This window comes from Micromonospora sp. WMMC273, from assembly GCF_027460285.1.
Lineage (GTDB): Bacteria > Actinomycetota > Actinomycetes > Mycobacteriales > Micromonosporaceae > Micromonospora > Micromonospora aurantiaca.
Genome location: NZ_JAPZBE010000001.1, coordinates 6,209,732 through 6,433,646 on the forward strand (window position 1 = coordinate 6,209,732; position 223,915 = coordinate 6,433,646).

Here is a 223,915-nt window from a genome sequence, read left to right on the forward strand (position 1 = left end):
GCAGCAGGTTGAGCGCCCAGCGCACCGGCTGCCCGTCGGGGGTGACCACGTCGAACGAGTTGAGCCGGGCGTTGTGCGCCGGGTCGAGCACGCCGGTCATCACGCCGTGCACGGCGAGCGCGGTCAGCGCCAGCGGGCGGCGTTCGTGCGCGGCCGCCACGACGGCCTCGGTGGCCCCTGCGTAGTCGGTGGCGTCGACCCCGACGCCGAGCACGTTGCGCTTGGTCCCGGTGGTCATGCCTTCGGCACCCACTTGCCGACGTTCGCCTCGTAGATCTCGCGGAGGATCATCGGCACGTCGTACGTGATCTTCCAGGACGGGTAGTGCTCCTCGAAGCGGGCCATGCTGCTGACGTACCACTGGTGGTCGCCGGTGCGGGCCTGCTCGACGTAGTTGATCCGGGCCTCGCGGCCGGTGATCTCCTGGGCGACCCGGAACGCCTCGATGTGCGAGGTGTTGGAGTGTCGGCCGCCGCCGAGGTTGTAGACCTGGGCCGAGCGCGGCTCGCGGAAGAACGCCTCGAACGCGGTCAGCACGTCGTGCGAGTGGATCGCGTCCCGGACCATCTTCCCCTTGTAGCCGAAGAGGTTGTAGGTCCGGCCCTCCATCACGCAGCGCATCAGGTACGCCAGGAAGCCGTGCAGCTCGGCAGCGGAGTGCGCCGGGCCGGTCAGCGTGCCGCCCCGGAAGCAGGCGGTCTTCATGCCGAAGTAGCGGCCGTACTCCTGGACCATCACGTCGGAGGCGACCTTCGAGGCGCCGAAGATCGAGTGCAGCGACTCGTCGATCGACATGTCCTCGGTGATGCCTTCGTACCAGCGGTGGTCCTCGGGCAGCTCGTAGCGGGTCTCCAGCTCGATCAGCGGGAGCGAGTTCGGCCGGTCGCCGTACACCTTGTTCGTGGAGCAGTGGATGAACGGCGCGTCGATCGCGTGCCGCCGGGTGTTCTCCAGCACGTTGAGTGTGCCGCCGGCGTTCACGTCGAAGTCGGTGAACGGCTCCTTGGCGGCCCAGTCGTGGCTCGGCTGGGCGGCGCTGTGGATCACCACGGCGATGTCCTTGCCGTACCGCTTGAAGACCTGCTCCAGCCCGTCGCGGTCGCGGATGTCGACGGCGTGGTGGGTGTACGCGGAGCCGAGGTCGGCGGCGAGCCGGTCCAGGCTCCAGGCGGTCGAGCCGTCCTCGCCGAAGAAGTACCGCCGCATGTCGTTGTCGATGCCGACCACGTCGAGACCGAGTCCGGCGAAGTGCCGGGCCGCCTCGGAGCCGATCAGACCGCCGGAACCGGTCACCAACGCGACAGTCACACGCCACTCCTGGTCCGTGGGAGGCAGGGAAACCATCGGAGCATAGCGTGACGTCCGGAACGCCCCGATACGAAGCAAGGGCCCCGCTGTGTGCGGAGCCCTTGTTCTGGTGGGGATGGGGGGAGTTGAACCCCCACGTCCTTTCGGACACACGGACCTGAACCGTGCGCGTCTGCCATTCCGCCACATCCCCGTGGCACGACCCGGAACACCATATCGCATCCCGCGCCCGCCATCTGCGGCGGGTGCCGGGACATATTACGCTGTCCACTGGCCACGCCACGAACGATCACCGCTCGTGGCGGGCGAAACTTTAGCACGCTCGCGGGCCTGGTCACGAACGGGCCGACGGCAGCCGGCCGAGCGGCGTGTGAGCTGCGGAGGCGGTGTCCGGATACCATCATTGCCTCGGGACCCGAGGAGGAGCCGGTGAGCGTGCTGCAACGCTTCGAGAAGCGTCTGGAAGGCCTGGTCGAGGGGGCCTTCGCCAAGGTCTTCAAAGGGGTGGTCCACCCCGTGGAGATCCTCAACGCCATGCAGCGGGAGGCCGAGGCGCACAAGGCGATCCTGGCCGGTGGGCGCACCCTTGTGCCCAACCGCTACGTGATCGATCTCTCGCCCTACGACCACAGTCGGCTGGCGCCGTACGCTGCCGCGCTGGCCCAGGAGCTGGCGCAGTCGCAGGCCGAGTTCATCGGCGAGCAGGCGTGGACGGTCTACGGCGACGTGATCGTCGAGGTCGAACGCGGTGAAGGCCTGGACACCGGCATGTTCCGGGTCACCGCCGAGGTGTACACCGGCGGCGACGTCGCCCCGGTCTCCGCGCCCGGCGGCTACGACGCCGGCCCGGCGTACCCGGCGTACGACCAGGGTGGCGGCTACGGCCCTCCGCCCGGTCACGGCGGTGGCCGCAACGTCCGCTTGGTCTCCGGCGACGGCCGCACCTACCCGCTCCAGATGGGCTCGACCGTGATCGGCCGCGGCGACCAGGCCAACCTGCGCCTGCCCGACGTCGGCATCTCCCGGCGCCACGCCCGGCTGGACTTCGACGGCGGCCAGGTGGTGCTGACCGACCTGGGCTCCACCAACGGCACGATGGTCAACGGCCAGCGGGTGTCGGCGGTCGCCCTCAACCCCGGCGACATGATCCAGCTCGGCACCACGACGCTGACCTTCCGCGTGGACGGCTGACCCGCGTTGCCGGAACTGGTCATCACCGTCGCCCGGTTCGGGTTCCTCATCCTGCTGTGGATCTTCGTGTTCACGGTGGTCGGCGTGATCCGCCGGGACCTCTTCGCCGGTGCCCGGTCGGGCAAGCTGGTGGCCGCGCCGCGGGGGATCGGCGCGTCGACCGGGCAGCCGGGGAAGCCGGCGAAGGCCAAGCGCGGCCGGGCCGCCCACCAGTTGGTGGTCACCGCCGGTCAGCTCGCCGGCACCCGGATCACGCTCGGAGAGGCCCAGATCACCATCGGCCGGGCGGAGGACTCGACCCTGGTGATCACCGACGACTACGCCTCGGCGCGACACGCCCGGCTGGTGCCCCGCGACGGGCAGTGGTACGTCGAGGACCTCGGATCGACTAACGGCACCTATCTCGATCGCGCTAAGGTCACCGGACCAACCCCCGTCCCCCTCGGCGTGCCGATCCGGATCGGCCGCACTTCCCTCGAATTACGGCCATGACTCTGACCCTGCGCTACGCGGCCCACAGCGACCGCGGTCTGATCCGAGACGGCAACCAGGATTCCGTCTACGCCGGACCGCGGCTGCTCGCCGTGGCCGACGGCATGGGCGGCATGGCCGCCGGTGACGTCGCCAGCAACATCGTCATCGGTGCCATGGCGCCGCTCGACGAGGACGTCCCCGGTGACGCCCTGGTCGACGCGCTCCGCTCCGCCGTGGGCACCGCCAACCAGCAGCTCCGCGACACCGTGGACGCCAACCCGCAGCTGGAGGGGATGGGCACGACGCTCACCGCGACCCTCTTCTCCGGCAGCAAGCTCGGCATGGTCCACATCGGTGACTCCCGGGCCTATCTCCTGCGCAACGGTGAGTTCGCGCAGATCACCAAGGACGACACGTACGTCCAGATGCTCGTCGACGAGGGCCGGATCAGCGCGGAGGAGGCGAGCAGCCACCCCCAGCGCTCGCTGCTCACCCGGGCGCTCGACGGCCGCGACATCGACCCGGAGTACAGCGTCCGCCAGGTGCTGCCCGGCGACCGCTACCTGATCTGCTCCGACGGGCTCTCCGGCGTGGTCAGCGCGGAGACCATCGCGGACACCATGCGGGAGTACCCCGACCCGCAGCGCTGCGTGGAACGCCTGGTGCAGCTCGCGCTGCGCGGCGGCGGCCCGGACAACATCACGGTGATCATCGCCGACGCCACCGACCAGGACATCGTCGAGGCGTCCCCGATCGTGGGCGGCGCCGCCGCCCGCGACCGGGGCATGGCGACCTCGGCCGACGACTCCACCCCGGCGGCCCGCGCCTCGGCGCTGTCCGCCCCCCGGCCGCCCGCGCCGGAGGAGCCGGCGGACAACCGCGACGACGAGCCGGAGCGTCGCCGTCGGCGGCCGCTGCGTACCGTCGCCATGGTGCTGGCGCTCGCGGTGATCGTCGGCGGTGGCGCGTTCGGCGGGTGGACGTACACCCAGCGGCAGTTCTACGTCGGCGCCACCGACGACGGTCAGCTGGCCGTCTTCCGCGGGGTGCCCGGCCAGGTCGCCGGACTGGACCTGTCGAACGTGCACGAGCGCAGCGAGTCCCGGCTCGACGACCTCACCCTCGCCGCCCAGGAGCGGGTGAAGCAGGGCATCCAGGCCCGCAACGAGCCGGACGCGGAGCGCCGGCTGGCGGAGCTGACCAGCGACGACCCGGCGAACCCGAACCTCAAGCCGCTCTGCCCGCCCGACCCGTCGCCCGGTGCGACCAGCCCCAGCCCGGCAGCGGGTGGGCTGAACCCGCAGGTCAGCGGCAGTCCCGCACCGTCCGTTCCGCCGGTCGGCTCACCGAGTCCCGGCGCGCCGACGCCGCTGACGACCATCACGCCCGACGCCGTACCCTCCGACACCGTTCCGCCGGCCGACCCGGCGGGTTGCCGGTCGCCGGAGTGAGTGCCGGCTCGATCCCGAGGACGTATCCGTGACCGCAGCCGCCGTACCGGCCGCCTCGCCCGCTTCGACGGGCGAGCAGTCCGGCGTACGCCTGGCCCGGTCCCGGCGTAACGCCGAGCTGTCGCTGCTCCTGCTCGCCATGGTGCTCGTGGCGGCGTACGCGGCGATGGTCGAGGCGAAGGCGCTGGACACGATCACGCCCGACTTCTGGATCCCGGCCGCCGCGCTGGGGCTGGTCTTCCTCGGCCTGCACCTGGTGATCCGCTGGCTGGCGCCGTTCGCCGATCCGGCGCTGCTGCCGGCGGTGGCGCTGCTCAACGGCATCGGGGTCGGCTTCCTGCGCCGGTACGACCTGGCCAAGGCCACGCCCGCAGAGCGGGAGGACCTGGCCATCTTCGCCGGCACCGGTGGCCGGCAGCTCGCCTGGACGCTGGCCGCCGTGGTGCTGGCGGCCGGGCTGCTGGCGATCCTGCGGGACCACCGGTCGTTGTCCCGGTACGCGTACACCCTGGGCCTGGCCGGCATCGTGCTGGTGATGATCCCGGCGTTGCTGCCGTCGCGGTTCTCCGAGATCAACGGCGCCAAGCTCTGGATCATCGTGCCCGGCCTGGGGCAGATCCAGCCGGGTGAGTTCGCCAAGCTGACCCTGCTCACGTTCTTCGCCTACTACCTGGTGCGCAAGCGCGAGGTGCTCTCACTCGCGAGCCGGCGCGTGCTGGGCATCGACTTCCCGCGCGGGCGTGACCTCGGCCCGGTGCTCGTGGTGTGGCTGGTCAGCCTCCTGGTCCTGATCTTCGAGAAGGACCTGGGCACGTCGCTGCTCTACTTCGGCATGTTCGTGGTGACGCTCTACATCGCCACCGAGCGGGTGAGCTGGCTGCTCATCGGTCTGATCCTGTTCTTCGGCGGCGCCTACCTGGCGTACGTGCTGGGCAGCACCGTGGGCGGTCCGTTCGCGAACTTCTACGACCGGGCGCAGATCTGGCTGGACCCGTTCGCCGAGCCGTACGACAGGGGCTACCAGCTGGTGCAGGGTCTGCTCACGCTCGGCACCGGCGGCCTGTTCGGGGCCGGGCCGGGCGGCGGCCAGCCGGCGCTGCTGCCCGAGGTGCAGACCGACTTCATCTTCGCCGGCATCGGTGAGGAGATCGGCCTGTTCGGTCTCTCCGCGCTGCTGGTGATCTACCTGCTGATCGTGGAGCGGGGCCTGCGGGCCGCGCTGGCGGTACGTGACTCGTTCGGCAAGCTGCTCGCCGGTGGTCTGGCGTTCACGCTGGGTCTGCAGGTCTTCGTCATCGTCGGCGGCATCAGCAAGCTCATCCCGTTGACCGGTCAGACCACCCCGTTCCTGTCCGCCGGTGGCTCCTCGCTGATGGCGAACTGGCTGCTCATCGCGGTGCTGCTGCGGGTCTCCGACGGCGCCCGCCGCCCGGTGACCGGCGGCGGTGGTCCGGCCGCCCGGCCCGCCGGTGGTCCGCCCGAGCAGTTGCACGGCGCCCAGACGGAGGTGATCCGGCCGTGAACGCCCCCCTGCGCCGCGTCGGCGTTGTCGTGATGGTCCTGTTCGGGCTGCTGTTCGCCAACCTGAACTGGATCCAGGCGTACAAGGCCGACGAGTACCGCAACAGCGACTACAACGGCCGGGTCCAGGTCGCCGAGTACGACCGCAAGCGCGGCAACATCGAGGTCGGCGGCACCGCGTACGCGGTCAGCAAGGAGACCGGTGGTGAGCTGAAGTACCAGCGCACCTATCCGGGCGGGGCGATGTACGCGCACGTGCTCGGCTGGAAGCCGGTCAACGGCAGCGCGAGCGGCATCGAGCGGGTGGAGAACGACTTCCTGGCCGGCACCAGCGACGCGCTCATCGCCAGCCGGATCAAGGACATGTTCACCGGTGACGAGACCGGTGGCGGCAACGTGCTGCTGACGCTCTCCAAGCGGGCCCAGGAGACGGCGTTCAAGCAGCTGAACGACAACCAGGTCGGCGCGACCAAGGGCGCGGCCATCGCGATCGACCCGCGTACCGGCGCGGTGCAGGCGCTCGTCTCCATGCCGAGCTTCGACCCGAACCCGCTGGCCAGCCACAACAGCACCGAGGCGGACCGGGCGTACAACACGCTGGAGAAGGACAAGGACCGGCCGCTGGCGAACCGGGCCCTGTCCGAGACACTGCCGCCGGGTTCCACCTTCAAGATCGTCATGGCCGCGGCGGCGCTGGAGAACGGAGTCGGCCAGCAGACCCGCATCCCGGCCGGCTCCAGCTACACCGCGCCCGGCGCGGGCCAGCCGATCCGCAACGCGGCGCCGTCGATCTGCCCCGAGTCGCAGGTCACGCTGCGGGAGGCGGTGACCGAGTCCTGCAACACCGGCTTCGCCCAGCTCGGCGTCCGCCTCGGCGCGGACAAGGTCAAGGAGAAGGCGAAGCAGTTCGGCTTCGAGCAGGAGGACCTCAACGTCGGCCAGCTCGGCGAGGGCGGCCTGCCGGTGGCGGCCAGCCGCACCGGCGACATGCAGAACCCGGACGGCAGCACCGACCAGGCCGCGCTGGCGCAGTCCTCGATCGGCCAGAACAACGTGCGGATGACCCCGTTGCAGGGCGCGATGATCGCCGCCGCGGTGGCGAACAAGGACGGCAAGCAGATGCGTCCTTACCTGGTCAAGCAGCTGCTCGGGCCGGACCGCACCACCGTCTACGACGCCGCCCAGCCGCGCGAGCTGCGCCGCCCGATCAGCGGTCAGGTCGCCGCCGACCTGCGCGACATGATGCAGAACGTGGTGAAGGAGGGCACCGGCCGCCGGGCCGCCATCGACGGCTTCGTGGTCGGCGGCAAGACCGGTACCGCCCAGTCCGGCCCGAACACCCCGGACCACGGCTGGTTCATCGGCTTCGCGCTGGACAAGGACGGCACGCCGCTCTCCGCGGTCTGTGTCGAGCTGGAGCAGGCGGGCAGCGGCGGCAGCGCCGAGGCGGCCCGTATCGCCGGCCGGATCATGGCGGCGGCGATCGCCGACTCCGGGAGGCGCTGACGTGCTCGGTCCGGGAGTGAAGCTCGGCAACCGCTACCGCCTCGACGAGCGGATCGCCAGCGGTGGCATGGGCGACGTGTGGCGCGGCACCGACCAGGTGCTGGGCCGTACCGTCGCGGTCAAGAGCCTGCTCCCGGCGCTGCTGGACGAACCGGGCTTCGCCGAGCGGTTCCGCGGCGAGGCCCGGACGATGGCCACCATCAACCACCCCGGCGTGGTCGACGTCTACGACTTCGGCAGCGACCAGCACATCGCGTTCCTGGTGATGGAGTACGTCGAGGGCGACGCGCTCTCCGCCACGCTCAGCCGCGTCGGCCGGCTGACCCCGGCGCGCACGATGGCGTTGCTGGCGCAGGCCGCCGACGCGTTGCACGCGGCGCACGAGAAGGGCATCGTGCACCGCGACGTGAAGCCCGGCAACCTGCTGGTCCGGCCGAACGGCACGCTCGTGCTCACCGACTTCGGTATCGCCCGCTCGGACCTGGTCGGCCAGCTCACCGCCGCCGGCTCGGTGCTCGGCACCGCCTCGTACATCTCGCCGGAGCAGGCCACCGGCGCTGTCGCCACGCCCGCCTCGGACGTCTACGCGCTGGGCGTGGTCGCGTACCAGTGCCTGGCCGGCCGCCGCCCGTTCGAAGGGGACAACCCCCTCGAAATCGCCATGAAGCACGTGCGGGACACCCCGCGGGCGCTTCCGCCGGACATCCCGCCGCAGGTCCGGGCGATCGTGGAGCGGGCTATGGCGAAGGACCCGGCCGCCCGCTGGCCGAGCGCCGCCGCGCTGGCGAGCATCGCCCGGCAGGCCAAGCTCGCGCTCTCCCAGGCGGCCCGCGTCGGGCACCCGATCTCCGGCGTACCCGCCTCGCCCGCCGCGCCGGTCGCGCGGGCGCAGGTGCCGACCGCCGTGCCGCGCCCGCAGCCGCCGGCCGCGGTCCCGCACCCACAGCCCCGGCCGCCCGTGTCCCCGGCGCGCCCGCCTCTCGCCGCGCCGCGGCCAGCAGTTGTCGCGCATCCCGTCCCGCAGCCCCGCCCGCCGGTGGCGCCGCGCGGCGCGGCCCCCGTGCCGCAGCCACGCCCCGTGCCTCAGCACAACCCCCTGGGGTACGCGCGACCGCCCGCCGCCGCCCCGCCCCGGCGCTCCCGGTCCGGGCTGTGGACGACGGCGATCGTGGTGGCCGTGCTGGTCATCCTCTGCTCGGGCGTGATTTCGTTCCTGTACCGGAAATACGGTGATACCGCAGCCGCGCCGGCGAGTGTGAGCGTGACCTCCGGCGCGGTGCGGGCGTACGGAGGCGACTATCCGGTCCGCACGTCGTACCGTCGTGAGGTACGCCTCCTGCCGGCCGGCGGCGGTACGACGACGAGCGAAGGACGAGAGACGCGATGACAGCGCAGGCCCGCCTGCTCGGTGGCAGGTATCAGGTCGGCGAGCTGCTGGGCTACGGCGGCATGGCCGAGGTGCACCGCGGCCGTGACCTCCGGCTCGGGCGGGATGTCGCGATCAAGATGCTCCGTGCCGATCTGGCCCGGGATGCCACGTTCCAGATGCGGTTCCGCCGTGAGGCGCAGAACGCCGCCTCGCTCAACCACCCGGCCATCGTCGCCGTCTACGACACCGGCGAGGAAACCGGCCCCACGGGCGAGACCCTGCCGTTCATCGTGATGGAGTTCGTCAACGGCCGGACCCTCAAGGAGGTCCTCGGCGTCGAGGGACGGCTCCAGCCGCGCCGGGCGCTGGAGATCTGCGCCGACATGTGCGCCGCGCTGGAGTTCAGCCACCGGCACGGGATCATCCACCGGGACATCAAGCCCGGAAACGTGATGCTCACCCAGACCGGCCAGGTCAAGGTGATGGACTTCGGCATCGCCCGGGCGCTCGCCAGCGGCGCCACCACGATGACGCAGACCAGTGCGGTCATCGGCACCGCGCAGTACCTCTCCCCGGAGCAGGCGCGCGGCGAGGCGGTCGACGCCCGCTCCGACGTCTACGCGGCCGGCTGCGTGCTGTTCGAGCTGCTCTGCGGCCACCCGCCGTTCGTCGGGGACAGCCCGGTCAGCGTCGCGTACCAGCACGTACGGGAACAGCCGCCGACGCCGAGCACGATCAATCCGGACGTCAACCCCGCTGTCGACGCCATCGTGCTCAAGGCGCTGTCGAAGAACCCGCTCAACCGCTACCAGAGCGCCGGCGAGATGCGGGCGGACCTGCTCCGCGCCGCCGCCGGGCGGCCGGTGCTCGCCACCCCGGTGATGCCGGCCGACGAGACCATGCCGATGGGCGCCGCCGCGGGCGGCGGGTACCACCAGGCGCAGCAGACCCAGATGATGGGCCCGCAGACCCGCCAGCAGCCGGTGGCGCGGGTGGGTGATCCGGGCAAGCGCAAGAGTTCGTCCTGGGTCATCGCCGCGTTCGCCGCGCTCGGTGTGCTCGCGGTGATCGCGCTCGGCACCGCGCTCTGGCTCAACCAGGCCGGCAACGAGAAGGTGTCGGTGCCGCAGGTGGTGGGCCGTTCGCAGGCCGAGGCGCAGGCGGCGCTCACCCAGGCGGGGCTGCGGTTCACCACTGGCGACCCGGTGCAGAACACCACGTGCGAGAAGGGCTCGGTGGTCGACCAGAGCCCGTCGTTCGGCCAGCGGGTGGAGAAGGACACCGAGGTCACCGTCAACGTCTGCACCGGCCCCGGCCAGGTGACCATCCCCACCAACCTGAGGGGCGGCACGTTCGACGCCGCGAAGGACCGTCTGACCGAACTCGGGCTGACCCCGGTGCGCGAGACCGTCAACAGCAGCCTGCCGAAGGACCAGGTCGTCGACGTTTCGCCGAAGGAAGGCAGCGCGGTCGCCGAGGGCAGCAAGGTGACGCTCAAGGTCTCCCTGGGCAACGTCAGCGAGGTGCCGAACGTCCGCGGCTACACCGAGGACCAGGCGAAGCAGCGGCTCAAGGAGGCCGGCTACGAGGTCCGGGTCCAGGAGGGCGACGAGGTCGACCCGGCCGAGGCGGGCAAGGTCAGCAGCCAGTCGCCGGCCGCCGGGACCAGCCTGGCCAAGGGCGAGCGGGTGACCATCCGGGTCGACGTGCCGCGTGAGGAGGAGCCGACCAGCCCGACGCCGAGCGGCTCCCCCAGCACGTCCCCGAGCACGCCGGGCAACGGTGGCGGCGGCAACGGCGGCGGCAGCGGCTTCCCGTTCCCGCCCGTGACCCCGACCCGCACCGACCGCTGACCACCACCTGACCGACCGACGCGGCGGCGTCCCCGATCCCGGGGCCGCCGCCGCGCCCATGTCTGCGTCGATCATGAAGTTAGCGGTACCGGGCGTCCGATTTGTCCCCGCCAACTTCATGATCGACGGAGAGGGGGCGGGCGGGACCCCGCGCGGGGGTGGGGCGGGAAGCGCGGGGGTCAGGCTGGGGAGAAGGCGGCTCGGCGGCGGGCGTCGACCTCGGCGGCCAGCTCCGGGGCGCGCTCCAGCGCCGCCGGGAAGCCGCAGGCGGCGAGCCAGTTCGCCAGCATCAGGTGACCGCCCTCGGTCAGCACCGACTCCGGGTGGAACTGCACGCCCTCGAGCGGCAACGTGCGGTGCCGCATCGCCATCACCACACCGGAAGCGGTCCGGCCGGTGACCTCCAGCTCGTCGGGGAGCGTCTCGGGCAGGACGGCCAGCGAGTGGTAGCGGGTGGCGGTGAACGGGTCGGGCAGCCCGGCGAGCACGCCCACGCCGTCGTGGCGTACCTCCGAGGTCTTGCCGTGCAGCAGTTCCGGAGCGCGGGCGACTGTCGCGCCGAACGCCTCGCCGATCGCCTGGTGACCGAGGCAGACGCCGAAGATCGGGAGCTTGCCGGCGTACTCCCGGATCACGTCCAGGCAGATGCCGGCCCGGTCCGGGCTGCCCGGCCCGGGCGACAGCAGGACACCTGCGGCGCCGGCGCGGCCCACCTCGGCGACGTCGATCTCGTCGTTGCGCCGCACCTCGCAGTCGGCACCGAGCTGGCCGAGGTACTGCACGAGGTTGAAGACGAACGAGTCGTAGTTGTCGATCACCAGTACGCGCATCGCTGTCACCTGTTCGGGGTGGAGGGTGGGGCGTTGTTCGTCTCGGTGCTGTACGGCAGCTCCTCCTCGCCGGGCAGCCCGGTCGGTTCGGTGATCCCACCGTCACCCGGTACGCCGGAGTCCTGCGTGACCTGCACGTCGTCGAAGGGCAGCAGCGGCTCGGCCCACGGGAAGACCACGAACCAGAGCAGCGCGACGGTGGCGGTGGCCAGCACCAGCGAGCCGAACAGCTTGCCGGGCAGCCCGAACGGCAGTTTGCGCCAGATCCACGAGTACACGGCTCACGCCTCCAACTCGGCCGGACGGCCCGCCGACTTGGCCTGCGTGTGGTCCAGCCGGGCGTGGATGATCAACCGTTGGTAGTTGTCGAACTTCGGGTTGCAGGTGGTGAGCGTCAGCAGCTTCTCGGTGGGCTTCTGACCCGGTTTGCCGGGCACCGGCGCGACCACCTCCACCTGGGACGGCTTGACGATCCGCTGCTGGTATACCCGGTAGACGAGCCACTCCGTCTTGGTCTCGACCACTATCGCGTCGCCGGTCTTCATCTCGTCCAGCCGCCAGAACGTGGAGCGGATCCGGTGGCCGGCGACGGAGAAGTTGCCCACCTCGCCGGGCATGGCACTGTCCGGGTAGCGGCCCGGCGCGTACCGGATGTCCTCCGGGCTGACCCCCTCGACCACCACCCAGTGCTTGTCGAACTTGGGGATGTAGAGGCCGGCGACCGGCCTGCCCTCCGCCGGTGGCTTCGGCTTCACCGTCGGCCCGGTGGTCGGACCGACGGTCGGGTCCGCCGCCGCGTCCCACTCCTGGGCGAGCTGGCTGTTCAGGTCGTTCTGGTGGGCCTCGACGATGACCGCCTTGCCCCAGATCTCGTACCCGGCGAACAGGAGCACCACCAGCCCGAAGGTGATCAGCAGTTCGCCGGTGCCCCGCACGACGGTGCGCAGCCGGGAGCCGACTGTGGGGCGGGTCAGCTCGGAGTAGACGCTGCGGTAGCCGTCGCCGGTCTGCTCGGGCCGCAGTTGCACCACCCGCTCGCCGCGCCGAGGGCGGGGCGGCTCGGCGGGCGGTTCGGCGCCACCGCCGTCCCCGTTCTCGGGGGGCGGGGGCACCGCGCCCATCAGCCCGGTGGCGTCCAGGCGGGGGTCCGCGGGTGGGCGGGTGACGGCGGGCAGCACCGCCGTGGCGCCGCTGTCGGCCGGAGGGTTCCGGTCCGCGCCGGTCGGCCCACCGAGAGGGGGTACGCCGGGCGGCCGTCCCTCACCCCCCGCCGTTCGGCGACCGTCCTCCGGCGGGCGTCCGCCGGCCTCCCACGGGCGGGTGCCGTTCTGCGGTGGCTGCCCACCGCGGCCACCACGCTCGGGCGGGATCGCCCCACCTGTGGAATGGCGGACGGCGTACGGCTGTCCCGCCGGTCCGTACCCCTCCGGTCGCGACTGGCGCCCGCCCGGCCGGTGTGCGACGTCGCCGGGCGCGGCCGGGCGCACCCCGGGGGCGGGACCACCCCGGGGCGCCGCTCCGTGGGGCGCGGGGCCGTTCTGCGTAGGGCCGTGGTGTCCGGCGCCCTGGTGCGCAGGGCCGGCCGGGTGGGGCGTACCCCTGGGGGGAAGCTCGCTCGCCGGGGGGCGGAACCGGGGGTCGGCCTCGGGGCGGGGGGCGCTCGCCGGTTGATGCGCCTGACCGCCCGGCCACGGCGGCGGCGGAGCGACCGGCGGGGCGGTCCGTGGCGCGGAAGGCGGTGGGACGGGCGGCCGGGTGTCCCGGCCGCGTCGGGCCGGGGCGGTGTGGGCCGGGCCGGCGTCCGGCCAGGGCAGGTCGAGCGGCTGTGGCGACGCCGGGGCCGGACGCTCGACGCGGGGAAGGAACGCGGTGGGCTCCTCCCGGCGGTCGTGGCCGGCGCGTTCCCGGGGGTCGCCGCCGGTCACCGGGGCACCGTCGCCGACTGCAACGCGGTGGAGTCCTCGAACGCGGGCACGGTGACTGTGGAGACGCGCTCGGCGTACCCGAGTTGGTAGTGGTCGGCCACTTCCTTGAACACCCGCACTCCCTCAGAGGCGGCGAGCGCCCGCTGGAGTTCCGCGGGATCGCCGATTGCCACGATCTTGAAAGGAGGGGAGTACACCCGGCCGTGCAGCAGCAGGGTGTTACCGACGCAGCGTACCGCGCTGGTGCTCAGCACGCGGACGTTCATGATTGACATGGCCTCCGCGCCGCCGGCCCAGAGCGCGTTGACGACCGCCTGGACGTCGCCCTGGTGCACCACCAGGTCGTCGTTGCTGGCGCCCTTCGGCAGCGGCTGGTCGGGCCGGCGGTCGGCGTCGTTCAGCTCGACTGTCACGCCGCTGCCGGTGAGCGCGGTGAACCCGGCGCCCTGCCGGCTCGCGGCGGCCCGGTCCCGCTCGGTCTTGATCGGCCCGTCGGCGCCGGCGAGCGCTTCGGTCTGCTCCTCCACCTCGGCGCGGAGCCGGGCGGCCTTCGCCTCGCTGGCGGCGACCTCCTCGCGGCGGTCCTCGATCAGCTGGGTGAGCTGGGGCCGGCGGTCCTCACGCAGGGAGGTGCCGCCCGCGGTGGTGGCGGTGGTGGTGAACAGCAGACCGGCCGCGGCGGCGATCAGGGGCACGCCGACGGACCAGCCGGGGCGGCGCTGGCGTGCGCGCCGGGGCAGCAGGGCGGCTGCCGCGCGGCGGAGGACCTTCTGCCAGGAGGCGGCGCCGGACGTGTACTCCACCGGGCGTTCCCTTTCCCGTCGTCTCGTTCCGGCCCGCGCCGGTGCGAGCCGACCTGCTCGACCCGGAAAGTCCGCTCTTTCCGGTTACTGAGTGCACCGGCCTGGCCCCATTCGTGGCCTGGACGGTCCGTCGGGACTACGCTAGCTGTCGAACATTATTGGCCATGGACCGTCGCCCTCGCGCCCGGTTGTCAGGCCGGACGAGGTCGTACCCCCCTCTGGAGAGCGTCGTGCCCAAGTCTCAGGTCCGCAAGAAGAAGGTGTACACCCCGCCGACGGACGTCCGTCCGACGGCGACGGCGTCGACGCGCAAGCCTAGCCCCATCTGGCTGCCCGCTACCGCGGTCGCGCTGATCGTGGTGGGCATCGGCTGGCTGGTGCTCTACTACCTCTCCGAGCAGGCGTACCCGGTCGCCAGCTGGGGTTACTGGAACCTCGCCGTGGGCTTCGGCGCGATGGTCTCGTCGCTGATCCTGCTCTCCCGCTGGCGCTGATCCGGCGCTGCCCCGCCCCGGCGTAGGTCACGCCACGCCGCCCCTGCACGGCGCTTCGGTGCCGGTCCACCTATGGTGTGCGCAGGGCGGCGTGGCCTGGTGCGAGAAGACTCACGTTACTGCTGGGTAACCTTGCGCGTAGGCTGCACGCACAAAGCAGCAGACCGGGAGGCCAACTCGATGGGCAGCGTCCAGATCGTCACCACGATCCTCGCGGCCGCCATCACCGCCGTTGCGGTGTGGCTTGCGGTGCGTGCGGTCATGAAGATGACCGCCGTCATCCGGCTCGGCCAGCCCGCGCCGGAGCGGTTCGGCGACAAGGGCGCGCGTACGAAGAAGATGCTGGTGGAGACCGCCGGTCACACCCGCATGCTCAAGTGGAGCGTGGTCGGCGCCGCCCACTGGTTCGTGATGGTCGGCTTCATCGTGCTGTCGCTGCTGGTGCTGGAGGCCTACTTCGAGGTGGTCTCCACCGGCGGCGGGCTGCCGATCATCGGGCACTGGACGATCTTCGGCCTGGTCACCGAGTGGATCGGCATCCTCGGCCTGGTCGGCATCGGGGTGCTGATGGCGATCCGGCTGCGCAACCGGCCGGGCCGCGCGGAGAACCGCTCCCGGTTCACCGGCTCGACCATGTGGCAGGGCTACTTCGTCGAGTGGGTCGTCCTGCTGGTCCTGATCTTCGGGTTCGTGATCCGCGGCTTCAAGGTCGCCACCGACCACTTCGAGTACCCGGTCTGGGCCGCCCCGCTCAGCCACGCGGTCGGCTCGGTCCTCCCGAACTGGGAGGCGGGCGTCAGCGTCGCCGCGCTCATCAAGATCATGATTTCGATGACCTGGCTCATCGTGATCTCGCTGAACGTCACAATGGGCGTGGCCTGGCACCGCTTCCTGGCCTTCCCGAACATCTTCTTCAAGCGCGACCCGGAGAAGCCGGCCGGTTCCGGCCTGGGCCCGCTGCGCCCGATGACCAGCGAGGGCAAGCCGCTGGACTTCGAGGAGGCCGACCCGGAGAAGGACCAGTTCGGTGTCGCCCAGGTCGAGCAGTTCAGCTGGAAGGGCCTGCTCGACTTCAGCACCTGCACCGAGTGCGGTCGCTGCCAGTCGCAGTGCCCCGCCTGGAACACCGGCAAGCCGCTGTCGCCGAAGCTGCTGGTGCTGAGCCTGCGCGACCACGCGTACGCCAAGGCGCCGTACCTGCTGGCCGGTGGCGGCAAGGACCTGACCGGCGAGGAGAAGGCCACGCAGGAGCAGCTGGCCGGCGTGGACGTGCTCGCGATGGCCGAGGCGGACCGGCCGCTGATCGGCACCGCCGAGGAGGGCGGCGTCATCGACCCGGACGTGCTCTGGTCCTGCACCACCTGCGGCGCGTGCGTCGAGCAGTGCCCGGTCGACATCGAGCACGTGGACCACATCGTCGACATGCGCCGCTACCAGGTGCTGATCGAGTCGAGCTTCCCGTCCGAGGCCGGCGTCATGCTGCGCAACCTGGAGAACAAGGGCAACCCGTGGGGCGCCCCGCAGAACACCCGCGAGGACTGGACCAAGGGCCTCGGGTTCGAGGTGCCGCGCGTCGGCGAGGTCGACGACTTCGAGTACCTGTTCTGGGTCGGCTGCGCCGGCGCGTTCGAGGACCGGGCCAAGAAGACCACCCGCGCGGTCGCCACGCTGCTCAACGAGGCGGGCGTCAAGTTCGCCATCCTGGGCGAGGGCGAGACCTGCTCCGGCGACCCGGCGCGGCGGATCGGCAACGAGTTCGTCTTCCAGATGCTCGCCCAGCAGAACGTCGAGACGCTGAACGAGGCGTTCGAGGGCCGCGAGAAGAGCAAGCGGAAGATCGTCGCCACCTGCCCGCACTGCTTCAACACCCTGGGCAACGAGTACGGCCAGCTCGGCGGCGAGTTCGAGGTCGTGCACCACACCCAGCTGCTGGCCCACCTGGTCAGCGCCGGCAAGCTCACCCCGGTCCAGCCGGTCGACGGCGGCGTGACCTACCACGACCCGTGCTACCTGGGCCGCCACAACCGGATCTTCGCCGCGCCGCGCGAGGTGCTCGGCGATTCGATCCAGGGCGAGCTGACCGAGATGCCGCGCAACAGCGAGCGCTCCTTCTGCTGCGGCGCCGGCGGCGCCCGGATGTGGATGGAGGAGAAGATCGGCAAGCGGATCAACGTGGACCGGGTCGAGGAGGCCATGTCCACCGGGGCGAAGACCATCGCGGTCGGCTGCCCGTTCTGCTCGACGATGCTGAACGACGGCGTGAACGGCAAGGGCGCGGGCGAGCAGGTCGAGGTCGTCGACGTGGCGAGCGTGCTGCTGCGCTCGGTCAAGCCCGAGGCCCCGGCCGGTGAGCCGGAGGTAGCGCCGGCCGCGAGCTGAGGCGTACCCCGGCAGGAGCCGGACCACGACGGCGGCGGCACCCGTGCGGTGCCGCCGCCGTCGCGTTCAGCTGGTCGTGGTGGTCATGATGGCGGCGCTCGTCCCGGCGGTCATCGCGATCATCAGCGCGGCCTGCATCTCCTCGATCGCCTTCTTGGTGGCGGCCGACGCCCAGTCGCCCGCCGCGATCTCCTCGATCCGGGCCTTGACCCGCTCCTTCGGCAGCTCGCGGAAGATCTTGCGGTCCAGGCCGACCGCGCGGGTCAGCGTGAGCAGCGCGGCGGTCCGGGCGTCGACCGGGCCGTCGGTGGTGAGCGCCGTCGTCATCCGTTGCCGGGCCGCGGTCTCCACCGCCGGCTCCGCGCCGGTCGGCGAGGGATAGCGGGTACGCGGGAAGACCAGCAGCACCCGGTCGGACTCCCGGCGCAGCACCCCGCCGTCGACGAGCCCGCCGAGCACCCGGTCGGGCAGGCCCCTGGCGAGCTTGCCGATCCAGTCCTTCGGCTTGCGCGGGCGGCCGGACCCCACAGTCGCCAGCGCCTCGTCCAGCAGCGGTACGCCGGTCGGGGCGGGATCGGTGACCACGAGCCGCTTGTCCACCACCTCCACCCGGCCGGCCAGGGCCAGTTCCAGCAGCACCGCCCCGGCGAGGCCGTAGCCGAGGTGCGGACTGCCGAGCCGGTTCGCGCCGTCGTCGTCGTACGCGAGCAGGACCAGTTCGTCGGTGAGCAGCAGACCGTCCATGCGCACCACGCTACGGGGGTCCACCATCGGCGTCCGCGTGCCACAATCACGCGCATCGACGGCCTTCTGCTTCTGACGCTGTTGCCACTGGTCGGTTTCGTGCTGCTGACCGCCGGCAACGCGTTCTTCGTCGCGGCCGAGTTCGCCCTGGTCACCGTCGACCGGGCGGAGATCGACAGGCGGGCCGACGAGGGCGACGGCCGGGCCGTCACGGTACGCCGCGCGTTGCGGGAACTGTCCTTCCAGCTCTCCGGCGCGCAGCTCGGCATCACGCTCACCGCGTTGCTCACCGGCTACCTGGCCGAGCCCGCCCTGGCCCGGATCTTCGCGCCGCTGCTGCGCCCGCTCGGCGGCGCGGAACGCTTCTCCGGCCTGCTCGCGCTGGCTCTCGCCACGCTCATCTCGATGCTGTTCGGCGAGCTGGTGCCGAAGAACCTCGCGCTGGCCCGCCCGATGCCGGCGGCGCTCGCCACGGCAGCGCCGATGCGGGCCTTCTCCCGCACGTTCGGCTGGCTGATCCGGCTGCTGAACGAATCCGCGAACCGGCTCGTGCGCCGCCTCGGCGTGGAGCCGCAGGAGGAACTGGCGAGCGCCCGCTCCCCGGAGGAACTGGGCCTGCTCGCCGCCATCTCGGCCCGGGCCGGCGCGCTGCCGCCGGACACCGCGATGCTGCTGCGCCGCACCATCCGTTTCGGCGACAAGCGGGCCGCCGAGGCGATGACGCCCCGGGTCGACGTCACCGCGCTGCGCGCCACCACGACCGTGGCCGAGCTGCTGGAGGCGTCCAGGCGGACCGGCCGCACCCGGTTCCCGGTCTACGAGGAGACGCTCGACCTGGTCACCGGCGTCGCCGGGGTGCCGGACGCGCTGGGTGTGCCGCTGGCCCGCCGGGCGGCCACCACTGTCGCCGCCGTGGCCCGGGAACCGGTGTACGTCCCGGAGAGCCTCAACCTGAACGGGGTGCTGGCCGCGCTCAAGGCCGCCGGGGCGGACCTGGCGATCGTGGTGGACGAGTACGGCGGCACCGACGGTGTGGTGACGGTGGAGGATCTGGTCGAGGAACTGGTGGGCGAGATCGCCGACGAGTTCGACCCGGACGCGGTGGACGGCTTCGGGCCGGTGGAGCTCACAGTGCCCGGCGGCGAGCGCACCGTCCTGGCCGACGGCGTGCTGCGCGCCGACGAACTGGTGGAGCAGACCGGGTTCCGGCTGCCCGACGGGCCGTACGAGACGCTCGGCGGGTTCCTCATGGCGCGGCTCGGCCACATCCCGGTGCCGGGCGAGACGCTCGACGAGGCCGGGTACGAGTTCACAGTGGTGGAGGTCGACCGGCACCGGATCGAGCAGGTGCGGGTGGTACGCCCCGAGGAGCCCGACGACGGTGCCTGAACTACTCGTCGCGGTCGGGTTGCTGCTCGGCAACGCGTTCTTCGTGGGCAGCGAGTTCGCGCTGATCGCCTCCCGCCGTACGGTCATCGAACCGCTGGCGGCGACGTCGAAGCGGGCCCGGCTGGCGCTGGCGGCGATGAACCAGATCCCGCTGATGATCGCCGGGGCGCAGCTCGGCATCACCGTCTGCTCGCTGGGCCTCGGCGCGATCGCCGAGCCGGCGCTGGCGCACCTGCTGGAGCCGGCGTTCGCCGCCCTGGGGCTGCCCGCCTCGGCCGTACATCCGGTGTCGTTCGTCATCGCGCTCGCGGTGGTGGTGTTCCTGCACACGGTGGTCGGCGAGATGGTGCCGAAGAACATCACGCTCGCTGGGCCGGAGCCGTCGGCGCTCTGGCTCGGCCCGGCCATGCTGGCGTTCTGCCTGGCCACCAAGCCGCTGCTGCTGGCGATGAAGTGGGCGTCCCGGCAGGTGCTGCGGTGGTGGCGGGTGGAGGCGACAGACGCGGTGAAGACCGTCTTCACCGCCGAGGAACTGGCCGGGCTGGTCTCCCAGGCGCGTACCGAGGGACTGCTGGACGCCGAGGAGCACGCCCGGATCACCGGCGCGCTGGCCCTGCACAGCCGTACCGCGGCGGACGCGCTGCAACCCTGGTCCACTGTCACCACGGTGGCCGAGGACGTCTCACCGGCGTCGCTGGAGGTGCTGGCGACCCGTACCGGCCGGTCCCGCTTCCCGGTGGTGCAGCGGGCCACCCGCCGGGTGCTCGGTTTCGTGCACGTCAAGGACGTGCTCGGGTACGCCGGGGCGAGCCGCCGGGCGCCGGTGCCGGCCGAGATCTACCGGCCGCTGGCGGTGGTGCCGCCGGACCGTACGCTCGCCGATCTGCTGCTCGCGATGCGCCGCGAACGCCGCCACATGGTGCTGGTCAGCGACGGACGCCGGCCGATGGGTGTGGTGACGCTCGACGACGTATTGACAGCCATCGTGGGAAGATGAATTGAATACCCTTGGTGTGCAACCGATTGCGGATACGTGATTGAACAAACGGTCGCCTTGATTCCATCGGACGCCTTCCCTAATGTGAGGCACCGACCGCTGTGGGTCGTCTGCCTCGATCTTCCCTCTCGCGAGGCGCCCGGCGGTCGGTTGCAAAGGAGTCCGTGCCGGTGGCAACCACGCCCCCTCAACGTCACGCCCCGAGCGCTCCACCCGGCCGGCGGGCCGGGTTCCGACGGGTGGTACACGGTCTGGTCACCCTGGTCGCGGCCGCCGCGGTCGGCGCCGGAATGCTGACCGCCCCGGCGCACGCGGCGCCGTCGGTGGACGAGATCGACGCGCAGATCGACAAGCAGTGGCAGCAGCTCGAACCCACCATCGAGCAGTTCAACAAGGTCCGCTCGCAGCTTCGCGCCAACCAGAAGAAGTCCAAGGCGCTGAAGGACAAGATGGTGCCGCTGGAGCTGGCCTCCACGCTCGCCATGAACAAGGTCGGCGACATCGCGGCCCGGTACTACATCCAGGGCCCGTCGCAGGAGCTGGGCGCACTGTTGGTGAACACCAAGCCGGGCACGCTGGCCGAGCAGCTGGTCATGCTGGACCGGATCGCCGACGACCAGCGCCGCCAGATCGCCGGTGTGCTCAAGGTGCGCGACGAGTACAACAGGCAGAAGGAGAAGCTCGACGCGCTGATCGCGCTGGAGATCAAGCAGCAGAACGATCTCGCGGCGAAGAAGAAGCAGATCGACTCGGAGATCAAGCGGCTGACCGCCATGCTCCCGGTGACCTCGATCCGCCCGGCGGGCTGCCCGAAGATCGACGGTGTGGTGAGCAGCGCCGCGCGGACCGCCATCAAGACGGCCTGCGCCCAGGTCGGCGACCCGTACGTGTGGGGCGCCACCGGCCCGAACTCGTTCGACTGCTCCGGCCTCACCCAGTACGCGTACAAGGCGGCGGGCATCTCGCTGACCCACTTCACCGGCGCGCAGTGGAACGAGGGCCGCAAGGTGTCCCGCTCCGAGGCGAGACCGGGTGACCTGGTGTTCTTCGGTTCCGACCTGCACCACGTCGGGCTCTATCTCGGCAACGGGGTGATGGTGCACGCGCCACGGACCGGCAAACCGGTCCAGGTGTCGAGCATCAGCACCCAGCCGCTCGCCGGCTTCGTCCGGGTCGCCTGACCCCTGTCACACGGAAAGCCCCCGGTCCGCAGGGACCGGGGGCTTTCGCGTTCTCGTGGAGAGGTCAGCTTGGCGTGCCGACCGGGGACGGCAGGACCAGCACGTCGTCCAGGTTCACGAACATGATCCGGTGACCGAACTGGACCTGCACGTACTTGTTCTTGCCGCGGACCACGGTCCGGTCACCCGGTGCCGAACCGTCGAACGAGACCGCCCGGTAGTACTCGCCGGGCAGCACCCCGCCGACCGCGTACCGCTGGCCCGCGGCGAACGTGTACTGCAGCGGCGAGATGGTCTGGTACGGGATGGTGTCCGGGTAGGCGGCCTGCTCCGGGTAGGCCCGCCCGTACACCGGGATGGTGGCCTTGCCGGGCCGCGGGGTCACCACGAAGCCGGTGGCCCACTTGGCGGTCGGCGCGGAGGCCGGGTTGAGGAACCACGCCTTCTGGCCGAGGTACCAGATCGCCGTCCAGTCACCCTGCCGGCCGGCGAGCGCGTACGTCTGACCGGCGGAGGCGCGGGCGCCGTGGTCGGAGATGTACATGGTGTCCGGCGTACCGTCCGGGCGCAGCCCGAGGTCATTGACGAGCGGGGCGTCCGGGCTCGGCGCGGTCCGCAGGATCACCGCGGAGGAGCCGCGCGACGGGCACGGCTCGGCCGGCGGCCGGGGCGTCGGGACACCGGGCGGCTGCTGGTTGCAGCCGGTGAACGCCGGCCGGTTGGTGGCGAAGTCCGGGTCGATGGTGACCAGGCCGGTACGGGGCGTGCCGGTGCTGCGGAACGGCGCCTTCATCAGGTCGAAGTAGTGCGACCAGTCCCAGTACGGTCCCGGGTCCCAGTGCATGCCGCCCACGTTGGCGGCGGTGATGCCGGGCACGTTGTCGTGGCCGATGATGTGCTGCCGGTCCATCGGGATGCCGAGCTTGAGCGCCAGGTGCCGCACCAGCTTGGCGGAGGTGCGGTACATCGCCTCGGTGTACCAGGTGCCCTGACCGGCGAAGCCCTCGTGCTCCAGGCCGATGGACTTGGCGTTGACGTACCAGTTGCCGGCGTGCCAGCCCACGTCCTTGGTCTTGATGTGCTGGGCGATGTAGCCGTCCACCGAGCGCAGCGTGTAGTGCCAGCCCAGGTAGTCGGCCCGCTTCACCAGGTCGACGCTCGGGCCGAAGTAGCCCTCGGTGTCGTGGATGACGATGTACTCGATCTTCTGCTGCTTCGGCCGGTCGCCCAGGTCGTGGTTGCCGTAGTCGCCCGGGTCGTCGCTGAGCTGCTCGTACGGCGCGGGGATCCACTCGCAGGCCAGCCGTACCGGGCACTCCAGCCCGTCCGGCCGCTCGGCGTTGCGCAGGCCGAGGCGGGCCAGCCGGGAGCGGTCCGGCTGCGCGGCGGTGGCGGCGAGCGTGACCCGCTGGCCGTCGTCGGTGGTGCGGCTGGCGCCCTGGCCGAGCTGGTCGTAGACCTCGTCGGCGAAGGCCGCCGCGGCGTCCGAGGTGTCCGCGCCGGAGTACCGGGCCACCGCGCCGTACCAGGCCGCCGGGTCGGTGCCGGCGCCGACCGGCCCACCCAGAGCCTTCTGGTACGACGCCAGCAGCGCCGCGCCACCGCGGATGTTCGCGGCCGGGTCGGTGCGCAGCGTGCCCGCGTCGAGCCCGGTGAGCGCGGCGGCGGCGTCGAGCGTCTGGAGCGAGGCGGGCGGCAGCGGGGTCTCCCGCTCCGGCGCGGCGGCGGTGGCCGGGTCGAGCTTCAGCGGCCGGGAGTCGTCGCCGCGCGGGTCCTCGTCCTCGTCGACGTGGGCGCTGCCCGGCATGGCGAGGATGTGCGCGGCGTCGGTCAGGTGCATCGGGCCGTAGCCGCCGCTCGTGCTCGGCTGCCCGGGGTGGGTGTCCCAGCGGGACTCCAGATAGGAGACACCGAGCAGCACGTTCTGCGGCACGCCGTACTCGGCCGCCGCGGCGGCGTATTGTTGTTGCCTGTCGCTCGCGGGCGCGGACGTGTCCGGCGCGGCGGTCACCGGGCCGGTCGTCGCCAGCGCGGTGGCTGTCGCCACTGCGGCGGCGAGCAGTATCCGTCTGCCCGACGGCGGGGCGGAGAGGTGCATCGAACCTCCTGGACAGGGATGGGTGTCACTGCGTCTCCACCCTCACTCCGCACACCCGCGGGGGTCAATACCTTTCCAGCGAGTAATCAGCCTTGAAAGAAAATTTCACCTCCGCTCCGGGTGCGGCCCTTCATCGCGTACGGAGTGTCACGTCGCTGGAAGTTGCGGATCGATAACGGTGGTCCTTACTCTGGTGAATCGTCGGCCGCACGTCTCACCGTCCAACCCGGTCGGTGACGGTCCGACACCGCCGAGTCGCCTCCGGGCGAGCCGGGGAACCAGGTACCTGGGGTGAATCCGCAGCGATGCGGTAGGGCGGCTCCCTTCCCGCCCGAATCCGTCAGCTAACCCGGTAGGCGGTACGGAAGAAGGAGTACGGACGCCCGGTGGCACTCCATGCCCCGCGGCCGTCGTCGAACCGGTCCACCGACCGGTCCAGCGTCGCGCCGCGTTCCCGCTGGTCCCGCTTCACCACCGCCCTCGCCGCGCTGGTCGGCACCGCAGTCGTTCTGACCGGCGGCGCCACTGCGGCACACGCCGAACCCTCGGTCGCCGAGATCGAGGCCCAGATCGACCGCGACTGGAACAAGCTCGAACCGGTCATCGAACAGGTCAACGCCGTACGCGAGCAGCTCGCCGCGCGGCGCAAGCAGGCCGACGCGCTCGGCCGGCAGATCGCACCCCTCCAGGCCCGGGTGGACGCCGCGCTCGGTCAGGTCGGCGGACTCGCCGCCGACGCCTACAAGGGCGACAACCTCTCCACAGTGAACGCGCTGCTGGGCAGCCGCTCACCCGGTGACCTGGTCACCGGCCTGGAACTGCTGGACCGCTTCGCGCACCGCCAGCACGAGCAGGTGCGCTCCGTCGCCGCGCTGCGCGACGAACTGGCGGCGAAGAAGAAGCCGCTGGACGAGATGATCGCCGGGCTGGCCCGTACCGAGGCCCAGCTCGCGGCGAAGAAGAAGCAGATCGACGCCGAGATCGCCAAGCTGGAGAAGCTGCGGCTCAAGGTGTACGGCAAGGGCGGCGGCGGCCCGCTGCGCCCGGCGCCGTGCCCGGCCGGCTACCCCGGCGGCCCGGCCGGGGCGGCGGTCAAGTTCGCCTGCGCCCAGATCGGCAAGATCTATGTCTGGGGCGCGGCCGGGCCCGACCACTTCGACTGCTCGGGCCTCACCTTGGCGGCCTGGGCCAAGGGCGGGGTCTCGCTGCCGCACAGCGCGCGCCAGCAGCACGGCGTGACGAAGCGGATCAGCCGCGCCGAGCTGCGCGCCGGTGACCTCGTCTTCTACTACAGCGACCTGCACCACGTGGCGATGTACGTGGGCGACGGCTGGGTGGTGCACGCCTCCCAGTCCGGCAAGCCCATCACCATGAAGCGGGTCGACGACGGCGACATCAACAGCTACGGCCGTCCCGGCTGAGGTCGTGGCCCGGGGCTCCGCCGGTGACGGCGGGGCCCCGGCCGTGCCGTCAGCGCGTCGGCCAGGTGCGCCAGCTCTGCCAGGACCGGCTCGGCGTCGGACCGCGCTGCCCCTGGTAACGCGAGCCGTAGACGGCCGAGCCGTACGGGTGCTCGGCCGGCGAGGAGAGCCGGAAGATGCAGAGCTGGCCGATCTTCATGCCCGGCCAGAGCGTGATCGGCAGGTTCGCCACGTTCGACAGCTCCAGCGTGACGTGACCGGAGAAGCCGGGGTCGATGAAACCGGCTGTCGAGTGGGTCAGCAGCCCCAGCCGCCCCAGGCTCGACTTGCCCTCCAGCCGGCCCGCGAGCTGGTCGCCCAGCGAGATCACCTCGAGCGTGGAGGCGAGCACGAACTCGCCCGGGTGCAGCACGAACGGCTGGCCCTCGGGCACCTCCACCATCGAGGTCAGGTCGTCCTGCTGGACCGACGGGTCGATGTGCGTGTAGAGGTGGTTGTTGAAGACCCGGAACAGCCGGTCCAGGCGTACGTCGATGCTCGACGGCTGCACCAGCGTGGGCTCGAAGGGCTCCAGCGCGAGCGTGCCGGCCTTGATCTCGGAGATCAGGTCGCGGTCGGAGAGCAGCATCGGAACACCATAGCGACCGGTACGGGTGACCTGCGTGTCGCACTACATCTTCGTACACGTGTTCGATAGAGTGTCCACATGGCTTCCTGGTCCGAATTCGCCGCCGACGAGCCCCGCCTCGCCGACGAGATCCGCCTCCTGATGCAGCAGTACGGGCCGGGCTTCGGCTACCTCGCCACGGTCCGCGCCGACGGTGGCCCCCGCGTCCACCCGGTCTCCCCGGTGATCACCGCCGACGGTCTCTGGTGTTTCGTCATCGACTCGCCGAAGCGGCGCGACCTCGAACGCGACGGCCGCTACGCGCTGCACTCGTTCCCGCCGGAGGAGAGCGACGACGAGGCGTACATCGCGGGGCGCGCGCGGCCGGTGACCGACCCGGCCACCGTGACGCGGCTGGCCCGGATCGCCCGCGCGTCGCCGCAGGGCGACTGGCGGCTGTTCGAGTTCACCGTCGAGGTGGCGATGCTGACCCGGCGCGACCCGGTGGCCCAGCCCGGCGCCGCCCCGCCGCAGGTGCGGGTCTGGCTCGACCCGCGCGGAGCCGAACCGGCCCGGCGGGAGCGGGTGGCCGCCGAGGGTCGGCGCGGGCGGCACGGCTTCGACACCCGCCGCCCGGCCGCCTGACCCCGACCCCGAAACGACCGGTGCCGGCCCCGTCCGAGGACAGGGCCGGCACCGGTACGTGGTACGACGGTCAGGCTGCGCGGTAGGCGTTCCACGCGGTGAGCATGCGGCTCGCCTGACCGGCGGTGAACTGGTACATGCAGGAGTCGTACGTGTAGTCCATGAAGTTGGTGATCGGGTCCTTGCCGGCGGTCGAGCAGGTGTCGCGGCCGGTCGGGCACTGGTACGCCGGGGACGCCTCGGCCGGGGTGTCGGAGACGCTGTCGCCCGAGCCGGAGCAGCCGCCCTGGAAGGTGTGGTAGAGGTTCAGCCAGTGGCCGACCTCGTGGGTGCCGGTGTCACCCTGGTTGTAGTTGGTCGCGGTGCCGCCGGGCAGCGACTCGTTGAGCACGACCACGCCGTCCATCTTGTCCAGCGTCCGTTTCGGGAACGTCGCCCAGCCCAGCAGGCTGTCGCTCAGCTCGCCGAGGTAGATGTTCAGCGTGTTCTTGCCGCCCTCACGCAGCGAGGTCTTCATCGAGCGCTCGGCGGAGGAGCCCTGCACGATCGGGTACCACGACGGGTTGGTCACCCGGTTGATCTTCGTGAGCTGGAACCCGAACGCGGTGGCGGCACCGCCGGTCGAGCCCGCGTACGCCTGGTTCAGCACGGTGATCTGCTGGTTGATCATCGAGTCGGTGATGTTGCCGCCGGCCCGGGTGCTGTTCTCCTGGATGACGTGTACGACGACCGGGATCGTCACGGTGGCCAGCGGAGCGACGGCGCCGGTCCGGAAGCCGGCCCGCTCGCGCTGCGCGGCGGCGAGGTCGGCCTCACGGTCACGGACCTGCTTGGCGGTCAGGTGGTTGGGGTCCAGCTTGGCGTTGCCGCCCTTCGCGACGCGAGCGTTCGCGTGCTCGTCGGCGTGGGCGTCGGCCGGTTCGGCGCAGACGCCGTCCGGGGCGGCCGAGAAGGCCGAAGCAGCGGGGACGACGCCGACGGCGGCGGTGCTGAGCAGCAGCGCGAGGGTCGACGTCGCGACACCGGCGGTACGCCGGGTCAGCAGGTTGGGACGGAGTCCCATGGGCCCACCTCTTTCTGACGGCGTGGCAGGGGGTGTGTCACGCCGGTTCGGAAACGTGGGGCAGACGTTACATCCCATCGACGCATTTGAGAACGCCCATACGTTTCCGACGTGCAACTTCGCGCCTGTCGGCTCCGATGGGTGCTTGATCCACTCCAGTTCGGGGAGGTGGCGGGGTCAACCGCCCACCGATGCCGCCACCTCGCCGAGGTGGCGCGCGCACCTGACTGCACGGGGGTGGTGACCTTCAGGTAGAGTGGTGCCGCTGCGGGTGTAGTTCAATGGCAGAACATCAGCTTCCCAAGCTGACAGTGCGGGTTCGATTCCCGTCACCCGCTCCACGCGAAAGGCCCTGGTCAGGACGCAAGTCCCAGCCAGGGCCTTCGACGTCACTCAGGCCACGGGCGCCCGGCGCGCCACCGCGAGAGCGGCTTGTCGTACCGCTCGGAATCGGGCCGGCTGAGCCTGCTGATGTCCTCGAGCAGCTCGGCCGACGCGTTGTGCTCGCGCAGGACGGCCGGCGCGTGTCGTATCACCCACAGTTGCAGCGCGGGGGCCCACGCGTCGATGTCGTGCCAACTCGACCACGGGAGTGCGTCGCCCCCCAGGTCGTACATCCACTCATCCATGGCCTCGACCAGCTGTCGCCGGGCCGGCTCGTCAGCCAGCGCCTCCGCCCAGTCGGCCAGCCAAGGGGTGAGCTTTGTGGTGGCCTCGGCGAGGAACGACAGGGCTGCGTGGGCGGGCACCTTCGCGTCGGGCTCGACCAGGACGTGCACCCACCAGACGTTCAGGAATCTCCGCAGGGCGGCCTGTTGCTCTCTCGGCCACTCGTGCCAGGGGGAGACGGCGAAGAAGTTCGCCAGGCTGTCCAGCCCGTCCGTCGCCACTATTCGGCCGTCCACGAGGTGCTGGGTCACCTGGGGCAGGATCCGGCGCAGCAGCAGACCGGGGTAGTGCCAGTCCGTGGTCCAGTACGTGCGACGAAACAGGTCATCATCGAGCGGCACGTCCGGCGTCTTCAGCAGTGCCAGTTCCTCCGCGCTGCCCCAGTGGCACTCGCAGTTGGACTCCTGCTCGTGGGCCGTCATGCCCTGGAACGCGACGGCCACACCCGCCAGTGCCTCGTCCAGGAGGACGCTTGTCTCAGTCCGATCGGGGATCATGGCGAATCCACCTTCGAGGACTCCGGAGGCATACGCCTGCCGAAGAGATGACCTTACTGTGGAGACGGGGCGGGGCGTGCACCCGATCTACGATCATCTGCCGGAGGTCGCCGAATGACACCGAGCGCTTCGCCGACGACGGACCGGCTCGCCGTCCTGCTCGACTGGGACGGGTCGGCGGGAATCGAGGTCGACTGGCCGGCCCTCACCGAGGCCGCCGGCCACCCCTTTCCCGAGGACTACCGACGCTTCGTCGAGCGCTTCCCACACGGCAACCTCGGCTTCCTGGAAGTGCTTCATCCTTCCGACTGGGGCGTACCGGAATTCCTCCGGTACGCGCGGAACTGGCATCACGCGATGAACGAGAGGGCGGAGTGCACAGGAGGGTTCCCGTACCACTTCGGCACCTCACCGGGAGACCTCCGGGTCTGGGGAGCCGTGAACCTCGACTATCTGCTCTGCTGGCACCTGGACGACGGTCCTCCCGAGCAGTGGCCGACGGTGGTCTGCGATACCGCCCTGATCGACCCGCCCGAGCCCTACGCCGGCACTGCCACCGCATTGCTTGTCGAGATCGCGGAACTGAAGAACCCGGTGCCGGTGATCGGGTACGTCACGGAGATCGACGGGGTGCCCTTCAGGCTCGTCCGGCACGAGTAGAGCGGCTCGGTGGCGGCGATGAGTTGCGGGTCGTTGCCGGGTCTGACGGGGGGACGAGCGGTGACCGGAGGAGCGGACCAATGGGCAAGTTGATCGTGACCGAGTTCCTGACCCTCGACGGCGTGGCGCAGGCGCCCGGCGAACCGGACGAGGACCGCGAGGGCGGCTTCAACCACGGCGGCTGGCAGATGCCGCTGCTCGACGACGCGTCCGGCGCGGTGATGTTCCAGCAGGCCAGCAGCATGGATGCGCTGCTGCTGGGCCGCAAGACCTACGACATCTTCGCCGGCTACTGGCCGAAGGCGCCCGAGGAAATCCCCTTCACCGGCCTGCTCAATGGCGTGCCGAAGTACGTGGTCAGCCGTACCCTCACCGAGCCGCTGGCCTGGGCGAACTCGTCGCTGGTGTCCGGTGACCTCGCCGAGCGCGTCACCGAGATGAAGGCCCGCCACGACGAGGTGCACGTCATCGGCAGCCTGGACCTGATGCAGTCGCTGCTGCGCGCCGGTCTCGTGGACCGGCTCAACCTGTGGGTGTACCCGGTGCTGCTCGGCACCGGCAAGCGCCTGTTCGGCGAGGGGACGGTGCCGAGCGCGCTGCGGCTCACCGAGTCGGTCACCCACGCCCACGGCACGCTGCAACTGACGTACGAGCCGGCCGGTGCGCCCGCCTACGGTGACGCGGCCGCGTAGGGCGCGCGGAGGTCGAGCACGTGCCGCAGGCCGGGCTCCCCGTCCAGCTCCACCCGATGATCCGGCACGAAACCGGCACGCTTGAGCACCGCCAGCGAGGCCGGGTTCGCCAGCGCCGCCGAGGCGACCAGCCGGCGCAGCCCGTACTCGGTGCGGGCCAGTTCGCAGACGCGCCGTACGCCTTCACTCGCGAGCCCGCGCCCGGCGGCGCGTTCGGCGACCCGGTAGCCCAGCTCGGCGCTGCCGTCTGCGACGTCGACCAGGTTGAACCGGCCGAGCACGGCGCCGTGGTCGCCGACCAGCACGTGGAAGTGGCAGGTGCCGCGTTCCTGCTCGTCCAGCAGGGCCGCGTGCCGGGCGGCGTATCCGGTGAAGAAGTCGTCGCCCCGGTCGGGGACGTACCGGGCGAAGTAGGCCCGGTTCTCCCGCTCGAACCGCAGCACGGCGGGTGCGTGGTGGGCGGCGAGTCGTTCCAGCTCCGGCATCGGCCCAGGCTAGGCGTCGGCCGGGTAGCAGCGCAGTTCGATTGTGTTGCCGTCCGGGTCGCTGACGTAGATCGAGGTGCCGGTGCCCCGTGCGCCGAAGCGCGGGACCGGGCCGGTCAGCACGGTGAACACCCCGGAGTCGACCACCCGCTGCCAGTCGACCGGCTCCACCACGAGGCAGAAGTGATCCACGTTGGACCCGGTCGGGTCGCCCTTGATCAGGTCGATGATGGTGCCGGCGTCGACGCGTACGGAGGGGAACGGCACCTCGCCGGCCCGCCACCTGTCGACCCGCACCGGGGCCAGGCCGAGCGTGCCGCAGTAGAAGCCGAGGGAGCGTTCGACGTCGCTCACCGAAAGCACGAGGTGGTCGAACCCGGTCACCGTCACGAGATGGTTCTGCATGCGTCAACCCTGGTCCGCCGGGTGAGCCGGACCAAGCCCGATCCGGACTACGATCGTTTACTCGCAGGCAACGACGGAGGTGCTCCGGTGCTGGAGCGGTACGAGGTCGAGACGTTCCTGACCCTGGCCGAGGAGCTGCACTTCGGGCGGACCGCCGAGCGGCTGCGGGTGAGCACCGGGCGGGTCAGCCACGTGGTGCGCAAGCTGGAACGCCGCATCGGCGCGCCGCTGTTCGAGCGCACCAGCCGGGTCGTCCGGCTCACCCCGATCGGCGCCCGCCTGGCCGAGGAGATGCGCCCGCTGGTGGCCGGCATCGAGGCGGCGGTGCAGCGGGCCGTCGACGCCGGGCGCGGGCTCACCGGCGAGCTGCGGGTGGCGTACGTGGGTGAGTCGACAGCTCCGGTGCTGCTGCGCGCGGTGGCCCTGTTCACCGAGCGCCATCCGGACTGCGAGGTGCACGTGCACGAGGCGCCGCTGGCCAGCACCCGGTCGAGTCTGCTGGACGGCACGATCGACGTGCTGATCGCCTCGTACCCCTTCGACGGCATGGCGAACGGCCCGGTGCTGCTGCGCGAGCGCCGGGTGCTCGCGGTGGCCGCGGGCCATCCGCTCGCCGCCGAGGAGTCGGTGTCGCTGGAGGTGCTCGGCGACCATCCGGTGGTGCAGTACCCGGTGGTGACCTCGGCCGCGTTCAAGCAGGACCGCACCCCGGACCGCACCCCGTCCGGCCGCCCGGTGCCGAAGGGCCCGGTGGGCGGCAGCTTCTCCGAGATGCTGGCGCTCGTCGCGCTGGGGCGCGGGGTGCTGCCGGTGGGCGAGCAGGCCCGTCAGTTCTACGCCCGCCCGGACGTGGCCTACGTGCCGATCCACGACGCGCCGCCGATCTGTCGCGGTCCGGTGTGGCCGGCCGGGAACACCACCACCCGGGTACGCGAGTTCGTCCGCGCGGCCGCCGACGCCAACCCGCTGCCGCCGGAGTGACGTCGTACCCGGCTGGCAGCATCGGCGGGATGCGGGACGAGATCCGGGCACTGGTCGAGGAACTGCCACCGGGGGACGATCTGGAGGCGCGGCACCGGGAGGCGGCACTGGCCTGGCTGGCCGGCACGGAGGACATCTTCCGCCGGGCCAAGCCGCGTACGCCGTCGCCGCACCTGGTCGCGTACTTCCTGCTCCGCGACCAGGCTGACGGCGCGGTTCTGCTGGTCGACCACCGTCTCGCGGGCATGTGGCTGCCGAGCGGCGGGCACGTCGAGCCGGGAGAGCACCCGGCCGACACGGTGCGCCGCGAGCTGCGGGAGGAACTGGGCGTGGCGGCGGTCTTCGCGCCGCCGTTCGGCGAGCGCCCGGCGTTCCTCACCGTCACCGAGACGGTCGGCCCGCCCGAGCACCGGCACACCGACGTGAGCCTCTGGTACGTGCTGTCCGCCCACCGTGACCAGCGGTTCACGCCCGATCCGGTGGAGTTCGCCGGCATCCGCTGGTGGACGCCGGCCGAGGTGACCGAGGCGCCGGCCGGCACGATCGAGCCGCACCTGGGCCGGATGCTGACCAAACTGGCGGCAGCGACGCCTTGACCCGTCCCCTGCGGCAAGGCCCAGCGTGATCGGTGCCGGTCGCGGTGACCGGCACGAGGAGCGCGAGGGAGGCACGGTGCGACTGCTGACCATCGGCGCGTTCGCCCGCGCGACCGGCCTGAGCGCCAAGGCGCTGCGCATCTACGACGACTGCGGGCTGCTGCCCCCGGCTGCGGTGGACCCGCACTCGGGCTATCGCTACTACGCGCCGGAGCAGGCGGACCGGGCGCGGCTGATCGCCGGGCTGCGCCGGGCCGGGATGCCGCTGGCCGAGATCCGTACCGTCTGCGGCCTTCCGCCCGCTGCCGCCGCCGAGGCGCTCGACGCCTGGTGGCGGCGGGTCAGCGCGGACACCGCAGCACGCGGCCGGGCCGTCGCGCTCCTCGTCGACAGGCTCAGCGAGAGGGGCACCACCATGTCCGAGACCACCTTCCGGTACGCGACGCGCTGCGAGACCGGCACGGTCCGCGATTCCAACGAGGACACCGCGTACGCGAGCGCCACGCTGCTCGCGGTCGCCGACGGCGTACGCGGTCCCGCCGGGTCCACCGCCAGTGCGGCGGCGGTGGACGCGCTGCGGCAGTTGGAGCAGGCCGACGCGCCGCAGGCCGACCTGCTCGCCGCGCTCGCCGACGCGGCGACCCGGGCCGACCGGGCGGTACGCGCGCACGCCACAGACGCCGACCAGCCCGCCACCACGCTCACCGCGCTGGTGCGGCGCGGCACCCGGCTCGCGCTGGTGCACGTCGGGGACAGCCGGGCGTACCTGCTGCGCGGCGGCGAGCTGTCCCGGCTCACCCAGGACCACACGTACGTGCAGACGCTCGTCGACCAGGGCCGGCTCACGCCGGCCGAGGCGGGGGTGCATCCGCAGCGGGCGCTGCTGGCCCGGGCGCTCGGCGCGGGCGCGGAGGTGGAGGCGGACCTGGCGCTGCGGACCGCGCTGCCCGGCGACCGCTACCTGCTCTGCTCCGACGGTCTCTCCGCTGTGGTGGACCCGGGCGCGCTGCACGCCGCGCTGGCCGAGGCGGACGACCCGGAGACGGCCGTCGAGCGCCTGGTAGAGCTGGCGTACGCGGCCGGCGCGCCGGACAACGTCGCCTGCGTGGTCGCCGACCTGGCGGCGTGATCCCCCGCGACCCGGGCCGGGATGTCCGGCCCGGGTCGTACCCTGGCGATCATGCGAATCGGCATCGTGATCCTGCCCGACCAGCGCTGGTCGGAAGCACGTCGGCGGTGGGCCCAGGTGGACGAGTGGGGCTTCGACCACGCCTGGACCTACGACCACCTGGGCTGGCGTGACCTGGTCGACGGGCCGTGGTTCGACTCGTGGACGACGCTGACCGCGGCGGCCGGCGTGACGTCCCGGGTGAAGCTCGGCACGCTCGTGGCGTCGCCGAACTTCCGGCACCCGGCGGCGTTCGCCAGGCAGGTGACGGCGCTCGACGACGTGTCGGACGGCCGGGTGCTGCTCGGCCTGGGTGCCGGCGGCATCGGCTTCGACTCGGCGGTGCTCGGCGGCGAGACGCTTCCGCCCCGGCAGCGCGTGGACCGGTTCGCCGAGTTCACCGAGCTGCTCGACGCGATCCTGCGGGAGGACGGCACGACCTGGCGCGGGGAGTGGTTCACCGCAGTGGACGCGCGCAACAACCCGGGGTGCGTCCAGCAGCCCCGGGTGCCGTTCGTGATGGCCGCGAACGGTCCCCGCTCGATGCGGCTGGTCGCCCGGTTCGGGCAGGGCTGGGTCACCACCGGGCTCGGCGGCGACGACGTCGAGGCGTGGTGGGGCACGGTGACGGAGCTGTCCGAGCGGATGTCGCGGACGCTGGAGGAGGCCGGCCGTGACCCGGCGACGCTGGACCGCTACCTGTCGCTCGACTCCGCGCCGATGTTCTCGCTGACCAGCGCCGACTTCCTCGCCGAGCAGGTGGCCCGGGCGGCCGGGCTGGGCTTCACCGACGTGGTGACGCACTGGCCCCGGGCCAGCAGCTGGTACGCGGGTGACGAGGCGGTGCTGGTGGAGGCGGCGGCGCTGCTGCCGGAGCTGCGCCGGGCCGGCTAGGTGCCGACGCTGCCCTCGGTGGAGACCAGCCGGAACCGGAGGCAGACGATCCGGGTGTCGTCGGTGACCGGGGTGCCCTGCCGGGCCCAGTAGGCGCCGTGGCCCTCGCGCCACTCCTCGATCGACCGGTCGCCCTCGCCCTCCGCGCGGGCGAAGTCCCACGGCACGTCGGCGAAGCGCACCACCTCGACGCCGGTGACCTCCACGACGCCGACGAGCGCGTCGTTGTCGTCGACCAGGACCAGTCGCTCGCCGACGTACTCCAGTTCTTCGTTCTCGTCGTCGTACTCCTGCACGAGACCGGCGGTGGCGGTCTTCACGCCGGAGAGCACGAGGGTGTTGAGCCGGGTGCGCAGCTCGCCTGGTGTGCCGAGGGCGAGTGCGCGCAATCCACCGATGCGGGGCCACATGCCGCCGACGCTACGGCACGCTCCGCCACCGCCGGCGGGCTCACGGCAGGTCGGCGCCGGTCAGCAGGGCGCGCAGCCTCAGCCGCGCGGCGACCTCGGGCGGGCAGGTCGCGACGAGCGCGGCGGCGCCGATCAGGTCGGCCCCGGCGTCCCGGACGACCCGGCTGAGCGCGTCGAGCTGGGCGCCGGTGTCGACCCAGTCGTCGACCAGCAGCACCCGGTCGCCGGTGCCGAGCCGCCGGCCGTCCACGCCGACCCGCAGCCGCCGTTCCCGGTAGTCGGGGGGTGTCTGCGCCCAGCGCGTCGGCCCGACCCGGCGCCGCTCGCCGCCGTCCTTGTACGCGGGCAGGAACCCGGCACCGGCGGCGACCGCGACGAGGGGGCCGAGCAGCAGCCCGGTCACCTCGGGGGCGATCACGACGGTCGGGCGGTCCTCGGGGAACAGCCCGGCCACTGCCGGCCCGACCTGGGCCAGCACCTCGGGGTCACGCCACCAGCCGGAGATGTCGCTGACCAGGTGGGTGCTGCCCGGGCCGGGGTCGATCCACCGGAAGAGCTCGACCAGGCGACGACTCAGCACGCTTTCCATCCTGGCGGATCCACGGTTTCCGTCCCGGCGGATCGGTGGGCCGTTCGGCCGATCGACGGTGGCGTGATCGGCTACACGTACCAGGGTAAATGCGGGCATAGCACCATGATCACGTTGACTTCGGAAGTGCTTCTCTCGTTACGGTCCGGGCCGGTTTGTTCAGCTGACGAAAGGACCGGGCCGGTGGCTGCTAGGCACCTTCGTACCCGCAAGTTCTCCTCGCCCGCCGCCATCGCCGCGACCGCGGCGGTCGGTGTGGCGCTCGCGGTCGGCGGTACCGTCGGCGCCGTGCGGCTCACCTCCGCCGAGCCGCCCGCCGCACCGGTCGCGGTCGAGACGCTGCCCAGCACGCCCGCCCCCACGTCGGCCGCCCCCTCGCCGAGCGCGTCGGCCTCGCCGAGCGCGAGCCTCAGCCCGTCGCCGAAGGCCACTCCGAGCCCGAAGGCGAGCCGTACGCAGGCAGCCTCCCGGAGCAAGGCTCGGACCGCCTCCCCGTCCCCGACGGCGAAGAAGACGAGCAGCCCGAAGGTCGTGGACAGCGGCTCCTGCGGCGCCTCCTTCTACGCCGAGGGCCAGATGACGGCGAACGGCGAGACGTTCAACCCGAACGCGCTCACCGCGGCGCACAAGACGCTGCCGTTCGACACCAAGGTCCGGGTCACCAACCCGGCCAACGGCAAGTCGGTGGTGGTGCGGATCAACGACCGTGGCCCGTTCATCGAGGGCCGGTGCCTGGACCTGTCCCGCGCCGCGTTCGCGACCATCGCCGCCACCGGCCTCGGCCACGTGAACGTCCGGTACGAGGTGCTCGGCTGACCGGCCACTCGGGCAGAACTTCCACGACCGACGGGCCAGGTTCATTCTCCCGTCCACGTCCATCAGGCATGCTGTCCGATGTACGCACGCAACCCTTCCAGCCGGGCCGAGGCCCGCTGAGTCCCGGATCCCGCGCCGGTCTCGGCGCGGCCCTCGCGCTGCTCGCGATCGTGGTCGCGGTGGAGCTGGCCGACGGCCGTCCGGCGCACTATCTCGCGTTGATGGTCGTCGCGCCGTTCCTCGCGGCGGCGCTGGCGTCCTGGCGGGTGGTGCTCGTGGTCGGCGGCCTGGCCACCGCCATCGGTGTCGGCTTCGCCGTCGCGGAGCGGGGCAGCCCGCTGGTGACTGTGGTCAACGTGACGGCTGTGGGGGCGGCCACCGCGATCGCGGCCGCCACGGCGGCGATACGCCAGCGCCAGGCGGACCGGATCGCGGAGCTGTCCCGGCTCGCCTCGGTCGCCCAGCAGGCGGTGCTGCGGCCGCTCGGCCCGCAGGTCGGCACGCTTGCGGTGGCCGCCCGGTACATCTCGTCCACCGCCACTGCGGAGATCGGCGGCGACCTGTACGAGGTGATGGACACCCCGTACGGCGTGCGCATGATCATCGGTGACGTACGGGGCAAGGGGCTGGACGCGGTCCGCCTGGCCAGCATCGTCCTCGGCTCCTACCGGCACGTCGCGTACGAGCGGGCCGACCTGCGCGCGGTGGTGACCGACCTGGACCGCGCGGTGGCCCGCAACGTCGGCGACGAGGACTTCGTCACCGCGGCCCTGGTCGAGGAGCGCGGCGGCACGCTCACCATCGTCAACTGCGGGCACCCGCCGCCGCTGCTGCTGCGCCGGGGCGCGGTGATCCCGCTGGAGCCGCCCGCGCCAGCGCCGCCGCTCGGCTTCATGCCAGTGGTCCGCCCCCGGGTGGAGCGGCTGGAACCGGGTGACCGGCTGCTGCTGTTCACCGACGGGCTGGGCGAGGCGCGCCGGGACGGCGAGTTCTTCCCCACCGCCGACCGCGCCTGGCGGCTGCTCGGCCACGGCACCGTCGCGGACGGGCTGGCCTCGTTGGAGACCGCCCTGGTCGAGTGGGTGCACGGCCGGCTCGACGACGACATCGCGCTGGTCCTGATGGAGTACGTCGGCCCGCGCAGCACCACCGCATCCCCGGTACCGAGCTGGGAGGTCGGCGCCGCCGACGGATGAACGGGAAGTGTGTAATCGCTGTCACTTCCGAGATCCGCTTGTCGTTGCCTACCGGCGAGTAATACAGTCTGGAGTTACTGATCGGTAACACCTGTCCGGAAGCGGGGCCAGCGAGCATGACCCACTACAAGAGCAATGTGCGGGACCTCGAGTTCAACCTGTTCGAGGTATTCGGGGCGGACCGGACGCTCGGCCAGGCGCCGTTCACGGACCTGGACGTCGACACCGCCCGCAGCTTCCTCGGCGAGGTCGACCGCCTCGCCCGCGAGGATCTGGCCGCCAGCTACTCGGACAGCGACCGCAATCCGCCGGTCTTCGACCCGGCGACGTTCACCGCGCCGCTGCCGGAGTCGTTCAAGAAGTCGTACAAGGCGTTCATGGACTCCGAGTTCTGGCGCCTGGACCTGCCGGAGTCCCTGGGCGGCACCAACGCCCCGCGCGCCCTCTGGTGGTCGCTCGCCGAGCTGGTGCTCGGCGCCAACGCCCCGATCTGGATGTACGCCTCCGGCCCGTCCTTCGCCCACGTGCTGCACGTCGAGGGCACCGAGGAGCAGAAGAAGTGGGCCCGGCTGTTCATCGACAAGCAGTGGGGCTCGACCATGGTCCTCACCGAGCCGGACGCCGGCTCGGACGTGGGCGCCGGCCGTACCCGCGCGATCCAGCAGCCGGACGGCTCGTGGCACATCGAGGGCGTGAAGCGGTTCATCACCTCCGGTGAGCACGACCTGAGCGACAACATCGTCCACTACGTGCTGGCCCGTCCGGTCGGCGTCGAGGGCGTCGGCGGCCCGGGCACCAAGGGCCTGTCGCTGTTCGTCGTGCCGAAGTACCACTTCGACGCCGAGACCGGCGAGCTGGGCGAGCGCAACGGCGTCTACGCGACGAACGTCGAGCACAAGATGGGCCTGAAGGTCTCGAACACCTGCGAGGTGACCTTCGGCGAGCACGGCGTACCGGCCAAGGGCTGGCTGCTGGGCGAGAAGCACGACGGCATCCGCCAGATGTTCATGATCATCGAGTACGCCCGGATGCTGGTCGGCACCAAGGCGATCGCCACGCTCTCCACCGGCTACCTCAACGCCCTGGAGTACGCCAAGAACCGGGTGCAGGGCGCCGACCTCACCCAGATGGCCGACAAGACCGCCCCGCGGGTGACCATCACCAACCACCCGGACGTGCGCCGCTCGCTGCTGCTGCAGAAGTCGTACGCCGAGGGCCTGCGCGCGCTCGTCTGCTACACCGCGACCTGGCAGGACAAGGTCACGATCGCCGAGGCGGCCGGTGACGAGAAGGCCACCAAGCTGGCGAAGCGGGTGAACGACCTGCTCCTGCCGTTGGTCAAGGGCGTCGGTTCGGAGCGGGCGTACGAGCTGCTCGGTCACGAGGCGCTCCAGACCTACGGCGGTTCCGGCTTCCTCCAGGACTACCCGCTGGAGCAGTACGTCCGGGACGCCAAGATCGACACCCTGTACGAGGGCACCACCGCGATCCAGAGCCTCGACCTGATCTTCCGGAAGATCGTCCGGGACAACGGCAAGGCCCTGATGGCGGTCGCCGCCGAGATCCAGGAGCACATCGCCTCCGAGGCCGGCAACGGCCAGCTCAAGGAGGAGCGTCAGGCGCTCGGCAAGGCGCTCGCCGAGATCCAGAACATCCTCGGCGTGATGACCGGCTGGCTGGGCGAGGCCCAGGGCGGCGACACCCGCGCGCTCTACAAGGTCGGCCTGAGCAGCCGCCGGTTCCTGCTGGCGATCGGCGACCTGGTGGTCGGCTGGCTGCTGCAGAAGCAGGCGGACGTGGCGCTGAAGGCGCTGGCCGGCGAGGTCTCCGCGGCCGACAAGTCCTTCTACACCGGCAAGGTCGCCGCGGCCCGGTTCTTCGCCCGCGAGGTGCTGCCCCGCATCGGCGCCGACCGGCGGATCATCGAGGGCACCGACCTGGAGATCATGGACCTCCCGGAGGAGGCTTTCTGAGCCCTTCCGGGGGCTTTCATCCCTGAAACGTCACTCTCCCCCTCATGACGACGGCCGGCGGGCACCAGCCCGCCGGCCGTCGTCGTGCGCGCGGCCCGGGTGGATAGGCGGCCCGTTGGCGGGTAACCGTCGCGGACCACGACCGAGTACGCCCAAGGCCATCGCACGGGGGAGTGCAGCGCACATGGGCATTGGTAGCGCCATCTTTCTCATCGCGCTCGGCGCGATCATGACCTTCGCCATCCGGGCCAACGTCTGGTGGATCGACCTGCGCGCGGTCGGCTGGGTGTTCATCCTGGCCGGGCTGGGCGTCCTGCTGACCACGCTGTGGTTCTGGCAGGACCGCCGCAAGCGGGCCCGTACGCTCATCGTGGAGGAGAACCGGCTCTCGCATCCGACAGCGATGATGCCGCCGCCGCCCGACCCGCCGCCGCCGACGGCCCCGCCGTCCTGACGCGTCTCAGCGGCCGATCCGGTCCAGCTCGGCGAGGTCGTCGCCGGAGAGCGCCAGCCCGGCGCCGGCGATGTTCTCGCGCAGGTGCGCGACGGATTTGGTGCCGGGGATCAGCAGGATGTTCGGTGAGCGCCGCAGCAGCCAGGCCAGGGCGACGCCCATCGGTGTCGCCCCCAGGCGCTCGGCCACCGCCGACAACGCCGAGGACTGCAACGGGGTGAACCCGCCGAGCGGGAAGAACGGCACGTAGGCGACACCCTGCCGGGCCAGTTCGTCGATCAGGTCGTCGTCGCCGCGGTGGGCCAGGTTGTACTGGTTCTGCACGCAGACGATCGGCGCGATCGTCTGCGCCTCGGCCACCTGCTCCGGCGTCACGTTGCTCAGGCCCAGGTGGCGGATCAGACCCTCCTGCTGGAGCGCGGCGAGCGTGTCCAGCGCCTCGGTGAGCGATCCGGGCTGCGGCCCCGTGGCGTCGCCGAGCCGCAGGTTCACCAGGCCGAGCGCGTCCACGCCGAGCGTCTCCAGGTTCTCCCGGACCTGCCGGCGCAGGCTCTCCGGATCCCGTGCGGTGGGCCACCCGCCCTGCTCGTCCCGGTCCGCGCCGACCTTGGTGACGACGTGCAGCGAATCCGGGTACGGGTGCAGCGCCTCCCGGATCAGCCGGTTCGTGACGTGCGGCCCGTACGCCGCGCTGGTGTCGATGTGGGTGATGCCGAGCGCGACCGCCTCGCGCAGCACCGCCAGGGCGCCGTCGTGGTCGGCCGGCGGTCCCATCACCCAGGGGCCGGCGAGCTGCATCGCGCCGTAGCCGAACCGGGTGACGGTCAGGTCGCCCAGCGTCCAGGTGCCGCCGGGCAGGGTGGTGCGGGCCATGCGTGTACCTCTCGTCGTTTTCGCGACGCCGCCGGATCGGGGCGTCCGGCTTCCACTATCGAGGTGTAACTTTCCATCGGGAAGTAGGCACCTCAAAGTGCGTAGCTCACCGGCGTGGCAGGAGCAGAGCATGAGCAAGGCCGAGTACGACGCGTTCCTGGCCGGGTGCCCCAGCCGGCAACTGCTCGACCGGATCACCGACAAGTGGGTCACGTTGGTGCTGGCCGCGTTGCGCACCGACGGCTCGCACCGGTTCGGAGCGGACTGCGCCGGTGAGCCGCGACCGAGGCGATACTCCGAGCTGTTCCGCACGCTGCCCGGGGTCAGTCAGAAGATGCTCACCCAGACGCTGCGCGCCCTGGAGCGCGACGGAATGATCACCCGCACCGTGGAGCCGACAGTGCCGGTGACTGTCACCTACGAGCTGACCGACCTCGGGTTCTCCCTGCACGAGATGATCCGGGGCCTGAAGACCTGGGCCGAGACGCACATGGACGACGTGCTCGCCAACCGGGCGACCTACGACAGCCGGGCCTGAGCCGTCCGTTCAGGCGCGGGCGGTGTGGCGGCCGGTGATCGGCGCGTTCCCCGGCGCGAGGTCGGCCCAGCGGGTCGTCGGCCGGTGCACCACCAGGTCGGTGGTCCGTAGCCCGTCCGGGTCGGCCCGCTGCGGATCGAGCAGCGCCGACAGCAGAGAGATCCCCGGGTTGTGCGCGACGAGCAGCACCGTCCCGGCGGTCGGCTCGACCGTCCACAGCAGCTCCAGCAGCTGATCCGGAAGCGCGTCGTACGCGGTCACCTCGTATCGCACCGCGGGAGCCGAGCCCGCCGGACCGCCCTCCGGCGGGGAACCGCTCATGCCCATCGCCACGTCGTGCCAGGTCTGCCGGGTGCGCCGGGCGGGCGAGCAGAGGACCACGTCGGGGAGCAGCGCGTGCCGGGCCAGCCAGGCGCCCGCGGTGGCGGCGTCGGCGTGCCCGCGCGCGGTGAGCGACCGGTCCGTGTCCGGGAGGTCACCGGACTGCTCGGCCTTGGCGTGCCGCAGCAGCACCAGCGTCCGCTGCCCGTTCCTGCCGTCCGTCATACCGCCCAGCTTGCCTGATTGACGATCAAAGCGCCTGGGTATGTCGATGTGTGCCGCTACCTCATCCATGGCCGCGGCGGGCAGGAAACGCCAGCAGGACGCCAAGGAGGCGACGTCATGGGCATCGGTGCCAGCATCTTCCTCATCGCGCTCGGCGCGATCTTCGCGTTCGCCGTCGACGCCAATCTCGGATGGCTGAACCTCAACGTGGTGGGCTGGGTGCTCATGCTCGCCGGCGTCGCCGGCCTGCTCACCACGCTCTACTTCTGGAACAGCCGCCGCCGTGTGGTGGCCGCTCCGGTACGCGAGCAGGTCGTCGCCGAGCCGGTGGTGCCGGTGCGCGACGACCGCGTCGTACGCGAGGAGTACCGCGAGGTGCGCCGTCCGGGCTCGGGCTACCCGGCCTGACCCCCGAGAACCCGAGGGCCCCGCAACGGAGCGGGGCCCTCGCGCATGTCCGGGGTCCGCCCGGGTCAGGCGAACAACGCGAAGTAGATCGCGATGTGGTGGCAGATCGCCGCGACGAGCGTGCAGGCGTGGAAGAACTCGTGGTGGCCGAAGACGGTGGGCCACGGGTTCGGCCGGCGCAGCGCGTAGAACACCGCGCCCACGCTGTAGATCGCGCCGCCCACGCTCAGCAGCACCAGCGCGGTCACGCCACCGGAGTGCAGGATCTGCGGCAGCATGGCCACCGCTACCCAGCCGAGCGCCAGGTAGAGCGGGGCGGAGACCCAGCGTGGCGCGTGCGGCCAGATCAGCTTGACCGCCACGCCCGCGATCGCGCCGCCCCAGACCAGGCTCAGCATGATCGTGGCCTGCCGGGTGTCCAGCAGCAGCGCGCAGAACGGTGTGTAGGTGCCGGCGATGAACACGAAGATCATCGAGTGGTCCATCCGGCGCATGATCTGGTAGCCGCGTTCGGACCAGACCCGCCGGTGGTAGAGCGCGCTGGTGCCGAACAGCCCGCACACGGTGAAGCTGTAGATCAGGCAGCTCACCAGCGGCGCCCAGCCGGGACGACCGGCGGCGATCGAACACAGCACGATGCCGCAGACGAGAGCGGCGAAGAACGCGTAAGCGTGCAGCCAGCCGCGCATGCGCGGCTTCCCGATGTCGGCCGGCCGGAGCCGGAACGGTGCGGAGGTCGTCACCTCAATAGGTTACGACGGCGTAGGTTACTTGCAAGTAGTGTGGACCGTCACCTCACCCGGCGGGAGGATGACCGGATGCTGATCCGGCCGGTCGGGGCGTACGCCCTGCTCCTCGACTGCGACGACGCGGAGCAGGCACAGGCGTGGCGGGCCGAACTGTGGCGCCGGCGCGAGGCGGGCGAGCTGACCGCCACCGAGATCGTCCCCGGCGCGGTCACCGTGCTGCTCGACGGCGTACCGGACCCGCAGGCGGCAGCCGCGCGGATCGCTGCCTGGCACCCCCGGACCGCCGCCTGCGGCGCGGCCACCACCGAGGTCCGGGTGCCAGTCGTGTACGACGGTGAGGACCTCCCGCTTGTCGCCGACCACTGGCAGGTGGACGTGCCCGCGGTCGTGGACCGGCTGCGGCGTACCGAGTTCCGGGTCGCGTTCTGCGGGTTCGCACCGGGGTTCGCTTACCTGACCGGGCTGCCGCCCGAGCTGGCGGTGCCCCGGCTCGCCACGCCCCGTACCCGGGTGCCGGCCGGCTCGGTCGCGCTCGCCGGCCCGTACGCGGGCATCTACCCCGCCGCGTCACCCGGCGGCTGGCTGCTCGTCGGCCGCACCGACCTGCCGCTGTTCGACGTGCACGCCGACCCGCCCGCCCGGCTCACCCCCGGCAGCCGCGTCCGGCTGGTCGACGCGCCGTGATCGAGGTGCTGCGTGCCGGGGCGCTCACCACCGTTCAGGACCAGGGGCGGCCCGGGTGGGCGCACCTCGGCGTACCCCGCTCCGGCGCGCTCGACCCGGCCGCCCTGCGCCTGGCCAACCGGCTCGTCGGCAACGACGAGGACGCCGCCGGGCTGGAGATCACCATGACCGGCTGCGCGCTGCGCGTCACCCGGGCCGTGGCTGTCGCCCTCACCGGCGCCCCGGCCGACGTGGTCGTCGAGTGGCCGGCCGGGGCCGCGCAGCGCCGCCCGGGGGACGTGGGACGGCCGCTGGCGCTGCCCGCCGGGGCGGTGCTGCACGTCGGACCGGCCCGCGCCGGGGTACGGACCTGGCTGGCGGTCAGCGGCGGGATCGCTGTCGAGCCGGTGCTCGGCAGCCGCGCCACCGACACGCTCTCCGGCCTCGGCCCGCCGCCGCTGCGCGACGGGGACCGGCTGCCCCTCGGCACCCCGGCCGGCCCACCCGCACCCGTCGACGTCCCCGTCACCGGGCCGGTCCCGGACGAGCTACAGCTGAGCGTGCGCCCCGGCCCCCGGCAGGACTGGTTCACCCCCGAGGCGCTCGATCTGCTGTGCCGCGCCGCGTACACGGTGAGCCCGGACAGCAACCGGGTCGGCGCACGGCTGGCCGGCGCGACGCTGACCCGCGCGGTCGCCGGCGAACTGCCCAGCGAGGGTCTGGTGCTCGGCGCGGTGCAGGTGCCGCCGGACGGCCGGCCGCTGGTCTTCCTGGCCGACCACCCCACCACCGGCGGGTACCCGGTCATCGGGGTGGTGGACGACGTGACAGCGCTCGCCCAGGCCCGGCCAGGCACTACGGTGACGTTCCATGGACCTCAACGCTGACCTGGGCGAGGGATTCGGAAGCTGGCGGCTCGGCGACGACCACGCGCTGCTCGACCTGATCAGCTCCGCGAACGTCGCCTGCGGCTTCCACGCCGGTGACGCGACCACCATGCACCGGGTCTGCGCCGGCGCCGCCGAACGCGGCGTCGCGGTGGGCGCTCAGGTCGGCTACCGGGACCTCGCCGGCTTCGGCCGGCGGCACATCGCGTACGACTTCGCCGAACTACGCGACGAGACGATCTACCAGCTCGGGGCGCTCGACGCGTTCTGCCGCCGGTACCGCACCAGGGTCCGCTACCTCAAGCCGCACGGCGCGCTCTACCACGCAGTGGCCCGCGACGAGGGCCAGGCCGCCGCGCTGGTGGCGGCGATCAGCGGGTACGACCACGAGCTGCCGGTGCTCTGCCAGCCCGGCACCGTGCTGGCCCAGCTCGCCGCGGGCGCCGGGCTGCGGGTGGTGGCCGAGGGCTTCGCCGACCGCAACTACCTTCCCAACGGCACGCTCGTGCCGCGCAGCTCACCCGACGCGCTGGTGACCGACCCGGAGCAGGTGGCCGTCCGGGCGGTACGGATGGCCGTCGAGCGCACGCTGGTCGCCGTGGACGGGACGGTCATCCCCGCCCCGGTCGAGTCGATCTGCCTGCACGGGGACACGCCCGGTGCGGTGCGCTGCGCGGAGCTGGTCCGCGCCGCGCTCATCGACGCCGGGGTGACCCCCACCCCGTTCACCTGAACGGAGCGGTCAGGACTCGTCCATGCCGCGCAGGACCAGCGGCACGCGGGTCGCGCCACCGGTGACCACCCGGACCGGCACCCCCCAGTCCTGCCGCGTCAGGTGGCAGGCCGCGTGCTCCACGTCGGCGTCGCAGGTCGCCGCCTGGGCGGTCACCTGGAGCACCCCCTGCGCCACGTCGCCGCTCACCACCAGCCTGCGGGACAGGTCGGTGGTCGTGCCCGCGCCCTCGACCAGCAGCTCCGGCGGGGACGCCGAGACCACCAGCCGGGTCGACGGCCCGTACGTCTCGTCGAGCTTCTGCCCCGGCGCCGGCGTGAAGATCACGTCGAGCGTCAGCTCCCCGGCCGCCACGTCGGTGGGCTTGCGCTCCAGCCGGTGCCGGGGGCCGTCCACCGTGCTCGCGCCGGCCGAGGTCAGCGCGCCCGGCGCCAGCCGGGTCAGCCGGTGCGCGGCCGACTCGACCACCAGCACGTCGCCCTCACCGGTGAGCACCAGGTCGCTCGGCTCGGCCAGCCCGTCCGCCACGGTGCCCACCTGGCCGGTCTCCGGGTCGAAACGGCGCACCGCCCCGTTGTACGTGTCGGCGATCAGCACCGAACCGTCGGGCAGCGCGCACACGCCCAGCGGGTGCTGGAGCAACGCCTGGTCGGCCGGGCCGTCGACGTGCCCGAAGTCGAACAGGCCCTGACCGACGGCGGTGTGCATCTCGCCGCCGGAGACCCACCGGATCGCGCTGGTCTCGCTGTCGGCCACCCAGAGGCGGGTGCCGTCGGCCGAGACCGACAACCCGGACGGCTGGGCCATCCACACGTCCGGCAGCGGGCCGTCGCGCAGCGCCTCGACAGTGGTCCCGGCGTACATGCCGGCGGTCCGCTTCATCGGGTCGAACCACCAGAGCTGGTGGATGCCGGCCATCGCCACGATCACCCGGTCGTCGTACCAGGCCACGTCCCAGGGGGAGGACAGGTCGACGGCACGGGCGTCGTGCGCGTGGTCGTCGACTGTCGAGCGCCACTGCCGCCCGGTGCCGGCCACGGTGACCACCTCGCCGGAGGACAGCCGTACGCCGCGCAGCAGGTGGTTGACCGTGTCCGCGACGACCACGTCGTAACCGGCCACCTCGGCCACGTGCGGCGGCAGCAGGCAGAGCCCTTGCGGCTCGGCGAACGTGGCGGCGGAGGCTGGGCCGTCCGTACGACCCCGGGAACCGGCGCCGATGCGGCGGACCACCGTCTCGCCGTCGGCGGCCAGCTCGACCAGTGAGTGCCGGGCCGAGTCGCTGACCAGCAGGTTCCCGCCGTCGAGCGGCAGCGCCTTGCCGGGGAACCGCAGCACCGTGTCCGGCTCGGCCGGCGGCACGTACGGGCCCTCGCCCCGGTGCAGCGTGCCCTTCGCCTCGTGGGTGGCGATCAACTCGTCGATCAGCCGGGCCAGCCCTTCGGCGTGCCCCTCGCCGGCCATTGTGGCGACCACGTAGCCCTCGGGGTCGACCACGGCGAGCGTCGGCCACGCCTTGGCCGCGTACTGCTGCCACATGTCCATCTCGGCGTCGTCGAGCACCGGGTGGTGCACGCCGTACCGCTCGACGGCCGCGGCCAGCGCCGCCGGGTCCTTCTCGTGCTCGAACTTCGGCGAGTGCACGCCGATCACGACCAGGACGTCGCCGTACTTGTCTTCGAGCGGGCGCAACTCGTCGAGCACGTGCAGGCAGTTGATGCAGCAGAACGTCCAAAAATCTAGGATGACGCAACGACCTCGGAGGTGCCGCAATGTCAGGTTTCGTCCGCCTGTGTTGAGCCAAGCGCGACCGCGAAGCTCGGGAGCTCGTACCCGTGGTGCAGAGGTCATGCGGCCAAGCCTGCCACGCCGCTAACGACGCCGTCAGAGGCCCTAGCAACGCCAAACGGCCCCAGCTCCAGCTGGACTAGTTACCGGGCCGAACAGGCGCGGGATGGGGTCCTACGGGGGTCACGCGCAGCGGCGGCTCGTCGGGACGGGCCGGACATGCCGAGGACGCTAGGGCCCTGGCGGGACTAGATGCAAGCGTCTTTCAGGACTTACAGGAGTCGAGCAGGACGATCTTGCCGCGCAGGTCGGCCAGCATGACGGCCTTGCCGCCGGTGTTCAGCACACCGATACGGCGCGGAGCGCCCACCCCGGCGAGGGGTGGGCGCTCCGCGTACGTGTGGTTACTGGCCGGCGGGCTTCAGGCAGAGCACCCGGGTGGTCCCGCCGCCCTCGACCGAGACCGAGGGCTGCGACAGATCGGCGCACTTGTCCTTGTTGTCCACCTTCGACACCACGCTGAACGCGCCCGGCTCGCCGCAGTCGGCGGCCACGGCGCTCGTGCCGGACTGCTTCACGCAGGAGCCGACCGCCGGGTCGAAGCCCGCCGACTTGTCGCCGCCGACCTTGCCGAGCAGCGTGAGCAGACCCAGCGGTACGGCGAGGATGAGCACCGCCGCGATCAGCACGGCGGCGAGCACCCGGCCGTTGCGCACCTTCGGCGGGGGCGCCTCGGTCTGCGACTCGGTGGCATCCGGCTTGAACGCGTCGAAGCGGCCCTGCTCCGGCTCGGTGCCGGGCCCGTCCTGCGCCCACGCCGGCGGGGCCTGCTGGGGCGGCGGGAAGGCGTTCGGGCCCGCCGGGCCCTGGCCGGGCACCGCGACCGAGGCGCGTCCCCCGGCGGACGGGCCGAACCGGTCCGGCTCGCCGAACGGTTCCGGCCGGCCGGCCGGGCTGCCGAACGGCGCCTGCTGCCCACCCGGACCGCCGAACGGGTCGGGCTGACCGCCCTGGTTGCCGTACGGATCCTGGTGACCGCCCGGACCGCCGAACGACTCCTGCTGACCGCCGGGACCGTACGGGTCCGGCCGGCTACCCGGGCCGCCGAACGCGTCCTGGCCGCCGGGAGCGCCGTACGGGCTCTGCGGGCCGCCGAACGGGTCACGGGCGGCGGCGGGCTGCTCGCCGCCCGGGTGCACGCCGTTTGCCGGGCGGGTGTTGCCGGGCGGGTCCACGAAGGACGGCACACCGACCGGGAACGACGGCGGCGCGGCCGGCGAGGAGGGTGCTCCGGCGTACCCGTGCGGGCCGTCGGCGTCCTCGGATCGCGACTGCGGGCCGGGGAAGCCGTTGCCGTGCGGCCCGTCCTGGCCGGGGAACCCGGACTCGTCCTGCTCGGGGGCGTCCTCGGGCTCCGGGCGGGCGGGCCGCCCGTACACGCGGGGCTGCGGCGTGGGGCCGCCGGTCGGCAGCGGCTGGTCGGACGGCGGGGTGACCCGGCTGGCTACCGGCACCGATGCGCTCGCCGAGACCGGGCCGCCCTCCGGGGAGGTACGCGGGCCGGGAACGGCGGGCGACTGCGGCTCCTCCGGGCGGGACGCGTTCCAGCCGCCGTCGCCACGCTCCGGCTCGTACCCCTGGGGTTCGGGGCCCGGGTGGTCGGCGGGCGACGACGCGGCCAGCGCGGCGCCCGGCACCCGCTGCTGCTGTGCCGGCAGCGGCACCGCGTTGCCGGGGGAGATGCCCGGCGCGGGCGCGGGCTGGTAGGCCGGGGCGGAGTCCTCGGACCGGCCCCACGCCTCGGCCTGCGGCCACGGCTCGGGCGACGGTGCGGCCGGACGCTCGTCCTGGTTGCCGCCCCAGCCGGCGGGCGCGTCCGACGACGGCGCGGACACGCTCGCGCGGGCCTCGACCGGCGCGGCGGCGCCCCAGGCGGGCTGCGCCTGCTCGTCCGACGGCCGCGCGGGTTCGCGCTGCTGCGGTACGGCGGCGCCGTCGCCCCAGCCGCCGGACTGCCGGCCCTGGTTCGGCTCCCAGCCGCCCGGCTGTGCCGCCTCGGCGGGGTTCGCGGCGCGCCCGGCGGCCCAGCCGCCCGAGCGGTCCGGGTCCTCGGTGCGGGCCGGCTCGTCCCAGCCGCCGGACCGGTTCTCGGCCTGCGGGGCGGGCCAGCCGCCGGAACGCTGTCCCTCGTCGTGCTGCGGCCCGCCGGTCGCGCGCCAGCCGCCGCTGTCCTCGGCCGAGCGGTTGTCCTGATCGGACTGCTCCGGAGTGGACCAGGCGTTGTCCGGCCGGGTGGCGCCGGGCACCGAGACGGCTGCGGCGGCCCGGGCGGGCGGGTCGGCCGGCGGCCAGGTGGCGCCGGTCTGCTGACCCGGCGCCCAGGCCGGCTGGCTCTCCCGCGGGTTCCAGCCGCCCGAGCGGTTCGGGTCGTCGGACGCGGCGGGCTGCTCGTCGCGCGGGGCCCAGCCGCCGGAGCGGTTCGGGTCGTCCTGCTGCTGCTGCTGCGCGGCGGCCCAGCCACCGGCGCGACCGGAGGCGTCCTCGTGCTGCCCGCCGGTGGGCGCGAAGCCGCCGGAGCGGTTCGGGTCGTCCGCGGGGGCGGGCGTGACCCAGGTCTCGTTCGGCACGGTGGCCGGGGCGGGCACGTAACCGGTGTCGCGGGCGGCCGGGTCACCGGACGGCGACCAGCCCTGCTGCTGCTCGCCGGCGTTCCACCCCTGGCGGTTCTGCTCGGCGGCGGCCCAGGGGGCCTGCGACGGCTCGGCCGGGCTGCCCGGCGGCGTGGCGGACCAGGCGGGCGGCGCCTGCTCGGCGCCGCGATCAGGGCCGGGCTGCTCCTGGTTGCCCCAGGCGGGGCCACCGGAGCCGGACCAGGCGGGGTTGCCCTGGTCGTTGCCGCCCCAGGCGGGCTGCGGGACCTGGGCGGTCGCCCGCCCGGTCACCGGCTGCCCGGCGGGCGGGGCCCATGCGGGTGGCTGGTCGTCGTTCGCGGCCCAGGCCGGGGCCGGCTGCGCGGGCCGACCGGCCGGCGGGGGCGGTGCCCAGCCGAGGTCGGGTGCGCCGTTGTACCCGTTTTCCTGCTGCGCCGGCTGATCGCCGTACGGCACCGGTCCGCCGGTGCCCGGCGACACCTCGCCCGGCTCCTGGCCGGGGCGGTGCGGAGCCTCGGACGTCATGGGTGCGCCTCCTCCATCACAGGTCGGCCGCCGATGCCGGTCGGGAGAACCGTCGGCACGACTACCGGCGTCGCCGGCGGGTACCGGCCGTGCGGGCTCCCCGCACCGTATCCGGTGGTCGCCCGAGGCCGCTCGGGGGAGCATCAGCGGTCACCGAAAGTCACCGGACGACGTCGATGGGTTTCGCTGTCTCGTATCCGTCCGGAGTCAGCCGGTTGGCGACCGTGCCAACCGTACCGGGCGGTGAAGCGAGGTGGAATCCCGGTGCCGACCGATACCGGTACGCCGAAGACCCGCCCGGAGTCGGGCGGGTCTTCGGACTGGAGGAGGTGAGAAAGGTCTGTGGCGTCAGCTCATGTGACGCTGGGCGATGGCGAGAAGCTCCTCCCGGACCGCGGGCGAGTTGGCGGAACGCAGCGCGTGCTCGATGGCGCGGGCGCGGCGGTTGGCGTCGCGGCGGGTGCGGATTCGCTCGATCATGCTCATCTTGGGTCTCTCCTCCTGGCTATTCGGTTGTCAGCCCCTTGATGTCTCTATTTAAGCGCACCGGGCCCGTCATCGCCATCGATTATTAGGTGAGCTGAACCACGTACCTACGGATCGTAGGTCCACCCGCCCCTTGATCCTATGATTCCGTTCCCAAAACGGTTACGGCCGGTGTGCCGGGCGTTCACCCTCGGCACACCGGCCGTGACCGGAGCGTGGTGCGTCAGGTCCAGGCGAGCAGTGCCGCCTCCGGGTCGGCCAGGAAGTCCCCGATGTCGCGGAGGAACTTCGAGCCCAGCTCACCGTCGATGATCCGGTGGTCGAAGGAGAGGCCGAGCGTGGTCACCAGGCGCGGCTTCACCTTGCCCTTGTGCACCCACGGCTGCTCCCGTACGGCGCCGAAGGCGAGGATCGCCGACTCGCCCGGGGGCAGGATCGGCGTACCGGTGTCGACGCCGAAGACGCCCACGTTGGTGATGGTGAGCGTGCCGCCGGACATGTCCGCCGGGGACGTCTTGCCCGACTTCGCGGTCTGCACCAGTTCCGTCATCGCGTCCGCCAGCTCGCGCAGCGAGAGCCGCCCGGCGTCCTTGATGTTCGGCACGATCAGGCCGCGCTCGGTGGCCGCCGCGATGCCGAGGTTGACGTACTCCTTCACCACGATCTCGTCACCGGCCCAGGTCGAGTTGACCATCGGGTGCCGCTTGACCGCCAGGAGCACCGCCTTGGCGACCAGCAGCAGCGGCGAGACGCGTACGTCCCGCCACTCGCGCCGCTCGCGCAGCCGGTCCAGCGCCTTCATCGCCCGGGTCACGTCGACGGTCAGGAACTCCGTCACGTGCGGGGCGGTGAACGCCGAGCGGGCCATGTTCTCCGCGGTGAGCTTGCGTACCCCCTTGACCGGGATGCGCTGCTCGCGGTCCGCGCCGAAGCTCGCGGCCGACGCGGCCGGTGCCGCGACCGTCTGCGGTTCGGCCGCCGCCGGGGTCGCGCTCGCCGCCCGCTGCACGTCCTCACGGGTGATCGAGCCGAGCGGACCCGAGCCGGTGAGCGTGGCCAGGTCGATGCCGAGATCCTTCGCCAGCTTGCGGACCGGCGGCTTGGCCAGCACCGGACCGGTGACCCGGCCGTTGCCGTTGACCGCCGACGCCGGAGCGGGTGCCACCGGCGCGGGAGCGACAGGCGCGGGCGCCACCGGGGCGGCGGCCTGAGCCGGTGCCGGCGCGTCGCCCTTGCGCGGGCGGCGCTTGGCCGGGGCGTTGCGCGGGCCGTAGCCGACCAGCACGGCGGTGCGCCCACCCGGGGCCACACCACCGATCAGGCCCGGCTCGACCATGCCCTCGGCCGGCGCGACCTGGACCGCGGCGAGCGACGCGGCAGACGGTGCGGGCAGGTCCGACGCGGGGGTCGCGGTCGTCGACTCCTCGATCGGCCCGGCGTTCGGGTCGGTATCGATCGCGATGATCGGCACGCCGACCTCGACCGTGGACCCCTCCGGGTGGAAGATCGCCTGCACCCGGCCGGCCCACTTCGCCGGGATCTCGACCGCCGCCTTGGCGGTCTCCACCTCGACGATCGGCTGGTTCAGCTCGATGTCATCGCCGACCTTGACCAGCCAGGCGAGGATCTCGCCCTCGGTCAGGCCCTCGCCCAGGTCGGGAAGGTTGAACTCCTTGATCCGGGACATGCCGCTCACCAGCCGAACGTGCGGTCGACGGCGTCGAGCACCCGGTCCAGGTCGGGCAGGTACTCCTCCTCCACCCGGGCGGCCGGGTAGGGGGTGTCGAAGCCGGTCACCCGCAGCACCGGAGACTCCAGGGAGTAGAAGCACTCCTCGGTGATCCGGGCCGCGATCTCCGACCCGAGACCCAGGTTGCCCGGGGCCTCGTGCACTACTACGCAGCGGCCGGTGCGCCGTACCGACTCGTACGCGGCGGTCAGGTCCAGCGGCGAGATCGTGCGCAGGTCGATGACCTCCAGCTCGCGGCCGTCCTCGGCGGCGGCGGTGGCCGCGTCGAGCGCGGTGCGGACCATCGGGCCGTACGCCAGCACCGTCGCGTCGGTGCCGGGCCGCGCGACCCGGGCCGAGTGCAGCGGGTACGCGTCGGCGATCGGCGCGTCCAGGTCCACCGGACCCTTCTCCCAGTAGCGCCGCTTCGGCTCCAGGAACACGATCGGGTCGTCCGACGCGATCGCCTGCTGGATCATCACGTACGCGTCCTGCGGGTTCGCGCAGCTCACCACCTTGAGACCGGCGGTGTGCGCGAAGTACGCCTCGGGCGACTCGGAGTGGTGCTCGACCGCCCCGATGCCGCCGCCGAACGGGATGCGGATGACCATCGGGATCCGCACCTTGCCCTGCGAGCGATAGTGCATCTTCGCCACCTGCGACACGATCTGGTCGTACGCGGGGTAGACGAAGCCGTCGAACTGGATCTCGCAGACCGGCCGGAAACCACGGATGGCCAGGCCGACGGCGGTGCCGATGATGCCGGACTCGGCCAGCGGGGTGTCGATCACGCGTTGGTCGCCGAAGTCCTTCTGGAGGCCGTCGGTGATCCGGAACACGCCGCCGAGCTTGCCGACGTCCTCGCCCATGATGACGACCTTGGGGTCGTTCTCCAGGGCCCGCCGCAGGCCGGTGTTCAGTGCCTTGCCGAGGGTGAGCGTCTCCGTGGCCATCAGTGCGCGCTCCCCTCGAAGGACTCCATGTACTGCGTGAACCGGGCCCGCTGCTCGTCCAGTTCGGGAGAGCCGTTGGGGTAGACGTGGTCGAACATGGTCACCGGCTGCGGGTCGGGCATGGCGAGCACGCGCTCGCGCAGGTGCACCGACTCGGTGCGGGCCTGCTCGTCGACAGCGGTGAAGAACGACTCGTCGGCGATCTTCTGCTTGGTCAGGAACGCCTTCATCCGGGCGATCGGGTCCTTCGCCTGCCACGCCTCGACCTCGCTGGCGATGCGGTAGCGGGTCGGGTCGTCGGAGGTGGTGTGCGCGCCCATCCGGTAGGTGTACGCCTCGATCAGGCTCGGGCCCTGGCCGTTGCGCGCGTTGTCCAGCGCGTGCCGGGTCACCGCGTACGACGCGAGCACGTCGTTGCCGTCCACCCGGACGCCGGGGAAGCCGAACCCGCCGGCCCGCCGGTACAGCGGCACGCGGGTCTGTCGCTCCAGCGGCTCGGAGATGGCGTACTGGTTGTTCTGGCAGAAGAACACCAGCGGGGCGTTGAAGACGCTGGCCCAGACGAACGACTCGTTGACGTCGCCCTGGCTGGTGGCGCCGTCGCCGAAGTAGGCGATGACCGCCTCGCCGTCCTCGCCGCCGGTCTTGCCGTCCATGGCGACACCCATTGCGTACCCGGTCGCGTGCAGGGTCTGCGCCCCGATCACGATCGTGTACATGTTGAACTTGAACTCGTTCGGGTCCCAGCCGCCCTGGTCGACGCCGCGGAACAGGCCCAGCGGCATGATCGGGTCGATGCCGCGGCAGTAGAGCACGCCGTGCTCGCGGTAGGTCGGGAAGGCCATGTCCTGCGTACGCAGTGCCCGGCCGGAGCCGACCTGCGCGGCCTCCTGGCCCAGCAGACTGGCCCAGAGTCCCAGCTCGCCCTGGCGCTGCAGAGCGGTGGCCTCGGCGTCCAGCTTGCGGACCAGCACGAGGTCGCGGTACAGCCCGCGGTACTCCTCGTCGGTGAAGTCGACGCGATACTCGGTCCCGTCCGGGCCGAGCGCGCTCTCGATCCGCTCACCCTCGGGGGTCAGCAGTTGTACGAGTTCCGGTTCACCGGTCGCGGCGGCGCGTCTGGTTCGGGGTGCGGCCCGCTTGCTGCGGGTGGCGGCCCCGGGGTCGCCCTTTGCCATCCGTCTCTCCCTGTCTGTCTGCGCCGGCGCCGGGGGTTACCCGAGCCGAGCACCTCGTGCGCCCGCCCGGCTGGTGCCGGGTCGGTCCCTGGCGACCGCGCCTGACCCCGGTAGGGGTTGCCGCGCGGCGTGAGCCGGAGTCGGTCGGGGACAGACCCAGGCCCGGGAGCGCCGGCACCGTTCCGCACCAGCCGCGGGGTACGCGGAGGTGGCGGCTGCGTTGCCGTCGTGTCTGAATGATTGCAGAGGAGGTGAGCGGGCCCACAGTATGGCCTCCCTCGCCGGTGAGGTTCGATCGGGTTCACGACGGATAAGCGCTTTGTCCGCAGTGGTGGATGCGGCCGACGTACAAAATGTGTGTCGACACGCGGTTGCGGCTGGTGAACTGAGCGTCACTGGGTCAAGCTTGCGGTGAGCTGTTGCGCGGCATTTGTCCGAATATCCGCGCGTGCTCTTCGTCCGTCCGTGCGTGAGGAGTGTGCCGGTGTCCGAACCAGAGGGTCCGCCCGGTACGCCCTTCCTCGGCCGGCACCGGGCACTGCCCGCCTCACCGTACCGCCGGGTCGTGGGCGCCCACCGCGCCACCGGGACCGGCGGTCCCAGCCGCGGCTACCTGCTCACCGTGGCGTTGCTCGCCGGCACCGCGTCGATGCCGATCCTCGCCGCGATCAGCACCGGATCCGCCACGGTCGGCAACAGCGCCCTCCCCGACACCAGCACCCCGTTCCTGCCGACCCCCTCGGTCGGCCCGGTGGTGATCCCGATGCCCCACGGCACCCAGGCCCCGGCGCCGTCCACGCCCACGCCCGCCGTCGGCGTGACCTCGGTGCCCCCGGCGCGGCCAGTGCTCCCGGCGGCGCCGGCCCTGCCCGACGACAGCGACCTCGGCTCCCGGCACCGGTCCCGCCCGGTCGCCGCGCCCCCGCCGCCGTCCACGCCGGTCCGGCCCACCCCGATCCGCCCGCCGCGCCCGTCGCCGATGCCCTCACCGTCGCCGTCACACTCGCCGTCGCCGTCGCACTCGCCGTCGGACCCGGCCACGCCGACGCCCGAGCCGAGCCCGAGCCCCGAGCCGTCCGTCACGACCGCCGAGCCGACGCCCTCGGGAGGCTCGTCCGGCCCGTCCAGCCCATCGGATCCGTCAGGTCCCGCCGACCCGTCGAGTCCCGCCGAGCCGTCGGGTTCTGCTGCTCCGTCGGGTTCCGCTGATCCGTCGGGTCCTGCCGGGCCGTCCGCCACCTCTGTTCCGTCCGGCCCGTCGGTGTCCCACACCTCATGATCGACACCACTCCGGCGTAGTGGTGTGGTCCCGCCTGGCCCGATGCAGCCACTTCGCCGAGGTGGTGTGGATCAACGAGGGGTGAGGTGATTGGGGGCTGGCGCCGGCATGATCGACACCAGTACGGCGTGGTGGTGTGGTCACGAGCGGCTTGATACGGCCACCTCGCCGGAATGGTGTGGATCAACGAGGTTCGGGGGAAGCCCCGCGTGTCGGGCGGGGTGGTCCCGATGCGCGCGGGTCGCATGATCGACACCACTTCGCCGTGCTGGTGTGGTTCCGACCGGCTCGATGCAGCCACCTCGGCGAGGTGGTGTGGATCAGCGAGGGCAGGGCCGAGGCCATCGGGTCGGTCACCCGCATGATCGACACCAGTACGGCGTGGTGGTGTGGTTCCGGGCGGTCTGATGCCGCCACCTCGCCGACGTGGTGCCGATCATGCGAACGGGAATGCCTAGGCCGGGTCGTCAGTGAGGCGGTGGCGGTTCGCCTCGATCCAGGCGTTCAGCGCCTCCGGGTCGTCCGGGTCCACCCCGTCCGCCATGAGCTGGGCCACCGCCGCGGTGGCCGGGCTGCGCCGCTCACCGGTGCTGTAGAGCCGGGCGAACTCCGGGACCATCTCGGTGATCGCCTCGTCCGTCCGGGCCGCGGCCGACTGCGACAGCCCGCGCTGCCGGGCCGCGTACGCCGCCCAGGCCCGTAGCACCCGGGGCAGCATCGCCGCGTCGTCCATGTCCAGTACGGCCCGGCGGTGCACCCAGTCGAGCAGGAACAGCTCCGCCACCATCGGGCTCCACCGCATCGGGTCGGCATCCGGGAAGCTGGCCGCGTGGTCGAGCAGCAGGCCGAGGCAGAAGTGCAGCGAGGCCAGCTCGCCGTCGGCCACCTCGGGCAGCCCGAACCGGGTCGCCTCGGGTGAGTCGAGGAAGGCACGCACCAGGCGGGTGCGCTCCTCGTCGGTGGGCGGCGGCACGACCGCGGGACCGGCCGGCGGGGTCTTCCCCGGGAGTACGGCGAGCCGGGCGCCCACGAGCGCCCGGTCGGTGGCCAGCGAGCCCTGTGCGGGCAGCTCGGTGAGGTCGTCGGTGACCGCCAGGTGGCGGCTCACCTCGGCGTGCATCCGGGCCGGGTCCTCGGTGCGGAACCAGGTGAACTCGTCCTCGGTGCAGATCTCCCGGGCCTGCTCGACGATCCGTCCGGCCGGGCCGCCGACGAAGACGTCCTTGGTGATGCCGATGTTGTGGTCGACGAGGGCGACCAGGGCGTGCTCCGGGCCGCCCTCCTCCTCGTCGTCGTACGCGAACGTGGCGAGGTAGGAGGTCTGGTCGCCGTACACGTCGCCGTACGCCCAGGCGCCGGTGACGCGCACCCGGCCGAGCTGGCCGGCCCACGACGGGGCGTACGCCCCGGGCCGGACCCGGGCGGCGCCCTCGGCGTCGGGCACCAGCGCGGCGAAGACGGCTCGCAGTGTGGTCGCGGCGGCGCTGCGGCGCCGGGACGTGGCGGCGAGGAAGCCGCCGACGAACTCGCGGACGGCCTGCTCCCGGTCGTGCTCCGCGACGGCGTAGACGCTGCCCAGCAACGCGGCGCCGAGCATCTCCGCGTCCAGGGCCGAGTCGAGCCTCGTCACGTCGCGCGCGGCGTGCAGCACCGCGTCGTAGGGGGTCTGTGGCGTGGCCATGCATCGACCCTACGCCGCACCGGCCGCCCCCACACCGGTCAGCACGCCGGGTTCAGCGCCGTCCCGCCTCGCGCAGCGCGTCCCGGGCCGTGCCGTAGCGCGCCAGCACCGCCCAGACCGGGTCCAGCACGTACTTCTCGGAGACGCTGCCCACCGACGTGAGCAGGCGTTGCTCGGCCCGCGCCCGGGCCCGCCGGGCCGCCCACCCGATGACCGGCCGGGTCAGCGCCGCGATCAGCAGCCCGGCCAGCAGGCCGCCGAGCAGCAGGACCGTGGGCCAGGGCACCACGCCGAGCGTCGGATGCTCCAGCGGCGGCAGGCCGAGCAGGCGCACCGCGTACCCGACGAGCAGCCAGACCAGGCCGGCCAGCGCGGCGAGGGTGACCACCCACTGGAGCGCGCCGACCACCCGCCACCAGGCGGGCCGCCGGTCCATGCCCAGGTCGGTCGCGGCGACCGCGTGGTCGAGCGCGCCCGGCAGGTCGGCCTGCCGGGCGCGGGCCGCGGCGGTCACCGCGGCCGGCCACGGCGCCGGCAGGCCGCTCGCGGACCGCTCGGCCACCGCGCGGATCGCCAGCATGACGGCGGAGCGCTGCGCGGCTGTCGGATCGGGTACGGAGGTGGCAGCGACCAGGCTCTCCGCCGGCGCGTCCGGGTCCCGCCCGGACAGGTGCAGCCGGCGCAGCGGATCCGGCCGCAGCTTGCGCCAGCTCCGCAGCAGCGGCCAGCCGGTGTTGCCGACCGCCCGGTGCCGGTACGCGCCCTCGACCGCCGCCGCCACTGTCGGCACCCCGGCCGCCCCGGCGAGTGCCCGGGTCAGCTCCTGCGCCGAGGCGTCACCGGGCCGGGTGCGCGGCGGTTCCGGCCCCACGAGCGGTTCGAGATCGGCCACCACGGCGTCCACGTCGCCGGAGAGCCGGCGCAGCGCGGCCTGCCGTTCGGCGACCGTACGCTCCAGCTCGGTCCGCAGCCCTTCCAGCCCGTTCGGGTCCACCGCGACGGTCGGCAGCAGCGGCACCCCGCCCAGCCCGTCGGCGTCGAGCAGCCGGCGCAGGTCGTCGAGGACCTTCGGCAGCTCGGTCGGGTGCAGCCGGTCGGCCTGGTTGAGCACCACGACGGTGACGTCCTTGTGCCTGTGGAACTCGCGCAGGTAGCTGGTGTGGATCACGCGGTCGGCGTACTTCTGCGGGTCGACCACCCAGACCACCAGGTCGACCAGGCCGAGCAGGCGGTCCACCTCCAGCCGGTGGCCGTGCTGCACCGAGTCGAAGTCGGGCAGGTCGAGCAGGACCAGGCCGTGCAGCCCGGACTCGTCGTCGGCGTCCAGCGGGCTCTCCCGGACGAACCGGTGCCGGGGCAGCACGCCGATCCAGTCGAGCAGCCGGACCGCGCCGTCGAGCGGACCCCATACGCAGGCGTGCGCGACTCCCGTCGTGGGCCGGCGTACGCCCACCGGCGAGAGGTCCAGCCGCGCCAGCGAGTTGAACAGGCTCGACTTGCCGCTGCCGGTCGCGCCGGCGAGCGCGACCACGGTGTGGCGGCCGGAGAGCGCGAGCCGGTCACCGGCGCGTTCGACCACCGTGTGCGCGGCGACGAGCTGGGCGTCGGGCACGTGGCCGTCCACCGCGCCGAGGAACCGCTGGATCGCCTGGAGACGCTCGATCAGCACGTCCGGGTCGACCCGCTGCTCGCCGCGCAGCGCGTCACGCATCCGTCCGACGACGTTGCTCACGGGCGACCGTCCTGCTCGATGTTCGGGAACAGGCCGCTGCGGTGCCGGGCCCGCTCGACCTCGACGGCGGCCCAGCGCAGCGCCGCACCGGCGTTGGCGGCGGGGCGCTCGGCCTCGGTGCGGCTCAGGTAGCGCTCGGCCTCCTCGGCCAGCAGCTTGCCGACCCGGTCGAGCAGGTCGACGCGGGCCTTGCGGGCCAGGTTGCGGACCGCCTGGTCGCCGAAGATCGCCTGGAGCACCGTCTGCCCGGCCACCGCCGTACCGGTGCCCGCGGCGACCTCCAGGCCGGTCGGGATGAACGCGGTGGAGGCGAACACGCCGATCATGACGGCGAGGCCGGTGGCGTTCACCGCGTACGCGGCCGTGCGGGCCACGAACCGCCGGTCGCCGCCCTCGACCCGGACCAGCTCCAGCACGCCGCGCTGCCAGTCGCGGACCAGCTGCTCGGCCCGCTCCGGCAGGTCGGCCGAGGGATGGGCCAGGTCCGGCTCCAGCAGCGCCGCACCCGCCGGGTGCGCCTTCCAACCGGTGTACGCGTTCTCCGCCGCCTCGGCCGCCACCCCGCGCAGCAGCGTGACGAGCTGGGACTCGATCGCGGTACGCAGTTCCGCGGCCGGCGCGGGCCGCCCGGTGACCGCCGCGACCACCCGGTCGCGCAGCCGCCCGATGCGGGCCTCCAGCCCGCGGAAGAAGTCGCCGGTGCCGATGAACTCCTGCCAGCGGGCAAGCACCTCACCGCGCAGCAGCCGGCCGTCCCTGAGCCCCTGGTCGACGCTGCGCTCCGCGCTCCGGTACGCGGCCTGGACCCGCTCGTCCAGCGCGTCGGCGGCGCTCACCTGCTCGTCGGCGGCCTCGGCCAGCGCCTCCACCACCGGGTGCAGCGCGGCCAGCGCACCGTCGAGCGTCTGCCGGACCACCGCGGCGCGGGCCTCGGCGTCGGCGGCGAGCCGGGCGAACCAGTCGCTCAGCGGCGCGGTGATCCGGTCCGGCAGCAGGCCCTGCCCGTCCACCCAGGTCTCCGGCAGCACGAACAGCGGGGAGGCGCCCAGCTCCTGCTCGGCGAGCATCTCGGACAGGTGGGCGGCGACCTCGTCGGCTGCCTCCGGGGGGACCCGGTCCAGCACCATCGCCACTGCGGTGCCCCGGGCCCGGGCGCTGCGCAGTAGTTCCCAGGGGACGGCGTCGGCGTACCGGGCGGCGGTGGTGACGAACAGCCAGAGGTCGGCGGCGGCGAGCAGCTGACCGGCGAGCGCCCGGTTGGCGTCGACCACCGAGTCGATGTCGGGCGCGTCGAGGAAGGCCAGGCCGGGCGGCAGCGCCGGCGCGGTGACCAGGTGCAGGGTGCCCGGCTGCTCGCTGGGCTCGGTGGTCCGGGTCAGGCCGGGCAGCAGCTCGCCCTGCCGGAACCAGGCCGCGTCGGTCGGGCTGCACACCAGCACCGGGGAGCGGGTGGTGGGGCGGAGCACGCCCGCCGCGCTGACCCGAGCCTGGACCAGGCTGTTGACGAGCGTCGACTTGCCGGCGCCGGTGGAGCCGCCGACGACCACCAGGAGCGGGGCGTCGAGCCGGGCCAGCCGGGGCAGCAGGTAGTCGTCGAGCTGGTCGGTGAGGCTGGTGGCGGCGTGCCGGGCCGGCTCGGCCGAGGGAAGGGTGAGCGGGAAGCGGGCCGCGTCGATCGCCGCGCGCAGGCCGGTGAGCGCGGCGGGCAGGCCGTCGGCGGCGTGAGCAGGCTGATCGTCGCCCGTGGTGGGCCCGGTGCGGGCTGCGACGGCGGGCGCGCCGGCACGGGTGGCGGAATCGCCATGCGTCGTCACCGCTAAAGCGTGCCCGACCGACGCAAGGTAAGACAACCGGACAGTAGTAACGGTCGGGTTGCGCCGGGTCGGCTCAACCCCGACTTGCGGATTGGCGATCGCGTGGCACTATTGAGTCAAGTTCACTCAACTTGTGGTGCGGTCGCTTCCCGGCGACCCGCCGGGCAGGCCGTCTGACCTGCTCACCCGTTACGAAGCGAGGAAGCGAACATGGCACGTGCGGTCGGCATCGACCTCGGCACGACGAACTCCTGCGTCAGCGTTCTCGAGGGCGGTGAGCCCACCGTCATCGCCAACGCCGAGGGCTCGCGTACGACTCCCTCGATCGTCGCGTTCGCCCGCAACGGCGAGGTGCTCGTCGGTGAGGTCGCCAAGCGCCAGGCGGTGACCAACCCCGACCGGACCATCCGGTCGGTCAAGCGTGAGATCGGCACCAACTGGACCGTCGACATCGACGGCAAGAAGTACACCCCGCAGGAGATCTCGGCGCGCACGCTGATGAAGCTCAAGCGGGACGCCGAGGCGTACCTGGGCGAGCAGATCACCGACGCGGTGATCACCGTCCCGGCCTACTTCAACGACGGGCAGCGCCAGGCCACCAAGGAGGCCGGTGAGATCGCCGGCTTCAACGTGCTGCGGATCGTGAACGAGCCGACCGCGGCGGCCCTGGCGTACGGCCTGGACAAGGGCTCCAAGGAGCAGACCGTCCTGGTCTTCGACCTCGGTGGCGGCACCTTCGACGTGTCGCTGCTGGAGCTGGCCGAGGGCGTGGTGGAGGTCAAGTCCACCAGCGGTGACAACCAGCTCGGTGGTGACGACTGGGACCAGCGGATCATCGACCACCTGGTGAAGACGTTCCGCGGTGAGCACGGCATCGACCTCTCGCAGGACAAGATGGCCATGCAGCGGCTCAAGGAGGCCGCCGAGAAGGCCAAGATCGAGCTGTCCGCCGCCACCACCAGCAACATCAACCTGCCGTACATCACCGCCGGTTCGGCCGGCCCGCTGCACCTGGACGTGACGCTCAGCCGCGCCGAGTTCCAGCGCATGACGCAGGACCTGCTGGACCGCTGCAAGGGCCCGTTCGAGCAGGCCGTCAAGGACGCCGGCATCAAGATCTCCGACGTCGACCACGTCATCCTGGTCGGCGGCTCGACCCGGATGCCGGCCGTGACCGACCTGGTCAAGCAGCTCACCGGCCGCGACCCGAACAAGGGCGTCAACCCGGACGAGGTCGTCGCCGTCGGCGCCGCCCTCCAGGCGGGCGTGCTCAAGGGCGAGGTCAAGGACGTCCTGCTGCTCGACGTGACCCCGCTGAGCCTGGGCATCGAGACCAAGGGCGGCATCTTCACCAAGCTGATCGAGCGCAACACCACCATCCCGACCAAGCGCTCCGAGGTGTTCACCACCGCCGACGACAACCAGCCGTCGGTGCTGATCCAGGTGTTCCAGGGCGAGCGGGACATCGCCGCCTACAACAAGAAGCTCGGCACCTTCGAGCTGACCGGTCTCCCGCCGGCCCCGCGCGGCGTGCCCCAGATCGAGGTCACGTTCGACATCGACGCCAACGGCATCGTGAACGTGCACGCCAAGGACCTGGGCACCGGCAAGGAGCAGAAGATGACGATCACCGGCGGCTCCTCGCTGCCGAAGGACGACATCGAGCGGATGCGCCGGGACGCCGAGGAGCACGCCGACGAGGACAAGCGCCGCCGCGAGGAGGCCGAGACCCGCAACGTCGCCGAGGCGCTCCAGTGGCAGACCGAGAAGTTCCTCGCCGAGAGCGGCGACAAGCTGCCCGGCGAGAACCGCGACCAGCTCAACGAGGCGCTCGGCGAGCTGCGCAGCGCCCTCGGCGGGCAGGACATCGAGAAGATCAAGTCCGCGCACGAGAAGCTGGCGCAGGTCTCCCAGCAGGCGGGCTCGCTGCTCTACGCCCAGCAGCAGGAGGGTGAGCAGACCGCACCGGGTGCGGCCGGGCCGGGTGCCGGCGCGGGTGCGGCCGGTGGCCCGAAGGCCGGTGGCGACGACGACGTGGTCGACGCGGAGATCGTGGACGAGGACAAGAAGTGACATCCGGTCCCGGACACGATTCGCACGGCAGAGGGATGAGGTAACCGCATGACGGACAAGCCACGAGCGGCCGACCCGGATGCCACCGGGTCGGCGCCGGGCGCCGGCAAGGACACCGGCGACGAACCCCGGGTCGTCATCCGCGACAAGCGCAAGCTCGGCAAGGTGACCGAGCAGCCGGCGAACGACGCCTCGGCGGCCGACGCGGCCGCCGACGCGCCCGCCGAAGGGCTGGTCGAGGAGGCCGAGGTCGTGGTCGACGAGATCGGCGGCGAGGCCGAGGTCAGCGGTCCGACCGTGGTCGACTCGCCCGCCGAGCCGAACGGCGGGACCGGCACGGACACGCCGCTCGGCGCCGAGCTGGAGTCGCTCCGCACCGACCTGGAGGAGCGCACCCGCGACCTCCAGCGGGTGACTGCGGAGTACGCCAACTACCGCAAGCGGGTCGACCGGGACCGCAACCTGGTCCAGGAGCAGGCCACCGGGGCGGTGCTCACCGCGCTGCTGCCGATCCTCGACGACCTGGACCGGGCCCGCGAGCACGGCGACCTGGTGGGCCCGTTCGGCAGCGTGGCCGAGCAGCTCACCGGCGCGCTCGCGAAGTTCGGCCTGACCGCGTTCGGCGAGCAGGGTGACCCGTTCGACCCGACCCGGCACGAGGCGGTGGCGCACCAGACCTCCGCCGACGTGACGGAGCCGACCTGCGTACAGGTCATGCGCCGTGGTTACCAGCTCGGCGAGCGGCTGCTGCGGCCCGCCATGGTCGCGGTCGCGGACCCGGAGTAGTGCCGACCCGTGACGTCCCGCCCGCCCGCACCGGGCGGGCGGGGCGACCGGGGTTCGACCCGTGGAAGGGGGTGGACCGGTGAGTTCCAAGGACTGGATCGAGAAGGACTACTACGCCGCGTTGGGCGTGGACAAGTCCGCCTCCTCGGACGAGATCAAGAAGGCGTACCGCAAGTTGGCCCGGGAGTCGCACCCGGACCACAACCCCGGCGACACCGGTGCCGAGGAGCGGTTCAAGACCGTCTCCGAGGCGTACGCGGTGCTCGGCGACGAGAAGAAGCGCCGCGAGTACGACGAGATGCGCTCGCTGTTCGGCTCCGGCGCCTTCCGGCGCAGCGCCCGCGGCGCGGGCCAGCCGGGCGGCATGCCGTTCGACGTCTCCGACCTGTTCGGCGGTGGCGCCGGCGGTGGCGACAACCGGTTCAGCGGCGGCGGCTTCACCGACCTGTTCAGCTCGATCTTCTCCGGTGGCGGGGGCGGCGGAGGCCCGGCGCGTCCGCGCGGCCCGGCCCGCGGCCGGGACGTCGAGACCGAGGTGGCGCTCGACTTCGACGACGCGGTACGCGGCGTCACGCTGCCGCTGACGCTGCGCGCACCCGGCGTCTGCGACACCTGCCACGGCAACGGCGCGAAGCCCGGCACCCAGCCGGTGGCCTGCCCGGTCTGCCACGGCGCCGGGGTGACCACCCGCAACCAGGGGTCGTTCAGCTTCTCCGAGCCGTGCCGCAACTGCCAGGGCGTCGGCACGATCGTCGAGGAGAAGTGCCCGGAGTGCCACGGCACCGGCGGTGTCACCAAGACCCGCACGCTGAACGTGCGCTTCCCCGCCGGGGTGGCCGACGGGCAGCGGATCCGCCTGGCCGGCCGGGGCGAGCCCGGCGAGCGGGGCGGTCCGGCAGGCGACCTGTTCGTGCAGGTGAAGGTCCGCCCGGACGAGCTGTTCGGGCGCACCGGGGACGACCTGACCCTGACCGTCCCGATCACGTACGCCGAGGCGGTTCTCGGCACGGACCTGCGCGTGCCGACCCTGGACGGGACGGTGACCCTGCGGGTGCCACCGGGTACGCCCAGCGGGCGGGTGCTGCGCGCCCGCGGCAAGGGCGTCGTACGCAAGGACGGCCGCGCAGGTGACCTGCTGGTCACGCTCGACGTGGTGGTCCCGGCGAAGGTCTCGGACGAGGCGCGGGCGGCGCTGGAGACCTTCGCGGCGCAGACTCCGCCCGCCGCGCGGGAACATCTCGACGCGCGGGTACGTCGATTCAGTTGACGGCGGCACCGGAGGTGAGCGGGCATGTCGGAGGAGTACGTCGGCTCGGGTGACCCGGCCTACGAGGCCAAGGTCTTGATGATCTCGGTGGCCGCGCGGATGGCGGGGATGCACCCCCAGACGCTGCGCCAGTACGACCGGCTGGGCCTGGTGCAGGCCGGCCGGGCGTCCGGCGGCGGTCGCCGGTACAGCGTCCGGGACGTGGTGCTGCTCCGCGAGGTGCAGCGGCTCAGCCAGGACGACGGGATCAACCTGGCCGGGGTCAAGCGGATCATCGGGTTGGAGCGGCTGCTCGAAGAGGCGCAGCAGCGGGTGGCCCGGCTGGAGGCGGAACTGGACGCCGCGTACCGGCGGATCGCCGAGCTGGAGTCACTCGGCGGCTTCCCCCGCGGCGACCTCGTGCCCACCAACCGGACGTCCACCGCGCTCGTCGTCTGGCGTCCGCGCCGCGCTCCCGACCGCTGACCTCGTACCGGAAGGCCGGTGCGCCCCGCTCCCCCGGGGCTGCGCCGGCCTTCGTCGTTCCCCGGGCGGTCCGCCGCCCGGCTCGGGGAAAGCCGGGGTACGGCAGAGCAGGGTCGACTAGGCTTTCCGCAGGGCAAAAAAGCCTCAAATCGGACTCCGGGCTGGCGGGGGGAGCCATGACGGAACCGGCGAAGAAGGTGGCCGAGCGCGCGGAGGAACGGCTGGAGAAAGTGGCCGAGAACGTCCGCGAGCGGTTCGACAGGGTCACCGAGGGACGCTTCAGCGACAAGGTCAAGGAAGGGCGCTTCGCCGACCAGACGGACCACGGCGTGGACCGGGCGCGGGACGACGAGCGGCGCAAGAAGCAGGGCGGGTCGACCTAGACGGCCTGCCGACGTGCGGGCCGGGATCCACGGGGGATCCCGGCCCGTTCGTGTCCCGCCCCTCGCGGTCGATCATGAAGTTGGCGGAGACAAACCGGACACCAAACACCGCCAAGTTCATGATCGACCAGGCGGGTCGGGTCGAGGTGGCTGGGCGACGCTGATCCGGGGGGTCAGAGGCGGCGGTTCTCGCGGACCAGGCCGCCCTCGCACCAGTCCCGGTAGACGAAGAGATCCGGCCGGGCGAGCAGCACCCGGCTGTTGTGCGCCCAGTTGCGCATCAGGTCGTCGCCGGACTTCTCGGCCTGCTCGACCAGCTTGCGGAACCGGCGCTTGGGGTGGGCGCGGAAGTTCGTCCGGATGCCGTCGGCGGCGTAGATGTAGAGGCAGTGCAGCGCGAACCGCCGCGCCGGGCAGCCCTGGTCCATCGCCAGATCGAACAGCGTCTGCACCAGGTGGTCACCGGCGACCAGCAGATCCCAGTCCGGCGGCATCGAGGTCAGCGGCACCGAATCCGGCTGATACGCCCACGACCGAAGCTCGGCGGGCGAGGGATCGACCGGGTTGGCGAAGCCGCGGAACGTCTCTTCCTGCACGCTCACCGGCCGACCTTCCGCTTGCGCTGGCGGGGGCGCAGGCCACCCGCGGACCCTGGCTGCTGGGCCGAAACGTTAACGCGGTTGGACAGAGCAGGGGTAGACCTTCCCGGGATCAATTTGACAACGCCGGGCCGGATCTGCCCTCGGCTGATCCGGCCCGGCCCGGTCAGTCGCCGGAGCCCAGGGGCAGCGGCGCGGGCGGACGAGCGGCGGCGGCGCGGGTGCGCAGCCACTGCTTGAACCACGGGCTGTCCGGCAGGCGGGCGAGCAGCGGCCCGGTCACCACCGTGATCAACACGTACGCGGTGGCGAGCGCGGCGAGCTTCGGCTCCACCGGGTAGACGGCCGCGACGGCCAGCCCGGCGATGACGATGGAGAACTCGCCGCGTGGAGTAAGCGCCAGGCCGGCCCGCCAGCGTCCGGGCTCGGCGATCCCGGCCCGGCGGGCGGCCAGGTAGCCGGTCGCCACCTTCGTCGCCATGGTCACCACTGCGAGCAGCAGCGCGGGCAGCAGCACCGGCGGCATGTCCAGCGGGTTGGTGACCAGCCCGAAGAAGACGAAGAAGACCGCGGCGAACAGGTCACGCAGCGGGGAGAGCAGCTCGGTGGCGTGGTGCGCCACCGGCCCGGACAACGCGATGCCCACCAGGAACGCGCCGACCGCCGCCGACACCTGGAGCTTGGCCGCGACGCCCGCCACCAGCAGGGTCAGGCCGAGCACCCCGAGCAGCAGCGCCTCCGGATCCTTGGCGGAGAGCGCGGCGGAGATCAGGTGGCCGTACCGGATCGCCACGGCCAGCACCACGACGACGGTGAACACCGCGATGGCGAGCGCGATGCCGCCCTTCATCAGGCCGACCCCGGCGAGCAGCGCGGTGACCAGCGGCAGATAGAGGGCCATCGCCAGGTCCTCGATCACCAGGACGGACAGGATCACCGGGGTCTCCCGGTTACCGACCCGGCCCAGGTCACCGAGCACCTTGGCGATCACGCCGGACGACGACACCCACGTGACGCCCGCGAGCACCACCGCCGCCACCCAGCCCCAGCCGAGCAGGAGCGCGAAGGCGAACCCGGGCAGCGCGTTGAACACCGCGTCGATCACGCCGGCCGGCGCGGCGGACCGGAGGTTGCCCACCAGTTCGTTGGCGCTGTACTCCAGGCCGAGCATGACCAGCAGCAGGATCACGCCGATCTCGGCGCCGACCGCGAAGAACTCCTCGCTGGCGTTGAGCGGCAGCAGCCCACCGTGCCCGAACGCCAGGCCGGCGAGCAGGTACAGGGGGATGGGCGACACGCCGAAGCGACGGCTCAGCCGGCCGAGCAGGCCGAGCAGGAGCAGCAGCGCACCGACCTCGATGAGCAGGATTGTGGTTTCGTGCATACGCGTCAGCCGTCCGGATCGGTCTCGGCGAGGATCGCGGTCACGCCGTCGAGCCCCTGACGGGTACCGACCACGACGACCACATCGCCGGCTTCGAACCGGAAGGTGGGATCGGGCGAGACGTTCACGGCGCCCTGACGCAGCACGGCCACGATCGACGCGCTGGTCCGGGTGCGTGCCTTGGTGTCCGCGAGCCGCCTGCCGACGTACTTCGACCCCGCCGGGATGGCGATCTGCTCGGTCAGCAACCCGGCGGCCTGCTCACGCAGACCGGAGAGCTGACCCAGCATCAGCGACGCGCCGAGGATGTCGGCGAGCGCCTCCGCCTCGTCGTCGGTCAGGGGTATGTCGTGTTGGCAGGAGTCGGGATCGTCCGGGTCGTAGAGGACCAGGTCGCGACGGCCATTGCGGTGGGAGACCACGCCGAGCCGGCGGCCGGACTCCGTCATCAGATCATGACGTACGCCGATCCCGGGCAGGGCGGTCTGTTCGACACGTACTCGCACGCCGGTGAGGCTACTCCGGGCACGCACCTGCCGCGTCCGGGGTGGATCGGGTGCCCGGTGGTGCGGGATCAGGGGGCGTCGTCGCGAGCGGTGACATAGGTGCCCTTGCCCTGATGCCCCTCGACCAGACCTTCGGCTTGAAGGATCAACAGCGCCGAGCGGACCGGCTCCGCAGACACCTGGTAGTGCGCGATCAGCTCACGCAGGGAGGGGAGTTTGTCGCCGGGGCCGTACTCGCCCGAAGCGATCTTGTCTCTGATGTCCTGCGCGATTCTCTGACGGTCCGAAACTCGGGGCATGGCGGCAACTCCTGGTAGGCCCCAAGATCTTCCCACGAGTCAGACCGGTCAGCCAACACTTCGCGTGCTAAGCATGCTCACTCCTTGTCATGCAATGCTTTGCATTGTATGTTCCTCGTGCGGATGCCTTCGGCGGAACGCCTGGTAGGCAAACCGGCCCTCCGGTTGGCACCCGTGGTCGGCGCGACTGGTCGTGCGCGGCCAGTCGTGTCGCCTCACCCGTCTCCTTTGGTCTCCAAGAAGGGACAGTGTCGTGCGCAATCTCCTGCGAATACGTCCGAAGCGGCGGAGCCTGACCCCGCCCAACTCCGCGCCGGTCGGCGCCTACCGCTCCGCGTCGTACCTTCCGCTGCGGCCCTGGCAGGTGCGGGGCCGCCGCTTCACGACGTGCCGTCGAGGGCTGGACCCGGCCGAGGTCGCGGCGTTCCTGGACCGCGCCGCCGGGGATCTCGCCGCCGCGTACGCCGAAGTCGCCCGGAGTCGTGAGGAGACGGCCCGGATCAAGGGTGCGTTGCGCGAGTGGCAGTCCCGGCAGGCCCCGTCGATGCGTGACCTGGTCGGGCGGCCGTGACCGGGCGGTACGTGATCCATCTGCCGGTGCGCGCGGCCGATCTGGCTCGGGCGAAGATGCTCGGTCGCACGGCCGGGCGGTCGTTGGCCTTCCTCGCGGTGGTGGAGCTGGGCGGGATCACCGTCTCGGCCGAGGACGACCAGGCCGTACGCCATTGGGTGTTCTGTGACCGCAAGCTGGACGGCGGCCGGCGTTGCGTGCTGCGCGCCGACCACGAGACCCCCTGCCTCGCGCGTCTCCCGCGTCGCTGAGATCTTGGTACGAAACGGCCCCTCCAAGGGCCTTTTCGTACCAAGATCTCTCCGGCCGGACCGGAGGAGGGTGACTCAGGTCACAGGGGTGGAGTTGAGCGGAATAGACTCAACTCTGGTTGTGTCATGTCCAGTGGACACGCCGATCCGGGGGAGCCCATGAACACGGAACGTCTCACCACCAAGAGCCGCGAGGCCATCACCGGTGCCGTCGCGCTGGCGAACCAGCGCGGTCACGCCACCGTGGAGCCCTGGCACCTGCTGCTGTCACTGCTGGACACCGAGGGCTCGACCGCCGCGGGCCTGCTGCGCGCCGTCGGGACCGACCCCGCCGAGCTGCGCCGCGTCGCCCAGCGGTCGGTCGACGCGCTGCCCGCCGCACGCGGGTCGAGCATCGCCGAGCCGACCCTGGCCCGCGAGTTCGTCAACGCCATCGGCGCCGCCGAGCAGATTGCGCGGCCGCTGGGCGACGAGTACACCTCCACCGAGCACCTGCTGGCCGGGCTGGCCCGGGTCGGCGGCGCGGTCTCGGTCGCGCTGAAGAACTCCGGCGCCACCGAGGAGAACCTGGTCGCCGCGTTCCCGACCGTCCGGGGCGGCGACCGCCGGGTCACCACCGCCGACCCGGAGCAGACCTACCAGGCCCTCGCCAAGTACGGCGTGGACCTCACCGCCAGCGCCCGCGACGGCAAGATCGACCCGGTGATCGGCCGGGACTCGGAGATCCGCCGGGTGATCCAGGTGCTGTCCCGGCGTACGAAGAACAACCCGGTGCTGATCGGCGAGCCGGGCGTCGGCAAGACCGCGATCGTGGAGGGCCTGGCCCAGCGCATCGTGGCCGGCGACGTGCCGGAGTCGCTGCGGGACAAGAAGCTCGTCTCGCTCGACCTCGGCGCGATGGTCGCCGGCGCGTCGTACCGCGGTCAGTTCGAGGAGCGGCTGAAGTCCGTACTGGAGGAGATCAAGAACTCCGACGGCCAGGTCATCACGTTCCTGGACGAGCTGCACACCGTGGTCGGCGCCGGCAAGGGCGAAGGCTCGATGGACGCCGGCAACATGCTCAAGCCGATGCTGGCGCGCGGCGAGCTGCGGATGGTCGGCGCGACCACGCTCGACGAGTACCGCGAGCACATCGAGAAGGACCCGGCCCTGGAGCGCCGCTTCCAGCCGGTGCTGGTCGGCGAGCCGACCATCGAGGACACCATCGGCATCCTGCGCGGGCTCAAGGAGCGCTACGAGGTGCACCACGGCGTACGGATCACCGACGCCGCGCTGGTCGCCGCCGCCGCGCTCTCCGACCGGTACATCACCGACCGGTTCCTGCCGGACAAGGCGATCGACCTGGTGGACGAGTCCGCGTCCCGGCTGCGCATGGAGATCGACTCGCGGCCGGTCGAGGTGGACGAGATCGAGCGGGCGGTACGCCGGCTGGAGATCGAGGAGATGGCGCTGGCGAAGGAGCCGGACGCCGCTTCCGCCGAGCGCCTGGAGCGGCTGCGCAAGGAGCTGGCCGACAAGCGCGAGCAGCTCACCGCGCTCTCCGAGCGCTGGCAGACCGAGAAGAGCCACATCACCAAGCTCTCCACCGCCAAGGAGGAGCTGGAGCGCCTCGGCGGCGAGGCCGAGCGGGCCGAGCGTGACGGCGAGCTGGAACGCGCCGCCGAGCTGCGGTACGGCCGGATCCCCGCGCTGCGGACCGAGCTGAAGCAGGCCGAGGAGGAGCTGGCCCGGCTCCAGGCCGACGGCGCGATGCTCAAGGAGGAGGTCGGCGCGGACGACATCGCCGCCGTGGTCGCCTCCTGGACCGGCATCCCCGCCGGGCGGCTGCTCGAAGGCGAGACCGCCAAGCTGCTGCGGATGGAGGAGTCGCTGCGGGCCCGCGTGGTCGGCCAGGCCGAGGCGGTGGGTGCTGTCTCCGACGCGGTACGCCGCGCCCGGGCCGGCGTCGCCGACCCGGACCGCCCGACCGGCAGCTTCCTGTTCCTCGGCCCGACCGGCGTCGGCAAGACCGAGCTGGCAAAGGCGCTCGCCGAGTTCCTCTTCGACGACGAGCGGGCAATGGTCCGCATCGACATGAGCGAGTACGGCGAGAAGCACTCCGTGGCCCGCCTGGTCGGTGCCCCGCCCGGGTACGTCGGCTACGAGGAGGGCGGCCAGCTCACCGAGGCGGTACGCCGCCGCCCGTACTCGGTGATCCTGCTGGACGAGGTGGAGAAGGCCCACCCGGACGTCTTCGACGTGCTGCTCCAGGTGCTCGACGACGGCCGGCTCACCGACGGTCAGGGCCGTACCATGGACTTCCGCAACGCGATCCTGATCCTCACCTCGAACCTGGGCTCGTCGGTGATCAGCGACCTGACGCTCACCGAGAACGAGCGCCGGGAGGGCGTGCTCGCGGTGGTCCGGTCGCACTTCAAGCCGGAGTTCCTCAACCGGCTCGACGACATCGTGGTGTTCGCCGCGCTCCAGGGCGAGGACCTGCGGTCGATCGTGGACATCCAGCTCGACCGGATGCGAACCCGTCTAGCGGACCGCCGGTTGGGCCTGGAGATCACCGAGGCGGCCCGGACGTGGCTGGCCGAGCACGGTTACGACCCGATCTACGGTGCCCGCCCGCTGCGCCGGCTGGTGCAGTCGGCGATCGGCGACCAGCTCGCCAGGGCGCTGCTGGCCGGTGAGATCCGCGACGGCGACACGGTCCGCGTCGACCTGTCCGACTCCAAGGAGTCCCTGGCGGTCACCGCCGCCTGACCCGCACCACCCCGCGAAGGCCCGGCCGTCCCGGCCGGGCCTTCCCCGTCCCCGCCCCGCCCCTGGCGATCACCGGGGAGGGCGAGGGACCGGGGCGGGGGCGGAGGGCAGGGAGGGGTGAGGGGTTGGTGGGGTGGGCACATAGTGGGGCATGAGCGGGAGCTGGGAACGGGAACTGGACGCGGCGGCGCGGGAACTCGACGACGCGGACACCCTCGCCTTCGGCGGGGTGGGGCTGGCCGGGCAGATCCTGCCCGCGACCGAGGCGTACCGGACGCTGGAACAGGGGTTGCGGGAGCACCCGGAGGCGGCCCGCAAGCGGGTCGACAGGTTGCTCCGCAAGGGTTCGCCGGCCGGCCGGGCGTACGCGGCCACATTGCTGGAGGCTGTCGACCCGGCCGCCGGGCGGGACGCCTGGACGCGGCTGCGCGGCGACGACGGCGAGTTCACCACGTTCTCCGGCTGCCTCATGGGCCGCGCCACGCTGGGCGAATACGCCGTCGACCGGCTCGCCGGTGCCGAAGGTAGCTGAGCGCACACTCAGCGAACAGGACTTCAGAAGGCGTGCGTGCGGTTGTTACCGTTCCCGCCGAGCGCGTTGGGGGAGGCGGTAGTGAACGGTTCGTTGGCGTACGTGGTGACCACGCTGGGGTGCCTCGTCGGGGTGGCCGGTGTGGTGATCGCTGTCATCGCGGTACGGAAGTCCCGGTCGGCGTCCCACCCGAAGACGAAGGCGGCGCCGGGTGATCCGTTCCGGGACCGGGACGCCGACGCGCTGCGTGGTGACCCGCGCGCCCTCAAGCCCGGTGACATCGTCGAGATCCGTACGGTGCCGTACACCGTGCGCGGCTCGGTGCACCTGGTCGAGGGCGGCTGGAGCTGGGCGGAGCACCTGCTCGACGACGCGGGCGGCGTGAAGCGCTGGCTCTCCGTCGAGTCCGACCCGGACCTGGAGATGGTGCTCTGGACCAGCGAGCCGGGGGCCACCGTGACGCCCGGCGCCCCGACGCTGGAGATGGCCGGCCGACGCTACAACTGGGACGAGTCGGGCCAGGCCCGCTACACCGCGACCGAGGGCACCGGCCTCGACCCGCACGGCACCATGCGCTACTACGACTACCAGGCGCCCGGCGGCGCACGGCTGTCGTTCGAGGCGTACGGGGAGGCCGGCTGGGAGGTCAACCTCGGCGAGGAGTTGCGCCGCGCCGAGGTGATGATCTACCCGCAGGGCGGCCCGGAGACGGTGCGCTGACGTGCTCGTCTGTCTGGACGCGCCGTACGTCGACACCAGCGCCGCCGATCTGAGCCTGGCCCTGGGCGGCCCGGAGCTGCCGGCGCTGGCCGTACGCGACATCGACCTGCCCGGCCTGCCCCGGCTGCGGCTGCGCCTGCTCGGCGCCTCCCACCAGGTGGTGCTCGGCGGGCTCACCGAGACGGTCGCCTGCCTGCCCGGCCGCCCGCCGCACCTGCCCGGCACGCTGCACGACGAGACGGCCGGCTACCGGTTCCTCGCCACTGTGCTCCGGCCGGAGGGCGACGGCCTGCGTACCCGGGTCGCGGCGCTGCGCGCCGAGCTGGCCGAGGACCCGTACGCGCTGATCGGCGTCTTCCCCGGTGACGAGGACGCGGTCACCGCGCTCTCCGTGCGGCCCGGCCCGCCGGACGGCGCGCTCGCCTGGCGCACCTGGCACGCCTACCCGCAGACGAACGAGCTGGTCCTGACCGAGACGGTGGTGGAGGAGCTGTGACGTACCGACGGTGGTTCGTGGTGGGCGTGGCGGTCGCCGTCATCGGCGCGCTCATCGCCGCCTTCACGATCTTCTACGGCAACTTCTCGCCCCGCGGCTACGTGGAGGACAACTTCTCCCGCGCCACCGGGCGGGACATCGGCTCGAACGCGATCGCGTACACCTCGAACAAGGCGCCGAGCGACGTGTCCAAGCAGATCACCGACGCCTGGAAGCCGGCCGACCAGTACGTCGACGGCAGCGGCGTCTACCTGCGCTACGACGACGACTCGGTGGTGATCCTCCCGCTCGCCGTCGGCTCGGTGATCCTGCTGGAGAAGATGACCACCGCCTACCCCCGGTACCACAACGTCGTCGGCAACAGCTGGGGCTGGGGCCGAGGCAGCACGGTCCGGGGCGGCGGCCCCGGTTCCGGCAAGTAGCCCCTCCGACCCCCTCACCCTGGAGTCTCCCGTGCAGCATCTCGTCACCGACCTGCTGGTCACCCTCGCCTACGGCGCGGTCGGCGTCGTCCTGATGGCGATCGGCTACGTCCTGGTCGACCTGGCCACCCCCGGCAAGCTCCACGAGCTGATCTGGACCGAGCGCAACCGCAACGCGGCGCTGCTGCTCTCGTCCAACCTGCTCGGGGTGGGCACGATCGTGGTCGCCGCGATCGTCGCCAGCGACGACGACTTCACGCTGGGGCTGGTCGGTGCCGCCGCGTACGGCATCCTCGGTCTGGTGATCATGGCGGCGGCGTTCGTGCTGCTCGACGTGGCCACCCCGGGCAAGCTCGGTGAGCTGCTCGTGGACCCGGAGCCGCACCCGGCGGTGTGGGTCTCCGCCACCGTGCACCTCGCCACCGGTGCGATCATCGCGGCCGCGATCATCTGATGAGCGGCAAGCCCGCACAGCATTCGGCGGGGAAGGACAAGCGCACCCAGACGGTGATCTGGTCCGTGGTCGTCGGGGTCGTGGTGGTCGTCTGCGCCATCGGCGCGTTCGGCGGCGACTCGGACACCTCGGTTCCCGCGCCGGCCGCCGACGAGCGCTCCGGCACCGTGCCGATCCTCCGGGCCGCCGCCGGCAGCCAGGGCATCTGCTACGGCTGGGAACTGCTCGACGTGTACGACGAGGTGAGCGTCGGCTCCAACCTCGGCGACGGCACCACAGTCGTCGACGCGCCCGGCTGCGCGCGCTGGATCGCGGTCTCCGCGAACGTCAGGTACACCTCGTCGAGCAGCGAGTCGGAGGACTCCGCCACGATCCGGATCAAGGGGTCGGACGACATCGAGTTCGCCGACCTCGCCGCGATCGAGACCCGGCTGGGCCGCTTCGGGCTGGACGAGGACGCGTTCGTCGACGACCCGGGCTGGGCCGTCACCCGGGCCGCCACGATCCTGCCGCTGCTCGCCGCCGAGCGCGGGCTCGCCGAGCCGGCCGCGACGCCCACCGCCGCGCCGTCGACGGCCGCCGCCCCGCTGCCGGACGCCGGAAACGACTTCTGGCGGGACCGCTGGATCTACGTCCTCAGCTCGGTCGGCCTGTTCCTGCTCGCCGCGCTGTTCCTCGCCGTGGGCGTGCGACAGCGCCGCAACCACCGGGTACGGGTGCCCGCGCAGCGCGCCGGGGCGGGAGCCGCCGGACGTACCCGGAGCAGACGGTGACCGCCGACGTGGCCGCACGGCCGCGGTGGCGCCTGGCCCGCTCGGCGGTCCTGCTCGCGGTCTTCGTGTGCGCGGCCTGCGGCCTGGTGTACGAGCTGGCGCTTGTGGCGCTCGGCAGCTACCTGATCGGCGACACGGTCGGCCAGGCGTCGATCGTGCTCGGCGTGATGGTCTTCGCGATGGGCGTCGGCGCGCTGGTGGCGAAGCCGTTGCAGTCCCGGGCGGTGGTCTCGTTCGCGGTGATCGAGCTGACGCTGGCGCTGCTCGGCGGCCTCTCCGTGCTCGGCCTCTACGCCGCGTTCGCCTGGCTCGACCTGTACGGCCCGGCGCTCGTCGGCACCGCGTTCGTGCTCGGCCTGCTGATCGGCGCGGAGATCCCGCTGCTGATGGTGATGCTGCAACGCATCCGGGAGCAGTCCGCGGGCAGCGCGGTGGCCGACCTGTTCGCCGCCGACTACGTGGGCGCGCTGCTCGGCGGGCTGGCGTTCCCGTTCCTGCTGATCCCGGTCTTCGGCCAGCTCAAGGGCGCGCTCGTGGTGGGCGCGGTGAACGCGGTCGCCGGCGTGGTGCTCGTCTTCACCGTGTTCCGGTCCGACCTCAGCCGTCGGGCGCGGGCCGCGCTCGGCGCCGCCACCGTCGTGGTCGGTCTGCTCCTCGGGTACGCGTGGGTGACCGCGCACGACTTCGAGGTGACGACCCGCCAGCAGCTCTACCGCGACCCGGTGGTGCACGCCGAGCGCAGCCGCTACCAGGAGATCGTGCTGACCCGCTCGGTGCGCGAGCCCGGCCACTCCGACACCGACCTGCGGCTGTTCCTCAACGGCGACCTCCAGTTCAGCTCGATCGACGAGTACCGCTACCACGAGGCGCTCGTGCACCCGGCGATGCGCGGGGCGCACGGCGACGTGCTGGTGCTCGGCGCCGGGGACGGGCTGGCCGCGCGGGAGCTCCTCAAGTACCCGGACGTGCGCTCGGTGACGCTCGTCGACCTCGACCCGGCGGTGGTCGAGCTGGCCCGCCGCGAGCCGCAGCTGCGTGAGCTGAACCGGGAGTCGCTCACCGACCCCCGGGTGCGGGTGCTCAACCTGGACGCGTTCGCGTGGCTGCGTACCGCCACGGACCGCTTCGACGTGGTGATCGCCGACCTGCCCGACCCGGACGAGACGGCCACCGCGAAGCTCTACACGATCGAGTTCTACACGCTGATCCGGCCGGTGCTGGCCCCCGGCGGGCGGCTCGTCGTGCAGTCCGGGTCGCCCTACTTCGCGCCCCGGTCGTACTGGTCGATCGAGCGGTCGATCCGCGAGGCGGGCTTCGCCACCGTGCCCTACCACGTCGACGTGCCGAGCTTCGGCGACTGGGGGTTCGTGCTCGCCGCGCCGGGTGACGTCGCGCCCGAGCTGGCGCTGCCGGACGATCCGCCGCCGCTGCGGTTCCTCACCCCGGCGGTGCTGGCCGCCGCCGGCACGTTCCCCGCCGACCGGGCCCGGATCGACGTACCGGCCTCCACGCTGTTGCGGCCGAGGGTGCTGGACTACGCCCGCGAGGAGTGGCGCGGCTACTAGGTTTCGGGACATGCCACCCGAATCGTCGTCGCGCCACCGACCGGGGATCGGCTGGCTGGTCCGCCGGCTGCCGACCCGGGCGGTCGAGGCGGCCTCCTACCTCCAGGCGTTCGTGCTCTCCGGCGTGGTCACCGTGCTGGCCGTGCGGGCGTACCTGAAGGCCACCGACTATCCACAGCTCGGCGGCGGCGGGCTGCACATCGCGCACGTCCTCTGGGGCGGCCTGCTGCTCGCCGTCGGCCTGGGCATCCCGCTCGTCTTCCTCGGCGGCGGCGCCCGCAGCGGCGGGGCGGTGATCGGCGGCATCGGCTTCGGACTCTTCATCGACGAGGTGGGCAAGTTCGTCACCACCGGCACCGACTACTTCTACGCTCCCGCCGCCGCCATCATCTACGTCGCGTTCGCTCTGCTGGTCCTGCTCACCCAGGCGGTACGCGGACGCACCGGCCGGTCCCGGCTGACCCCCGCCGAACGCACCGCGAACGCGCTGGACATGGTGCTCAGCGGCCTGCCGGGCGGACTGACGGATCGCCGCCGGATCGCCGTGCTGCGGCTCGTGCAGGGCACCGGACCGGCCACCGAGACGGCGGTGGCGCACCTGCTGGACGCCGTACCCCATCGGGAACCGCCGCCGGTGCCGCTCTGGCAGCGGGCGGCGGACCGGGCCCGGCGTCTCGCCGTCTGGGCGGCCGGACGCCGCTGGCTGGTCTGGCCGGTGGTGGTCTACCTGGTCGTCGAGCCGGTGCTGACAGTGGTGGCGGTGTTCCTCGACGGCGTGACCGGGCACCTGGACCAGGAACGGGAGTGGGGCGCGGTGCTCGGCGTCAGCGCCACCGCGCTCGTCACCGCGGTGCTCGGTCTGTGGGCCGCCTGGCTGCTGCGGCGTAACCGGGCCGAGGCGTTCCGCCTGTTCAAGCTGGCGCTCCTCGTCGACCTGCTGTTCGGCCAGGTCTTCAACTTCACGGTGAACCAGTTCGGCGCGGTCTCCGCCGTCGCGCTCGATCTCGCCCTGCTCGGCGTGGTCACCGCCGAGCACCGCCGGTTGCGGCGCGCCGCCGAGAGGTGAGCCATTCCGGCGTGCTGACCTGGTGGAAGATCGCTACGGTGGGCATCTGATCCAGGAAGGGAGAATCATGGTCGATGCTCCGGGCACCCCGCCCCGCACGCGTCCCGGCGTGGTGACGCTCTCCAGTTGGCTGCTCATCCTCGTCGCCGCGATCCAGGTGCTGAACCTGATCGTGGCACTCGCAGTCGTCGGCAAGATCCGCGATGTTCTCGCCGACGCCTACGCGGGCACCTCGGCCGAGTCGGCCGCCGACATCGCGTACGCGTTCAGCATCATCACGGCCATCGTGTCGCTGCTGATCGCGGCCGGCCTCGTCGTCCTCGCGCTGTTGAACAACCGGGGCAAGAACGGCTCCCGGATCACCACCTGGGTGCTGGGCGGCATCCTGTTCTGCTGCACCGGCGGCGGGCTGCTGACCGGTCTCACCGGCGGCATGACCGGCGGCGGCAACACCACCGGTGACGTGCCCAGCTCGGAGGAGATCCAGCGCCGGCTGGAGGACGCGCTTCCGTCCTGGTACACCCCGGTCAACCTGCTGCTGGGCCTGGTCGCGCTGCTCGCCCTGCTGGCCGCGCTGATCCTGCTGGCGCTGCCGCAGGCGAACGAGTTCTTCCGCAAGCCCAAGGCCGGCTGGGAGCCGCCGGTGCCCGGTGGCGCCTACCCGGCGTACCCGTCGCACCCGGGCCAGTCGGGCGACCCGGCGTACCCGCCGTACCCGCCGGCTCCCGGCACGCCGCCGTCGGCGCCCGGTGGTCAGCCGCCGTCCGCCGGTGGTCAGCCGCCGTCCGCGCCGGGCGGTCAGCCGGGTGAGCGCCGCGATCCGGAGCCGCCATCCGGAAGTTGACGTCCGGATTACAGCGACGCCGACGATCCCTCCGAGTAGGTTGCAAGCCGACGCCTACCGGAGGGATCAGTCGTGTCGTACCCCGAACGGGCCGCACCCCGCCGGCCGGGCACGGTCGTCGCCGCGGCGGCGCTGCTGCTGGCGATGGCGGTCGGTGCCGTGGCGTACGCGGTGGTCAACCTGGCCGTCGGTGGCGGCACGGTGGGCCGGTTCCGGGACGCGGCGGCGGAACGGACCGGCGCGAGCGGCGGCGACATCGACCAGGTGGCCGGCCTGCTGCGCGGCTCCACAGTGCTGGCCGCCGTGCTCGGCGTGCTCGCCGGGCTGCTGCTCGCCGGGCTCGCGCTCGGTCTGCTCGCCGGCCGGTCCGGCGCCCGCACGGCGACCTGGGTGGTGGCCGGGACCGGCCTGCTCTGCGGTTGCTGCGGGCTGGCGGTGCTGGTCGGCCAGCGCGCCGCCCCGCTGCGGCTCGGCGCGGACGACCGGATCACCGCAGAGCTGCTGGGCCTCGTCGGCGACGCCTACCCGTCCTGGTGGATCCCGGTGAACGCGACGCTGTCGGCGGCGCAGATCCTCGGCTACCTGGTGGTCGCCGTGCTGCTCACGCTGCCGCCGTCCGGCGCGTTCCTGCGTCGTCGTACCGCACCGCTGCGGCTGTCCGGCTACGGCTCGACCGTGTCCGGCGCGACCGCCCCCGGGCCGACGCCCTGGGGACCGCCACCCGGCCTGAACCCGCCCGCCTCCGCGCCGCCCGCCTCCGGCCCGTCGCCGTACGAGCGGCCCGCACCGCCCCCGTCCGCACCGCCCGCGCCCCCGCCGGGTGGGTTCCCGCCACCTCCGGAGGACCGCCGATGACCGGTGACACCGACCCCTCCCGGCGCCGTGCCCTGGTCACCGGCGCCAGCCTCGGCATCGGCGAGGCGTTCGCCCGCCGGCTGGCCGCGGACGGCTGGGACCTCGTCCTGGTGGCCCGGGACGCCGCCCGGCTCGACGCGCTGGCGGCCGAGCTGACCGGCCGGCACGGCGGCGACGCCGAGACGATCGCCGCCGATCTGTCCACCGAGGACGGCTGCGCGGCGGTCGAACAGCGGCTGACCGCCGGTACGCCGATCGAGCTGCTCGTCAACAACGCCGGCATCAGTCTGAACACGTCGTTCGTCCGGTCGTCGGTGGCGGACGAGGCGCGGCTGGTGCGGCTCAACGTGCTCGCGGTGCTGCGTCTGACCCACGCCGCCCTGGGCCCGATGACCGAACGAGGCCACGGCGCAGTGATTAATGTCTCTTCCGTCGCGGGCTTCGGTGTCCCCATGCCGGGATCCACGTACTCGGCCAGCAAGGCGTGGGTGACGAATTTCAGTGAATCGATCGGCCAGTCCGTCGCGCCGCTGGGTGTGCGCGTGATGGCGCTCTGTCCCGGCTACACGCGAACCGGAAATCACGAACGCGCGGGCATCGACATGTCGCGCCTGCCCGCCTGGGCCTGGCTGCGAGCCGACGATGTGGTCGCCGAAGGGCTCCGTGACCTGCATAAAGGTAAGTCCGTCAGTGTCCCGGACTGGAAGTACAAGGTGGCGGTGGCCGGGCTGCGGCACGCGCCCAAGCGGCTGCTGCGCGGCTTCCGGCGGGACACCCGGGGCGCGGTCGGCCGGCAGCGCGGCTGACCGGCGAGGTACGCACCCGAGCCGGTTCGGTGGCCGGCCGGGATGGACGGTCGCACAGCGTAGCCGCTCATCGCCACCCGTCGGTCGCCCGCAGGGTTGACCAGGGCGGACCCGAAACACGGCGCTCAGACTTGCGAAGTACGCTCTGGGGCCATGGGCGACCACGACGACCTGCGCAAATTCATCACTGACCTTGCTGTGGTGCACGGCCGGGTGGTGCTCTCGTCGGGCCGCGAGGCGGACTGGTACGTGGACCTGCGCCGCGTCACGCTCCATCACGAGGCGGCTCCGTTGATCGGTCGGGTCATGCGTGACCTCACCGCCGACTGGGCGTACGACGCGGTCGGCGGCCTGACCCTGGGCGCCGATCCGGTGGCCGCCGCCATGCTGCACGCCTCGGCGGGCACCGGCCGCGCGGTCGACGCCTTCGTCGTCCGCAAGGAGGGCAAGGCCCACGGTCTCCAGCGCCGGATCGAGGGGCCGGACGTCTCCGGGCGACGGGTGCTCGCGGTCGAGGACACCTCCACCACCGGTGGAAGTGTGTTGACGGCCGTCGAGGCATTGCGTGAGGCAGGGGCCGAGGTGGTGGGTGTGGCGGTTATTGTTGATCGAGGTGCCGGCGACACGGTGCGAGCCGCCGGATTGCCCTATCGGGCGGCCTATACGTTGGCTGACCTCGGCCTTGTGGCGTAAAAGTTTGCCGATTCGGATCTGCTGATATGCAGGCGGATCGATGCTGCTGGTGGAAGGATGGAATACGTGGGAACTGCGTTGGCTGAAATGACCATGCCTCAGATCTCGCCGCTTGCCGGCGAGCCGATCGAACGCGCCGACGCCGAGCGGCTTGCGGGGGTCCTCAAGGCCCTTGCGGACCCCGCTCGGCTGCGGCTGCTCAGCCTGATCCAGTCGGCTCCCGAGGGGGAGGCGTGCGTGTGTGACCTCACCGCGCCGCTCGGCCTCTCGCAGCCGACGGTCAGCCACCACCTGCGAATCCTCACCGAGGCCGGCTTGCTGGAGCGGGAGAAGCGCGGGGTCTGGGCGTACTACCGGCTGGTGCCGTCCGCGATCGCCACGATCGCGGATCTGCTCACCCCGCCGCGGAAGCGGGCCACGAAGAAGGCTCGCTGAAACCTCCGGGCCGGCCCGAACGAGGGTCGTCCCGACCGGGTGACCGGTGGCGTGCGAGGGGTGGCGCCATCAGCGCACGGTGACGGCTGTCGTCGTCCGTGTGACCCGGCTGGAGCAGTGATGTCGAAGGCCGGTCCTCGTCCGAGGGCCGGCCTTCGGCGTCCGTACGTGCTCAGTGGCGGTGCTGACCGCCGTGCCCGTCACCGTGACCGGGGCGGTGCTCCTCGATGCTCTCCCGGGCCGCCTCCACAGTGCCGGCCATCGTCGCCGCGGTGATGACGGCGACCGCCTCGCCGCGCTTGCGCGCCCGCCGGTCGCGGAGGAACTCGAAGAAGATCGGCAGCACCGAGATCACGATGATCAGTGCGACCACCGGCAGGATGTACCTGTCGATCTTGTCGCCGATGGCGTCGTAGATCTGCCGGGCCAGCAGGTAGCCGACCAGCAGGATGCCGTCCACCCAGAGGACCGCGCCCACCACGTTCCACACGAAGAACTGGCGGGCCGGCATGCCGAGCACCCCGGCCACCGGGTTGAGGAACGTCCGCACGATCGGGATGAACCGGGCCAGCACCACGGCCTTCGCCGGGCCGAACTTCTGGAAGTAGTACTCCGCCTTCTCCACGTACTCCCGCTTGAACAGCCGGGAGTTGGGCTTCTCGAACATGCGGCGGCCGTACCGGGCGCCGAGCCAGTGCCCTAGCTGGGCGCCGACGATGGCGCAGATCGGACCGCCGATCAGCAGACCGGCCAGGGACAGGCGGGTGCCGTCGCCGAAGATGGCGTCGGCCACCGGTGAGGCGGCCACCCCGGCCAGGAACAGCAGCGAGTCACCCGGGAAGAAGAAGCCGACCAGCAGCCCCGTCTCGGCGAAGAGGATCACCCAGACGCCGATCATGCCGAAGGTGTGGATGAGGTCCTTCGGGTCGAGCGGGTTCAATGCCACGCTCTCGGAGAACATCCGGGTCTTCTCTGCTGTGTCCACGGCCACACAGGGTACCCCGGCCCGGTCCGGCATATCGGCCGGACCGGGCGTCGTCGTCAGAGGCGGGGGTCCACCGGCTCGGACTCGCAGGCGAGGATCGCGAACACCAGCTCGTGGCGGCGCCAGAGCGGAGCGTCCTCGGCCAGCGCGTCCAGGGCGGCCAAGCCGAGGCCGTGCTCCCGCAGGGCGAGCCCGCGCTTGCGCCCCAGCGACCGGCGGCGCAACGCGGCGAGCTGCGCCGCCCCGGTGTACCCGGGACCGTAGATGATCCGCAGGTACTCCCGCCCTCGGCACTTGATCCCCGGCTGGAGCAGCGAGCCCTTCGGCGAACGGGCGGCCAGGCCCGCGTACGGCTTGACCACCATGCCCTCGCCGCCGGCCGCGGTGAGCGTCAGCCACCACTCGGTGGCGTCGGCCACCGCCGACTCGTCGGCCAGGTCCACCACCCGGCGTCGGGTCGGGGTGAAGAACTCCGGGTCGGCGGCGCAGAGCCGGTCGGCCAGCGCCAGGTGCCAGCCGTGGTCGCGGTCGGCGTAGCTCACCCCGGCCCCGGCCAGCACCGCGAACGGCGCCAGCGTCACCCCGCGCAGCCCGTCGGTCGGCCGGACGTACGCCCGGTAGGCAGCCGAGTAGGCGGTGACCTCGGCGGCCCGCCCGGCCATCCGGTTGCGCAGCGTGTCCACCGGCATCCCGCGCCCGGCGGCGGTGTCCAGCGCGGCGAGCACCGCGGGCAGCGCGGCCCGCCCGGCCGCGCCGACCCCGGCGTACTGCTCGCGGATCAGCCCGCCCGCCTTCGCCGACCAGGGCAGCAGCTCGGCGTCGAGCAGCAGCCAGTCGGTGCCCAGCTCGGCCCAGAGGCCGGCGGTGGTGACCGCGGCGCGCACCCGGGCCAGCAACTCGTCGTCGAGCGGCGGGCCGAAGAACGGCCTGCCGGTACGGGTGTGCACCACCCCGCCGCCGAAGCGGCCCGGCTTGCGCTCCACGAGCAGCACCGCCCGCGAGCCCATGTGCTTCTCCTCGCAGACCACCCGGTCGACGCCCGCCGCGCGGTAGTCGGCGAACGCCTCGGCCGGGTGTTCCAGGAACCCGTCCACTGTCGACGTGGAGCAGGGCGCCATTGTCGGCGGCAGCCACACCAGCCGGCCCGGGTCGACCGCGAACCGGCTCATCACCTCCAGCGCGGCGGCGGCGTTCTCGGCCGGCACTGTGAGCGACCCGTACGCGTGGGTGAGATGCCGTCGCCCGGTGACGTCGGCCAGGTCCAGCACGGTGTCCGGCCGTGACGGTGCGACCGGGACCAGCGGGCGGGCCGGGGCGTACCACTCCTTGACCGCCGGGACGGCCACCAGCTCCTTCTCCGGGTAGCGCAGCGCGGTGAGCTGCCCGCCGAACACGCAACCGGTGTCCAGGCAGATGGTGTTGTTCACCCACTCCGGCTCGGGCGTCGGCGTGTGCCCGTACACGACCATCGCCGAACCCCGGTAGTCCCGCGCCCACGGGTAGCGCACCGGCAGGCCGTACTCGTCGGTCTCGCCGGTGGTCTCGCCGTAGAGCGCGAACGACCGCACCCGGCCGGACGCCCGTCCGTGGTATGCCTCCTTCAGCCCGGCGTGCGCCACCACGAGCCGGCCGCCGTCGAGCACGTAGTGGCTGACCAGCCCGTCGATGAACGTCTCCACCCCGGTGACGAACTCCGGCGGCTCGGCGGCGAGCTGCTCCATCGTCTCGGCCAGGCCGTGGGTCAGCTTGACGTCCCGGCCGCGCAGCTTGCGCAGCAGCTTCTGCTCGTGGTTGCCCGGCACGCAGATCGCGTGGCCGGCCGCCACCATGCCCATCACCAGGCGGAGCACGCCGGGCGAGTCCGGGCCGCGGTCCACCAGGTCTCCGACGAACACCGCGGTACGCCCCGACGGGTGTGCCGCGTCCACCGGGCGGCCCGCGTCGTCGTGCCGCAGCACGTAGCCGAGCCGGGACAGCAGCGCCTCCAGCTCGGTACGGCACCCGTGCACGTCCCCGACCACGTCGAACGGACCGGTCAGCTCGCGCCGGTCGTTGAACAGCTTCTCGTAGCGGATCTCCGCGGCGTCGATCTCGTCCACCCCGCGCAGCACGTGCACCTTGCGGAAACCCTCGCGGGCCAGCCGCCCGTACGACTGCCGCAGGTCGCGGCGCATCCGGTTGAGCACCTGCCGGCCGTGCGTGCGGTCGGCGCGCGCCTCGGTACGCTCCCAGGCCACCGCCTCCGGCACGTCCAGCACGATCGCCACCGGCAGCACGTCGTGCTCCCGGGCCACCCGGATCAGCCCGGCGCGGGCGTGCGGCTGGAGGTTCGTCGCGTCGACCACGGTGAGCAGGCCGCGCCGCAGCCGGATGGCGGCGACGTGGTGCAGCGCGTCGAACGCGTCGGCGGACGCGGACTGGTCGTTCTCGTCGTCGGCCACCAGGCCGCGGAACGTGTCCGAGGAGAGCACCTGGCTGGGCGCGAAGTGCCGCCGGGCGAACGTGGACTTGCCGGAGCCGGAGACGCCGACGAGCGCCACCAGTGCCAGCTCGGGGATGTCCAGGACGGTCATCGGTTCGTCGCCTCCTTCCGGTCGTTGCTGTCGTTCCGGTTGTTCCGGTCGGCCCGGTCGCGCCGGCCGGTGCTTTCGTCGCGGTCGGCGCGGGTGAGCACCGCCATCTGGGTCGGCGTGCCGACCTCCGGGTCGTCGTCGCCGACGCCGCTGAGCACCGCCGTGTAGCCGTGCGCCGCCGCCACCCGGTCCACCCAGGCGGCGAACTCGGCCCGGGTCCACTCGAACCGGTGGTCCGCGTGCCGGAACCGGCCCGGCTCGAGCCCCTCGTAGCGCACGTTGTACTCCACGTTCGGGGTGGTCACCACCACCGTGCCCGGCCGGGCGTGGCCGAACACCGCGTCCTCCAGCGCCGGCAGGCGCGGCGGGTCGAGGTGCTCGACGACCTCCATCAGCACCGCCGCGTCGTACCCCCGGAGCCGATCGTCCCGGTAGGTCAGCGCGGACTGCCACAGCCGGATCCGGTCCCGCTGCCGCTCCGGAAGACGGTCCAGGCGCAGCCGCCGGGCGGCCAGACCGAGCGACCGGTCCGACACGTCGACGCCCACCACCTCGGTGAACCGCCGGTCGGCGACCAGCGCGGTGAGCAGCGCGCCGCCACCGCAGCCCAGGTCCAGCACCCGGCTCGCGCCGCTGTCCCGCAGCGCGGCCAGCACCGCCTCCCGACGCCGTACCGCCAGCGAGGCCCGGCGGACGTCCTCCGCCGTCCCGGCCCCGCCGCCCGACGACTCGGCCGGCTCTCCGGTCGACGGCTCGATGCTGTCGTCGGCGGGCGGCTCGTCGGCCAGCCGCAGCTCGGTGAGCCGGGCCATCGCCTCGCCCGCGAGCGCCCGGCGGTGCGCCAGGTAGCGGCGCGTGATCAGGCCCCGCTCCGGATGACCCGCCAGCCAGCCGGCGCCGGCGCGCAGCAGCTTGTCCACCTCGTCCGGCGCCACCCAGTAGTGCTTCGCGTCGTCGAGCACCGGCAGCAGCACGTACAGGTGGTTGAGGGCGTCCGCGAGCCGCAGCGTGCCGGTCAGCGTCAGGTCGACGTAGCGGCTCTCGCCCCAGTCCGGGTACGCCTCGTCGAGCGGGATCGGGGTGGCAGTCACGGTCCAGCCCAGCGGGGCGAAGATCCGTACCGCCAGCTCGGCGCCGCCCCGGCAGCGCAGCACCGGCACCCGTACGGTCAGCGGGATCGCGCTCGCCGCCAGCTCGGGACGGTCGCGCGACTCGCCGCGCAGGGCGGAGCGGAACACCTTCGCCAGCGCCGACGAGAGCAGGCTCGACGCCGCGTACGGGCGGTCGTTCACGTACTGTCCGAGCGCGAAGCCCTCCGGCGCGCGGTTCTTCCGGCCGCCGCCCAGCTTCAGCGGATCGACCTCGACCAGCAGCGCCGCCGTGCAGCGCGCCTCGTCCGCCTCCGGGTAGAACACATGCGCGGACCCGGCGGGCAGGTCGAAGCTCTGCACGCGGTCCGGATGCTTCACCAGGAGGTGGCCGAGGTCGGTCGCCGGACGGTGGGTCGTGGTGAGGGTCAGCAGCACTTGTCGATGATCTCTTGGTTTGTTGGCTCGTGTCGTGGGGTTTCCGGGGAGCCCGACCCGCTCCGGGCGGTCAGGCTTGATCCCTGCGCGGGCCGGGCTCCCCGGAAACCTGACGTGGCCCGGCTTGTCGGAGCCGTGCTGCTGGATGTCCTTCTTCTATATGGCGGTGCCCCGCCGACCTCTGGGTCGGCGGGGCACCTGGTGTCGCGTGGGTCAGGCGACGAAGCGGGTCTTGCGGCGGCGGGTCAGCACGTAGCCGACCACACCGGCGGCGAGCAGCAGCGCGCCGATGCCGGCGATCAGGCCGGTGGCGGAACCGGTGATCGGCAGCGTGCCGCCGTCACCGCCGCCCTGGCCACCGTCGCCCGGGTCACCGGGCGTGCCGGGGGTGCCGCCGGCCGGGTTGATGACGATCGCGGCGGTGTCGTTCTTGCCGTTCGGGTCGCCGGCGAGCTTCGTGGTGAAGCTGCCGGTCGCGTTCGCGGTCACCGTGTCGACGCGAAGGCGGAACTCGTACGGGTTCTTCATGCCCCTGGGGCTCTCGGTGACCTGGCAGGCGTACTCCTTGGCGCCCGGCTCACCCCAGTTCGCGGTCCACGGGTCCCACTCCTTCGTGGGCAGGAACGGCACGCAGTCGTACGGCGCCTCGACGGCGGTCGTGCCGGCCGGGACGGTGACCCGGACCGGCAGGTCCTCCAGGCGGATGCCCGGGGTGCCCTGGCCCAGGTACTCCAGCGTGGCCGGACCCAGGTTGGTGAAGCTCGGCGCGACAGTGACGACGTCGCCCTTCTTCCCGGTGGCGGTGGCGCCCTCGGCGGCGAGGTCGGCCGGGTTGTCACCGGTGACCTTCACGGTCGCGACAGTGAAGTTGTTCATCTGGTCCAGGTCGGTCTGCGGCACCCGCGCGGCCTGCACCGACTTCTCGACCAGACGCAGCTCGGGGCCCGTGCCGGGCTTGACCTCGTCGAGCCAGTCCTCGAACGCCTGGTCGAAGTCGTCGGTGGTCCACCAGTCGAGGTAGACCGGGAACCGGGCGCCGGTACGCGTCTCCGGCCGCAGCTTGATCGGAAGGTCCTCGGAGAGCTTGTACGACCGGCCCGGCTCGATCTTCGTGTCGAAGGCGCAGAAGGCGTAGAACCCGTCTTCCTGAGCCCGGCAGTTGGAGAAGTTCCCGCCGTACGACGCGAGCCAGTCGGCCTGCACGACGAGCACCGTCCCGTCGACTGTGGTGTCGCCGCCGTTGCGGACGACACCCGGCACGGCGGCGCGGCCGCCGGGGGCGCCGCTCGCCTCGACGGTCGGGTCGCTCACCAGGTCGACGCCCTCGGCGATGGTGACGCCGGCCGTACCGGTGGCGGTCTTGCCGCCCGACGTGACGCTGATCTTCAGTGCGCCCTTCTGGCCCGGCTCGGCGGTGTCCTTGCCGTTGACCAGGTAGTCGAACCAGGGCTCGTCGCCGTCGGCGAGGTCCGCCTCGCAGTGCATCTTGGTGGAGGAGACGTCGCAGGTCCAGTCCCACGCCGGCTCGACGGTGGCGAAGCCCGAGACCGCGGAGAAGTCGATGTCGATCGTGGTCCGGCCGAACTTGGGCTCCGACTCGCCGTCGGACACGTGCGCGAAGAGCGAGCCGTAACCCAGGTGGCCCGGGGCGACGAGCAGGTCGTGCGTGACGACCTCGAACGGCGCGTCCGCCGCGAGGGCGGGGGTGGCGGAGGCGGCGACGAACGCGCCTGCGACGCCCAACCCGGCGAACCAGCGCCGGGTGGAGTTGCTGAGCATGTGGGGGGTCCTCCCGTGGGGTGATCAGGTGGAGCCCCCGGAGCTTAAGGATTCCTTAAAGGATCGCGTTGTCCCACATCATGAATATTGACCGAACGGATGATCGGCGCCACCGCAATGTTCCACCTGCCCGGAACCGTCCATCAATCGGACACCGGGAGGTGCAGTGACGTACGAGGAGTTCGCCGACGCGCGGTTGGGCGCCCTGCTGCGGTACGCGGTCATGCTGACCGGGGACCCGCACCAGGCGCAGGATCTGGTGCAGGACACCCTGGTCCGGGTCCAGCTCAACTGGCGGCGGGTGGCCCGCACCGACGCCCCGGAGCGGTACGTGCGCCGGATGCTCACCAACCAGTTCATCGACTGGCGGCGCGGATCGTGGGCGCGGCGGGTGCTGCTGCGCGGCGCGGCGGACGAATCGGTGCCCGCGCCGGCCGACCACGCCCAGTCCGCGGCGGACCGGGACCAGATCCGGTCCTGGCTGTCCCGGTTGCCCCGGCGTCAGCGCGCCGCGCTGGTGCTGCGCTACTACGAGGACCTGCCGGACGGGGAGATCGCCGAGGTGCTCGGCTGCGCCGTCGGCACCGTCCGGTCCAGCATCTCGCGTGCGCTGGCCACCCTCCGAGCCGAACTCGTGGAGGTCTCCTGATGATCGAGGACGAGCTGCGGGCCGCGTTCGCCCGCCTCGAGGAGTCGACCCCGCCCGTCGGCCCGGTCCGGGCCGCCGTCGACCGGGCGGTGATCATCCGCCGTCGGCGCCGCCGGCGCGTACGCCTGGCCGGCACGGCGCTGGCGGTCGCCGCCGTCGCGCTCGTCGGTTTCACCGCGATGGCGCCCCGGCCGCCGGCGCCCACGGCGGCGCCCCCGCTCGCCACGCCGGTGCCCGAGCCCGGCGGCGCACTGAACCTGCTGCTGCTCGGCGTCGACCAGCCGGTCGGCAGCCGGCGCGCCGACTCGGTGCTGCTGGTGCACCTGCCGGCCGACCGGAGCCGGCTCTATCTCGTGTCGTTCCCGCGTGACCTGCTGGTGCCGGTGCCGCCGCAGGGCGGGACGGAGAAGCTCAACGCGACGTTCTCCCGCGCCGCCGGGTCGGGCACCGACCTGGCCGCCGGCTACCGGGCGACCCGCGAGGCGGTCGCCCGGCTGACCGGGGTACGCGTCGACGCCGGCGCGGTGCTCACGTACCCGGGGGCGCGCGAGCTGACCGACGCGGTCGGCGGCGTGCCGGTCTGCCTGCCGGCGCCGGTGCGTTCGGTGCACACCGAGCGGCGGTTCCCGGCCGGATGTCAGCGGCTCGACGGCGCGGCGGCGGTGGACCTGCTGCGGCAGCGGTACGGGCTGCGCGACGGTGGGCTGGACCGGGACCGCAACGCGGCCCGCTACGCCGCCGGCCTGCTCCGCCAACTGCGGGAGCAGGGCACGGCGACCGATCCGGCGCAGCTCGGCCGGCTGCTCCTACGGATCGGATCGGCCGTCACGATCGACACCGGTGATCTGTCGCTGCCGGTGCTGACCGCCGCGAGCGGCCGAACCGCCGCCGTGGAGCCGGTCGCGCTCGCCTTCCCGGTACGCGACGAGTGGAACGGCCGCGGGTACGAGCCGGACCCGGAACTCGCCCCCGGATTCCTGGACGCGCTACGGGCGGACCGGCTGGCGCAGTGGGCCGCCGCCCACCCGGGACAGGTCACCGCCCTGCGGTGAGCGGGCCCCGGATCAGCGGTAGTCGTCCTCGTCGGCGGTGACGACGCGGGCCTGCTCCATGGCGTCCCAGTCGTCGACCTCCATGCCCCGGTGCGGCTCACCGTCCGTCTCGTCGGTCACCGTGGTGGCCTGCTCGACCGCGTCGGCCGGTTCGGCCTCCAGATCCCGCTCCTCCGGGGCGAGGTGGTCACTGGGGGCGAAGTCCTCGTCGGGCTGACCCATCGTCCCTCCCTGTTCTCCGTGCGGGCATCGTCCCCACCACCGTACGGGCTGCTCCGGGCCCTCGCTGGGTGGCGGGCGGAACGGCGGAGTCGGCGATTGTCCCGCTCCCGGCGCACGGCCGGTGCCAGGATGGGAGGCATGGGCTTCCTGATCCGACTGGCGATCACCGCGGTCGCGTTGTGGATCGCGACCCTGATCGTGCCCGGAGTGGAGGTGAGCGGCCGCAACACCGGCAGCAACGTGCTCACCCTGATCGTGGTGGCACTGGTCTTCGGTGTCGTGAACGCGGTGCTCAAGCCGCTCATCAAGGTGTTCGGCTGCGTGTTCTACCTGCTCACGCTCGGCCTGTTCGCGCTCGTGGTGAACGCGCTGCTGTTCCTGCTGACCGACTGGATCGCCGGGGTGCTGAAGCTCCCGTTCCACGTGGACGGCTTCTGGGCCGCCTTCTGGGGCGCCATCGTGGTCGCGGTGGTGAGCTGGCTGATCAGCGTCGTCGTACCGGACCGGCTGGAGAACCGGTGAGCGGCGTCCGGGCCGGTTGTGCCCCGCTCACGCTCCTGCGGGATACTGCCCGCGGTGGACAGCGCGGTCCGGCGCAACCGTGGACGTGAGCGACCGGAACGGGTCGCGCCCATGGAAGACAGCGGCCTGCACGGCCGAGAGCGGTAAGTAAGGAGCGTTCGACATGCCCATCGCTTCCCCCGAGGCTTACGCGGAGATGCTGGACCGGGCCAAGGCCGGCCGGTACGCGTACCCCGCGATCAACGTGACCTCCTCGCAGACGCTGAACGCGGCGCTCAAGGGCTTCGCCGACGCGGAGAGCGACGGCATCATCCAGGTCTCCACCGGTGGTGCGGAGTACCTGTCCGGCCCGTCCGTGAAGGACATGGTGACCGGCGCGACGGCGTTCGCCGCGTACGCGCACGAGGTCGCCAAGAAGTACCCGGTGAACATCGCGCTGCACACCGACCACTGCCCGAAGGACAAGCTGGACAAGTTCGTCCGGCCGCTGATGGCCATCTCGCAGGAGCGCGTCAAGAACGGCCAGGAGCCGCTGTTCCAGTCGCACATGTGGGACGGCTCGGCCGTGCCGGTGGCGGAGAACCTGGAGATCGCCGAGCAGCTCCTCGCCGAGGCCGCCAAGGGCAAGATCGTCCTCGAGATCGAGGTCGGCGTCGTCGGCGGCGAGGAGGACGGCGTCGAGAACGCCATCAACGACAAGCTCTACACCACCGTCGAGGACGGCCTGGCGATGGTCGACGCGCTCGGCCTGGGCGAGAAGGGCCGCTACATGGCGGCGCTGACCTTCGGCAACGTGCACGGCGTCTACAAGCCGGGCAACGTCAAGCTGCGCCCCTCGGTGCTGCACGACATCCAGGTGGCGGTGGGCGCCAAGTACGGCAAGGACAAGCCGCTCAGCCTGGTCTTCCACGGCGGCTCCGGCTCGCTGCTGTCGGAGATCCGGGAGGCGTTGGACTACGGCGTGGTGAAGATGAACATCGACACCGACACCCAGTACACCTTCACCCGCCCGGTCGCGGACCACATGTTCCGCAACTACGACGGCGTGCTGAAGGTCGACGGCGAGGTCGGCAACAAGAAGATGTACGACCCGCGCGTCTGGGGCAAGGCCGCCGAGGCCGGCATGGCCGCCCGCGTGGTCGAGGCCTGCGAGCACCTGCGCTCCACCGGTACCACCATGAAGTGACGCCCCGCGCGTGAACGGAAGGCCGGCACCCGGACGGGGCCGGCCTTCCGTGTCTCACCCGCCGGTCAGCACCCGGACGGCCTCGCGGACGTCGTCGGTCAGGTGGATCGTGTGCGACAGGTCGCCGAACGGGGACGCGGCGAACAGCGGCCGCAGCAGCGACTCCACCGGCAGCTCGGTGGTCCAGTACGTGCGGTCCAGGAAGACGTACGCCCCGCTCGCCCCGTCGGTGCCGTAGAACGTCTTGGTGGCCGCCTGGAACACCTCCTGCACGGTGCCGGCCTTGCCGGGCGCGAACACGATCCCGCCCCGGGCCAGCCGCAGGATGGTGTCCTCCCGGATGGCGTTGGAGAAGTACTTCGCGATCCGGCCCGCGAACAGGTTCGCCGGCTCGTGGCCGTACAGCCAGGTGGGGATGGCCAGCCCGCCGGAACGGGCCCACTCGGTGCCCGGCGCCGACGGGCGGGGCGAGGGCAGCGACGTGCCGTCCGCGTACCGCTTGCGCACCGCCAGCGCCGCCGCCGTGTACCGGTCGTGGTCGGTGAAGTCCGGCGCGACGGCGAGCACGTCGATCGCGGCGGACAGCTCCTCGGCCGGCCAGGCCGCGAGGAACGCGCCGAGGTTCGCCGCCTCCATCACGCCCGGACCGCCGCCGGTGACCACCAGGCGGTCGGCCCGCGCCAGCTCCCAGCCCAGCACCGCGGCCATCCGGTACGCGACGCTGCCGCGCGGCACCGCGTGCCCGCCCATCACCCCCACCACCGACTGCGGCCCGTGGGCGGCCAGCCACGACCGGGTGGCGTCGGCGAGCGCGTTGTCCACACCGTGGTCGTGCAGTCGCTGCCCGAGCGCCTCGCGTACGTCGGGCAGCGCGCCGCCGTGTGCCCGGAAGTGCGCGTACACCCGGGTGTCGTACATCTCGGCGAACCCGCCCTCGGCGAACCCGGCGGCCAGCTCGTCGGCGGTGTAGAGGTGCGACGGCTGGGTCGGATACGGCAGCCCGGAGAACGGCGGGACCACGTTGGCGCCCCGGCGGACCAGGTCCGCGCCCACCTCCCGGCCGGCGAAGCGGCAGCCCACGAAGAGCGTGCCGGTGACGTCGACGTCGCGCAGGTCGGGTACCGGGTCGAGGTCGAGGCGCAGGCCCTGCACGGTCAGGCCGGCCAGGGTGCCCCCGGCCAGCCGCTGCTCGAACGCGGTGCGGGTCTCGATCTCGTTGACGTGGGGCGCGTGCGGCTCGATGACGTCCGCGGGTGGTGGGGTCGGCACCAGGTCATCCTGCCCCCGCACGGCAAGTGCCGAAACCGGGGCGGGGAACGACAGGAGCCCGGCGGGCACGCCGCCGGGCTCCTGCATAACCGGGTCCTGGGGAGGCTCCGGATCTGTATTTGTAGTGCAAGAACCACGGCGGCGGCATGGGCCGCGGGTACGTGTGCTCCCGCCGCAGGCGTGACGAAACCCTCAGCCGTTCAGCCAACCGTCCGGGCGGGGCCCCTCGCGTACCCGTGGGCGAAGCGGGTTGAATGGGGCGATGCAGAACCTGTTGCCTGAGCCACCGGCCACCCTGCTCCCGACCCACGAGGAGGCCGACGCCGCGCTGGCGGCGGCGGCCGAGCAGGGCACCGACGAGGCGTACGCCGAGGTCGCGGCCCGTTTCCCGACCTACAGTGCGGCCTGGGCCGCGCTGGCCGGCCGCTCGCTCGCCGCGGGTCAGGTCGTGACGGCGTACGCGTACGCCCGCACCGGCTATCACCGGGGCCTCGACCAGCTGCGCCGCAGCGGCTGGAAGGGCCACGGCCCGGTGCCCTGGTCGCACAAGCCCAACCGGGGCTTCCTCCGCTGCCTCTACGTGCTGTCCCGCGCCGCGGGGGAGATCGGCGAGGCGGACGAGGCGGCCCGGTGCGCCCAGTTCCTCCGCGACTGCGACCCGGCCGCCGGAGACGCGCTCTCCGGCGACTGACCACTGCCGCGACGGCCGGCCCTCTCGTGGTCGGCCGTCGCGCCCGTCCTACAGCCCTTCCGCCACCGACGCGGCGATCTTCAGCCAGGCGTCCCGGGTGGCGGAGGAGAGCTGCCCGTACCGCAGCGGCTCGCCGGTGTCGATGAGCCGCTCGTACGGTGCCAGCAGCACCGCCCGGGTCCGCGCCGCGAAGTGGGCCTGGATCGCGGGCAGGTCGATCTCCTTGCGGGACGGCGGCATCGAGACCACTGTGACCGCCTGGCGTACCAGCCGCTGCCGGCCGCTCTGCTCCAGGTGGTCGAGCATCCGGGCGGCGGTCTCGGCCGAGTCGTTACGGGCCGACATGGTCACCACGAGCTGGTCGGTGGCGTCCATCGCGGCCTGCCAGTTCTGCGCCCGGACGTTGTTGCCGGTGTCCACGAAGATCAGCTTGTAGAAGCGGCTGACCACCTCGCGGATCTCCGCGAACGCGGCGGCGGTGAGCATCTCGCCGCCGGTCGCCGACTCGTCCGAGGCGAGCACGTCGAACATGCCCTCGCCCTGCGAGCGGACGTACTGCGACAGGTCGCCCACCCGGCCGTGCGGCCCCTGGAACTGGGCCAGGTCCCGCAGCATGTCCCGCACCGTACGGGCGTGGAAGTCCTGCTGGGCCCGCATGCCCAGGGTGCCCTGGGTCTCGTTGTTGTCCCAGGCCAGCACGTATCCGCCGCGCTTCTGCCCGAACGTCATGGCGAGCAGCAGGATCGCCACCGTCTTGCCGGCGCCGCCCTTCGGGTTGACCACCGTCACCTGGCGCAGCCCGCCGAAGTTGCGGCGGACCATCTCGATGTCGCGCTTCATCTCCTGCTCGTGCCGCCCGGGCGGGAGCCGGACCAGCCCGATCTTGTTGACCACCGCGCGTACGCCCATCGTGGCCACCGGGTCGACCGGCCGGGCCTGGCGGCGGCGGGCGAAGTCCTCGGCGGTCGGGGGTACCGCCTGCTGCGGTGTCCAGCCCTGCTCCGGGTGGGGCGCTCCGGGCTGAGGCGGCGGTGGCGGCACCACCGGGCCCGACACCGGCGCCTGCGGCGGCAGCGGGCCGCCCGGCTGCGGCTCGCCGGCCTGGGGCGTCCAGCCGGGCGGCGGGTACCAGCCGGGCTGACCAGGTTGCGGCTGGTACGCGGACGGCGGGTAGCCGTTGCCGTACGGGGACGGCTGCGCCGGCACGCCCGGCGACGGCGGGAACGGCCCGAGGCGGGGCGTCTGCTCGGACGCGCCCGGCCCTGCCGGTCCCGTACCGGATTCCGGTGACGGCTGCGTCCCGGCGACGGTGGCCCGGCCCGCGGCGACGCCGTCGGCGGGGAGGGCGTCGGACGGTGGGGACGGTGCCGGGGTGACAGTGGCGCGGCCGGACACCGTGCCGTCCTCGGGGAGGGCGTCAGGAGGCGGGGGCGGCGCCACGGTGGCGCGGCCGGACGCGGTGCCGTCGGCCTCCGCCGCCTCGGCCGGCGGAGCTGCTGCCTCGACGGGAAGCGGGTCCGGCGTGGTGGCGGAGTCCGACCCGGCCCGCTGCGGCGGCTGCGCCCACGGCGAGGCGGGCCGTCCGTTCCCGGCGCCGTCGCCCGCGGTAGCCGCTCCGGCAGTGCCGGAGGTGGGCGTGGTTGCCGGGACATCAGCCGCTGCCGGTGCCTGGGGCGCGGGGACGTCCGCCGCTGCCGGTGCCGGTGGCGCCGGGACGTCCGCCGCCACCGGCGTGGGAGCGTCGGCCGACGGGAGCGGCCAGGGCACCGACGCCCACGGCGGGATCGTGGCCGCCGCCGCGTCGGTCTCCTCCGGCGGCCACAGCGGCTCGACGTCCCGCTGCGGCACCTGCGGTCGGCCCGGTACGTGGGCCCGGTCGTCGTTCTCGTGCACCACGGTTCCTCCCCATTCCTTCCGCCGAGGATAGGCGGTCCGGCCAGCGCCGCGAGCCGGGTGGGGATCGACCGAGGTCAGCCCGTCCAGACCGCCCAGGCGCCCGGCTCGGTCCACCAGGAGCGCTTACGGCTCAGTTCGCCCTCGACGCCGTCGTCGAGGAAGGGCACCTTCTCGTCGCGGGGCACCACCGCCACCGCGCGTCCCCGCGCCCGGCGTACCTCCAGCCGGACCTTCTTCCGGCCCAACGCCGACCGGGTCACCACCGGTACGGCGACGCCCACCGTCACCCGCCCGTCGGCCGGATCCGGGCCGCCCAGCAGGTCCACCTCACCGAGGCGCGCGTACCCGCCCGCGTTGCCGATCGCGCACGCGGTGATCGGCTCCGAACCGTCGCTGAGCACCGTGCCGTCGACCTCGACCCGGGCCCGCCAGTGCAGCGGGCGGCCGGCGTCGTCGGCGGCGCCGAGCAGCGCACCGTCCAGCGTCACCGAGCCGCCGTCGTTGCGCAGCAGGTCGAGCCGCCGGGCGGTGCCGTCCAGCACCGCGGCGGCCACACCCGCCGGATCCCGGGGCAGCCCGAGCTGCGCGGCCAGGTCCCGCGCCGTCCCGGACCGGGCCGGATCGAGCGGGAGTACGCCGACCGGGGGCAGGTCGGGCACCGTACGGTCGTCGGCGAGGTCCGCGGGGCGGCGGCTCGGCGGCGGAGCGTACCGGCGCACCAGCCGGCGCAGGACGGCGCGCAACTGACCGTCACTCGCCGTGGCGACGATCAGCCGGGTCTTGCCGTCGGAATCGGGCCAGGTGAGTCCGTCGGCGCGCGGCGGACCGTCGAGGCGGGCCAACACCTCGTCGATCTCCTTGTCGGACCGCGCGGTCACGGTGGTCACCCGGGCACCCCGGGCGGTCAGCTCGTCGGCGCAGGCCAGCACCGGTACGCGCGGCGTCTCGCAGCGCTCCTCGCCGGTCTCGGCGGCGGTGTCGTCCGCGCCGCCGCAGCAGGCGCCGTCGCTGCCGCAGCCACCACCGGGAGCGTCCCGCTCCGAGCCGAGAGTGAGCAGCACCACGTCGTACACGAAGGAGCCTCCTGCTTCTCGACCAACCCCTGCTGGTCCCACCGTCACTACTTGTTAGCCTGACACCCCGGGCTCGCTGACCGGTCGCCACCTGGCACCCGAGCCTTCTGGAGGCGAGAAGATGCCAGCGATCGTGCTGCTCGGCGCCCAGTGGGGCGACGAGGGCAAGGGCAAGGTTACCGACCTGCTGGGTGAGCGGGTCGACTACGTCGTGCGCTACTCCGGCGGCAACAACGCAGGGCACACGGTGATCACGCCGGACGGCCAGAAGTACGCGCTGCACCTCATGCCGTCCGGGGCGCTGTCACCGAGCGCGATGATCGTGATCGGCAACGGCGTGGTGGTCGACCCGAAGGTGCTGCTGCAGGAGATCGACGGACTCGCCGAGCGCGGCGTGGACGTGTCCCGCCTGCGCATCTCCGGTGACGCGCACCTGATCATGCCGCACCACCGGGCGCTGGACCGGGTGGTCGAGCGCTACCTCGGCAGCTCCCGCATCGGCACCACCGGCCGGGGCATCGGTCCCGCGTACGGCGACAAGGTCGCCCGCATGGGCATCCGGCTCCAGGACCTGCTCGATCCGGGCATCCTGCGCAAGAAGCTGGAGCTGGCGCTCCGCGAGAAGAACCAGCTGCTGTTCAAGATCTACAACCGCAAGGCGATCGACGTCGAGGAGACCGTCGAGGAGTACCTCCAATACGCCGAGCGGCTGCGCCCGTACATCGCCGAGACCCGGGTGATGCTCTGGGACGCGCTCGACCGCGGCGAGACCGTGCTGCTGGAGGGCGCCCAGGCCACCATGCTCGACATGGACCACGGCACCTACCCGTTCGTCACCTCGTCGAACCCGACGGCCGGCGGGGCGTGCGTGGGCGCGGGCATCCCGCCGACCGCGATCACCAAGGTCATCGCGGTGAGCAAGGCGTACACGACGCGGGTGGGCTCCGGCCCGTTCCCGACCGAGCTGTTCGACGACAACGGGCAGCACCTGCGCAAGGTCGGCCACGAGTACGGCACCACCACCGGCCGGGAGCGCCGCTGCGGCTGGTTCGACGCCGTGGTGGCCCGGTACGCCTGCCGCCTCAACGGCGTCACCGACCTGGTGGTCACCAAGCTGGACGTGCTGACCGGCCTGGCAAAGGTGCCGATCTGCGTCGGTTACGAGATCAACGGCGAGCGTTTCGACGACATGCCGATGACGCAGACCGACTTCCACCACGCCACGCCGATCTACGAAGAGCTCGACGGCTGGTGGGAGGACATCACCAAGGCGCGGACCGAGGACGAGCTCCCGGAGAACGCGAGACGCTACATCGCGCGGATCGAGGAGCTGACCGGCACCCGGGTGAGCGTGGTGGGCGTAGGCCCAGGCCGAGAGGAAAACGTCCTCCGCCACCCCCTCCTCCCCTAACCCCACCCCGTCCCCACCCCTCCCCCTCCGCCCCGGGGCACTCACCCCGGTGATCAAGGAGTTTGTGTCCAGTTCGGCGTCGGATCCGGACACAAACTCCTTGATCACCGGGGGTGGTCGCGGGCGGTCGGCCGGGGGAGGCAGTGGGAGGGTGGCTGTGGTTGTCCACAAGGTTGTCCACAGGGGTGTCGGCTGTGGGGTGGCGCGGGGGAGCCTGCGCGTGTGGGTGAATTCGGCGAACTGACGCGGCTGGCCGCAACACAGGGCGGGTTCGTGACGGCCGGGCAGGCGTTGCGCCTGGGCGTCGGCCGGGAGCAGATCCGGTACCTCGTCCGGTCCGGGCGATGGACGCGCATCTCGCGTGGCTGCTACCTGCCGTCACCGGCCGGGCCGGTGGCACTCCGGCGGGCCATGATCCGCGCCGCGATCGCGAGCATCGGGCCGGGTGCGGTCGCGGTGCTGGGCACCGCCGCCGAGCTGCACGGCATCGCCGGCCTTCCACCGACGGCCGCGATCCACGTCTCGGTGCCGCCGCATCGTCCGCACGTGCAGCGCCGGGCGGAGCCCAGCCTGACGGTGCATCAGTTGACGCTCGGTGACGCGGACGTGTGCCGGGCCGACGGCGTACCGGTCACGACTCCGGCGCGCACCGTTGCGGACGTCTTGCTGCGGGCGAGGCGCTACCCGGCGGTGTGCGTCCTCGACTCCGCACTCAACCAGGGCATCCTGGCCGAGAACGACATGTCCCTGGTGTTCGCGTACCTCGCCGGTCGCCGCGGGGCGGTCGCCGCTCGGGAGTTCCTGGCCGAGGCGGACGGCCGGGCCCAGTCGCCCCTGGAGACCCGCGCCCGGCTCCGGTGCGTCGACGGTGGCGTCCCGCCGGAGGTCCTGCAACTGCCGGTACGGGACGACGACGGCTACCTGCTCGGCGTCGGGGACCTGGCATGGCGCGGGGCGCGTCTGATCGCGGAGGCGGACGGTCGAGCCCCGCACCTGACGCCCGAGGCCGTCTACGCTGACCGCTTCCGGCAGAACCGCCTGGTCAACGCCGGCTGGCGGATCCTCCGCTTCACCTGGTCCGACACCCTGCGTCCCGACTACATCCCCCAGACGGTCAAGCACGCCCTCCGCCAGAGCCCGAAGCGCCGGTGATCAAGGAGTTTGCGGGCGATCACCCCTCAATCTGAGACGCAAACTTCATGATCGACGGGGTGGGGTGGGGTGGTCAGTAGGATGCCGGGCGTGCGCGTACTTCTTGTGGGTGGTGGTGGGCGGGAGCACGCTCTCGCGCTCGGACTCGCCGGGGATCCGGCCGTCGAGGCGCTGTTCGCGGCTCCGGGGAATCCGGGGATCGCTGCGGTGGCGCAGTTGCGGGAGGTGACACCCACCGACCCGGCGGCAGTGGCGGCCCTCGCCGTCGAGGTCGCGGCCGACCTGGTGGTCATCGGGCCGGAGGCGCCGCTGGTGGCGGGCGTCGCCGACGCGGTACGCGCCAAGGGCATCGCGGTGTTCGGCCCGAGCGCGGAGGCGGCCCGGCTGGAGGGCTCGAAAACGTTCGCCAAGGACGTGATGACCGCCGCGGCGGTGCCGACCGCCCGCGCGTACACCTGCGAGGACGCGGCTGCGGTGGCGCGTGCGCTCGACGAGTTCGGTGCGCCGTACGTGGTGAAGGACGACGGGCTCGCCGCCGGCAAGGGTGTGGTGGTCACCGACGACCGGGCGGCCGCCGAGCGGCACGCGGCGGAGTGCGGCCGGGTGGTGATCGAGGAATACCTGTCCGGTCCCGAGGTCTCCCTGTTCGTGGTGACCGACGGCGAGGCGGCGGTGCCGCTGCTTCCGGCGCAGGACTTCAAGCGGGTCGGCGACGGTGACACCGGGCCGAACACGGGCGGCATGGGCGCGTACGCGCCGCTGCCGTGGGCCCCGCCGAACCTGGTCGAGGACGTGATGCGCGACGTGGTGCACCCGACGCTGGCGGAGCTGCGCCGCCGGGGCACCCCGTTCGCCGGCCTGCTCTACGTGGGCCTGGCGATCACCCCGTCCGGCCCGCGTGTCATCGAGTTCAACGCGCGCTTCGGCGACCCGGAGACGCAGGTCGTGCTCGCCCTGCTGGAGACGCCGCTGGGCGGGCTGCTGCACGCCGCCGCCACCGGCACGCTCGGCGCGCACCCGCCGCTGCGGTGGCGCGACGGCGCGGCCGTGACGGTCGTGGTGGCGGCCGACGGCTATCCGGCGGGCCCGCGTACCGGTGACGTGATCACCGGCGCGGACCGCGCCGGGGTCATCCACGCCGGCACCCGCCGGGACGCCGACGGCACGTTGCGGTCCGCCGGGGGCCGGGTCCTCTGCGGTACGGCGACCGGGCCGGACCTGGCCGCCGCGCGCGACGCCGCCTACGAGTTGGTACGCGACGTGGAGCTGGCCGGTTCCCACCACCGCACCGACATCGCGGCGGCGGCGGTGGACGGCCGGATCACGATCCCGGGCTGACCGTCCCGCGTCGGCGGCCGGCCATCCGGTTGAGCACGTTCGCCGTGGCCCGCTCGATGCGCGGGTCGCGGTGCCCCTGCCGGTCCAGGGCCAGCGTCCAGCCGAGCGTGCCGCTGGCGAACACCACGGCGCCGCGTGCCGTCTCGTAGACGTGGCTGCTCTGGAGTCGTCGGCCGCCCTGCTGCGCCGGGTACGGCGATGAGCTGAGCGTGGTCCCGGCGGGCCGGGCGAGGGCCGCGTGCAGCCCGTCCGCCTCGCCCGCGACCACGCCCGGGATGCGGTCGCCGTCGGCGACGCCGGTGCCGGACCACACCCAGTTGTCGGCACCGCGCACCACCAGCGGCTGCGGGGTCAGCACGATGCCGTTGTACTGCACGCCGAGCAGCGCCTGTTCCGGCCGGTCGAGGTCGCGCCACGTCACAGTCGGGTCGCCGGTGCCGGCGCCCGGGTCGGGAAGCGTCTTGGCGCACTCCACGATCCGTTCGGGGCGTCCGCTGGCGGCGGGGCGTACGCGGGCGTGCCAGTAGACGCTGTTCGCGCCGAGGAACGCGAGGCTGGTGCCCCCGTTCAGGCCGACCTCGGTGGCGCGGCGCATCTCGGCCGACCAGTACTCGTCGTGCCCGCAGAACACCAGGCCCCGGTACCGGGCCGGGTCGAGTCGCCCGGAGTGCAGGTCGAAGCTGGTGGCGTAGCTGACGTCGTAGAGATTGCGTTCCAGCCACCGGACCGCTGCCTCGTCGCGGTCGAAGTGGGTGGGCCGGCCCGCGTCGGCGTACGGGCGGTCGAAGGAGACCGCACGTGCCCGCAGCGCCGGGTCGCGCCGCCCGTCGGGCCGGTAGCCGTTGTAGAGGCTCTTGCCGAGCCGCCGGTCGCGCGGCCACTGGTTGTACGCCTGCCAGGTGGTCACCGGTAGCACCACGCAGAGCGCGGCCGGGCGCCTGTCGTCGCGCACCACGAACGGAGTGCACGCCCGCCAGCCGCCGGCCGAGGTGAAGACCGCCTGGTAGAGGCCGGAGGTCCAGCCGTGCGGGACGGGCAGGCGCCACGACACCGGCCACCGGCAGGCGAGCACACCGGTGTCCGGGTCGGCGACCGGCACCGGTTGCGGCACGCCGCGCAGGTCGGGGCTGGTCAGCAGCGTGCGGGCGCCCGCGCCGTCGTACCAGCCGATGCGGTGCACGCTGATCCGGAACCGGCCGCCCGGGTTGACGGCGACGTGGAAATCGATCACCTCGCCGGGGGCGACGCTCGTCGTCGAGGCGTACCCCTGGATCTGACGCCGCCGGTCGTCGGCGGCCCGGCCGCCGCGCTCGGGCCACCACGGCTCACCGGCGGCGCGGTTCTCCCGCTCGACGGGCGGAACCGGCCACCGGGTGGGTGGGTCGTCGGGCCGGCCGTGGACCGGGTCGAACGAGCCGAGCGCGGCGGCGGACGCGCCGCCGACGAGCAGGCCGAGCGCGGTACGCCGCCGAAACCGGTCCATTGTGGTGCTCCCCGTTCCCCGTCCGGTCGGGAGAGAAGGTAGCACCGGGCGGCCAGGGCTGTCTGTCCGATGTTGATCAATCGAAGTAGCGGCGCAGCTCCCGGGTGAGCACCTTGCCGGTGGCGTTGCGCGGCAGGTACTTGACGAACACCACGTCGCGGGGCACGGAGAAGCGGGCCAGGTAGCGCCGGACGTACTCGCGGACCGCCTCCGGGTCGAGCGTCTCGCCGGCCCGCAGCGCCAGGAACGCGGCCAGCCGCTGGCCGTAGTCGGGGTCCGGTACGCCGATCACCGCGATCTCGCGGACCTGCGGCAACCGGGCGATCAGATCCTCCACCTCGGACGGGAAGACGTTCTCGCCACCCGAGACGATCATGTCGTCGGCCCGGCCGTCGACGAAGAGCAGTCCGTCGGCGTTGAGCCGGCCCAGGTCGCCGGTGTCGAGCAGTCCGTCGCGGCTCTCCCGGCCGGTGCCCGAGGTGTAGCCCTCGAACAGCATCTCGTTGCCGACGAAGATCCGTCCGACCTCGCCGTCGCGGACCGGCCGGCCGGTCTCGTCCAGGATGGCCAGCCGGGTGCCGTGCGGCGGCCGGCCCGCGGTGGTGGGTGCGGCGCGCAGTTCGGCCGGGCCGGCGATGGAGGCCCAGGAGACCTCGGTCGAGCCGTAGAGGTTGTAGAGCACGTCGCCGTACCGGTCCATGAAGGCGGTGGCCAGGTTGCCGGGGAGCGCGGATCCGCTGACCGCCACCACCTTGAGCGGCGGCCGGGGCTGCGGCGGCGCGACCTCCATCAGTCGTTGCAGCATCACCGGTACGGCGAACATCGCGTCGCACCGCTGGTCGACGAGCGCGGCGAGCGTGGCGGCCGGGTCGAAGCGCCGGTGCAGCACGACAGTGGCGCGCAGCGCGAACGAGACCTGGAGTGCGGCGTACCCCCAGGTGTGGAAGATCGGCGCGGCGATCATCACGGTGTTCTTCGCGTGCAGCGGAATTCTGTCGATGATGGACACCAGCGGGCCGAAGCCGTGCGGGGTGGGCCGGCGGGCACCCTTGGGCGCGCCGGTGGTGCCGGAGGTCAGCACTATGGTGCGGCCGTCGCGCTCCGGCGGCTGGAGCTTCTCCCCGGGCACGGCGGCGGCGATCAGCTCCTCCTGCCCCCGCTCGTCGACCCGGTGCAGCTCGGCCGGGAGGCCGAGGACGCGTTCGGTGAACTCGCCGTCGTGCACCAGGACGCGCAGGCCCTGTTCCTCGGCCACAGTCACCAGTTGCGCGGCGGACAGGCCGGTGTTGACCAGGACGGCGTCCGCGCCGAGCAGCATCGTTGCGACTATCGCCTCGATCAGGCCGTGGTGGTTGCGGCAGAGCACCCCCACCCGGTCGCCGGTCTGCACGCCGAGGTGGGAGCGCAGCGACCGGGCCAGCCGCTCGGAGCGGTCGAGCAGTTCCTGGTACGTCATGGTGGCGCCCTGCTCGTCGACCACGGCGACGCGGCCGGGGTCGCGGGCGGCGGCCTGGCGCAGCTCACCGGCGAGGCTCCAGCCCCACCGGCGCAGTGCGTTGAGCTGGGAGACCACGCGGATCGGTCCGCCCGGGGCGAGCAGTCCACGTCGGGTCAGCGTGGCGGCGATGAACGGCAGGTCCACGGCGCAACTCCTTCGCGTTCGTGGTTCGTCGACCAGGCTCCGGACGGTCGGCCGTCCGGTTCGGCGTGATCTTGTGCCCGATCGCGGTTCGGGTCGGCCCGGGAGCGGCGGCCCGGCCCGCGACGACTCTCGTGCCGTCACGGGTCGGGCCGCGGCCCGCCGGTGGTCAGCGGATCTGCATCCCGGAGATGGCGCGGGAGATGACCAGCCGCTGGATCTCGGAGGTGCCCTCGAAGATGGTGTAGATCTTGGCGTCGCGGTACCACCGCTCGACCGGGTGGTCGCGCAGGAAGCCGGCGCCGCCGAGGAGCTGGACCGCCTTGTCGGTCACCGAGACGGCCACCTCGCCGGCCTTGAGCTTGGACATCGAGCCCTCGCCGGCGGTGAACGGCCGGTTGTTGCGGCCCATCCAGGAGGCGCGCCAGACCAGCAGCCGGGCCGCGTCGATCTCCATCTTCATGTCGGCGAGCGCGAACGCGACCGCCTGGTTTTCGATGATCGGCCGTCCGAACTGGACCCGCTCCTTGGCGTAGTCCAGGGCGTACTCGTAGGCGGCGCGCGCCACGCCGAGCGCCTGCGCGCCGACCGTCGGGCGGGACAGCTCGAACGTCCGCATCGCTGCCTGACCGGAGGCGCGCTGCCCGGACCGGGCGCGGGCCAGACGCTCGTCGAGCGCGTCCTTGCCGCCGAGCAGGCAGCGGCCGGGCACCCGGACGTCGTCGAGGAAGACGTCCGCGGTGTGCGAGGCGCGCAGCCCCAGCTTGCGCAGCTTGCGGGTGGCGGCCAGACCGGGAGTGCCTGGGGGTACGACGAACGCGGCCTGGCCGCGCGAGCCCAGCTCCGGCTCGATCGAGGCGGTCACCACGTGCACCCCGGCGATGCCGCCGTTCGTGGCGTACGCCTTCTGTCCGTTGAGCACCCACTCGTCGGTGGCCTCGTCGTAGACGGCGCGGGTACGCATCGAACCGACGTCGGACCCGGCCTCCGGCTCGCTCGTGCAGAACGCGGCGACGGCCGGGGAGTCGACGTCGCCGAAGCACTGCGGCACCCACTCGACGAGCTGGTCGGGGGTGCCGGCGCCGTAGATCGCGGCGACCGCGAGGGAGGTGCCGAAGATGCTCAGGCCGATGCCGGCGTCACCCCAGAAGAGTTCCTCGCTGGCGATCGGCAGGGAGAGGCCGGTGGGGTCGGCCCAGCAGGTGGCGAGGAACTCGAACCCGTACAGGCCGACCTTCGCGGCCTCCTGGATGATCGGCCAGGGGGTCTCCTCCCGGGCGTCCCACTCGGCCGCGGCCGGGCGCACGACCTCGGCGGCGAAGCCGTGCACCCAGTCGCGAAGGTCCCGCTGTTCCTCGTTCAGGTCGAGCGAGAACTCGGCCATGTCAGGCCTTGGGGATGTCGAACAGGTTGGCGATGTTGGCGGCCAGGCCCAGGTCGCCCTTGGCCTTCAGCTTGCCGGTCATGAACATCATCACCGGGTTGGCGCCACCGGAGACGATCTTCAGGAACTCGACCGGGCCCATGGTGAGGCTCAGCTTCGGGTCGCGGGTCGCGGTCTCCGAGACGGTGCAGGTGCCGTTCTCGATGACGATCTCGTAGGTGTCGGTGCCACCGTCCGGACGGCCGGTGATGTTCCAGTGGATGACCGCGTTCGTGGCACCGGCGCGGTCGGCGCGGAACAGCGTGGGCATCCGGTTGAAGACCTCGCTGAGGATCTTGCCGCGCGCGTCACCGGACATGATCTCGGCGATCTTGGCGTCCGGCGTGGACTTGACCAGCTGCGCGAATTCCTTCGGGCCGACGTTCGCGAAGTTGGCCGGGTCGAAGTCAGTCATGGGGGATTGCACCTCTCGGGCGGGGCCACTTTGGTTACTCTGGCGTAACCTTACGCACGGGTAGGTATGCTCGCAAGGGTGTCCAGCACGCCGACCTTCAAGCGCCTCCCCCGCGCCGTACGCGAGCAGCAGATGCTCGACGCGGCGGTGAAGGTGTTCTCCCGCCGCGGCTTCCACGCCGCCAGCATGGACGAGATCGCCGACGACGCCGGCATCTCCAAGCCGATGGTGTACGCCTACCTCGGCACCAAGGAGGAACTCTTCATCGCCTGCCTGCACCGGGAGAGCACCCGGATGATGGAGGCGATCGCCGGCGCCGCCGCCCCCGACCTGCCCGCCGACGAGCGGCTCTGGCGCGGGCTGCGCGCGTTCTTCGGCTTCGTCGGCGCACACCGCGACGGCTGGGCGGTGCTCTACCGGCAGGCCCGCGGCTCCCAGCCGTTCGCCGCCGAACTCGCCACCATGCGGGGCCGGCTGGTCGAGGTGGTCGCCGGGATGCTCGACCACGCGCTGCGCGCCTCCGGCCGCGAGGTCGGCGCCACCGACCTGGAGGTGGTCGCGTACGGGCTGGTCGGCGCCAGCGAGTCCCTCGCCGACTGGCTGGCCGACCACCCGGAGGCGGACGCGGGGAAGACGGCGACGCGGATGATGAACGTGGCCTGGCTCGGCGCCGACCAGCTTCTGCGCGGCGTCACCTGGCATCCGCCGGCGGTGTAAGGAAGGGCCTCTTCTTGACGTCTCCGGTAGAGGAAGGGTCCCTTCTTGACACCTGCGGTGCGCGGCGCCCCCGGGCCCAGCGCGCCACCTCCACCACCAGCGTCACGGTGAGCGCGAGCCCCAGCCCGAACAGCAGGCCACGAACAGGGTCCCGCTCGAAGGCCAGCCCACCGAGATAGCCCACCGACGCCGAGTAGGTGCCCCAGGTGGCGGCGGCGAGCGCGTCGAAGGCGAGGAACCGCCGTCGGGGAAAGCGGGTCGCGCCCATGGTGAGGGTGACCGCGGTCCGGCCACCCGGCACGTACCGGGCGACGGTGAGGATGAGTCCGCCGCGCACGGCGATCCCGCGCCGGGCCCGGTCCACCGCGGCCCGCCGACGGCTCTCCCGTGGCAGCCGGTCCAGCAGCCGCGCGCCGCCGTGCCGGCCGATCGCGTAGGAGACGTGGTCGCCGACCAGCGCGCCGAGCGCGGCCACGCTGATCACCAGCGGCAGGTCCGGCTGGCCGGTGGCCGCGAAGACGCCTGCCGTGATGACAGCCGTCTCGCTCGGTACGACGGGGAAGAACCCGTCCACGACGGCGATGGCGAACAGCGCCAGGTAGACCCACGGCGAAGAGATCGTGTCGTGGAGCAGTTCGAGAGCGGCATCCATGGCGTCGATGCTGGTCCGGCCGGCGTCCCGGGGAATCTGCCGTCGGTCGGCCGTGGGGGTTCACTTTCGTCGTGCCGTACCCCGAGGTGGTCTCGGGGTCGGCACCCAACCCTCCCCGAGCCCGGTGCCGTCGCGGGCCCGCCGGGCCTAGGCTCGTCAGGTGACCGCCTGGCTGGGCGCCGTCCGGCGCGTCGAACCGTACCTGCCGGTGCTGCTGGCCGGGACGGTGGCCGCCGCCACCTGGGCCTCGGCGACCGGCGGGCTCGGTGTCCGCTCGCCGTTGCCGACCGCGGTGATCCTACTGCTCGCGCTGGCCACCGGCGCCTCGGTGCTCTCGTCACGCCGCTGGGTGCTACCCGTCGTGGCCGCCGTGGGCTGGCTGGTCCTGGCCGCCTGGGCGGCCGTCGTGGTCACGTCCTGGCGGGCCGGCACCGGACTGCGGGGCCGGCACCTCGCCGCGTACCTGCTCGGGACGCTCCCGGTCATGCTCGCCGGAATGGCGGTCGGCAGCGCGGTGGGTGGCGAACGCCGCCTGGTCATGGCCACCCCCGCAAACGCGGTGGTGTTCTACGCCTGGCTGGTGATCGCTCCGGCGATCGTCGGGCTCTGGATCCGCGCCCGCCGGGACGCCCTGGTGGCCCTGCGGGACCGGGCCGAGCGGCTGGAGCGCGAGCAGGAGGCGCGTGCCGACCGGGTACGGGCCGACGAACGGGCCAGGATCGCGCGGGAGATGCACGACGTCGTCGCGCACCGGGTCTCGCTCATGGTGGTGCACGCGGGTGCCCTGGAGGTGACCACGGCCGACCCCGCCACGGTCGAGACGGCCGCGTTGATCCGGTCCACGGGCCGGGCCGCTTTGACCGACCTGCGGGAGGTGCTCGGCGTGCTGCGTCAGGAACGGCCGCTCCCGGCACCGGGTTGGGACACGGTCGACGACCTGGTCCGTGAGTCGCGCGCGGCCGGGCTGCGGGTGAGCCGGTCGGACGAGGGAACACCCGGGCCGGTGCCGGACGCGGTGGCCCGCACCGTGCACCGGGTGGTGCAGGAAGGGCTGACGAATGTGCGGAAACACGCCCCGGACGCGGCGGTCGACGTACGCCTGCGGCACCTGGCGGACGGGGTCGAGGTCACCGTCCGCAACGACCGGTCCGACCGTCGCGATCCGGTGCTGCCGGGTGCCGGGCTCGGCCTGGTCGGCCTGCGCGAACGGGTCGAGCTGACCGGTGGGCGGCTCACGGCGGGGCCGACCCCCGGCGGCGGATTCCTGCTGCATGCGCTGGTGCCGGCCGGGGAGACGTCATGATCCGGGTCGTGCTCGCGGACGACGAGCAGCTCATCCGCGCGGGGCTCCGGCTCATCCTGGAGGCCGCGCCGGACATCGCCGTGGTCGGCGAGGCCGCCGACGGTACCGAGGCGCTGGCCGCCGCTGTCCGGCTACGCCCCGACGTGGTGCTGCTGGACGTTCGCATGCCCGTCGTCGACGGGCTGGCCGCCGCTTCCGGAATCGTGGCCGCCGGACCGAAGGTGGTCATGCTGACCACCTTCGACCTGGACGAGTACGTGCACGAGGCGCTCCGGGCCGGCGCGGTCGGCTTCCTCCTCAAGGACACACCGCCCCGGGAACTCGCCGCCGCCGTACGGACCGTCGCGGCCGGGAACGCCATGCTCGCGCCGACGGTGACCCGGCGGCTGATCAGCTCCTTCGCCGAGCGTGGTCCGGCGCGACGGGAGGCGGCCCGGCAGCGGCTGTCCCGGCTGACCGAGCGGGAGGCGGCGGTCGTGCGCGAGGTGGCCCGGGGTGACGGGAACGCCGAGGTGGGCCGCCGGGTGGGTGCCAGTGAGGCGACCGTGAAGACGCACGTCAGCCGCGCGCTGGCCAAGCTCGGTGTGGCCAACCGGGTGCAGCTCGCCATCCTCGTGCACGACGCCGACCTGCTGGACTGACAAGCCCGGTCACCGGCCGGCGGCGCGTTCACGGGCGCGCCGCCGGCCCCAGCGAACGGCCTCGAACAGACCGGTGACCGCCAGCGAGATGGCGACGCCGGCGAGCAGCCCGGACAGCGGGTTGTGCTCGAACGCCAGCCCACCGAAGTAGCCCAGCAGCCCGCAGTAGACCCCCCAGGTGGTGCACGCCAGGCCGTCGTACAGCAGGAACGTGCGCGCCGGGTAGCGGACCGCGCCCATGGTCAGCGTGACCGCGGTCCGGCCGCCGGGGACGTACCGGGCGGTGGTCAGGATCATCCCGCCGCGCCTGTCGACCGCCCGGCGGGCCCACTCCGAACTGGCCCGCCGCCTGCTGTCCGCCGGGAAGCGGGCCAGCCGGTGCGCGCCGCCACCGCGCCCGATCGCGTACGAGATGTGGTCGCCCACGAGCGCGCCGAGCGCGGCGGTCACGATCACCAGCGCCAGGTTCGGCTCGCCGCCGGCCGCGAAGACCCCCGCGGTGATCACCACAGTTTCGCCCGGTACGGCCGGGAAGAACGCGTCGACCGCGGTGACCGCGATGATCACCAGGTATACCCACGGTGACGTCACCGTGTGGTGCAGCAGGTCGAGCACGTCCCCCATGCACCCATGCTCGGGGGTGCGGTGTTAAGCCCGGGCCCTTCCCGTGCAAAAGGCGTCAACAAGGGGCCCTTCCTTCTCCTCGGCCGTGGGCCCGCGCGACGTGAGCACCACCGGCGCCCCCAGCGCCTCCGAGACCGCAGCCGGCCAGTCGGCGGGCGACTCGTCCAGCACCGGCCGGGCCCGCATCAGCCGCTCGGTGAGCGCCGCCTGCCGGTCCAGGTCACCGGCCGGGCCGGGGACGAGCCGGTCCAGACCGTCGTACCGGCGGCAGATCCGCAGCTCCGGGCCGGCCAGGTCGAGGTGGGTCAGCGCCAGCCCGTCCACCCCACCGGCCACCTCCAGCGCGTACCGGTGGGCGACCGCGTCGAAGTGCCCGAACCGGAAGCGGCCTTGCCAGGGGTTCGTCCCGTTGTGGCGGTCGGTGAACGGCAGCGCCGCGTCCTCGGTGACCAGCGGCCCGGGACCGTGCCGGGTGGTGGTGGTCCGCAGCACGCCGAGCCGCTGCGCGGTACCGGCCATGCCCGCCTCGGCGAGCAGCGTCTCGGCGTTGGCGAACGTCGTGGTGCTCCACGTCGTGTACGGGTGGAAGCCGTGCCACTCGTCCAGCAGCACCCCCTGGGCGCCCTCGAACACGCAGGGGCCCTCGCGCAGCGCGGATGCCAGCCAGGTCCGGTCGACGATCGCGACCCGGCGCGCAAAGGCCGCGTACGCGGGCAGGCAGTCCTCCACCGGCGGCGCGTCGAGCGGGCCCAGTTCGGCGGTGAGCCGGTCCCGTAGCGCGGTCAGCCGCCGGCGCAGCACCGCCGGGCGGCGGCAGTCCGCCACCCGGGGTGCCTCGTCGGGGTGGGCGAGGCCGTACGCGACCGCCTCGCCCACCCCGAGCCCGCAGGAGCCGTGCCGGTCGGCTCCCCGGGCGATCTCCCGGGCGCGGTTCGCGGCCCGGTGGTACGGGGTGGCGAGCAGCGCCTCCCCGTCCACTGTCAGACGGTCGAGCGCGTCCGGCACGCCGACCGACGCGAGGTGATCGGCCTCGGCGGCCAGCGCCAGCGGGTCCACCACCACGTGCCGCGCCAGGTGTGTCCGTACGCCCGGACGGAACGTCCCGGCGCCGAACTGCGCGAACGTGTGGTGCCTCCCGTCGCGCAGGACGACGTTGTGCGCCGCCTGCGCGCCCCCGTTGAACCGGACCACCGTGTGCACCTGCCGGGTGGCGCAGAGCAGGTCCACCACTGTGCCCTTGCCGGCGTCGCCGTAGCCGAGGTCGACCACCGTCACGTGGTTCACAGCCGGGTGACCCCGCTTCCGCCGTCGGCCGGGCTGAACGGCAGCGTCGCCACCGCACACCGGCCGGAGCCGAGCCGGGCGAGCGCCTTCGAGACGGTCCGGGTGGCGGTGGAGCCGGCCCGGTCCAGGTCGCGCAGCCCGGCGTCCAGGTCGATGGCCTGCTCGCCGAGGCCGACGGTGAGCGCGATCGTCTCGCAGACCGCGTCCAGGTCGTCCAGCTCGACAGCGTTCTGCCCGAGCAGGCCGCGCCAGAAGTCCAGCACCTTGCGGTTGCCCGCGTAGTGGCTGCCGGCGGGCAGCAGGTAGTAGGTGTCCCAGCGCGCGGTCACCTCGTCCACCATCTGCCGGACCGGCATGTCCTCGCCCAGGCCGTCGCCGATCAGCCGGGTCACCTCAGCGGCCTTCACCGCCGGGTACGCCAGTTCGTCGCCGATGATGAACAGGTAGCCGCGCCGGCCGCGCTTGTCCCAGCTGTCGGTGGCCGTGTGCCGGGCCATGAAATAGAGCGCCAGCTCGTACGACTCCATCATCTGGCCGCCACCGCCGCCCTCCAGCACGATCCGGCCGAGGTCGTCGTCCATCCGGTTGTCGGACTCGAACTGCCCGACCTGCAACGGCACCCGGTCGCAGGTGGCGTCGCCGATCGCGCCGAACATGACCTGCGGGTCCTTCGCGTACCCCTGCCGCAGCAGCAGGCCGAGCAGCTGCGGCAGCTTGCTCTGCAGCACCCGGGGTACGTGTCCCATCGAGCCGGTGACGTCGAACAGCACGGCGATCGGCGTCGACTGCGGGTGCTCGGCGGAGTCGCGGCTCTCCCGCAGCGCGTCGCGCGGGTCGAGCGCCGGGTGCACCTTGCGGGCGCCGCTGTCGCTGTACGAGAACGCGCTCTTTCCGGTGCGGCGCCGGTAACGGTCGGCGGCGTCGTACACGTCGGTGGACCAGATTCCACTGCCCACGGCAGCCTCCCTACGGGTTGAGGGTGAAGGGTCGGAAGGTGCGCGGCCCGTACAGCCGGTGCAGCACCTCGTCCAGTTCGCGCAGCAGCCGCCAGGCGTCGTCCGGCCGGCTGGCGAGCGCGGCGCCCTGGCAGCCGTCGGCGAAGGCGCGCAGCTCGCGCGGCGCGCGGTCGCCCATCAGCCAGGTCATGCAGCGGGCGGCCATCGCGATGTCGGTGCCCGGGCCGCACTGCCGCTTCGCGGCGACCTCCGGCGGATACCAGGCCTCGTGGCCGGGCACCAGCGCCGGCACGAGCCCACCGGGCTCGGCCGAGAAGCACCAGTCGACGAGCACCACGCCGTGCGCGTCCGGCTCGATCAGGACGTGCCGGGGCAGCACCGCGCCGTGCACCACGCCGGCCCGGTGGGCCAGGCCGAGCGCCACGAGCAGCCGCCGCCACATCCAGGCCGCGTCGCGCGGGTCCAGCCCGTCCGGGTACGCGCGGCGTACGTCGTCCAGGCTGCGCAGCCCGGGTACGGTCACCAGCTCGTTGACCTGCCGTTGCACGCCCGTGGACGGGTCACGCGCCGGGTAGGAGTCGACGAGCCGGGGCACGTATGCGAGGTGCTTGGCGTCGCCGCGCTCGGCGATCCGGCGCAACGCGCGCGCCTCGCGGGCCATCAGGTCGTTGTCGCCGGGGTGCCGGGCCACCTTGAGCAGCCGCCCGTCCCCGTGGTCGTGCAGGTCGGCGACGTCGCCGGCGTACGTCGGGGCGGGGGTGCGCCACCGGGTGGTGACGGTGACCAGCGCTTCGGCGGCGGCGGCGCGTACCCCGGGCTCGGCCGCGCCCAGCCGGTCGGGGTGCAGCGCGCCGACCAGCTCGCGGTAGCGGCGGGCCGGCTCCTGCGTGCCGAACAGGTCGTCGTCGGTACGCGCAGCGGTGACCAGCCGGATCGCCTCCTCGGTCCTCACCGCACCGTCTCCTCCCGGGCGGGGCGCAGGAGCGCCGGGTGCAGCAGCCGGGCGTCTCCGGCGCGGTAGAGCTTGGCCCGGGGGCCGCCGCGCGCGCCGCCGCGTTCGGTGCTGGCGCCGGTGCTCTCCACGAAGCCGGGCACCGAGAGCACCTTGCGGTGGAAGTTGCCGGCGTGCAGCGGGTGGCCCCAGACCGTCTCGTAGACCTCCCGCAGCTCGGTGACTGTGAACTCGGGGGCGAGGAACCGGGTGGCCAGCGGCGTGTACTCCAGCTTGGAGCGGGCGCGCTCCAAGCCGTCGTCGATGATCCGGCCGTGGTCGAAGGCGAGCTGCCGGCTGGTGAGCGCGGTGACCGGCAGCCAGATCGCCTCGTCGGCGTCGGTGTCGGCGACCGGGTCGGGCAGGTCGGGGGCGAATGCCAGGTGCGCGACCGAGACCACCCGCATGCGCGGGTCGCGGTCCGGGGCGCCGTAGCTGCCGAGCTGTTCCAGGTGCACCCGGCGCAGCCGCTCGCCGCCGAGGCCGGTCTCTTCGGCCAGCTCGCGCCGGGCGCCCGCGGTCAGGTCCTCGTCCGGGTGGACGAAGCCGCCGGGCAGCGCCCAGTGCCCCTCGTAGGGCGGCGCGCCGCGGCGGATCAGCAGCAGGTGCAGCGCGCCCTCGCGGATGGTCAGGGCGACCACGTCGACGGTGACCGCGACCGCCGGGTAGTCCCGGGGGTCGTACCCGGCGAGGAAGTCCTGCTCGTTCACGGTCACTCACTCTCAGGTTGAGAACAACTCAATCTGAGAACAACTTAGTGCCGAAAAGAGGGGACGGCAAGTCCCCTCTTTCGCTCAGCGCACCGAACCGACCAGATGCGGCCTTCCGTCCCGGGCGCTGTGCAGCGCGAAGTCCCAGCCCGCGCCGGTCGTCGAGGCGCTGAACGCGACTGTCGACGGCAGCGGCACCGGCAGCTTGAACGACACGTCCACCGTGTACGCCTCGGGCAGCCGGGGTTCCAGCGCGGCCAGGCAGCGGGCCTTGCTCCACATGCCGTGCGCGATCGGGCGCGGGAAGCCGAACAGCCGCGCGCCCAGCTTCGACGTGTGGATCGGATTGTGGTCGCCGGAGACCTGGGCGTAGTCCGTACCCACGCGGGGTGTCACCCGCCACCGGGCCGAGGCGGCCGGCGGCGCCGGGCGGTCGCCCCTGTCGCGCCGCGGGCCGCCGCCGGACGCGCGCTCCTTCCCGAGGTACGTGGACACGCCGCGCCACACCTCCTCGCCGCCGATCGACCCGACCAGCACCACGTCGAGCTGGCGGCCCCGCTCGTGCGGGCGCAGGTTCTCCGCGTACGTGTGGAAGTCGACGTTCTCGCCGACCTCGACCGGGCGGTGCACGGTGATCCGGTTGGCCACGTGCACCACGCCGGTGAGCGGGATGGGAAAGCCCGGACCCGTCATCAGCCGCAGCGACAGCGGGAACCCGAGCACGTGCAGGTACGTCGCCGGCAGCCGGTCGGTCAGCCGGAACCCGCACACCCGGTCGTAGTCCGCCAGGTGCCGCTGATCCACAGCGACCCCGCCAACGGCAAGTTCCAGCCCCGGCACGTCCCCACCGCGCCGCCCCCCGACCCCAGGCACCACCCCGAGTAGCGCCCGCCGATAAAGCGCCGAACTGGCCGGCAGCCCGTCCAACTCCACCCGCCGCCGCCCCGCCGCTCCTTCACCCCGTTGATCATGAAGTTGGCTGCCTTGTGGATCTCCAGAAATGCCGTCAACTTCAGGATCGTCGGAGGAGGGGCGGGCCTGCGTGCGAGCCAGGGCGGCGGCTCGGGCCGCCGTGAGGTCGCGGGTGGGGCCCTCGATCAGGTCGTGCAGGGTCAGGTCGTCGTCCTCGTGGTCCTTCGGCATCACGCCCCCAGGAGGCTCTGGCCGCAGACCCGGACCACGTTGCCGCTGACCGCGCCGGTCGCCGGCCAGGAGAGCCACCCGATCGTCTCGGCCACGTCCACCGGCAGGCCGCCCTGGGCCATGCTGTTCATCCGCCGTCCCGCCTCGCGGATGGTCAGCGGGATACGCGCGGTCAGCCGGGTCTCGATGAAGCCCGGCGCCACGGCGTTCAGGCTGATCCCGCGCTCGCGCAGCACCGGGGAGAGCGAGTCGACCAGGCCGATCACGCCGGCCTTGCTCGTCGCGTAGTTGGTCTGCCCCCGGTTGCCGGCGATCCCGGCGATCGACGAGACCGAGACGATCCGGCCGCCGGCCGGAATCAGGTCGCGTTCCAGCAGCACGTCGTTGATGCGCTCCTGGCTGGACAGGTTCACGTCGATCACCGAGTCCCACCGGTCGGCGTCCATCCGGCCCAGCGTCTTGTCCCGGGTGATGCCCGCGTTGTGCACCACCACGTCGACCCGCCCGTGCCGGGACGCCAGGTGCTCCGCCAGCCGGGTCGGCGCATCCGGCGCGGTCAGGTCGAGCTGCACCGCGCTGCCGCCGATGTCGTTGGCGACGGCGGCCAGCTCGTCCCCGGCCGCCGGGATGTCCAGCGCCACCACCTGCGCGCCGTCGCGGGCCAGCACCTTCGCCAGCGCCGCGCCGATGCCCCGGGCCGCGCCGGTCACCAGCACCACCTGCCCGTCGAGTGGCCGGTCCCAGTCGGCCGGGGCGACGGCGGTGCCGGTGCCGACCCGGATCACCTGGCCCGAGACGTACGCGGACCGGCCGGAGAGCAGGAACCGGAGCGTGGACTCCAGGCTCACCGGGGTGCCGGCGTCACCCTCGCGCGTGACGTAGACCAGCTGGGCCGTCACGCCCCGGCCGAACTCCTTGCCGATGCTGCGGGTCAGGCCCTCCAGCGCGCGCTGGGCGGTAGCCTCCCGGGGGGAGCCGCACTCGGCCGGCGGCGTGCCCAGCACGATCACCCGGCCGCTGGGCACCAGCGAGCGGGCCTGCGGGTGGAAGAAGTCGTAGAGCTGGCGCAGCCCGGCGGAGTCGGTGATGCCGCTGGCGTCGTACACCAGGGCCGCGAAGCGGCGGTCGGCGTCGTGGGCGGCGACCGGGTCGGCCAGCTCGACCCCGGCGGCGGTCAGGATCTTCCCGGCCGGCTCGGCGATCCGGCCGCCGGCCGAGGAGCCGAGCAGGACCGGCCCGGGAACGAGCGGGTCACCCGGCGTGTGTCGGCGCAGTCGGGGCGGGTCGGGCAGCCCGAGGCGCTTGACCAGCGCGCGACCGGCCCCCGTCTGGACGAAGCTCGCGTACCTGTCGGTCATAGGCGTAGCCTACTGGCGAGTAGGGTTCGGGCAACAGTTTCGAGGGAGGCCGATCGTGCAGAGTGTCCGGCGGGTCGCGGTCATCGGGGGCAACCGCATCCCCTTCGCCCGGTCCAACTCGCGCTACGCGCACGCGTCGAACGCGGACATGCTCGGTGCGGCGCTCGACGGGCTGGTCGCCCGGTTCGGGCTGGCCGGCGAGCGGGTCGGCGAGGTGGTGGCCGGCGCGGTGCTCAAGCACTCCCGCGACTTCAACCTCACCCGTGAGGTGGTGCTCGGCTCCCGGCTCGACCCGCACACCCCCGCGTACGACATCCAGCAGGCCTGCGGCACCGGGCTGGAGGCGGCCATCCTGGTCGCCAACAAGATCGCCCTCGGGCAGATCGAGGTCGGCATCGCCGGTGGCGTCGACACCACCTCGGACGCGCCGCTCGCCGTCAACGAGGACATGCGGCGCACGCTGCTCCAGCTTAACTCGGCCCGTACGCTCGGCGAACGGCTCAAGATCGCGGCGAAGCTGCGCCCGCACCAGCCGTTCAAGCCGGACATTCCGCGCAACGCCGAACCGCGTACCGGGCTGTCGATGGGTGAGCACGCGGCCCGCACGGCGCTGCGCTGGAACGTCGACCGGACCGCGCAGGACGAACTCGCGCTGCGTTCGCACCAGCGGCTCGCCGCCGCGTACGACAAGGGGTTCTTCGACGACCTGATGACCCCCTACCTGGGGCTGACCCGCGACCAGAACCTGCGGCCGGACACCAGCCTGGAGAAGCTCGGCTCGCTCAAGCCCGTCTTCGGCGCCTCCGGTGCGGACGCCGAGCGGGCCACCATGACCGCCGGCAACTCCTCGCCGCTCACCGACGGCGCATCGACGGTGCTGCTCGCGTCCGAGGAGTGGGCCAAGGCGCACAACCTGCCGGTGCTGGCCTGGTTCTCCTGGTCCGAGACCGCCGCCGTCGACTTCGTGCACGGCGACGAGGGCCTGCTGATGGCCCCCACGTACGCGGTGCCGCGGATGCTGGCCCGCGCCGGGCTGAGCCTCCAGGACTTCGACTTCTACGAGATCCACGAGGCGTTCGCCTCCCAGGTGCTGGCGACGCTGGCGGCCTGGGAGTCGCCGGAGTTCTGCAAGGAGCGCCTCGGCCTGGACGCGCCGCTCGGTTCCATCGACCGGGAGAAGCTCAACGTCAACGGCTCGTCGCTGGCGGCCGGGCACCCGTTCGCCGCCACCGGCGGCCGGATCGTCGCCACGCTGGCCAAGCTGCTGGATCAGAAGGGGAGCGGGCGCGGCCTGATCTCCATCTGTGCGGCCGGCGGGCAGGGCGTGACAGCGATCCTGGAGCGCTGACGACGGCGTCCCGCCCGGTTCTCCACCGGGCGGGCAACCCGCCTGCCGGCCCGTTCCGTCCCCTGGGCATGAGGCGAACGAGGAGCGGCGCCCCGTGACCGGGCGTGACGAAGAGTTCCGCGACTACGTGACCGCCCGGCTGGAGCCGCTGCGCCGCACGGCGTACCTGCTCTGCCGGGACTGGCACACGGCGGACGACCTGGTGTCGATCACGCTGGGCAAGCTCTACCGCAACTGGCGACGGGCGCTCGGCGCGAACAACATCGACGCGTACGTCCGGGGGATGCTCACCAACGCGTGGCTGGACGAACGGCGCCGCCCGTGGCGGCGGGAGCACAGCACCGACGAGGTGCCGGACCGGGCGGACCTGGCAGCCGGGGAGCCGTCGGTCGGTGAGCGGGAGATGCTGCTGGACCTGCTGGGCGGGCTCGCGCCGCGGCGTCGGGCGGTGGTGGTGCTCCGGTTCTACTGCGACCTGTCCGTCGAGGAGACCGCGCAGATCCTGGGCGTCACCACCGGCACCGTGAAGAGCCAGTCCGCCCGCGCGCTGGAGACGCTGCGGCTGCTCGCCTCGCACCATTCGACAGTGGAGAGCGGGAGGCGGCGATGACGTACCGGCAGATCTTCGACGCGGCGATCGGCGACGCGCCGCCGACGACGGTCGACGTGGACGCCCTGGTGGCGCGGGAGGGCCGGCGTCGCCGGCGTCGGGTGGGCGCGTACGCCTCGGCGACAGCGGTGCTGGCGCTGGCGTTCGGCGTCGGCGTGGTCGTGCAGCCGGGAGCGTCAGGCGGCCCGGCGCCCACCCTCCCGGTCGCGTCGGCCTCCGCCTCCGCCCGGTCCGAGCCGGAGCGCCTGCAAGCGGCGATCCTTACCGCGTTCCACCGGGAGGCGCCGGACCTGCGGTGGGTGCAGGGCGGGTCGACCGCCGACCGCGAGACCTGGGACGGCCCGGTCACCGACACGCCGCCGTGGACGGTGAAGCCGTTCCAGTGGGAGTCCATGACCGGCTGGTTCGCGGTGGGTGTCGCCGCTAGGGGCGAGGTCCGGTCGTATCTGACCATCAACGTGGGCAGGATGCGCCCCGGCCACACGAGCCCGGGCGACTGCACCCCCGGCCAGGTCACGTGCCGGTCCTTCACCGGCCCCGCGGGTGAGCTCGTGGTGGCGCACGACACGGAGGGCAGGCACCTGGTCGGGTCGGTGACCAAGCGCACGGTCCTGCGTAGCGTGACCGTCGAGCGGGCCGACGGCACCAACGTGTCGGTGCAGACGGTCTCGTCCACCGACCGGCATCTGATGACAGTCGAGGAGATGGCTGCGGTCGCGCTCGACCCGGAGATCCGGCTGGGCTGACGCCGTGTCCCGGTCCGGCCCGCCCACAGGCCGGACCGGGTACCGGCGTCGCCGGGACCGGCCCGGGCCTCATGAAAGACTGAGGTACGTGACGACGATCCCGAACGTGCTCGCCAACCGGTACGCCTCGCCCGAACTGGTCGCCCTCTGGTCGCCGGAGGAGAAGGTCCGGATGGAGCGCCGGCTCTGGCTGGCGGTGCTCAAGGCCCAGCGTGACCTCGGCGTGCCGGTGCCGGACGGGGTCGTCGAGGCGTACGAGCGGGTGGTCGACCAGGTCGACCTGGCCTCGATCGCGGCGCGCGAGCGGGTCACCCGGCACGACGTGAAGGCCCGGATCGAGGAGTTCAGCGCGCTCGCTGGGCACGAGCACGTGCACAAGGGGATGACCTCCCGAGACCTCACCGAGAACGTCGAGCAGCTCCAGATCCGCGCCTCGCTGGAGCTGATCCGGGACCGCGTGGTCGCCACGCTGACCCGGCTGGGCTGGCACGCGGGCGAGTACTCCGCGCTGGTGATGACCGGCCGTTCGCACAACGTCGCCGCGCAGGCCACCACGCTCGGCAAGCGCTTCGCGTCGGCGGCCGAGGAGCTGCTCATCGCGTACGAGCGGCTGGAGGACCTGATCGGCCGCTACCCGCTGCGCGGGATCAAGGGACCGGTGGGCACCGCCGCCGACCAGCTCGACCTGTTCGACGGCGACGCCGGCAAGGTGGCCGAGCTGGAGCAGCGGGTGGCCGGGCACCTGGGCTTCCGCCGGGTGCTGGACAGCGTCGGCCAGGTCTACCCGCGCTCGCTGGACTTCGACGTGCTCTCCGCGCTGGCCCAGGTGGCCGCCGCGCCGTCTTCGCTGGCGACCACGATCCGGCTCATGGTGGGCCAGGAGCTGGTCACCGAGGGCTTCAAGCCGGGCCAGGTCGGGTCCAGCGCGATGCCGCACAAGATGAACACGCGCTCGTCGGAGCGGGTGAACGGCTTCGCGGTGATCATCCGGGGTTACCTGTCGATGGTCGGTGAGCTGGCCGGCGACCAGTGGAACGAGGGTGACGTCTCCTGCTCGGTGGTGCGCCGGGTCGCGCTGCCCGATGCGTTCTTCGCCGCCGACGGGCTGTTCCAGACGTTCCTCACCGTGCTGGACGAGTTCGGCCCGTACCCGGCGGTGATCAACCGGGAGCTGGAGCGTTTCCTGCCGTTCCTCGCCACCACGAAGATCCTCGTGGCCGCCGTACGCCGGGGTGTCGGCCGGGAGGTCGCGCACGAGGTGATCAAGGAGCACGCGGTCGCCGTGGCGCTGGCGATGCGGGAGAAGGGCGCGGCCGAGAACGACCTGTTCGACCGCCTCGCCGCAGACGGCCGGCTGGGCCTCACCCGGGCCGAGATCGACACCCTGGTGGCCGACCGCAACGCCTTCGTAGGCGCCGCCACCGACCAGGTCACTCGGGTGACCGCAAGAATCACCAAGATCGTCGAATCCCAGCCCGAGGCCGCCACCTACTCCCCGCCCCCCATCCTCTGACCTCTTCTTCCGGTTCTTCCGGTCGATCATGAAGTTGGCGGCACTCAAGGAGATCATTCCTGCCGTCAACTTCATGATCGACCCGGTGAACGGGCCGGTCAGGGGCCGGTGGGGGTTTCGGCTGCGGAACTCAGGTTGGGGGCGGACGCGGGTTCGGCGATGCCGCCGGGAGCGGAGGCGATCTCCGGGTCGTGGGCGGTCTCGGCCGCGATCGCCGGCTGGTCCGGCGGCATGACGTCAGGCATCTTCGGCGCGACGATCACCGCCGTGCCGTACGCGCAGATCTCCATCCACATCTCGCCGCAGTCCCGGCTGTCGAAGCGCATGCCGATCACCGCGTTCGCGCCCAGGCGGCGCGCCTCCTCGCCGAGGCGGGCCACCGAGTCGGTACGCCACCGGGTCAGGTTGTCCGGCGCCATCGGGTCGTAGGCGCCACCTCGCAGGTTCTTGACCCCCTCGCGGTACGGGTTGCGGGTCCTCGCCATCGAGGAGACCACTTCGCCGAGGATCTGGCGGATCTCGTAGCCGGGCAGTTGATCCGTCGTCACGACCAGCACACTTCCGATGCTGTCAGTCCCCGGCCGGGTGGTTCGCGAGCCGTGTTCAGCTGAACGGATGCTGAAAAACGGAGCGGCGCGGACGGCCGGGACGCACCCGGCCGATCCGCGCCGCATCGGCATCAACCGTCAGACACCGGCCGTCGAGGTGATCCAGGACCGGTTGTACGCGACACTGCCGTAGTTCTGGATCGTGGTGCCGTTGGCGGTGGAGGCCACGCCGACCTGCCGGCCGTTGTAGAACTGCGGGCCGCCCGAGTCGCCGCGCCACGCGTTGCCGTTGACCCGGGTGCTCCGGATCGCCTGGCCACCGTACGCGTCGGTGACGCTGGTGCTGGTCACCTGGACGGTGGCGGTCTTGAGCTGGGGCGACGCGCCGCAGCCGCTGTAGCAGGTCATGCCCCAGCCGTAGATCGTGTTCGTCGAGCCGACCGGCGGGTTGCTGCTGGCGAGCGAGACGGCGGAGGTGCTGACCGTGCTGGACAGGCGCAGCAGGGCCAGGTCGTAGCGGGTGTAGGAGGCGCTCACGGTTCGGGTCACGCCGCCCGAGGCGTAGTAGACGCTGCCGACCCGGACCGACATGGTGCCGCTGACGCAGTGCCGGGCGGTGAGCACCCACTGGGGCGCGATCACGCTGCCGGAGCAGGTGAACGAGCCGTTGCTGAAGACGGCGGCAGCCCACGGCGCGGACGAGACGGTGCCGCCGCCGATGATCGGCTGGGGGCCGGCCGGCGCGGCGGTGGCGCCGGAGGCGGTGGCCAGGACGCCGGCCAGCGCGGTGGTCAGCACGGCGAGCAGGGGACGGAGGCGCATGTCGGGGCTCCTTCTGCGCGGACGCCCGGGGGTTGCCGGGCAGGGGGTGATACCCGCCGGCTTGGGGTGGGCCGGCGAGGGACATCGATCTAACTCATCGACATCTGACGATGCATGCTACGACCGCGACACCCTCTGTCACAAGGTGCGGATCGAATCACGCCGATGGCGTGACGCGCGCCGCGTACCGCACGAGTGTGCTGTCGGATACCGGTCCAAGGTGGGGTGTTTCACGGCAGAATGCCTGCTGGGAGGCGTTGTCGAAGGGCTCCGGCGAGCACGCAGCGCAACGAATTCGCATCGACGCCGCAACGAACGGGCAACGGTGCCGGTCCGGCCCTGCCGGTGGCGCCGATCGGTGCCGGAACTGCCCCCGGCCGGTGCGGGCCGGGCGGTATCTGCCAGGTAGGCTGGCTGCGCTCGCCCGATTGTTGGGCCGGCACCCAACTGCGTACACAGTCAGGAGTGCCCAGTGCCTCGCGTCGTAGTCGACGTCATGCTCAAGCCCGAGATCCTCGATCCGCAGGGCCAGGCCGTCGCAAACGCGCTGCCCCGCCTCGGCGTCAGTGACGTCGCCTCGGTTCGGATCGGCAGGCGGATCGAGATCGAGTTCACCGGCGAACCGGACCTGGACCGGGCCCGGGAGATCGCCGACAAGCTGCTGGCCAACCCGGTCATCGAGGACTTCACCGTCCGCGTGGTCACCGCCGACGAGACCGCGGGCGCGCAGTCGTGACCGCCCGGGTCGGTGTGGTCACCTTCCCCGGCTCGCTCGACGACGGGGACGCGGCCCGGGCCGTACGGATCGCCGGCGCCGAGGCGGTCCGGCTCTGGCACGGCGACCCGGACCTGCACGGGGTGGACGCTGTCGTCCTGCCCGGCGGCTTCTCCTACGGCGACTACCTGCGCTGCGGCGCCATCGCCCGGTTCGCCCCGGTGATGGAGACGATCGTCCAGGCCGCGCGCGGTGGCCTGCCGGTGCTCGGCATCTGCAACGGCTTCCAGATCCTCTGCGAGGCCCATCTGTTGCCCGGGGCGCTCACCCGCAACCAGCACCTGCACTTCCGCAACCGGGACCAGGTCCTGCGGATCGAGAGCACCGGCACCGCCTGGACGAACGCGTTCCAGCCGGGCCAGGAGGTGCTCATCCCGGTCAAGAACGGCGAGGGCTGCTACGTCGCCGACCCCGCGACGCTCGACCGGCTGGAGGGCGAGGGCCGCGTCGTCGCCCGCTACGTCGGCGGCAACCCCAACGGATCGCAGCGCGACATCGCGGCTATCACCAACGAGGCCGGCAACGTCGTCGGCATCATGCCGCACCCCGAGCACGCGGTGGAGGCGCTCACCGGCCCCTCCCTGGACGGCCTCGGCTTCTTCACCTCGGTGCTCAAGCATCTGGTGGGAGCGCCGGCGTGATGGTGGCCGGGAACATCGGTCGGCTCACCCGCCGCACCGGCGGCGAGCGCAGCAAGGAGACGTCATGACCACCCATCCGGACCCGGCCCTGCGCGAGGCGCAGGGCGTGGTGCCGCAGGCCGGCCCGAACGACGACTGGGCGCTGGGCGTGGACACCGTTCCCCGGGCCGCCGACTCGCCGGAGGAGCTTCAGCCGTACGCCGAGCTGGGCCTCCGCGACGACGAGTACGACCGGATCCGGCACATCCTCGGCCGCCGGCCCACCCAGGCCGAGCTGGCCATGTACTCGATCATGTGGAGCGAGCACTGCTCCTACAAGTCGAGCAAGGTGCACCTCCGCCAGTTCGGCGAGAAGGCGCCGCCGAGTGACCGGCTGCTCGCCGGCATCGGCGAGAACGCCGGCGTGGTCCGGGTCTCCGACGAGCTGGCGGTGACCTTCAAGGTCGAGTCGCACAACCACCCGAGCTTCGTCGAGCCATACCAGGGCGCGGCGACCGGCGTCGGCGGCATCGTCCGCGACATCCTCGCCATGGGCGCCCGCCCGGTCGCCGTGATGGACCCGCTGCGCTTCGGCGCGGCCGACCACCCGGACACCGCCCGGGTCCTGCCCGGCGTGGTCGCCGGCGTCGGCGGCTACGGCAACTGCCTGGGCCTGCCCAACATCGGCGGCGAGGTCGTCTTCGACCCCTGCTACCAGGGGAACCCGCTCGTCAACGCGCTCTGCCTGGGCGTGCTGCCGGTCGACCGGCTGCAGAAGAAGGACGCCACCGGCCCCGGCAACATCGTGGTGCTGATGGGCGCCAAGACCGGCCGCGACGGCATCGGCGGCGTGTCGGTGCTCGCCAGCGCCACCTTCGACGAGGGCAGCGAGCAGCGCCGCCCGTCCGTGCAGGTGGGTGACCCCTTCATGGAGAAGCTGCTCATCGAGGCGTGCCTGGAGCTGTACGACGCCGAACTGGTCGTCGGCATCCAGGACCTCGGCGGCGCCGGCCTGACCTGCGCCCTCACCGAGACCGCCGCCTCCGCCGGCACCGGCATGCGGGTCTGGCTGGAGCGCGTGCCGCTGCGCGAGCCGTCGATGGAGCCGCACGAGATCCTGGCCAGCGAGTCCCAGGAGCGGATGCTGCTCGTCGTCTCGCCGGACAAGCTCGACGCCGTGCTGAAGACCGCCGAGAAGTGGGGCGTCTGGGCCACCGCCATCGGCGAGGTCACCGCACCGTCGGCGGACGGCCAGCCGGGCCGCCTGGTCATCACCTGGCGCGACCAGCTCGTGGTGGACGTGCCGCCGGGCTCGCTCGTCGACGACGGTCCGGTGTACGCCCGGCCGATGCGTGAGCCGGCCGACCTGATCCTGCTCCAGGCCGACCGCGCCGAGACGCTGCCCCGGCCGAGCACCCCGGAGGCGCTCCGGGAGACCGTGCTGCGCATGATCGCGTCGCCGAACCTGGCCGACAAGACCTGGGTCACCGAGCAGTACGACAGGTACGTGCTCGGCAACACCGTGCTCGCCCAGCCGGAGGACTCCGGCGTGATCCGGATCGACGAGCGCAGCGGCCTCGGCGTCGCGCTCTCGGTCGACGGCAACGGCCGGTACGCCCGCCTCGACCCGTACCACGGGACGAAGCTGGCGCTGGCCGAGGCGTACCGGAACGTGGCGGTGACCGGCGCGAAGCCGATCGCGGTGACCAACTGCCTGAACTTCGGCTCGCCGGAGGACCCGGGCGTGATGTGGCAGTTCGCCGAGGCCGTGCGCGGCCTGGCGGACGGCTGCCTGGAGCTGGGCATCCCGGTGACCGGCGGCAACGTCAGCTTCTACAACCAGACCGGTGCCGCGGCCATCCACCCGACCCCGGTGGTCGGCGTGCTGGGCGTGCTCGACGACGTCGCCGACCGCGTACCGATGGGCTTCGTGCCGCGTCCGGCCGGCGACCACGACCAGCTGTTCCTGCTGGGCGAGACGCACGTCGAGCTGTCCGGCTCGGAGTGGGCCTGGGTGACGCACGAGCACCTGGGCGGCATCCCGCCGCAGGTCGACCTGGCCCGTGAGCGGCAGCTCGCCGAGCTGATGGCCGAGGCGGCCCGGGTCGGGCACCTCAGCTCCGCGCACGACCTGTCCGACGGCGGTCTGGCGCAGAGCCTCGTCGAGTCGGCCCTGCGTCGCGGCGTGGGCGCCCGGGTCGTGGTCCCGGAGCACTTCGCCGGTGGCTCGATGCCGTTCGTCTTCCTGTTCAGCGAGTCCGCCGGCCGCGTGCTGGTGTCGGTGCCGCGCGGCCACGAGAAGGCGTTCACCGCCCTGTGCGCCGAGCGCGGCGTGCCGTGGGAGTTCATCGGCGTCACCGACCCGGCCTCCGGCGCACTGGAGGTGCACGGCCAGTTCCGGATCGGCCTGGACGAGCTGCGCGAGGCGCACACCGGTACGCTCCCGCGCCTGTTCGGCGCCGCCGAGGCGGCCCGGGTGGAGGTGGAGGCGACCCGTACCGGGACCACCACTGTGCTTCCGGCCACCGCCGAGCAGCCGGTCGGGGTGGACCCGGCCGCTGTCGACGCCGAGCCGATCGCCGAGGCCGGCCGGGACACCCCGCCGGCCGACGCCGAGGCGTCCGCACCCGCTGTCGAGGCGCAGTCCGACGCGCCGGACGAGGCCGCGCAGGCCGACGCGACGACGCCCGTGGACGGAACCCCGGCCCAGGACGAGTCGGAGAATGCCGACGGGTCCGACGGTCCGGCTCCCGGTGAGCCGGCGCCGGGTCAGCGCTGAGGCGCTGGCCTTGGCCGTCTTCGCCCAACCCGGCTCCGGTGCCCGGTTCGACTGGGGACTGACCGGGGCGGCGGAACTCGGCCGGGTCTGTGCCGCCCTGGTGGTGGTGGACGTGTTGTCGTTCACCACCGCCGTGGAGGTGGCGGTGAGCCGTGGCATGCGGGTGCACCCGTTCCCGTGGGGTGAGCAGGCCGCCGACTACGCCCGCCGGGTGGGTGCCGTGGCCGCCGTGGGCCGCCGGAAGACGACTGCGGAGCACCAGTGGTCGCTGTCCCCGGCGGCGCTGCGGGCCGCGCCGGTCGTCGCCGACCTGGTGCTGCCCTCTCCGAACGGCTCGGCGATCAGCGCCGCCGCCAGCGCCACCGGAGTGCCGGTGGTCGCGGCGTGCCTGCGTAACGCACCCGCCGTCGGGCGCTGGCTCCTGGCCGAGGGGTACGGCTCGAAGGACGCACCCGTGGGCGTGGTGGCGGCCGGGGAGCGCTGGCCCGACGGGTCACTCCGGCCGTGCGTGGAGGACCAGCTCGGTGCGGCCTGCGTACTCGATGCGCTGGCCGGGGTGCCCGGCGGGCTCTCGGTGGAGGCTGCGATGGCGCTCGCCGCGCTGGCGAGCACGCCGGACGTGCCGGCGGCGGTCCGGGGCTGCGTCTCCGGGCGGGAACTCGCCGAGGGCGGCTTCGCCGAGGACGTCACGGTGGCGACCGAGGTGGGCGTCTCCGACGTGGTGCCGGTGCTCCGCCAGGGCTACTTCGCCCCGGCCTGATTCCCCCTGCTGACGACTGTGGCCGCCCGCTGTTCGCGGACGGCCACAGTTCTCACATCTGGTGCCGGTCAGTCGTCCAGCCAGTCGAGGCGTCGTCCGCTCCGGTCCGCCTGCCCGTCCGGGCGGGCGCGACCAGCCTGCGCCGGGTCGTTGGGGTAGCCGTTGTCGTAGCCGCCCGCGCGCTGCTGCGGCGGCTCCTGACCGTATCCGCCCTGCTGGCCGTAACCGCCCTGCGGGGCCTGGCCGTAGCCGTCGCCGTATCCGCCGCCCTGCTGGCCGTAGCCGCCGGACTGGTGGCCACCGTCGTAACCGCCACCGGTGTTGCCGTAGCCACCGGCCGACGCGTCGCCGTATCCGCCCTGCTGACGGCCGTTGTCGTAGCCACCTGTCGCGCCGCTGTCGTAGCCGCCCTGGGACCGGCTGTCGTAGCCACCGGGGTTGTCGTAGCCGCCCGCGGGCGCGTCGCCGTATCCGCCCTGCTGCCGGGTGCTGTCGTAGCCGCCGGCCGGGGCGTCGCCGTAGCCGCCGGCGGGGGCGCTGTCGTACCCGCCGGTCGGCGCGTCGCCGTAGCCGCCGCCCGCCGCGCGACCGCCGCCGTAGCCCGGGGCGTCGCCGTACCCGCCGGTCGGGTTGTCGCCGTAGCCCCCACCGGCGGCGTTGCCGTAGGCGCCGGTGGGCTCGCCGTACCCGCCCTGCGGGCGGGCGCTGTCGTACCCGCCGGTCGCGCCGTTGTCGTAGCCGCCCGACGCGGCACCGCCGTAGCCACCGGCCGCACCGTAACCGTCGCCCTGCTCCGGGCTGCGGCCGTACGGGGCCGAGCCGGCCTGGTCGTAGCCGCCGCGGTCCTGCTCCGGCTGGTAGGTGCTGGTCGGGTACGGGTCGGCCGCCGGCGCGTACTGCGTGCTGTCACCGGTGTAGCGGCCGGTGGGCTCGTCGAAGCGCTCGTTGCCGTAGCCGCCGCCCTGGGCCGCGTAGCCGGCCGCGCCCGCCGCCGCGCCTGCGGCGTAGCCGGCACCGGATGACGGGCCGTTGCCGTAGCCGGCACCGGAGGAGGGGCCGTTGCCGTAGCCGCCGCCCGAGGAGGGCGCGTTGCCGTAGCCGCCCGCGCCGCCGTAACCGCCCTGGCCCGCTGCGTCGTCGCCGTAGCCGTAGCCGCCCTGGCCGCCACCTGCGCCGTACGCCGGGCCGGGCGGCGCGCCGTACGGGTCCGGCGGGACGTCGTCCACGACCGGCCGCTGGAGCATGGTGGGGGCGTCGCTGATCGAGGGGCCGCCGACCATCGTCGCGGCCGGCCCGGCGCCCATCCCGTTCACCACCCGGGTCTGGTCGTCGGTGCCGTGGTAGGCGCCCCGGGCGCCCGGGATCGCACCGGCCCCGCCGGGACCACCCGGACCGGCCGGCCCACCCGGACCGTCGCCGTCACCGTCGTCGCCCTCGTTCTTGCGGCGCATGTAGAGCAGCACGATGGTGCCCACGCCGACGGCGACGAACAGGCCGCCGAGCAGGATGAGCAGCCAGGAGCCGAAGCCGCCGGAATCCTCGTTCGCGGCCGGCTGCTGCGCGGCGGGCGCCTCGGCCGACGGGGTGTCGGTCGCCTCCTCGTCGAGCGGCTCCTCGGACGGTGGGGCGGACTCACTCGCCGACGGGCTGGCGCTCGGGCTCGCCGACGCCTTCAGCTGGATGCTGAGTCGGACGCCGGTCACCGACTGGCCGGCGTTCGCGTTTATCGACCGGGCGACCGGCGAGGCGCCGTCGGTGGAGGCGCCGAGGTCGATCCGGCCGGGCGCGATCGGGTTGGACTCGGAGCCGCTGAAGCTGAAGTTGCCGTTGCCGCTGGTGTTGGTGCGGCGTTCCTTGCCCGCGCTGTCGCGGAGCATGACCAGGGCGCCCTCGATCGGATCGCCGTCGGCGTTCACCACCTTGCCGGACACCGTCTTGACGGTCTGCGGCTGCTGCGGCGCCTCGACCTTGCCCTTGACCGCGAGCTGGAAGTTGCCGGTGGCCGGGTCGGAGTTGTTGGGCCGGACCTGCACCGTGACCGAGGCGTTGGCGTCCTGCGCGTTGTCGTTGGCGCGGATGGTGAGCAGTTGCGTCCGCGGCCTGTTGTTCCCGGGCGGGAAGTTGATCTGACCGCAGCCCGAGGCACAGCTGACGCCGGACGGCAGGCCGGTCAGGCCGATCTCCGCGCTCTCGTCGCCGTCGCCGGGAGTGACCTGGACGCTCACGGTCGCGTCGCTACCGGCGTTGACCGTAATCGATCCCGGAGAGACGCTGACGTTGGCGGCGAAGGCGGGAGCTGCGGGGACGGTGAGCAGGGCGCCGAAGACCAGCGCTACGACCACACCGGCCCGCTGCTTCCAGGCACGTCGGTGTGTTGACACGTCCACCGCCTTCCGGGTCTGATCGCCCCGCCGGCCGTTCGGCCGAGGTTGATCACTCACGGTACGAATAACGCCGTCGGCAACTATGCCTTGTCTGACCGGATCATCTCTACCCAGGGCCGCCGTCGGACGGCCTTCTGCCGGGTCGTATCGTCCCGTCGTGTCCTCTCCGCACGCTTATTCCGAAGCGGTACTCGCCGCCCTGGCGGCGCTGGACGAGGGGCGTACGCCCGAACGGCCGGTGCTCCGGGAGGCGGTCCGGACCCTCTTGGCTGCCCTCGCGGATCGCGCCCCCGGCCGATCGGTGGAGGTGCGCGTCCCACCCTACGGTGCGGTCCAGTGCGTGAGTGGTCCACGACACACCCGCGGCACGCCGCCGAACGTGGTGGAGATGGATCCGGCGACCTGGCTGGCGGTCGCCACCGGGCGCCGGGGATGGGCGGAAACGGTCACTGAGGGTCGCGTCCGGGTTTCCGGAAATCGGGCTGACCTCTCCCCGTACCTCCCTGTTTAGGCATCAAGCAGCGCAAACTCTGCTCACGCTGAGCGGACGCTTCGTGACTGTCGGTGTCGACTGCTGGTCGCGTACACTGAGAGCCGACGACGGTCCCGGCCCATGTGTGCGGAGCTGCCCCCCTGACTCCGCCAGGCCAGTCCAGACCCCACTGCGAGGGAGCGGCAGGTGCCCCGAGGCGATGGCCGGCTGAGCCACGACCTTGACCCCCAGCGACCCGGCCCACAGGACGCGTGCGGCGTCTTCGGCGTCTGGGCGCCGGGTGAAGAGGTCGCCAACCTCACCTACTTCGGGCTCTACGCCCTCCAGCACCGCGGTCAGGAGGCCGCGGGCATCGCGGTGAGTGACGGCTCCGGTGTCGTGGTCTACAAGGACCTCGGCCTGGTCGCCCAGGTGTTCGACGAGCCGACGCTGGCGAGCCTGCGCGGGCACGTCGCGATCGGGCACGCGCGCTACTCCACCACCGGCGGCTCGACCTGGGAGAACGCCCAGCCGACGATCCGCGCCACGACCGCCGGCACCACCATCGCCCTGGCGCACAACGGCAACCTGGTGAACACCGCCGAGTTGCAGCGCGAGGCCGCCGTGCGGGGGCTCGACTCGGACGGCTCGACGAACGACACCTCGCTGGTCACCATGCTGCTGGCGAGCCGGCCCGACCTGTCGGTCGAGGCGGCCGCGCTGGAGGTGCTGCCGCAGCTGCGGGGCGCGTTCAGCTTCGTCTTCATGGACGAGTCGACGCTCTACGCGGCGCGTGACGCGCATGGCGTACGCCCGCTGGTGCTCGGCCGGCTCGAACGCGGCTGGGTGGTGGCGAGCGAGACCGCCGCGCTGGACATCGTCGGCGCGAGCGTGGTCCGCGAGGTCGAGCCGGGCGAGCTGATCGCCATCGACGAGAACGGGCTGCGGTCCAGCCGGTTCGCCTCGCCCGAGCCCAAGGGCTGTCTCTTCGAGTACGTGTACATCGCCCGGCCGGACGCCACCATCGCCGGTCGCAACGTGCACGCCGCGCGGGTGCAGATCGGCCGCCAGCTCGCCAAGGAACACCCGGTCGAGGCCGACCTGGTGATCCCGGTGCCGGAGTCCGGCACGCCGGCCGCGATCGGCTACGCCGAGGAATCAGGCATCACCTACGGCCAGGGCCTGATGAAGAACCCGTACGTCGGGCGCACGTTCATCCAGCCCTCGCAGACGCTGCGCGCGCTCGGCGTCCGGCTGAAGCTGAACCCGCTGCGCCAGAACGTCCGCGGCAAGCGCCTGGTCGTGGTGGACGACTCGATCGTGCGGGGCACCACCCAGCGGGCGATCGTCCGGCTGCTGCGCGAGGCGGGCGCGCTGGAGGTCCACGTCCGGATCTCCTCGCCGCCGGTGAGCTGGCCCTGTTTCTACGGCATCGACTTCGCCACCCGCGCCGAGCTGCTCGCGAACGGGCTCGACAACGACGGCATCCGGCGGTCCATCGGCGCCGACTCGCTCGGTTACGTATCGCTGCCCGGTCTCATCGCCGCGACCGAGCAGCCGAAGAGCCGGCTCTGCCGGGCGTGCTTCGATGGGGAGTACCCGATCGAACTGCCGGCCGGGAACCTGATCGGCAAGCACGTGCTCGAAGGAGTGGGACGCCGGGTCGCCGCCGAGGCGGCCGGGCCGACCGGTCCGCTCGTCGCCACACCGACCCACCACCCGTAGCACCACCGACGCGGGTCCGGCCGCTCCGGGCTCGCGGGAACCACAAAGGGGAGAACCGTGACGCACGTGTCCGAGCGCAGCGGCGCAGGATCCAGCCCGACGGGCGCCGGCGGCGACCGCCAGCCCTGGTCGGCGGGGTCCGGCCGGACGCAGCGCAAACGCTCGGTCTCGTACGCCGACGCCGGGGTGTCGATCGAGGCGGGCGACCGCGCTGTCGAGCTGCTCAAGTCCAAGGTCAAGGAGACCCGGCGCCCCGAGGTCATGGGCGACCTGGGCGGCTTCGCCGGCCTGTTCCGGCTGGACACGAAGAAGTACAAGAACCCGATCCTGGCGTCCTCGACCGACGGCGTGGGCACCAAGCTGGTGATCGCCCAGCAGCTCGACATCCACGACACGGTCGGCATCGACCTGGTCGCGATGGTCGTCGACGACCTGGTGGCCTGCGGCGCCGAGCCGCTGTTCCTGCTCGACTACATCGCCACCGGCGAGGTCGTGCCGGACAAGGTCGCCGAGATCGGCGCCGGCATCGCGGACGGCTGCCGGTACGCCGGCTGCGCGCTGCTCGGTGGCGAGACCGCCGAGCACCCGGGCGTGCTGCGCCCCGACGAGTACGACATCTCGGCCACCGGCGTCGGCGTGGTCGAGGAGAGCGAGATCCTCAGCCCGGAGCGGGTCGAGGTGGGCGACGTGGTGATCGCGATGCGCTCGTCCGGCCTGCACTCCAACGGCTACTCCCTGGTCCGGCACGTGCTGCTCGGCGCCGGCCGGATGCGGCTGGACGTGGTGATCGACGACTTCGGCCGCCAGCGGACGCTGGGCGAGGAGCTGCTCACCCCGACCAAGATCTACGCCCAGGACTGCCTCAAGCTGATCGCCGAGGCCGAGGTGCGGGCGCTGGCCCACGTCACCGGCGGCGGCATCCCCGGCAACCTGGTCCGGGTGCTGCCCGAGCACGTCGACGCGGTGGTGAACCGCTCCACCTGGAAGCCGCAGCCGATCTTCGACCTGATCCAGTCCAAGGGCCGGATCGAGGACCCGGAGATGGAGGCCACGTTCAACATGGGCGTCGGCATGTTCGCGATCGTCTCCGCCGAGGACGCCGACCGCGCGCTGGCCACCCTGACCGGCCGGGGCGTGGACGCCTGGCAGGCCGGCGAGATCATCGAGGGGTCCGGCAACGTGCAGATGGTCGGACAGCACACCCGAGGCTGATCACCCTGCGCCGATCGGCCGGGCACGTGATCGGGGGTTCACCCGAGCGGTCGCCGCGGCCTAGCCTGGAGGTTCGGTTTTCAGGCAGGCGGGGGAGGTGCTGATGGCTGCGCGCGCACCCGAAGGGATGCGGGGCATCGCCGCCGTCCCGTCGTACGTGGTGATGCAGCCGACGACCTTGTGCAACCTCGACTGCGCCTACTGCTACCTCCCGTTCCGGGCGGTCGACAGGCGGATGCCGGTGGCCGTCGCCGAGGCGGTGGCGGCATCAGTGAACCCGTGGGCGGCGGGCGGTCGCTTCTCCGTCGTCTGGCACGGCGGCGAGCCGCTCGCGGCCGGCCGGGAGCACCTGGCCGCGCTGCTGGCGCCGTTCGGGCCGGACGTCGAGCACCACGTGCAGACGAACGCCACGCTGATCGACGACGCGTGGTGCGCGTTCTTCGCCGAGCACCGGGTGCGGGTGAGCGTCAGCGTGGACGGGCCGCGGGCGCGCAACGGCGAGCGGGTCACCCGGGGCGGGCGGCCCGCGTACGACCGGATCGTGGCGGGTGTGGCGGCGCTGCGTCGCCACGGCCTGCCGTTCTCGGCGCTCGCGGTGGTGTCGCGGCCGGAGCCGGGCCTGGCGACCGAGCTGTACGACTACTTCCTCGACCTGGGCTGCGACGTGCTCGGCGTCAACATCGAGGAGACCGAGGGCGTCAACACCCGGACGAACGCGCGCGACGAGGGCGCGGTCACCGGGTTCTGGGCCGAGCTGGTGGCGGCCTGGCGCCGGGATCCCCGGATCCACCTGCGCGAGGTGGAGTGGTCGCTGCGGTACGCGGGCGCGGTGCTGGCCGGCACCGCCGACGACCTGCTGCCGCGCAGCCTCGACCCGATTCCGACGGTCGGGCACGACGGTTCGGTGGTGGTGCTCTCGCCGGAGCTGGCCGGCTTCACCGACCCCCGGTACGGCGACTTCGCCAGCGGGAACGTGCTCACCACGCCGCTGGGGGACATCCTCGCCGGCGCGGCCGGTACGCCGTGGGTGGGCGAGTTCGTCGCCGGCGTGGAGGCGTGCCGGGCGTCCTGTGCGTACTTCGGGTTCTGCGGCGGTGGGCACGCCGCCAACCGTTACTTCGAGCTGGGGCGTTTCGACGGTACGGAGACCGAGCACTGCCGTAACAGCAAGATCCGCCTACTGGAGGGAGTGTTGGAGCATGCCCGAGACCATCAGTGACACCGACCGGGAGGCGGTCGCCGACCGGGTGCGGGACGCCGCTGCGGGGCTTACCGCTCTGCTCCACGAGGCGGAGGCGGCGCGGCTGCTGCGGGCGGAGGTGTCAGGCGGTGACGGCGCCGACGCGGTCTGCGCGTGGAACCACTTCGAGAACATCCCGACGTTCTACAACTGGAACAACCGGCCGCGCTGAGGGGACGGTTCCGCGATCAAGGACCTGCCGGCGCGTCGGAGCGGGGCGCCCCGGAGCGCCGGCAGGTCCCTGATCGTCGGTCGTACGCCGGCTCAGCAGAGCACATGCGTGAGCACGCGGGGGTTACCGCGTGCTCAGATGTGACCGGAGGTCAGCGGGTCGGACGAGCCCAGGTGTCCGGGTCGTCGTCCGCGTGGTCCTCGTCATCGTCGTCGACATACTCTTTGTAGTCGTCGTCGAAGTTGTGCTCAGACTTTCCACTACCCGCCAGTTCGCGCTGCAAGGCGGTTAGGTCGGTGTTCGGGGAGTGGTACTTCAACTCCCGGGCCACCTTCGTCTGCTTGGCCTTAGCACGGCCGCGCCCCATGGCTCGACCCCCTCGCACAGAATGCGGGGCAGCCCGAAGGCGGGCCCCGATGACGTCAGGCATCTCTCGTGGCTCTTACGGTACATGGGGATGCCATCGTTCGGCACCTCGGGTCACCGTCGACCGGACCTGCGCGTCGCGGTGGTCCAGCTGTCACAAAGTGTACCGGGTAAGGGGTAAGCCCCGGGGCTGGCCGTGACACCGGACAAACCGGCACGAACAAGCCCGAGGATCAGCTTAACGCGCACCGCCTCCGGGGGAGGAGCGCCGCCCCGCCCCCGGAGGTGAGCTTCACCGCAGATGGATCGTCCGCAGCCGGCCGACCTCGGCCATCCGCCGCTCGGCGAGCCGGTCCGCGGCGACCGCCGGCGGCACGCCCTCGTCGTCGGCGAGCTGGAGGATCTGCCGGGTCGTGTCGAAGATCCGGGTCGCGCGCAGCTTGGCGCGGTCGAAGTTGAAGCCCTCGATCTCGTCGGCCACCTGGATCACGCCACCGGCGTTCACCACGTAGTCCGGCGTGTAGAGGATGCCCCGGTCGGCGAGCACCTTCTCGATGCCCGGGTGGGCGAGCTGGTTGTTCGCCGCCCCGGTGACCACCTTCGCCCGCAGCACCGGCACGGTGTCGTCGTTCAGCGCGCCGCCGAGGGCGCACGGGGCGTACACGTCGATGTCGGAGGCGACGAGCGCCGCGGTGTCGTCGACCAGGGTGACCTGCGGGTGGGTGGTGCGCGCCCACTCCAGGGCCCGCGGGCTGACGTCGGTCGCCACGACCTCGGCGCCGTCGTCGAGCAGGTGGGCGGTCAGGTACTTGCCGACCTTGCCCAGCCCGGCCACGCCGACCCGGCGCCCGGCCAGCGTCGGGCTGCCCCAGACGTGCTCGGCGGCGGCCCGCATGCCCTGGAACACGCCCCAGGCGGTGAGGATCGAGGAGTCGCCCGCGCCGCCGTGCTCCACGCTGCGGCCGGTCACGTAGCGGGTCTCCCGGGCGATCACGTCCATGTCCGCCACGTAGGTGCCCACGTCGCAGGCGGTGTAGTAGCGGCCGTTGAGCGACTCGACGAAGCGGCCGTACGCGCGCAGCAGCGCCTCGCTCTTGATCTGGTCGGGGTCACCCCAGATGACCGCCTTGCCGCCACCGAGGTCGAGGTTCGCCAGGGCGTTCTTGTAGGCCATGCCGCGCGAGAGGTCGAGCACGTCGGCGAGGGCGTCGGCCTCGCTGGCGTACGGGTAGAACCGGGTGCCGCCGAGCGCGGGGCCCAGCGCGGTCGAGTAGATCCCGATGATCGCCTTCAGGCCGGACTGCTTGTCCTGGCAGAACACGACCTGCTCATGCCCCGTGGAGACGGGGTCGTCGGTACTGGCGAATACGCCCATGGCTGACTCCTGTGTCGGTGTGCGCCCTTGTGGGGCGCGGAACCCGGGTGGCACGCCGGCGGGATGCTGCCGGTGTCGTTGAGCCTAATATCGGCCCGAACCGTACTGTCGCGCATGTCACGCCACGGGCCCGAGGGCGGCGACGGGCGGTCCCGTCTCGTGGGAGGATCGCGCCGTGCCGTCGCTCTTCGCTTCATACCTGCGCGTGTACGAGCCGCTGACCGCCTTCGACCGGGATCGGCAGTCGTACTGGCGCCGGTACGTCAGCGAGGGTCGTGCGATAGCTCCGCTGGAGGGGCCGGTACGGCAGCGGACCGCGGTGATCGAGGCGCTCGGCGCCGGCTGGACCCGGCTGCCCGACCTGCCCGACGAGGCGTACGTCCTGGAGTCCGACGACGCGCTGCTGGTCTGCCCGTGGAACCTGCGCATCCGGGTCGCCGAGGCGGCGCTGAGCGCCCGCGACGGCGTGCCCTCGGTGCTCGCCGACGCGTTCGTGCCGCCGGTGCTCGCCGGCCAGGCCAAGGCCGTGGTGGAGGACTGGCGCAGCGGCGCCCGGGTGCTGGAGCACGGGGTGCCCCGGGTGCACGAGCAGATCGCCACCTGGGGCGTGCCGCTGCGCTGGTTCGTGCTGTTCGAGGCCGGTGAGCGGCACCTGGTCACCGATCCGGGGCGGCGGGCGCTGCGCTACCGCACCGAGATCTCCAAGGCGCGCCGCCGCGCGTCCCGGGCGCTGTCGGTGCTGCGCAAGTCGATCGGCGAGGCGCCGATCACCGAGGCGGTCGAGGAGGCGGCCCGGTGGCTGGAGGAGTTCCACCCGCGCTCGGTGGTCGAACTGGACTACGGCGGCCTGGTGCAGCTGCTGCCGGACGAGACGCTCGAAGCCGACGACTCGACCGATCTGGTGGCCGCCGGACTGTCCGGACTGGGCCGGGGCGAGGCCGAGGAGGCGTCCGCCGCGTACGACAAGCTGGTCGCCCGCTGGCGCGCGGTGCAGCTGCTCGAACGGTGCAACTGACGCCCGGTTTGCCCTGCTAAGTGGCCTTGGACACGAGAGTGTCTCGTAGCTAATGCATCACGAACCGTGATCATGAGTCCGAATAAGGTACTTTCTGCGGCATAAAAGTCGTAAAAATCGGGCATGGTTCATCCGTCCGTCTAGGGACCTTCAGCCGTTCGGCCCATGTCGGACATCGGGGACTAGCCGGACCATGGGAGACGCGTCGGCCGGCGGGACCCCGGCCGATGTCTATACATGTGGAGGAGTGACCCCGATGGCATCGCGAACGCACGAACCTGAGCCGCTACTCACACCGGCCGAGGTGGCGTCGATGTTCCGTGTCGACCCGAAGACGGTGACCCGGTGGGCCAAGGCTGGCAAGCTCAGCGCCATCCGGACCCTCGGCGGTCACCGCCGCTACCGCGAGTCGGAGGTTCGGGCCCTGCTGCAGGGGCAGATCCCCCAGCAGCGCCAGGGAGACTGACGAACCGGCGTTCTCCGGCGTTCCGATCAAGGGCGGTGCCGTCACGGCGCCGCCCTTGATCGTGTCCGGGCTCGATCGTGTCGGGTGCGGCTCAGTCCAGCACGATCCGCAGCCCCACCGTGCCGCGCTCACCCCGGCGCAACCGGCTGCCGAGCAGGCTCAGCCGGCCGATCAGCCGGTACTTCCGCTTGAGCAGCGTCCGTACACGGTTCGTGCTCTCCGGGTCGGCGATCGTCGCGTGACCCGGCACCGCCTCACCGTGCGGCCGGCCGCGCACGTCGCACGGTGCCACGGTGACCCGGCCGTCGCGCCGGATGCGCTTCACCTTGCCGGAGTCGGCCACCGTCCAGACCGCGAGCCCGTCGCCGTCGCGTACCGCCCACACCGGAGTCGGCACCGCCCGGCCGTCCTTGCGGAACGTGGTGAGCAGGACGTACTTCTCCGCAGCCAGGCGGTCCAGGTCGGTCACGCCGCCAAGGATACGGCGGTCAGGGTGCCGCCGACCGCCGGATAGCGTGCTCTCATGACCGGGGAACCCGAGATCGGCGACGTGTTCGGCGAGATGATCCGCGACGCGTACGCGGTCGCCACCGGGATCGGCCCGCGCCCGATGGCCGGCGGTCGCCTGCCGCGCCCGGTCATCGAGATCATCGAGCGCGACGACGGGCTGATCAACGGCGCGCCCGCCGGGCACTACCTGGACCCGCCGCAGCGGTGGCAGCCGCACGACCACCGGGCCGTGGACCGGGTACGCGGGCACGTGCTCGACGTCGGCGTCGGCGCCGGCCGGATCGCGCTGCACCTCCAGGAGCGCGGCGTGCCGGTCACCGGGCTGGACACGTCGCTCGGCGCGCTGCGGGTCAGCCGGCACCGGGGCGTACGCGACCTGGTGCACGGCACCGTCGACGAGCACGCCGCCGACGGCCACCGGTACGACACGTTCCTGCTGCTCGGCAACAACCTGGGACTGTTCGAGGGGCGGGAACGCGCCCCGGCGATGCTCGCGGCGCTCGCCGCGCTGGCCCGTCCCGGCGCCCGGGTGATCGCCCACGGCACCGACCCGTACGGGACCACCGACCCGGTGCACACCGCCTACCACGAGCGCAATCGGCAGCGGGGCCGGATCGGCGGGCAACTGCGGCTGCGGCTGCGCTACCGGCTGCTGGGCACCGCCTGGTTCGACTACCTGGTCTGCTCGCCGGAGGAGTTCGCCGAGCTGGTCCACGGTTCAGCGTGGCGACTGGCCGACGTGGACGACACCGACCATCCCTACTACCTCGCCACGCTGGAGCTGCGGTGAGCGGGGAGCCGCCGGGATCCGGCGGCTCCCCCGCACCACTCAGACCTGGACGGTGGGGGTGGTCTGCTCCGGAGGCAGCCCGCCGTCGCCGTCGACCACCTCGTCCGGCGTGCCGTCCTCGTCGATGTCCACCATGGTGATGTCCACCTTGCCGTCACCGTCGGTGTCGAACTGGAACAGGTCGGCCTTGCCGTCGCCGTCGGTGTCCACCACCCACACGTCGGTCTTGCCGTCGTTGTTGGTGTCCGCGCGGAGCAGGTCCACCCGCTCGTCGCCGCGGGTCTCGACCGTCTCGGTGTTCTCCGCGCTCTCCGGTGCCTGGCTCATCTCGTTCCTTCCTTCGGCGTTGACGGCCGTCCTTACCCCGTCCGCTCCGCCCCCACGCATCCCGGCGGCCCGGCCCTGCATAGGGTCGCATGCAGGAACGAGCGAGCGGACGGGCCCGGCGGCGGAGACCCCGCGCGCCCCCGCCGCGGCGAGGGGACATCGATGAGTGGTCGTTTTGTGGTCGTCGGGGCCGGCACCATGGGCCTCGGCATCGCGTACGTGGCGGCCGGCGCCGGGTACGCGGTCGAACTGGTCGAGGTCGACGCCGCCCGGGGCGCCGAGGCCGTGCGCCGGCTCGGCGAGCTGTGGGACCGGGGCGTGCAGCGCGGCAAGCTGACCGAGGAGGCCGCCACCGCCAACCGTGAGCGCGTCACGCTCCGGGCCGGGCTCGCCGAGGTGACCGAGGGCGCCGACGTGATCGTGGAGGCGGTGCCCGAGCGGCTCGACCTCAAGCGTGCCGTCCTGCGCGAGGCGGAGAGCCGCCGGCCGGCGCTGCTTGGCAGCAACACGTCCAGCATCCCGATCGCCGAACTGGCCGCCGGGCTGGACCGGCCCGCCGGCTTCGTCGGGTTGCACTTCTTCAATCCGGTGTGGGCGATGGCGCTGCTCGAGGTCGTGGTCGGCCCGGCCACCGCGCCGGCCACGACCGAGGCGGCCGTCGCGCTCGCCGCCCGGCTGGGCAAGGACCCCGTCGTCGTACGCGACATGCCCGGCTTCGCCACCTCCCGCCTCGGCGTCACGCTCGGCCTGGAGGCGATCCGGATGGTGGCCGACGAGGTGGCGAGCCCGGCCGACATCGACAAGGCGATGGTGCTCGGCTACCGGCACCCGATCGGCCCGCTGGAGCTGACCGACCTGGTCGGGCTGGACGTGCGGCTCGACATCGCGCGCACGCTCCAGGCCGCGTACGGCGACCGCTTCGCGCCACCGCCGCTGCTCGTCGAGATGGTGGCCGCCGGGAAGCTGGGCAAGAAGTCGGGGCAGGGCTTCTACACGTGGAAGGACGGCGTGAAGCAATGAGCGGGCTGCGGATCGAGGAGCTGCCGGACCGGCTCGTGGTCACCCTGGACCGGCCGGAGAAGCGCAACGCCATCGACGCCGACCTGGTGGGCGAGCTGCACGCGGTCTGCGCCGACCTGGAGGCGCGTCCCCGGCTGCTGCTGCTCACCGGCGGGACGGCGGGCATCTTCGCCGGGGGCGCCGACATCGCCCAGCTCCGCGAGCGCGGCCGGCTGGACGCGCTGGCCGCCATCAACCAGGGTGTCTTCGCCCGCATCCGGGCACTGCCGATGCCCACCGTGGCGGCAGTCGACGGGCCGGCGCTGGGCGGCGGCGCCGAGCTGGCGTACGCCTGCGATCTCCGGGTGTGCACGGACCGCGCGGTGTTCGGCCAGCCCGAGGTGCGGCTGGGCATCCTGGCCGGCGCCGGCGCGACCTACCGGCTGCCGGCGCTGATCGGTGAGGCCCGGGCCAAGGAGCTGCTGTTCACCGGCCGGCGGGTGGACGCCGAGGAGGCGCTGCGGATCGGGCTGGTGAACCGGGTGGTGGCCGATCCGGAAGAGCTGCTGCCCACCGCGCACGGCCTGCTCGACGAGATGGCGAAGGGTTCCGCGCTGGCGTTGCGGCTGACCAAGATGGCAGTGGACGCCCCGGCGGCCGCGCACCCGCAGCTCGACCTGCTGAGCCAGGCGGTGCTGTTCGAGGACGAGGAGAAGCACCGGCGGATGACCGAGTTCCTGGACCGGCGCCGGGCCCGCTGAGCCCGGGAGAGACGACGAGGGCCGCACCGGTGTCTCCGGTGCGGCCCTTCGCGTCGGTACGCGTCAGCGCTTGATGTCGACTCCCGCGTCGTCCAGCGCGGTGATCGCCGGCGCGGACTCGGCGAAGCCGATGAGCAGCAGCGCCTCCGGTCCGAACGCCTTGATCTCCTTGGCGGTGCCGCCGAAGTCGACAGGCGTCTTCGGGTCGGCCGGCGGCTCGTAGGTCAGCAGCTTGATCCGGTCCGCGCCGATGCCGGCCTTCTCCAGCTCCGAGCGGACGTTCTCCTGGAGGCCCTCGCCGTACGAGTCCTTACGGGCCAGGATCGCGATCTTGCGCGGCCCGTCCCGGAGCATGACGTCGGCCAGCGCACGGCCCTGGAGGCTGTCCGGCGGCGCGGTTCGGAAATAGAGGCCGTTGTCGTCCACGGCGCTCAGCCCCGCGTCGGTGTTCGACGGGGAGAACAGGATCCGCCCGGCGGCGACCACGTCCGGCAGCACGGCCCGGGAGATGCCGGAGCCGCCTGCGCCGATGATGACCTGCACGCCCTTGCTGACGTGCGAGGCGACGGTGGCCTTGGCGACCGCCGGGTTGGTGCCGTCGTCGCCCTCGATCCACTTCACCGGCTCGCCGAGCACACCACCGGCGGCGTTCACCTCACGGATCGCGAGCGCCGCGCCGGCCGCCAGCGGCGGGTTCGCCAGCGCCAGGTCACCGGTCTTCGGCAGCAGCCCGCCGAGGACCAGCGGGGCGTCCTTCGCCTTCCCGTCGCGCAGCTTGCGCCCACGCGGCGGGGCCTTCGTGCTCGCCCCCGACTCCTCACCTGCGCCGACGAACTCGGTCTTGCTGTCGTCGATCTTCTGGTTGTCGAAGTGCATGGTGCCGTAGCTCGCGGTGGCCGGCTCGCCGGTGTCGGTGAACCCGGCGCGGGTCAGCGACACGCCCCGGTACTCGATGTCCCGGCCCGCACGGGCGAGCTCCAGGCAGGACGACACGTCGTCGCAGCGTTCACCGCCGGTGGTCACCCCGACGATCTGCTTGGCGATCTCGGCCGGAGCGGTGGTGCCGGCGAGCTGGGCGGCCAGCGCGCTGATCACCACCGCGTCGTACGACTCGGCGGAGTAGAGGAAGTCACCCAGCTTCGGGTCTACGGCGAGTAGTCGTTCCTTGAAGCTCTCGGGCAGTGGGGTGAGGGGCGTGGTGCCCTTCATCCCGTTCACCAGGTCTCCCCGGTCCTTGAGCTCAGCGGGGTACGAATTGAGCATGTTGCCGTCGGTGCCGTAGAGGCGTACCTGGGTGGCAGGCGTTTCCTCCGGCTCGTCGCTCCCGCAGGCGCTCGTGGCGAGCAGAAGCGCCGCGCAGGCCATGGACAGGGCCGCGCGCGACGTGCGTGTTCTCAGCATGGTCGTCCTTCCTCCGGCGAAGGTCCGCTGCGCACCTTAGCGTGCTCACGCGGCACGCGGGACTGTGGAGTCGGCTCCGTCGGCACCCCGACTGCGGGTATCACTCTGCGTGGTCGACGAGCCGTTTCCGGGTCACCGCTTGACCCCCGGCGATACTGTTCCGCGGGTGAACGACGAAGCACAGCAGACGCTCGACGACGCGACCGCCGTGCTCCGTTCCGCCCTCGCCGGGGACGGCGCCGGCGTGGTGGGCACGTTCGACGCGGTGGTGGACCGCTCCGGCCTCGCCGGGGCGTACGGAGTGGCGTGGTGCCTCGCCGCCACCATGCTCGGCGACGACACCCCGGGCGGCGGCGCCGCCCTCGACTTCCCCGGCATCGACCAGGCCGACTACGACACCCGCTGGGTGGCCCGTTTCGTCAGCGCGTGCGCCAACGACGACGCGGACACCGGCGAGGCGCTGTTCGGGGCGGCCGCAGCCGACGGCCTGCTGCCCGACTGCCTGCTCACGCTCGCCGGGTCGACAATCGCCACGCTGCGCAGCCGCTCGGACTGAGCCCGGCGCGCGGCCAGGCGCCCCGACTGTGGTAGCTCTGGGTGCATGTCCGAGGCGATGCTCAGCAAGGTGCGCAAGCTCCTCGCCCAGGCGGAGGACCCGGCCTGCACCCCCGCCGAGTCGGCCGCCTTCATGGCGAAGGCCACCGAGCTGATCGCCCGCTACGGCGTCGACCGGGCGCTGCTCGCCGCCCGCGACCCGGCCGCCGACCCGGTCGGTGACCGGACCGTCGAGGTGATCGCGCCTTACGCCCGGGACAAGGCCGGCCTGCTCGCGGCGGTCGCCGAACCGTTGCGGTGCCGATGCGTACGCCGCCGGCACGGCAGCGGCTTCGTCATGCACCTGTTCGGCTTCGCCAGCGACCTGGAACGGGTCGAACTGCTGTTCACTTCGCTGCTCGTGCAGGCCGCGCACGGGCTCGCCGGTGCCGTCGTACCGGCCGGGGAGCATCCGGCGGCGTTCCGGCGTACCTGGCTGGCCGGGTTCGCGTACGTCGTCGCGGAACGACTGCGCGCTGCCGAGAGCAAGGCGGTGGCGGAGTCGGGTGGACCCTCCACGGCTCTGGTGCTCGCCGACCGCTCCGATCGCGTCCAGCGCCGGGTCGCCGAGGCGTACCCCCGGTTGCGCACCGCCCCGCGACGGCGGCTGGCGGGCGGTGGCTTCGGTTCCGGCGCGGACGCCGGCCGCCGGGCCGACCTCGGTGGCACCGGCGTGGCCGGCACCGGCGCGGCGCCCGGTATCGCCGGCTGACCGATCTCAGGCGGTACGGGCGACCGTTGCCAGATAGCGGCAGAGCAGTTCGTGCCAGCCCGCGGTGAGCGCCTCGCGGTAGCCCTCGGCCGCCGTGCCGTGCCTGTCGAAGTAGCGGTGCTCGACGTCCACCCGGGTCTGCTCCGGACCTTCGGCGTGGAACAGGACCTCCACCTCGCTGGCCCGCGCCGGATCCGGCACCGGCACCCGGTCCGGGCCGATCTGCCAGGTGAACACCAGGCGCCGCGGCGGATCCCAGGTCAGCACGCGGCCCCAGTCGTTGCGGAAGCCGTACGGGCCGATCTCGTAGAGCATGCCGCCGGCCCGGGGCTCGATGCCGAGCGCGGCGAGCGCCTCCGGGCCGGACCAGGTGTATTCACGCACCCACCAGTCGGCGAGCGCGCCGGTGAAGACGGCGTACGCCCGCTCGGCGGACGCCGGGACGAGCAGGCTGCTGCGGAGGGAGAAGCGATCGGATTCCTGCTGGACCTCATCCGGATCGGCCATCTCCTGTCCCATAGGTCCGGACCATACCGGCTCATGTCTCGGTGTGCAGCTTCCGTTCCGCCCGCTTCCGGACACCGGGAACACCGTTTCCCGACAGCGCTGAGTGGTGGGACAGGCGCTCTGTGCAAGGCGCGGGCGGCGCTTCCGGGAGGTCAGGTGGGCTTCCGCGAGGTGCGGGCGGGCTTCCGCGAGGTGCGGGTGGGCGACGGATGCCGTACCGGAAAGCGGGTAAGCGCCCCCGACCGGACCGATGGGAGAGCGGGCAGCATGACCGACAGCCGAGCCACCGCACCAGTGCCGGACCCCGGCGACGAACCGACCGGCTCGCCGGCCGGTCCCGAGCCGGAGCCGGACGTCCTGCTCGACGTGCCGGAACTGACCGTCGACGAGATCCGGCTCGTGGTGGACGGGCTCGACGCCGACCTGTCGCTGCGCGCCCGGCTGGCGAACCTGCTCCAGCTCGACGCCGGCGTCCGGGTGCACCTGGAGGGCGTCGAGCTGGACATCACCGGGGTGAGCGCCGAGGCGCTGCTCAAGGTACGGCTGGAGAAGCTGGTGCAGATCCTGGACCGGGCGCTGACCACCATCGACCGCAACCCGCAGCTGATCGACGCGCTGGCGCGCTCGGCCGGCGTCACCCTGGACGACGTGCACCGGCTCGCCGCGCCGGTGGTCGACCAGACCGGGCGTACGGTGGCCGCAGCCGGCGAGGTGGTCGAGCGCACCGGTCCGGCGGTGGCAGACCGGGCCGCTCCGGCGGTGGCCGATCGGACGGGGCCGGCCGTGTCCGGCCCGATCGAGGCCCCCGAACCGCCCCGGCGCCCGGCGCGGACGGAGCCGCCACCACCGAGCCGTCCGGGTTCTTCGTCGGCGCCAGGTACTGCTGGTGGTAGTTCTCGGCGAAGTAGTCCCGAGCGGACCGAGCCGCCGCCCGGTTCCGGGCGGGCGGAGCCGTCACCGGCGTCGGTTGCCGGGCGGGAGGGGAAGCCGGAGTCCGAGCGTGCCGCCGGATCGGGGCAGGGCGCCGGGGCGGGCCCGTCGGCGGAACGTCCCGCCGAGAAGAAGCGCGGCTCGGAGCGCTCCGGCCAGCCGGCGAGCGCAGCCGCCGAGGCGGCACAACTGGCGGGACAGGCCGGGCAGGCACTGCGGCAGGCCGGCCGAAGCGTCTGGGAGGCGATCCAGGGCAGCCCCACCCAGAACCGCCGCCCCCCACAAACCTGACTGTCCCACCCGCTCCCGGCACTCCCGGGCCCGCCGCCCGCCCACCGGGCGGGGCCGGGGCGGTCGGGCAGGAGAGGGCGTTACGGGGGTGGGGAGTCGTCCGGCGCGGTCTGCTGGTGGCGGCGGAGCAGCTCCTGGAGGGCGGTGATCTCGGAGTGCAGGGCCTGACGGCCCTCCCGGGTGATCCGGATCCACGTCCGCGGACGACGGCCGTGGTAGCCCTTCTCCACCTCGATCAGGCGTGCCTCCTCCAGCACGGTGAGGTGCCGGGACAGGTTGCCCGCGGTGAGTTCGAGGGCCTGGCGGAGATAGGCGACCTCCACCCGCTCGCCTTCAGCGGCGATGGTCAGGATGCCGAGCCGGTGCCGCTGGTGGACCGTGTCGTCGAGGCCGTTCGTCGGGAATGGCCCGCTCGCGCGAGGGTCGTCCACGGTGCTCACGACTACCGATTGTGCTGCTTCTTGGCGGCGGCGAGCGCCAGACCCCCGCCGATCAGCAGGACCGGTGCCGGGAGCACGGCCGCCAGCATGAAGCTGAACCGGGTCAGATCACCCGGTTGCAGGTCGGAGAGCTGGAACCAGGCGTTCACGGCTACCAGCACGACGGTGTAGAGACCGACCACGACCCGCAGGCTCCGGCTGCGTTCCAGGCGGGCGAGGACCGCCAGGCCGACGGCGATCACGAGGTGCGGCAGCATGCCCCGGTTGGCGAGGCCGAGCAGCGGACCGGTCAGCCGACTGGTGCCGCCCCACACCGGCCCGCTGGTGTTGAACAGCAGGAACTCCAGGACGACCGGAAGGGCGAGGCCGACGAGAGTGCCCGCGAGGCCGGCGATGACGTACGACCGGGTCGGGGTCTGGACGCCGGCTCGCCGGCCGTGCCAGCGGTACCACGCCAGGCCGGCCAGGTAGCCGCCGACGAGCGCGGCCAGCCAGTACCAGCCGAGCGCGGTCGACTTCTGCAGGAAGCCGCCGCCGAGACCGCTCAGGGCAGGGCCGTCGGTCCCGGCGCGCAGCGGGGCTGGTTCCGCCGACTCGACGTACAGCGGCGCGGCCGCCGCGATGAGCACCCCGAAGAGCAGGAGCGGAAGCCAGTACGCCTGACGAGCCGCCCGGGCCTGCCGACGGAGGTTGGTCATCGAGGCGAGCAGCTCCTGGGCCCTGTCGCGGGGTGACTCGGACGGCATGGTTCCTCCCGGCAGCCGATGTGCTGTGACTCAAATAGGTTTGCATTGCAAACCTAATAGCGCAAGGGGGCTCGACCGTCGGTGCCACCACCGGCGGGCGCTTGTTTCGATATTCCTCTAGGTTGACAGGCTTCAAAACAGGAGGCAGAGTGGAGAATGCTTAGATGAACATCTAGACAGGGAGTCAGTCATGTCCCGCGTCCAGCTCGCCCTGCGCGTCTCCGACCTCGAAGGCTCCGTGGCCTTCTACAGCAAGCTGTTCGGCGTCGAGCCGGCCAAGCGCCGCCCCGGCTACGCCAACTTCGCGGTGGAGAACCCGCCGCTGAAGCTCGTACTCCTCGAAGGTGAGCCCGGCCTGCCGACGGTGATGGACCACCTCGGGGTCGAGGTGGCCACCACCGACGAGGTGAGCGCCGCGACCGGTCGGCTCACCGACTCCGGCCTCATCACGCTGGAGGAGAACGACACCGAGTGCTGCTACGCGCTCCAGGACAAGGTCTGGGTGCGCGGCCCCGGCGACGAGCCGTGGGAGGTCTACACGGTCAAGGCCGACTCACCGCAGTTGGAGAAGGCGACCGAGAGCGCCTGCTGCGCCTCGGACGCCGCCGAGCAGCCCGCCGCGGTCTGACCCGGATACGGCAAGGATCCCCATCGGAGTGTCCGCCGGTGGGGATCCTTCCCGACGGTTCAGCTACGCCGCCTGAGTGTCGAGCCCTAGCGGGACCGGACCACTGCCATGACCTCGACCTCGAGCACGGCCCCGGGCAGGAAGAGCTTGCTGACCTCGACAGTCGTGCTCGCCGGCGGCGGTGTGCCAGGGAAGAGCCGGCGCCGGACGGCCGCGTACGCCGGCAGGTCAGCCAGGTCAGTCATGAACGTGCGGATGTGCAGCACGTCGTCGAAGGACGCGCCGTGCGCCGCGAGCACGCCGCCCACGATCTCGAAGATCCGTTCGGCCTGGGTGCCGGGGTCTCCGGGAGCGACCACCTCGCCGTCGTCGTCGACGGCGACCTGTCCGGCGAGCATCAGCAGCGCCCCGCCGCCGACATCGATCCGGGCGACGTGCGCGAAGCGGTCGCCGAACGGGGCCGCGACGGGTGCGGGGTTGTCCAGGGTGAGGCGCATCAGCATCCCTTCGCAGAGTCGGCTGAGACGAGGGAGGAGAGATCCGCGTCCTGGTCCGGCGCGGCCTGCATCAGGTCGAGGGCGGCCTCCAGCACGGGGGCCGGCACCGGACGGCGCAGCGCCAGCCGCGCATCCTTCGCCGCCAACGCGACTGCGAACGAGGCGCCCGGCGCGGTGGCCCGTCCGACCGCGCCGGCGAGGGCCCCACGGCCGAGCACGTCGAGGGCGGTCTGCCTGTCGACACCGAGCGCCGCGGCGACAGCGAGCGCGTCGTGCAGCGCGGCGACAGCCGTCACCAGGCCCGTGTTCGCGACGAGCTTGACGGCGGCGGCTGCGCCGATCGGGCCGCAGTGACGGACCGAACCGAGCTGTTCCAGCACCGGAGCTGCCCTCTCCACGACATCGGCGGGACCGCCCGCGAAGATCGCCAGCGTGCCGGCCCGGGCGGCGTCGACGCTGCCGCCGACGGGGGCGTCGAGGAGGGAGACGCCCGTCGGAAGCCGGCCGGCCACTGCTCGGACTTCGTCCGGCCCGATCGTCGACATCTGCACCACGACCGTGCCGGGCCGGAGCGCGGTGGCGGCGCCGTCCGGCCCGAACAGCACCGTCTCGACCGCGCCGGCATCGGCGAGCATGACGACGACGACGTCGGCTCCGTCGACTGCGGCAGACGGGCTCGCGGCCACCGTCGCGCCGGCCGCGGCGAGCGGCTCCGAACGCTCCGGGCTGCGGTTCCACACTCTGACCCGGTTGCCGCCGGCCAGGAGGCGGCGCGCGATCGGCGTACCCATGTGTCCGGTCCCGAGAACCGCGATGATCTTCACGCGGTAACGCTAGGCCGGTGGGGGCAATGCGACAAACGAATGTCTCGCATGCCTGCCATGCGTGACTAACATGCCTGGCATGGAGACTCAGCTGCTGGAGGTGTTCCGCACCGTCGCGCGGCACGGCTCGATCACGACCGCCGCCCGCGCCCTCAGCTTCACCCAGTCGGCTGTCTCCCGGCAGATCGCCGCGCTGGAGGCCGACATCGGCGCTCGGCTCTTCGACCGGCTGCCCCGCGGCGTCGCCCTCACCGAGGAGGGACGAGAGCTGCTCCCGCACGCCGAGGCGGTCCTCGACCGGCTCGCCGCGGCCCGGCGTGACCTCGACGACCTGCGCGGGCTCGGCCGAGGGCGGCTGCGTGTGGGCGCCTTCCCGACCGCTGTCGCGGCTCTCGTACCCCGGGCGATGGCGTCGTTCCGCTCGGACCACCCCGAGATCTCGCTGTCGCTGGTCGAGGGGGTGACGCCGCAACTGCTGGAGCGCCTGCTCGCGGAGGAGGCGGATGTGGCAGTGGTCAGCGCCTCGCCCACGGGCGAACTGGACCGCGAACGATTCGACCTGCGACATCTGCTCGACGAGCGGCTCCTGGTCGCGGTCGCACGTGACCACCGGCTCGCGCACCGCCGCTCGGTGCGCCTGGCGGACCTCGCCGAGGACGCGTTCGTCGTGGGCTCGGCCACCGCGGAGAACAGCCTGCTCCGGGCAAGCCTGCCCAGCGGTTTCTCACCGCGCGTCGACATCGTCGCGGCCGAGTGGACCGGCAAGCTGGGATGCGTCGCCGCCGGGTTGGGGGTGGCTCTGGTTCCGGCCCTGGCGGTACGCGGAACCCCGCCGGACATCGCACTGCTACGCCTGCATCCGGACGACGAGTCGGTACGGCAGATATTCGCGGCGACCGTGCGGGGCAGGACGCCGTCGCCGGCCGTCACGCACTTCCTCGAGCATCTGCGGGTGGAGGCGGCCCACCTGGGCTGAAAAGCAGAACGCCGACCGGCGTCTCCGCTGATCGGCGCTCCTGTAGCCCGGCGAAAGGCTATGTGGCCAGGGGCGGGGTCGAACCGCCGACCTTCCGATTTTCAGTCGGACGCTCGTACCAACTGAGCTACCTGGCCGTGGTGCTCGGCACATGCTACCGCACGGGCCGATACGCAGAACGCCGCGCATCGAGCTGCGCGGCGTCAGCGCTTGCGGTCCTGACGGGACTTGAACCCGCGACCTCCGCCTTGACAGGGCGGCGAGCACTCCAACTGCTCCACAGGACCTGGCTGGTGTTGCATCCGGCGCGAGCCGGACCGTGCCCCCAACGGGATTCGAACCCGTGCTACCGCCTTGAAAGGGCGGCGTCCTGGGCCGCTAGACGATGAGGGCGGCCCCGCCATCATTGCACACTCGCAACTTCAAGCGGACTTGCTCCCATCCGGCCCCGCCGGAGGCAGGAGAAGCATATGTCATGCCTGCGCGGACGACAAAACCGGTATGGGGATGGCTGTGGGACCGGGTATAACCGCAGGTCAGCGGGGTAGGGCGATGCCGTACCGCCGCTTGATGTCCGGGATCAGGTGTCGGCACGCGGCCATCGTCTGGGCCCGGTCGCCCCCTGCGTCGTGCATCAGCACGACCGAACCGTGCCGGGTGGCGCCCTTCACCCGCTTGATGATCGTCTTCGCCGGTGGGTGGTCCCAGTCCTGCGGGTCCACGCTCCAGTGCAGCGGGCGCAGGCCCATCTGCTTGGCGATCACGACCTCCTCGGCCGTCCAGCGGCCACCGGGCTGCCGGAACCAGGTGATCGGCGCCGTGGGCGCGGCGGCGTGGATCGCCTCGTTCGTCCGTTCCAGGTCGGATCGGATCTCGGCGGCGGAGCGCCGGCCCAGGTTCACGTCGTGGTGCCAGCTGTGATTGCAGAGCTGGTGACCCTCCCGGACGATCCGGGCCACCAGCTCCGGGTAGCGCTTGGCCTGCTTGCCGACGACGCAGAAGGTGGCCTTCACACGGGCCGCCCGGAGCTGGGCCAGGATCTGCGGGGTGTACCGGGGATCCGGCCCGTCGTCGAAGGTGAGCGCCACGCCGCTGCTCCCGCTGGCCCGGTGCAGCCCGGCCGGCAGCTTCTTCGGCACCGGGCGCAGCTTGGGCTTCGCGGGGGTGGTGTGGGTCGGTGAGGGCTTCGTCACCGGCGTCGGGGACGGCGACGCGGAGGCCGACGGCGGTGCGGCGGCCTTCTCGGGTGACTTGCCGGCCTCGCCGCAGCCGGTGACGAGGAGCACCAGGCCCAGGGCGAGCGCCGACAGGGCGCGTGGACGCATTCGTCGCTCCCGGAGGGGTCGGGGTCAGACGGACTTTCCGACCGTAGTGGACGCCGACCCGGAACGGGAGAGGGGCTCAGCTCGTCGTCGACTGGTCCAGCGAGTCCCGCACGGCCACGGCCAGCGACAACGCCTCGGCCAGGTCCACCGGCCGGACCACCCCGGCCGGCAGCGAGTCGGCCCGCCAGCCGGGCCCGGCGGCGAGTACCAGCAGCGGCCGGCGCGGCACCGCCAGCAGCGCGGTGAGCTGGCACGGGTCGGCCGTCGCCCGGATGTGCGACCAGAGCACCACGGCCGCCGGACCGGTCCGGTTGACGGCCTCGACCAGGGCCGGCACCGGTACGCGGGCACCGAGCATGCGATAACTCACACCGACCTCGGCCAGCGCGGCGGCGAGCGCCTCCAGCGGCAGCGAGTGCTGCTCCTCGTCGGCGCAGGAGAGCAGGATCCGGGGCGGCCCGGTCATCGGGTGCGCCCGTGCCACTGTGGCGAACGCCTCGGAGACGCACCGGGACATGAGGTGTTCCACCTCGATCAGCGCGGAGGTGGCGGCGTGCCGCTCCCCGATGCCGGCGAGCACGGGCCGCAGCAGCCCTTCCCAGGTCGCCACCACCCCGTCGGCGGCCAGCGCGTCGGCGATGGTGCGGCCGATGGTCACCGAGTCCAGCCGCATGGCGGCACGAGCCAGCCCGCGCGCCGCCGGCCCGGCCCGGCCGACCGGGATGGTGGTGCCGCCGCCGTCGCGTACCGTCGAGGCCCTCGCCTTGAGGCCGAGCCGCTCCGGGGGCGGCACGGCCGGCGCCTGCCGGGCCCAGCGGGCGGCCTCGGCGGGCGCGACCCCCTCGGTGGTCAGCCGGCGCATGATCTCCAGGCGGGCGAGGTCGGCGGGCGTGTACCGCCGGTGGTGACCCGGCACGTGCTCGCTGGGGCCGAGACCGTAGCGCTGGTGCCAGGTACGCAGCGTGGTGACCGCCACACCCAGTCGGCGTGCGACGGCCCCCGCGCTCAGCGCCTCATCGGCCACCCGACCGCTCCGGTGCCTCGGTGGCCGCTACGCCCGGCCGGGACGCGTCGGTGGGGTGCAGCAGCCGGTTGACCACGCCGCCGAGCCACGGGGCGTACTCACGGGGGTGGGCGTCCAGGTCGCCGACCACCGCGCCGGGGTCGACCCAGCGCAGGTCGGCCACCTCGTCCGGGTCGGGCCGCGTGACCAGGTCGGCGGGTACGTCGGCGCGCAGCACGTGGTCGTACTCGAACTCGACCCGTCCGGTAGCCGGGTCCTCGGCGTAGTAGAGGTACACGCCGACCTCGGTGAGGTCGACCGGATCGACGCCGAGTTCCTCGGCGAGCCGCCGGTTGGCGGCCTCGGCCGGCGACTGGCCGGGCAGCGGGTGCCCGCAGCAGGAGTTCGCCCAGCGCAGCGGGAACCGCGTCTTGACCGCGGCCCGCTGCTGCAACAGCACCCGCCCGTCGGGGTCGACCAGGAGCACCGAGAAGGCGCGGTGCAACCGCCCGGGTGGCTGGTGGGCGGCCGCCACGGTGGTCTCGCCGAGCACCCGGCCGTCGTCGTCGACCAGCTCGACCAGGTGGGTCTCCCGCTCGCTCACGACATCGCCCCGGTGACCCGGGCTGCGGCGATCTTGCCGCTGATCAGCACCATCGGCACGCCGACACCGGGCTGCGTGCCGGAGCCGACGAACACCACGTTCTCCAGCGTCCGGTGCAGGTTGGAGGGGCGGAACGGGCCGGTCTGGAAGAGGCTGTGCGAGGCGGCGAACGGGGTGCCGGCGGCCATGCCCTGCGCCGCCCAGTCGGCCGGGGTGACCGCCCGCATCACCTCGATGCCGTCGCCGAAGCCGACGTAGCCGCGCTCCTCCAGCGTGCTCACGAGTTGGTCGGCGTACCGCTGGGTGAGGTCGCCGGTCCAGTCGAACGGCGCCCGCTCCAGGTTCGGCACCGGGGCCAGCACGTAGTAGGTGTGCTTCCCGGCCGGCGCCACCGACGGGTCGGTGCGGCTCGGGTTCGTCACCAGCAGCGACGGGTCGGTCATCAGCTCGCCTCGCCGGATCACCTCGTCGAACGTCCCCTTCCAGGAGCGCCCGAAGTGGATGTTGTGGTGGGCGATCTTGCCATAGCCCTGCGTCGAACCGATGTGCAGCACCACGCAGGACGGCGAGTAGGTCAGCTTGCGCTGCCGGCTGGGCGGCAGCAGGTCCTGGTAGGCGACCGGCAGGTCCGGGTTGAGCACCACCGTGTCGGCGGGGATGAAGTCGCCGTCCGCGGTGACGACGCCGGTGGCGCGGCCGTTGGCGGTCTCCACCCGGGTCACCGTGGTGCCGTACCGGATCTGCACGCCGTGCTTCTCGGCCGCGCCGGCCATCCCGCGGGAGACCGCGTGGATGCCGCCGCGCGGGAAGCACACACCGGCCACCGAGTCGAGGTACGCGATGACCGCGTAGATCGCCAGCGCGTCGTGCGGCGACAGGCCCGCGTACATGGCCTGGAAGGAGAAGATCCGCTGGGTACGCGGGTCGCGGAAGAACTGGTTGATCTTCGTCTGGAGCCGCCGGAAGGCGCCGCTCGCGAACAGCTTCAGCAGGTTGCCGGTGAGCAGGTCGGTCGGCGCGTCGAGGTTGCGCTCGATGAAGTCGGCCCGTTCCCACTGCCAGAGGTTGCGCGCGTAGTCGACGAAACGCAGGTAGCCGTCGGCCTCCCGGGGGCCGCAGACGCGGGCGATCTCGGCGGCCATCCGGGTGGTGTCGGTGATGACGTCGAGCGTCGACCCGTCCGGGTAGTAGGCGCGGTACGCCGGGTCGAGCGGGGTCAGGTCGAGCCAGTCGGTCAGCTCCTCACCCACCGCGCCGAGCGCCTCGGCGATCAGGTCGGGCATGGTGAGGACGGTCGGGCCGGTGTCGAACTCGTACCCGTCGACGCTGAGCCGCCCGGCGCGGCCGCCCGGCACCGGCTCGCGTTCCAGCACCGTCACCTGCCGGCCACTGCCGGCCAGGTGCAGCGCGCAGGCCAGCCCACCCAGCCCGGCGCCGACCACTACCACCCGGTCGGTCCGTCCCTTGACGGTACGCATTCCGGCCCCCTTGCTCACGAAGTTGCTCATCATGCCCGCCGCGCCGTGGCGGCGGTGGCGAGGCCGGTCAGCGCGGTGCGCGCGGTCTCGTCGATCGGTGCGGTGCCGAGCGCGGCGAGCGCCTCGGTCACCCGGTCGGAGATCATCCGCTCCACCCGGGCGGTGGCGCCGGTGTCCCGGACCACGTCGGCCAGCCGGTCCACCTCGTGTGCCGCGGTGACCGAGCCGGCCCGCTCCAACGCGCGGCGCTGCGCCGGGTCGGCGAGCTGCCGGGCCAGCATCAGCAGCGCTGTCGGCTTGCCGGTACGCAGGTCGTCCCCGGCCGGCTTGCCGGTGGTCTCCGGGTCGCCGTACACGCCCAGCAGGTCGTCGCGGAGCTGGAACGCCTCGCCGACGGCCAGCCCGTACCTGGTGTACGCGGCGATGAGCGGGTCGTCCGCGTCGGTGCCGGCCAGGCAGGCGCCGAACAGCAGCGGGCGCTGGACGGTGTAGCTGGCGGTCTTGTAGCGGGCCACCCGCAGCGCCCGGTCGACGGTCCAGCTCGCCGAGTCGTTCTCGCCGAGCACGTCCAGGAACTGCCCGGCGACCGTCTCGACCCGCATCTGGTCGTAGCAGCGGCGCACGTCGAGCAGCCGGTCCGCCGGGACCGCCGCGTGTGCCATGAGCCGGTCGGCCCACACCATGCACAGGTCGCCGATGAGGACGGCGACGGCTTCGCCGTACCGGTCGGGGTCGCCCGTGTGCCCGGCGGCCCGGTGCCGGGCGGCGGCGGCCCGGTGCGCGGTGGGCAGCCCGCGCCGGGTGTCGGAGGCGTCCATCACGTCGTCGTGGACCAGCGCGAACGTGTGCAGGAGTTCGAGCGCGGACAGCGCGGGGAGCACCGAGCTCAGCGGTTCCTCACCGCCGACCACACCCCGCCATCCCCAGTACGCGAACGTGGGGCGGACCCGTTTGCCGCCGGCCAGCACGCAGTCACGTGCCGTCGCGGCGAAACCACCCATCGCTGCGTCGATCTCGGTGAGTGATTCGACTTCTGCGGCCAGGAACGCCGCCAGCGTCTCGTCGACCCCTTTGATCAGGTCTTTCGTGAACGCGGCCAGTACGCCGCGGACCGGATCGTCCGTCGCCCCGGCCTGAGCCGGCGCGACGCGGAGCGCATTACCCGCAACTGCGTCGTTGGCCATGTGGGGGAGCGTACCCTAGGGTTACGAGTTGCGTCGATTGCTGCGTCGAAACTGAGGAGGGGCCGATGGACACGGATCTGACCGCTGCCTATGACCGTTGCCGCGAGCTGCACCGGCGTCACGGCCGTACCTACTATCTCGCCACCCGGCTGCTTCCCGCCTGGAAACGGCGGCATGTGCACGCCTTGTACGGCTTCACCCGCTACGCGGACGAGATCGTCGACCGCACCGAGGACCTGCCGCCGGCCGAGCGCGCCGCCCGGCTGCGCGAGTGGTCGGATCGATTCGTCGCCGGGCTGCACGGTGCGTCGGTCGACGACCCGCTGCTCCCCGCGGTGCTGCACACCATTGCCGTGTTCGACCTGGACCGCGACGACTTCGCGTCGTTCCTGCGCAGCATGGCGATGGATCTGACGGTCATGTCGTACCCGACCTACGACGACCTGCTCGACTACATGGAGGGCTCGGCCGCTGTCATCGGCACCATGATGCTGCCGATCCTCGGCAGCTCCGACCCGGCCGCCGCCCGCGAGCCCGCCCGCCAGCTCGGCTTCGCGTTCCAGCTCACCAACTTCATCCGGGACGTCTCCGAGGACCTCGACCGGGGCCGGACGTACCTGCCCGACGAGGACATGGCCAAGTTCGACCTCACCCGCGACGACCTGCTCGCCGCAAAGGCCGCCGGCCGCACCACGCCGCGCATCCGCGAGCTGATCGAGTACGAGGTGACCCGCGCCCAGGCCCACTACGTCGCCGCCGCACCGGGCATCCCGCTGCTCGATCCCGCCTCGCAGGCGTGCATGCGCACCGCGTACGCGCTCTACGGAGGCATCCTCGACGAGGTGGCCGCCCAGGACTACGACGTCTTCGTGCGGCGTGCCCTGGTGCCGCAGCGGCGCCGGATGGCGGTGGCCGCGCGGGCGCTGCTCACCCCGTCGGGCACGCCGGTGCGGGTGCCCGGCCCGGCCCTGGAACCGGCCCTGGCCGGATGACCGGCCGCACGGCGGTCGTGCTGTTCACCCGTGACCTGCGGGTGCACGACCACCCGGCGCTCGCCGCCGCCTGCTCCGCGTTCGACCGGGTGGTGCCGCTCTACGTGCTCGATCCGGCGTTGCAGAAGCTCTCGCCGAACCGCACCCGGTTCCTGCATCAGAGCTTGGCCGACCTGCGTGAGGCGCTCCGCACACGCGGTGGGGACCTGGTGATCAGGCGCGGCGACCCGGTGGCCGAAACAATCGAGCTGGCCCGGAAGGTGGGCGCCGAGGGCATCGGGCTCTCCGCCGACGTGAGCCGCTACGCCCACCGCCGGGAACGGCGGCTGCGCGCCGAGTGCGACAGGCACCGGATGTTCCTGCGCGTGTTCCCCGGCCTCACGATCGTCGAGCCCGGTGCGCTGCGCCCCGGCGGCGGCGACCACTACCGCGTCTTCAGCCCCTACTTCCGCGTCTGGCAGGGCGTGCGGTGGCGGGATGAGCTGGCCGCCCCGAAGCAGGTCCGGCTGTCCGACGGCGTCGACCCCGGCCGGCTGCCGGATCCGCCGACTGGCGACAGCCCGGACGCCGCCGTCGGTGGCGAGGCCGTCGCCAGGCGCCGGCTCACCGCCTGGCTGCCCACCCTCGATCGGTACGACGACATCCACGACGACATGGCCGGCGACGAGACCTCGCGGCTCAGCCCGTACCTGCGCTTCGGGTGCGTGTCGCCGCTGGCCGTGGCGAACCGGGCCGGTGACCGGGACGGCCCGTTCGTCAGGCAGCTCTGCTGGCGCGACTTCTACCACCAGGTGGTGGCCGGTTTCCCCGACCTGTCCACTGTCGCCTACCGCCGCGGTGCGCGCGAGGACTGGCGCGACGACGCGCACGCGTTCGACGCCTGGGCCGAGGGGCGGACCGGCATGCCGATCGTGGACGCGGGCATGCGCCAGTTGCGCGCCGAGGGCTGGATGCACAACCGGGCGCGGCTGATCACCGCCGGCTACCTGACCAAGCACCTCGGGCTGGACTGGCGGCCCGGCCTGGAGGTCTTCTTCCGGTGGCTGCTCGACGGCGACCGGGTCAACAACTCGGGCAACTGGCAGTGGGTGGCCGGCACCGGCAACGACACCCGGCCGTACCGCGGCTTCAACCCGGTACGGCAGGCCGAGCGCTACGACCCCGACGGCGCGTACGTGCGGCGCTGGGTGCCCGAGCTGGCGTCGGTGGCGGGCAAGGCGGTCCACCAGCCGTGGCGGCTGCCAGACGAGGTACGCCGCACGCTCGACTACCCGCCACCGCTGGAGGTGCCGGGCGCCGACCCGGTCTGGCTCCGCTGACGCCGCCCGCCGCCCGCCGGCTTGCGCGGACGCGCGGGCGGTCGCGCCAGATGCGTCGCCCGCGCACGATCACGAACGCCGCCGGCGCAGACCTCCCGCGCGTCGCAGGCCGACTTCCTTGGTTACCGTAGGTGATCGGGTTCCCCGCCGACGCCGTTCACCTCTGGTCCCCTTTGCTCTGCAGCCATATCCGCACCGGTTGCGGAACGTGACCGTCGGGGCCCCGCGCGGTTTTCGGACCTGCGAGGAAACCCCTGCTCAACGCGATGCTGCGCCGATGGCTGCAGAGCAAGGCGGAAAGGGGAGTCCAGGCTGCCCGGCCGGCTCGAATGCGCTGCGTGACGACGCCCGGCAGTCACCGACTGTGACGGTCGGTCAGAGGCAGGAGTGCAACGCCTCGACCAGGTCCTCCACGCGGTCGTGGTCGGCCAGCCGGGCGGTCGCGTACGCGAAGGTGTAGCCGCGTTCCGGGTCGGCCCAGGCGCTGCTGCCGCCGATCCCGCCCATGCCCCAGCTGCCGTCCGGCTCCCACTGCATGCCGAGCGTCCAGTCCACCGGCCGGTCCAGCAGCAGGTCCGGGCCGGAATACTGCACCCGCGTCGCCTCGGCGACCACTTCCGGGCTGAACAGGCGTACCCCGTCCAGCGTGCCGCCGGCGAGCAGGCCCGCGTACAGCCGGGCGAGCCCGGCGGCGGTGGCGTGCAGGTTCACCGCCGGGATCTCGGCGGCGCGCCACAGCTCGCTGTTCACCATCGCCACGTCGCGCCCGCCCGGCGGGTTGTCCAGCGCCCGCGCCCGCAACGAGCCCGGCTCGCCGCGCATCGCGTCCGGCCAGGCCGGATCGGCGTACGACAGATCGGCGCACCGCCGCCGGTCGGCCTCGCCCAGTCCGAAGGCGAGGTCCAGGCGCCACGGTCCGGCGATCTCCTCGGCCAGGAACCGGCCCACCGAGCGTCCGTCCACCCGGCGGACCAGCTCGCCCACCAGGTGCCCGTACGTCCAGGCGTGCTCGGCCGCGACGGCGCCCGGCGTCCACTCGGGCTCGGCGGCGGCCAGATCGGCGCAGAGCAGGTCCCAGTCGGCGACGGCGGCGGCGGGCCGGGGCACCGGGAAGGCGGGCAGCCCGGCGGTGTGGGCGAGCACCTGCCGGACGGTGGCCGGGGCGCGGAAGCCCGGCCAGTAGACCGAGACCGGCGCGTCCAGGTCGACCCGGCCCCGGTCGACGAGCAGCAGCAGGCAGAGCGCGGCCACCGGCTTGCCGGCCGAGTAGACGTCGACGAGCGTGTCCGGCCGCCACGGCCGGTCCGCCCCGGAAACCGGTACGACCACGCCGGGCGGGACCGCTGCGGTGGTGCCACCCACCAGCTCGATCACCGGTACGCCGCCGTGCCACACCGCCAGTGACGCGCCCGTCTCCCGGCCGGTGGCGAACAGGTCGTGGAAACAGTCCCGGACCGGAGTGAAGCGCGTGTGCATGCGGCCACCGTAGGCGGTGGCATTCGTGACGAGCGCGGAATTCGGGCCCGGTGCGGTGGTCGGTGTCCCGAAGGTACGGAATGCTTGCGGAATGGCGGAGCCGGAACTGGTGGATGTGGTCGTTGTCGGGCTCGGCGTCGGCGGCGAGGAGGTGGCCGGGCGGCTCGCCGAGGCCGGCCTCAGCGTGGTCGGCATCGAACGGGACCTGGTCGGTGGTGAGTGCCCCTACTGGGGGTGCGTGCCCAGCAAGATGATGATCCGGGCGGCGAACGCGCTGGCCGAGGCGCACCGGGTCAACGAGCTGGCCGGGTCCGCCCAGGTGCGGCCCGACTGGGCGCCGGTGGCGAAGCGGATCCGCGCCGAGGCCACCGACACCTGGGACGACAAGGTGGCGGTGGACCGCTTCACCGGCAAGGGCGGCCGGTTCGTCAGGGGCAGCGGACGGCTCGACGGACCGAACCGGGTACGCGTCGGCGACCAGGTGTTCCAGGCGCGCTACGGCGTGGTCCTCGGCACCGGCACCCGGCCCTCGGTCCCGCCGATCGACGGGCTGGCCGACACGCCGTACTGGACGAACCACCAGGCCATCGAGGTCGAGGAACTGCCCGCGTCGCTGCTGGTGCTCGGCGGCGGCGCGATCGGGCTGGAACTGGCACAGGTCTTCGCCCGGTTCGGCGTGCGGGTGACGGTGATCGAGGCGGCCGACCGGCTGCTCGCGGTCGAGGAGCCGGAGGCGTCGGCGCTCGCCGCCGACGCGCTGCGCGCCGACGGGGTGGAGATCCACACCGGGGCCAAGGCCGGCCGGGTCGGCCACGACGGCGGTGCGTTCACCGTGTACGCCGACGGCGCCGAGTTCACCGGCGAGAAGCTGCTCGTGGTGACCGGCCGCAAGGCGCACCTGGAGGAGCTGGGCCTGGACACCGTCGGGGTGGACGCCGGGCAGCGCTACCTGCCGGTGAACGACCGGATGCACGTCACCGACGGGATCTGGGCGGTCGGCGACCTCACCGGCGAGGGTGCGTTCACCCACATCGCCATGTACCAGGCCGGCATCGTGGTGGCGGACGTGCTCGACCACATGCGGCGTACCAAGGGCGGCCCTGATGCCAGCGGCACCGCGAGTGTGGTCGGCGGCGCGGCCGGTGTGGTCAGCGCGGTCGGCGGCGCGATGAGCGCGGGCGGGTCGACCGCCGCGCCGGGCAGCGTCCCGGTCGCCGACTACCGGGCGCTGCCCCGGGTCACGTTCACCGACCCCGAGGTCGGCGCGGTCGGCCTCACCGAGCAGCAGGCCCGCGAGCGCGGCGTCAACGTCCAGGTCGGGTACGCCGACCTCACCTCGTCGGCCCGGGGCTGGATCCACAAGAGCGGCAACGCCGGGTTCATCAAGCTGATCGCCGACGCCGACCAGGGCGTCCTCGTCGGTGCCACCTCGGCCGGTCCGGCCGGCGGCGAGGTGCTCTCCGCGCTCGTCGTGGCGGTGCACGCGGCGGTGCCGATCAGCCAGCTCCGGCACATGATCTACGCGTACCCGACGTTCCACAGGGCCATCGAGGACGCGCTGCGCGCGCTGAAGTGAGGCCTCAGCCGGCCGGCACGCCGTGCCGGCCGGCGCCGTCGGCGAACCGGCCTGCGCCGCGTACCCCGTCCACCGCCAGCGACTCCAGGCCGTAGGCCAGCTCGGTCGCCATCGCCTCCGGCTCGGGCTGCCCCGCGCCGTCCAGCACCGCCGCCCGGTCGTTGCGCAGGCACGTCTGCGGAGACCGGGCGACAGCGGCGGCCAACTCCTCGGCCGCCGCGCGGGCCTCACCCGGCGCGACCAGCCGGTTGATCAGACCCATCGCGTACGCCTCGTCGGCGCCCACCGCACGGCCGGTGAGGATCAGGTCCATCGCCCGGCTCTCCCCGATCAGCCGGGGCAGCCGGACCGTCCCGCCGTCGATCAGCGGTACGCCCCACCGGCGGCAGAACACGCCCAGCGTGGCGTCCGACTCGGCGACCCGCAGATCGCACCAGAGCGCCAGCTCCAGCCCACCGGCCACCGCGTACCCGGAGATCGCCGCGATCACCGGCTTGGACAGCCGCATCCGGGTGGGGCCCATCGGCCCGTCGCCGTCGGGCTCGACCCGGTTGCCGCGCGGCGTGCCGACGGCCTTGAGATCGGCGCCGGAGCAGAACGTGCCGCCCGCACCCCAGAGCACACCCACCGCCGCGTCCGGGTCGGCGTCGAACGCGCGGAACGCGTCGGCCAGCGCTCGTGCGGTCGGCCCGTCCACGGCGTTACGGGCCTCGGGCCGGTCCAGGATCACAGTGGTCACGGCACCGGCGTGCTCGACGCGTACCCCCATAGGCCCAGCATGCCCGCGACGGCGCCGTCGTGGCTACGGTCTATTTGATCGTGCCGGGCCGGGTCAGCCAGCGCATCGGCTGGCCGGCGACGGCGCCGACCTGGTCGAAGTCCCGGTCGTAGTGCAGCAGCGAAAGCCCGTGGTATTCGGCGGTGGCGGCGATGAGCAGGTCGACGGCGCCCGCCGAGCGGTGCGTGCCCCGCGCGGTCAGCTCGCCCTGGATCTCGGCGGCGCGCTCGTAGATCCGGTCCGGCATCACCACCCAGCCGAAGGCGGCCCGGAGCTGCTCCGCCAGGCGCGTCCGGTCGGCGACGGACCGGGCGGTGTAGAGGAACTCCAGCTCGACCAGGGGGCACACGGCGAGCAGGCCCGCTGTCACCTGCTGGTCCCACCGCGCCAGCACGTCGGGATCACGCAGGAGCCGGACCAGGGCACTGGTGTCGATCAGGTAGTCGGCCAGCTTCACGAGCGGTAGGCGCCCTTGTCGAGCAGTTCGTCGAAGTCACCGGTCTGCCCGCGCTCGGCCAGTTCCGCCAGCGCGCGGGCGCGGCGCAGTCTTGCCGCGCCCTCGCGGAGCGCGACGTTCACCGTGTCCTTCTTGGTCTTCGTGCCGTACGCCTCGGCGGCATCCGCAAGCGCCTCGTCGTCGACGTCCACCAGGATCTTGGTCATCGCAGCTCCCTATATACAGTCGGCCGCCCGAGTATATCCAGCGGGGGTTCCGTGCGAGGGAATTCCGGGGCGTCCGGTTTGGGGGCTCTCCTGCCGGGAAGTCGGAACAGGTGCGCGAACTACTGACGAAGCTCGAACAGGCCACCGGTCTCGACCGGGTGGGTGACCGGTTGCAGCGCGCCGTCCAGGGCACGCTGCGCTCGCAGCGGGTACGCGACGCGCTGCACGGCGTGTGGCTCGGCCATCCGCTGCACCCCGCGATGGTGCAGGTGCCGGTCGGCGCCTGGATCTCCGCCGCCGTGGTGGACCTGCTGCCCGGCCAGCGCCGCGCCGCCACCGCCCTGGTGGGTCTCGGTACGGTCAGCGCGCTGCCCGCGGCGGTCGCCGGGCTCAACGACTGGGCCACGCTCTCCCGGGACCAGCGCCGGGTCGGGCTGGTGCATGCCGCCGCCAACACGGTCGGCCTGGCGTTGTTCGCCGGCTCGCTGGCGGCCCGGCTCAACGGGCGGCACGGCCTCGGCCGGACGCTGTCCTACCTGGGGCTGTCCGCCGCGAGCGGTGGGGCGTACCTGGGTGGGCATCTCGCGTACAAGCAGGGTGCCCAGGCCAGCCAGAGCGTCTCCGAGCTGCACCTGATCAGCGACGGCTGGCACCGGGTCGGCGACCTGAGCAGCCTGCCCCGGCACGAACTGGTCACCAAGAAGATCGACGACGTCTCGGTGATCCTCTACCGGGACGGCGACGACGTCACAGTCATGCTGGAGCGCTGCCCGCACCAGAGCGGCCCGCTCGGCGAGGGCACGATCGAGCAGGTCGACGGCCACGCCTGTGTGGTCTGCCCCTGGCACGGCAGCGCGTTCCGGCTCGACGGCGGCGAGGTGGTGCACGGCCCGGCCGCCAACGACCAGGTCGTGCTGCCCACCCGCGTGGTGTCCGGCCGGGTCGAGGCCCGGCTGCCCTGAGTCAGTCCCGCCGGTGCCGCCCACTGGACAGCGCCCGGGCCGGCACCGGCCGCTTACGCAACCCGAGCAGCGCGCCGATCTGCGCGCCGACGATGCTCGCCACGGCCAGCACCGCCGAGATGGCGAGCGGACGGTTGATGCCCTCCTCGGCGGTGGCCCGGGACGCGCCCGCCGACATGGCCGGCGGCTGACCGACGGGCGCCTCCACGGTGGGCGTCGCGTCGCGCGGCGTGGGCTTGGGCTTCGCCTTCGGGGTGGTCGACGAGGCGCCGCCGCCACCCGGCTTCGCCGGTGCCGTCTCGGCCGGCTTGGTGACCACGATCCGTCCGGCGGCGTGCCGCCGGGCACCCGAATCCGTCGCGCCGTCCGGCAGCGTGATGAGCTGACCCGGGCGGATCCGGTCCGGGTCGGCGAGCCGGTTCAGCCGGGCCAGCTCCTTGTACCTGTCGAAGTCGTCCAGATAGCGATCCGCCACCTCGCCCAGGTAGTCGCCCTTCGCCACCCGGTACACGGCCGGGTCGTCCGCCTGCGACGCGACCGGGGGCGGCGGCGCGACCTGGCTCGCGGCCACGGCCGGTGAGGTGACGGCGGCGACCGCCGGCTGCGGGGCGGTCAGCGCGGCGGCACTAGCCGCGGCCGGGCTCGCGACCAGGATCAGCGCGACCGAACCGACGAGGGCGGCTGCGGCCTTCTGCTGGCGGTGCATGCCGGGCAGCTTCGGCGCCGGCCGGCGTACCGCCGCCGCGAGCAGCTCCACCACGACGGAGAACGCGAACGTGGCCCAGCCGAACCAGCCCACCACCGCCAGCGCGCGCAGGAACAGTTGACCGTCGTCGCGGCTGGTCAACGCCGTACCGACCTCGGCCAGCGTGGGCAGGTGATCCGGCAGCGGGTTGCCGGCGAACGCCAGCAGCGCGACCGGCCCGCCGGCCAGCACGCCGACGAGCACGACGAGAGCGCCGAGGCCGGTGAGAACCTGGCCGGCGCGGCGGACGGGGGAGCGTCGGGGTGCGCGCATGGCGGCCTTCCCTTCCTACGGTGGTCCGGTGAGGGCCCGAGCGGTGGCCTCACCGGTGACGGTGGCGGTCTCTTGCACGCCGAACAGACTCAGCAGGTCCCGGCTGTAGGTGATCTGCACGCTCACCCGGATCTGGGTCTCGGTGCCGACCACCGGGAACTCGACCTCGTGGTCCTGGACGCCGCCCGCGGCGTTCAGGTAGGCGGCGACAGCGGCGCGGGCGGCGACCTGGTCGATCTGCTTCGGGCCGCCCTCGATGGCCCGCGCGCGGTCGATCATCTGGCCGCCGGCGCGGGCCGCTTCGGCGGCCAGGTTGTCCGCGCGCTGAAGTGTGCGCAGTTGACCCGCGCCGTCGTAGGCGAGGCCGATGATCGCCAGTACGCCCGTCATCGCCACGGCCAGGAACAGGCTCACCCGGCCGCTCTCCGCCTCGCGCCGCCCGGTCATCCGCGACTCCGGTACGTGTCCAGCGGCGAGGTGAACCTCGCCGAGACGGTCTTGCCGCCCGGCACGCCGGGCAGGCCGGGCGCGCTCAGGTCGTCGAAGGAGACGGTGCAGGTCACCGTGACCGTCACGGTCGCCGGCATGCCTGCGGCGCTTGCGTACGCGGCGGCGAAGCTCGTCGTCGTCCCGGCCACGGAGCCCGCGAGATCGATCTGGGGTGGGCCGGTGCAGTTCAGTCCCGCCCAGCCGAGCTGGTCCTGGGCCGCCTCCTCGGCGGCCTCCGCACCGTCGTCGGCGTTGCGGGCGAGTGAGGCGGCCCGGGCGGCGTCGTGGGCGGCCGACTCCACCGCCTCGTCCGCGATCGCGGTCCGCCCGGCGACCCCGGCCAGCACCATCAGTCCGATGAAGGCGGGCGCGAGCACCGCCACCTCGATCGAGACGGAACCCCGGTCCCGCCGCGGCCCGCCGCTCATCCGGTGGTCCAGCGTTCGGCCGGGCCGTGCGCGGTCTGCGTGACCTCGAACGAGACGCCCGGGATGACCGACAGGGAGCGTCCCTGCACCGTGCAGGTGACGCCGGTGGCGCTCTCGACGCAGGTCGGGCCGGTCTGCTCCCAGCCGACCAGCCAGTCCCCGGACTGTTGCAGGAAGCTGATCGCCCGCTGCCGGCCGGCGTCCGGCCCGGCGTCGATCGTGCGCTGCGCGTTCACAGCGGTCTGCGCGGCGTTCAGCGCGGTGGACCGGGCCACGAACCAGACGGCGACCTGGATCGAGCCGAACAACATCACCAGGATCACCGGCATCACCACGGCCAGCTCGACCGGGTTGGCGCCCCGCTCGCCCTCGGCCAGGCGGGCGCGCAGGGCAGCGGCGATCCGCCCCGGACCGGGCGGACCGGCGGGCCGGCCGGCAGACGCCGGCCGGCTCCGGGCCGTACGGACGGGGCGCTGCATCACGGGGCCTGCGGCGCCGTGTTGTCCGGGATGGCGTTCATCCAGTTGTTCGCCTTGGCCAGGGCGAGCCCGGTGACCGCCATGGCCACCGCGACCAGGCCGAAGATGATCACCGCGGTCGGCACCGGGCTGTCGCCGCGCTCGGAGTCGCGGCGCAGCTCGGCGAGGCGGGTGCTCACCGCCACGTACAGGTAGGCGTAGAGGTGCATGGTCGTCTCCTTCTCGAAGGTGGGTTCACAGACGGGCGAGGAACGGATAGACGGCGAAGCCGAGCAGGACGAACACCAGCAGCGAGCCGGGGATGTCCAACTTGCTGGTGACCCCCTCGGCCCGGGCCAGGTTGTCGGTACGGATCTGGTCGCGCAGCGAGTCGGCACGGGACCGCAACGTCTCGTGCACCTGGGCGCCCTCGCTGCCGGAGGAGCGCATGATGGCGCCCACGTCGCCCAGCTCCGGGATGCCGATCCGCTCGGCCAGTTCCTGCAACTCGTCCCAGGGCGAGTGCATCTGGAGCTGGGCGAGCCGCAGCGCCTCCCGGATCCGGTCGAAGACCCAGCCGTCGCAGACCGCCGCCGCGCGCTCCAGCGACTGCACCGGGCCGTGCGCGGCGGACAGCTGCAACGCCACCAGGTCGAGGTAGGTGCAGACCGCCTGCCGGAACTCGTCCCGGGCGGCGTCGGCCTTGGCGAGGACCGCGCGGTGCGCGAGCAGCCCGGCGCCGAGCGCCAGGCCCAGGCTGGCCACCACCGGTACGGCCACCGGCAGCGCCACCCCGCCGACGAAGAGCACCGCCGAGGCGACCGCCGGGGTGGCGAACCCGATGAGCGCGGACAGCAGCACCGACAGCGCGTACTGCTCGGGGGTGCGGTCGAGCAGGGCGAGTTGCCGGTGCGGCGGGCGCAGCCAGCGGGCGAACCCGCCGAGCCAGTCCGGCCCGGCACCGACGGCCGGGGCCTGACCGGGCGGCTGGTGCAGCCGGCGCAGCGCCGGGCCGAGCGCCGGGGTGGCCGGCAGCGCCTCGCGGACGACCAGGAACAGCCCGAGCCCGACCGCGCACCCGCCGAGCACCCCGATCGCCATCTGCCAGTTGAGGATCATGCGATCGCCTCGTCCAGGTCGGGCGCCGGCAGGAACCGCGCCGGCCGGGGCGGCTGGCTCATCGAGCGCACCCAGACCAGCAGGCCGACGAACGCCGCACCGAGCACCGCCATCACGAGCTGACCCGTCACCGTCCCGTAGGGACGGATGTAGTCGCTGTTCACCAGCCCGTACGCGAGCGTCGCCAGCGTCATGCCGGTGAGGAAGCGGACCGCGAACCGGGGCTGGGTGCGCTTCGCCTCGACCTCGCGCCGGGTCGCCACCTCGGCCGAGGCGGCGCCGGCGATCGACCCGAGCACGTCGCCGAGGCGCTCGCCCCGGTCGGTGAGGTGCAGGATCAGCGCGGCCACCACCTGGTCGGCGACCGGATCGGCGATCTCGTCGGCGAAGGCGAGCAGCGCGGAGCGGGCCAGCCAGCCGGCCTGGAGGCGGGCGGCGAGTGTGCGTACCTCCTCCTGGATCTCCTCCGGCGCGGTGGCGATGGTGCCGATGATCGCCTGTTGGAGTCCCTGGCCGGTGGCCGAGATGTCCTTGAGCCGGCGGGTCCACTCGCCTACGGCTTCGACCCGGGCGATGGCCCGCTGCTCGGCCCGGCCGACCGCGAACAGCCACGGCACGCCCGGCACCGCCAGCGCCACCAGCAGGCCGACCACCGGCAGCCCGGTGAGCAGGAACGCCGCCGCCCCGGCGACCACAGCGGCGCCGAGCAGGAGCTGGTAGCGGCGCTGGTCGGCGCGGCTCGCGCCGGAGCCGGTCCAGAGCCGGCTCAGGCCCGGCCCGGTACCGGGTGCCGGACCCGGTGGCCGCCGGGTGCCGACGAGCGCGACGACTGTCAGCACCAGCCCGGCCATGCACGCGGCGCCGGAGACCAGGGCGATCAGTTCGATCTGCGTCACGCCGGGCCTCCGTTCGGCCGCGCCCCGAGGCGGGTGTGCCGGGGACGCCGCCACGCGCCCATGCCTGCCTCGACGAACCGGGTGAGCAGGCGGGCGTCGTAGCCGACGCGCAGCAGTTGGTCGCGGATGCGTTCGGGCAGGTGACGGGGGACCGCCCGGCCGTCCGGGCCGGGGCCGAAGACGGTGGTCGTGGTGATCCGGTTGCCCTCGCCGACGCCGATGACCTCCTCGACGTGCGAGACGAACCGGTGCTTGCGCCCGCCGATCGCTGTCTCGTCCTCGACCGTCACGTAGACGATCAGGTCGAGCGCGTTGCCGGCCATCCGGCGGGCCTGGTCGACAGTCATCTCCCGGCCGTGCGACAGCGCCAGCTCGATGATGCGTTCGCTCACCCCCGAGGGGGTACGCGCGTGGATGGTGCACATCGACCCGCGGCTGGTGGTCATCGCCTGGAGCATCGGCACGATCTCACGGGACCGCACCTCGCCGACGATGATCCGCAGCACGCCCATGCGCAGCGACACCGGGATCAGGTCGGCGATGCTGACCTCACCCGCCGGCCGCCCGTCCGCGCCGCGCTCGCCGTGCCCCTCCCGGGACTCGAAGCTCATCACCGCCCGGTGCTTGTGCCCGCGCCGGGCCGGCAGCAGTTCCCGGCTCTCCTCCAGCAGCACGTACGGTTCGTCGGCCGGGATCTCGTCCATCAGCGCGCGGATGACTGTGGTCTTCCCGGCCCCGGCGAGCCCGGCGACCATGATGTTCAGCCCGGCCCGCATGGACGCGCGGAGGAAGTCGCGCAGCAGCGGGTCGATCATCTCGTCCAGGTCGGGCCGGCCGCCCGCGATGTCCTCCAGGCTCACTTCGAGCGTGTTGTGCTTGCGGATCACCGCGTACGGGCGGTGGCTGACCAGGAACACGGCGGCGAGCCGGCTGCCGTCGGGAAGTTGCAGGTCGAGCGTGGGCTTCGAGGTGGACAGCGACCGCTCGGTGGCACCCGCCCGGCGGGCCGCGGCCTGGAGGATCTCCACCAGTTCGTCGTCGGTCTCGGCGATCGGCTCGGCCCAGTCGACGCCGCCGCCGTGCCGGGTGATGCGCACCTGGTCGCAGCCGAGGATGTGCACCTCCTCGATGCTGTCGTCGACGAGCAGCGTCTGGAGCCGGCCCAGCCCGACGAGTTCGGCAGTCACCTGGTCGAGCAGCAGCCGCTCCTCGTCGGCGGCCATCGGGGTGCCGGCCCGGCGTACCGAGTCGGCGTACGCGGACACCACGGCTACCGCCAGCCGGGCGCGCTCGACCTCCTCGGCGTCGGCGTCGAACTCGCGTCCGCGCTGCCAGTGGGTGAGCCGCTCGCTCAGTTCCCGGCGCAGCTCGCGGACCACTGCGAAGTCGACCCGGGGGCGTGGCGGTGGCGCCGACGCGGCGGGCATCGGACCGGGTACGTGGTGCCGCCCGTTCGGCGGGGCCAGCGGCGGGACGGTGGAGACGACGCCCGGCTGCTGGACGCGCGGGTCGTGGGAGACCGGCTCAAACCGCACCGGACACCCCCGGCACGCTCGGCGCGGTCACCGCGCGCGGTGTGGTCGCCCCGGGCCAGGCCAGCCGGGCGCGCCGCCGGTCCAGCAGCGCCCGTACCGGCACCTCCAGGGCGCCGGCCGCGCGCATCAGCGGCCGGTTCGCCCGTACGGTGCCGCCGTGGGCGAGCACCTCGGCGGTACGCGGGTCGTGCGGCAGGCGGGCGATCACCGGCAGCCGGAGCGCCTTGCTGATCTCGCTGGTGCCGTGCCCGTCCCCGACGACGAGGAGCCGCAGCGTGCCGGGCGGTAGGCGGTGCTCGGTGAGGTCCCGTTCGATCGCGCGGGCGGTGGCCCTGGTGGCGGAGAGGTCGGGCAGGTGCGCGCGGGTGACGAGCAGCACCACGGCGGCGGCCCGCAGCAGCGGCCACGGTGGACCGCCCACCGCCAGCCGGCCACAGTCGACCAGCACGTCGTACGGCGGTTCGCCCCGCTCCAGTCCGGTGAAGTAGTCGGCGAAGCGCTGCCAGAGCGGGATCACGCTGCCGGCTTGGGCCGGGTCCACGACGCCAGGTAGCAGCAGCCGCTCGCGGCGGGGCGCGTCCAGGTCGACCAGCTGGGACCAGAATGCGTGCTCCAGGCTGCCGTCGCGCAGCTCGCCCACCGCCAGCTCACCGATGCCGCGCGGGCCGTCCAGCGCCCCGCCGAGGTAACCGGCGAGGATCGAGCCGCCTGCGGGGTCGCACTCGGCCAGCACGAGCCGCCGGTGCCAGCTCAGCGCGGCGGCGAGCGCGGCGGTGGTGACGCCCGGCGACCCCTTCGCCGAGACCAGGGCGATGATCGCCATCAGGCTGCCTCGGTGAGCACGAGCGCGATCCGGTCGTCGGCTGCGAGCGCCACGACAGCGGGCACGTCCCGTACGGCGAGCGCCAGGTAGACGACCACGTCGCCGTTCTGCGGCGTGGCTGTGTCGATCACGGTGCCCTCGAACCGGGTGCCGCCGCCACGGGACGCGTCGGCGCCGCCGCCGGTGGCGTTCGACGGCGTGCTGACCAGCAGCACCTTGTCGCCGGGGTGCAGCTTGCGGGCCGGCACCTGCTCGGGTTTCAGCCCCAGCGCGATCTGCTGCTGACCGGCGCCGAGCAGTGGGGCTTCGGTGAGCTGCGCCTCGGTGAGCAGCGTGCCCGGGGTGAGCCGGACGGCGGCCCGCAACCCCAGCACCTCGTCCATCCGGTCGGCGGGCACCGGCCGGAGTTCCCGGCCGCCGGAGACGCGTACCGGCACCAGGTCGTCGGCGCTGAGTTGCTGTCCCACGTCGACCGCCCGGGCCACGGCCAGGTACGTGCCGGTGGAGCGGACCGAGGTGACAGCGAACGCGGCGCCCAGACCGCCGAGGGCGATCAGCAGGACTGCCAGGCCGAGCAGGCCGGGTCGGACGCGTCGTTGCCGGACCACCTTCGGCGGTGCGACGGGTGCCTCCACCGGGGTTCCGTTGCGGGCTGCCACGACACTCATCGGGTCACCACCTGAAGCTCGTTGATCTGTACCGAGACGACGCCGCTGGACCGGCTCTGGGCGATCACGCCGCTCTCGCCGCCGCCGGACCACTCGACGGTCCAGAACGTCGTGGCGCTCACCTCGTAGGTGTCGGCCTCCGGATAGCCCTGGTCGAGGCCGCAGTCCGGGGAGGTGGAGCCGGCCCTCGGCCCGTTCGCCCGGTACGGCGTGCCCGGTCCGTCGCAGGTGACGTCGATGTCGTCGGACATGTGCCAGACGATCCGGTCCACCTTCGCGGTGATCTCCACGGTCAGCCCCCGGTCGGAGGCGGACGCGGACAGCGGCCCGAAGTACGCCTCGCCCGGGCTGGCCCACATCCAGACGGGCAGCCCGACCAGGCCGGGGCCCTGACTGCGCCGGGGTGCCACGGCGGCTCGGGGCGGGAGCAGCGAGATCGAGGCCAGCGCGCGGCGGGCCAGTTCCTCCGGGTCCGGCGGCGCGCCGTAGCCGGGCGGCGGGGCGTCCAGGAGTTCCTGGCGCATGCTGCCCGGGCTGGTGTCGCCGCCGTTGCAGGTCAGTTGGTACCACTGCTTGCCGGGAGGCGCTTCGTTCTGCGGCTCGGCGAGCTTGTAGTAGCAGCCGTCGGCGTTGTTGAACCAGCCGAGCGCCGCGTTGTAGCAGGGGATGGCCCGGCCGTTCCACTGGCACTTCGGGGTGCTGCCGCCGTTGCCGCCCCCGCCGCCGTTGTCTCCGCCGCCACCCGGCCCACCCGGTCCGCCGGGGATGCCGGGGTCGTCGTCCCAGACGTCGCAGTCGGTCTGTTCCGGCGGGCACGAGCCGCCCGGATCGGCGGCGCGGGCGGGTGCGCCGGTGAGCGTCAGCAGCGCGGCCAGGCCGGCGGCGAGCAGCAGCCGGCGGAGCGTCCCGGCCCGGGCCGGCCGGGCCGGGACACCCCTTCCTCCCCAGGTCAGCACGGCTGGTCCTGGTGCGCGGCGCCGCCGTTGACGCGCCACCGGCCGTCCGGGTACCGGACCGCAGTGGCGGTGGCCAGGTAGCGCCCGCCGCGCGTGCCGGGCACGGCCTTGCGGTCCTTGGCGTAGACGAGCCGGTAGCCGCTCGCGTCCAGGCAGTCCTGGATCTCGACGGTGGGCGGGCGCGCGGTCAGGTCGACCGACACGACCTCGGGGTCGGAGAGCAGTTTCCCGGTACGCATCGCGCCGTGCTCCTTCGCGTCGAGAATCGCCATTCGGACCCGAGTCAGCAGCGGATCAGCCAGAAAACGGGTCAGAGCGGGATGGGACGGATCGCTGCGCGCACTGGCCGCCCGGGACGCGTCGAGATAGCCGGAATAGGCGGCCAGAGCCGCTTTTCCGGCCGCGTCTTCCTCGGCGCTGGAATGGGCGGCGGGTGCGGCGGCGCGGCCGGTCAGCGGACCGGTCGCCGCCTCCGGCTCGGTGCCGCAGCCGGTCGAGCCGACCACCAGCACGAGGCTGAGCAGGAAGATTTCCCATCGGCGGGATTGCCGTGTGCGCAACGCCGATCCCTCCTCGGTGCCGGCCCGGGGCGATCACGCCGACCCGCTCCGGGCATGCGGAAGCGCGCCCGGAACTGTCACTCCGGGCCCCCGTCGCCACCACTTGTATTGACCTGTACTGATCGCTGCGGATTCTGTGCCCTTGCTCCTCCGACGCCAATTGATCGGGGGTTGCGTCGTACCCAAGGGGCGAGCATAGGCTCACGTCCGCCGATGCAACAGAGGCAATTCACGTGAACACGGTGAGTGAAGACGGGAGGTGGTGGCCGGTGTGTGTCACCACGGTGACGAGCGGGCTTCGGCGGGGTTCCGGGCCGGCTGGTGTGTGCTCACCCGTACGCCCCGCGGCGGTGCCGACAGGCCGCCGGTATGGGTGGGGAGTGTGCCGCTCGTCCGATCCGTCCCGCCGGTTCGGCAGCGCCCACGCCGTGGCCCGTCCCGGCCTGTCGCGCGTCGCGCCGCACGCCGCCGCGGGCTTCCCCCGTCACATCCGCGCGATCGATAAATCACTCTGCGTGTCCCACGACGGAACGCACGGCGACCGGACGGGGGATCCGGCATGACGGCTGAACGGGTGCGGCGCACCGGACCGGTGGCCGATGCCCGCCGTCCGAGCGCCCGGCTGGCCGCCGCCCTGACTGTCGTACCCCTGCTCCGGCTGGCGGTGGCGCGCTACGCCGTACCGCCGGGGTGTCCGGACCGGACGGCGTGCGACGGCTGCGGCGCGTCGATCGGGCTGGACCGGCCGCTGCCGGCGCTCGGCCCCGCGGCCCGGTGCCCGGCCTGCCGGGCCCGGGTCGGCGCGGCACCCGCGGTGGTGGAGGTGGCGTTGCTGCTCGCGGTGGCCGTCCCGGTGTTCACCGGCGGCGCGCCCGCCGCCCGGCTGGCGCTGGCGTGGTGGCTGGTCTGGGCGGTGCCGATGACGATCGTGGACGCGATGGCGCACCGCCTGCCCGACCGGCTCACCTGGCCGGCCGCCGCCGGCGTGTGGGCGCTGCTCGGGGTGGCCGCGCTGACCGGCCCTGGCGTCGACCCGCTGGTACGCGCCGTCCTGGCCGCCCTGGCGCTCGGCGGCGGCTTCGCCGCGACCACGCTGCTGTTCGGGCGGCGCGGCTTCGGTCTCGGCGACGCCAAGCTGGCGCTCGGCGCGGGCGCGCTGCTCGGCTGGTACGGCTGGCCGGTGCTGGTGGCCGGGCTGGTGCTCGCGCTGCTCCTCGCCGGGTCGGCCGGGGTGGCGCTGCTCGCCGCCCGGCGGGTCCGCTGGTCCGGGTACCTGCCGTTCGGCCCGTTCCTGGTGCTCGGCACCGCCGCCACGCTGGTGCTCGTCACGGTGTGATCGGCCACCCGCAGGTGCGGGCGGGTTCGCCACGGGTATCGGAGTCCCAGCCACCTCCCAGCCGGGTCTGGTTCGGTGGCGGTCCAGGCTTCGGACTCGGGAGGGCACGTGCCGCACGGCGACGACGGTTGGCGGATCCGGCGCACGAGCGCGGACCTGGACCGGCTGGGCGAGACCGAGTCCGTCTTCGCGCTCGCCAACGGCTGGGTGGGCTGGCGCGGGACGCTCGACGAGGGCGAGCCCTGCGGCATGCCCGGCAGCTACCTCAACGGGTTCCACGAGCAGCACGACCTGACCTACCCGGAGAGCGGGTACGGGTTCCCGGAACGCAGCGACACCGTGATCAGCGCGCCGAACGCCGCCCTGATCCGGCTCTGGGTGGACGACGAGCCGCTGGACCTGGGCACCGGCACGATCCGGCGGCACCACCAGGAGCTGGACCTGCGCGCCGGGGTGCTCCGCCGGGAGACCGAGTGGGTCTCGCCGGGTGGCCGGGGTGTGCGGATCCGCAGCACCCGCCTGGTCTCGCTGATCCGCCGTCCGGTCGCCGCCGTCGACTGGTCTGTCGAGCCGCTGGACGAGCCGGTCCGGCTGCGGGTCGGCGCCGACCTGCTCGCCAACCAGCGGGTGCCGGAACGCGCCGACGACCCCCGGGCCGCCTCGGTGATCCACGACCCGCTCACCGGCGAGATCCGCCGCGACGACGGCCTCGACGGTGTGCTCGTGCACCGGACCGGGCGCAGCGGCCAGCGGGTCGCCGTCGCCGTCGCGCACCGGGTCGAGGCGTCCGACGAGATCGCCACCGACACCGAGCTGACCGCCGACCGGTTCCGGCTGGCGCTGTCCGGTCCGGTACGCCAGGGCGAGCGGATCCGGGTCACCCGGTTCGCCGCGTACGAGTGCGCGGACGTAGACGGCACCCCGGCCGGTGAGCTGGCCGGCCTGGTCGTCGCGGAGGCGGACACGGCCCGGGACGACGGGTTCGACGTCCTGCTCGCCGAGCAGCGCGCCGCGCTCGACGCGGCGTGGGCCACCGCCGACGTCGAGCTGGACGGCGACCCGGAGCTGCAACTCGCGGTCCGGTTCTCGGTGTTCCACCTGCTTCAGTCCGGCCGCGCCGACGGCGACCGGACCATCCCGGCGAAGGGGCTGACCGGAAACGGCTACGACGGCCACGTGCTCTGGGACACCGAGGGCTACGTGCTGCCGGTGCTGACGTACCTGGCGCCGGAACTGGCCCGCTCGGCGCTGCGCTGGCGGCACGCCCACCTGCCCGAGGCCCGCGACCGGGCGGCGGAGCTGCGCCTGACCGGTGCCACCTACCCGTGGCGGACGCTCAGCGGCCGGGAGTGCTCCGGCTACTGGCCGGCCGGCAGCGCGGGCCTGCACGTCAACGCCGACATCGCCGACGCGGTGCTGCGGTACGTGGCGGCCACCGGCGACACCGCGTTCCTCGCCGAGTGCGGCGCCGAGGTGCTGATCGAGACCGCCCGGCTGTGGCACGGCTACGGCCACTTCGACGACGGCGGCGCGTTCCACCTCACCGGCGTCACCGGCCCGGACGAGTACTCCGCGCTGGTCGACGACAACGTCTTCACCAACCTGATGGCCCGGCGCAACCTGCGCGGCGCCGCCGACGCCGCCGAGGGCTGCCCGGACGTGGCCGCGCGGCTGGGCGTCGACGCCGCCGAGGTGGCCGGCTGGCGGGCCGCCGCCGACGCCATGTTCGTCCCGTACGACGGCAAGCGCGGCGTGCACGAGCAGTCGGCCGGATTCACCGCGCAGCCGGAGTGGGACTTCGCCGGCACCGGCGAGGACGACTACCCGCTGCTGCTGCACTTCCCCTACCAGGAGCTGTACCGCAAGCAGGTGGTCAAGCAGGCCGACCTGGTGCTGGCCATGCTGCGCTGCCCGGGGGAGTTCACCGCCGAGGAGAAGACGCGCAACGTCGCCTACTACGAGGCGCGGACCGTCCGGGACTCGTCGCTGTCGGCGTCCGCGCAGGCGATCCTCGCCGCCGAGGTCGGGCACCTCGACCTGGCGTACGACCTGTTCGCCGAGACGGCGTTCCAGGACCTCGCCGACCTGGGCGACAAGACCGCCGACGGGCTGCACCTGGCGTCCCTGGCCGGCGCCTGGCTGGTGGTGGCGCAGGGCTTCGGCGGGCTGCGCGACGACCGGGGCGTGCTCGCGTTCGAGCCTCGGCTACCCCGGCCGATCACCCGGCTGGCGTTCCACCTGCGCCGGCACGGGCACCGGCTGCGGGTCACGCTCACGCCGCAGGAGGCCCGCTACGAGCTGCCGGACGCCGGGCCGGGCGACGCGGTGGAGCTGTGGCACCACGGCGAACAGTTCCGCGTCACCGGCGACGGGCCGGTCACCCGGCCGATGCCGCCGGTGCCCGATCCCGGCCCCGAGCCGCAGGCCCCGCCCGGCCGCCGTCCGGAACGGCGCGCTCAGGAGGCGGCCGGCGGCGACGACTGAGCCGGCAGGCCGGACATCCGGGCGACTACTTCCTCCAGCGCCTCGAACGCGTACGCCCAGTTGTGGCACTTGAAGCTGCGCAGCCCGGTGATCGGGGTGCGGCAGTCGGCACAGTGGACACCGGAGATCGCGTCCGGCACCTCGGTGTTCACGTACTTACGGTCGCCGAGGATCACTCGCGCGATCATCGTGTGGTCGTGTACGCCGTGCAGCGCGGACGCGACGATGTCGTACCAGGTGACCCGCCGCCCGCACTTCGGGCAGTCCGGTTCGTCGCCGCTGACCCACAGCGGTGCGCCGATCGTGCGCGCGGGCATGTTCAGCAGCTTCTCCAGCCGCCGCACGTCCGCCTCCGGGGTGGTCCACCGGTGCTGCCCTGGTAGTGACGCGGGCGAGTCGTAGACGGCGCGGAACACCGCCGGCTCGACCTCCACTGTCTCCCGTTCACCTGTCATCGGGTACCTCCTCGCGCCGGCGTGTCCCACCGTCGTACCAGGTGGCGGCCGGGATCGGCCGGATCGTCGACACGGCGGGTCAGCGGTGTGTCGCGCAGAGTGCTAGACATCGAGGCGTGACGGAGGCTGAGAACCGACCCAATGTCGCCCGGATGTACGACTACTACCTGGGCGGCTGCCACAACTTCGCCGCCGACCGCGCTGCCGCCGAGGAGGTCCTGAAGATCTTCCCGGACACCGGCGTCGCCGCGCAGAGCAACCGCGCGTTCCTGCGCCGGGTCGTGCGCTGGGCGGCCGAGCAGGGCGTCCGCCAGTTCCTCGACATCGGCGCCGGCCTGCCGACCCAGGGCAACGTGCACGAGGTGGTCCGCGCGATCCGCCCCGACGCCCGGGTGGTCTACGTCGACCACGACGAGGTCGCCGTCGCGTACGCCCGGCGGTTGCTGCCCACCGACGGCCGCACCGTCGTGCTCCAGGGTGACCTGCGGCGTCCCGCCGAGCTGCTGGCCGACCCGACGTTGCGGGCCACCATCGACCTGAGCGAGCCGGTCGCGGTGCTGCTGCTCGCGGTGCTGCACTTCGTGCCGGACGCCGACGCCCCGTACGCGGCGGTGGCGACGCTGCGCGACGCGACGGTCCCGGGCAGCGTGCTCGCGCTGTCCCACCTCACCCTGGACGGCCTGCCGACGTTGCCCACCGAGCAGGGCACCGCGATCTACCGCCGCAGCAGTTCCCCGCTGGTGCCCCGCACGCGCGACGAGGTGGCCCGGTTCCTCGACGGCTACGAGCTGGTCGATCCGGGCCTGGTCAAGGTGGCGGACTGGCGGCCCGACGGGGAGCCGCAGGCCGCGGTGTCGCACGGCTACGGCGGGGTGGGCGTGCGCCGCTGAGGCGGGAGTCAGTCCAGGCCGCCGTGCGCGGCCCAGAGCGCGGCGGCCCGGTCTGCCGCCGCCGCCACGAGCGCGGCCAGCTCCGGCCGGTCCGGCACCCGGAACGACACGTACGCGCCGCGTCCCCCAGCCGTGGGCCGGCCGTACGCCTTCGCGGCGAGCCGCCCGTCCGGCAGCAGCCTGATGTTGAGCGTGGTCAGCGTGAACTCCTCGCCGCGCCGGGTGTCGGTCCAGCGCAACTCCTCCGGCACTGTGACGTTGATGGCGAGGGCGCTGACGTCGGGGAAGGCGGCGCTGCTCATCGCCCGATCGTCGCACGATCGCCTGCTCAGCGGCGCAGCGTCGTTTCGCGGGTCATGTGGGACAGCTTCTCCGGGTTGCGCACCGCGTAGAGGCCGCTGATCAGGCCGTCGTCGAGGCGTACCGCGACGACGGTGTCCAGCTCGCCGTCGAGGCGTACCAGCAGCGCCGGGTAGCCGTTCACCTGCACCGGTTCCATCGACGCCACGGCCGCGACCCGGCGCCAGCCGCCCGCGAGCAGGCGGGCCACCTTGTCGCCGCCGGTGACCGGCCGGGCGATCGCCTGCTTGATCCCGCCACCGTCGCCCACCAGCACCGCGTCCGCGGCAAGGACGCGGAGCAGCCCGTCCAGGTCGCCGGTCTCGACCGCCCGCCGGAACGCGTCGAGCGCGTCGCGGGCCTCGGCCGCCGGGACGGTACGCCGGGGGCGGCGTGCCGCGACGTGGGCCCGCGCCCGGTGCGCGATCTGCCGCACCGCGACCGGGGTGCGCTCGACCGTCTCGGCGATCTCGTCGTAGCCGACGTCGAACACCTCCCGCAGTACGAACACGGCCCGCTCGGTCGGTGTGAGCGTCTCCAGCACCAGCAGCATCGCCATCGACACGCTCTCGGCAAGCGTCACGTCGTCTGCGACGTCGGGTGCGGTGAGCAGCGGTTCGGGCAGCCACGAGCCGACGTACGACTCCTTGCGCCGGCCCAGCGTACGCAGCCGGGACAGCGCCTGCCGGGTGGCGATCCGGACCAGGTAGGCGCGCCGGTCCCGGATCTCGTCGAGGTCGACGCCGGCCCACCGCAGCCAGGTCTCCTGCACCACGTCCTCCGCGTCGGCGGCCGAGCCGAGCATCTCGTACGCGACGGTGAAGAGCAGGTTCCGGTGCGCGAGGAAGTCCTCGGTGGCCGGGTCCGCCATGACTGACTCCTTCGCCGCTCGGTTGCGTTCCCCACCAGACGCCGCCCGCCGCCGCCGTGTGACATCGGGTCGCTGTGGCGGTCCTCACCCGGCGTCGCCGTCACGCCGGACGCGTCCCCGGCATCTCGTGGTCGTCAGACACTCACCCCAGCAGAGAGGGCGCCACCATGCAGACCCGATTCAACCTGTTCGAGAACCCGGTCTCGGCGACGTTCATGAAGCGCTTCGCCGGCGCGGGCCTGGTGATCCACCAGTCGTCGCTGCCCCGCACCGTCCAGGAGCTGGTGTCGTTGCGGGCCAGCCAGATCAACGGCTGCGGCTGGTGCATCGACATGCACACCAAGGAGGCGGTGGCGGGCGGCGAGAGCGCGGTCCGGCTGAACCTGGTCGCCGCCTGGCGTGAGTCGACGGTGTTCACCGAGGCCGAGTGCGCGGCGCTGGCGTTCGCCGAGGAGGGCACCCGGCTGGCCGACGCCCACCAGGGCGTGTCCGACGAGACGTGGGAGCAGGTGCGTAAGCACTACGACGACGACCAGATCGCCGCGCTGGTGTGTCTGCTCGGGCTGATCAACGCGGCGAACCGGTTCGCGGTGCTCGTGCACCAGCGCGGCGGCTCGTACGAGCCGGGCATGTTCGCGGCGGCGATGAGCTGAGCGCGGCCGTCAGCGCAGGTTCCAGAAGAACGACCGGACGTCGTCGGCGAACAGCTCCGGCACCTCCAGCGCGGCGAAGTGACCACCCCGGTCGAACTCGCTCCACTGCCGGATCGTGTACGTCAGTTCGGCGATCGGCCGGACGGACCGGGTGATGTCGTGCGCGAACACGGCGACCCCGAGCGGGGGCGGGCAGGGTGCGGGCGGGCCAGCGAACGCGCTCTCCCGCACCAGCCGCGCCGACGACGCGGCGGTGCCGGTGAACCAGTGGACCGAGACGTCGGTGAGGACGCGGTCCACGCTGACGGCCGATCCCGGGTCGGTCCACTCGGTGAACTTCTCCGCGATCCAGGCGAGCTGCCCGACGGGTGAGTCGTTGAGTGCGTACGACACGGTCTGCGGCCGGCTGGCGTAGAGCACCTGGTGGGGGTGGCGCTGCGTCTTGAGCCGCATGATCCGGGCGAGCCGGTCGCGGTCCTCGCCGGACAGCGCGGCCTCCCCGGTCCAGCCCGGTGGCGGGGGCGTGGGCAGGTAGTTCAGGTGTACGCCGACGACGTGCTCCGGGTCGATGCCGCCGAGCCGGGTGGAGATGACCGAGCCCCAGTCGCCACCCTGTGCGCCGTACCGCCGGTAGCCGAGCCGGCGCATCAGCTCGGCCCATGCGCGGGCGACGCGGTCGACGTCCCAGCCGCGTTCCCGGGTCGGGCCGGAGAACCCGAATCCCGGGATCGACGGTACGACCAGGTGGAACTGTTCGGACAGCGGGCCGAGCACGTCGAGGAACTCCACGACCGAGCCGGGCCAGCCGTGGGTGAGGATCAGCGGCAACGCGTCCGGGTCGGCGGAGCGTACGTGCAGGAAGTGGATGTTCTGCCCGTCGATTGTGGTGGTGAACTGCGGGTACCGGTTCAGCTCGGCCTCGGCCTCCCGCCAGTCGTACGCGGTGCGCCAGTGTTCGGCCAGCTCGCGTACCCGGGTCAGCGGGATGCCGTAGTCCCACCCGGCGTCCGGTAGCTCGTCGGGCCAGCGGGTGCGGTCCAGTCGGTCGGCCAGGTCGTCGAGGTCGGCCTGGGGGACGTGGACGCGGAACGGTTCGATCACGGTAGCTCCAATCGTTGGTGCCACTAACGTTGGTGCGACAAACGATAACGCAGATCGTTGGGGACGCCAACGTTTTAGGGTTAGGCTGGGCACGTGGAGAACCCGGAGCCGGACCTCGTACCGACCCGCCTGGCCGGCCTGCCGAGCTGGCTGATCACCCAGACCGCTGTACGTGCCGGCCGGCTGGTCGCTGACGGCCTCGCCGCTGTCGACGCGCGGGGTTACCACTTCCGACTGCTCGCCACGCTCGACGAGTTCGGGCCGGCCAGCCAGGCGGCGCTCGGACGGCGCAGCGGCATCCACGTCAGCGACGTGGTGGCCGCACTCAACGAACTCGCCGAGCGGGAGTTCGTCACCCGCAGCCCGGATCCCGCCGACCGGCGGCGCAACGTCGTCACCATCACCACGGCCGGGCGGCGGCAGTTGCGGCGGCTGGAGAAGCGACTCGCCGCCGTTCAGGACGAGCTGCTCGCGCCGCTGTCGCCGGACGAGCGTGCGGACCTGACCCGGCTGCTCGCGCGGGTGCTGGCCCACCACCCCCGCCCGTCCGCCTGACGGCTGCCCTCCGGCACCGTCCTCATTCACCGCCTATCATTATCGTTCTCGATAGTGATAACGTCTGCGGCGTGACGATGTCGATGGAGCGGTGGGCGGAGATCGCGCTGCACCCGGTGCGGATCCGCATCCTGCGCGCGGTCGCCGGTGCCCGGGTGACCACGCACGACCTGGTCGAGCTGCTGCCTGACGTCCCGCAGGCCACCCTCTACCGGCACCTGGCGACGCTCGTGAAGACCGGGATGCTCGACGTGGTGCAGGAACGCAAGGTCCGCGGCGCCGTCGAGCGGGTGTACGCGCTGCCCGCGCACGGCGCGGCGCTGGACCCGGCGGCCCTGGCGACGGCGACGCCGGAGGACCACGCGCGCTACTTCACCGCGTTCGTGTCGAGTCTGCTGTCGGAGTTCTCCCGCTACCTCGCCCGGGAGTCCGTCGACTTCGTCGCCGACGGCGTCGGATACCAGCAGCTCGTCCTGCACCTGACCGACGCCGAGCTGCACGAGTTCGCAGCCGGGCTCAACGCGCTGGTCGGCCCGTTGCTCGCCAGGGGCCCCGGCGACGGACGGATCCCCCGGCTGCTGGCGACCGTCCTGATGCCCGCCGAGCGTCCGGTGGCCCCCGGCGACACGCACACGTCAGCGCACGACTCCGACACGACGAAGGGCGACGACTGATGGCCTCGGTAACGCTTGACCGCGACGTGATCGACATCCGGTTCACCGGATGGGAACGGATGTGGGTCGGGCGGGAGCGGTTCACGCTGCGCCTGTCCGCCGTGCGGTACGCCGCCCCGGTGGACGAGCCGATCCGGCTGGCCCGTGGCGCCCGGCGCGGGTACACGGTGTCCGGCTTCGCCAAGGTCGGCGTCTGGGGCATCTTCGGCGGTCCCCGGCAGCTCGTGGCGGCCCGGCGCGGTCAGCCCGGTCTGCACCTGGTGCTGGACCGCGCGGCGGCCGGCGGGGAGTTCGACGAGGTCGTCGTCTCCGACCCGGCCGCATCGCACCTGGCCGAGACCATCGGGCGTGCGACGGGGAGCCGGCCATGACCGGTGACCGGCTGGCGATCGAGGCGTCGGGCCTGACCAAGCGCTACGGCGACGTCACCGCCGTAAGCGACCTGACGTTCACCGTGCGGCCCGGTGCGGTCACCGGCTTCCTCGGCCCGAACGGCGCCGGCAAGACCACCACGATGCGCATGCTGACCGGACTGGTGACGCCCACCAGCGGCGCCGCCACGATCGGCGGGCAGCCGTACGGCCGGCTGGCCCAGCCGTCACGGACCGTCGGCGCGGTGTTCGACGGCAACGCGTTCCACCCCGGCCACACCGCCCGTGACCACCTGGGTGTCTACGCCGCGATGGCCGGCTGCCCGGACAGCCGGGTCGCGGAACTGCTGGACCTGCTCGGCCTCGCCCAGGCCGCCGACCGTCGTACCCGAGGGTTCTCCACCGGCATGCGGCAGCGGCTCAGCCTCGCCACGGCGCTGCTCGGCGACCCCCGCGTCCTGCTGCTCGACGAGCCGTCGAACGGCCTGGACCCGGAAGGCATGTCGTGGCTGCGCGGACTGCTGCGCCGGCTCGCCGACGAGGGCCGCACCGTGCTGGTCTCCAGCCACGTCCTGCACGAGGTCCAGCAGGTGGTCGACGACGTGGTGGTGATCCGGCGCGGTGAACTCGTCGCCGCCGGGCCGTGGTCCCGGCTCACCGGCCCGCCGACGGTGCTCGTCACCTCGCCGGACGCGGAGGCCCTGGCCACCGCGCTGACGGCCGCCGCCGGGTCCGTCGAACCGGCCGGGCCCGGCCGGCTGCGGGTACGCGGACTGGACGCGCCGCGCGTCGCCGACCTGGCCGCGGACCACCGGCTGCGGATCCACGAGCTGGTCACCGAGACCACAAGCCTCGAACAGCTCTTCCTCGACCTGACCACCGACCCGGCGGAGGCCCGATGAACCTGCTCAGAGCGGAACTACGCCGGGTGCTGGCGACCCGGATGTGGGGCGGGCTGCTGCTCACCGCCGTCGCGCTCGGCGGCGGCCTGGTCGGGCTGATGGCGCTCGTCGGACCGGAGAACTTCGACCCGCCGATGCCCGGACTGCACACCGAGGAGGGCCTGCGGTCCATCCTCGGCATCCTCGGCTTCACCGCCTTCGTGCCGGCCGCCGCCGGCGCCTTCGCTGCGACATCGGAGTACCGGCACGGCACCGCCGCCGTCACGTTCATGTTCGCGCCGCGCCGAGGGCGGGTGCTCGCCGCCAAACTCGTCACCCACGCGATCGTCGGCCTCGGCTACGGGATCGCCCTGGCCGGCTCCGCCGCGGTGGCCCTGTTCGCGGTCGCCGCCGCGCGTGGCGTGTCGCTGGGCCTGCCCGCTCCCACGGTGCTGGCGCTGCTCGCCCGCATCGGTGTCGCGATGGCGGTGTACCTGCTCGTCGGCACCGGCGTGGGTGCGCTGCTCCGCAACCAGGTCGTTGCCGTGTGCGTCGTGGTCGGCTACCTGTACCTGGCCGAGCCCGTACTGATGATGATCCCCGGCGTCAACGCGCTCTACCCGCTCCTGCCCGGCGGCGCCACCGCCGCGCTCACCGACTTCACCTACGTCGCCGACGCGATGTCCGCGCAGCTCGGCAGCGACGCCGTCGCGCTCCTGCCACCGGCGGCCGGCGCGTTGCTGTTGACCGGGTACGCGCTCGCCGCCGCCGCGCTCGCCGTTGTCGTCCCGATGCGCCGCGACATCACCTGAGCGTCGCCGCTTCGTCGCCGTCCGGCGTATCAGGGCTGGCGCCGGCCGAAGACGATTCGTACTCTGGTCATCCGACGTCCGGGGTCGACGGTGGGGGAGGGTCGACGCTGCATGGACCCGGTCCTCGCCGATCTGCCGACCGACCGCGTCGTCGCCCTGCCCGGCGCGGACGCCGACGCGGTCGCCATGACGATCGCCCACGGCCACGCGGAGCTGGCCGCCGTCGTGCACCGCCCGGTCTCGGCGTACACCATGCCCGCGGACTTCGTGCACGCCGTGCTGGACCGGCTCGAACGGGTCGCCGTCGAGCTGCTGCCGGCCTGGCTGCCCGAGGCCGCGCACGACGTCCGCCCGGACACCTCCGGACTCGCCGCCGTGCGGGCTGCGGCCGCCGCGCGCTCGCGCCGTGACCGCTACCCCGGTTCGTTCCTGTCCGACCTGGCCGTCTTCGCGGTGACCGGGCGACGGTCCGGCGCCACGACGCTCCCGCTGCGCGCCCGGGCCGCCTCCCTGGCGCGTCTCGTCGCCGACGCATTCGGCAGACGGAAGGTGGTGCTGCTCGCCGAGCCGGTCCACGGCGACGGCGCGGTGACGGCGGCCGGGGCCGCGTGGCTCGTGCAGCACGGTGGCCCGGCGGTCTGGCTGGCCGGAGCCGGTGCGGCCGGGCTGGACGGGCTTCCGGCTTTCCGCGTCGCACCGCCGGCCGCGCCCGTCGGCCAGGCACCGGTGGCAGGCCGGCCGCATCCGGGCAGCGACGCCGAGAAGCGCCTGGAGGCGGCGCTGGCCGCGCAGAGCTGGGCGGCCGGGCGGAGATGGAACCAGAACTACCAGTCGCACCGTCTTTCCGCGCCGGTACGCCTGGATCTAGTGTGGCCGGACGAGCGGTGCGTGGTGGAGATCGACGGCCCGGAGCACTGCCGCCCGGTCCGTTTCGAGGCCGACCGGCAACGTGACGTCCAGCTGCAACTGGACGGCTACGCCGTCCTGCGCTTCACCAACGCCCGAGTAATCCACGACGTCGGCGCCGTGGTCACGCAGATCGGCACCTATCTGCGGGCACGTCGCCGAGACCTGGCGGAAGGACGGCATCATGGCCGGCGATGACCTGACCGCATCCGAGAGCGCGATCCTCGTCGTGCTCATGGCTGAGGCGCGGGAGGTGCTGAACACCGAACTCCGTGACCGTTACGGACTGGACGTACGCAAGCCGCAGCGCGACAAGCTCACCCGCCTGCACTACGTCGCCAGCCGCAAGAGCGGCTCGACGTACGCTCTGCAACTGGACGACAAGGGCTGGGTACGGATGCAGAGCGACCTCGACTTCACGCTGCGGGGAGCGAGCGCGCTCGGCGCCGCGCTCACCGCGGTGCAGGCGCACCTGCGCGATCGTGTCCTGGCACGCAGCGGCTGTGCGACGCTCGCCGAACTCTTCGCGCTCACCGACGTGCGCGCGCCCGCCGCCGCGCCGGCCGGGTCGCTGGAGGCGCGTGTCGTCGCCGCGTACCGGGCGCTCGCCGACGAGCCCGGCGCCTGGGTGAGCCTGCGGCGCCTGCGACCGTTCTTCGCCGACGTGCCCCGCGACGACCTGGACGAGGCGCTGCGGCAGCTCAGCCGGTCCGAGGGCGTCACCATCGCGCCGGAGTCGAACCAGAAGACGCTCACCGAGGCGGACACCGCTGCCGCGCTCCGCCTCGGCGGGCAGGAGAACCACCTGCTGGCGATCGGCGTGTGATGAACGAGGCGGAACGGAACGCGTTGGCCGCCCTGCGGTTCGACTGGGCGCCGGTGCCCGACGACGTGTGGCGGCCGTTGCCCTTCCACGTCGACGGCTTGCACGTACCAGTCGTCCGGGACGTCCTCGCCGGGGTGGACGAGGCCGCGGCGAACCCGCACGGCAGCCCGCTCGGCCTGGTCGTCCAGGGTCAGCGCGGCTCCGGCAAGACCCACCTGCTGGGTGTGATCCGCCAGCAGGTGCAGGAGCGCGGCGGCTACTTCTTCCTGGTCGGTCTGCTCGACGCCGGCGGCTTCTGGGACGGCGTGCTCGCCGCGATGCTCGACGGCCTGTCCCGGCCGGTGCCCGGCAGCCGCGAGACGCAGCTCAAACTGCTGCTGCGGCGACTGTCCGCCCTGGTCGGGGCACCCCGGACGGCGCGCCGGGCCGTCATGGGCGACACCGAACTGACAAAGGCGGCGCTCGACGCCTTCCTGGACGGGCTCGGAGACTTCGACAGGCACGCGGCCCGCACCTGCCAGGAGACGGCGCGTGCGCTGGCGCTCAGCGCCTCCGAGGACATCTCCCACCGCGACATCGCGGAGAACTACTTCCTCTCCGGCGAGGAGGTGGCCGCCGGGGAACGCGCGGCCTGGGGCATGCGCCGCATTCCGCGCCCGGCCCAGCAGATCGTTCAGGACCTGTCCTGGCTGCTTGCCCTCACCGGCCCGTCGGTGGTGGCGATCGACCAGATCGACACGCTCATCGCCCAGCTGGCGATCCAGAGCGATCCCGCCCTGGCCGGTGCGGCTGCGATGAGCCCGGAGCAGGCGCTGATGCTGGCCCGGATGGCGGACGGCCTGATGGCGTTACGGCAGACGACCCGGCGCACGCTCACCGTCCTGGCCTGCATTCCGAACTCGTGGACCGTCATCAAGTCCACCGCCGCCGACACCGTCGCGGACCGGTTCCGGGAGACGCCGCCGCTGCGCCGCATCGACGACGCCGACGTGGCCCGGGCGATCATCGAGAAGCGGTTCACCCTCCGCTACCAGGAGGCGGGGTTCGTCCCGCCGTACCCGTCGTGGCCGGTGTCCCCGCGCGCCTTTGCCGAGGCCGGTGCGTTCACCCCGCGACAGCTGCTCATCGAGATCGACAAGCACATCCGGGAATGCCTCGCCGACGACCAGGTGCGGGAGATGACGAGCCTCGGCGAGCCGCCCATCGCGGAACCCCGGGCTCCCCGGCCCGCCCCGGTGGCCGCCACCGGCGAGGAGATGGACCGCTACGACGCCCGGTTCGCCGAGCTGCGGGAGGCCGCCGACGTCACCGGCCCGCTGCGCCGCGCATCCGAGGACGCGGCCATGCCGCCACTGCTCGCCGCCGGGCTCACCGCCTGGATCCTGGAGCGGGGCGACGCGGGCGAGGCGTTCAGCGTCGACCCGCCGCCGAGCACCGACCCGCCGCTGCACGCCCGGCTGCGGCTCACGCTCGACGAGCGCACCGAGGACCAGGTGCACTGGTGTTTCCGGGCGATCGGGGACGACCACCACGGCAACGCCGCGCTCGCCCGTCTCCGCAAGGCGTCAGTGGCCGCCGCCCTCGACACCGGATCGGGGCGACGGAAGCTGTTCCTGCTGCGCAACCGCGCCTGGTCGACCAGCGCGGCCACCAGCAAGGCGGTGGGGGCGTTCACCGCGGCGGGTGGCCAGACGCTCGGCGTCGACGAGGAGGACCTGCGAGTCCTCTCCGCGCTGCGGGTCATGCTCGCCGAGGCCACCATGGACCTGCAGGGCTGGCTGGCCGAGCGCCGGCCGACCCGGGAGCTGAAGTTCCTCCAGCACGCCCTGGCCGACGTGGACCGCTGGACCACCGACGCCGGACCGCCGCCGGAGCCCGCCGAGCCGTCGCCGGCCGCCGCCGCTGCCACCGGCCCGGCCGATCCCTCGTTCGTCGTCGGGCACGGGTACGACGACGGGACGCCCGTGCCGCTGGCGCTGGAGGCGTTGCGCAAGCACACCACGATCTTCGCCGGGTCCGGCTCCGGCAAGACCGTCCTCATCCGCCGCATCGTCGAGGAGTGCGCGCTGGCGGGCGTCTCGGCCATCGTGCTCGACCCGAACAACGACCTCGCCCGCCTCGGCGAGGGATGGCCCGAGCCGCCCGCGCAGTGGCGGCCGGATGACGCGGACCGGGCCCGGGACTACCTCGCGCACACCGACGTCGTCGTCTGGACGCCGCGCCGCAACTCGGGCCGCCCGCTGAGCTTCCAGCCGCTGCCCGACTTCACCGGCGTACGCGACGACCCGGACGAGTTCGCCGAGGCGGTCGAGGCTGCAGTCGCGTCGCTCGCGCCGCGCGCCCTGGTGACCGGCCGGGCCACCCGGGCGCATCTCGGGCTGGCCGTGCTGCGCAAGGCCGTCGAGCACTACGGCCGGCGCGGCGGCTCCCGGTTGCAGGGCCTCGTCGACACGCTCGCCGACCTGCCGGACGGGATCATCGACCTGGACGACGCCGACAAGATCGGCCTCAGCCTGGCGCAGACCCTCACCGCCGCCATGGTGAACGACCCGCTGTTCGGCGGCGAGGGCACGCCGATGGATCCCGGCGTGCTCCTCACACCGGCACCCGGCAAGCGGGCCCGTGTCTCCGTGGTCAGCCTGGTGGGCCTGCCGTCCGACGACGTACGGCAGAGTTTCGTCAACCAGCTCCAGATGGCCCTGTTCGCCTGGATCAAGAAGAACCCGGCCGGGGACCGGCCGCTGCTCGGGCTGCTCATCATGGACGAGGCGCAGACGTTCGCCCCGTCCGGCGCGATGACCGCGTGCACCCAGAGCACACTGGCGCTGGCCGCCCAGGCCCGCAAGTACGGCCTCGGTCTGATCTTCGCCACCCAGGCGCCGAAGGGGCTGCACAACCGCATCCCCGGCAATGCGGCGACCCAGCTCTACGGCCTGATGAACAGCCCGATCCAGATCGAGGCGGCCCGGGAGATGGCCCGCGCGAAGGGCGGCGACGTGCCGGACATCTCCCGCCTCACCGTCGGTGAGTTCTACCTCGCCGCCGAGGGCGCCGCGCCCCGCAAGATCCGCACCCCGCTGTCGCTCACCCACCATCCGCGCAGCCCGCTCACCGTCGAGGAGGTGCTGGACCGGGCGCGCGGCGGTCAGGGGCGCAGCACGTAGCGTCCGCGTACTCCGCCCTTGGCCGCCTCCCGGTGGGCGTCCGCCACCCGGTCCAGCGGCACCACCGCGTGCACCCGCGCGGGCAGCTCACCGGCGGCGGTGCGGGCGAGCAGGTCGGCCAGGCGTACCCCGTCGGCGTGCACCTCGACCGCGCGTACCGTGACGCCGCGCTCGGCCGCCGGGTGGGCGTTCGGCCGTACCCCGACGAACACGCCGCCGTCACCGACCAGCGCGAGCCCGCGGTCCTGGAGCACCGCGGCGTCGGCGACCGCGTCCCAGCCCGGCTCGGCGGCGGTGGTGAAGTCGGCGCCGAGCCCGCGCACGAACTCCTCGTCCTCGGCCCGCGCCAGGCCGGTCACCCGCCACCCCCGGTCCCGGGCGAGCGGCACGACGTAGCCGCCCACCGCGCCGGCCGCGCCGGTGACCAGCAGCCGGCCGCCGGCGGGCGGGTCGCCGAGCAGGTCGACGATCTGCGCCGCGGTCAGGCCGTTGAGCGGCACCGTCGCCGCCGCCACCAGATCCAGATCATCGGGTACGACCGCCAGGTCGGCCACAGGTACGACGAGCTGCTCGGCGTACGTGCCGAAGTCGCGGTCGAACCCGCCGACGAGCCCGGCGACCCGGGTGCCCACGGCGAGGTCGACGCCCGGCCCGGCGGCGGCGACGACACCGGCGAAGTCCCAGCCCAGGCCGGTGTGGTGCGGCTGCTTGATGAGCCCCAGCGAGTGGAAGAAGCCGCCGACGACGCCGAGGTCGGCCGGGTTGACCGGAGCCGCCGCGACGTCCACCCGGACCTCGCCGGGCCCCGGCTCGCGCTCCGGGACGTCGATGATCTCGATGGCGTCGGGTCCGCCCGGGGTGCGGACGACGGCAGTGCGGAAGGTACGCGTACCCATGATGGTGTCTCCTTGTTCGTGAGGGATGCCCTGCTCCACGATGGAGGGGTAACTTTCCATCGGGAAGTACGCACTTCGGAGTGCGTTGGGTACCCCCGGGTAGGAGGCGGACGATGCCGACGCAGACGGCGGCGGAGAAGCGGGCGCAGGCGCGGGAGGCGTACGACGCGTTCCTCGCCGGCTGCCCGAGCCGACAGCTCCTGGACCGGATCTCCGACAAGTGGGTGGCGCTGATCCTGGCCGCGCTCGGCCGCGACGGTCCCGACCGCAACGCGGAGCCGCAGGTCATGCGCTACTCCGAGTTGTCCCGCCGCCTGGCCGGGGTCAGCCAGAAGATGCTCACCCAGACGTTGCGCTCACTGGAACGCGACGGCCTGGTCATCCGCACCGTGACGCCGAGCGTGCCGGTGACCGTCACGTACGAGCTGACCGACCTCGGCCAGTCGCTGCACCGGCTGATGTACGGCATGAAGCTGTGGGCCGAGGCGCACATGGACGAGGTACACGCCAACCGCGAGCGGTACGACGCGGCCGCCCAGCACTGACCGGCTACGCCGGATTCTCCGAAACTTTCGGACCGCGTCGCGCTTCTCGTCGCGCTTCGCTCTCATGGTCATGTATGGACTCCCGCGCTGATCAGCCGGTTGAGTCCATGTTCGATTCGACATCGACATTGACCGATCGTGCCGTCGCGGATATCTTCCCAGGGAAGTTACCGGTACATCTTCGAAAAGTTTCAGGGCAGTGACGCGGGGGTGGGCGCACCGCCGGCTCCCACCCGCGTCCAGCCGGGCATCGCCAGCGCATCATCGTCCGATATGCAGAGGAGTGTCATGAAACATCTACCGAGGCGCAGCCACCGCGTGGTGCTGGCCGCCGTCAGCAGCGCGCTGGCCCTGGCCGGTGCTGCGCTCGTGGTGCCCAGTCTGGCCCAGGCAGCGGAGAGCACGCTCGGTGCCGCCGCCGCGCAGTCGGGCCGCTACTTCGGCACCGCCATCGCGGCGAACCGGCTGAACGACTCCACGTACAGCACCATCGCGGCGCGTGAGTTCAACATGATCACCGCCGAGAACGAGATGAAGCCGGAGGCGCTCCAGCCCAACCGGGGCCAGTTCAACTTCTCCTCCGGTGACCAGATCTACAACTGGGCAACCCAGCGCGGGCTGAAGGTCCGTGGCCACACGCTGGCCTGGCACGCGCAGCAGCCGGGTTGGATGCAGAGCCTGAACGGCAGCAACCTGCGTCAGGCGATGATCGACCACATCAACGGGGTGATGGCCCACTACCGGGGCAAGCTGGCCGCGTGGGACGTGGTGAACGAGGCGTTCAATGAGGACGGTAGCCGCCGTAGCTCGAACCTGCAGGGCACCGGTAACGACTGGATCGAGGTGGCGTTCCGTACCGCGCGGGCGGCCGACCCGTCGACGAAGCTCTGCTACAACGACTACAACATCGAGAACTGGTCGTACGGCAAGACGCAGGGTGTCTACAACATGATTCGGGACTTCAAGTCCCGTGGTGTGCCGATCGACTGCGTGGGTCTGCAGACCCACTTCACCGGCGGCAGTTCGCTGCCGAGCAACTTCCAGACCACGCTGCAGAACTTCGCTGCGCTGGGTGTGGACGTGGCGCTGACCGAGGTCGACGTGACCAACTCGTCCACCAGTCAGTACGCGGGTCTGACGCAGGCGTGCATCAACGTGCCGCGCTGCATCGGCATCACCGTCTGGGGCGTGCGTGACAGCGACTCGTGGCGCTCAGGCGAGAGCCCGCTGCTGTTCGACGGCGGCGGCAACAAGAAGGCCGCGTACAACTCGGTCCTCAACGTCCTCAACTCCGCGTCGCCCAACCCCACGCCGACCACGACGGCGACCGCGACCCCGACGACGACCCCGACCGCCGGACCGACCACGCCGCCGCCGACCACCGGCGCCAGCCGCATCGTCGGTAGCCAGTCCGGCCGGTGCATCGACGTACCGAACTCCTCGCAGAGCAACGGCACTCGGGTGCAGCTCTACGACTGCCACGGCCAGACCAACCAGCGGTGGACCTACACCTCCAGCCGGCAACTGACCGTGTACGGCTCGATGTGCCTGGACGCCGCCGGCTCCGGCAACGGCTCGGCAGTCCAGATCTACAGCTGCAACGGACAGGCGAACCAGCAGTGGAACGTCAACTCCAACGGCACCATCACCGGAGTCCAGTCCGGCCGCTGCCTCGACGTCTGGGGCACCGGCAACGGCCAGCAGGTGCAGCTCTACGCCTGCAACGGCCAGGCCAACCAGCGGTTCCAGCTCGTCGCGACGAGCTGACCTCCTCGTACGGAAAACGGCTCACCGTCGTGGTCTCGGCCACGGCGGTGAGCCGTTGCGTTGTGCCCGGTGTCAGCCGATCAGCAACTCCGTGCGGTAGTCGGCGGCCAGCGCGGCGGCCCGGTCCCGGCGCTCGGCCTGCTCCTCGTCGGTGAGAGCCGGCGGCGGCGAGGTGGGACCGTCCACCCGGTCGCCCACCCGCAGGAAATACTCGTCCTGCCCGGCCGGGGTGCACATGCAGAGCAGCCGCGCGGGCTGGTCGAAGGAATTGCGGAAGAAATGCGGCGCGTTCGCCGGAATGTTGATCGTGTCCCCGGCCCGCGCGACGGTCTGCTCACCCCGGAACGTGAACTCCACCGCCCCGTCGAGCACCGTGAACATCTCCTCGAAGTCGTGCCGGTGCGGAGGCGGCCCACCACCGGGTGGAACACGCATGTCGATCAGGCAGTACCGGCCGGCCGTCTGCTCGCCGGTGACCAGGATCGTGTAGGTGCCGCCCGCGATGGCGAGGTGCGCGAGGGCGGGGTCGTCGGGACGGGCGTGGACGAGGGTACGGGTCGGATCGTCGGACGGGATCGCACCGCTGGCCATCGGCTCTCTCGCTCTCCTCGATCGTCGGTCTGCGGATCGATCCCCCTCATAGCCATCCCGAAAGCCGCTAAACCTGGCACCGCCCGCGGACCGATCACCGCTCCCCGCCACCTCCGTGTCGGTACTCGCACTGCTTCTGCATCGCCTTGATCCTTCGCAGCCGGCCGATCAACTCGGCAGTGATCTGGTTCGGGTCGTCACTACCCTCGCTCCGGACGCCTACCGCGCGTCGCAGTTCAGTGAGCAACAGTTCCTTCAGCCTCTCGGACATCCCGGGCTCCCGTCAGCGACCGTGGTACATCAGGGCAGCCCACAAGGCCGGCTGGGTCAGGTCGGTCGTCATGACGGTGTACATGTGTGCACCGGTCAGAAACGGCGGCGGTACCCGATCGGTGTCGAGCATCCAGCGTTGCGTGGCGTTCACCGCTGCGGCGGGGCGCAGACGTCGGTCGACCAGGTACAGGTGGACCATGAACAGGGCGAGTGCCGCGATCGGGGCGGGCACCTCCCATCGCCAGCCGACGACCCCGGTGAAGCCGGCGTCCAGCAGCCTCGGTGCGGTGCCCTCCATGAACACGGCCAGCCCGCCTCCGCCGTGGAGGTCCGCCATGTCCAGTGTTCGGCCCCCGGCCAGCTCGAGCGTGTCGCCTCGCATTCCGCAGGCCAGGTGCACCACCGATGCCCCGGGTAGCCGCTTGAGCAGGTCGCCCGGTGTCCCGGCCGCGTCGATCGGCTCCAGCGATCTGCCCAGGCAGGCCGACCGTGGGTAGAACAGCCGCCGTACGACCATGACGTCGGCCATCGACGGGTCACGGTCGCCGCGTGGGTTGACGACGAAGAGCGGCTCGGCATCCACCGGTGGCGCCGGTCGTGCGGCCAGCCGAACCGCCTGGGCCCCGGACGTCACGTACGACAGCACGACGTCCTGCGCCAACCGGCGACCACCACCGGTGCGCACCGCGGCCAGCGCCAGCCGGTCGAGACCGCCGGTCGCGGCGATCAGCAGGTTGCCGCTGGTCCACCTTCCCAGGACCGCCGGCAGCCCGGGGTCGTCGGAGTTCAGCGGATCGGCCACGGGAACGTTGGCGAGCAGGTCGAGCCGGTCTGTCCCGGCGTGGAGGCAGAGCACTCCAGCGGTCCGTCCCACGTCGTCGGTCGGATGCAGATAGAGCAGGGCTGCGACGTCGAGTTCTCGGAGCGCAGCGGCGACCATCGCCGGTGTCGGTGGTTCTGCGGCGCCCGCCACCCGCGGTTCTACTCCGATGACGACTGCCAACACGTCACGGGTGAGGTGGTCGCCCGGTCGTTCGGGAGCGGCGCCGGCGACCTCCAACGCCACGAACGCATCCTCGGTCTGTCCGTCGGCGAGCATCCAGCCGGCGAATCGGGCCGCTCGGCACCGGTCCGGGTCCGGGCCACCGAGCGCGTTCACTCCCGCGTCGCGACTGAGCGCGGTGTCTCCGGCGGCGCCCCGACGCCGGTACGCCTCGGCGAGCCGCCACCAGGTGCGCGTACGCAGACCGCTGTCGTCGAGAGCGCGGGCGGCACGGGACAGCAGCGGGATCGCGGCCCCAAGATCGTGCAGCTCCAGCCGTACCGCGCCGAGGATCGCGGCCACCCGCGGCGGCTGTCGCCCCGGGAACGCGTCGACCGAGGCGCTGAGGGCTTCGCGATCGCCCCGGATCAGTGCGTCGAGCAGTCCCGCCAGTTCGCCGAGGGCGGGGTCGGCGGCGATGGGCTCGCCGGCCCGTACCGCAGCGGCGAGCCGCGCATGCGTGACCGCGACGGAAAGCGCCGGTGGCCGGGGGTCCGTCGGCACGGCGGCGGCGAAGGCTTCCAGGTCGACGGGTACGTCGTCGCGGAGCGCAACCACCGCCCGGCACAACTCGGCGAGCGCGGTCACCGCGGGCGGCGGGGAGGGGATCCGCTCCGCGTACGAGGAGAAGGTGCCGGCGATTGCCGTGATCGGCCCGGACAGCGGTCGGATGCCGTCCAGAAGCCCGCCTATCGCCTCGACAAGCACTATCGCGGCGGGGTGACCAGGTGGAACACGATCCGACGCGGCGGCGAGGTGGTCGGCTGCGGTGGACAGCGTGACGTCGGGGGCCTCGTCGCCGTCGTCACCCCAGCCGCTGCCGTCGCGTCGGTGTCGCAGGCACAACCCGGCGGCCAGCAGCAGCAGGTCGAGGCCGTGCTCCACCGGTGGGCCGTCCTCCTCGGCGGCGACCGCGTTGGCCGCCGCTCCCACGAGGGCGTCCAGGTCAGCGGCCGGCACCCCGGGGTCGGTGGTGAGTAGTACGCGGACCTGCTCCCAGACGGCGAGCCCGTGGTCCGGAACCAGTGCCCCGAGTTGTTCCCGCGCGACCCGGCGGGCCGAAGCCGTGATGGATGAGCCGGTCGGCGTAGTGGGGGCGGACCGGCGCGGCGGGATCGTCGGCTGCTCCGTTGCGGGGCCCGGCATGTCGAGGACCGGGTAGTCCATCGGGTCCGCGTTCAGCAACGACAGGTATGGACCCATGCCGCGTTGCAGGTGGCTCAGCTCCGCCGCCAGATGACTGAGCTTGCTGAGGTCGAAGCGGGCCAGATCACCGCTGAGCAGCGGCTGAATCATCTCCGTGATGTCGAGCATGGTGCGGGCGGCGGTGGCGATGTCGGGGTTGATCGACTCACGGGCCAAGACCTCGCGGAACAGCCGGGCGGCCTCGCTGATGTCCGCGCTCCCACTCGCCGGCGGACCGCCGAGGAACCCGCTGCGAGCGCCCGGGCCCAGCGCCTCGACCGCCCGGCTGAGGAACAGCTGGCCCAGGATCAGGGGTACCATCGTGGCCTGCACCGGCGGCAGAGTGGCGGACTTCGTCGCTTCGGCGAGCACGGACATGGCGACTTGCCGGTCCTGTGAAGCGCCCCCGTGAGCGGTGTAGCGGGTGGCTAGGAGCCAGCCGTACAGGGTCGCGATCTGGCCGCGTGCCGGATCGTCGCCCGCACATGCCAAGCGGTAGGCCTCACACCACGCATCGATCGAGGCGGACAGCCTGCCGAGTGAGGTGGGCTGGCCCGGCCCGATCCGCCAGTACTCCTGGCTCAGCTTCTGGCCGAGCCGCACCAGGGTCGGCAGCCGCGCCGGCCCCCGCAATCGGGTCAGATCATCCTGAAGCTTCGTCACGTCGTCGTCCATGGCGTCATGGCCCTCCGTTCATTACCGTCCCCAGTGGACGAATCCAGCCCAAGCGACCACACGTGCGGGGTCGGCATCCTCAAGCATTCGGCGCAGCGGGAGAGGCATCTTCCGCGGCGGCCGGCGATCGTCGTCGAGCATCCACAGCTGCGCCCGGTGCAGTGCGTCCCACGGCGCGCGTCGCTCGGTCGTCAGGAAGTGGTGAAACATGTACATGAGCAGGGACGTCTCCTGGTCGGGGACGCTCCACTGCGTCGACAGCACCGAGCGCGCGCCCGCCGCCATGAACATCGTCCCGAGGCTGTACGCCTCGTCGTACCCGTGGATCGACCGGCCGGAGTTGCAGGCCGCGAGCACCACCAGGGCGATGGGGCGGCGCCCGGCCCCGGTCATGACGCCCATCAACTCGTCCGCGGCAAGGTCGCCCTCCGCCAGCAGCAGGCGTGACGACGCGGATGTCCGGGCCGTCTCGATGACGCCGTGCGACGCGAGGTGCAGGAAGGTGCCGGCCCGGGAACTGTCGGCGCGTAACCAGGTGCGCACGTCGTCGGCGGTGCCCGCGCCGGAACGACTGACGCTCCCGTCCGGGCGCCGCCCGACATAGGTCGCGCCCGGATAGAAGACCTGGTGGATCGCGTACGCCTCGAGCCGCGCGGACCGCAGGTCCGACGCCCGGCCGGCGGTGTCCGGGTCGGCCACGATCATGCCGCCGGGACTCACCGGGATCGGCTCGGCCGCCGCGGTGTCGCACAGCATCCGCGCCGAGACGGCCTGCGTCAGCGCGACATGCTGCACCGCGTAGCTGCCGTCCGGAGCGCGCGCCGCCTGCCAGGGCACGCGGGCGAGGTCTCCCATAGGGATGAGGACGAGGCGCGGCAGGCGCTCTCCGCCGAGGTACGGCTTGAGCAACGGCCCCATCGCGGCCTTCCACGCCCATCCGCACACCTCGTCGAGGCTCTCGGCGAGTGCGGGTTCGTCGATCGGATCGAACTCGCGGAGGAGACGCCCGGCTCGACTCCCCACGGCGTTGAGATACCGCTCGACATCCGTGCCGGCGGCGATCGACAGGTGTGGCAGGGCGACGAAACGCGGAGGGCCCTCGGTCGGGGCGACCACCGCCCAGCCCGGTGCTGGTGACTCCGCCGGAACCAGGTACACGAGAGCATCCGCGCCGAGCCGGCCCAGCGCCTCCTGGATCTCGTCGAGGTCAGGCGCGTCGAGGAGACCCGTGTCCCGGGCCAGCACCGCGAGAACCTCCTCGCGCAGCCGCAGCGGCGGTTCGTCCACCGCCCGCCACCGGTCGGCCAGGTCGCGGTGCCCCGCCTCGACCAGCCGGGTGTACGGGTCGCGGAGCTCGGTGGCTGCGAACAACATCAGGCCGCGACCTGCGTCCAGCGCCCGTAGCGCGTCCGCCGGGTGGTGGTCGATCAGGAATCGGCCGGCGGCCGCCACCGCCTCCTTGGCCGCCTCGGCGGCGACGGCGCGAGCGGACATCGGGTCGGGTTGCAGCAGAATCCGCCACGTGTAGCCGCGTAGCCCTTCGAACGTGTGGATCCGGGACGGCCCGGCTTCGTCGCGTCGTCGCCGAAGCCCGGCGAGCATCTCGTTGACGAACGACCAGTTCGGGTGTTCCGGACCACCGGCCGACTCGCGGGCGCGCTCCAGCACCGTGATGGCCTCGTCGACGTCGGCGAGTGAGCCGGTCACTTCCGAGCGATGGGCCAGCCCCAGCGCGAGCGAGGCCAGGTGGAACACGTGGTGCGGGTGGGTGTCGGGGCTCAGCACCACGGCCTCACGCAGGGCGTCGAGACCGGTGTCGACGGTGTCCAGGTCGGTCTCGGCGCCCTGCCGCATCGTCATGCCGCCAAAGGCCACCAGCTGGGTCAGGCGGTCCGTCGCGGACCCGCCCGCCCGTACCCGGGGGATCACCGGCACCTCACCGTTGCTCATCGCGCCCAGTGCCTGCGCCATCGGTCCGGCCTCAGCCATCGCCTCCCGAAGCGGATGTCCCGGCGGAAGATCGGCGGACCGCTCGGCCACATCGGCGAACAGGGCAAGTGCCGTTCCGTCGTCGCCGGATTGATTGGCCTGGTAGGCGGCGACGAGGTCCGGCAGGATCGCCCGCATCGCGTCGAGCTCCGGGTTGCCCGCGACCAGCTCGCTGAGGTTCGACAGTGCCGTCTCGATCCTGCCTCCGCCGCCCTGGGGGTAGCCGGCGACCATCTCGAGCGTGGCCCCCGCGAGCTCGGCCAGTCGCCGGACCAGCGGATCGTCGGCGAACTCCGCAGCGAGGCGGTCCATCTCGGCGATCTTCGTGCGAACGTCGACGAGGCTTCCGTCATGGGCCGCGCTGAGCACCTCCTGGATCCGGGCGGCGGTCTGTGCTCGCCTGAGGTGCTCGGGCTCTCCCGCACGGCTGGTCATCGCTGCTCCTTCCGGCCTGCCTTCTAGAGATCTGACGGACGATCCGGGCGGTCGAACAGCTCGAGCACCGTCTCGATGACGTGATCGAGACGATCCGGATCGCCGATCAGGGCGCCGACCTGCTCCGCACCCATCGGGTCGTCGCCGGGAGCCCGGTCCAGACCGTGGGCCGCCGGCAGCGCGCCGAACACCGTGCCCAGGACCTCCGTGACGAGCACACGCAAGTCCTCGCCGGCGTCCCGCCGGCTCTCCATCAGTGCGATCGCCCGAGCGGCGAGCTCGAGCATCAGGGCGTCGTCCTTCTCGTGCCGCTCGACCAGGGCGAGCGGCTCAGGCTCGGCGTACTCGCCGGACGATTCACGCCGTGGGAGGTGCACCGGCGCCCGCTTGCGGCCGAGCGGCCCATCCACGTTCCGCTCGTACCAGGTCGGGCGCTGCCGCATCGCGGCCAGCACGACCTCGATCTCGTCGGCGACCTGCGACTCTCCGACGCTGTGGTCACCGGTGCGTGCGGCGCGCCGCGCAGTCCAGGCGGAGAGGGGCCACAACGAGGAGCCCGCGGTGGCCTCGGTACCGACCCAGTCGAGGATCGCCACGGCCAGGTCCGACAACCAGGGGTCCCGGTCCACCGCCTCGGCCAGCCACTTCGGCACGCGCGGTCGCTGCGGTGCGCCCCGTTCACCACGTCGACGGCGGTAGCCGTCCACTGTCGCCCTGCGCATCCGCATGGTCAGCCAGCCCTCGAGGTTGTCGATCGGCACGTCGGCATGTGCGAACAGGTCGTCGAGAACCGCCTCGACGTCGTCATGGAAGCGGTCGAGGCAGTCGGGCGAGAGCCGCTGCACACCCATGGCGCAGATGTGGTGCCCACGCCCACGCTCCACCCGCCTGGTCACGCGCAGGAAGATCAGCGGCCAGGCGAGCTCGGCGGCGGCGGCGCGGAGCCGCCGGCGCTCCGCTTCGGCCGATGCCGCGAAATGCCGTGCGAGCGCGCCCTGCCGGGCAAGCTCACGGACGACATCCGTCGTGGCGGGTTGCTTTTCGGGATTGACCACGGCGAACTCCTCCGTACCTCGACGTTTGCATCGATCGTCTTGACGGGGTCGCGGTCGGGCGAGGCGTGGCGGTGGAGATACCGGGAAATGCGTACGTGGCCCGTCGCATACGTACGGGCCACGTACCTTCCCCGATCGATCAGGACATCTCGCTCGGCGGACGCGGAGTCGGGTCGAGGGCGAGCACCACGCTGGCGGCGGTCGCCCCGTTGAGGAAGACGGTGACCGCCCGGCCGGCGCCGTCGTACAGCCCCAACTCGACGGTGGTGCGGTTGGTCATCGCCTCCCGGACCAGCCGGACCACACCGGATGCGTCAGCGTCGGCGATGAACCACTCGGCCGGGCCGATGATGAGCTTCTTGGTCATGCTCGTACTCCTTGTCGTGATGGTGAGTGGGACGGATCAGGCCACCTCGTCCACGCAGAACGTGAACGAGAAGTCTTGTGGGTGCCGCACGTGGCGGCCGATCCCGAACTGCTCCTGTGCCAGCAGGGACGTGCGGTAGAGCCCGACGCTCTGTCCCACCACACCGGTGAGCAGCTCGTAGGCCGTGTTGACCAGGACCGCGCCGGCGCCCATGAGGGCGACCGCGACGGCGGCGTGTGGCGCGGTCATGGCCAGTCCGGCGACCTCGGCGACGGCCCCGTGCACCACCGGGTCGGTGAGCTTCTTCTCGAGTAGCGCGCTGAGCGCCAGGCTGCCTGTGGTGTCCCGGGAGACCCACACCGCGATGTCCAGAAAGTCCTCGGCCGGCCCGTGATAGATGAGCACGTCGTCCAGGGGTAGGCGGTCACCGTCGCGTACGTTGCTGAACCGCATGGTCTCCGCGCGATAGATCGGCTGCCCGCCGGACCCGCCGGTGAGCACCACCGCGTCCACCCGGATGTCCGCGCTGCCCAACGCCCGATTGCGGTGGACCACGAGCTCGGCGATGCGGACGGCGAGCTTTCCCGGCGCCGTGCCGCGTGGCGACAGCAGCCGGATCGGCTGCGCGGGCCGCTCGTCGACCAGGAAAACGGCTCGTTCCGCCGTGGGAGGTGGCGTCGGACTGAGCATGAAATCGATCGGTTGCACGGCGTAGCGGACCTGGCCGGCGGGCTCGGGACCGACTTCACGAGTGGCGCCGGTGGCGATCTGTGCGAGCAGGTGGGTCAGCCCGGATCCAGTCGCCCGTCGGCCGTCTCCCCGTACGCCCGGCCGCTGCAGGCTGGACACGTCGACCGGACCGTCACTGACCAGGACCAGTACGGTCTCGGGCCGAGTCGCCGACATGTCGATACCGTCCGGCCAGCTGACGGCGACGCCGGTCAGCTCGTTACGGTCCTCGTTCCAGCCGTACGTGTAGGAGGCACCGGGCTCGAGTCGGACGCCACTCGGGTCGGAGTGCGTGAGCAGCGCGATCCGGTACGAGACGCCGATGTCGACGAGTGAGACGAACACATCGAGGTCGCCCTCGTTCGTCACCCGGAAGAAGATCCGCTCGTCGGCCTGCGCGAACAGGAGTTCCCCGGAGGGTGCGAGTGGCGTCTCCCGGCCGTCGCGCACGCGGCCCCACTCGGTGCGTACCGACTGCCGTAGTGGTCGGCTCGGATCGCCGCTCAGCCGCCGCAATGCCGTGGCCTGGGCGATCCGTCGGAGGTTGGCGACGACGGCACCGACGCCGGCTGGGCTCGGCCGGTACGGCAGGTGCAGCGGCCCTGCCTCGTCCCGCACCGCGAGGCGGCCCTGCTCGTCGACGGTGACCTCGACGGTGACCTCGCCGCTGGTCTCCACGTCCTGCGCGGCCAGTCGTAGCATCGGGTGCAGGACGATGCTCTCGGCGAGTTCCGCCGTCACCGGATGGTCCGACGGCAGCCGCACCGCCAGCGCGGGCGGCGCAGCGCTGGTGCGGTACGCGCGAGCGTCGGACGGCACGGCCTGCCCCGGTGCCGTGAGTCGCAACCGCGCGGCGGCGGCTGCGGGCAGCAGGTGGGTGACCACCGCCGTGCCCATCGCCGGCCCGTCCTGCGAGCTGGTCGCGTCTCCACGCATGATCGCGAACTCGTCGCCCGTCCGGACACCGAGCAGCGGCGCGCCGAGCAGCCGGATCCGGTCCGGGCCGTCGACCGCGACGGGTAGCGCGTCCAGCGCGTCCGCTTCGGTCGTCTCGAACAGCTGGCGCCCGGACGGGCCCTCGACCTCGGGTCGCTGCGCGGCCACGAACGTCTGCACCTCACGACGGACCGCGTCCACCAACGCGGCCCAGCTGATCCGCAGCCCGTCCGTCTCCCGCAGCGCGCGAGACAGCGCATCGGTGAGCAGGCCCATCTCGACGCCGTCCCGGTTGACGCTCTCCCAGGACGAGCCGGACGGCGAACACGCCACCACTCGCACCGCGTGCGGATTGCCGATCAATGGTCGTCGGTCGATCGGAAGGCCTTCGGCGACCAGCCTCTGTACCTGCCGTTCCACGCTCTCGTACGTCGGTCGCCACCGCGCCCGCGCGTCCCGCAGCAGCGCCTTCACCCGCCGTTCGGGCTGCCGGGACATGTGCGCGGCGTGGCAGCAGTCGAAGATCACGGTGACGTTGTGGGTGCGGTCGGTGAGCCCGGCGAGCAGGACTGAGAGTTCGACGTCGGTGATACCGCGGAAGTCGTCCTCGTCCGAGTCCGCGTAGTCGTCCGGCACGATGAACTGCAGGTCGCGACCGTCGGGTGACCGTAGGCGACCACCGTGGCCGCTGTAGTAGACGACGACTGCGTCGTCCGTGCCGGCGTCGGCGGTCAGCTTCTCGTAGGCGTCGCGAATCCCGGCCCGGGTAGCGTACGGAGTGACCAGCCGCTGGACGTCGAAACCGCGCGGTGTCAACGCCTGCTCCATCGCGTCGACGTCGTTGAGTACGCCGGCCAGGCCGTGGGTCTGCGCACCGATCAACAGAGCTTTTCGCGTCATGCCCGTCACTGACGGACAGGCGGGCGTGTGGTCAGTCGAAGAGCCCTTCGCGACGGGCGAGGGCGATCGCCTCCACGGCGCTGTGCACGCCGAGCTTCGCGTACACCCGTTCGAGCTGCTTGTCCACGGTCCGCTTCGCCACGCCGCGGGCGTTTGCGATACCCACCGGGTCCTTACCTTCGTAGCGAAGGCGAAGGGTGTCCAGTTCCGCCGGGGTGAGGTCGAAGGGGCGCCGGGCCGGCGCCGGGCGGTCGGCGAGGTCGAGGCCGATCCTCGCGGCGAGTTGCCGCACCCGGTCGCGCAGGGGCACGGCGCCGAGAGTCTTCGCCACCTGGTAGGCGTTGCGCGCCGGTTCGCGGGCTGCCTTCGGATCGGCGGCCGCGAGCGCCAGGGCCTGCCGCCAGTGGGCATAGGCGGCCGGGTAGGGCCGGTCGAGTCTCGCCCAGCCGTGCGCGACCCGCTTCCAGCCGGTGGCGGTGTCCGCGCCTCGGATACGCAGCCGTTCGGCCTTGCAGAGCAACACGAGTTGGTCGATCTCGTCTTTCGCCGGCTGTCGGCGAGCATCCGACGCGAGAAGGGCGATCCGGTCGCCGTCGGCCGCTGCGCCGTGCGGATCGACCGTCGCACGGTCGGCCGCGCAGCGCATCCCCACCGCGCAGAGGCGCAGCAGCTCGAGCGCGTTCTCACCTCCACGCACCGCCGCCACGCCCCGGAGCACCTCGTCCGCCGCCCGCGCGAGATCGTTCTCGGCGAGTGCCAACTCCGCTCGGACTCCGTGCAACGGGCCCAGGAACCGAGGGTCCTCGCCGTGCTCCACGTTCTCGATCGAGGTGAGCAACTCGCGCGCCTGGTGGAGATCGCCACGCGCCACCTTGATCTCGGCGAGCGTGAGACGCGGATAGAGGCTTTCGGCCGGCAGCCGGTCCAGGGTCACCTCGGTGATGATCTTTTCGGCGTCGTCCCACTCACCCAGCAGCACGAGCGCGGCGCTCGAATTGTTGGCCAGCACCGTTCCCTGCCGCGTACCGGCCAGGTCGAACCGACGGGCCTCGTCCAACGCCGCCATCGTCACCTCGGCGGATTCCCGCAGGCGCCCGGCGTGCTCCAGGACCAGACCCAGGTTTCCGTAGGCCCGGAAGAGATCCTCGATATGGTTGGCCGACCTGGCGATCTCGATGGACCGGCGCAGCCGCACCTCGCCCTCCGGATCGCCGAGCATGCCGAGGGCCAGGCCGGAGATGTTGAGGGCCCGCCCTCGGACGGCCTCATCCTCGACCGTGGTCGCCATGGTCAACGCCTTGTCCGCGGTCCTGCGGCCCTCCTGGTAGTGCCCGGCCTGCAGGTGGGCGAGCGCGATCCCGGCCAGAACCCGAGCCTTCACGGCCGAGGGGCGGCTGTGGGCCAGCAACGTGGCCGCCTCGCGGAACACCTCACCGGACTCGGCCCGCCGGCCGGCTTCCCACAGGTAGGTGGCGCGTCGCTCGTGCATCTCGCCGAGCCGATCGGGGTCGCCGTCGTTGTCGGGTGCGTCGATGGCCTCCTCGACGAGTTCCAGGGCCTGGTCGACCCGTCCGGACCAGCGGGCCGCCTCGGCCGCCTCGGCGAGTAGCTGCGAGCGGGTCACACCGGCTCGGGCCTGCGGATCGGCGACGCGGTGCCACAACCGCAGGGCTCGGTCGAACTGCACCTCGGCCGAGGAGAACGCCAACGTCCGGGCTGCTGCCCGGCCGGCCTGCACGGCGTACGTGAGCGCCTGCGGCCAGGCGCCCGCCTGATACCAGTGGCTGGCCTGCTCGGCTACGGCCGAGCCGTCGATCAGTGACAACCAGGGGTCGGCTGCCAACGCCTCGGCCATCGCGGTGTGCAGATCCACCTGAGTGTCCCGGACCGTCTCCTGGTAGACCACCTCGCGCAGCAAGGCGTGCCGGAAGCTGTAGCTGTCCTCCTGGCCGGCAACGAGCATCTGCTGGTCGAAGCACTCCTGCAACGCGTCCCGCAACGTCTCGGCCGGTAAGCCGCTCACCGTCCGCAACAGCCGCCGGCTCATCGCCCGCCCGGCCACAGCCGCGACCCGTAGCACCTTGAGAGCTTCCTCGCTCAGACCACCCAGGCGGGCGAGCATCACCGAGCGGATGTCCGGTGGCAGCTGGACGTCTTCGTCCCGACCGGCGAGGGCGCCGGCGGCCACCAACTGCTCGGCGTAGAACGGGATGCCGTCGGACCAGCGCAGGCAGCGCTCCACGAGTCGTGAATCGACCCGCCCGGAGCTGCCCGCCGCGACGAGACAGCGCATCTCCTCGAGCGTGAAGGCCGGAAGTTCGAAGCGTTCGGTGCGGCGGAGGAACGTCGTGCCGGCCAGCAGTTGCCACAGTGAGTCGCCGCGCCGGGGGTTGGCGCGGTAACTGCACACGAAGAGAAGCCGGCGGCCGTCCGGGGGCGCCTGGGCCAGATGCCGCACCAGGTCGAGCGTCGAAGGGTCGGCCCAGTGCAGATCCTCCATGATCAGCACGACCGGGTGCTCTGCCCCGATGTGATCGAGCATCCGGCGGACCGCCAGGAAGACCTGCTGGGGCGTGTGCATGGCGTCGCCCTCGAGATCGAAGAAGGCGGTCAACTTCCGGTACGCCGGGCCGCCGAGTTCCGCAGCCTCCTGGTCGCCGTGCTCCCGGCCGAACGTCTCCAACGCTTCGAGCAGCGGGGCGTACGGCATCGGGTCGCCGAAGTGCTCCTCACACGCGCCGGACAACACGTGGGCGCCGGATTCCCGTGCCTCGCGTGCGAACGCGGCCACGAGCCGGCTCTTGCCGACTCCCGGCTCTCCACCGATCAGTACCGTACGGGCCGTGCCCTGCCCCGCCTCGGACAGGCGGCGCCGCAATGTGTTCAGCTCGTGGTCGCGGCCGACGAACACCGGCTCCTCGGGCACGTTCACCGTCCTTCGTCGAAGCTATCGACCGCGCCCGATCTCGATGATATCCAGCACCGTGGCGACGATCCGGTCCAGTTCGCTGCTGTCACGCAGCACCCGCTCCAGGCGGTCGTCGTACGCGCGCCCGAGGTGACCTCCACCCGCGTCCGCGCCGAAGACCGTGTCGAGCACCTCGGCCACCACTGTCGGCGCAGCCTCGCCCCGGGCGAGGCGGACCCGGATGAGTTGGACGGCCCCGTGAGCCAGCGCGGTGAGTAACCGCTCGTTCTCGGCCTCGGCGTCGACCGGGACGTCGCCCCGGTCGTCGAGGAGCGCCGACGAGGCGACCGGAGCCTGCTTGTGGCCGAGCGGCCCTTCGACGTACTGCTCGTACCATTGCGGACGACTGCTCATGGCGTGCAGGACGGTGCGGATGTCGGCCTGCAGGTCCGTCTCGCCGTACGTCGACCAGCCACCGTGCCGCTCGCAGCGTCGTACCACCCAGCTCTCGGTGGGCCACAGCTCGTAGCCGGCGGTGGCCGGCGTACCCGCCCACAGCAGGATCTGGGTAGCCAGATCGAGCAGCCACGGCTCACGGCCCAGTTCGTCGGCCAGCCAGGCCGGCACGCGGGGACGCTGCAACGCCCCGTGCTCACCACGTCGTCGCCGGTGGGCATCGACAGTGGCCGGGATCAGACGGCTGGCGATCCAGCCCTCCAGGTTCTCGATCCGTGCGCTCGCTTTGCGGGCCACGTCGTCGACCACAGCCTCGACGTCGTTCTCGAACCGGTCCAGGCATTCGGCCGCCAGGTGTCGCACCGAGGCGGCGCAGCTGACATGACCCCGGCGCATCTCGATCTTGCGGGTGAGTCGCTGATACACGACCGGCCAGGCGATGGAGTACGTCGCACCGGTGAGCCGCGAACGGCGCGGACCAGAGGCGCCCGCGATCGTGGTAGCCAGCAAACCCTGGCGCGCCAGATCCCGGACCTCGTCGACGCCGTCGGTGTGGGGCGATCCGAGCACCGCACCCTCCTCATAGTGGACCAACGAAGGTGACTCACCTTGGACCAGGGAATTGCGCACGGTGAACGGCGAGATGAATCGTTTCAGTCGACGGTCAGTCGAGGCGATGCGCGGCTCAGAGGTCGGGTTATCCCCGATTGGTCCACAACGGAGGGTCGACAGGACGATAGATCCGGATGAACGTCGTAGTCCGAAAGCATGACCCTGTCTTGATCGGAAACGGCCTGCCGGTGGCCGCTGATTGCGGGCATGCTGGCGGTGGGCTCGACTCTACGGCCGACAGGAGCGCAACCATGGACGAGGATCCGACCTCCGCCGAGCTGCGCGAATATCTCACGTCGGAGCTGCGCGAGGCGGGCGCGGCGGCCGTCCGAGCGGGTGCGGATCCGGACGCGGTGACGGCTGATCTGAAGGAGCGGCTCCGGCGGATCAACGAGATGCTGGCCGCAGCGGAAGAGGCCACCCATCCGGACCCTGCCGACTGACCGACGCACTGAGCGGCGTCGCAGTCGGCAATCGGTCAGTGGCAATCCCCGTCATGCCCTTGACGACATCGTTGATGCTCTTCACCGGTCCTCTCTGGTCCAGCCGAGGAGGCGACGGTGCAGCACGCCGGCCGGTGGCAAGGGCATGCACCCGTCGCTCAAGATGGATGAGCGCCTTGTGCGCGCGAGATCATGTACTGCTCGAAGTGGATCATCCAGGCAACTCTGGTCCGTAATGCTCATGAGCAAGGTGGTAAGAGCGTGTGGTCACGGTCCCCGCACCCGGGAACACCGGAGCGGGGAATCGCGCCATGCGGAACCCTGGCCGCGGCAGTAATTGCGGCCTGGCATCATCCGGCGGTCCACGAACCTGTTGGGAAACCCATGTAGAACGTCTGGCCACTTCGTGTGGGTGTAATCGACGCGCTCGATCCCTGAGGGGTGTTCTTGGCGCACTGGACTCCCATCACGACATCCTGCGCCTGGTTCAGGTTGACCTTGGCGTAGACGATGTCGTCTCCACTGTCTCCGCCGCTGCTGACGTTCGAGACGGCATAGTTCACGCCCGTCACATAGTTGCCGTTGCCGGGACACCACCCCCACCATCTCGGGGTGACGAGATACACGTAGCCAGTAGCGGCCTGCGCAGGCCCGGGTGCGACGATGGCCGCCCCTGCCAGGATGCTTGTGGTTGCGATGGCGCGCGTAACCCACCGTAGGAGCAGAGTGTCTCTCATGGCTGGCCTCCCTGGCTGCTAAGGCGGGCATCAATGGTCGGTTCTCTAGCCCGCCGACGACTAGGTTCAATGATCGGGCAATTCTCTGGGGTCGTTCGGCCGCTTGCACGTCGAGCTGGCTAGTGCAATAAATGGTCAGTGGGTGCTCTGAGTGGCTCGGCCGGTGGTCGCGGCCGTCCGTACCGTTCGCCGCGGCGTACGCCGCAGGGCACGTTTCAGCACCGGGTCGGTTGGTTGCTTCGGGTCAACCGCCTCTACGGCCCAGAAGCGCGCTGGCAGCGAGAGGCGGGATTTGCCGCGGACTTTCAAGGCGGCTGCTGGCGGGAGCACACGAGCGTCTATCGGATCTCCCGCTGGGAGACGGCAAAGGTCCGCGTACCCCACCTGGCGGTCCGGCGGTACGAGGAACTACTGCAGGTGCCGGCACATCAGCTGACTGTGCTGATCGATGCAATCAGCCGTTACTTCGCCGCCTCGCCCGGGGATGCGCCGATGCTGCAGCGGCCGCGCCGGGATGAGTCAGCAGCCGTCGACCGGATAGCCGAACTACTGGAGTCCGTCCAGTCCGACGACGTGGTGACTGGGGCGCAGTGGGACGAGTTGACCGCTCTGCTCGCTGGCACCGGTCCGGTGATGTTGCCGCGATCCAGGTGGGCGCATATCGCGGAGCGACTTTTGGCCGAGATGATCGTGTCTCATGGCGTGGCCTGGGCTCAGCGCTACGAGGCCCTCAATCGCCTGCTCGGCCACCCACTCGGCCAGCAATCGGCGGTCGCTGCGTGCAGCAGCCTCGCGGCTGATCGCACCAACCAGGTGTTCATCGAGACGGTCAGTGTGCTCGATGCCAGTCCGCATCCAGACGCAGCCGCACATGTTCTCAAGCAACTCGCCCAGCCCACTAACGGCCGGGCTCAGTACGGCGCTCTTCTTGCCTGCGTACGCAAGCTGCGGTTTGGGCACTTCAGCGAACCCCAGGTACGGCAGTTGGTGCCAATCGTCAACGACTTTGCCACGAACCCTACCCACTATGAAGACGCACGCCTGCTCGCTGCCGAACTCATCCGGCGGATTCCGGCGGACCTGCCATCCGATCTCCGTCGGCGGCTGCGCGAAGCGGCCTTCCACAACGACGTCGCGGCACGCGGGTCGTTGCCGGAGTCAAGCCCGAAGCGCGTCTTGGCTGAAGGTATCGCCAACTCGACCGTCGCAAGAATGGCGAGTCATGTTCCGCGCTTCCTCGACACGCTGCTGCCCGACCTCATCGAGGAGATGCTGTTCAGCCCTGTCTTCGATGTACGGCTGAACGCGGCGCTCCTGCCCTTCGGAACGCCGTACCGTGCACCGCTGGCCGCCAGCCTGGCCATTGAAGTAGTCAACCAGGTCCGCGGCGGTGAGACAGGGGTCGCTCGAACACTGATCGAAGCACTGCGCATCCTCGGAAGCGACAAGGAGCGCGCCCTCGTTGAGCAGCTCACCTTGGCGCCTGGCCTTCCGCCTCAACTCGTTCTCGCCGCAGCATCAACGCTCGGACACCTCGGCGGCAGTAGTTCAGACCACTACTGGACAACTGCCATCAACCAGCACGCTCGACACTGGCACCGTAGTGGAGGCAGAACAAGCGCATCTGTTTTGGACGCACTGATCTACGGCCTCGGCATCTCACGAAACATGACTATTCTCCGACGTATCCGCGATCGTATCGACGTCCCCCCACCCGCCCGGACCGCTGCTGGGTGGTGGCTCAATCTGCCGATATCGGTGTATGAGAGCGCGAATCGGTAGCCTGGCGACAGCCAGCACTGGACGCTTGCCGCATCGTCTGCGCGCACTCGTCAAGCCGCATGCGGCTGCCGGGTTCGGCCAGTTGTGCCCGATTGGCATCTTCCCGCAGCTCAGATGCGCTGTTGAGTGGGCCGCCAGGGACTCGAACCCTGAACCTATGGATTAAAAGTCCACAGCTCTGCCATTGAGCTAGCGGCCCGCACGGCACAGGTTACCCGAACCCGATCAGCCCGGCGTGCGTCGCGCACCGACCCTCCCGACCGCACTCCGGCACCACACGACGCCGCTTCGGGGCCCTCCGCTGCGTCCCCGGACCGCTACGCTTCGGCAATGTCGAGCTGGCACCGGCACGGCCTCAAGACAAAAGCCGCACTGGTGCCTGCCGTCGCCCTGGTAGCCCTGCTCGGCCTGGTGGTGCAGTCGGAGGGCATCGACACCACCGCCGAGTTCGTGGCGCTGCTCGTCGTCCTGGCCTCCTCCGGCGCGCTCTACCTGCGCCGGCGACACCCCGTGGCGGTGGGTGTGGCAGCGCTGGCCGCTGTCGCCGCGTACGGCGCCCTGCTTCACCGCCCTGGGCCGATCATGCTGGTGTTCGTCGTGGCGCTGTACACGGTCGTCGACGAGGGGCACCTCGCGGTCGCGGTGGGGCTCGGCCTGGCCTCTGTCGTCTCCTTCGCCGTGGCCGACAGCTACACCCGGACCGGTGTCAGTGGGAACGGCGCGACGCTGCTGCACGCCGGCTGGCTGGTCGCGGTCATCGTCGGCGTGACCCGCAACCGGCGGGCCTATCTCGCCGAGGTGCAGGCCCGGGTGCTCGCCGCCGAGCAGCGTAAGGAGGAGGAGGCCCGCCACCGGGCCACCGAGGAGCGGCTACGGATCGCCCGCGAGCTGCACGACCTGCTCGGCCACCACTTGTCGCTGATCAGCGTGCAGGCGAGCGCCGCGTTGCACCGGCCCGATCCGGAGCGGTCGGCGGAGGCACTCACGGTGATCAAGCAGACGAGCCGGGAGACGTTGCGCGAGCTGCGGGCGGCGCTCGGCGTGCTCCGGCAGGAGGGTACGACGCCGAGCCACCCCGTCCCCGGTCTCGACCGCCTCGACGAGCTGGTCACGACGGCCGGGCGGCGCGGGTTGACGGTGCGTACCGAGGTGACGGAGACCGGGCCGCTGCCGCCGGAGGTGGATCTGTCCGCGTACCGGATCGTCCAGGAGGCGCTCACCAACGTGAGCCGTCACGCGGGCGCGAGCACGGCGGTGGTCCGGGTCGTGCCGGACGGCGACGAGGTGCTGGTGGAGGTGGCGGACGACGGCGCCGGTCCCGCCGGCCCGCCCGGGAACGGGATCCTCGGCATGGGCGAGCGGGCCCGGGCGCTGGGCGGCTCGCTCACCACCGGGCCGGGTCCGGACGGCGGGTTCCTGGTGCGGGCCCGCCTTCCGCTGCGGCCCGCCCTGCTGCCGATCCCGGCGCCACGCGCGGCACAGGGGGAGACGACATGATCCGGTTGCTGCTCGCCGACGACCAGACTCTGGTACGCGCCGGCTTCCGCTCCATCCTCGACGGCGAGGACGGCATCGAGGTGATCGGCGAGGCCGCCGACGGCGCCACGGCGGTACGGCTGGTGCGGGAACTGCGTCCGGACGTCGTCCTCATGGACATCCGGATGCCGCTGCTGGACGGGCTCGCCGCCACCCGGGAGATCGTCGCCGGCACCGCCGCCCGGGTGATCATCCTGACCACGTTCGACCTGGACGACTACGTCTACGGCGCGTTGCGGGCCGGCGCGAGCGGCTTCCTGGTCAAGGACACCGAGCCGGCGGAGCTGATCCACGGCGTGCGGGTGGTGGCGCGGGGCGACGCGTTGATCGCCCCGGCCGTCACCCGCCGGCTGATCGCCGAGTTCGCCGCCCGGACCCGACATCCGGACCCGGGCCCCCGGCTGAACGCGCTCACCGAGCGGGAGCGGGAGGTGCTCGCCCTGGTCGCCGCCGGCCTGTCGAACGACGAGATCGCGGCCCGGCTGGTGCTGAGCCCGGCCACCGCGAAGACGCACGTCAGCCGGATCATGACCAAGACGCGGGTACGGGACCGGGCTCAGCTGGTGGTGCTCGCGTACGAGTCGGGGCTCACCGTCCCCGGCTGGCTCACCGCCTCCTGACCGAGCCGCCGGGCCGACGCCAGCGACCGGTTCAGGCGGTGCGCCGGGAACGGGCCAGCGCCACCCCGCCCAGCACCGCACCGATCAGCCCCAGCGCCACCCCGGCGACCGCGCCGGCCCGGCCCTGGCCGCTGCCGAGGCCCTCGGTGGTCAGCGCCAGGTGCCACGCGCTCAGGACCAGGCCGACCACTCCCGCCGCGGCAGCCACCAGGGCCTGGACGCGCCCCTCGCCCGCCCCGCGGCGGGAGCGGCTCAGTGCCAGTCCGCCGACGGCCACGCTGGCCAGGGCCACCACGGCGAAGACAGTGGCGCCGACCCGCCCGGAGCCGCCGATGCCCCCGGCGGCGAGCGAAGTGTGCGCGGCCGGGGCGACTGCGCCGGCGAGCAGGTGCATGGACATTCTGGGACTCCCTCGGGTCGCGGCAAGTGGTGACGGCGGCAGCGTATGGACGGGCATCGCCACCGGTCGTCGCCCCGGAGTCGTCGATCGGGCTACCACCACGGGAGTACGCGCTGCGCCCGCGTACCCCAGGGGTTGTCGTTGCCGGGCGTGAACGGCGGCGGCCGGGGAACCTGGGCGACCATGCGAGTCACGAGCACCGCCGCTGTGGCGGCGTCCCGCGAGGTGCCGGGCGACGACGGCGTACGCCGGCCCGGCGGTGAGGTGCACGCCTGGCTGCCGGGCCGGAACCAGACGCTGTGCGGGCTGCCGCTGAACACGAACCCCCGTCCGTGAGCGGTTGCTGCCCGGTTCAGCGGGTACCGCACCCCTCATGCGCATCGTGATCGTGGGGGCGACCGGCAACGTGGGGACGGCGGTGCTGCGCCGGCTGCGGCGGGAGGCGGGCACCGAGCTGGTCGGCGTGGCCCGCCGGCTGCCCGGGCCGGACGCCGGTGAGCCGTACGACGACGTGGAGTGGCACTCCTGCGACATCGGTGCACCCGGTGCCGCCGACCAGCTCGTGCGGATCTTCGCCGGGGCGCGGGCGGTAGTGCACCTGGCCTGGCAGATCCAGCCCAGCCACGACCGGCGCACGCTCCACCGGACAAACGTCGGCGGCAGCCGCGCGGTGATCGAGGCCGCCGTCCGGGTCGCCGTTCCGGCCCTGGTGTACGCCTCGTCTGTCGGCACCTACGCGCCCGGCCCGAAGAACCACCCGGTCAGCGAGAACTGGCCGGCGACCGGGGTGGAGACGTCGTCGTACAGCCGGGACAAGGCGGAGGTCGAGGCACTGCTCGACGGCGTGCAGCGGGAGCACCCGAAGCTGCGCGTGGTACGGCTGCGGCCCGGGCTGATCTTCCAGCGGGAGGCCGGTACGGAGATCAGCCGCTACTTCCTCGGCCCGCTGGTGCCGGTGCGCCTGCTGCGGTACGGCCGGATTCCGCTGGTGCCCTCGAACCGGCGGCTCCGGATGCAGGCGGTGCACGCCGACGACGTGGCGGACGCGTACGCCCGGGCGGTCGTGGGGGAGGCGAGCGGCGCCTTCAACGTGGCGGCCGACCCGGTGCTGACGCCGGAGCTGGTGGCCCGGCACTTCCACGGCTGGACGCTGCCGGTGGCGGTGCCGGTGCTGCGGGCCGCGGCGGCGCTGACCTGGCGGGCGCGGCTGCAACCCGTCGACACCGGGTGGGTCGACCTGGCGCTGAACGTGCCGCTGATGTCCAGCCACCGCGCCGAGACCGAACTCGGGTGGAGCCCGAGCATCGACACGGTGACCGCCCTGAAGGAGTTGTTCGCCGGCATGGCCGCTCGGGCCGGCACCGACTCCCCGCCGCTGTCCCCCGACCCGACGCTCCCCGGCCGGCCCGCCGCCCTGGCCAGAGGCCACCTCCCCGGCCACCCCAACCCCTACTGACCCCACCCTTCGCCTGCCCGCCACCTGTCCGATCCGGCTCCAGCCTCGGGCCACCCCGCCCTCGCCCTATCTCGCCGCCACCCCGCCTCGCCCTACCCCGCCCTCGCCCTGTTGATCAAGGAGTTTGTGTCGCGCGCAGAGATCAACCAGGACACAAACCCCTTGATCACCGAGCCCAAGGGGGGCAGGCGCGAGGGCGGAGCGGCCACTCTCCAGGCGGGGATTGCTCGGTGATCATGAAGTTGGCGGGGCGACACGCCGATGACGGAGCCGTCAACCTCATGATCGACAGGGTGGGGTGGGAGCGGCGTGCGCAGGCCGGGTGCTCAGGCGGCAATCATGAGGTTGACGGCACGACACGCCGACGGGGAGGCCGCCAACTTCATGATCGACGAGGCGAGCCGAGCCGCGCGAGGCAGCGCAGGGCGAGGCGCGGGTGTGGGCGGGTCAGGAGATCTGGGCGCCCAGGAAGAAGATTCCGGGGTGGCCTCTTGTCTCGAAGCCTCGGCTGGGGTTGCGCCGCAGGGTGCTGCTGTCGATCTTCAGGGTGCCGGTGCGGTTGTTGCTGACGAAGAAGATCGCACCACCGCCCTCGTTCGCGCTGTTGTCCTCGATCACCGTGCCGGCGATCCGCACCGCGAATTCGTTGCCGTCGCAGTAGATCGCGCCACCGCTGCCGCCGCCCGGTGTGCCGCCCCGGGCCGGGTTCGCGCCGGTACCGACCGCGCGGTTGTCGCGGAAGACGCTGTTCAGCACCGTCCAGGAGACACCGATGCTGCTCAGCGCCCCGCCGTTGGCGCACACCCCGCCGGTGAAGGTGCTGCTCACCACGTACACCGGTTTGTTCTCGAACTGGCTCAGTACGCGCAGCGCGGCGCCCCCGAGGTCCGGGCCGGTGCGGTCGCAGCGGTTGCCGACGAACCGTGAGTTGATCACAGCGAACCGCCCACCGCGTACGAAGATCGCGCCGCCCCCGCCGCCCTCGGTCCGCTCGCCGGTGGCGTCCCCGTCGGCGAACGTCAGGTTCTGCACGGTGAGCCGCGGGTGGTCCTGGTTCTGGCAGTGCGAGGTGGTCCAGCCCTGCGCCTCGTCGCACGTGTTCATGTAGAGGATCCGGCGCTTGCCGCCGCCGCTGAGCGTGACAGTGCCACCGCCGTCCAGCACGACGCGCGGGCCGTGCGAGTTCACCACCTTCGCGGTGGCCTTCATGGCGATGGTGACCGGCGCGGGCCCGCAGTCGAAGGTGATCAGACCACCGGCCGCGACGGCCTTCACCACCGCCTCCGAGGTGCAGCTCGCCGGGGTGCCGCTGCCGACGGTACGGGTCGGGCGTGAGGTGTCCACCGGTCGCGCCTCTGCCGGTACGGCGGCCCGGCCGGCCGGGTTGCCGGCGCGGAACGCCACGGTGGCGGGGGTGGGGCTCGGCCGGGCGCTACCCAGTCCCGAACGCTCGTCCGGGGTGGGCGACGGGGCGGCTGCCGGACTGGCCGACGAACCGGCGGCGCCGGCGGCGGGCGCGACGGCCTGATCCTCGCCGCCGCAGGCGGGCAGCGTCGCCGTCGCCAGGGCGAGGACGAGCAGAGTGACAGCCGACTTCACGCGCACCGCCCGATGCTAGGAGGACCGGCCGCCCCGGCACGACTCCACAGCCGATCCTTAACCCGCCGCTAAGCCGGCGCCGCAGCCGCAGCCGCAGCCGACACCGGCGCCGCAGCCACAGCTACAGCCGGCACCGGAGCCGCAGCCCGAGCCCGAGTCGGAACCGCGCGGCGGCAGGCAGCGCCAACGGCACCGCGTGCGACGGTCAGGCGTGCGAGAGCGCGAACGCGACAAGGAAACCGAGCACGGTGATCAGCCCGACCAGCAGGTGCGCGTCGGCGAACGCCTCCGGGACCATGGTGTCGGTGATCATCGCGAGGATCGCGCCCGCCGCGAGCGCGGTGATCGTCGCCAGCACCTCGGGCGGCGCGCCGCCCAGCAGTGTGTACCCGGCAAGCGCCGCCGCGCCGGAGATCAACGCGATGGCCGTCCACAGCCCGAACACGTAGCGCCGGGTACGCCCGGCCTGCCGCATGCCGGCCGCGCTGGACAGCCCCTCCGGCACGTTGCTGAGGAACACCGCGATGACGGTGACCAGGCTGACCGGGCCGCCGGCGAGCAGGCTCGCGCCGATCACCACCGATTCGGGTACGCCGTCGAGCAGCGCGCCGACCGCGATGGCCGTACCCGAGCCGGGCTGCTCCTGCTCGGAGGGCTGCTCGTCGCCGGAACGCTTGCGGTGCCGCGCGCCGTGCCGGGCCAGCAGCACGTTCGCCCCGGTGTACGCGAGCGCGCCGATCGCCGCGCCGATCACCACCGGCCGCAGGCCGCCCTGCTCGTGCGCCTCGTCGATCAGCTCGAACGAGACGGCGGAGAGCAGCACGCCCGCCCCGAACGCCATCACCGAGGCGGTCATCCGGCGCGGTACGCGCGCGAAGAACCCGACGGCCGCCCCGATCAGCAGGGCCGACCCGGCGAGCAGGCCCCAGAATCCCGCTTCCAGCCACTCCGGCACGCGCTGGACCCTACCCCCGGCCGCGTGCCGTCAACCGGGTCAGAAGTCGGCGAACAGGTGCGGAAGTTCGCGGGGGAAGAGGCGGCGCAGCTCACCGGCCGCGTCCACGGGTACCTCGCCCAGTCCGCGTACGACCACCTCGGCCGGGTCGAGCACCCCGTACGCCAGGGCGGAAAGCCCGGCGGCGGTGAGCCGCGCGGTCGGCACGCTGCTCTCGGCGGCGGTCTGCGCCGGCAGCACCGCGAGCTTGCCCGTGGTGCCGTCGAGCAGGTGGCGACCGGCGAGCCAGCGGTCGCCCACCACCTCGAGCAGTACCCGGCCGACCCCGACCGGCTGCTCGGCGAGCGCGTCCAGGCTGAGCAGCCGGGCCATCGGCGCGGTCGGGTCGGGCCGGGCCACCCGCGCCTCCACCTGCACGTCGAGGTCGGTGAGCCACAGCTCGGGCAGTTCGTCGGGGGTCACCTGGACGCTGATCCGGGCCACCTGGTCGACGTGCCGGGCGAAGAACTGGAGCACCGACGCGCGGGCGTAAGCGTCGTCGACCAGCAGGTCGTCGGCGAACAGCGTGCCCGCGTGGTCGTCGATGCGGTAGGTGACAGCGCCGACCGTCTCGCCGCCGCGCACCACGCTGACCAGCCAGCGGTCGTCCCGGTCGCGCAGGCCGACTGCCCGGAAGTCCGGGAAGACCGCGAAGCCGTGGCGTTCGCGCAGGCACCGCTCGGTGTACGCGCGCCACCGCGCATACCCCGCGCCGATCCGCTCCCAGAGCAGCTCGTCGGGCAGCTCGGCGCGCAGCAGCGGCGCCAGGTCCGCCGGGTTGAAGATCGCGGTACGCCGCCGGGGCAGCCCGATGTAGCCGAAGCGCTCGTAGAACGAGGCGCGGAACGGGTGCAGCGCGGTGAGCTGGTGGCCCTCGTCGCGCACGCCGTCGAGGAGCTGCTGCATGAGCGTGCGGACGTGGCCGCGCCGGCGGGCCAGCGGATGAGTGGCCACGCCGGCGACACCGGCCATCGGCAGCACCGCGCCGCGCAGGTTCTGCCGCATCGGTATCGCCGACACGGCCGCCGCGGTGACCCCGTCCTCCTCGGCCACCAGCGTCGTGTTCCCGGCGTTGTACGGCAGGTACGCGCGGAACTGGTCGGTGCGGGTGGCGCCCATCGGCGAGGCCTCGAACGCGTACGCCTGGAGCGGGAAGCTGGTGGTCAGTCGTTCATCGGCGGCCAGCCGGCGGATGCGCATCCGTTCATCCCAACCGCACCGGGCGCGGTCCGCAACCGGAAAGGGCGCCCGCTCACGCCCCGGTGACGTCCGAGATGACCACAGTCACGTTGTCCGGCGCGCCGGCCTGGTGGGCCAGTTTCACCAGCTGCTCGCCGCACTGCTGGCGGTCCCCGTAGGTGGCGAGCGCCGCCGCGATGGCGGCGTCCTCCACGTAGTCGGAGAGGCCGTCGCTGCACAGCAGCAGCCGGTCGCCGGGGAAGACGGTGAGCGCGCCGACGGCGGGCGGCGCGTCGGAGCCCTGCACCGCGCGGGTGACGAGCGAGCGCTGCGGGTGGTGCCGGGCCTGGTCGCGGGAGAGCGCGCCCTGGTCGACGAGCGCCTGCACGAACGTGTCGTCGCGGGTGAGCTGGGTCAGCTCGTGGTCGCGCAGCAGGTAGCAGCGGGAATCGCCGACCTGGGCCAGGACCAGGGTGTCGCCGGCGAGCAGGGCGGCGGTGAGCGTCGTACCCATGCCGTCGCGGGCCGGGTCCACCGTGATGGCCGCGCGGATGCGCTGGTTCGCGGTGCTGACGACGGCGCGCAGCGCGTCGGCCGCCTCGTCGGCGCCGGTGGGCGGCGTCAGCTCGTCCAGGATCCGGATGACGATCTCGCTGGCCACCTCGCCGGCGGGGAGCCCGCCCATGCCGTCGGCCACCGCCACGAGGCGGTCACCGGCGAGGGCGGAGTCCTCGTTGTTGGTCCGGACGAGGCCGACGTCGTTGAGGATGGCCGAGCGGAGGATGAGCGTCATGAGGACAAGCTTGCCAAGAAGAACGGGTCCGCGTCTGCACGCGCTGGCGGGTCTGCTGAAAGAAATGTCATCAGCTTGCATCCTGGGTATACGTCAACTGTCCGGTGTGGACGGACGAGGATAGCGCAGCAGGAGGCTCGCGTGGACCTCCTCCTCGCCCACCGCCGCGTAGGTGTGCGGCACGTCGGAGGTCCACCGCAGGTAGCCCCCGGGACCGGCGGTCAGCGGGGCGTCGGCCGGGCCGGCGCGGAGCACGCCGGAGAAGACCGTCACGTGTTCGGTCACGCCGTCGGAGTGGGCGGGGGAGAGCTGCGCCGGCCCCGGCGCGACCCGCATCCGGTACAGCTCGTAGGTCGCCTCCCGGTCGTCGAACACCTCCAGCAGCGTGGCGCCGACCGCGGCCCCGCGTACGGTCGGCGCGTGGTCGGGCGTGGCGAGCACGGCGGTCAGCGGTACGCCGAGCTGCGCGGTGATCGCGTACAGGGTCTCCAGCCGGGGGTTGCGCACGCCGTTCTCCAGGCCGGAGAGCGTGGCCTTGCCGACGCCCGCGAGGCGGGCCAGCTCGGACAGGGAGATGCCCCGCTCGCTGCGGAGCGAGCGGATGCGCCGGCCCACCTCCAGGGCGCCCCGGTCGTCGGCTGGTGCGGCGGCTGTCATGGGGGCTATCGTGCTACACCGTGTCGTTCCGTAAACGGAACGGCCGGAGGAGGAGAGCATGGGGGGCCGGCTCCAACCCGTCCTGGCCGGCGTGGTGACCGCCCTGGTCGGATTCGCCAGCTCGTTCACAGTCGTCCTGGCCGGGCTGCGCGCGGTCGGCGCCGAACCGGACCAGGCCGCCTCCGGCCTGCTCGCGCTCTGCGTCGCCAGCGGCGCCTGCGCGGTCTGGCTCGGCCTGCGGCACCGGCTGCCGCTCGCCATCGCCTGGTCCACGCCGGGCGCGGCGCTGCTCGTGGCCACCGGGCCGGTCCCCGGCGGCTGGCCCGCAGCGGTCGGCGCCTTCCTGCTCGCCGGCCTGCTGATCGTCGCGGCCGGGCTGATCCCCGCGCTCGGCCGCGCGGTCGCCGCGATCCCGGCCCCGATCGCCTCCGCCATGCTCGCCGGGGTGCTGCTGCCGCTGTGTACGGCACCGGTACGCGCCCTGGTCGAGGTGCCCCGGCTGGCCGGGCCGGTGGTGCTGGTCTGGCTGCTGCTGCACCGGTTCGCCCGCCGCTGGGCGGTACCGGGCGCGCTCGCCGTGGCAGTGGTCGCGATCGCGCTCACCACCACCGGCCCGGCCCGGCTGGACGCCGCACCCGTCGTCGCGTTCACCGCGCCGGCCTGGACGCTGCCCGCCGTCGTCGGGCTCGCGTTGCCGCTGTTCCTGGTCACCATGGCCGCCCAGAACGTGCCCGGCACCGCAGTGCTCGCCGGGTACGGCTACCGGGCCCCGCTGGGCTCCGCGCTGCGGGTGACCGGGCTCGCCACCGTGCTCGGCGCCCCGGCAGGCGGCCACGCGGTCAACCTGGCCGCGATCACCGCCGCGCTGGCCGCAGGCCCGGACGCCCACCCCGACCCGGAGCGGCGCTGGATCGCCTCGGTCACCGCCGGGATCGGCCTGGCCCTGCTCGGCCTGGGCGCCGGCGTGGCGACCGCCCTGGTGCTGCTCTCCCCGCCGGTGCTGGTCGAGGCCGTCGCCGGGCTCGCCCTGCTCGGCGCGCTGGCCGGAGCGGTCACGGCGGCGGTCGCCCAGCCGGACGCGCGGGAGGCGGCGGTGGTGACGTTCGTGGTCACCGCCTCCGGGGTGAGCCTGCTCGGGGTGGGCGGCGCGTTCTGGGGACTGGTCGCGGGCTGGCTGATGCTGCTGCTGTTCCGCCGCCGCGCGGCCCCGTCCGTGCCGGGTCAGGCCACACCGGTCGAGGCGGAGGAGGTCGGCGTCACTCCTCGGCGGGCAGCTCCGTGGCCGGGACGGTGAGGCGTACCGCGCCGTCGTTCACCGCGCCGATCCGGTCGGCGGGCACGTAGACCGCGCCGGTGCGGACCAGTTCGGTGGAGACCTTGAGGTAGCCGTCGCGCAGCAGCCGGGCGGCCAGGTCGGCCGGTACGTCGGGCTCCTCGGCCGCCGCCGACTCGATCAGCTCGTCCAGGCTGCTGCCCGGGTCGACCGGGGCGGGCGCCTGCACTGTCACCGCGGCCGGGTCGCCGCGCTGCACGAGATCGACTGTGCCCACCTCGACGCCTGCGGAGTCGACCACCCGCATGCCGGTGGTGACCCGGGAGACGGTGTCCTGCTGCTGGCTCATGCAGAAGCGGTTCCCGGGGCGCGCGGGCGCTAAACGGACGGGGCCCAGCCGCCCGGCGGGCGGGGGGACAGCTCGCGCCAGGTGTCGGTGCCGTCCAGCAGCGCGCGGACCGTCTCCTCGGCCTCCTCGACGCTGGCGTGCTCGTAGAACCGGGAGACCCCCTCGGCGCCGCCGGCCCGCTGCTCCACGTGCCAGCGGTCGCCGTCCACCCGGAGGAAGACGTCACGCCGGGCGAGGCGTCCCCATTTCCCGTTCCACCAGTGCCTACGCTGCTCCATGCCCGGACTCTATCGAACATGTGTTCGATACACGTCGGCCCCCGCGGGATTCCCGCGAGGGCCGATCGGCTATGGCGTCAGCGCGGCGCGGGCGGCTCCTGCCGGCGGCCGAGCACGTCGTCCAGTGCGCTGCGCTGGCCGGGGGTGCCGTGGTTGCCGGCGAGCAGCGCGTCGCGGATCTCGGTGAGCAGCTTGACCTCCTCGCTCGGGGCCGACGGCGGCGGCTCCTCGCCGCGCTTGCGCCGCTCGGCGAGCTTGTTCATCGGGTAGACGACGAGGAAGTACAGCGCCGCCGCGGTGAGCAGGAACGTGATCGCCGCGTTGACGAAGGCCACCCAGTCGAACGGGATCTCACGGAACGTCGGCGTCGAGCCGGTGAGCCCGTTCTTGCTGCCGGTGATCAGCGCGATGAACACCCGCACCAGCGGTTCCAGGAACGACTTGGTGAGCTGGGTAACCACGCCGGTGAACGCGGCGCCGATGACGACACCGACCGCCAGGTCGACGACGTTGCCGCGCATGATGAAGTCTTTGAAGCCCTTGAGCATCCGTACTCCCGTGCCCTGATGAGTCTGCGTCGGGGACAACCTATTCCCCGGCGGGCCCTTCGAGAAAAGCACCGGCCTCGATCGCCGCCCGCTGCGGGTCGCGGGCCCGGATCGCCTCGACCAGCCGCCCGTGGTCCACGTACCGCTCCGGGGTCAGCGCCTCGCCCATCGCCTGGGCCACGGTGCTGCGCAGCGCGGCTCCGACCGAGGCGTACAGCTCGGCGAGCATGGCGTTGTGCGCGGCCGCCACCACGACCGTGTGCAGCGCGGCGTCCGCCTCGACGAAATCGTCCACCCGGCCGCCGCGCCACGCGGCCTCCCGGGTCGCGAGCGCGCCGTCGAGCGCCACCAGGTCCTCGGGGGTACGCCTCAGCGCGGCGAGCCGGGCGGCCTCCACCTCGAACGCGCGCCGGACCTCGATCACCTCGGTCATCCGGTCGTCGGTGAGCCGGCGGGCCACCACCGGTGCCAGTTCGTCCGTCGACACCACGTAGGTGCCGGAGCCCTGCCGGCACTCCAGCACCCCGGCGTGCACGAGCGCCCGGACCGCCTCGCGAACGGTGTTCCGCCCGACGCCGAGCGCGGCGACCAGTTGCGGCTCGGTGGGGATGCGCCCACCGACCGGCCACTCGCCGCCGAGGATCCGTTCCCGGAGCTGCTCGATCGTCTGGCGGACCCGGTGGCCGCGCGGAGGAGCGGCGACGGAATCCCGGGCGGGTGTCACCGGTTACACCTCATGCCGAAATTCATCCCATGATTGTAGGTTCGAGGTCATGACTCCGCCACCTGCGCCCGCCGCGACAGTGCCCGCACCGGGCGTCACCCCCGCGGCGGGCCCCGCCCCTGCGGCCGGCCCGCTCCGGGGCGGTCTGCTGGTGCTCGCCGGGATGCTGCTCGTCGCGCTGAACCTGCGGGCCGCGGTAACCAGCCTCGGCGCCCTGCTCGACGAGATCCGGGTCGGGCTGGGGCTGTCCGGCGCGATGGCCGGCCTGGTCACCACGCTGCCCACCATCGCGTTCGCCGGGCTGGGCGCGCTCACCCCGTGGCTGGTCCGCCGCTGGGCCGCGCCCCGGGTGCTGGTGCTGGCCATGCTGGCGCTCACCGCCGGGCAGGTGCTGCGCGCGGTCACCGGCTCGGCGGCCGTCTTCGTGCTCACCAGCGCGCTCGCGCTGGCCGGCATCGCGGTGGCGAACATCCTGCTGCCGATGCTCGTCAAGCAGCACTTCCCGCACCGTACGGGACTGGTCACCGGGGCGTACACGATGGCCCTGACGGTGGGCACGACAGTGGCCGCGGCCGCAGCCGTGCCGATCGCCCACGCGTTCGGCTCCTGGCGGGCCGGACTCGGCATCTGGGCCGGGCTGGCCGCGCTGGCCGTACTCCCGTGGGTGCCGCTGGCGCTGCGCGCCGCACGACGGAACGCGCCCCCGGCGGTGGTCGTCGCCGCCCCGGCCCGGGTGCAGCCCGCCCGGACCCGGCTCGGCTGGGCCATGGCGGTGTACTTCGGGGCGCAGTCGCTCAGCGGGTACGCGATCATGGGCTGGCTGGCCCAGCTCTTCCGGGACGCCGGCTACCGGCCGGAGGCAGCCGGGCTGTTGCTGGCCGGGGTGACCGCGCTGGGCGTGCCGGTGGCGTTGATGATGCCGACGCTCGCCGGCCGGCTGGCCACGCTGCGCCCGCTGGTGCTGTCGCTGACCGTGTTCTCCGCCGCCGCGTACACCGGTCTGGCGCTGGCCCCGCGCGGCCTGGCGCCGCTGTGGGTGCTGTTGCTCGCGCTCGGCCAGGGCGCGTTCCCGCTCATCCTGACCACGATCGGGCTGCGCGCCCGGACCGCCGAGGGCACCGTGGCGCTGTCCGCGTTCGCGCAGAGCACCGGGTATGTGATCGCGGCGCTCGGACCGCTGCTGGTGGGCATCCTCTACGAGGCGACCGGCGGCTGGACCGCCCCGATCGGTTTCCTGCTGGTGGCGCTGGCCGTGCAGACGGCGGCGGGCATGGTGATCGCCCGTCCCCGCTACATCGAGGACGAGCGCTGAGCGGGATCGGTCAGGAGGAGGCCGGGGTGGGATCGCCCGCGACGGCCTGCTCGACCGTCGGGTACGTGTGCAGCACCTCGACCAGGCCGCTGACCTCGAGGATGCGCAGCACGCCGCGCTGCGGGGCGGCCAGCCGGACCACGCCGCCGACCTCGTCACAGTTGTTCTTCGCCCGGACGAACACCGACAGGCCGGTGGAGTCGCAGAACGAGACATCGGCCAGGTCGAAGACGAGGCGGCTGCGCCCCTTGTCCAGCAGATCCGTGATCTGGTCCTGGAGCTGCGGTGCCGTGGCCATGTCCAGCTCGCCCGCGACCGACACGACGACCACGTCGCCGCGCTGTTCCGTGTGCACCGTCAAGGACATTCGTCGACCTCCTGTGTTCGGGGAAACGGTATCCCACGTTGGGCGCGCCGCGCAGAACGGGAGCGGTCACAGGTGCGGTCGATCATTCTTTGCTCCGCGACAAGTACCGCGTCAGCCTCCGGTGATAGAGTCCGCCCGTCCAAATCAGGGAGGTCAGCATGGCGTTGAGCGCCGAACAGGGTGGTCGGCTCGCCCACCTGCTCAGTCAGCACGCGGACCGGTTGACCAACCGCTGGACCGAGATCGTCGCGAGTTCGCTGCGCGGCCGCCTGAGCCGGGCCGAGCTGGCGCGGCAGGTCCAGGAACTGCACCGCGCGCTTGTCGACGCCGCCAGTCAGGGCGTCTCCGACCTGGCCGACGAGCACGGCGGTGAGCTGCGGGCGGTGCTGTCCGAGCTGTCCACCAACCGGGCCCGCCAGGGATTCTCCGCCACCGAGACCGCGATCAGCGTGTTCGCGTGCAAGGACGCCCTCCTGGAGCTGATGGAGAAGGAGAAGGGCGACGAGACCCTGCGCGACTTCGTCGCCTTCTCCGCGCTCGTCGACCAGATGGGCCTGTTCACGTTCGAGACGTTCGTCCGGGCCCGGGAGAGCCTGATCGCCGACCAGGCGGAGCAGCTGCTGGAGCTGTCCACCCCGGTGGTGAAGCTCTGGGAGGGCGTGGTCGCCGTCCCGCTGGTCGGGACGCTGGACTCGGCCCGCGCCCAGGTGGTGATGGAGCGGCTGCTGCAGACGCTCGTCGACACCGGCTCGCCGTACGCGATCATCGACATCACCGGCGTACCGGCGGTGGACACGCAGGTCGCGCAGCACATCCTCAAGACCGTGGTGGCCGCCCGGCTGATGGGCGCCGACTGCATCATCTCCGGCATCCGCCCGCAGATCGCCCAGACGATCGTCGCCCTCGGCATCGAGTTCGGCGACATCGCCACCAAGGCGAGCCTCGCCGACGCGCTGCGCCATGTGCTGCGCCTGACCGGGGTCGAGACCACCGCTCGCCGCCCGCGGCGGGAGTCCTGATGGAACGCGTGCCGATCCTCAAGATCGGCGACATCCTGCTGGTCTCCATCCAGGTCGACATGTCCGACCAGACGGCGATCCAGTTGCAGGAGGACCTGGCCGAGCGGATCGTCGCCACCGGCTGCCACGGCGTGATCATCGACATCACGGCGCTGGACATCGTCGACTCCTTCGTCGGCCGGATGCTGTCCACCATCGCGTCCATCTCGAAGGTGCTGGACGCCGAGACGGTGGTGGTCGGCATGCGCCCGGCCGTCGCCATCACCCTGGTCGAGCTGGGGCTGTCGCTCAACGGCATCCGTACCGCGCTGAACGTCGAACGCGGCATGGAGCTGATCGCGGCCAGCCGCGCCGACGACTGGGACGAGGCGGC

223 protein-coding genes, 6 tRNA genes and 1 riboswitch (2 of these 230 cut by a window edge) are annotated in these 223,915 nt (G+C 72.6%); of the genes, 113 read left to right on the forward strand and 116 right to left on the reverse strand.

Features of this window, described 5'->3' with window-relative positions:
• From O7611_RS28890 to O7611_RS28900, 3 genes are all read right to left on the reverse strand, one after another.
• On the reverse strand, positions 1 to 238 hold the 5' portion of the coding sequence (locus O7611_RS28890; protein WP_194800231.1) for a WecB/TagA/CpsF family glycosyltransferase. It extends 569 nt beyond the left edge of the window; only the first 238 of its 807 coding nucleotides appear in the window; it begins with the start codon at positions 236 to 238; the stop codon falls past the left edge of the window.
• A complete protein-coding gene (locus tag O7611_RS28895; RefSeq protein WP_194800230.1) occupies positions 235 to 1,344 on the reverse strand; it encodes an NAD-dependent epimerase/dehydratase family protein in 1,110 nt (369 codons plus the stop codon). The genes O7611_RS28890 and O7611_RS28895 overlap by 4 nt, the downstream gene beginning before the upstream one ends.
• A gap of 71 nt (positions 1,345 to 1,415) precedes the next feature.
• Positions 1,416 to 1,501: transfer RNA gene (locus tag O7611_RS28900), tRNA-Leu, on the reverse strand.
• Between the two features lie 209 nt (positions 1,502 to 1,710).
• Here O7611_RS28900 and O7611_RS28905 point away from each other — a divergent pair.
• The 7 genes from O7611_RS28905 to pknB are packed head-to-tail and all read left to right on the forward strand — an operon-like array spanning position 1,711 to position 10,673.
• Entirely contained in the window at positions 1,711 to 2,499 is a 789-nt protein-coding gene (locus O7611_RS28905; protein ID WP_026267912.1) for an FhaA domain-containing protein, read from the forward strand.
• Between the two features lie 6 nt (positions 2,500 to 2,505).
• Positions 2,506 to 2,991, forward strand: a complete 486-nt coding sequence (locus O7611_RS28910; protein ID WP_128138039.1) for an FHA domain-containing protein FhaB/FipA — start codon at positions 2,506 to 2,508, stop codon at positions 2,989 to 2,991.
• Complete coding sequence (locus O7611_RS28915; protein WP_194800229.1) at positions 2,988 to 4,424, forward strand: PP2C family protein-serine/threonine phosphatase; 1,437 nt, start codon at positions 2,988 to 2,990, stop codon at positions 4,422 to 4,424. Before O7611_RS28910 ends, O7611_RS28915 begins: the two co-directional genes overlap by 4 nt.
• A gap of 28 nt (positions 4,425 to 4,452) precedes the next feature.
• Positions 4,453 to 5,946: an FtsW/RodA/SpoVE family cell cycle protein gene (locus tag O7611_RS28920; RefSeq protein ID WP_194800228.1), complete on the forward strand. Its 1,494-nt coding sequence runs from the start codon at positions 4,453 to 4,455 to the stop codon at positions 5,944 to 5,946.
• Entirely contained in the window at positions 5,943 to 7,451 is a 1,509-nt protein-coding gene (locus O7611_RS28925) for a peptidoglycan D,D-transpeptidase FtsI family protein (protein WP_194800227.1), read from the forward strand. The genes O7611_RS28920 and O7611_RS28925 overlap by 4 nt, the downstream gene beginning before the upstream one ends.
• 1 nt (position 7,452) lies before the next feature.
• On the forward strand, positions 7,453 to 8,838 hold the full coding sequence (locus O7611_RS28930; RefSeq protein ID WP_194800226.1) for a serine/threonine-protein kinase: 1,386 nt from the start codon (positions 7,453 to 7,455) through the stop codon (positions 8,836 to 8,838).
• Positions 8,835 to 10,673, forward strand: coding sequence for a Stk1 family PASTA domain-containing Ser/Thr kinase (gene pknB / locus O7611_RS28935; protein ID WP_194800225.1), 1,839 nt, complete (start codon positions 8,835 to 8,837; stop codon positions 10,671 to 10,673). The genes O7611_RS28930 and pknB overlap by 4 nt, the downstream gene beginning before the upstream one ends.
• A 179-nt stretch (positions 10,674 to 10,852) precedes the next feature.
• On the opposite strand, the gene O7611_RS28940 is transcribed toward pknB, so the two are convergent.
• The 4 genes from O7611_RS28940 to O7611_RS28955 all read right to left on the reverse strand — a co-directional run bounded on the left by O7611_RS28940 (position 10,853) and on the right by O7611_RS28955 (position 14,231).
• Positions 10,853 to 11,503, reverse strand: a complete 651-nt coding sequence (locus O7611_RS28940) for an aminodeoxychorismate/anthranilate synthase component II (RefSeq protein WP_194800224.1) — start codon at positions 11,501 to 11,503, stop codon at positions 10,853 to 10,855.
• A gap of 5 nt (positions 11,504 to 11,508) precedes the next feature.
• Positions 11,509 to 11,781, reverse strand: a complete 273-nt coding sequence (locus tag O7611_RS28945) for a hypothetical protein (protein WP_013473364.1) — start codon at positions 11,779 to 11,781, stop codon at positions 11,509 to 11,511.
• Between the two features lie 3 nt (positions 11,782 to 11,784).
• Positions 11,785 to 12,681, reverse strand: coding sequence for a class E sortase (locus tag O7611_RS32030; RefSeq protein ID WP_194800223.1), 897 nt, complete (start codon positions 12,679 to 12,681; stop codon positions 11,785 to 11,787).
• 743 nt (positions 12,682 to 13,424) lie between these two features.
• Positions 13,425 to 14,231 (reverse strand): DUF881 domain-containing protein, encoded by an 807-nt coding sequence (locus tag O7611_RS28955; protein ID WP_194800222.1) that lies wholly within the window; start codon positions 14,229 to 14,231, stop codon positions 13,425 to 13,427.
• 230 nt (positions 14,232 to 14,461) lie between these two features.
• Between O7611_RS28955 and O7611_RS28960 the strand changes: the two genes are divergently transcribed.
• Positions 14,462 to 14,725, forward strand: a complete 264-nt coding sequence (locus O7611_RS28960; RefSeq protein WP_135242661.1) for a cell division protein CrgA — start codon at positions 14,462 to 14,464, stop codon at positions 14,723 to 14,725.
• Between the two features lie 180 nt (positions 14,726 to 14,905).
• Positions 14,906 to 17,104, forward strand: a complete 2,199-nt coding sequence (locus tag O7611_RS28965; protein WP_194800221.1) for a (Fe-S)-binding protein — start codon at positions 14,906 to 14,908, stop codon at positions 17,102 to 17,104.
• A gap of 66 nt (positions 17,105 to 17,170) precedes the next feature.
• On the opposite strand, the gene O7611_RS28970 is transcribed toward O7611_RS28965, so the two are convergent.
• Entirely contained in the window at positions 17,171 to 17,848 is a 678-nt protein-coding gene (locus tag O7611_RS28970) for a GOLPH3/VPS74 family protein (RefSeq protein WP_194800220.1), read from the reverse strand.
• Between the two features lie 81 nt (positions 17,849 to 17,929).
• Here O7611_RS28970 and O7611_RS28975 point away from each other — a divergent pair, with 81 nt between their 5' ends.
• From O7611_RS28975 to O7611_RS28985, 3 genes are all read left to right on the forward strand, one after another.
• A complete protein-coding gene (locus tag O7611_RS28975; protein ID WP_194800219.1) occupies positions 17,930 to 19,237 on the forward strand; it encodes a hemolysin family protein in 1,308 nt (435 codons plus the stop codon).
• The gene (locus tag O7611_RS28980) at positions 19,230 to 20,234 is read left to right on the forward strand and encodes a hemolysin family protein (protein WP_013283320.1); all 1,005 of its coding nucleotides are present in this window, start codon (positions 19,230 to 19,232) and stop codon (positions 20,232 to 20,234) included. Before O7611_RS28975 ends, O7611_RS28980 begins: the two co-directional genes overlap by 8 nt.
• A 170-nt stretch (positions 20,235 to 20,404) precedes the next feature.
• Positions 20,405 to 21,415 carry a C40 family peptidase gene (locus O7611_RS28985; RefSeq protein WP_194800218.1) on the forward strand — a complete coding sequence of 337 codons (1,011 nt, stop codon included), beginning with the start codon at positions 20,405 to 20,407 and terminating at the stop codon, positions 21,413 to 21,415.
• A gap of 64 nt (positions 21,416 to 21,479) precedes the next feature.
• Here the strand turns inward: O7611_RS28985 and O7611_RS28990 are convergent, their stop codons facing one another.
• Complete coding sequence (locus O7611_RS28990; protein WP_194800217.1) at positions 21,480 to 23,513, reverse strand: N-acetylmuramoyl-L-alanine amidase; 2,034 nt, start codon at positions 23,511 to 23,513, stop codon at positions 21,480 to 21,482.
• 238 nt (positions 23,514 to 23,751) lie between these two features.
• Positions 23,752 to 23,886, forward strand: a riboswitch (cyclic di-AMP (ydaO/yuaA leader).
• 13 nt (positions 23,887 to 23,899) lie between these two features.
• On the opposite strand from O7611_RS28990, the gene O7611_RS28995 reads away from it, so the two are divergent.
• The gene (locus tag O7611_RS28995; protein ID WP_269697900.1) at positions 23,900 to 24,934 is read left to right on the forward strand and encodes a C40 family peptidase; all 1,035 of its coding nucleotides are present in this window, start codon (positions 23,900 to 23,902) and stop codon (positions 24,932 to 24,934) included.
• Between the two features lie 49 nt (positions 24,935 to 24,983).
• Here O7611_RS28995 and dcd read toward each other — a convergent pair whose 3' ends face one another.
• Complete coding sequence (gene dcd / locus O7611_RS29000; RefSeq protein ID WP_043327610.1) at positions 24,984 to 25,562, reverse strand: dCTP deaminase; 579 nt, start codon at positions 25,560 to 25,562, stop codon at positions 24,984 to 24,986.
• Positions 25,563 to 25,640: 78 nt separating this feature from the next.
• Between dcd and O7611_RS29005 the strand changes: the two genes are divergently transcribed.
• A complete protein-coding gene (locus O7611_RS29005; RefSeq protein WP_194800215.1) occupies positions 25,641 to 26,186 on the forward strand; it encodes a pyridoxamine 5'-phosphate oxidase family protein in 546 nt (181 codons plus the stop codon).
• Positions 26,187 to 26,256: 70 nt separating this feature from the next.
• Here the strand turns inward: O7611_RS29005 and O7611_RS29010 are convergent, their stop codons facing one another.
• Positions 26,257 to 27,249, reverse strand: a complete 993-nt coding sequence (locus O7611_RS29010) for a zinc metalloprotease (protein WP_194800214.1) — start codon at positions 27,247 to 27,249, stop codon at positions 26,257 to 26,259.
• 267 nt (positions 27,250 to 27,516) lie between these two features.
• On the opposite strand from O7611_RS29010, the gene O7611_RS29015 reads away from it, so the two are divergent.
• Positions 27,517 to 27,590, forward strand: a tRNA-Gly gene (locus tag O7611_RS29015).
• 48 nt (positions 27,591 to 27,638) lie between these two features.
• On the opposite strand, the gene O7611_RS29020 is transcribed toward O7611_RS29015, so the two are convergent.
• On the reverse strand, positions 27,639 to 28,415 hold the full coding sequence (locus tag O7611_RS29020; protein WP_269697901.1) for a hypothetical protein: 777 nt from the start codon (positions 28,413 to 28,415) through the stop codon (positions 27,639 to 27,641).
• Between the two features lie 114 nt (positions 28,416 to 28,529).
• On the opposite strand from O7611_RS29020, the gene O7611_RS29025 reads away from it, so the two are divergent.
• Both O7611_RS29025 and O7611_RS29030 read left to right on the forward strand, forming a co-directional pair.
• Complete coding sequence (locus tag O7611_RS29025) at positions 28,530 to 29,075, forward strand: hypothetical protein (protein WP_194800212.1); 546 nt, start codon at positions 28,530 to 28,532, stop codon at positions 29,073 to 29,075.
• A gap of 80 nt (positions 29,076 to 29,155) precedes the next feature.
• Entirely contained in the window at positions 29,156 to 29,767 is a 612-nt protein-coding gene (locus tag O7611_RS29030; protein ID WP_269697902.1) for a dihydrofolate reductase family protein, read from the forward strand.
• On the opposite strand, the gene O7611_RS29035 is transcribed toward O7611_RS29030, so the two are convergent.
• Positions 29,746 to 30,252: a GNAT family N-acetyltransferase gene (locus tag O7611_RS29035; protein ID WP_194800210.1), complete on the reverse strand. Its 507-nt coding sequence runs from the start codon at positions 30,250 to 30,252 to the stop codon at positions 29,746 to 29,748. The two genes, O7611_RS29030 and O7611_RS29035, sit on opposite strands and share 22 nt — an antisense overlap.
• Positions 30,253 to 30,261: 9 nt before the next feature.
• Positions 30,262 to 30,657, reverse strand: a complete 396-nt coding sequence (locus O7611_RS29040; protein WP_194800209.1) for a VOC family protein — start codon at positions 30,655 to 30,657, stop codon at positions 30,262 to 30,264.
• A gap of 87 nt (positions 30,658 to 30,744) precedes the next feature.
• On the opposite strand from O7611_RS29040, the gene O7611_RS29045 reads away from it, so the two are divergent.
• From O7611_RS29045 to O7611_RS29060, 4 genes are all read left to right on the forward strand, one after another.
• Entirely contained in the window at positions 30,745 to 31,638 is an 894-nt protein-coding gene (locus O7611_RS29045; RefSeq protein ID WP_269697903.1) for a LysR family transcriptional regulator, read from the forward strand.
• 29 nt (positions 31,639 to 31,667) lie between these two features.
• Positions 31,668 to 32,234, forward strand: a complete 567-nt coding sequence (locus tag O7611_RS29050) for an NUDIX hydrolase (protein WP_269697904.1) — start codon at positions 31,668 to 31,670, stop codon at positions 32,232 to 32,234.
• 76 nt (positions 32,235 to 32,310) lie between these two features.
• On the forward strand, positions 32,311 to 33,363 hold the full coding sequence (locus tag O7611_RS29055) for a MerR family transcriptional regulator (protein ID WP_269697905.1): 1,053 nt from the start codon (positions 32,311 to 32,313) through the stop codon (positions 33,361 to 33,363).
• A 21-nt stretch (positions 33,364 to 33,384) separates the two neighbouring features.
• Positions 33,385 to 34,296, forward strand: a complete 912-nt coding sequence (locus O7611_RS29060) for an LLM class flavin-dependent oxidoreductase (RefSeq protein ID WP_194800205.1) — start codon at positions 33,385 to 33,387, stop codon at positions 34,294 to 34,296.
• Here the strand turns inward: O7611_RS29060 and O7611_RS29065 are convergent.
• On the reverse strand, positions 34,293 to 34,706 hold the full coding sequence (locus tag O7611_RS29065; RefSeq protein WP_151500991.1) for an ASCH domain-containing protein: 414 nt from the start codon (positions 34,704 to 34,706) through the stop codon (positions 34,293 to 34,295). The two genes, O7611_RS29060 and O7611_RS29065, sit on opposite strands and share 4 nt — an antisense overlap.
• Positions 34,707 to 34,746: 40 nt before the next feature.
• Positions 34,747 to 35,295: a phosphoribosyltransferase gene (locus tag O7611_RS29070; RefSeq protein ID WP_194800204.1), complete on the reverse strand. Its 549-nt coding sequence runs from the start codon at positions 35,293 to 35,295 to the stop codon at positions 34,747 to 34,749.
• Between the two features lie 183 nt (positions 35,296 to 35,478).
• On the opposite strand from O7611_RS29070, the gene O7611_RS29075 reads away from it, so the two are divergent.
• From O7611_RS29075 to O7611_RS29090, 4 genes are all read left to right on the forward strand, one after another.
• Entirely contained in the window at positions 35,479 to 36,111 is a 633-nt protein-coding gene (locus O7611_RS29075; protein WP_120572402.1) for a septal ring lytic transglycosylase RlpA family protein, read from the forward strand.
• A gap of 68 nt (positions 36,112 to 36,179) precedes the next feature.
• Entirely contained in the window at positions 36,180 to 37,307 is a 1,128-nt protein-coding gene (locus O7611_RS29080; RefSeq protein WP_120572401.1) for a PP2C family protein-serine/threonine phosphatase, read from the forward strand.
• Positions 37,308 to 37,423: 116 nt separating this feature from the next.
• Positions 37,424 to 39,280: an acyl-CoA dehydrogenase gene (locus O7611_RS29085; RefSeq protein WP_269697906.1), complete on the forward strand. Its 1,857-nt coding sequence runs from the start codon at positions 37,424 to 37,426 to the stop codon at positions 39,278 to 39,280.
• 184 nt (positions 39,281 to 39,464) lie between these two features.
• Complete coding sequence (locus O7611_RS29090) at positions 39,465 to 39,734, forward strand: DUF6458 family protein (RefSeq protein WP_013283345.1); 270 nt, start codon at positions 39,465 to 39,467, stop codon at positions 39,732 to 39,734.
• A 6-nt stretch (positions 39,735 to 39,740) separates the two neighbouring features.
• Here the strand turns inward: O7611_RS29090 and O7611_RS29095 are convergent, their stop codons facing one another.
• Positions 39,741 to 40,607, reverse strand: coding sequence for an aldo/keto reductase family oxidoreductase (locus tag O7611_RS29095; protein ID WP_269697907.1), 867 nt, complete (start codon positions 40,605 to 40,607; stop codon positions 39,741 to 39,743).
• A gap of 130 nt (positions 40,608 to 40,737) precedes the next feature.
• On the opposite strand from O7611_RS29095, the gene O7611_RS29100 reads away from it, so the two are divergent.
• Positions 40,738 to 41,145, forward strand: coding sequence for a winged helix-turn-helix transcriptional regulator (locus O7611_RS29100; RefSeq protein WP_194800200.1), 408 nt, complete (start codon positions 40,738 to 40,740; stop codon positions 41,143 to 41,145).
• Positions 41,146 to 41,154: 9 nt separating this feature from the next.
• Here O7611_RS29100 and O7611_RS29105 read toward each other — a convergent pair whose 3' ends face one another.
• Positions 41,155 to 41,691, reverse strand: a complete 537-nt coding sequence (locus tag O7611_RS29105) for a SixA phosphatase family protein (protein WP_135242688.1) — start codon at positions 41,689 to 41,691, stop codon at positions 41,155 to 41,157.
• A 117-nt stretch (positions 41,692 to 41,808) separates the two neighbouring features.
• On the opposite strand from O7611_RS29105, the gene O7611_RS29110 reads away from it, so the two are divergent.
• On the forward strand, positions 41,809 to 42,099 hold the full coding sequence (locus O7611_RS29110; RefSeq protein WP_091413749.1) for a DUF6458 family protein: 291 nt from the start codon (positions 41,809 to 41,811) through the stop codon (positions 42,097 to 42,099).
• Positions 42,100 to 42,164: 65 nt separating this feature from the next.
• Here the strand turns inward: O7611_RS29110 and trhA are convergent, their stop codons facing one another.
• Positions 42,165 to 42,842 (reverse strand): PAQR family membrane homeostasis protein TrhA, encoded by a 678-nt coding sequence (gene trhA, locus O7611_RS29115; RefSeq protein WP_174532829.1) that lies wholly within the window; start codon positions 42,840 to 42,842, stop codon positions 42,165 to 42,167.
• Positions 42,843 to 42,917: 75 nt separating this feature from the next.
• On the opposite strand from trhA, the gene O7611_RS29120 reads away from it, so the two are divergent.
• Genes O7611_RS29120 through O7611_RS29130 form a run of 3 tightly spaced genes read left to right on the forward strand, consistent with a single transcriptional unit; the run spans position 42,918 to position 45,131 of the window.
• Positions 42,918 to 43,532, forward strand: coding sequence for a 5-oxoprolinase subunit B family protein (locus O7611_RS29120; protein WP_194800199.1), 615 nt, complete (start codon positions 42,918 to 42,920; stop codon positions 43,530 to 43,532).
• Positions 43,529 to 44,398, forward strand: coding sequence for a biotin-dependent carboxyltransferase family protein (locus O7611_RS29125; protein ID WP_194800198.1), 870 nt, complete (start codon positions 43,529 to 43,531; stop codon positions 44,396 to 44,398). The genes O7611_RS29120 and O7611_RS29125 overlap by 4 nt, the downstream gene beginning before the upstream one ends.
• Complete coding sequence (locus O7611_RS29130; protein WP_194800197.1) at positions 44,382 to 45,131, forward strand: LamB/YcsF family protein; 750 nt, start codon at positions 44,382 to 44,384, stop codon at positions 45,129 to 45,131. The genes O7611_RS29125 and O7611_RS29130 overlap by 17 nt, the downstream gene beginning before the upstream one ends.
• A 9-nt stretch (positions 45,132 to 45,140) precedes the next feature.
• On the opposite strand, the gene O7611_RS29135 is transcribed toward O7611_RS29130, so the two are convergent.
• The 10 genes from O7611_RS29135 to O7611_RS29180 form a co-directional block, all read right to left on the reverse strand.
• The gene (locus tag O7611_RS29135; protein ID WP_269697908.1) at positions 45,141 to 46,982 is read right to left on the reverse strand and encodes an NHL domain-containing thioredoxin family protein; all 1,842 of its coding nucleotides are present in this window, start codon (positions 46,980 to 46,982) and stop codon (positions 45,141 to 45,143) included.
• A 341-nt stretch (positions 46,983 to 47,323) separates the two neighbouring features.
• Positions 47,324 to 50,095 carry an LppU/SCO3897 family protein gene (locus tag O7611_RS29140; protein WP_269697909.1) on the reverse strand — a complete coding sequence of 924 codons (2,772 nt, stop codon included), beginning with the start codon at positions 50,093 to 50,095 and terminating at the stop codon, positions 47,324 to 47,326.
• 348 nt (positions 50,096 to 50,443) lie between these two features.
• The gene (locus O7611_RS29145) at positions 50,444 to 50,581 is read right to left on the reverse strand and encodes a hypothetical protein (protein ID WP_013283356.1); all 138 of its coding nucleotides are present in this window, start codon (positions 50,579 to 50,581) and stop codon (positions 50,444 to 50,446) included.
• 223 nt (positions 50,582 to 50,804) lie between these two features.
• Positions 50,805 to 52,268 carry a dihydrolipoamide acetyltransferase family protein gene (locus O7611_RS29150; RefSeq protein ID WP_194800424.1) on the reverse strand — a complete coding sequence of 488 codons (1,464 nt, stop codon included), beginning with the start codon at positions 52,266 to 52,268 and terminating at the stop codon, positions 50,805 to 50,807.
• 5 nt (positions 52,269 to 52,273) lie between these two features.
• The gene (locus O7611_RS29155) at positions 52,274 to 53,263 is read right to left on the reverse strand and encodes an alpha-ketoacid dehydrogenase subunit beta (protein ID WP_030269708.1); all 990 of its coding nucleotides are present in this window, start codon (positions 53,261 to 53,263) and stop codon (positions 52,274 to 52,276) included.
• Positions 53,263 to 54,441 carry a pyruvate dehydrogenase (acetyl-transferring) E1 component subunit alpha gene (pdhA, locus tag O7611_RS29160; RefSeq protein WP_013473399.1) on the reverse strand — a complete coding sequence of 393 codons (1,179 nt, stop codon included), beginning with the start codon at positions 54,439 to 54,441 and terminating at the stop codon, positions 53,263 to 53,265. The genes O7611_RS29155 and pdhA overlap by 1 nt, the downstream gene beginning before the upstream one ends.
• Before the next feature lie 609 nt (positions 54,442 to 55,050).
• Positions 55,051 to 55,524 carry a hypothetical protein gene (locus O7611_RS29165; protein WP_269697910.1) on the reverse strand — a complete coding sequence of 158 codons (474 nt, stop codon included), beginning with the start codon at positions 55,522 to 55,524 and terminating at the stop codon, positions 55,051 to 55,053.
• 650 nt (positions 55,525 to 56,174) lie between these two features.
• Entirely contained in the window at positions 56,175 to 57,401 is a 1,227-nt protein-coding gene (locus O7611_RS29170) for a hypothetical protein (protein WP_269697911.1), read from the reverse strand.
• A 52-nt stretch (positions 57,402 to 57,453) separates the two neighbouring features.
• Positions 57,454 to 59,112: a GTPase gene (locus O7611_RS29175; protein WP_194800422.1), complete on the reverse strand. Its 1,659-nt coding sequence runs from the start codon at positions 59,110 to 59,112 to the stop codon at positions 57,454 to 57,456.
• A 17-nt stretch (positions 59,113 to 59,129) separates the two neighbouring features.
• Positions 59,130 to 60,947 (reverse strand): ABC transporter, encoded by a 1,818-nt coding sequence (locus O7611_RS29180; protein WP_194800192.1) that lies wholly within the window; start codon positions 60,945 to 60,947, stop codon positions 59,130 to 59,132.
• Between the two features lie 210 nt (positions 60,948 to 61,157).
• Here O7611_RS29180 and dnaK point away from each other — a divergent pair, with 210 nt between their 5' ends.
• From dnaK to O7611_RS29205, 5 genes are all read left to right on the forward strand, one after another.
• Positions 61,158 to 63,020, forward strand: coding sequence for a molecular chaperone DnaK (gene dnaK / locus O7611_RS29185; protein ID WP_013473404.1), 1,863 nt, complete (start codon positions 61,158 to 61,160; stop codon positions 63,018 to 63,020).
• 48 nt (positions 63,021 to 63,068) lie between these two features.
• On the forward strand, positions 63,069 to 63,806 hold the full coding sequence (grpE, locus tag O7611_RS29190; RefSeq protein ID WP_269697912.1) for a nucleotide exchange factor GrpE: 738 nt from the start codon (positions 63,069 to 63,071) through the stop codon (positions 63,804 to 63,806).
• Between the two features lie 79 nt (positions 63,807 to 63,885).
• Positions 63,886 to 65,073, forward strand: coding sequence for a molecular chaperone DnaJ (gene dnaJ / locus O7611_RS29195; protein WP_269697913.1), 1,188 nt, complete (start codon positions 63,886 to 63,888; stop codon positions 65,071 to 65,073).
• Positions 65,074 to 65,097: 24 nt separating this feature from the next.
• Complete coding sequence (locus O7611_RS29200) at positions 65,098 to 65,538, forward strand: heat shock protein transcriptional repressor HspR (protein ID WP_120572381.1); 441 nt, start codon at positions 65,098 to 65,100, stop codon at positions 65,536 to 65,538.
• Positions 65,539 to 65,714: 176 nt separating this feature from the next.
• Positions 65,715 to 65,921, forward strand: coding sequence for a hypothetical protein (locus O7611_RS29205; RefSeq protein ID WP_013283368.1), 207 nt, complete (start codon positions 65,715 to 65,717; stop codon positions 65,919 to 65,921).
• Between the two features lie 173 nt (positions 65,922 to 66,094).
• Here O7611_RS29205 and O7611_RS29210 read toward each other — a convergent pair whose 3' ends face one another.
• From O7611_RS29210 to O7611_RS29225, 4 genes are all read right to left on the reverse strand, one after another.
• Positions 66,095 to 66,523, reverse strand: a complete 429-nt coding sequence (locus O7611_RS29210; protein ID WP_135242700.1) for a hypothetical protein — start codon at positions 66,521 to 66,523, stop codon at positions 66,095 to 66,097.
• Between the two features lie 163 nt (positions 66,524 to 66,686).
• Positions 66,687 to 67,904 carry a cation:proton antiporter gene (locus tag O7611_RS29215; RefSeq protein WP_194800188.1) on the reverse strand — a complete coding sequence of 406 codons (1,218 nt, stop codon included), beginning with the start codon at positions 67,902 to 67,904 and terminating at the stop codon, positions 66,687 to 66,689.
• A gap of 5 nt (positions 67,905 to 67,909) precedes the next feature.
• A complete protein-coding gene (locus O7611_RS29220; protein WP_047892103.1) occupies positions 67,910 to 68,410 on the reverse strand; it encodes a cation:proton antiporter regulatory subunit in 501 nt (166 codons plus the stop codon).
• Positions 68,411 to 68,478: 68 nt separating this feature from the next.
• Positions 68,479 to 68,709: a winged helix-turn-helix domain-containing protein gene (locus tag O7611_RS29225; protein ID WP_120572379.1), complete on the reverse strand. Its 231-nt coding sequence runs from the start codon at positions 68,707 to 68,709 to the stop codon at positions 68,479 to 68,481.
• Positions 68,710 to 68,962: 253 nt separating this feature from the next.
• Here O7611_RS29225 and O7611_RS29230 point away from each other — a divergent pair, with 253 nt between their 5' ends.
• From O7611_RS29230 to O7611_RS29305, 16 genes are all read left to right on the forward strand, one after another.
• The gene (locus O7611_RS29230; RefSeq protein WP_442929377.1) at positions 68,963 to 69,280 is read left to right on the forward strand and encodes a DivIVA domain-containing protein; all 318 of its coding nucleotides are present in this window, start codon (positions 68,963 to 68,965) and stop codon (positions 69,278 to 69,280) included.
• Positions 69,277 to 69,531: a hypothetical protein gene (locus O7611_RS29235; protein ID WP_120572377.1), complete on the forward strand. Its 255-nt coding sequence runs from the start codon at positions 69,277 to 69,279 to the stop codon at positions 69,529 to 69,531. Before O7611_RS29230 ends, O7611_RS29235 begins: the two co-directional genes overlap by 4 nt.
• Before the next feature lie 159 nt (positions 69,532 to 69,690).
• Positions 69,691 to 72,282 (forward strand): ATP-dependent chaperone ClpB, encoded by a 2,592-nt coding sequence (gene clpB / locus O7611_RS29240; RefSeq protein WP_269697914.1) that lies wholly within the window; start codon positions 69,691 to 69,693, stop codon positions 72,280 to 72,282.
• Between the two features lie 151 nt (positions 72,283 to 72,433).
• Complete coding sequence (locus tag O7611_RS29245) at positions 72,434 to 72,814, forward strand: hypothetical protein (RefSeq protein ID WP_269697915.1); 381 nt, start codon at positions 72,434 to 72,436, stop codon at positions 72,812 to 72,814.
• 81 nt (positions 72,815 to 72,895) lie between these two features.
• Positions 72,896 to 73,534, forward strand: coding sequence for a DUF4178 domain-containing protein (locus O7611_RS29250; protein ID WP_269697916.1), 639 nt, complete (start codon positions 72,896 to 72,898; stop codon positions 73,532 to 73,534).
• A 1-nt stretch (position 73,535) separates the two neighbouring features.
• Positions 73,536 to 74,030, forward strand: a complete 495-nt coding sequence (locus O7611_RS29255) for a DUF2617 family protein (protein WP_269697917.1) — start codon at positions 73,536 to 73,538, stop codon at positions 74,028 to 74,030.
• On the forward strand, positions 74,027 to 74,452 hold the full coding sequence (locus O7611_RS29260) for a DUF4247 domain-containing protein (RefSeq protein WP_194800181.1): 426 nt from the start codon (positions 74,027 to 74,029) through the stop codon (positions 74,450 to 74,452). Before O7611_RS29255 ends, O7611_RS29260 begins: the two co-directional genes overlap by 4 nt.
• A gap of 31 nt (positions 74,453 to 74,483) precedes the next feature.
• Entirely contained in the window at positions 74,484 to 74,906 is a 423-nt protein-coding gene (locus O7611_RS29265) for a DUF350 domain-containing protein (RefSeq protein WP_030269725.1), read from the forward strand.
• Positions 74,906 to 75,679, forward strand: coding sequence for a hypothetical protein (locus tag O7611_RS29270; RefSeq protein WP_269697918.1), 774 nt, complete (start codon positions 74,906 to 74,908; stop codon positions 75,677 to 75,679). The genes O7611_RS29265 and O7611_RS29270 overlap by 1 nt, the downstream gene beginning before the upstream one ends.
• Positions 75,676 to 77,244 (forward strand): polyamine aminopropyltransferase, encoded by a 1,569-nt coding sequence (locus O7611_RS29275; protein ID WP_269697919.1) that lies wholly within the window; start codon positions 75,676 to 75,678, stop codon positions 77,242 to 77,244. The genes O7611_RS29270 and O7611_RS29275 overlap by 4 nt, the downstream gene beginning before the upstream one ends.
• A 67-nt stretch (positions 77,245 to 77,311) precedes the next feature.
• Positions 77,312 to 78,310, forward strand: a complete 999-nt coding sequence (locus O7611_RS29280) for a hypothetical protein (protein ID WP_269698183.1) — start codon at positions 77,312 to 77,314, stop codon at positions 78,308 to 78,310.
• A gap of 67 nt (positions 78,311 to 78,377) precedes the next feature.
• The gene (locus tag O7611_RS29285) at positions 78,378 to 79,154 is read left to right on the forward strand and encodes a hypothetical protein (protein ID WP_194800178.1); all 777 of its coding nucleotides are present in this window, start codon (positions 78,378 to 78,380) and stop codon (positions 79,152 to 79,154) included.
• 72 nt (positions 79,155 to 79,226) lie between these two features.
• Positions 79,227 to 80,009, forward strand: coding sequence for a hypothetical protein (locus tag O7611_RS29290; protein WP_194800177.1), 783 nt, complete (start codon positions 79,227 to 79,229; stop codon positions 80,007 to 80,009).
• Positions 80,006 to 80,815 carry an SDR family NAD(P)-dependent oxidoreductase gene (locus tag O7611_RS29295; protein WP_194800176.1) on the forward strand — a complete coding sequence of 270 codons (810 nt, stop codon included), beginning with the start codon at positions 80,006 to 80,008 and terminating at the stop codon, positions 80,813 to 80,815. The genes O7611_RS29290 and O7611_RS29295 overlap by 4 nt, the downstream gene beginning before the upstream one ends.
• Positions 80,816 to 80,968: 153 nt before the next feature.
• Positions 80,969 to 81,508, forward strand: a complete 540-nt coding sequence (pyrE, locus tag O7611_RS29300) for an orotate phosphoribosyltransferase (RefSeq protein WP_091413808.1) — start codon at positions 80,969 to 80,971, stop codon at positions 81,506 to 81,508.
• Positions 81,509 to 81,565: 57 nt separating this feature from the next.
• Positions 81,566 to 81,943, forward strand: a complete 378-nt coding sequence (locus O7611_RS29305) for an ArsR/SmtB family transcription factor (RefSeq protein ID WP_007454255.1) — start codon at positions 81,566 to 81,568, stop codon at positions 81,941 to 81,943.
• Positions 81,944 to 82,115: 172 nt separating this feature from the next.
• On the opposite strand, the gene O7611_RS29310 is transcribed toward O7611_RS29305, so the two are convergent.
• The 4 genes from O7611_RS29310 to O7611_RS29325 form a co-directional block, all read right to left on the reverse strand.
• Positions 82,116 to 82,961, reverse strand: coding sequence for a DedA family protein (locus O7611_RS29310; protein WP_194800175.1), 846 nt, complete (start codon positions 82,959 to 82,961; stop codon positions 82,116 to 82,118).
• Positions 82,962 to 82,984: 23 nt separating this feature from the next.
• Positions 82,985 to 85,501: a polynucleotide kinase-phosphatase gene (locus tag O7611_RS29315; protein WP_194800174.1), complete on the reverse strand. Its 2,517-nt coding sequence runs from the start codon at positions 85,499 to 85,501 to the stop codon at positions 82,985 to 82,987.
• Entirely contained in the window at positions 85,498 to 87,027 is a 1,530-nt protein-coding gene (locus O7611_RS29320) for a 3' terminal RNA ribose 2'-O-methyltransferase Hen1 (RefSeq protein WP_194800173.1), read from the reverse strand. The genes O7611_RS29315 and O7611_RS29320 overlap by 4 nt, the downstream gene beginning before the upstream one ends.
• Before the next feature lie 213 nt (positions 87,028 to 87,240).
• Positions 87,241 to 88,806: an LPXTG cell wall anchor domain-containing protein gene (locus O7611_RS29325; protein WP_194800172.1), complete on the reverse strand. Its 1,566-nt coding sequence runs from the start codon at positions 88,804 to 88,806 to the stop codon at positions 87,241 to 87,243.
• Between the two features lie 166 nt (positions 88,807 to 88,972).
• Here O7611_RS29325 and O7611_RS29330 point away from each other — a divergent pair, with 166 nt between their 5' ends.
• Both O7611_RS29330 and O7611_RS29335 read left to right on the forward strand, forming a co-directional pair.
• Complete coding sequence (locus O7611_RS29330) at positions 88,973 to 89,455, forward strand: SigE family RNA polymerase sigma factor (protein WP_269697920.1); 483 nt, start codon at positions 88,973 to 88,975, stop codon at positions 89,453 to 89,455.
• The gene (locus O7611_RS29335; protein WP_269697921.1) at positions 89,455 to 90,507 is read left to right on the forward strand and encodes an LCP family protein; all 1,053 of its coding nucleotides are present in this window, start codon (positions 89,455 to 89,457) and stop codon (positions 90,505 to 90,507) included. Before O7611_RS29330 ends, O7611_RS29335 begins: the two co-directional genes overlap by 1 nt.
• 12 nt (positions 90,508 to 90,519) lie before the next feature.
• Here O7611_RS29335 and O7611_RS29340 read toward each other — a convergent pair whose 3' ends face one another.
• Positions 90,520 to 90,729, reverse strand: coding sequence for a hypothetical protein (locus tag O7611_RS29340; RefSeq protein WP_120572362.1), 210 nt, complete (start codon positions 90,727 to 90,729; stop codon positions 90,520 to 90,522).
• A gap of 138 nt (positions 90,730 to 90,867) precedes the next feature.
• Here O7611_RS29340 and O7611_RS29345 point away from each other — a divergent pair, with 138 nt between their 5' ends.
• Complete coding sequence (locus tag O7611_RS29345) at positions 90,868 to 91,251, forward strand: phage holin family protein (RefSeq protein WP_135242722.1); 384 nt, start codon at positions 90,868 to 90,870, stop codon at positions 91,249 to 91,251.
• A 163-nt stretch (positions 91,252 to 91,414) separates the two neighbouring features.
• Positions 91,415 to 92,437, forward strand: a complete 1,023-nt coding sequence (fbaA, locus tag O7611_RS29350; protein ID WP_194800169.1) for a class II fructose-bisphosphate aldolase — start codon at positions 91,415 to 91,417, stop codon at positions 92,435 to 92,437.
• A gap of 54 nt (positions 92,438 to 92,491) precedes the next feature.
• Here the strand turns inward: fbaA and O7611_RS29355 are convergent, their stop codons facing one another.
• A complete protein-coding gene (locus O7611_RS29355; RefSeq protein ID WP_194800168.1) occupies positions 92,492 to 93,706 on the reverse strand; it encodes an LOG family protein in 1,215 nt (404 codons plus the stop codon).
• Positions 93,707 to 93,968: 262 nt separating this feature from the next.
• On the opposite strand from O7611_RS29355, the gene O7611_RS29360 reads away from it, so the two are divergent.
• Positions 93,969 to 94,397: a DUF3151 domain-containing protein gene (locus tag O7611_RS29360; RefSeq protein ID WP_194800167.1), complete on the forward strand. Its 429-nt coding sequence runs from the start codon at positions 93,969 to 93,971 to the stop codon at positions 94,395 to 94,397.
• A 48-nt stretch (positions 94,398 to 94,445) separates the two neighbouring features.
• Here the strand turns inward: O7611_RS29360 and O7611_RS29365 are convergent, their stop codons facing one another.
• Positions 94,446 to 96,293, reverse strand: a complete 1,848-nt coding sequence (locus O7611_RS29365) for a MinD/ParA family ATP-binding protein (protein WP_194800166.1) — start codon at positions 96,291 to 96,293, stop codon at positions 94,446 to 94,448.
• Between the two features lie 74 nt (positions 96,294 to 96,367).
• Positions 96,368 to 97,366, reverse strand: coding sequence for a diacylglycerol kinase family protein (locus O7611_RS29370; protein ID WP_194800165.1), 999 nt, complete (start codon positions 97,364 to 97,366; stop codon positions 96,368 to 96,370).
• A gap of 121 nt (positions 97,367 to 97,487) precedes the next feature.
• Here O7611_RS29370 and O7611_RS29375 point away from each other — a divergent pair, with 121 nt between their 5' ends.
• The 3 genes from O7611_RS29375 to purD all read left to right on the forward strand — a co-directional run bounded on the left by O7611_RS29375 (position 97,488) and on the right by purD (position 101,267).
• Positions 97,488 to 98,777 carry an adenylosuccinate synthase gene (locus O7611_RS29375; protein ID WP_120572356.1) on the forward strand — a complete coding sequence of 430 codons (1,290 nt, stop codon included), beginning with the start codon at positions 97,488 to 97,490 and terminating at the stop codon, positions 98,775 to 98,777.
• A gap of 222 nt (positions 98,778 to 98,999) precedes the next feature.
• The gene (locus tag O7611_RS29380; RefSeq protein WP_269697922.1) at positions 99,000 to 99,929 is read left to right on the forward strand and encodes a type IV toxin-antitoxin system AbiEi family antitoxin domain-containing protein; all 930 of its coding nucleotides are present in this window, start codon (positions 99,000 to 99,002) and stop codon (positions 99,927 to 99,929) included.
• 90 nt (positions 99,930 to 100,019) lie between these two features.
• Positions 100,020 to 101,267, forward strand: a complete 1,248-nt coding sequence (gene purD, locus O7611_RS29385) for a phosphoribosylamine--glycine ligase (RefSeq protein ID WP_269697924.1) — start codon at positions 100,020 to 100,022, stop codon at positions 101,265 to 101,267.
• Here purD and O7611_RS29390 read toward each other — a convergent pair.
• The 4 genes from O7611_RS29390 to O7611_RS29405 all read right to left on the reverse strand — a co-directional run bounded on the left by O7611_RS29390 (position 101,251) and on the right by O7611_RS29405 (position 106,227).
• On the reverse strand, positions 101,251 to 102,750 hold the full coding sequence (locus O7611_RS29390; RefSeq protein ID WP_269697926.1) for a N,N-dimethylformamidase beta subunit family domain-containing protein: 1,500 nt from the start codon (positions 102,748 to 102,750) through the stop codon (positions 101,251 to 101,253). The genes purD and O7611_RS29390 overlap by 17 nt on opposite strands.
• A 76-nt stretch (positions 102,751 to 102,826) precedes the next feature.
• Positions 102,827 to 104,392 carry an AMP-binding protein gene (locus O7611_RS29395; protein WP_269697928.1) on the reverse strand — a complete coding sequence of 522 codons (1,566 nt, stop codon included), beginning with the start codon at positions 104,390 to 104,392 and terminating at the stop codon, positions 102,827 to 102,829.
• Positions 104,393 to 104,558: 166 nt separating this feature from the next.
• Positions 104,559 to 105,773, reverse strand: coding sequence for an acyl-CoA dehydrogenase family protein (locus tag O7611_RS29400; RefSeq protein WP_194800160.1), 1,215 nt, complete (start codon positions 105,771 to 105,773; stop codon positions 104,559 to 104,561).
• 1 nt (position 105,774) lies between these two features.
• A complete protein-coding gene (locus O7611_RS29405; protein ID WP_194800159.1) occupies positions 105,775 to 106,227 on the reverse strand; it encodes an SCP2 sterol-binding domain-containing protein in 453 nt (150 codons plus the stop codon).
• Between the two features lie 78 nt (positions 106,228 to 106,305).
• On the opposite strand from O7611_RS29405, the gene O7611_RS29410 reads away from it, so the two are divergent.
• Positions 106,306 to 106,944, forward strand: a complete 639-nt coding sequence (locus O7611_RS29410) for a TetR/AcrR family transcriptional regulator (RefSeq protein WP_194800158.1) — start codon at positions 106,306 to 106,308, stop codon at positions 106,942 to 106,944.
• On the opposite strand, the gene O7611_RS29415 is transcribed toward O7611_RS29410, so the two are convergent.
• On the reverse strand, positions 106,919 to 107,596 hold the full coding sequence (locus O7611_RS29415) for a DedA family protein (RefSeq protein ID WP_269697930.1): 678 nt from the start codon (positions 107,594 to 107,596) through the stop codon (positions 106,919 to 106,921). The genes O7611_RS29410 and O7611_RS29415 overlap by 26 nt on opposite strands.
• Before the next feature lie 160 nt (positions 107,597 to 107,756).
• On the opposite strand from O7611_RS29415, the gene O7611_RS29420 reads away from it, so the two are divergent.
• Complete coding sequence (locus O7611_RS29420; protein ID WP_269697931.1) at positions 107,757 to 108,899, forward strand: sensor histidine kinase; 1,143 nt, start codon at positions 107,757 to 107,759, stop codon at positions 108,897 to 108,899.
• Complete coding sequence (locus O7611_RS29425; RefSeq protein ID WP_269697932.1) at positions 108,896 to 109,540, forward strand: response regulator; 645 nt, start codon at positions 108,896 to 108,898, stop codon at positions 109,538 to 109,540. The genes O7611_RS29420 and O7611_RS29425 overlap by 4 nt, the downstream gene beginning before the upstream one ends.
• A gap of 9 nt (positions 109,541 to 109,549) precedes the next feature.
• On the opposite strand, the gene O7611_RS29430 is transcribed toward O7611_RS29425, so the two are convergent.
• From O7611_RS29430 to O7611_RS29460, 7 genes are all read right to left on the reverse strand, one after another.
• Complete coding sequence (locus O7611_RS29430) at positions 109,550 to 110,164, reverse strand: DedA family protein (RefSeq protein WP_269697934.1); 615 nt, start codon at positions 110,162 to 110,164, stop codon at positions 109,550 to 109,552.
• 24 nt (positions 110,165 to 110,188) lie between these two features.
• Positions 110,189 to 111,448: an adenylosuccinate synthetase gene (locus O7611_RS29435; protein WP_194800156.1), complete on the reverse strand. Its 1,260-nt coding sequence runs from the start codon at positions 111,446 to 111,448 to the stop codon at positions 110,189 to 110,191.
• A complete protein-coding gene (locus O7611_RS29440) occupies positions 111,445 to 112,404 on the reverse strand; it encodes a hypothetical protein (RefSeq protein ID WP_194800155.1) in 960 nt (319 codons plus the stop codon). The genes O7611_RS29435 and O7611_RS29440 overlap by 4 nt, the downstream gene beginning before the upstream one ends.
• Positions 112,405 to 112,414: 10 nt before the next feature.
• Positions 112,415 to 113,356 (reverse strand): serine/threonine protein kinase, encoded by a 942-nt coding sequence (locus O7611_RS29445; RefSeq protein WP_269697936.1) that lies wholly within the window; start codon positions 113,354 to 113,356, stop codon positions 112,415 to 112,417.
• Positions 113,353 to 114,111: an NUDIX hydrolase gene (locus O7611_RS29450; protein WP_269697938.1), complete on the reverse strand. Its 759-nt coding sequence runs from the start codon at positions 114,109 to 114,111 to the stop codon at positions 113,353 to 113,355. Before O7611_RS29450 ends, O7611_RS29445 begins: the two co-directional genes overlap by 4 nt.
• A 78-nt stretch (positions 114,112 to 114,189) precedes the next feature.
• On the reverse strand, positions 114,190 to 115,248 hold the full coding sequence (locus O7611_RS29455) for a MaoC/PaaZ C-terminal domain-containing protein (RefSeq protein WP_269697940.1): 1,059 nt from the start codon (positions 115,246 to 115,248) through the stop codon (positions 114,190 to 114,192).
• Positions 115,248 to 116,606: a 3-oxoacyl-ACP reductase gene (locus O7611_RS29460; RefSeq protein ID WP_269697941.1), complete on the reverse strand. Its 1,359-nt coding sequence runs from the start codon at positions 116,604 to 116,606 to the stop codon at positions 115,248 to 115,250. Before O7611_RS29460 ends, O7611_RS29455 begins: the two co-directional genes overlap by 1 nt.
• A gap of 55 nt (positions 116,607 to 116,661) precedes the next feature.
• On the opposite strand from O7611_RS29460, the gene O7611_RS29465 reads away from it, so the two are divergent.
• The 4 genes from O7611_RS29465 to purB all read left to right on the forward strand — a co-directional run bounded on the left by O7611_RS29465 (position 116,662) and on the right by purB (position 120,823).
• A complete protein-coding gene (locus O7611_RS29465; RefSeq protein WP_269697942.1) occupies positions 116,662 to 117,954 on the forward strand; it encodes an acetyl-CoA C-acetyltransferase in 1,293 nt (430 codons plus the stop codon).
• A 94-nt stretch (positions 117,955 to 118,048) separates the two neighbouring features.
• Positions 118,049 to 118,564 carry a SigE family RNA polymerase sigma factor gene (locus tag O7611_RS29470; RefSeq protein WP_194800151.1) on the forward strand — a complete coding sequence of 172 codons (516 nt, stop codon included), beginning with the start codon at positions 118,049 to 118,051 and terminating at the stop codon, positions 118,562 to 118,564.
• Entirely contained in the window at positions 118,561 to 119,310 is a 750-nt protein-coding gene (locus tag O7611_RS29475) for a hypothetical protein (protein WP_269697943.1), read from the forward strand. Before O7611_RS29470 ends, O7611_RS29475 begins: the two co-directional genes overlap by 4 nt.
• An 88-nt stretch (positions 119,311 to 119,398) precedes the next feature.
• The gene (purB, locus tag O7611_RS29480; protein WP_269697944.1) at positions 119,399 to 120,823 is read left to right on the forward strand and encodes an adenylosuccinate lyase; all 1,425 of its coding nucleotides are present in this window, start codon (positions 119,399 to 119,401) and stop codon (positions 120,821 to 120,823) included.
• 98 nt (positions 120,824 to 120,921) lie between these two features.
• Here purB and O7611_RS29485 read toward each other — a convergent pair whose 3' ends face one another.
• Positions 120,922 to 121,497 carry a YbjQ family protein gene (locus tag O7611_RS29485; protein WP_194802200.1) on the reverse strand — a complete coding sequence of 192 codons (576 nt, stop codon included), beginning with the start codon at positions 121,495 to 121,497 and terminating at the stop codon, positions 120,922 to 120,924.
• A gap of 12 nt (positions 121,498 to 121,509) precedes the next feature.
• Positions 121,510 to 122,193: a S1 family peptidase gene (locus tag O7611_RS29490; protein WP_194802199.1), complete on the reverse strand. Its 684-nt coding sequence runs from the start codon at positions 122,191 to 122,193 to the stop codon at positions 121,510 to 121,512.
• 472 nt (positions 122,194 to 122,665) lie between these two features.
• On the opposite strand from O7611_RS29490, the gene purS reads away from it, so the two are divergent.
• From purS to O7611_RS29510, 4 genes are all read left to right on the forward strand, one after another.
• Positions 122,666 to 122,929, forward strand: coding sequence for a phosphoribosylformylglycinamidine synthase subunit PurS (gene purS, locus O7611_RS29495; RefSeq protein ID WP_013473439.1), 264 nt, complete (start codon positions 122,666 to 122,668; stop codon positions 122,927 to 122,929).
• Entirely contained in the window at positions 122,926 to 123,609 is a 684-nt protein-coding gene (gene purQ, locus O7611_RS29500) for a phosphoribosylformylglycinamidine synthase subunit PurQ (protein WP_018785472.1), read from the forward strand. Before purS ends, purQ begins: the two co-directional genes overlap by 4 nt.
• A gap of 64 nt (positions 123,610 to 123,673) precedes the next feature.
• Positions 123,674 to 126,367 carry a phosphoribosylformylglycinamidine synthase subunit PurL gene (gene purL, locus O7611_RS29505; protein ID WP_194802198.1) on the forward strand — a complete coding sequence of 898 codons (2,694 nt, stop codon included), beginning with the start codon at positions 123,674 to 123,676 and terminating at the stop codon, positions 126,365 to 126,367.
• 10 nt (positions 126,368 to 126,377) lie between these two features.
• On the forward strand, positions 126,378 to 127,127 hold the full coding sequence (locus tag O7611_RS29510) for a 2-phosphosulfolactate phosphatase (RefSeq protein ID WP_194802214.1): 750 nt from the start codon (positions 126,378 to 126,380) through the stop codon (positions 127,125 to 127,127).
• Positions 127,128 to 127,195: 68 nt separating this feature from the next.
• On the opposite strand, the gene O7611_RS29515 is transcribed toward O7611_RS29510, so the two are convergent.
• The gene (locus O7611_RS29515) at positions 127,196 to 129,508 is read right to left on the reverse strand and encodes a carboxypeptidase-like regulatory domain-containing protein (protein ID WP_194802197.1); all 2,313 of its coding nucleotides are present in this window, start codon (positions 129,506 to 129,508) and stop codon (positions 127,196 to 127,198) included.
• 160 nt (positions 129,509 to 129,668) lie between these two features.
• Between O7611_RS29515 and O7611_RS29520 the strand changes: the two genes are divergently transcribed.
• From O7611_RS29520 to amcA, 5 genes are all read left to right on the forward strand, one after another.
• Positions 129,669 to 130,022, forward strand: coding sequence for a sterol carrier family protein (locus tag O7611_RS29520; protein WP_194802196.1), 354 nt, complete (start codon positions 129,669 to 129,671; stop codon positions 130,020 to 130,022).
• A 168-nt stretch (positions 130,023 to 130,190) separates the two neighbouring features.
• Entirely contained in the window at positions 130,191 to 131,708 is a 1,518-nt protein-coding gene (gene purF / locus O7611_RS29525) for an amidophosphoribosyltransferase (RefSeq protein WP_013283425.1), read from the forward strand.
• A 57-nt stretch (positions 131,709 to 131,765) separates the two neighbouring features.
• A complete protein-coding gene (gene purM / locus O7611_RS29530; protein ID WP_013283426.1) occupies positions 131,766 to 132,920 on the forward strand; it encodes a phosphoribosylformylglycinamidine cyclo-ligase in 1,155 nt (384 codons plus the stop codon).
• A 127-nt stretch (positions 132,921 to 133,047) separates the two neighbouring features.
• Positions 133,048 to 134,139, forward strand: a complete 1,092-nt coding sequence (amcB, locus tag O7611_RS29535; RefSeq protein ID WP_269698185.1) for a cyclophane-forming radical SAM peptide maturase AmcB — start codon at positions 133,048 to 133,050, stop codon at positions 134,137 to 134,139.
• Positions 134,120 to 134,332 carry a multiple cyclophane-containing RiPP AmcA gene (gene amcA / locus O7611_RS29540; RefSeq protein ID WP_135242751.1) on the forward strand — a complete coding sequence of 71 codons (213 nt, stop codon included), beginning with the start codon at positions 134,120 to 134,122 and terminating at the stop codon, positions 134,330 to 134,332. The genes amcB and amcA overlap by 20 nt, the downstream gene beginning before the upstream one ends.
• Before the next feature lie 151 nt (positions 134,333 to 134,483).
• On the opposite strand, the gene O7611_RS29545 is transcribed toward amcA, so the two are convergent.
• Positions 134,484 to 134,699, reverse strand: a complete 216-nt coding sequence (locus tag O7611_RS29545; protein WP_013283429.1) for a DUF3073 domain-containing protein — start codon at positions 134,697 to 134,699, stop codon at positions 134,484 to 134,486.
• Between the two features lie 291 nt (positions 134,700 to 134,990).
• Positions 134,991 to 136,073, reverse strand: a complete 1,083-nt coding sequence (locus tag O7611_RS29550; RefSeq protein WP_194802195.1) for a Glu/Leu/Phe/Val family dehydrogenase — start codon at positions 136,071 to 136,073, stop codon at positions 134,991 to 134,993.
• 175 nt (positions 136,074 to 136,248) lie between these two features.
• On the opposite strand from O7611_RS29550, the gene O7611_RS29555 reads away from it, so the two are divergent.
• A complete protein-coding gene (locus O7611_RS29555; RefSeq protein ID WP_135242753.1) occupies positions 136,249 to 137,088 on the forward strand; it encodes a hypothetical protein in 840 nt (279 codons plus the stop codon).
• Positions 137,089 to 137,344: 256 nt separating this feature from the next.
• The gene (locus O7611_RS29560; protein WP_007073996.1) at positions 137,345 to 137,554 is read left to right on the forward strand and encodes a BldC family transcriptional regulator; all 210 of its coding nucleotides are present in this window, start codon (positions 137,345 to 137,347) and stop codon (positions 137,552 to 137,554) included.
• A gap of 91 nt (positions 137,555 to 137,645) precedes the next feature.
• Here O7611_RS29560 and O7611_RS29565 read toward each other — a convergent pair whose 3' ends face one another.
• Positions 137,646 to 138,023, reverse strand: coding sequence for a PPOX class F420-dependent oxidoreductase (locus O7611_RS29565; RefSeq protein ID WP_135242754.1), 378 nt, complete (start codon positions 138,021 to 138,023; stop codon positions 137,646 to 137,648).
• Between the two features lie 54 nt (positions 138,024 to 138,077).
• Between O7611_RS29565 and O7611_RS29570 the strand changes: the two genes are divergently transcribed.
• Positions 138,078 to 138,854, forward strand: coding sequence for a class I SAM-dependent methyltransferase (locus O7611_RS29570; protein ID WP_194802194.1), 777 nt, complete (start codon positions 138,078 to 138,080; stop codon positions 138,852 to 138,854).
• A gap of 39 nt (positions 138,855 to 138,893) precedes the next feature.
• Here O7611_RS29570 and O7611_RS29575 read toward each other — a convergent pair whose 3' ends face one another.
• Positions 138,894 to 139,181 (reverse strand): hypothetical protein, encoded by a 288-nt coding sequence (locus O7611_RS29575; RefSeq protein WP_043327533.1) that lies wholly within the window; start codon positions 139,179 to 139,181, stop codon positions 138,894 to 138,896.
• A 162-nt stretch (positions 139,182 to 139,343) separates the two neighbouring features.
• Between O7611_RS29575 and O7611_RS29580 the strand changes: the two genes are divergently transcribed.
• Complete coding sequence (locus tag O7611_RS29580) at positions 139,344 to 140,201, forward strand: 3-hydroxyacyl-CoA dehydrogenase family protein (RefSeq protein WP_269697947.1); 858 nt, start codon at positions 139,344 to 139,346, stop codon at positions 140,199 to 140,201.
• Complete coding sequence (locus tag O7611_RS29585) at positions 140,198 to 140,941, forward strand: enoyl-CoA hydratase/isomerase family protein (protein ID WP_262015980.1); 744 nt, start codon at positions 140,198 to 140,200, stop codon at positions 140,939 to 140,941. Before O7611_RS29580 ends, O7611_RS29585 begins: the two co-directional genes overlap by 4 nt.
• 63 nt (positions 140,942 to 141,004) lie before the next feature.
• On the opposite strand, the gene O7611_RS29590 is transcribed toward O7611_RS29585, so the two are convergent.
• Positions 141,005 to 142,342 carry an ABC transporter substrate-binding protein gene (locus tag O7611_RS29590; protein ID WP_269697949.1) on the reverse strand — a complete coding sequence of 446 codons (1,338 nt, stop codon included), beginning with the start codon at positions 142,340 to 142,342 and terminating at the stop codon, positions 141,005 to 141,007.
• 166 nt (positions 142,343 to 142,508) lie between these two features.
• Here O7611_RS29590 and O7611_RS29595 point away from each other — a divergent pair, with 166 nt between their 5' ends.
• Together O7611_RS29595 and O7611_RS29600 are read left to right on the forward strand one after the other, a co-directional pair.
• A complete protein-coding gene (locus O7611_RS29595) occupies positions 142,509 to 142,898 on the forward strand; it encodes a hypothetical protein (protein ID WP_013283438.1) in 390 nt (129 codons plus the stop codon).
• Between the two features lie 45 nt (positions 142,899 to 142,943).
• A complete protein-coding gene (locus O7611_RS29600; RefSeq protein ID WP_194802190.1) occupies positions 142,944 to 143,648 on the forward strand; it encodes a DUF2786 domain-containing protein in 705 nt (234 codons plus the stop codon).
• A gap of 6 nt (positions 143,649 to 143,654) precedes the next feature.
• Here the strand turns inward: O7611_RS29600 and O7611_RS29605 are convergent, their stop codons facing one another.
• Positions 143,655 to 144,167, reverse strand: a complete 513-nt coding sequence (locus tag O7611_RS29605) for an SRPBCC family protein (protein WP_194802189.1) — start codon at positions 144,165 to 144,167, stop codon at positions 143,655 to 143,657.
• A gap of 255 nt (positions 144,168 to 144,422) precedes the next feature.
• Here O7611_RS29605 and O7611_RS29610 point away from each other — a divergent pair, with 255 nt between their 5' ends.
• Positions 144,423 to 145,376, forward strand: a complete 954-nt coding sequence (locus O7611_RS29610; protein WP_194802188.1) for a hypothetical protein — start codon at positions 144,423 to 144,425, stop codon at positions 145,374 to 145,376.
• 80 nt (positions 145,377 to 145,456) lie between these two features.
• Here O7611_RS29610 and O7611_RS29615 read toward each other — a convergent pair whose 3' ends face one another.
• Both O7611_RS29615 and O7611_RS29620 read right to left on the reverse strand, forming a co-directional pair.
• Positions 145,457 to 145,816, reverse strand: coding sequence for a winged helix-turn-helix domain-containing protein (locus tag O7611_RS29615; protein ID WP_194802187.1), 360 nt, complete (start codon positions 145,814 to 145,816; stop codon positions 145,457 to 145,459).
• Between the two features lie 2 nt (positions 145,817 to 145,818).
• On the reverse strand, positions 145,819 to 146,562 hold the full coding sequence (locus O7611_RS29620; protein WP_194802186.1) for a hypothetical protein: 744 nt from the start codon (positions 146,560 to 146,562) through the stop codon (positions 145,819 to 145,821).
• Positions 146,563 to 146,752: 190 nt separating this feature from the next.
• Here O7611_RS29620 and O7611_RS29625 point away from each other — a divergent pair, with 190 nt between their 5' ends.
• Positions 146,753 to 147,190, forward strand: coding sequence for an ArsI/CadI family heavy metal resistance metalloenzyme (locus O7611_RS29625; RefSeq protein ID WP_194802185.1), 438 nt, complete (start codon positions 146,753 to 146,755; stop codon positions 147,188 to 147,190).
• Between the two features lie 86 nt (positions 147,191 to 147,276).
• Here the strand turns inward: O7611_RS29625 and O7611_RS29630 are convergent, their stop codons facing one another.
• Both O7611_RS29630 and O7611_RS29635 read right to left on the reverse strand, forming a co-directional pair.
• Positions 147,277 to 147,687, reverse strand: a complete 411-nt coding sequence (locus O7611_RS29630) for a RidA family protein (RefSeq protein WP_194802184.1) — start codon at positions 147,685 to 147,687, stop codon at positions 147,277 to 147,279.
• Positions 147,687 to 148,511, reverse strand: a complete 825-nt coding sequence (locus O7611_RS29635) for an NAD(P)-dependent oxidoreductase (protein ID WP_269697952.1) — start codon at positions 148,509 to 148,511, stop codon at positions 147,687 to 147,689. The genes O7611_RS29630 and O7611_RS29635 overlap by 1 nt, the downstream gene beginning before the upstream one ends.
• A gap of 79 nt (positions 148,512 to 148,590) precedes the next feature.
• Between O7611_RS29635 and O7611_RS29640 the strand changes: the two genes are divergently transcribed.
• Complete coding sequence (locus O7611_RS29640; RefSeq protein WP_269697954.1) at positions 148,591 to 149,487, forward strand: LysR family transcriptional regulator; 897 nt, start codon at positions 148,591 to 148,593, stop codon at positions 149,485 to 149,487.
• Between the two features lie 63 nt (positions 149,488 to 149,550).
• Here O7611_RS29640 and O7611_RS29645 read toward each other — a convergent pair.
• The 8 genes from O7611_RS29645 to O7611_RS29680 form a co-directional block, all read right to left on the reverse strand.
• Positions 149,551 to 149,624, reverse strand: a tRNA-Phe gene (locus O7611_RS29645).
• Positions 149,625 to 149,700: 76 nt separating this feature from the next.
• Positions 149,701 to 149,774: transfer RNA gene (locus O7611_RS29650), tRNA-Asp, on the reverse strand.
• Between the two features lie 33 nt (positions 149,775 to 149,807).
• Positions 149,808 to 149,880 (reverse strand) — tRNA-Glu (locus O7611_RS29655).
• A gap of 143 nt (positions 149,881 to 150,023) precedes the next feature.
• Positions 150,024 to 150,812, reverse strand: coding sequence for a polysaccharide deacetylase family protein (locus O7611_RS29660; RefSeq protein WP_269697956.1), 789 nt, complete (start codon positions 150,810 to 150,812; stop codon positions 150,024 to 150,026).
• Between the two features lie 76 nt (positions 150,813 to 150,888).
• Entirely contained in the window at positions 150,889 to 151,836 is a 948-nt protein-coding gene (locus O7611_RS29665) for a MerR family transcriptional regulator (protein ID WP_194802181.1), read from the reverse strand.
• Positions 151,826 to 152,419 carry an isopentenyl-diphosphate Delta-isomerase gene (gene idi / locus O7611_RS29670; RefSeq protein ID WP_194802180.1) on the reverse strand — a complete coding sequence of 198 codons (594 nt, stop codon included), beginning with the start codon at positions 152,417 to 152,419 and terminating at the stop codon, positions 151,826 to 151,828. The genes O7611_RS29665 and idi overlap by 11 nt, the downstream gene beginning before the upstream one ends.
• On the reverse strand, positions 152,416 to 153,897 hold the full coding sequence (gene crtI / locus O7611_RS29675) for a phytoene desaturase family protein (protein ID WP_194802179.1): 1,482 nt from the start codon (positions 153,895 to 153,897) through the stop codon (positions 152,416 to 152,418). Before crtI ends, idi begins: the two co-directional genes overlap by 4 nt.
• A gap of 29 nt (positions 153,898 to 153,926) precedes the next feature.
• Positions 153,927 to 155,081 (reverse strand): polyprenyl synthetase family protein, encoded by a 1,155-nt coding sequence (locus O7611_RS29680; protein WP_194802178.1) that lies wholly within the window; start codon positions 155,079 to 155,081, stop codon positions 153,927 to 153,929.
• Positions 155,082 to 155,146: 65 nt separating this feature from the next.
• Here O7611_RS29680 and O7611_RS29685 point away from each other — a divergent pair, with 65 nt between their 5' ends.
• Positions 155,147 to 156,073, forward strand: a complete 927-nt coding sequence (locus O7611_RS29685) for a phytoene/squalene synthase family protein (protein ID WP_194802177.1) — start codon at positions 155,147 to 155,149, stop codon at positions 156,071 to 156,073.
• Positions 156,070 to 157,392: a cryptochrome/photolyase family protein gene (locus O7611_RS29690; protein WP_194802176.1), complete on the forward strand. Its 1,323-nt coding sequence runs from the start codon at positions 156,070 to 156,072 to the stop codon at positions 157,390 to 157,392. The genes O7611_RS29685 and O7611_RS29690 overlap by 4 nt, the downstream gene beginning before the upstream one ends.
• A 375-nt stretch (positions 157,393 to 157,767) precedes the next feature.
• Here the strand turns inward: O7611_RS29690 and O7611_RS29695 are convergent, their stop codons facing one another.
• Positions 157,768 to 158,868: a serine hydrolase domain-containing protein gene (locus O7611_RS29695; protein ID WP_194802175.1), complete on the reverse strand. Its 1,101-nt coding sequence runs from the start codon at positions 158,866 to 158,868 to the stop codon at positions 157,768 to 157,770.
• Between the two features lie 91 nt (positions 158,869 to 158,959).
• Here O7611_RS29695 and O7611_RS29700 point away from each other — a divergent pair, with 91 nt between their 5' ends.
• Entirely contained in the window at positions 158,960 to 160,444 is a 1,485-nt protein-coding gene (locus O7611_RS29700) for a dihydrolipoyl dehydrogenase family protein (protein WP_269697960.1), read from the forward strand.
• A 4-nt stretch (positions 160,445 to 160,448) separates the two neighbouring features.
• Here the strand turns inward: O7611_RS29700 and O7611_RS29705 are convergent, their stop codons facing one another.
• The 3 genes from O7611_RS29705 to O7611_RS29715 are packed head-to-tail and all read right to left on the reverse strand — an operon-like array spanning position 160,449 to position 161,885.
• On the reverse strand, positions 160,449 to 161,213 hold the full coding sequence (locus O7611_RS29705; protein WP_269697962.1) for a crotonase/enoyl-CoA hydratase family protein: 765 nt from the start codon (positions 161,211 to 161,213) through the stop codon (positions 160,449 to 160,451).
• A 40-nt stretch (positions 161,214 to 161,253) separates the two neighbouring features.
• Positions 161,254 to 161,679 (reverse strand): PIN domain nuclease, encoded by a 426-nt coding sequence (locus tag O7611_RS29710; RefSeq protein WP_269697964.1) that lies wholly within the window; start codon positions 161,677 to 161,679, stop codon positions 161,254 to 161,256.
• The gene (locus O7611_RS29715) at positions 161,676 to 161,885 is read right to left on the reverse strand and encodes a type II toxin-antitoxin system VapB family antitoxin (protein WP_194802171.1); all 210 of its coding nucleotides are present in this window, start codon (positions 161,883 to 161,885) and stop codon (positions 161,676 to 161,678) included. Before O7611_RS29715 ends, O7611_RS29710 begins: the two co-directional genes overlap by 4 nt.
• Positions 161,886 to 161,995: 110 nt before the next feature.
• Between O7611_RS29715 and O7611_RS29720 the strand changes: the two genes are divergently transcribed.
• Entirely contained in the window at positions 161,996 to 162,847 is an 852-nt protein-coding gene (locus O7611_RS29720) for a Rieske 2Fe-2S domain-containing protein (protein WP_135242775.1), read from the forward strand.
• Position 162,848: 1 nt separating this feature from the next.
• Here the strand turns inward: O7611_RS29720 and O7611_RS29725 are convergent, their stop codons facing one another.
• Genes O7611_RS29725 through O7611_RS29780 form a run of 12 tightly spaced genes read right to left on the reverse strand, consistent with a single transcriptional unit; the run spans position 162,849 to position 171,797 of the window.
• Positions 162,849 to 163,865 (reverse strand): LysM peptidoglycan-binding domain-containing protein, encoded by a 1,017-nt coding sequence (locus O7611_RS29725; protein WP_269697966.1) that lies wholly within the window; start codon positions 163,863 to 163,865, stop codon positions 162,849 to 162,851.
• Positions 163,866 to 163,880: 15 nt separating this feature from the next.
• Entirely contained in the window at positions 163,881 to 164,312 is a 432-nt protein-coding gene (locus O7611_RS29730; RefSeq protein WP_269697967.1) for a pilus assembly protein TadG-related protein, read from the reverse strand.
• Positions 164,309 to 164,782, reverse strand: coding sequence for a TadE/TadG family type IV pilus assembly protein (locus tag O7611_RS29735; protein ID WP_194802168.1), 474 nt, complete (start codon positions 164,780 to 164,782; stop codon positions 164,309 to 164,311). The genes O7611_RS29730 and O7611_RS29735 overlap by 4 nt, the downstream gene beginning before the upstream one ends.
• Positions 164,779 to 165,261 carry a TadE family protein gene (locus O7611_RS29740; protein ID WP_228532557.1) on the reverse strand — a complete coding sequence of 161 codons (483 nt, stop codon included), beginning with the start codon at positions 165,259 to 165,261 and terminating at the stop codon, positions 164,779 to 164,781. Before O7611_RS29740 ends, O7611_RS29735 begins: the two co-directional genes overlap by 4 nt.
• On the reverse strand, positions 165,261 to 165,470 hold the full coding sequence (locus O7611_RS29745; RefSeq protein WP_194802167.1) for a hypothetical protein: 210 nt from the start codon (positions 165,468 to 165,470) through the stop codon (positions 165,261 to 165,263). Before O7611_RS29745 ends, O7611_RS29740 begins: the two co-directional genes overlap by 1 nt.
• A gap of 25 nt (positions 165,471 to 165,495) precedes the next feature.
• Positions 165,496 to 166,359: a type II secretion system F family protein gene (locus O7611_RS29750; protein WP_194802166.1), complete on the reverse strand. Its 864-nt coding sequence runs from the start codon at positions 166,357 to 166,359 to the stop codon at positions 165,496 to 165,498.
• Positions 166,356 to 167,309 (reverse strand): type II secretion system F family protein, encoded by a 954-nt coding sequence (locus O7611_RS29755; protein ID WP_442929378.1) that lies wholly within the window; start codon positions 167,307 to 167,309, stop codon positions 166,356 to 166,358. The genes O7611_RS29750 and O7611_RS29755 overlap by 4 nt, the downstream gene beginning before the upstream one ends.
• A complete protein-coding gene (locus tag O7611_RS29760) occupies positions 167,252 to 168,790 on the reverse strand; it encodes a CpaF family protein (RefSeq protein WP_194802164.1) in 1,539 nt (512 codons plus the stop codon). The genes O7611_RS29755 and O7611_RS29760 overlap by 58 nt, the downstream gene beginning before the upstream one ends.
• Positions 168,780 to 169,613, reverse strand: a complete 834-nt coding sequence (locus tag O7611_RS29765) for a ParA family protein (protein WP_194802163.1) — start codon at positions 169,611 to 169,613, stop codon at positions 168,780 to 168,782. Before O7611_RS29765 ends, O7611_RS29760 begins: the two co-directional genes overlap by 11 nt.
• On the reverse strand, positions 169,613 to 170,281 hold the full coding sequence (locus tag O7611_RS29770; RefSeq protein WP_194802162.1) for an SAF domain-containing protein: 669 nt from the start codon (positions 170,279 to 170,281) through the stop codon (positions 169,613 to 169,615). The genes O7611_RS29765 and O7611_RS29770 overlap by 1 nt, the downstream gene beginning before the upstream one ends.
• Positions 170,278 to 171,237, reverse strand: a complete 960-nt coding sequence (locus O7611_RS29775; RefSeq protein ID WP_194802161.1) for a hypothetical protein — start codon at positions 171,235 to 171,237, stop codon at positions 170,278 to 170,280. Before O7611_RS29775 ends, O7611_RS29770 begins: the two co-directional genes overlap by 4 nt.
• Entirely contained in the window at positions 171,231 to 171,797 is a 567-nt protein-coding gene (locus O7611_RS29780; protein ID WP_194802160.1) for a hypothetical protein, read from the reverse strand. The genes O7611_RS29775 and O7611_RS29780 overlap by 7 nt, the downstream gene beginning before the upstream one ends.
• A 559-nt stretch (positions 171,798 to 172,356) precedes the next feature.
• On the opposite strand from O7611_RS29780, the gene O7611_RS29785 reads away from it, so the two are divergent.
• Positions 172,357 to 173,133 (forward strand): prepilin peptidase, encoded by a 777-nt coding sequence (locus O7611_RS29785; RefSeq protein ID WP_269697968.1) that lies wholly within the window; start codon positions 172,357 to 172,359, stop codon positions 173,131 to 173,133.
• A gap of 108 nt (positions 173,134 to 173,241) precedes the next feature.
• On the forward strand, positions 173,242 to 175,617 hold the full coding sequence (locus tag O7611_RS29790; RefSeq protein ID WP_194802158.1) for a glycoside hydrolase family 65 protein: 2,376 nt from the start codon (positions 173,242 to 173,244) through the stop codon (positions 175,615 to 175,617).
• On the opposite strand, the gene O7611_RS29795 is transcribed toward O7611_RS29790, so the two are convergent.
• Positions 175,590 to 176,072: a hypothetical protein gene (locus O7611_RS29795; RefSeq protein ID WP_194802157.1), complete on the reverse strand. Its 483-nt coding sequence runs from the start codon at positions 176,070 to 176,072 to the stop codon at positions 175,590 to 175,592. The two genes, O7611_RS29790 and O7611_RS29795, sit on opposite strands and share 28 nt — an antisense overlap.
• A gap of 116 nt (positions 176,073 to 176,188) precedes the next feature.
• Here O7611_RS29795 and O7611_RS29800 point away from each other — a divergent pair, with 116 nt between their 5' ends.
• Positions 176,189 to 176,962: an SAM-dependent methyltransferase gene (locus O7611_RS29800; protein ID WP_269697969.1), complete on the forward strand. Its 774-nt coding sequence runs from the start codon at positions 176,189 to 176,191 to the stop codon at positions 176,960 to 176,962.
• A gap of 8 nt (positions 176,963 to 176,970) precedes the next feature.
• Here O7611_RS29800 and O7611_RS29805 read toward each other — a convergent pair whose 3' ends face one another.
• Both O7611_RS29805 and O7611_RS29810 read right to left on the reverse strand, forming a co-directional pair.
• On the reverse strand, positions 176,971 to 177,264 hold the full coding sequence (locus O7611_RS29805; protein ID WP_194802155.1) for a hypothetical protein: 294 nt from the start codon (positions 177,262 to 177,264) through the stop codon (positions 176,971 to 176,973).
• Between the two features lie 26 nt (positions 177,265 to 177,290).
• A complete protein-coding gene (locus O7611_RS29810; RefSeq protein WP_194802154.1) occupies positions 177,291 to 178,172 on the reverse strand; it encodes an RNA polymerase sigma-70 factor in 882 nt (293 codons plus the stop codon).
• Positions 178,173 to 178,339: 167 nt separating this feature from the next.
• Here O7611_RS29810 and O7611_RS29815 point away from each other — a divergent pair, with 167 nt between their 5' ends.
• Entirely contained in the window at positions 178,340 to 178,825 is a 486-nt protein-coding gene (locus O7611_RS29815; RefSeq protein ID WP_194802153.1) for a carboxymuconolactone decarboxylase family protein, read from the forward strand.
• A gap of 9 nt (positions 178,826 to 178,834) precedes the next feature.
• Here the strand turns inward: O7611_RS29815 and O7611_RS29820 are convergent, their stop codons facing one another.
• A complete protein-coding gene (locus O7611_RS29820) occupies positions 178,835 to 179,926 on the reverse strand; it encodes an epoxide hydrolase family protein (protein ID WP_269697972.1) in 1,092 nt (363 codons plus the stop codon).
• A gap of 93 nt (positions 179,927 to 180,019) precedes the next feature.
• On the opposite strand from O7611_RS29820, the gene O7611_RS29825 reads away from it, so the two are divergent.
• The 8 genes from O7611_RS29825 to O7611_RS29860 all read left to right on the forward strand — a co-directional run bounded on the left by O7611_RS29825 (position 180,020) and on the right by O7611_RS29860 (position 188,115).
• A complete protein-coding gene (locus tag O7611_RS29825) occupies positions 180,020 to 180,481 on the forward strand; it encodes a MarR family winged helix-turn-helix transcriptional regulator (protein WP_194802151.1) in 462 nt (153 codons plus the stop codon).
• A gap of 77 nt (positions 180,482 to 180,558) precedes the next feature.
• A complete protein-coding gene (locus O7611_RS29830) occupies positions 180,559 to 181,155 on the forward strand; it encodes a helix-turn-helix domain-containing protein (protein WP_269698187.1) in 597 nt (198 codons plus the stop codon).
• A complete protein-coding gene (locus O7611_RS29835) occupies positions 181,155 to 181,526 on the forward strand; it encodes a hypothetical protein (RefSeq protein WP_194802150.1) in 372 nt (123 codons plus the stop codon). The genes O7611_RS29830 and O7611_RS29835 overlap by 1 nt, the downstream gene beginning before the upstream one ends.
• On the forward strand, positions 181,523 to 182,428 hold the full coding sequence (locus O7611_RS29840) for an ABC transporter ATP-binding protein (RefSeq protein ID WP_269697974.1): 906 nt from the start codon (positions 181,523 to 181,525) through the stop codon (positions 182,426 to 182,428). The genes O7611_RS29835 and O7611_RS29840 overlap by 4 nt, the downstream gene beginning before the upstream one ends.
• Positions 182,425 to 183,219, forward strand: a complete 795-nt coding sequence (locus O7611_RS29845) for an ABC transporter permease (RefSeq protein ID WP_194802148.1) — start codon at positions 182,425 to 182,427, stop codon at positions 183,217 to 183,219. Before O7611_RS29840 ends, O7611_RS29845 begins: the two co-directional genes overlap by 4 nt.
• A gap of 111 nt (positions 183,220 to 183,330) precedes the next feature.
• Positions 183,331 to 184,323 (forward strand): endonuclease domain-containing protein, encoded by a 993-nt coding sequence (locus O7611_RS29850; RefSeq protein WP_194802147.1) that lies wholly within the window; start codon positions 183,331 to 183,333, stop codon positions 184,321 to 184,323.
• Positions 184,310 to 184,951, forward strand: coding sequence for a hypothetical protein (locus tag O7611_RS29855; RefSeq protein WP_194802146.1), 642 nt, complete (start codon positions 184,310 to 184,312; stop codon positions 184,949 to 184,951). Before O7611_RS29850 ends, O7611_RS29855 begins: the two co-directional genes overlap by 14 nt.
• Positions 184,951 to 188,115: an ATP-binding protein gene (locus O7611_RS29860; RefSeq protein WP_194802145.1), complete on the forward strand. Its 3,165-nt coding sequence runs from the start codon at positions 184,951 to 184,953 to the stop codon at positions 188,113 to 188,115. Before O7611_RS29855 ends, O7611_RS29860 begins: the two co-directional genes overlap by 1 nt.
• On the opposite strand, the gene O7611_RS29865 is transcribed toward O7611_RS29860, so the two are convergent.
• On the reverse strand, positions 188,097 to 189,011 hold the full coding sequence (locus O7611_RS29865) for an NADP-dependent oxidoreductase (protein WP_194802144.1): 915 nt from the start codon (positions 189,009 to 189,011) through the stop codon (positions 188,097 to 188,099). The two genes, O7611_RS29860 and O7611_RS29865, sit on opposite strands and share 19 nt — an antisense overlap.
• Positions 189,012 to 189,124: 113 nt before the next feature.
• Between O7611_RS29865 and O7611_RS29870 the strand changes: the two genes are divergently transcribed.
• A complete protein-coding gene (locus O7611_RS29870) occupies positions 189,125 to 189,556 on the forward strand; it encodes a winged helix-turn-helix transcriptional regulator (RefSeq protein ID WP_194802143.1) in 432 nt (143 codons plus the stop codon).
• 288 nt (positions 189,557 to 189,844) lie between these two features.
• Positions 189,845 to 191,323, forward strand: coding sequence for an endo-1,4-beta-xylanase (locus tag O7611_RS29875; RefSeq protein ID WP_194802142.1), 1,479 nt, complete (start codon positions 189,845 to 189,847; stop codon positions 191,321 to 191,323).
• 72 nt (positions 191,324 to 191,395) lie between these two features.
• On the opposite strand, the gene O7611_RS29880 is transcribed toward O7611_RS29875, so the two are convergent.
• From O7611_RS29880 to O7611_RS29915, 8 genes are all read right to left on the reverse strand, one after another.
• Positions 191,396 to 191,914: a cupin domain-containing protein gene (locus O7611_RS29880; protein WP_194802141.1), complete on the reverse strand. Its 519-nt coding sequence runs from the start codon at positions 191,912 to 191,914 to the stop codon at positions 191,396 to 191,398.
• 283 nt (positions 191,915 to 192,197) lie between these two features.
• A complete protein-coding gene (locus O7611_RS29885) occupies positions 192,198 to 195,077 on the reverse strand; it encodes a hypothetical protein (RefSeq protein ID WP_269697978.1) in 2,880 nt (959 codons plus the stop codon).
• Positions 195,078 to 195,110: 33 nt separating this feature from the next.
• Positions 195,111 to 197,513 (reverse strand): CHAT domain-containing protein, encoded by a 2,403-nt coding sequence (locus O7611_RS29890; protein ID WP_194802139.1) that lies wholly within the window; start codon positions 197,511 to 197,513, stop codon positions 195,111 to 195,113.
• Positions 197,514 to 197,536: 23 nt separating this feature from the next.
• Positions 197,537 to 198,568 carry a hypothetical protein gene (locus tag O7611_RS29895; RefSeq protein WP_269697980.1) on the reverse strand — a complete coding sequence of 344 codons (1,032 nt, stop codon included), beginning with the start codon at positions 198,566 to 198,568 and terminating at the stop codon, positions 197,537 to 197,539.
• Positions 198,569 to 198,707: 139 nt separating this feature from the next.
• A complete protein-coding gene (locus O7611_RS29900; protein ID WP_194802137.1) occupies positions 198,708 to 198,935 on the reverse strand; it encodes a hypothetical protein in 228 nt (75 codons plus the stop codon).
• A gap of 36 nt (positions 198,936 to 198,971) precedes the next feature.
• On the reverse strand, positions 198,972 to 201,500 hold the full coding sequence (locus O7611_RS29905) for a caspase family protein (protein ID WP_194802136.1): 2,529 nt from the start codon (positions 201,498 to 201,500) through the stop codon (positions 198,972 to 198,974).
• 31 nt (positions 201,501 to 201,531) lie between these two features.
• On the reverse strand, positions 201,532 to 204,426 hold the full coding sequence (locus tag O7611_RS29910) for a helix-turn-helix transcriptional regulator (RefSeq protein WP_269697982.1): 2,895 nt from the start codon (positions 204,424 to 204,426) through the stop codon (positions 201,532 to 201,534).
• Positions 204,427 to 204,447: 21 nt separating this feature from the next.
• Positions 204,448 to 205,434 (reverse strand): hypothetical protein, encoded by a 987-nt coding sequence (locus O7611_RS29915; RefSeq protein ID WP_194802134.1) that lies wholly within the window; start codon positions 205,432 to 205,434, stop codon positions 204,448 to 204,450.
• Between the two features lie 293 nt (positions 205,435 to 205,727).
• On the opposite strand from O7611_RS29915, the gene O7611_RS29920 reads away from it, so the two are divergent.
• Positions 205,728 to 205,919: a hypothetical protein gene (locus tag O7611_RS29920; protein ID WP_194802133.1), complete on the forward strand. Its 192-nt coding sequence runs from the start codon at positions 205,728 to 205,730 to the stop codon at positions 205,917 to 205,919.
• A 350-nt stretch (positions 205,920 to 206,269) separates the two neighbouring features.
• Here O7611_RS29920 and O7611_RS29925 read toward each other — a convergent pair whose 3' ends face one another.
• On the reverse strand, positions 206,270 to 206,656 hold the full coding sequence (locus O7611_RS29925) for a hypothetical protein (RefSeq protein WP_194802132.1): 387 nt from the start codon (positions 206,654 to 206,656) through the stop codon (positions 206,270 to 206,272).
• Positions 206,657 to 206,794: 138 nt separating this feature from the next.
• On the opposite strand from O7611_RS29925, the gene O7611_RS29930 reads away from it, so the two are divergent.
• A complete protein-coding gene (locus tag O7611_RS29930; RefSeq protein ID WP_194802131.1) occupies positions 206,795 to 208,438 on the forward strand; it encodes a hypothetical protein in 1,644 nt (547 codons plus the stop codon).
• Positions 208,439 to 208,565: 127 nt separating this feature from the next.
• Here the strand turns inward: O7611_RS29930 and O7611_RS29935 are convergent.
• Positions 208,566 to 208,637, reverse strand: a tRNA-Lys gene (locus tag O7611_RS29935).
• A 131-nt stretch (positions 208,638 to 208,768) separates the two neighbouring features.
• On the opposite strand from O7611_RS29935, the gene O7611_RS29940 reads away from it, so the two are divergent.
• Positions 208,769 to 209,935: a sensor histidine kinase gene (locus tag O7611_RS29940; protein WP_194802110.1), complete on the forward strand. Its 1,167-nt coding sequence runs from the start codon at positions 208,769 to 208,771 to the stop codon at positions 209,933 to 209,935.
• The gene (locus O7611_RS29945) at positions 209,932 to 210,594 is read left to right on the forward strand and encodes a response regulator (protein WP_194802109.1); all 663 of its coding nucleotides are present in this window, start codon (positions 209,932 to 209,934) and stop codon (positions 210,592 to 210,594) included. The genes O7611_RS29940 and O7611_RS29945 overlap by 4 nt, the downstream gene beginning before the upstream one ends.
• Before the next feature lie 31 nt (positions 210,595 to 210,625).
• On the opposite strand, the gene O7611_RS29950 is transcribed toward O7611_RS29945, so the two are convergent.
• Positions 210,626 to 210,994, reverse strand: coding sequence for a DUF6223 family protein (locus O7611_RS29950; protein ID WP_194802108.1), 369 nt, complete (start codon positions 210,992 to 210,994; stop codon positions 210,626 to 210,628).
• Positions 210,995 to 211,177: 183 nt separating this feature from the next.
• Between O7611_RS29950 and O7611_RS29955 the strand changes: the two genes are divergently transcribed.
• Entirely contained in the window at positions 211,178 to 211,330 is a 153-nt protein-coding gene (locus O7611_RS29955) for a hypothetical protein (RefSeq protein ID WP_194802215.1), read from the forward strand.
• A 37-nt stretch (positions 211,331 to 211,367) separates the two neighbouring features.
• Complete coding sequence (locus O7611_RS29960; protein ID WP_269697983.1) at positions 211,368 to 212,450, forward strand: NAD-dependent epimerase/dehydratase family protein; 1,083 nt, start codon at positions 211,368 to 211,370, stop codon at positions 212,448 to 212,450.
• A gap of 447 nt (positions 212,451 to 212,897) precedes the next feature.
• Here the strand turns inward: O7611_RS29960 and O7611_RS29965 are convergent, their stop codons facing one another.
• The 5 genes from O7611_RS29965 to O7611_RS29985 all read right to left on the reverse strand — a co-directional run bounded on the left by O7611_RS29965 (position 212,898) and on the right by O7611_RS29985 (position 217,672).
• Positions 212,898 to 214,049 carry a hypothetical protein gene (locus O7611_RS29965; protein WP_269698188.1) on the reverse strand — a complete coding sequence of 384 codons (1,152 nt, stop codon included), beginning with the start codon at positions 214,047 to 214,049 and terminating at the stop codon, positions 212,898 to 212,900.
• A 205-nt stretch (positions 214,050 to 214,254) separates the two neighbouring features.
• Positions 214,255 to 215,004, reverse strand: a complete 750-nt coding sequence (locus O7611_RS29970) for a ZIP family metal transporter (RefSeq protein ID WP_194802106.1) — start codon at positions 215,002 to 215,004, stop codon at positions 214,255 to 214,257.
• Positions 215,005 to 215,043: 39 nt separating this feature from the next.
• A complete protein-coding gene (locus tag O7611_RS29975; RefSeq protein ID WP_269697984.1) occupies positions 215,044 to 216,243 on the reverse strand; it encodes a GNAT family N-acetyltransferase in 1,200 nt (399 codons plus the stop codon).
• Between the two features lie 52 nt (positions 216,244 to 216,295).
• The gene (locus O7611_RS29980; RefSeq protein ID WP_194802104.1) at positions 216,296 to 217,015 is read right to left on the reverse strand and encodes a PP2C family protein-serine/threonine phosphatase; all 720 of its coding nucleotides are present in this window, start codon (positions 217,013 to 217,015) and stop codon (positions 216,296 to 216,298) included.
• A 93-nt stretch (positions 217,016 to 217,108) separates the two neighbouring features.
• On the reverse strand, positions 217,109 to 217,672 hold the full coding sequence (locus tag O7611_RS29985; protein ID WP_194802103.1) for a helix-turn-helix domain-containing protein: 564 nt from the start codon (positions 217,670 to 217,672) through the stop codon (positions 217,109 to 217,111).
• Between the two features lie 58 nt (positions 217,673 to 217,730).
• Here O7611_RS29985 and O7611_RS29990 point away from each other — a divergent pair, with 58 nt between their 5' ends.
• The gene (locus O7611_RS29990) at positions 217,731 to 218,966 is read left to right on the forward strand and encodes a benzoate/H(+) symporter BenE family transporter (RefSeq protein WP_194802102.1); all 1,236 of its coding nucleotides are present in this window, start codon (positions 217,731 to 217,733) and stop codon (positions 218,964 to 218,966) included.
• Here O7611_RS29990 and O7611_RS29995 read toward each other — a convergent pair.
• From O7611_RS29995 to O7611_RS30010, 4 genes are all read right to left on the reverse strand, one after another.
• A complete protein-coding gene (locus tag O7611_RS29995; protein ID WP_194802101.1) occupies positions 218,929 to 219,294 on the reverse strand; it encodes a hypothetical protein in 366 nt (121 codons plus the stop codon). The two genes, O7611_RS29990 and O7611_RS29995, sit on opposite strands and share 38 nt — an antisense overlap.
• Before the next feature lie 29 nt (positions 219,295 to 219,323).
• The gene (locus O7611_RS30000) at positions 219,324 to 219,572 is read right to left on the reverse strand and encodes a hypothetical protein (protein ID WP_026268772.1); all 249 of its coding nucleotides are present in this window, start codon (positions 219,570 to 219,572) and stop codon (positions 219,324 to 219,326) included.
• 77 nt (positions 219,573 to 219,649) lie between these two features.
• Positions 219,650 to 220,120: a large conductance mechanosensitive channel protein MscL gene (mscL, locus tag O7611_RS30005; protein WP_120572143.1), complete on the reverse strand. Its 471-nt coding sequence runs from the start codon at positions 220,118 to 220,120 to the stop codon at positions 219,650 to 219,652.
• A gap of 40 nt (positions 220,121 to 220,160) precedes the next feature.
• Positions 220,161 to 220,844 carry a FadR/GntR family transcriptional regulator gene (locus tag O7611_RS30010; RefSeq protein WP_194802100.1) on the reverse strand — a complete coding sequence of 228 codons (684 nt, stop codon included), beginning with the start codon at positions 220,842 to 220,844 and terminating at the stop codon, positions 220,161 to 220,163.
• Between the two features lie 49 nt (positions 220,845 to 220,893).
• Between O7611_RS30010 and O7611_RS30015 the strand changes: the two genes are divergently transcribed.
• Positions 220,894 to 222,156, forward strand: a complete 1,263-nt coding sequence (locus tag O7611_RS30015; protein ID WP_269697985.1) for an MFS transporter — start codon at positions 220,894 to 220,896, stop codon at positions 222,154 to 222,156.
• 10 nt (positions 222,157 to 222,166) lie between these two features.
• Here the strand turns inward: O7611_RS30015 and O7611_RS30020 are convergent, their stop codons facing one another.
• On the reverse strand, positions 222,167 to 222,523 hold the full coding sequence (locus O7611_RS30020; RefSeq protein ID WP_194802099.1) for an STAS domain-containing protein: 357 nt from the start codon (positions 222,521 to 222,523) through the stop codon (positions 222,167 to 222,169).
• A gap of 158 nt (positions 222,524 to 222,681) precedes the next feature.
• Between O7611_RS30020 and O7611_RS30025 the strand changes: the two genes are divergently transcribed.
• Positions 222,682 to 223,542: an STAS domain-containing protein gene (locus tag O7611_RS30025; protein WP_194802098.1), complete on the forward strand. Its 861-nt coding sequence runs from the start codon at positions 222,682 to 222,684 to the stop codon at positions 223,540 to 223,542.
• Positions 223,542 to 223,915, forward strand: the 5' portion of a protein-coding gene (locus O7611_RS30030; protein WP_194802097.1) for an STAS domain-containing protein. The gene runs 37 nt beyond the window's last position; the window shows 374 of its 411 coding nt (coding positions 1-374); the start codon lies at positions 223,542 to 223,544; the stop codon falls past the right edge of the window. Before O7611_RS30025 ends, O7611_RS30030 begins: the two co-directional genes overlap by 1 nt.

Bases quoted from the DNA above. Each gene is read 5' to 3' on its own strand.
- O7611_RS28895 (WP_194800230.1), bottom strand. From the start codon at position 1,344: ATGGTTTCCCTGCCTCCCACGGACCAGGAGTGGCGTGTGACTGTCGCG.
- O7611_RS28915 (WP_194800229.1), top strand. From the start codon at position 2,988: ATGACTCTGACCCTGCGCTACGCGGCCCACAGCGACCGCGGTCTGATC.
- pknB (WP_194800225.1), top strand. From the start codon at position 8,835: ATGACAGCGCAGGCCCGCCTGCTCGGTGGCAGGTATCAGGTCGGCGAG.
- O7611_RS28940 (WP_194800224.1), bottom strand. From the start codon at position 11,503: ATGCGCGTACTGGTGATCGACAACTACGACTCGTTCGTCTTCAACCTC.
- O7611_RS28965 (WP_194800221.1), top strand. From the start codon at position 14,906: ATGGGCAGCGTCCAGATCGTCACCACGATCCTCGCGGCCGCCATCACC.
- O7611_RS28970 (WP_194800220.1), bottom strand. From the start codon at position 17,848: ATGGACGGTCTGCTGCTCACCGACGAACTGGTCCTGCTCGCGTACGAC.
- O7611_RS28990 (WP_194800217.1), bottom strand. From the start codon at position 23,513: ATGCACCTCTCCGCCCCGCCGTCGGGCAGACGGATACTGCTCGCCGCC.
- dcd (WP_043327610.1), bottom strand. From the start codon at position 25,562: ATGCTGCTCTCCGACCGCGACCTGATCTCCGAGATCAAGGCCGGCACG.
- O7611_RS29005 (WP_194800215.1), top strand. From the start codon at position 25,641: ATGGCTTCCTGGTCCGAATTCGCCGCCGACGAGCCCCGCCTCGCCGAC.
- O7611_RS29010 (WP_194800214.1), bottom strand. From the start codon at position 27,249: ATGGGACTCCGTCCCAACCTGCTGACCCGGCGTACCGCCGGTGTCGCG.
- O7611_RS29020 (WP_269697901.1), bottom strand. From the start codon at position 28,415: ATGATCCCCGATCGGACTGAGACAAGCGTCCTCCTGGACGAGGCACTG.
- O7611_RS29025 (WP_194800212.1), top strand. From the start codon at position 28,530: ATGACACCGAGCGCTTCGCCGACGACGGACCGGCTCGCCGTCCTGCTC.
- O7611_RS29030 (WP_269697902.1), top strand. From the start codon at position 29,156: ATGGGCAAGTTGATCGTGACCGAGTTCCTGACCCTCGACGGCGTGGCG.
- O7611_RS29035 (WP_194800210.1), bottom strand. From the start codon at position 30,252: ATGCCGGAGCTGGAACGACTCGCCGCCCACCACGCACCCGCCGTGCTG.
- O7611_RS29040 (WP_194800209.1), bottom strand. From the start codon at position 30,657: ATGCAGAACCATCTCGTGACGGTGACCGGGTTCGACCACCTCGTGCTT.
- O7611_RS29050 (WP_269697904.1), top strand. From the start codon at position 31,668: ATGCGGGACGAGATCCGGGCACTGGTCGAGGAACTGCCACCGGGGGAC.
- O7611_RS29060 (WP_194800205.1), top strand. From the start codon at position 33,385: ATGTCCGGCCCGGGTCGTACCCTGGCGATCATGCGAATCGGCATCGTG.
- O7611_RS29065 (WP_151500991.1), bottom strand. From the start codon at position 34,706: ATGTGGCCCCGCATCGGTGGATTGCGCGCACTCGCCCTCGGCACACCA.
- O7611_RS29070 (WP_194800204.1), bottom strand. From the start codon at position 35,295: ATGGAAAGCGTGCTGAGTCGTCGCCTGGTCGAGCTCTTCCGGTGGATC.
- O7611_RS29080 (WP_120572401.1), top strand. From the start codon at position 36,180: ATGCTGTCCGATGTACGCACGCAACCCTTCCAGCCGGGCCGAGGCCCG.
- O7611_RS29085 (WP_269697906.1), top strand. From the start codon at position 37,424: ATGACCCACTACAAGAGCAATGTGCGGGACCTCGAGTTCAACCTGTTC.
- O7611_RS29090 (WP_013283345.1), top strand. From the start codon at position 39,465: ATGGGCATTGGTAGCGCCATCTTTCTCATCGCGCTCGGCGCGATCATG.
- O7611_RS29095 (WP_269697907.1), bottom strand. From the start codon at position 40,607: ATGGCCCGCACCACCCTGCCCGGCGGCACCTGGACGCTGGGCGACCTG.
- O7611_RS29100 (WP_194800200.1), top strand. From the start codon at position 40,738: ATGAGCAAGGCCGAGTACGACGCGTTCCTGGCCGGGTGCCCCAGCCGG.
- O7611_RS29105 (WP_135242688.1), bottom strand. From the start codon at position 41,691: ATGACGGACGGCAGGAACGGGCAGCGGACGCTGGTGCTGCTGCGGCAC.
- O7611_RS29110 (WP_091413749.1), top strand. From the start codon at position 41,809: ATGGGCATCGGTGCCAGCATCTTCCTCATCGCGCTCGGCGCGATCTTC.
- O7611_RS29120 (WP_194800199.1), top strand. From the start codon at position 42,918: ATGCTGATCCGGCCGGTCGGGGCGTACGCCCTGCTCCTCGACTGCGAC.
- O7611_RS29130 (WP_194800197.1), top strand. From the start codon at position 44,382: ATGGACCTCAACGCTGACCTGGGCGAGGGATTCGGAAGCTGGCGGCTC.
- O7611_RS29135 (WP_269697908.1), bottom strand. From the start codon at position 46,982: ATGACCTCTGCACCACGGGTACGAGCTCCCGAGCTTCGCGGTCGCGCT.
- O7611_RS29140 (WP_269697909.1), bottom strand. From the start codon at position 50,095: ATGACGTCCGAGGCTCCGCACCGCCCCGGCCAGGAGCCGGGCGAGGTG.
- O7611_RS29145 (WP_013283356.1), bottom strand. From the start codon at position 50,581: ATGAGCATGATCGAGCGAATCCGCACCCGCCGCGACGCCAACCGCCGC.
- O7611_RS29150 (WP_194800424.1), bottom strand. From the start codon at position 52,268: ATGTCCCGGATCAAGGAGTTCAACCTTCCCGACCTGGGCGAGGGCCTG.
- O7611_RS29155 (WP_030269708.1), bottom strand. From the start codon at position 53,263: ATGGCCACGGAGACGCTCACCCTCGGCAAGGCACTGAACACCGGCCTG.
- pdhA (WP_013473399.1), bottom strand. From the start codon at position 54,441: ATGGCAAAGGGCGACCCCGGGGCCGCCACCCGCAGCAAGCGGGCCGCA.
- O7611_RS29170 (WP_269697911.1), bottom strand. From the start codon at position 57,401: ATGGCCACGCCACAGACCCCCTACGACGCGGTGCTGCACGCCGCGCGC.
- O7611_RS29175 (WP_194800422.1), bottom strand. From the start codon at position 59,112: ATGCGTGACGCGCTGCGCGGCGAGCAGCGGGTCGACCCGGACGTGCTG.
- dnaK (WP_013473404.1), top strand. From the start codon at position 61,158: ATGGCACGTGCGGTCGGCATCGACCTCGGCACGACGAACTCCTGCGTC.
- grpE (WP_269697912.1), top strand. From the start codon at position 63,069: ATGACGGACAAGCCACGAGCGGCCGACCCGGATGCCACCGGGTCGGCG.
- O7611_RS29200 (WP_120572381.1), top strand. From the start codon at position 65,098: ATGTCGGAGGAGTACGTCGGCTCGGGTGACCCGGCCTACGAGGCCAAG.
- O7611_RS29205 (WP_013283368.1), top strand. From the start codon at position 65,715: ATGACGGAACCGGCGAAGAAGGTGGCCGAGCGCGCGGAGGAACGGCTG.
- O7611_RS29215 (WP_194800188.1), bottom strand. From the start codon at position 67,904: ATGCACGAAACCACAATCCTGCTCATCGAGGTCGGTGCGCTGCTGCTC.
- O7611_RS29225 (WP_120572379.1), bottom strand. From the start codon at position 68,709: ATGCCCCGAGTTTCGGACCGTCAGAGAATCGCGCAGGACATCAGAGAC.
- clpB (WP_269697914.1), top strand. From the start codon at position 69,691: ATGAACACGGAACGTCTCACCACCAAGAGCCGCGAGGCCATCACCGGT.
- O7611_RS29245 (WP_269697915.1), top strand. From the start codon at position 72,434: ATGAGCGGGAGCTGGGAACGGGAACTGGACGCGGCGGCGCGGGAACTC.
- O7611_RS29270 (WP_269697918.1), top strand. From the start codon at position 74,906: ATGAGCGGCAAGCCCGCACAGCATTCGGCGGGGAAGGACAAGCGCACC.
- O7611_RS29285 (WP_194800178.1), top strand. From the start codon at position 78,378: ATGGTCGATGCTCCGGGCACCCCGCCCCGCACGCGTCCCGGCGTGGTG.
- O7611_RS29295 (WP_194800176.1), top strand. From the start codon at position 80,006: ATGACCGGTGACACCGACCCCTCCCGGCGCCGTGCCCTGGTCACCGGC.
- pyrE (WP_091413808.1), top strand. From the start codon at position 80,969: ATGGGCGACCACGACGACCTGCGCAAATTCATCACTGACCTTGCTGTG.
- O7611_RS29305 (WP_007454255.1), top strand. From the start codon at position 81,566: ATGGAATACGTGGGAACTGCGTTGGCTGAAATGACCATGCCTCAGATC.
- O7611_RS29310 (WP_194800175.1), bottom strand. From the start codon at position 82,961: ATGCCGGACCGGGCCGGGGTACCCTGTGTGGCCGTGGACACAGCAGAG.
- O7611_RS29315 (WP_194800174.1), bottom strand. From the start codon at position 85,501: ATGACCGTCCTGGACATCCCCGAGCTGGCACTGGTGGCGCTCGTCGGC.
- O7611_RS29325 (WP_194800172.1), bottom strand. From the start codon at position 88,806: ATGCTCAGCAACTCCACCCGGCGCTGGTTCGCCGGGTTGGGCGTCGCA.
- O7611_RS29335 (WP_269697921.1), top strand. From the start codon at position 89,455: ATGATCGAGGACGAGCTGCGGGCCGCGTTCGCCCGCCTCGAGGAGTCG.
- O7611_RS29340 (WP_120572362.1), bottom strand. From the start codon at position 90,729: ATGGGTCAGCCCGACGAGGACTTCGCCCCCAGTGACCACCTCGCCCCG.
- O7611_RS29345 (WP_135242722.1), top strand. From the start codon at position 90,868: ATGGGCTTCCTGATCCGACTGGCGATCACCGCGGTCGCGTTGTGGATC.
- fbaA (WP_194800169.1), top strand. From the start codon at position 91,415: ATGCCCATCGCTTCCCCCGAGGCTTACGCGGAGATGCTGGACCGGGCC.
- O7611_RS29360 (WP_194800167.1), top strand. From the start codon at position 93,969: ATGCAGAACCTGTTGCCTGAGCCACCGGCCACCCTGCTCCCGACCCAC.
- O7611_RS29375 (WP_120572356.1), top strand. From the start codon at position 97,488: ATGCCAGCGATCGTGCTGCTCGGCGCCCAGTGGGGCGACGAGGGCAAG.
- O7611_RS29390 (WP_269697926.1), bottom strand. From the start codon at position 102,750: ATGGACCGGTTTCGGCGGCGTACCGCGCTCGGCCTGCTCGTCGGCGGC.
- O7611_RS29400 (WP_194800160.1), bottom strand. From the start codon at position 105,773: ATGGCCGAGTTCTCGCTCGACCTGAACGAGGAACAGCGGGACCTTCGC.
- O7611_RS29405 (WP_194800159.1), bottom strand. From the start codon at position 106,227: ATGACTGACTTCGACCCGGCCAACTTCGCGAACGTCGGCCCGAAGGAA.
- O7611_RS29415 (WP_269697930.1), bottom strand. From the start codon at position 107,596: ATGGATGCCGCTCTCGAACTGCTCCACGACACGATCTCTTCGCCGTGG.
- O7611_RS29425 (WP_269697932.1), top strand. From the start codon at position 108,896: ATGATCCGGGTCGTGCTCGCGGACGACGAGCAGCTCATCCGCGCGGGG.
- O7611_RS29430 (WP_269697934.1), bottom strand. From the start codon at position 110,164: ATGGGGGACGTGCTCGACCTGCTGCACCACACGGTGACGTCACCGTGG.
- O7611_RS29455 (WP_269697940.1), bottom strand. From the start codon at position 115,248: ATGCCGAAGGACCACGAGGACGACGACCTGACCCTGCACGACCTGATC.
- O7611_RS29460 (WP_269697941.1), bottom strand. From the start codon at position 116,606: ATGACCGACAGGTACGCGAGCTTCGTCCAGACGGGGGCCGGTCGCGCG.
- O7611_RS29475 (WP_269697943.1), top strand. From the start codon at position 118,561: ATGACGTACCGGCAGATCTTCGACGCGGCGATCGGCGACGCGCCGCCG.
- O7611_RS29485 (WP_194802200.1), bottom strand. From the start codon at position 121,497: ATGCGGCGCGGATCGGCCGGGTGCGTCCCGGCCGTCCGCGCCGCTCCG.
- O7611_RS29490 (WP_194802199.1), bottom strand. From the start codon at position 122,193: ATGCGCCTCCGTCCCCTGCTCGCCGTGCTGACCACCGCGCTGGCCGGC.
- purL (WP_194802198.1), top strand. From the start codon at position 123,674: ATGACCACCCATCCGGACCCGGCCCTGCGCGAGGCGCAGGGCGTGGTG.
- amcB (WP_269698185.1), top strand. From the start codon at position 133,048: ATGCGGGGCATCGCCGCCGTCCCGTCGTACGTGGTGATGCAGCCGACG.
- amcA (WP_135242751.1), top strand. From the start codon at position 134,120: ATGCCCGAGACCATCAGTGACACCGACCGGGAGGCGGTCGCCGACCGG.
- O7611_RS29545 (WP_013283429.1), bottom strand. From the start codon at position 134,699: ATGGGGCGCGGCCGTGCTAAGGCCAAGCAGACGAAGGTGGCCCGGGAG.
- O7611_RS29550 (WP_194802195.1), bottom strand. From the start codon at position 136,073: ATGGGCGTATTCGCCAGTACCGACGACCCCGTCTCCACGGGGCATGAG.
- O7611_RS29560 (WP_007073996.1), top strand. From the start codon at position 137,345: ATGGCATCGCGAACGCACGAACCTGAGCCGCTACTCACACCGGCCGAG.
- O7611_RS29570 (WP_194802194.1), top strand. From the start codon at position 138,078: ATGACCGGGGAACCCGAGATCGGCGACGTGTTCGGCGAGATGATCCGC.
- O7611_RS29575 (WP_043327533.1), bottom strand. From the start codon at position 139,181: ATGAGCCAGGCACCGGAGAGCGCGGAGAACACCGAGACGGTCGAGACC.
- O7611_RS29580 (WP_269697947.1), top strand. From the start codon at position 139,344: ATGAGTGGTCGTTTTGTGGTCGTCGGGGCCGGCACCATGGGCCTCGGC.
- O7611_RS29585 (WP_262015980.1), top strand. From the start codon at position 140,198: ATGAGCGGGCTGCGGATCGAGGAGCTGCCGGACCGGCTCGTGGTCACC.
- O7611_RS29590 (WP_269697949.1), bottom strand. From the start codon at position 142,342: ATGCTGAGAACACGCACGTCGCGCGCGGCCCTGTCCATGGCCTGCGCG.
- O7611_RS29600 (WP_194802190.1), top strand. From the start codon at position 142,944: ATGTCCGAGGCGATGCTCAGCAAGGTGCGCAAGCTCCTCGCCCAGGCG.
- O7611_RS29605 (WP_194802189.1), bottom strand. From the start codon at position 144,167: ATGGGACAGGAGATGGCCGATCCGGATGAGGTCCAGCAGGAATCCGAT.
- O7611_RS29610 (WP_194802188.1), top strand. From the start codon at position 144,423: ATGACCGACAGCCGAGCCACCGCACCAGTGCCGGACCCCGGCGACGAA.
- O7611_RS29620 (WP_194802186.1), bottom strand. From the start codon at position 146,562: ATGCCGTCCGAGTCACCCCGCGACAGGGCCCAGGAGCTGCTCGCCTCG.
- O7611_RS29625 (WP_194802185.1), top strand. From the start codon at position 146,753: ATGTCCCGCGTCCAGCTCGCCCTGCGCGTCTCCGACCTCGAAGGCTCC.
- O7611_RS29630 (WP_194802184.1), bottom strand. From the start codon at position 147,687: ATGCGCCTCACCCTGGACAACCCCGCACCCGTCGCGGCCCCGTTCGGC.
- O7611_RS29640 (WP_269697954.1), top strand. From the start codon at position 148,591: ATGGAGACTCAGCTGCTGGAGGTGTTCCGCACCGTCGCGCGGCACGGC.
- O7611_RS29660 (WP_269697956.1), bottom strand. From the start codon at position 150,812: ATGCGTCCACGCGCCCTGTCGGCGCTCGCCCTGGGCCTGGTGCTCCTC.
- crtI (WP_194802179.1), bottom strand. From the start codon at position 153,897: ATGCGTACCGTCAAGGGACGGACCGACCGGGTGGTAGTGGTCGGCGCC.
- O7611_RS29680 (WP_194802178.1), bottom strand. From the start codon at position 155,081: ATGGCCAACGACGCAGTTGCGGGTAATGCGCTCCGCGTCGCGCCGGCT.
- O7611_RS29685 (WP_194802177.1), top strand. From the start codon at position 155,147: ATGGACACGGATCTGACCGCTGCCTATGACCGTTGCCGCGAGCTGCAC.
- O7611_RS29690 (WP_194802176.1), top strand. From the start codon at position 156,070: ATGACCGGCCGCACGGCGGTCGTGCTGTTCACCCGTGACCTGCGGGTG.
- O7611_RS29695 (WP_194802175.1), bottom strand. From the start codon at position 158,868: ATGCACACGCGCTTCACTCCGGTCCGGGACTGTTTCCACGACCTGTTC.
- O7611_RS29700 (WP_269697960.1), top strand. From the start codon at position 158,960: ATGGCGGAGCCGGAACTGGTGGATGTGGTCGTTGTCGGGCTCGGCGTC.
- O7611_RS29705 (WP_269697962.1), bottom strand. From the start codon at position 161,213: ATGGGGGTACGCGTCGAGCACGCCGGTGCCGTGACCACTGTGATCCTG.
- O7611_RS29715 (WP_194802171.1), bottom strand. From the start codon at position 161,885: ATGACCAAGATCCTGGTGGACGTCGACGACGAGGCGCTTGCGGATGCC.
- O7611_RS29725 (WP_269697966.1), bottom strand. From the start codon at position 163,865: ATGCGCGCACCCCGACGCTCCCCCGTCCGCCGCGCCGGCCAGGTTCTC.
- O7611_RS29730 (WP_269697967.1), bottom strand. From the start codon at position 164,312: ATGACCGGGCGGCGCGAGGCGGAGAGCGGCCGGGTGAGCCTGTTCCTG.
- O7611_RS29735 (WP_194802168.1), bottom strand. From the start codon at position 164,782: ATGAGCGGCGGGCCGCGGCGGGACCGGGGTTCCGTCTCGATCGAGGTG.
- O7611_RS29740 (WP_228532557.1), bottom strand. From the start codon at position 165,261: ATGCAGCGCCCCGTCCGTACGGCCCGGAGCCGGCCGGCGTCTGCCGGC.
- O7611_RS29745 (WP_194802167.1), bottom strand. From the start codon at position 165,470: ATGCACCTCTACGCCTACCTGTACGTGGCGGTGAGCACCCGCCTCGCC.
- O7611_RS29750 (WP_194802166.1), bottom strand. From the start codon at position 166,359: ATGATCCTCAACTGGCAGATGGCGATCGGGGTGCTCGGCGGGTGCGCG.
- O7611_RS29765 (WP_194802163.1), bottom strand. From the start codon at position 169,613: ATGGCGATCATCGCCCTGGTCTCGGCGAAGGGGTCGCCGGGCGTCACC.
- O7611_RS29770 (WP_194802162.1), bottom strand. From the start codon at position 170,281: ATGAGTGTCGTGGCAGCCCGCAACGGAACCCCGGTGGAGGCACCCGTC.
- O7611_RS29785 (WP_269697968.1), top strand. From the start codon at position 172,357: ATGACGGCTGAACGGGTGCGGCGCACCGGACCGGTGGCCGATGCCCGC.
- O7611_RS29795 (WP_194802157.1), bottom strand. From the start codon at position 176,072: ATGACAGGTGAACGGGAGACAGTGGAGGTCGAGCCGGCGGTGTTCCGC.
- O7611_RS29805 (WP_194802155.1), bottom strand. From the start codon at position 177,264: ATGAGCAGCGCCGCCTTCCCCGACGTCAGCGCCCTCGCCATCAACGTC.
- O7611_RS29810 (WP_194802154.1), bottom strand. From the start codon at position 178,172: ATGGCGGACCCGGCCACCGAGGACTTCCTCGCGCACCGGAACCTGCTC.
- O7611_RS29815 (WP_194802153.1), top strand. From the start codon at position 178,340: ATGCAGACCCGATTCAACCTGTTCGAGAACCCGGTCTCGGCGACGTTC.
- O7611_RS29830 (WP_269698187.1), top strand. From the start codon at position 180,559: ATGTCGATGGAGCGGTGGGCGGAGATCGCGCTGCACCCGGTGCGGATC.
- O7611_RS29835 (WP_194802150.1), top strand. From the start codon at position 181,155: ATGGCCTCGGTAACGCTTGACCGCGACGTGATCGACATCCGGTTCACC.
- O7611_RS29840 (WP_269697974.1), top strand. From the start codon at position 181,523: ATGACCGGTGACCGGCTGGCGATCGAGGCGTCGGGCCTGACCAAGCGC.
- O7611_RS29845 (WP_194802148.1), top strand. From the start codon at position 182,425: ATGAACCTGCTCAGAGCGGAACTACGCCGGGTGCTGGCGACCCGGATG.
- O7611_RS29850 (WP_194802147.1), top strand. From the start codon at position 183,331: ATGGACCCGGTCCTCGCCGATCTGCCGACCGACCGCGTCGTCGCCCTG.
- O7611_RS29855 (WP_194802146.1), top strand. From the start codon at position 184,310: ATGGCCGGCGATGACCTGACCGCATCCGAGAGCGCGATCCTCGTCGTG.
- O7611_RS29860 (WP_194802145.1), top strand. From the start codon at position 184,951: ATGAACGAGGCGGAACGGAACGCGTTGGCCGCCCTGCGGTTCGACTGG.
- O7611_RS29865 (WP_194802144.1), bottom strand. From the start codon at position 189,011: ATGGGTACGCGTACCTTCCGCACTGCCGTCGTCCGCACCCCGGGCGGA.
- O7611_RS29870 (WP_194802143.1), top strand. From the start codon at position 189,125: ATGCCGACGCAGACGGCGGCGGAGAAGCGGGCGCAGGCGCGGGAGGCG.
- O7611_RS29875 (WP_194802142.1), top strand. From the start codon at position 189,845: ATGAAACATCTACCGAGGCGCAGCCACCGCGTGGTGCTGGCCGCCGTC.
- O7611_RS29880 (WP_194802141.1), bottom strand. From the start codon at position 191,914: ATGGCCAGCGGTGCGATCCCGTCCGACGATCCGACCCGTACCCTCGTC.
- O7611_RS29890 (WP_194802139.1), bottom strand. From the start codon at position 197,513: ATGACCAGCCGTGCGGGAGAGCCCGAGCACCTCAGGCGAGCACAGACC.
- O7611_RS29900 (WP_194802137.1), bottom strand. From the start codon at position 198,935: ATGACCAAGAAGCTCATCATCGGCCCGGCCGAGTGGTTCATCGCCGAC.
- O7611_RS29905 (WP_194802136.1), bottom strand. From the start codon at position 201,500: ATGACGCGAAAAGCTCTGTTGATCGGTGCGCAGACCCACGGCCTGGCC.
- O7611_RS29920 (WP_194802133.1), top strand. From the start codon at position 205,728: ATGGACGAGGATCCGACCTCCGCCGAGCTGCGCGAATATCTCACGTCG.
- O7611_RS29925 (WP_194802132.1), bottom strand. From the start codon at position 206,656: ATGAGAGACACTCTGCTCCTACGGTGGGTTACGCGCGCCATCGCAACC.
- O7611_RS29940 (WP_194802110.1), top strand. From the start codon at position 208,769: ATGTCGAGCTGGCACCGGCACGGCCTCAAGACAAAAGCCGCACTGGTG.
- O7611_RS29945 (WP_194802109.1), top strand. From the start codon at position 209,932: ATGATCCGGTTGCTGCTCGCCGACGACCAGACTCTGGTACGCGCCGGC.
- O7611_RS29950 (WP_194802108.1), bottom strand. From the start codon at position 210,994: ATGTCCATGCACCTGCTCGCCGGCGCAGTCGCCCCGGCCGCGCACACT.
- O7611_RS29955 (WP_194802215.1), top strand. From the start codon at position 211,178: ATGCGAGTCACGAGCACCGCCGCTGTGGCGGCGTCCCGCGAGGTGCCG.
- O7611_RS29960 (WP_269697983.1), top strand. From the start codon at position 211,368: ATGCGCATCGTGATCGTGGGGGCGACCGGCAACGTGGGGACGGCGGTG.
- O7611_RS29975 (WP_269697984.1), bottom strand. From the start codon at position 216,243: ATGCGCATCCGCCGGCTGGCCGCCGATGAACGACTGACCACCAGCTTC.
- O7611_RS29980 (WP_194802104.1), bottom strand. From the start codon at position 217,015: ATGACGCTCATCCTCCGCTCGGCCATCCTCAACGACGTCGGCCTCGTC.
- O7611_RS29985 (WP_194802103.1), bottom strand. From the start codon at position 217,672: ATGACAGCCGCCGCACCAGCCGACGACCGGGGCGCCCTGGAGGTGGGC.
- O7611_RS29990 (WP_194802102.1), top strand. From the start codon at position 217,731: ATGGGGGGCCGGCTCCAACCCGTCCTGGCCGGCGTGGTGACCGCCCTG.
- O7611_RS29995 (WP_194802101.1), bottom strand. From the start codon at position 219,294: ATGAGCCAGCAGCAGGACACCGTCTCCCGGGTCACCACCGGCATGCGG.
- O7611_RS30000 (WP_026268772.1), bottom strand. From the start codon at position 219,572: ATGGAGCAGCGTAGGCACTGGTGGAACGGGAAATGGGGACGCCTCGCC.
- mscL (WP_120572143.1), bottom strand. From the start codon at position 220,120: ATGCTCAAGGGCTTCAAAGACTTCATCATGCGCGGCAACGTCGTCGAC.
- O7611_RS30015 (WP_269697985.1), top strand. From the start codon at position 220,894: ATGACTCCGCCACCTGCGCCCGCCGCGACAGTGCCCGCACCGGGCGTC.
- O7611_RS30020 (WP_194802099.1), bottom strand. From the start codon at position 222,523: ATGTCCTTGACGGTGCACACGGAACAGCGCGGCGACGTGGTCGTCGTG.
- O7611_RS30025 (WP_194802098.1), top strand. From the start codon at position 222,682: ATGGCGTTGAGCGCCGAACAGGGTGGTCGGCTCGCCCACCTGCTCAGT.